Below are 230686 nucleotides of genomic sequence, written 5' to 3'. Positions count from 1 at the left end.
GGCAGAGCAGGAGTTCCAGAGCTTCCTCGCCCGATCGGGCCTGCAGGATCTCGACCTCTCCATCCGCGAGAAGGGCATCGAGGGCGACGAGATTCTCGGCGATGTCGTCAACGGCGAGGATACGAATGGGGTCAGGGTGCATGGGTAATTTCTCGCAGCGGCAGGGTGTTGCGACGGTAGATCTTCATGTGATCGTCGAAATCGCCGAAGGCCGGGGAATAGCGTGACAGGCGCAGGGTCTCCTTGGTCCCGAGCCCCAAAAATCCGCCGCGAACGAGTGAGTCCGCGAACAGGCCGAGTGCCCTGTCCTGTAGCGGCCGGTCGAAGTAGATGAGCACGTTGCGGCTGGAAACGAGGTGCACTTCGGAAAAGACCTCGTCACTGGCCAGATTGTGTTCGGCAAAAACGGCGCGCCGGCGCAAGGACTTGTCGAACACCGCGCTACCATAAGCCGCGGTGTAATATTCCGACAGCGATGTACGCGCGCCGGACTGCTGGTGGTTTTCGGTGAACTGCGCCACCCGGTCGAGGTCGTAGACGCCGGCCTGCGCGCGCTTGAGGGCGGCCGGGCTGATGTCGGTGCAATAGTAGATCGCTCGATCCTCCAGCCCTTCCTCGCGCAGGAGAATGGCGAGCGAGTAGAATTCCTCGCCGTTGGCGCATCCCGCAATCCAGATCTTGATCGAGGGAAAGGTCTTGAGATGCGGGATGACGTTTTCCCGCAGGACGCGGAAGTAGCCAGGGTCGCGAAACATCTCGCTCACCTGGATGGTCAGGAATCCCATCAGCTCTGCGAAAGCCGCAGGCTCGCGCAGGATCCGGTGCTGCAGCTCGGAAAGGCTGGCGCAGCCGAACCTCTGCATCGCCCGCACCAGGCGCCGGTGCAACGAACCGCGCGAATAGCCGCGGAAATCGTAATGGTAATGGCGCCATATCGCCTCGAGCAGGAGATCCAGCTCGATCTCCTCGTGCGGTTCGAAGGTTTCGATCAACGCGGCATCCATACCCGCACCAGGCTCAGGAGTTTGTCGACGTCGAGAGGTTTGGAAAGATAATCGCTGGCGCCAGCCTCGATGCATTCCTGTTGATCGCGCTCCATCGCCTTGGCGGTCAGGGCGATGATCGGCAGGGAGCGTCCCCACTCGCGCTCGCGGATCTTGCGGGTGGCGGTAAGGCCGTCCATCTCCGGCATCATCACGTCCATGAGAACCAGCTCGACGGGCGTATTGCCGGTCATCGCCTCGTCCAGTGAATTGAGCGCCTCGATCCCGTTGCGCGCGATGCGGACATTGACGCCGTGCGGTTCCAGCACGCTCGACAGGGCGTAGATGTTGCGAATGTCGTCCTCGACGACAAGCACGTTGCGCCCCTGCAGCGCCTCGTCGCGATTCAGCGACCTGACGATCAACTGCTGCTGCGGCTCGGGGAGGTCGGAGACGACCTTGTGCAGGAACAGGGTGACTTCATCAAGCAGGCGCTCGGGGGACTTGGCGCCCTTGACGATGATCGACTTGGAATAACGGCGGAGCTTGAGCTCTTCCGCGGCGGACAGGTCGCGGCCGGTATAGACGATCACCGGCGGGAAGGGCATGCTCTCGTCCGCACTCAGGCGTTCGAGCAGTTCCATTCCAGACGCGTCGGGCAGGTTGAGGTCGAGGACCATGCAGTCGAAGCTCTCGCGCTCGAGCATCTCGAAACACTGTGCCGCAGAGAAGGCCTCGACCGTCTCGACATCGCGCGAACCCAGCAGGAGACTGACGCTTTCGGCCTGCTTGGCATCGTCCTCGACAACGAGCACGCGGCGCATGCGCTGCACCATGCGCTGCTCAAGGCTTTCGAGCATCTGCACGAGCTGTTCGCGCTGCACCGGCTTGAACAGATAGCCCATTGCGCCGCTGGCTAGTGCGGTCTGGCTCTCGTCGTCGACCGATACGACGTGCACCGGGATGTGGCGGGTGCGCACATCGCGCTTGATGCGGTCGAGCACGGAAAGCCCGGTGTGATCGGGCAGGTTCATGTCGAGGATGACGGCGCTGGGAATGTATTGGCGGGCGAGCAGGGCGCCTTCGTCGGCGGTGTCGGCGATCAGGGTGGAAAAGCCCTGTTCGCGCACGAGATCGCGCAGGATCCGGGCAAAGACGGGATCGTCCTCGACGATGAGGATCACCCGGTCGTCCGCGGCAAGGCGCTCGCGATCGTCTTCGGGCGCATGGGAAGAGCGGGCAGGCGGGCAAGCCGCCGGAGCGGGTTTGTTTCTCGGGGCGGAAGGCTTGGGAGCGGGACGCTGCGCAACCTCCCCCGTCGGAGACGAAAACTTGGCGGGCAGGACAAGCGAGAAGGCGCTTCCTTCGCCCGGCTCACTTTCGACAGAGACTTCGCCGCCCAGCAGGTGCGCCAGTTCGCGCGAGATCGACAGGCCAAGGCCGGTCCCGCCGTATTTGCGGCTGACCGACCCGTCGGCCTGGCGGAAGGCCTCGAAGATCGCGCCTTGTTGGTCGGCTGGAATGCCGACGCCGGTGTCATGCACCGTGAAGGCGATCCTGTCATCGTCCTGGCGGGCAACGGAGAGGGTAATCCGGCCGCGATCGGTGAACTTGATCGCGTTGGAAAGGAAGTTCTTGAGTACCTGCTCGACCCGCTGCGGATCGGTTTCGAGTGCGAGGTCCGGTTCTTCTATCTCGATGGCGAAGTCGAGGCCCTTGTTCGTCGCGGCCGGTTCGAACAGGCGCCGCAGCTTCTCGGCGATGCCCGAGACGCCGGTGACATGGGGGTCGAGCTCGACCTTGCCTGCCTCGATCTTCGAGATGTCGAGAACGTCGTTGATCAGAATGAGGAGGTCGTTGCCCGAAGTCTCGATAGTCTGCGCGTGCTTGACCTGTTCCTCGGTCAGGTTGCCGGAGCGGTTTTCCGCCAAAAGCCGCGCCATGATCAGCAGGGAATTGAGCGGCGTGCGCAGTTCGTGGCTCATGTTGGCGAGAAATTCGGACTTGTAGCGGCTGGCCTGTTCCAGGTCTCCAGCCTGTGCCTTGAGCGACTTCTGCGCCCGCGTCAGATCGTCGCGCTGAACCTCGAGCTGGCGCGCCTGTTCCTCGAGCTGGGCGTTGGTCTGCTCAAGCTCGCTTTGCTGGGCTTCCAGTTCCTTGGCGGAATCCTGAAGCTGGCGGCTCTGCGTTTCCAGTTCTTCGTTGCTGGCGCGCAGTTCCTCGCTCTGGGCCTGAAGTTCTTCGGCCTGTTGCTGGGTTTCGGCGAGCAATTCCTGCAGCCTTTCCCTGTACTTGCCGGAGCGGATGGCGACGCCCAGTTGACCTTCGATCCGTTCCAGAAATTCCCGCGCATGGTCGATCCGGCCTGCCGGAAGGCCCAGCTCGATCACCGCGTTGACCACGCCGTCGGCATAGGTATTGGCAATCAGCAAGGTCGCCGGTTTTGCCTGTCCAAGGCCCGAACCAAAGTAGAGATAACCGTCGGGGACTTGATCCAGCACGAAGGCGCGCCGCTCTCTGACCGCCTGTCCGAGAAGTCCGTCGCCGATATCGAAACTGGAGGGGATCGGGGCTTCGGCGGGAACGCCATAGGTGGCCCGGCGGCGATATCCCTGGCCGTTGCGAATGTAGATCGCTCCGGCGCGGGCGCCGAGATAGCCGGCCAGATATCGCAGGGCGGCATCGCCCAGTTCATCCAGTTTCTTCTCGCCGCTGATCTCGCGCGCTAGCCCGACCTGGCCGACCTGCAGCCAGCGTTCATGCAGGACCGTCAGCCGGTTGCGCACGAAAAGATAGCCCACCCCCGCAAGCAGCCAGGTCACCGCGGTGCCGACGCTGCGATTGGTGATGGCAAGCGTCGGGTCGATGCCGGCGGGAGCGAACAGGAAGCCGAGTACGGCCAGCAAGGTTGCTACCGCGGCGATGACGGGCGGCACCAGCGGTGATGGCGCGACGTAGGCCAGAACCACAGGCAAGAGGTAGACCACCCAGACGGCCGTGCCGAGGGGGAAGGTCAGGTCGGCAAGGAAGGGCAGGAGAAGGGAGACGGCGAGGCCGAAATAGATCAGGGAAGGGTGCCCGGACTTGATCTTGTCCTTCATCCCTCAAACCACACGATTAGCGAGTGAGAAGTACTTCCGACTGCTGCGCGCGGCTTGCGCAGGCTGCCGGTACCTGACGATTGCATGCGAAGAATCCCCTGTGTCGACTGCGCGCTAACGCGTCAGTCCGGCCCAGGTTCCCGCAAAACCGACGGGCAATGGCTGATTTCTGGCATGAGTTTCTTGTAGGAGACTGCCAATCTACCCTCAGAGCCTGGCAGCGACGGGCCTGGGACGATCCGCCCTCGCGAGTTTTTTGCGGAAGTCGCTGGCTGAGAAATCTCGAGCAGTTGCAGGAAATGCAACCACTATGGTGCTTTTCGCACTTGCACAATAATGCTGCGACGCACAAAAGGAACGGGCCTTTCAGGCATCCTCTCCCAAACTTCTTAAACCCGGTCGAAATGACCGGGTTTTTCTTTGCCCGAACGATATGGCGCGGCGCACAGCGATAGTCGCAGCATCTGGCGCTGGAACCAGCCTGCGCCGGGCCATCGAACAGGATCACGCGGGAACAGGACACTTGTCTCCAACATTGCCAAGGCGCTACCCTCCGAAAAAAGGGAGTCGAGTTATGGCTTATGCAAGATCCCCGATTGCCGTGAAGGCGCTGATGGCGGTATCTGCCGTCTTTGCCATTGCCGCATGTTCACAAGAACCGACCGAGTACAAGGCCGACGTCAAGGACGAGAGCGGTGGCCAGATGATTGTGCAGGATGCCGACGCAACTGGCGTGCCGGTGGACCTGCCCGATACGCCGATGACCCCGGTACCGCCCAGCGAAGCGGCCAACGGGACTGCCGCTGACCAGTAGGACCGACCTGCCTTCGGACTTGCAGGCTTCCGGTCAGGCGAGCGTTAAAGGTGCTGCATTTGTCCGGAACGCCGGTGTCCGGAACGAAGTGCTGTTCTACATTATCTCATCCGTGCTGTTGGCCGAATGGCCCTTTCGCATGAATGGCGGGATCTGACGGCATTGCGAAATGCCATCGTATTTCCATGGCCGAATAGAAAGGCCGAGGGGCATTAAACCCACTCGGCCATGCGGACAATCCAGAGTTGATCGTTTGCGGACTGGCGCGATTCAGAACGTGTCGGCGCTTATGGCCATGACTGTTTCCTCGCCCGCGGCGATGCTCGATGCCAGCCCGTCAACTTGCGGCAAGACGCGCATTGCGAAGTAGTCCGCTACCTGCTTCTTGGCAGCGTGAAAGGGCGTATCGCCTGGCGCGGCTGCCATACGCGCCCACATCCAGCCAAGGGAAACAAGCGCAAACAGGCGCAGGTAGTCGACGGCTACGGCGCCCTGCGCATCGATGCTGCCGCCTCGAAGACCAACTGTCGCCTCACGCAAGAGTTCAAGCGCTTTGCTGGTGCGCCGCGATACCACAGACGCAGCTTCAATTTGCGCAGCTTGGGCAAGGTCGGCTTCGACCAAATTGAAGAAGCTTTCAGCAACCGCACCGCCTGCCATTGCCAACTTGCGACCGACCAGGTCTATCGCCTGAACCCCGTTGGTGCCCTCATATATCTGGGCAATGCGCGCATCCCGCACATATTGTTCCATGCCCCATTCACGAATGTAGCCATGGCCGCCGAAGACCTGCTGGGCCTGCACTGCGCTTTCAAAGCCGAAGTCGGTAAAGGCCGCCTTCACGACTGGCGTCAGGAGGGCAACCAGCGCGTTGGCCTCGGCACGCGCTTGCGCATCGGGATGGGAATGCGCACGGTCGAGCTGCAGCGCGGTCCAGCCTGCAAGGGCCCGGCCGGCTTCGACAAAGGCGCGGATGTTAAGCAGCATACGCCGTACATCGGCATGCTCGATGATCGCGACTGGTCCGCGCGCGCCATCGGCGCTTCTGCCCTGCAGCCTCTCGCGGGCATAACCTGTCGCCTGCTGGTATGCCGCGCCGGCAATACCCAGGCCCTGGATTCCGACCATCAAGCGTTCTGCGTTCATCATCGTAAACATGGCGGCCAGGCCGCGATGCGGCTCGCCGACAAGCCAGCCGGTTGCCTCGTCATAGTTCATGACGCAGGTGGGCTGAGCATGGATTCCCATCTTTTGCTCCAACGCGCCCACCGACATCGTGTTGCGGACCGTAAAGCCGCCAGCGTCATCGGGCAGGAACTTGGGCACGAGAAACAGGCTGATCCCCTTTATCCCGTCAGGGGCATTGGGAAGACGCGCCAGCACGAGGTGGATGATATTGCCGCAAAGATCATGATCGCCAGAGGAGATGAATATCTTCTGCCCTGACACCGCGTAGGCGCCGTCGCCGTTTGGCACGGCCCTGGTCTTGAGCAGGGCAAGGTCGGTGCCTGCGCCACTTTCGGTCAGCGCCATGGCGCCGGTCCATTCGCCGCTGACCATCGAGGGCAGGTAGGTGGCTTTCAGCTCTTCGCTGGCATGAGCGGCTATCGCCTCGGCCGCACCGCGTGTCAGCCCCGGGAACAACCCGAAGGACAGATTTGTCGCCGACATCATCTCGTCCAGCCAAAGCTGCAGGATAAAGGGCAGGCCCTGACCGCCCCACTGGGAATCGGCGGAAAGTGCCGCCCAGCCGCCATCGACAAACTCACGATAGGCATCCGCAAAGCCGGAAGGCGTTCTTACCTCGCCATCGACCAGTCGGCTGCCCTGCTCATCGCCGTTGCGATTGATGGGGCCGAGCGTTTTCGAGCACAGTTTGCCAGCTTCCTCGAGCACTGCGCCAGCAAGGTCTGTGTCGACGTCTTTGCCAAGGTCGGCCATTGCGCTGTCAAAATTCAGCACTTGCCTCAGCAGGAAACGGTAATCCTCAACGGGTGCCGCGTAATCGATCATCGTCTGTCTCCTCGACTGAGGACAGTCGGCTATACCAAACGACTGTTACAGTCAATTGGCGAGCATGCACACAGGCCGGATGGAACCAGGAATACGCGCTATTCGTGTCGGAAAACGGCGACTATCTGCGCTGCAATTTCTTTCGGACTCAGTCGACCGGGACGATACCAGTCTCCAGCAGAGTTCAATTGTGAAAGCAGCAAGTTGCGATAGATGGACCGGTCGATTTCCGGCGGAAGTGGCAGGTTTTCAACGAGCTGCCGGAACAGGCCTTCAAACTGGTCCCGGCGCGCGACCAAGGATCCGCGTATTGCATCTGGCACTTCCCGAAAGTCATTCATCATCGGCATCGTGAGGGAATCGGGTGCGAGCTGGATGTCCAGCAATGTGGCGCAGGCTATTTCCAACTTCTGCCACGCGCCTTCCACACCGCGAACAGCCTGTGCAATTCTCGTTTCGGCCGCATCGAGTGCGGCGTTATGCAGCTCGAGAAAGAGCGCGTCCTTCGACTTGATATGGTGGTATAGCGAGCCTCCGAATACGCCGGCCTGTGAACCAATGTCGCGAAGGGACGTTCCCCGGTAACCCTTGCGAGCGAAAAGTTGCGCCGCGATCTCAAGAATTTCGCGCTTGCGCGGACTGATGCCAGCATCATAATTCGCGCGGTCAAACGGATGCTCTGGAGACGTTTCGGAATGCGATGCCACTGTCATGGATAGCGGCATAGCATGCCTGCCCATGGAATCGATCCCGATCATTGATCGCCTCGGCTCGCCCGGGAAAGTCTGTCGCCAGCTGCTGGCTTCGTTGCCGCTGTGTTACCCGCGGCGCGCTGAAACGCTTTGCTAACGCATTCTTCGTTTGATTGACGCGCGGCACAGGCCCGGGCCATGAGCCGCCAAGGGCATAGATCCTATCTATGATATGAATGAAGAAGTAGCATCTAGCACGATGACCCTGGCTTTGAGACGCTTCGAGTTATTGAAGGAGGCCGAAAGTGTGTGAGGCGAGGTGAAACCTGGGAAGTCCGGTGTGCACGAATGGGTCATGGCGGCCTTTATGCCCTCGGTCGGCAAGGTCGCCGCGGCGCAGCCCTGTTCGTACAACTTGCCATGCTTCACCAAATTGCCAAGGTTCTGGACGGTTGATCGGACAGAACGCGCGCTCGACCGGCAAAGAAGTACTGGTTTGCTGAGCCTGAAGCCGGTCAACTGATTGCACTCGAAAATAGCAAGGGGTTCTATGCACGATATAGCAGTCGCCACGGCAGACACTCAAATTGTCGAACCCGACACGATCCTGAAAAAGGGAGCGATTGAAGCTCGGCATCTGGTGTTCTTCGTCGTCGCGGCGGCAGCTCCGCTTACAGTGCTTGCCGGATTTACACCCCTTTCATTTATGGTTGGCGGCACTGTCGCGCCGGCCGGCTATCTGGTGGCGGGAATTGTCTATGCGCTCTTTGCCGTAGGCTTCACGGCGATGAGCAGGCGCATCCGCAATGCGGGGGCATTCTATTCCTATATCACGCACGGACTAGGGCAGTCATTCGGGGCTGGATCGGCGTTTCTTGCATACGTCGTCTACACCTTGGGAGAAATCGGGTTTTGTGCAGCATCGGGGTTGTTCGCATCGTCGACGCTGATGTCTGTGTTTGGCATTGACATGCCGTGGAGCATTTGTGCGGTTCTGATCGGGATCACTGTCTGTTGCGTGTCCTATCGAAGGGTCGAGGCTGGCGCGCGCGTCCTTGCCGTCGTGCTGTTGGGAGAGATTGGCGTTCTGCTGATCGTTGCGGCCGCGATCCTGATGACAGGGGTGCCCGAAGCCTACTCGTTCGCTGCATTTTCGCCGTTCAACTGGTCTTGGTCGGCGCTTGGTCCGCTGTTCGTGATAACTTTCGCCGTCTATGTCGGATTTGAGCAGACGGCCGTCTATAGCGAGGAAGTGCGTGATCCCTCGCGGACCGTTCCGCGGGCAACTTATATTGCAGTGGCGGTTCTGGCGCTTCTCTACACATTCATGTCGTGGATATTCCTGATGGCGGTCGGCCCCAGTGACCTTGCCGCCACGCTGAAGAACGACCCGTCGATGCTGATCTTCCGCCTCAGCACATCATATGCGGGCAAATTGATAACCGATATCATGCAGATTCTCGTCGTCACCAGCTTCTTTGCCGGAGTCCTTGCCCTGCACAATGCCGGGTCACGATATCTCTTCGCCCTGGGTCGGGAGCGCCTTCTGCCTCATGCACTTTCGATCACTGGAGCCAAAAGCGGGAGTCCAGTCGTTGCTGTCATTGTCCAGTCGTCGATCCTGATCGTGTCCCTGGTGGCCTTTGGCTTCACGGATCTTGATCCCTATACCCAGATTGTGGTGTGGACCAACACCCCCTCGCTTGTCGGCATACTGTTCCTTCAGATCATGACGTCAGTCGCGGTCATCATGTATTTCCGCCGAATTGCGAAGTCGGAAGGTATTTGGCACAGGCTGATCGCACCGGCCCTTTCGGCAGTCGCTCTTTCCGTCGTTCTTTTTCTGGTCTGTACGAAAATGGATTTGCTGACAGAACTCGGCCGCACCGGGAATCTGATGATCAACATACCGCTCCTACTGGCATTCCTGGCAGGGGTCATCAGGGCTTCCATGCTTCGCCGCACAGACCCGGAAGCTTGGAAAGTCCTCGGTGAGAGCCGGATGTGAAAGAGGATAGGACATGACAAGCACTGCACTTCCCGGACCGTCCTCAGAGACACAGCCACCACGATATGCCTGGGCCATACCTGGCTTTGCGATTGAACGGCCCAGCGGCTCCGCGAATGAGCCCGAGCTATGGTGCTACGCCGATCGCTTCAGCTACCGTGCCGGCGATGTTGTGAAGGTTCATGTTCACACCACGGCATCGAACTATGACGTCCGCGTGCTTCGCGATGGTGCAGATCCGACTGTTGTATGGGAGGCGAACGGACTTGCCGGCGAGATGCATGAAACGCCGTCAAACTCATACGAGACCGGATGCGGGTGGCCTGTTTCGTTCACGGTTCCAGTCGAATCCTGCTGGCAGCCGGGCTTCTATCTGATCATCCTGTCGATGCAGTTCGAAGGCCGGACCTATGAACGCGAGGGCTTTTTCGTCGTGCGTCGGCACATGCCTGCAGGTCGCCCGGCCTATGCCCTTGTCCTGACGACGAGTACCTTGGTCGCTTATAATGACTGGGGCGGCGCAAACCATTATCGCGGTGTTGACGTGCCGCCTCATGCAGATAGCCCCGCTCCGCGCTTGTCTACGATGCGGCCCATTGCGCGCGGCCTGCTGCGCCAACCACCCGGCGCGCCGAGAGCGTCCAATCCCGATACACCAGGCCCGAACTTCATACCGCGTCACCCCGCGTATGAGTGGGCCCATACCCATGGCTATTCGCGTCACGCATCCGATGCGTTCTGGGCGACCTATGAGCGGCCTTTTGTCGTGTGGGCCGAGAAGCACGGTTACGAGCTGGACTATCTCACCCAGCACGACCTTCATGATGACCCCGATTGTCTCTCCGGCTATTCTTGCGCGATACTGGTCGGTCATGATGAATATTGGACCGCTGAGATGCGCGACCGCATCGACGATTTCGTCGATCAGGGCGGGCATGTCGCCCGTTTTGCGGGCAACTTCCTATGGCAGGTTCGTCTTGAAGAAAACGGCACGCGACAGATTTGCTACAAGGATCCAGGACTGGATCCGATGTTCGATATCGACCCGGCCAAGACTACAACGGCATGGGATGCGCCATTCATAGATCGCCCCGGTGCAGCAACGATGGGGCTTACCGGACTTGGCGGGGTGTATAATCGCTTTGGAGCGACGACGCCCCGTTCCTCTGGCGGCTATACGGTCTATCGTCCGAACCATTGGACGCTGGAGGCTACGGACCTGTATTACGGCGATGTCTTCGGCGGCGCTCCGATCTGTGTTGCGGCTTTCGAACTGGACAGCGTCGATTACACTTTCCGGAAGGGCTTGCCTTATCCGACCGGCAGCGATGGCGCGCCAACGAACCTGGACATTGTCGCGATGGCCCCTGCCGTTGCGGGTGAAATCGACAAATGGAAAGGCGCAGTGCCGATCGGCGCGCCGATCGGTGAATTCAGCCATGTGACTGCGGCGATGTTCGGCGATGCAATGCCGGACCGATTCCAGGGCGAGTTCTATGGCGCGGGGATGATGGCGACTTTTGAGCGCGGTAAAGGTTCGGTCTTCAATGCCGGAACTACCGAGTGGGTTAATGGCCTGATCCACGAAGATCCGTTTACCCAGAAAATCACGCACAACGTCCTGCGCCGCTTCGGTTCGAGGAATGGAGATTGAAATGCAACGTATCGCGCCCGAAAACTGGTACGCGACCAAGCGTCTTGACGACGATGTGACCTATATATGCGAACCGTTTATCCAGGAATTCTACCGATGTAACATGTGGCATGTCCGTGGTCGTGACCGGGACATGCTGGTCGATAGTGGCATGGGGGTCGTCTCGCTTCGTGAGTGGGTCCCCTTGGTTACCGAGCGTGATCTGGTCGCCGTCGCGAGCCACATCCATTTCGATCATATCGGCTGCCATCACGAATTCGACTGCCGAGCAGTCCATGCAGCCGAAGCCGATCTGATGGCTCACCCCACGCGCGCCAACACGCTGGCTGATCTTTACGTCAAGGACGAGATTTTCGACGCGCTTCCCCCCGAGCCTTATCGGTCGGAATCCTACAGCGTAAAGGCTGCACCCGCCACGCGCATCCTTGAAGATGGCGATGTCATCGACCTCGGCGATCGTGTTTACGAAGTGATCCACACCCCGGGTCATTCTCCGGGCGGAATCACGTTATGGGAAGCGAAGTCAGGGATCATGTTCTCGGGCGATATCATCTATGATGGCCCTTTGATCGAGGACACCTATCATTCGAATATCGACGACTACATCGCTTCGATGGAAAGGCTCCTCGATTATCCCGTCCGCATCGTTCACGGCGGTCATTTCCCCAGCTTCTCAGGCGAGCGTTATCGCCAGTTGATCCGCCAATGGCTGGATGCCCATGGCGCGTGACGCCGAAGGGATCGCTTTCGGCGCACTTGCAGCGATAACCACAGGATTGATGAGATGAGACTGACAGTCGCCCTGCCGGACTATGATGTCCGCGCGTCCTTGCGTTTGTATGACCAAGCCGCGCCGACAGTTTGTTCCTGGATTTGGGACACTCTTGCGAAACCCTTCGAGACAAAGACGTCGCACGCCTGTTTCGACGGCCATGAGGTATTTTGCTTTCTGCCAGGGCGCGGAAGTCCGCCGCCGATAGAAAACCAATCAATGCGGCCGGCCGTTGGCGAGGTCATGTTCTTTGGAGCAGAACCGAGGAAATTCGCTGCACTCAATGACAACCGTCTCATCGGTCAGACCGAGGCTCTGTTCGAAATGGCCTTCATGTACGGGCAGGTCGATCTCCGTCATTTCTGGGAGGAAGGCCTGCACGGGTCCATCATCGGCCAGATCGACCAGAACTTCGAGGCCTTCGCCAGTGCATGTCTTGCCACCCTGAATGCCGGCGCAACGGCCATCACTATCAGCCGGGGGGAGTGATCGATGGCACAGGTTATGGCTGGGACGAGCAGGAAGAATTTGTCGGCAAGGCGCTCGGCCGCCTGGAAGTTGCTCTGACGGAGTTTCACTGATGAGCGACAGTTCGATGCCCGAGGAATTGCCGCTGACGCGTGCCGATCTCCGGCGAGAAAAGAACTACATCGATGGCCGTTGGGTGGACAGCGATGACCGGATCATGGTTCGGAATCCCGCGACGGGTCGCATTCTCGGGTCGATTCCCGACGCCGGAGCCGACGAAGCCGAATTGGCGGTAGCCGCGGCCGCTCGCGCTTTTCCCCAATGGAGCGCTTTAAGTGCTGCCGAACGCGCCGGGAAGTTGTTGCGCTGGCACGACCTGATCCTGGATCATCGAGAAGATCTGGCCCGGTTGATAACGGCTGAGCAAGGCAAGCCGATAGGCGAAGCGCTTTGGGAAGTCGGTTATGCTGCATCCTTTATCCGCTGGTTCGCGGAGGAAGCGCGCCGTGTCTACGGCGATATCATTCCGGGTCACGCGCGTGATATGAGGATCGCGGTCACTCGCGAGCCTGTGGGCGTTACGGCCGCGATCACGCCGTGGAATTTTCCGCTGGCGATGATTTCGCGCAAGGCCGGACCGGCTCTTGCCGTGGGTTGCACGATGGTTGTGAAGCCATCCGAGCTTACGCCCTTCTCCGCCTTGGCGCTGGCCTTGCTGGCAGGCGAAGCGGGCATACCCAATGGCGTGCTCAATATCGTGGCGGGCGAGGCCCAACCTATAGGCAAGGTCTTGGTCACACATCCGGAAATTGCCAAGCTGAGCTTCACTGGCTCGACTGGCGTGGGCAAGATGCTTGCATCTGTCGCAATGCAGTCGGTCAAGCGGTTGTCGCTGGAGTTGGGCGGGAATGCACCTTTCATCGTTTTTGATGATGCGGATCTGGAAGCCGCACTCGATGGCGTAATGGCTTCCAAGTTTCGCAATGCAGGCCAGACATGCGTGTGCGCCAATCGCTTTTACGTCCAGTCCGGGATTTACGATGTTTTTGTCGACCGGCTGGCCAAGAGGATCGCGGGGCTTCAGGTTGGCAACGGCATGATCGATGGCGTCAATGTGGGGCCGCTGATCAATGATGCGGCCGTTACCAAGGTGCAGTCTCATGTCGATGATGCGTCGAGTCGAGGCGCTAGGGTGCTGCTGGGCGGTCACGCCATAGATGGAGCGGGTCATTTCTTTCAGCCCACGCTGGTCCGGGATCTGCCGCCTGATGCGCGGCTTTGCCGGGAGGAAACATTCGGTCCATTGGCCGGCATCGTCTCGTTCGATACCGAAGGGCAAGCCATAGCCATGGCGAACGAAGGCAATGCGGGGCTTGCCGCCTATTTCTACACCAGGGATCTTTCGCGCAGCCACCGGGTAGCGGAGGCTTTGCAATATGGCATGGTCGGCCTGAACACCGGCCAGATTTCGACCGAAGTCGCACCCTTCGGCGGCATCAAGCAATCCGGTTTCGGTCGCGAAGGCTCACGTTACGGCATAGACGAATATCTCAACATGAAATTGGTCTGCACGGCTATAGAGGGGGAATGACTTGCGCCGGCTATTGATCGCCCAAGGGGGGGGATCATGGCGCGGGATTCATTATTTGTGTGGAAGGCTGATGTTCGTGGTGTAGGCATGAGAGCTGTGCACACTGCGTCAAGGTTCGGGTTGTTGATGGTTTCGTACTGCATTGTGCACAGCGGCATATCATTGTGCCAGTATGCTTTCCCGAACTTGTCCGCGTAGGGTGCCTATTTGACCGATCAACCTCACAGGATTGACAAGAATTTCGCGGCGAAAGTCGATTGGAATCTCTTGCGCCTCTTTGTCGAAATCGTAAGGGCTGGCGGGATTGGGGCGGCGGCGCGGCGGCTGAGCAAGCAGCAGCCCACTATCAGCGCCGCCTTGAAACGATTGGAAGAGCACGCAGGGGCGCAGCTTCTTCTGCGCAGTACAAGCGGCATCGAACTGACACTTGCAGGCAAGGCACTGCTGCTCATCTGCGAGGATATGCTCGACGCCGCACGATCGGCGCCGCACCAGATTGCTCAAGCGATGAACCAGGTCGAAGGATTGGTTCGGATCCAAATGATCTCATCCATAATCTTCCCCGAGCTCGATGAGGCGATTGCTTCTTTCCACAGAAGGTATCCAGCCATTCAAATCGAAATTCGGGTGTCGCCGTGGCGCGACGTCCTGGATGCCATTGGGCGCGGCGAGGTTGAAATCGGTGTCGGCTACGACGGTAGCGTGCGCAGTAGCCTGAGCTACGAGCCTCTTTTTGTGGAAACGCAGCAACTTTATTGCGGGCGATCCCACCCTCTGTTCGGCCGCCTCGTTACCCGGCTGTCCGAGCTCCGGCAAGAAGGCTTTGTGCTGACCGGCGGAGACGAACTCGAAGTCATCACCAGACTGCGTCAGCGCTTCGGTTTGGGAACAGTCACGACCGGCTGGGCGGAGGATATTCACGAAGCAACCCGCCTGATTAGTGCCGGTGTTGGAATTGGGTTTCTTCCCGTCCTGGCGGCAGAAAAGGGCGTCGAAAAAGGAAGGTTGTGGCCCTTGCTGCCAAGGGATGCAGAGCCATCATACGACATCTATCTGCTCGCTCGCATGGAACCTGAACGTGACACGGCAACGCAGCTCTTCTTTAACGAAATCACCCGTCGCATCAGTGCCCTGCAAGGGGCATAGATCACTTCTATGACTTGGATGAAAAATCAGTATCTAGTGTAATGAGGCCATCTTTGAGACCAATTGAGTTCTCAAGGAGGCCACATGTTCAGCCTGACGCGAACCTTTGAACAATATCCATCGTTGCCGCATTTCGGCTGCCGCCGAACTCTCGGCCAACTCGACTTCGTCGTGGAGGCAGCGGCACATCAGGCTGTCGAAGATGCTGTCTTGCATCACGAACGTGTCCGCCAAGCAAATTCTTTGCCGGAGTATAGGGCACAATGACCAGCGCTACGGACAATGTTCACGCCGCGCGTGACCATGCGCGGATTATGGCTGGCACGAAGGTCGAAGCCATGCCGATCGTACCCGCCAGCGCAAGCGATGTGGATGGCGACGTGTTGTGGGAAGAGACGGTTGAAGCCGGAGGCTATACCTCTCGCCGACTTGGCCGCGGATCCAGGCTCAGGCTTGTCGATCTGCACGGAGATTCCTGCGCATCGATGCTTATTTTCAATGCCGAATGTCCCACCGAGCGCTTGAACGTGGCGGATACTCTGAAGGTGCAATGGACCGCCTATCTAGGCACGGGCAAACTTCTCCTGTCCGATATGGGCCGTGTGATGATGAGTATCCTGGAGGATGAAGCAGGAACTCACGACGCCTTTTGCGGCGCGTCCAACGAGAGCTCGAACGCCCGCCTCTACGGAGACGGCAAGAACTATGGCAGTCACTCCAATGCGCGTGATCGTTTCAAGCTTGCCGTCAGCAAGTACGGTTTGGGGCGCAAGGACATTCACCCTTGTATCAATTGGTTCAAGGGCGTCGAGATTGCCGAGAATGGTTCGATCGAGCCCAATACCGGTCCGTTCCAGGCCGGGCGCTCGGTTGTGCTAAGGGCCGAGATGGATCTGATCGTCATTTTCGCGAACTGTCCTCACGTGCTCGATTCACGTGCTGATTACAGCGTTACGCCGCTGCGGTTAACAGCCTGGCGGGGCGATGTGACACCGGACGATGACCCCATACGCAATGCGACGCCCGAAGGGCTGCGCGCCTATCTCAATACCGAAGACTATTTTCGGCGCTGACAGGAAGTGACGATGAGCGATAAGCAAATCGCCGGGCTTGCCGGTCGAATTATCCATGACGAAATCGTGCCTGCCCGCGCCCCATGGATCCATGAGGTGAAGGCCGGTCAAACCCTGCGCATCGTCGACCTTGAGGGCAACCAGGCGGTCGACTTCCTCATGTATGCGGTCCAGGACGACACAGAGCGTTACAGCGCGCAGGATACTCTAGCTGCCCAGCGCAATATCTTCCTGCGCAAGGGTGCGGTCCTGCTTTCCAATGAAGCGCGTCCGATGATGACTATCACGGATACCAATGTCGATTATCACGACACGATTGGCGGTGCCTGCTCCTGCGAGTCAAACACGCTTCGATATGGCCACCATACCAAGTCCCATCATTCCTGTGTCGACAACTTCCTCGATGCCAATGCAAGTGCGGGTCGAAACAAGCGAGACATGGTATCAAACATTAACTTCTTCATGAATGTGCCAGTAGAAGCAGATGGCACGCTCGGTATCGTTGACGGAATTTCCGCGCCCGGTCTCATGGTCGATTTGCGCGCCGAGATGGACGTAGTCGTCGTCGTTTCCAACTGCCCCCAGATCAATAACCCCTGCAACGGCTTCAACCCCACGCCCGTTCGAATGGTGGTGGCCGGGTAATGTTTGCGAAGGTTCTCATAGCCAATCGGGGTGCCATTGCCTGCCGCATCATCCGTACACTTCGGAAGATGGGGGTGAGTTCTGTCGCCGTTTTCAGTGACGCCGATGCTGGATCGCTGCACGTTGCGGAGGCTGACGAGGCGGTCCGCATCGGGCCCGCGCCTGCGGTTGAAAGCTATCTTGATGTTGACGCGATCCTGGACGCAGCCAAGGCGACCGGCGCTGAAGCCATTCATCCCGGATATGGCTTTCTCTCCGAAAACGCAGAATTCGCGGAAAAGTGCGCGGCAGCTGGAATCGCCTTCGTCGGCCCCACGCCGGACAATATGCGGGTCTTTGGGCTCAAGCATACCGCGCGCGCGCTTGCGGCGGCCCACGGCGTGCCGCTTGCTCCCGGCACCGATCTTCTTGCCGATGAACAAGAGGCGCTTCGGCAGGCGGAAAGCATTGGCTATCCCGTTATCCTGAAGGCAACCGCGGGCGGCGGCGGCATCGGCATGAAGATTTGCCACGGCCCTGATGACGTGCGGGCCGACTTTGCCGTCGTTGCGCGCCTGGGCAGCGGGAATTTCGGCGATGGTGGCGTGTTCCTGGAGCGCTATGTCGCCAGGGCCCGCCACATCGAGGTGCAGGTCTTCGGAGACGGTCAAGGGCGCGTGGTAGCCTTGGGTGAGCGCGACTGCTCGCTGCAGCGCCGTAACCAGAAAGTGCTGGAAGAAACACCTGCCCCGCTCCTTCCTGCCGCAACCCGCGCGGCGCTTATGGACTGCGCGGTTCGTCTGACGACAGGCGCGAAATACCGCTCTGCTGGCACGGTCGAGTTCCTGTATGACTCGGAGCGCGACGACTTCTTCTTTCTGGAGGTGAACACCCGGCTGCAGGTCGAGCACGGGGTGACCGAGCAGGTCACGGGCGTCGATCTCGTGGAGTGGATGATACGCGGTGCGGCCGGCGATTTCGGGTTTCTGGATGGTTTCGTCAGCCAGCCGAAAGGCGCTGCCATCCAGGCGCGCTTGTACGCTGAAGATCCGGCGCTGGACTATCGCCCCAGTTCCGGCCGCTTGATCCACGTCGATTTCCCCTCCGGTCCCCGTGTAGATGGCTGGGTCGAAAGCGGTACGGATGTTTCGGCCTGGTATGATCCCCTGTTGGCCAAGCTGATTGTCACCGCTCCAACCCGGGAGGCGGCGGTCACCGCGATGCAGGAGGCGCTGGACGGCACCCGGCTCGCGGGCATTGAGACCAATGTCGACTGGCTGCGGACGGTTGTGCGATCGGAGCCGTTCGTGACCGGCAATGTGTCGACGCGAGCGCTGGCAGAGATTGGATATACCCCCCGCACAATCCGCGTACTTTCAGCGGGCGCATCTACCACCGTACAGGATTATCCCGGCCGGGTCGGCTTATGGAACGTGGGCGTTCCACCATCCGGGCCGATGGATGCTCTTGCCTTTCGTCTGGGGAATAGGTTGCTCGGCAATGCCGAGGGTGCGGCCGGGCTGGAAATGACCGCGGCAGGCCCGACGCTCGAATTTAACACGGCGGCGCGCCTGTGCCTGACGGGCGCAGATTTTGGCGCGTCGCTCGATGGCCGGCCCCTGGCTTGCTACACCCCGTTCGATGCCAAGCCGGGACAGGTCCTCAAGGTGGGACGTGTCAGCGGCGATGGTATGCGCGGCTATATCCTCGTCGAGGGTGGCATAGAAGCGCCCGATTATCTGGGCAGTCGCAGCACCTTCACTCTGGGGGAGTTCGGCGGGCACGCAGGCCGAGCTGTGATGACCGGCGATACACTTCATATAAACCGGGCGGAGGCGTGCACGGGTAAGAAGGTGGAAGCCCTATCGCCGTCGGATCGACCCGAGATTGCTTCTGAATGGACGCTCCGCGTGCTTTACGGCCCGCATGGCGCGCCCGACTTCTTCACTACCGCCGATATCGCAATGCTTCGCAGCGCACAGTGGAAGGTGCACTACAACTCCAATCGTACCGGAGTCCGTCTGGTCGGCCCCAAGCCTGAATGGGCACGGCGGGACGGCGGCGAGGCGGGATTGCACCCCTCCAACATCCATGACAACGCCTATGCTGTCGGGGCGATCGACTTCACCGGCGATATGCCGATCATCCTTGGTCCCGACGGTCCCTCGCTCGGAGGATTCGTATGCCCCTTCGTGGTGGCGCAGGCAGATCTCTGGAAGGTTGGCCAGCTTGCGCCCGGCGACAGCGTGCGCTTCCTGCCTGTCGATAACGATATGGCTGTCGCCGCTGAGCAGGCGCAGGACAGCTTCATCGCCAAGCTCTCCAGTCCGCCACCGGAGGCGAAGCTGGGGGAGGACGAAGACCTCGGCTCACCGATCCTGCGCGCGATTCCCAGCCAGGGTGTCCGCCCGGCGGTCACATATCGTCAGCAGGGTGACCGTAATCTGCTGGTCGAATATGGTCCGATCGTTCTCGATCTTGAGCTGCGCCTGCGTGTCCACGCACTGATGCTTGAAATCGACAAGCTGGCCTTGCCCGGCGTCATCGAGGTAACGCCCGGCATCCGTTCGCTTCAGGTGCATTACGACAGTCGGCTCCTGCCGCAGTCGGCGTTGATCGAAGCGCTGTCTGAGGCCGAAGAGCGGCTGGGCGGCCTGGACGATTTCGAGATTCCCTCGCGCGTTGTGCACCTGCCGTTGTCTTGGAAAGATCCGGCGATCTACGAGACGATCAACAAATATATGGCTTCGGTGCGCGATGATGCGCCATGGTGCCCGGACAATATCGAGTTCATTCGCCGTGTTAACGGTCTCGAGAGCATCGAGGACGTTAAACGCATTGTGTTCGATGCCGAATATCTCGTTATGGGACTCGGTGACGTCTATCTGGGCGCTCCGGTAGCGACACCGGTAGATCCCAGGCACCGGCTCGTTACCACTAAATACAATCCGGCCCGCACGTGGACCCCGCCAAATGTCGTCGGCATCGGCGGCGCATATATGTGTATCTACGGGATGGAGGGGCCGGGCGGTTATCAGCTTTTCGGTCGAACCATCCAGGTGTGGAACAGCTGGCGACAGACCGAGATGTTCCGCGAAGGCAAGCCCTGGTTGCTGCGCTTCTTCGACCGCATTCGCTTCTTCCCGGTGAGCCATTCGGAATTGACCGAATGGAGACGGGAATTCCCGCTTGGCCGCCGTTCCATCCGGATTGACGAGGAGGTGTTCCGTCTTTCTGAATATCGGGCCTTCATGGCGGAAAATGCCGACAGCATAGCGGCATTCGAGAGCCGCAGGCAGGCAGCGTTTGGCGAAGAACGGGCGCAGTGGGAGCGGGATGGTGAATTCAACCGCGTCGCTGCCTTGGCTGAAGAGTCCGGCAGCGACGAGGACACCGTCACCATCGAGTTGCCGGCCGGTTGTGAGCTGGTCGAGGCGCCTTTTGGCGGCAGTCTCTGGAAGTTGCTCGCAGACGAGGGATCACACGTCGAGGCAGGGGATTCGATCGCAATCATCGAGGCAATGAAGATGGAGTCCCATATAACGACTCCGATCAGCGGCATAGTGCGGCGCATCTACGTCGAGGAGCGGCAGTCGATCAGCCCAGGCGGCGCCATTCTTGCGGTTGAGGTGCCATGATGGATAGTCGGCCCGACGCGAACGCGATCGCAGCGGCGGTGAGCGCCGGCAAGGTTACCGCAGTCACCGTGGCCCGTCAGGCTCTGGCGCGGATTGCCGACTATGACCCGGTACAGCCGGCAATCTGGATCACGCGGTGCAGCGAGGAAGACGTACTCGCTGCCGCTGCCCGCGTGGATGCACGCGTTGCTGCAGGGGAGGCGCTTCCGCTTGCCGGAGTTCCATTCGCGATCAAGGACAACATCGACCTGGCCGATGTGCTGACGACGGCAGGTTGCCCCAGGTTCGCTTACACCCCGCAGCGCTCTGCCACGGTGGTCGAGCGTCTCATTGCCGCGGGAGCGATTCCCATGGGCAAGACGAATCTTGACCAGTTCGCCACTGGGCTCAATGGTACGCGCAGCCCGTTCGGCGCCCCTGTCTGTGTATTCAACCGCGCCTATGTGAGCGGCGGCTCCAGTTCCGGCTCTTCGGTCGCAGTGGCGGCGGGTCTGGTGGCCTTTGCTCTCGGGACCGACACGGCAGGCTCGGGAAGAGTGCCGGCCGCGTTCAACGGCCTCGTCGGCATGAAGCCTACCAAGGGGCGCTGGAGCACGGCCGGGCTCGTTCCCGCATGCCGATCGCTCGACTGCATAACCGTATTTTCCCGCACGATCGACGATTCCCGATTAATCGACCGCATCGTTGCGGGTGAGGACCCCGCAGATGGATTTTCACGGGCGCTGGTCGATCGTTCCGCAGGCGTCCGCAGGATCGGCGTGCCTTTACCCGAGCAGCGTGTCTTTCTCGGAGATGCGGCGTCCGAACATCTCTACACCCAGTCACTGGAAGCGCTCGCCCGAACAGGTGCGGAGCTCGTCGAAGTCGACATCGATCCCCTCAATGAGGCAGCGCTTCTGCTTTATAACGGGCCTTGGGTCGCCGAGCGCGCGGCTGCAGCAGGCTCATTCCTCATCGACCATGCAGATGCAATCGATCCGACGGTCCGGCTTATTCTCGAGCAGGGGCTGACGGTCAGCGGCATAGATGTTTTTCGTGGACAGTATCGCCTTGCCGAGCTCTCCCGAATTGCAAATATCATGTGGCAGCAGGTGGATGCGCTTGCATTGCCCACCGCACCGACGATCTACAGGACGGCCGAGATGCTGGCTGAGCCTATAGCTCTGAACAGCAACCTTGGCCTTTATACCAATTTCGTGAACCTGCTCGACATGGCCGCCTTGGCCCTCCCGGCGGGTTACCGGGATAATCGCACCGGTTTTGGCATATCGCTCATCGGGCCGGCCTGGACCGACAACGCACTGATGGACCTGGGCGCTGCCTATCTGGAGGCCGCCGCGCTTCCACACCCGCCGTCACTTGATTTGGGGGAGCGAATGGAGACCGTGAAACTCGCCGTCGTGGGAGCGCATCTGGAAGGCATGCCGCTTCATTGGCAACTTACATCCCGCAACGCTCGTGCGATCGAAGCCACAACGACAGCGCCGACTTATCGCCTCTTTGCGATGGCTGACAGTGTGCCGCCCAAACCTGCGCTGGCGTATTCCGCAGACGGAGCCGCTATCGCGGTGGAGGTGTACGAATTGGATGTCGCCGCTTTTGGCAGCTTTGTCGCCGAGGTTCCTCCTCCCCTTGCAATCGGCTCTGTCATTCTCGCGGATGGGAGCAGCGTGAAGGGCTTTGTCGCAGAACCGCGGGCTATTGTCGGCGCGCGCGACATCACCGGATTTGGCGGCTGGCGGGCCTATGTGGCTGCAGGCGCAACGATTGATCCTGTACCTGGTCGAACGGCCTGCGCCGATGAATGACAACAGCAGTAGAAAACCAGAAGATCGCCGCCCGATGACTTAAAAATATTCATTTTAAACAATGAATACACTATTTCAAAATTAGACTTTAAATATATTTACGTGGTGATCATTTATTAAGACAATATAATATCCATTCAACAAAGCGGGGTAAGTATCATGAGGAATACGACACTGAAATTTCGGTTACTTTTAACCGTCGCTTTTGCCGGATTGCCGACCGTTGCGATCGCTCAGGCCTCACCAGTGCCCGGCCAGTCGAGTGCGGATTCTGAACAAGTGTTCGGTGAAGGGGATATCGTCGTAACAGCGAACCGACGCGAACAATCCCTCCGCGATGTTCCGCTCGCAATTTCGGCCTTCAGTCAGGAAAGTCTGGATCAGCGCCAAATTCGAGGTGTCGGGGACCTGTCGAAGATTACGCCTGGGCTGACTTTCGCACCTGGTTATGGCGACACCACCCAGATTTCGATTCGCGGAATCTCGTCCATCGTGGGTGCCGGTACTACCGGCATCTACATTGATGATACGCCTTTGCAGGTGCGTGCACTCGGTGCCGGCACTGTATCGACGAACGCCTATCCGGCTCTGTTCGACTTGGCTCGTGTCGAGGTGTTGCGCGGACCCCAGGGTACGTTGTTCGGCGCCGGGTCCGAAGGCGGGACAGTTCGCTTTATCACTCCCGAGCCGGGTCTGTCCTCGTATAGCGTCTACAGCCGGGCGGAAGTAGCGACGACCAAGAACGGGGATCCGAGTTTCGAAGGCGGCGCTGCGGTTGGTGGTCCGATCATCGCGGACCGCCTCGGCTTCAGGGTAAGCGCGGATTATCGACGGGACGGCGGCTGGATCGATCGGGTCGACCGCGATACAGGCGCAGTGCTGGATAATAACGCAAATAGCGTCGGAACCCTTGGCTTGCGGGGCGCACTCAAGGCCGTAGTGACGGACAGGCTGATCGTAACGCCTTCGATCTACTACCAGCGGACGAGCGCGCGAGACACCAACATGTACTGGCGACATTTGTCTGATCCGTCAGCCACCGACTTTAACAATGGCAAGGCGCTTCGTCAGCCGACCCTGGACAAATATACACTGTACAGCTTTGCTGCTTCTTACGACCTTGATAGCGTATTGGTAATATCGAACACATCGTATTTTGACAGGGTCGCGACGAAGAATCAGGATTTTACTGAAGATGTTCCCTACCTCCTCGGTGAAGACTGGCGGGCAGGCTATGATAACAATGCGCTATCCGATGTGTCGTTGAAAAATAGCCAGAAGACCTTTACGCAGGAGTTTCGTCTACAGTCACAGGGAACCGGAAAGCTCAAATGGGTCGCGGGCCTGTTTTATCAAAGCGCGAAGCAGACCGCGGATCAATTTGTGCCAGAGCCCAACGGGGACGCCTTGTTCAACGCGCTCTTTGGCGCCGACGTTGAAGGCGTTCTCGGTTTGCCGCTCTTGCAGCCGGGCGATCTGATCTATTACGGGCTCGACAAATCCAAGGACCAGCAGATCGCGGCATTCGGCCAGGTGGACTACAAGTTGACGGACAAGCTTTCTGTCACTGCTGGCATCCGTCTGGCAAAGACGAAGTTCTCTTCCTCGAACGAGCAAGGCGGTCCCTTCAACGGGGGCATGACCACGGCCGCGGCGAAACAGTCAGAGAAGCCCGTGACGCCCAAATTCGGGCTGGAATACAAGCCGAATGCCGATCTTCTCCTGTATGCTTCCGCGGCGAAGGGGTACAGGATCGGAGGGGGTAACAATCCCGTGCCGGCCACGACTTGCCAGAGCGACCTGAATTCCCTGGGCTTGACCGCCGCTCCCGGCTCGTATGGCTCCGATAGCGTCTGGAGCTATGAAGTTGGCGCCAAGGGCAGCCTTGCGGATCGCTTGATACGCTTTGAAACCAGTGCGTACTACATCGACTGGACGAACATTCAGTCTTCAGTCTCTCTCTCTTGTGGTTTTTCGTTCGTCGCCAACCTGGGGACAGCGGTCAGCAAGGGGGCGGATGCGCACATCACCCTTGCGCCAGCCACGGGACTCACGCTGGATGTCAGCGCTGGATATACAGACGCGCACTTTACCAAGGACGTACAGGGCGCAGCCGGCAGCAGTCGTCCGCTTGTGACGAAGGGCGATGTTCTTCCGGTGCCGGAGTGGACGGTATCTCTCGCACTCGACTACGAACATCCGATTTCATCAGGCGGCGCCTCAGCTTACGGCCATGCGGAGTATAATTACAATGCAGGTTACGATTTGAGTACTCCGTTCACCTATTCGGTAGATCCGGATAACAATCTCGTCGATTCAAACAATATTGTTAATTTTAGAGCTGGAATTAGAGCTGGTAGTTTCGATATTTCGGCATTTGTTAACAACCTGACGAACTCTCATCCTAGGACCTCTATTAGTCGCCCAGGGCAGCAAGATCTGTTTTTCGAAACTACGATACGCCCTCGTACTATAGGTATGAATCTAACCTACCGATACTGAGAACTATAATAAATGGAATGCTTCGGCCTTGACCCAATAATCGAGGCCGAAGCATCCTGAGGGGAGTTCGCCGTGAACGGACTAATGCAGAACTGGCCGCTGACGCTGGACAAAATTCTCGATCACGCGAGCAACTGGCACGGCGATGCGGAGATAGTCGCGAGAAAGACTGACAGGTCGATTGAGCGTACAAACTACCGTTCGGTGCATCGCCGGGCCAAGATGCTTTCAAACGCCCTGCGGGAAATGGGCGTACGCCAGGGGGACCGGGTGGCAACTCTGGCCTGGAATACGCCGCTACATCTGGAGACCTGGTTCGGAACGATGGGCATCGGTGCGATTTGCCACACCCTGAATCCACGGCACTCGATCGATCAGCTCAGCTACATAATCGATCACGCCGGCGACAAGATCATTTTCGTCGATCCGCAGTTCCTTCCTATCCTGGATGCGAACCGGGAACGTTTCCCGTCAGTGGAGAAACTTGTCCTCATGTGTAATTCCGCGGAAATAGGCGGAGACATGCGCGGAGCGATTTGCTTCGAGGATATTCTGGCTCATCAGGCAGACGATTGTGTTTGGGGAGGCTTCGACGAAAATACAGCGAGCAGCCTGTGCTACACATCCGGTACTTCCGGAAAGCCGAAGGGAGTGCTCTATTCTCACCGATCAAACTTCCTTCATTCCCTTGTGACGATGTCCCCGGACGTCATGAACCTGTCTTCACGGGATGTTGTCCTGCCGATCGTTCCAATGTTTCATGCAAATGCATGGGGGCTAGCCTTTTCCTGCCCTGCGGTTGGCGCGAAGATCGTCATGCCGGGGCCGCACCTGGATGGCGCTTCGGTGTATGAACTGCTGGAGGCCGAAGGTGTGACCTTCTCCGCGGCTGTCCCGACCGTGTGGCAAATGCTCTTGTCCCATCTGCAGGAAAGCGGAAAGAAGCTCTCCACCCTGAAGCGGGTCGTCATCGGCGGTGCGGCGGTTCCGGATGCGATGATCCGCACCTTTCAGGACGAATATGGCGTGGACGTCATGCACGCATGGGGAATGACCGAGGTTTCGCCTCTCGGAACGCTGTCTTCTCCCAAAGGACAGTTAGGCGAAATGTCCAGCGAGCAGCAAATGCGTTACAAAGTCAAACAGGGCCGGGCCCCTGTGTGTTTCGACATGAAAATTGTTGACGACACGGGCAAGCGCCTGCCCCACGACGGCACCACATGTGGGCGGCTGATGGTCAAAGGGCCCTATGTGGCGAGTGATTATTTCGGCGCAGGTCAGGAAGACCTGCTCGATGGCGAAGGCTTTTTCGATACCGGCGATATCGCGACGATCGATGCGGATGGCTTCATGCAGATCACCGACCGCGCGAAGGATGTCATAAAATCCGGCGGTGAATGGATAAGCTCGGTCGAGATTGAGAACGTTGCCGCAGGACATCCCAAGGCCGCATCGGCTGCGGTGATCGGTGTCCCTCATCCGAAGTGGAACGAGCGGCCCATCCTGATTGTGAAGCTGAAGAGTGCAGGGGCAGGCACCAAGGAGGAGTTTCTGCAATTTCTGCAGGGCAGGGTGCCGAAATGGTGGCTTCCGGATGATGTGATATTTGTGGAGGACATACCCCTCGGGTCCACGGGGAAGATCGACAAGAATCTTCTGCGTGAGCAAATTCTCTCTCGGCGGCCATAGATCATATTTATGGTACGGGACAAGTATTCGCGTCTAGCGCGACAACCTGCCCTTGATAGATTTCTGGATAACATGCGGCCTGCGCCAGCGAGGGCATTGCCAGGCTGATGATCCTGAAATCAGTCAATTGATGGAAACCGCAAACAATGACCTGTCGTTCGGTAATCAATCATAGGTTCGATACAGACCGCGATGGTCGCGGCGACAGATATCGTTGGACAAAGGCAGCAAGGCGATTTGTCCTCGCGCTGTGCGGATTGGCCATGACCCTGTGTTCCGTCAATGTTGCCAATGCCCGTGATATTACCGAAGCCGAAACCGTCCGGGATATCGGCTATGTCACGATGGCGGACGGTACCCGCATTGCATACATCGCCTACCATCCAAGATCTGGGCGCATCCCCAGCGTCTTTGTGTATTCACCCTATACGGCTAGTGCGTCCTCCTTCGAGGATGCCAAACCGTTTCTCGACGCCGGCTATGCCTATGTGGCCGCCGATATGACTGCCACCGGTTGCTCGGAAGGCATCGTCGAGCATTGGATATCGCATACCGAAGGCAAGCATGGCGCCGGGGTTATTGAATGGATCGCGAAGCAACCTTGGAGCGACGGCAAGGTGGGGATGATCGGCAATTCGGCGGCAGGGAGCAGCCAGCTGTGGGTTGCGGCGGAGCGGCCGCCGCATTTGCGGGCGATCGTACCGGCAGGGGTCTCGGACGATTATCGTCATGCCGCATATCAGGGTGGCATATTGACGCCCGGCATCATTCAGTGGGCCTTCGACACGCAATATCGGACTCCATCGCGGGGAATTGCATGGCGGATTGAACATGGCGACAGCTATTGTGGCGAAATCCGCAGCAATGGTCGGCTGATTGTTAAGCACCCGTTGGTCGATGAGATTCGCAAGCATCCCTTGCAGGACGAATGGTGGGACTCGGTCACGCCCGCGAGTCCGGGTGTCGCGGGCAGGATTAACGTCCCGACCATGATCATTACCATGACCCAGGATGAAGTCGGGGCCGGGGCGGCGGAAAGCCTGGAAATATTCAATCAGCAGATGGCTGGCTTGAAGAACAAGAAGCTGATCATGATGAACGGGAGCCACGGGTCGGCGAGCCTTGGCGCGGAGGGCTATGGCTTGGTCGATGCCGAGCGAATGCGTTTCCTCGATCGTTGGGTGAAAGGCATCAGGAACGGGGTCGATGCCGAGCCGCCTGTCACCGTCTATTGGGATGTGCGCGTGCCCAACGGCGATGCCAGGAAGGCCGAGGCTGGTTGGGTTACCCGCCATGATGCTTGGCCCGACCCGGCGGTTGAACGCATGCGCTATTACTTGACGCCGGACGGCGGAATATCCCCCGACAAGCCGGGTGTGAAAGCCGACAATGGCGCGCGGCTCTATTTATATCCGACCGGCAGCGAAATGGTCTACGACAACCAGGCATTCGCTCTTCAGCCAAATGCGGCGGGCGTCCTGAATTACCGGACGGAACCAATGGCAGCGGATATGACGTTGCTGGGGAACCCCTCGATCACATTCTACATAAGTATCGACAATGGGGACGACACCGATCTTCAGCTAATACTTACTGACGTCGATCCCGACGGCAAGGTGCTGTATCTTCAGTCCGGCCTTCGGCGAGCATCATTTCGGGAGATTGACGCTGAGCGATCTTCCGCTGACGAAGTCGTGGCTGCGTATCGACGGAGCGAAAAGCTGGAGCCGGGGAAAATCTATCAGGTCCAGATGTCCTTGCTCGGTCCAGTCGCGCATGTCGTGCGCAAGGGGCACAGGCTTGGATTGAGCGTAGAGGCCACCAGCGCCACCCTTCGCAAGGCCGCCTCTGGTATCCCGGCGGGCAGCGTTTCCATCAATCGCGTGTTCCATTCGGACAGATATCCGTCCAGCATTGTGCTGCCGATCCTTCCCGGTGTCGGTGCCGGGGCACCCGCACCAGAATGCGGCACATTGCGCAACCAGCCCTGCCGGAAGGAAACGCGGTTCGTTCCGGGCGGACTGTAGAACGATTGTAAGGTTGACGATCTAGCGGGACATCGAGTGTATGAGGTTATAGCCTCTCGCGGAGTGCTTGATCTGGCGTTTTGCCATTGAAGGCACCGTGGCGTGGGTGGCGTGACCTCCCGGCTTTCCCCCAACTGGGATTAGTGCCGGTCCTTCGTTTGACCAACCGGTACAGGGCCATATTTTACCGTTGGAGGGACAAGTGGAGAGCGATTTGATACGCGCCAAACTGGTCGGTAGGCCTCAACGCTCCGCTCAATGTTCCCGATAAGCCTTGGGTGCATGATCATTGCATCATCGATCCTGCTGCGCCGTGCACGAATTGATCACGCCGGAGCGATCATTCGCGAAAGTCTCGACATTGCCACTATCGACCCTGTCGTCCGCTCTTGCTGGTCGTAACGGCCGGGATCACGATTCCGTGATTTCGACGGTGCTGCCTCGGCGAGCGAAGGGGACCATGCGCAGGATTTTCGTGCGGTAGTCGGGCGTAAGCACTGTATCGACGGCCACGAAAGTCGCCATGCCGCTTTCGCGACCGAATTCCACGCGGACGTAGCCTTGGTGCATGTTATCGGTCCAGTCGACTTCGGGAATATGCTCGGCATACGCCTTGTCGAGCGCCATTGCGGTCCCATCGTCGAAGCCGCTCGACACGAAGTCGCCCGGTGATGAAATGCCCGCGGTTCCGAATTCGATGCCTGCCGGGCGGCCGTTTTCGTCGGCCAGCCGATTGACCCAGAAACTGTGGCTGTCTCCGGACAGGAAGACCAGATCGCCGGCCCCGGCGCGGCGCGAAAGCCCGTAAAGACGTTCGCGCGCCCAAGGGTAACCGCCCCAGGCGTCCGTATAGTCCGGAAGTTTGTACTTGCCTTTCCAGGCCAACGCGACGGCCGGGTCGGCTGCGAGCCTGGCGAAATCTTCGGCGGTCTTGGCGAGCGCCAGTCGAGGCGCTGGATCGGGCACGATGCCGAGGGCAGCCACGTCCGGCACTTCGACCCGGCCGATCACCATCGGGCAGCCGATGATCCGCCATGGCCGACCCTCTCGAACCGAGTCCGACAGCGCCGCCTCGAGATCCTGTTCCAGCAGGGGCGACAGGATCGGTCGGTCGGGGGCGCCGAGCACGTCCTTGCGGAATTGCTCCGCCGAGGCCTGATCGACTATGTCCTTGGCATGATCGGTATATTCGATCTGCTTGGCGCGCGCGGTGTGCCGCGTTTCCAGGGTGTGCAGCAGGGCAAGGTCGCCGAAGTCGTAGCGGCGCCAGAACTGCATGCGCTTGCGTCCCGGAGCCGAAAGCCATTCCGGTTCACGCACGGGCATCCATTCGAAATAGGCCTGGATCGATGCGGCGCGGCGCGTGTTCCAGTCGCCTTCGGTGTCAGGTTGGTGGTTCTGCGCGCCGCCGGTCCAGGGGTTGTTAGCGCTTTCGTGGTCATCCCAGCAGGCCAGGAGCGTATGATTGGCATGCATCGCCTGCGAACCCGCATCGGTCTTGTACTGTGCGTGGCGCATCCGGTAATCCGCGAGAGAGACGATCTCGTGCAATGGGGCCTGCACCCGGCCGATCGCCTGCGCGACATCCGCCCCCCAACCGTCCTTGCCGCCATATTCGTAGATGTAGTCGCCGGTGTGGAGGACGAAATCGACATTGCTGTCGCGGGCGATGGCGTCATAGGCATTGAAAAACCCGAAGGCGTAGTTCGAGCATGAAGCCAGGGCGATGCCCAGCCGCTCAAGTCGACCTTGCGGAAGGGTTCGCGCGCGGCCGACAGGCGAAAGGGCATCGCCGAGCCGGAAGCGATAGTAGTGGATGCTTCCCGGCGCGAGACCGTTGGCCAGGACCTTGACCGTGTGGTCGCGGCTGGCATCGGTGCGGAAAACGCCGGTTCCGACCAGCTTTGCGAAGTCCGGCGTGTCGCTGAGTTCCCACGTCACCTCCACCGGTCCGGCAGCGGTCACGCGCGTCCACAGCACCACGCCGGTGGCATCGGGATCTCCGCTCGCCACCCCGTGCCGAAAGGTGGGGTTGCTCGAGACCTCATGGGCGCGAAGGAGTGCTGGCTGGCCCAGCAAGGCCGCGGTGCCGGCAATCCCCGCGAGCAGGGCGCGCCGGGATACGCAGGCCTGGCTGATCTGGCGTTTCATTGTCCCTCGTTCCTCAGAAGTCAGCGGTAACGGTGAAGATCGCCGTACGCGGTGCGCCGATCCATGCGTAGCCGCCGGAAATGCCGCCGAGATAGCGCTCGTCGGTAAGATTGTTGACGGTCAGCGCGAATTCGAGATCCTTGAGGACGTCGCTGAGTCCTTCGCCCTTTACGCTGATGTTGAGGTCGGTGAGGAAATAGTTCTGCGCCACCAGGCTGTTGCCTGAGTCGGCGAACCGGTCGCCGGTGTACTTGCCGGTCAGACCTGCGGTGACCGGGCCGTATGTGTAGGAGCCGGAAAGGACCCACATGTGGCGCGGAATTCCGGCGACGCGATTGCCGGCCAGCCCGTTCAGCATGGCGATAGTCGCGTCGTCCTCGGTGGTGCCGGTGTCGAGGTCACTGATCGAACGGTACTTCGCATCGATGTAGGTATAGGCGCCGTAGAGATTGAGACCTTCGAACGGCGTCACGTTGGCAAGCAGTTCGAAGCCTTCAGAGTCGATGCCGCCAGCGTTGAAGAACTTGCCGTCACCTTCGCCGAGGTAGTCGTTGCCGGCCGAGGAACTGTTCGAGACGAAAAGGACCTGGTTGGAGAACTTGGCCTTGAACCATGTGGCCGATCCGCGGAACCAGCTGCTCTGGTAGCGCAGGCCCGCTTCCCAGTTCTCGGAAGTTTCCGGCTTGAGCTGGGACAGGTCGGCATCGCCGAATTCGAGCACCGCGTCGGTCAGCGCCTTGAAGTTCTCTGCGTAGCCGGCGAACAGGTCGAGTCCGGTCATCGGTTCGATCTGCACACCGCCGGAGAGCAGCACGTCGGACGTCGATTTGAACTTGGTGTCGGGCGTGTCGCCGAAGAGGTCGACCCGGTCGATGTGATTGATGAACTGCTTGGCGCCGAAATTGGCCGTTACCGGTCCGAACTGCACCGTATCCTGGGCATACCACTTGAAGGTGTCCTGCGGATACTTGCGGCTGTACTGGGTCCAGTAGGGTGTTGCTTCGTACGCGGGACCGACCTGCGTGTCGATGACATTGTGCCAGTCGCGCCATTCCTGGCGATGCGTGTCCTCGTACCACATACCGCCACGCAAGGTGTTCTCGAGGGTGCCGAGCTGCCATTTCCATGCCGCATCGCCGGTGAAGCCCAGACGGTCCTTGCGGTAGTGCGTATGGCGATAGGACTGCGCGCCGATGGCCCCTGCCGGATAGCATGCGGGGTCGTAGCTTGCGTCGGTCGTGCCGCGGTAAGGATAAGTCAGCGATCCGGTGCATCCGGCGGTCGGGGTGAGCGAAACTCCGTTGGCATCGACGAAATATATCGTGCCCAGCGGCGAACCGCCGTTGACGGTGCCGATGCCCGAAAGTTCGCTTTCCGGATTGCCAGCGCCGTCTGCGGTAACGTCGACCACGTATTGCGGCACCCAGTCGCCGCGTCCGGCCATGTCGTGATAATAGGCCGAAACACGCAGGTCCAGACTGTCGGCGATGGTCGTTTCCGCCTTCAGATAGCCCAGGAAGTTCTTGCGCAGCGTCGACCATGCGCGGCGATAGGCCTGATCCTGATAGGGGACGCCGGTCCAGTTGGTGGTCAGGCCATCGGTGCTCGGGATATCGACGTATTGGTCGGGAAAGAAGAGCTGGTCGTAGTTGTCTTCGTGGGCGTCGTCGTAGCTGGCATAGCCGGTGATCCTGACCGGCGCATCGATGATGAACTTGCCCGCGAAGTTATCGCGATGATTCTGGGCCGAGCCGCCGATCCAGTCGGTCGCCTCCTGATGCGAATAGGAGAACCAGGCCTTGGCCGCGCCGTTGAGGAAAAGGCCCGTGTCGACACGGCCGTAATAGCGGCTGGCCTCGAAATCGCCTACTGAACCGGATAGCCGCACGCGCATTTCATCGAGCGGATCCGAGGTCACGAAGTTGAGTGTGCCGCCCAGCGCCTCGTTCGAAAGCGAGCCGATGTCGGCAGTGCCCTGCGAAACCTCGACAGTGGCAATGTTCATTGTGTCGATGAAGCGATTGGCCTTGGAGCCGCCGCCGTAGTTCGATCCGCCATTGGGCAATCCGTCGATCGTGATGCCGACCTGCTGCTGGTCGAGATTGGTCTGGAAGCCGCGGATGGAGACCGTTGTCGACCAGTCGTCGAAACCGAAGGCGTCGCCTTCCTGCACCTGGACGCCCGGCAAGGTATCGACCAGATCGAGCACCGATGCGAGCGGCGGCTGCTCTGCAACCATCTGCTCGGTCAGCATCGAATTGTTATAGGTGGTGCGCGTTCCGGTAACGATGATTGCATCGACGTTGGTTTCGCCGGCATCGGCAGCTTCGTCGGCACATGCCGGCGTGGCTGCGGCGATGGCCGCAAGGCTTGCGCCAAGGATGCTCATGTGACGAATGGTCTGGAATTTCATGTCTGTGCCCCCGTAAGAACTTTGCTTGCGGGGCATGTGGTCGCATTTGGTTACAGGCCTCAGTCATTTTGCGGGCAGTTCCATGGCAGATCCATGTCGCGCATATGTCGAAGCACCGTGCGCTTGCGGTTTTCCGGGGGCGCAGGGAAGCGCGAATGCTTCTCAGGACCGGGCCTGGGTATTGATGGCGAGGCTGTTTCGCCAAGAGGTGTGGCAGTACGGCCGCTAGTTTGACAAGTGTGCCGAACCGGACTGCCTTGTCCTGCCGCAAGCGCGGTGCGCTCAATCTGGCCATTGGCGAGGTCATCTGGGATGCCGCTTGGCTAGGGCAATCCCGGCAAGGTTTTGCTCGCGCTTGATCCAACGGATTCTGGCGGGTTTGATCGTTCTGGCCAGGGCCAGGAAAGCCGCTTCATGAATGCCTGCCGGCTGCGCGCTTTGCAGCACAAGGTTGGCGCGGTTCACGATCGCAAGTGCATCGCCAATGAGTTCCACATCGGTCAGGCCCATCGCGCGTGTCAGTTCCAGAGCCTGTATCAGTGCCAGCCATTCGGCATCGCCGTTCGTTCCGTGCCCCAGATCCTCGAACAGATGCGCCCTGCCGCGCAGCACCACGGCGGCCTCTATCCTTCCGGGGTTGGGGCGGCAGCCGCCATCGAAGAAGACTTTCACTCTGCGCCGTGTCATGGCTCATCTCCACCCACTCGTGAGCTCAAGGTCTAGGCGACTGGAGAGAGAGGGAAAATCCCCGTCCCTCAACTGGCTTGAGAATCGGTGATTATCCTGAGGTCAAGGGCAAGTTGAGACGGGACCGCCCTCTTGATCTTCGGGCCGGACAAAGGCGTTTGCCAACCTTGCCCTCGCCTCGAACCAACGCGTTGCAGCCGCCGGGGGAGGGCGGCGTGTGAAACGCTTGCCTTGCGATCCTGCCCGGACCGGTAGCGTCGAGGGTGGCCGTCTCGGTCCGGGCAGGAAGGGGCCGAAGCAATGCGATGCACTACTTCAGCCCATCGGGGGGTGAATCCGAGGGTTATTGCGTATCGCCCATCTTGCTTTCGCTGGGTGCGATTTCGCCGTTGTCATCGATCTTGTTGGCGGCTTCTTCGCCTTGTTCTTCGACCCTGTCGGCCTTGTTTTCGAGCGCTTCTTCCTGCGCTTCGCTGGTCGCATTGTCGGCCATTTCGTCCAGCTGATCCGCGCGGTTCTCCGCCGCATCCTCGACGTTGTCGGCCTTTTCGCTCTGGCATGCAGCCAGAGCCAGAAGCGCGGCCGGTCCTGCCAGATAGATAAACTTTTTCATCATAAGTCTCCCGACGATCAGTCTTGCGTGCTCGACATTGTTGTTTGCAGCAGGATGAGCGCTTTACTCACGGCCCGCATAACACAAGTCGTCGCCACTCTTCGCGTCTTGCAAGGGGAGGTGACGACGACCTAAGCAGGAAACCGTCAATTATCCCAAAGGTTCCGGAACGGTTTTTCTATGTACGAATGGACACTTTTGAACACATTGACTTGATATGCTGAATTTCGACGCTGTAGATACGGGGTTATTTATGTCAGAAGTATCACTTCAACTTATTTGAAGCCCGTCTTACCTCAAGGTCAATGTGTGGTCCGTTTACTCACGCCCCGCCCGTTCCGGCGCGGCGAGGCCGGTTCCGGATGCCCCCGGCACTTCGATGCCTTCGGCCTCGAAGGCCCGCAGGACGCGCAGATTTACGTCGGATTCAAAGGCCTTTTCGAAACGGGTATCGAGGACATAGGCCTTGAGGCGAAATCGAACGCCGACGAGATAGTCGGAAACCCACTGCTTCACGAGGACCGTCACCGGCTTGGCAAGGAAGACAAAGCGGCTGGACAGCGCCGCTTCGTTGACGATCTCGTAAGCGCGATCGATGTCCTGGCCCGGGGCGATATAGAAATCCATCACGACTTGCATGTCGAGGGCCCCGTAATTGCCGGAGGACGTGATCTCGCTCAGGAACTTGCTGTTGGGGATCGTGATCGTGTTGTCGTCAAGTGTCTGCATTCGAACCGAGCGCAGGCCGATAGCCGTGATATCGCCGTATTCGCCGCCGAAAGCGACGCGGTCGCCGACCTGGAACGGTCGGTCGAGCATGACGATGACGCCGGCAATGAACGAAGCGACCAGGTCCTTCATTGCAAAGCCCACGGCAACCGCAATCGTGCCGCCAATGACCGCAAGCGTCGTTTCGTCGAAGCGGAACGAGAGCAGCAGGACGAGCACGGTTGTCGCCACGTAGATGACGAACTGGCCCAGCGTGTTGATCTTCTGCAGCGTCAGGCGACGGGAGGAAAACTCGCTGCCGAAAGCCGAAACGAACCGTGAAAGCAGGCGCAGGAGAGCCCAGGCCCCGCCAATCACGAAGAGCGAGGTTATCGCCCCGCTCCAGCGCACGATGTCCGCCAGCTTACCGATGGTGTCGGCATCGAACTCAGCCTGAGCATGGGCTGCACTCAGGGGCACGGCCAGGCCCGCGACCACAAGCGCGCAGCGTCCAGGCGTCCTCGACATCGTCATTTGATCCCTCGCACAGTCAGATTCTGCCGCAGGAGCAGCCGTGTCACTTCCATCCACCAGTGCAGCGTGATCTGGTACAGTCCCGCGTGGTTCACGATGACGCCCAGAAGCTGCAGGCTGCGAAGCGCGTCGGTGACGACGGAGGTCGACAGGTCGGTGCTTGACTGGATCGAGGCGACGCCGGCCATGTCCATCCGCATGATCGCACGCAGGACGAAGAGCGTAGGCAGGGGAAGGGCGGCCAGCCGATCGACGGCCGGTGCATCGAAGGTGCGCACGACGACTTTCTGGTCCACTCCGTCGACGAACAGCGATTGTCTCCAGTAGTCGAGCGCGATGGCGGGATTTCCGTTCACATATTCCGCAAGCCGGTCGAAGTAGCCGCGCTTCTTGCGTTCCTCTACCGTCAATTCTTCGCCCAGTTCGAAGACGCCGTCGTCGATCATCGCCGAGAAGTCCGGTTCGAGGCCGACTTGAGCGGATCGCCTTTCAATCAATGCGCGCAAGTCGGCTGCCGGCCAGTGCGGCAGTCTTATGACCGCATCGAAAAGAACCCGATCGACCCGTGCGCGCTGCAGGAAGTTCCAGGCATCTTCTCCGATCGTGAAGGCCCAGCGGCAGGTGTCGCCGCTGGCCCTTGCCATGGCGATCAGTGTGTCGATGGCGGCAAGTCCGCCGATCGCGGGGATCACCAGCCGCTGCAGGTCATCGACGGTGATCACGCACGGCGTTTCCTGCATCGCCAGATGCCGCGCCAGCTCATTGGAATCGCCGGGTGGCCGCTGTGTGCCCAGCGCCTCGTGCAAGTCGTCCAGCAGTCCGGCAAGCCCTTCGGGGCCGACCGAGAGGCGCACGACCTTGCCGCTGTTCTCGTGCTTTTCCGAGAGGTCCCGCAGGAACGAGGACTTGCCCAGCCCGCGCTCGCCGACGACGAGGGTGATGGTCCCGGGCATGAGTTCGGGCAAGCCGGTGCCGCCGGGCCGGTCCTTTCCGCTGCGCAATTCCATCGGCAGGCGGTGCGGATCGAGGCACTCGAGAACCTGCGGCGAAGGACGGTGGAAGCGGCCGCTGGCCTTGTCCTCGGCCACTTGCCGGGCGGCCTGGACTCGCGCCCGCTGTTCGAACAGCTCGCGCACAAGCGCCAGGTCGCGCATCCGCCGGGCAATGATCGAACGCAGCCCCCGCAGCAACAGCAGGGCGCCTGCGGCGATCCGTCCCAGCAGTCCGCCCAGTCCGCCCGGATCGTGCGAAACCCAGCCCAGCAGCGAACTGTCGCGCGCCTCGGAACGAGCGAGAGCCACGATGCGGGCGCGCCACCAGTTGGCCAATGTGACAAGGATGGCCGGGACCAGCAGCAGGGCCACCGTGAAGACCCAGTTGTACATGGCGCCCTTGCCGACGCTGGCACTGGTCAGGTTCAGCAGCAGGCCCACGGCCAGCAGGCTGCCGGCTATCAGCCGCAACGAATTCCAGCGCAGCCGGGCGCGCGGATCGTCCTTGCCGCGACCGCGCGCGAGTTGATCGACGAGATTGACGACCAGAACGGTCGTGAGCGACCAGAGCAGGACGATCCAGACGAAGGAGAGGCCGGGTATCTCAAGCCCTTCCGGAAGCAGCCACCAGACCAGAATGGTCAGGATCAGCCAGTCGAGCGGCCTGCGCACCCGGCGCCAGTATTCGAGCAGTCCGACTTGCAGTCCGCTGGCCAATGTGCGCGGGCGCCTGGCCTGTGCTTCGGCCTGGGCGCGCCGCAGGATCGGATCGCCGTGGCGGCGCCACCAGCTGAAGACGAGGGCGATCGCGAAGAGGCGCAGCAATGCAAGCACGAAGGCGGGAGTCGGCTGCTTGAAGGGCTGCGCGATGTGCTGCAGGGTCTGACGCCATGATTGCAGGCTGAAGCGCAGCTCGAGGACGATCTCGGAAATCTCTCGCCGGACCTGCGCAACGCCGTCCGCGCCGAATCCGGTCACTTGCGCGCGGCGGAATGGGCTGAGCGATGACAGGAGTGCGAGACGCTCGCCATTGAGCAGGACCATCGCATCGTGGAGCGCCCGGCGCTTGGCCCACAGTTCATCGGCATAGGTGCTTTGCAACGCGGCCGCGGCGCGCGAAAGTTCGGCCTTCTGCTCGCGAAGTTTCCGGGTCGCGGCCAGCTCCTCGGGCAGTGCCGGATCGAGCGGCTGGGGCACCAAGGTGCGGCTCTGTGCCTCTTCTCCGGTATCCAGCGCCTTGCGCAATTCCTTGCGGATGCGGCTCAATTCGGAAACGAGCTCGCCGTAGATCGCGTCGGCCTGTTCGTCTCGTCCGTCGCCAATCGCGGCCAGCTCCTGGATGCGGCGGCGCCAGCTAAGGGCGGATTCCAGAATGCTGTCCGGTTCCGCCTTGGCTCTGGCAAGCCGCGCGCGAAACGCGGCCTGAATGCTCTTGGTGCGCAGCAGCCGGGCCTGTTCGTTCGCGATCAGGCGCTCCTGCTCGCTGGCGGCATTGAGAGCGGCCTTGGCCGCATCGCTGAGCTGCGACTTGGCAACGTCGAGCAAGGCGTCGGCGCTCGCGATCTCGTCCGCCGTTCCCGAACTTACGCCCGATGCGGCCTCGAGCCGGGCCAGTGTCGAGGGCTGAAGCTGCAACACTTCGGCCTTGGCGGCGGCGACCTGCTGGCGCAGCCAGGCGATCCTGGTTTCGATCGGAGCGTCGGCCTTTGGCTTCGGGCCGGGTGCAGGGGCCTCGCCCGTCAGGGTCGCGAGCTGCGCGCTGTCGATCCGTTCCGATCTGTTGCCCAGCAGTCCAAGCCGCAGAACGGCTGACGGGGCTGGCTTGCCTTCGAGAAAGTCCCTTAGGCCTTTCAGTTCACGCTGGAGTCCGGCAAGCTCCTGCGCCGCCTCCTCGTTGGTTTTCTGCTTGTCGCGGTAGCTGGCCACGCTCTGCTGGTGGGCCTGCAGAAGTTTTTCGCGTTGAGCGGCCGGCAGGCGCAGGAAAGCTGCCTGCGCAAGGGCCAGTTCGGCCTGATCGGCAGAAAGGCCATTCAGGCGCGATGGTTCATCCTTTGCCTGCGCGTAGAAGGCGTTGTCGGTTACCAGCCTGGCGACGGCATGGGCGGCGGGGGCCTGGCTGCTTGTGAGCGAAAAGGAAAACAGCCCGGCGACATCTACATAGGGACCGAGCGATCCGGCCATCAGGTCGCGAATGTGCTGCGCTGCCTTCGCTTCGGCGGATACCGTTTCCGGATTGGCTGGATTGGCAATCTGCACCTGCGCGGCCGCCCCTTCCGGCGCCGCGACGAGGCAGGCGAACAGCCCGATCAGGCATAACTTGATAAGTCGCAGCACCATGTCAGCCCCGGCCCGGCATCCCCCTTGCTGGACACAACAGTCTATCCGAACCGCGGAACAAGCGCATGCCGTGCCGCGGGCGAGGAATTTACACTTGGGTGCTTAGCAAAGCGCAGGAAAATAGCAAAATTCAACCGGCGGCAGCTGCAAGCGGGGGCGCCGGGACTTATCGTGGCCGGGCAATTCTTGCGAGCAGGGCCACCCCATCGATTTGCCGCTTGCACGACACAGAACATACCATCGGCGCTTGGCGCGCGATATCTTATGCTATGTATCCTCGGGCGAGTCCCGCAGCATGGAGGAGAGACCATGGCAACCTATACGCTGAGATATTCGGATGACGGTCGAGGACTGGACAAGAAGATCGAATTTCAGGCAGAGGATGCCAGCGGGGCGTTGATCGTGGCCTATTCCGAAGCGCCCCACCGCAATGCCGAATTGTGGGAAGGCGCGCGCAAGCTCTGCACGATCCGGCGCTATACGACCGAGGTCTGGCGCATCGGCGCCTGACGCCCGAGCAACTTTTCCAAAAAAGAGAACGGTCACCCATGCGTGGCGCGCGGCGAGGAATCGCGGCTTCGTCGGCAGGATGTTCCTGCGGCGATGGTCCGAGGTCCTGTGCCCTGCTCGCTAGCTTGGCAGCACGTCCCGCACGGTGCTCGTTCAATCTCATGCGGGCTTCCTGAGCGTAGCATCTGGCGACTATGCGCAGTGGCAGGGGCATGGACGAAGTGGAGACAAGATCGTGAGTACCTGCCCGACGCGAAACGGCGAGAATGACCTTTCCGGGCTTGAAGCGGGCCGCGAAGCCGAAGTCCTGCGCAAGGATCTGCACCTCGGGCTGCAATTGTGCCGTGCGAACACGTTGTCGCTCACCCGCCTGCAATTGGCGCTCAAAAGTGGGGACAGGCGCAGCACGCTTGAAGCGATCGACAGGCTGCACACGCTCGACACGCAGATCGGCCGACTGGTGCGCCGGTTGCCGGGGCACGCCAACGACGATCCCGATATGCAGGTCCTGTCTCGCCACGTCGACGAACAGAACATGGCAATCGCTTTCGAGAAGCTGGCTCTGGCAAGTGCTGTGAGCGGGCCGAACCTGGTATCGCGCCATCCCTCCTGGAATGGCGGCCGCGAAAGCGCGGACGAATTGCCGGACCTGCCTTATCCCGACGAACCGATGCCGGACCTGCCCGAACATCTGATCGTTGCTGACGACCTGCCTTATCGCAAGTGGCTGGGGATCCTGTTCGGTCTGCTGACTTTCATGGCGATTGCCTTCGCCGCGGTTTTCGCGCTGACCGCCTGACCAGGCACCAGCGCGTAAATCTGATGCATCAGTCTGCGGCGTCGACCGGCTGCGTCATCAATTGCTCGGCTATGCGGTTCGCTACCTGCGAAGAGGGCAGGTGCAGATCGCGCGCTTGTTCCAGAATGTCGGCCGTGCGTGGGCCAATGCGCATGACCCGGGCGCGGACCTGGTTTTCGTCTTCATGGAGGTATTCAGCCGAAACATTGATGATCCCGCCGGCATTGACGACGTAGTCCGGCGCGTATGTGACGTCCATTTCCAGCAGGCGCCCGGCGATATGCGGGGCGGCAAGCTGGTTGTTCGCAGCGCCGCAGACGACCTTGGCCTTGAGCGCGGCAAGCGCAGCGTCGTCGAGTGCGCCGCCCAGCGCGCAGGGCGCAAAGACCTGTGCATCCACTCCGGCGATCTCCTCTACCGCGGCAACCGTGGCGCCGAGCTTGTCGGCAACGCCGGCGGCACGCTCGGTCACGATGTCGGCCACGACCAGCCGGGCTCCGGCCCCGTCGAGCATGTGACACAGTTCAGCGCCGACGCTGCCCAGGCCCTGGACGGCAATCGTCATTCCGGACAGCGAGCTGCCGTAAGCGAAGAGCGCGGATGCCTTCATCGCTTCGAAGACGCCCAGCGCCGTCCAGGGGGAGGGATCGCCGCCCGCGAAGCCGGGCCTTGCCGTGCGGCCGGCGACATGGCTGGTGTGCATGGCTGCGAATTCCATATCCTCGACGCCGGTGCCGACGTCTTCTGCCGTCACGTACCTGCCGCCCAGTTTCTCGACCTCGCGGCCGAACGCTTCGAACAGGATGCGGCGGTCGAACGCGCCATGCGGGCGTCGCAGTACCGATTTGCCGCCGCCGAATGGTAGTTCGGCCATGGCGTTCTTGTAGCTCATGCCCTCGGCCAGGCGCGCTGCATCGGCCAACATCGTCTCGGCATCCGGATAGCTCCACAGGCGGCAGCCGCCGGCGGCAGGACCGCGTGCAGTGGAATGAATGGCGATGACGCCGTCGAGGCGGGCGGCCTCATCGATCAGGCGGACATATTCCACAGGCGGCAAATCGTGGCTGGCAGCGGCGGTCATCTCTTGAAGGCTCCGGTTGATGTGCCCGCAATTATCGCGGAGGCGCGCGGGCAAGTCTCTCCTCATTGCCGGGCGGATACTATCGATATGGGAAGGACAGGCCTGAATTTTGAGGATATCAGGTCAGAATGATCGAACTTGATGCATATGAGAAAAAGATTCTCCGCGAACTCCAGCGCGACGCGAATCAAACGACGGCCCAGATCGCCGAGAGGGTGGGGCTTTCCGCATCTCCCTGCTGGCGGCGGATCGATCGGCTTGAACGCGAAGGCGTGATCACGCGGCGCGTGGCCCTTGTCGACCGGGAGAAAGTAGGGCTCAACGCGCATGTCTTCGTTCAGGTGAAGCTGACAGCGCATGGCCGGGCCAACCTCGACGAATTCGCCAGCAAGATCCGTGAATTTCCCGAGGTGCTCGATTGCTATGTGCTGATGGGGGCGGTCGATTTCATGATCCGTGTCGTGGCCAGGGACATCAATGCCTACGAGCGCTTCTTCTTCGAGGAACTTTCACAGCTTCCCGGCGTGCAGGAAGTGATCTCCACGGTTGCCCTGTCGCAGATCAAGTCGACGACCGAACTGCCCATCTGAGCGAAGCTCACGCCACGCTGCGCACGCCGGTTACCGTGGCCCGGTAAGCGTCGAAGAGATCGGCGAAATGCTCGTCCATGGAGCGGGCGCGCAGGGCCGGACGCGGGCGGCTGACAGCGACGTCGCGAATGGCGAGGGCGCAACTGGCGGCATTGCCCGAGACGAAGGTCTGTCCTGCCCCGCCGGCCGCGTGATCGGCTGCGCCGCCGCTATCCGGGACGATGACCGGCGTCCCGCTGGCTCTCGCTTCGGCTGCGGCCATGCAGAAGGTCTCCGCTTCGCAGCCATGGACCAGTGCATCGGCGCTGGCCATGATCCTTGCGAATGTCAGCCGGTTACGCTCGGGCCGGAACAGGCGGATATGCGGATTGCCGGAGATGTGCTTGAGGATCGTGCGCTCTTCGCGCCCTTCACCGAGCATGACGAGCCCGATCGGCGCCCACTGGCTGGCGGCGTTCACTGCGTCGATGACCATGGGCCAGCGCTTTTCCGGCGCAAGCCGGCCCACGCCCAGAAGCAGGGTGGCGCTTTCCGGCAAGTCGCAATCGGCCAGAAGCCGTGCGCGCAGGGCGGCGTCGCGATGTTCCGGAGAGAAGCAACCCGGCTCCACACCCATGGCAATCGTCGTGGTATTGGCGACGCCGCCTTCGCGCAGGCGCCGGGTGAGATCGCTGTTGGCGCTGACGACGTGATCGAACTTGCGGCTGTGCTTGCGCAAGTGCTCCCAGAATACGGAGAACTGCCAGTCGATGGTCTTGCGCGAGAAGACCTGCCCGAACCAACGGTAGGCATAGGCCGACAGGGGATCGGCATGCATGATCAGGCTGCGCGGCGCAGCGCCCGGCCATTCTGCGACGAGACCCGCACTGCGCCAGGGTGAGGTTGCCTCTACGAAGTCCGGCGCTTCGGCGTCGAGCGCGGCATAAAGGGGTTCGGCGGCGGGAAAATACCAGTACTTGCGGTCGAGCGGAAAGCGCGGGCTCTTGACGGTGACGATGCGGGCGCCGGGTCCGCGTTCGATAACCGTGTCCTCGTCGCCCGGGGCGATAATCACGATTTCATGTCCCAACCGGGGGCCGATCAGCAATTTCTGTTCCACATAAGTGCGCACGCCGCCGCCCATGGGCGAATAGAAAGCGCAGACATCGACGATCTTCATCGGCTGGTGTTCCTTCCTAGCGGGCGCGATCGAGCGGGGCGACGCCGAGGCCATGCTGGTAGTTGAGGACGATGGTGATGGGCGTGGGGCCGTTCCCGGCCTGAGCGCTGGCCCTGGCGGCCTTGGGCTTGCCCCAGCCCAGGCGCGGATTTCCGGCAAAACCGATGCCATCCGTACGCCATCCGAACTTGCGGTTCTGGTCGCGGTCGTGAAGCAGGCTCACGGCATAAGTGCCTGGCCCCGGCACGCGAACGCAGAGTACCGGAGTGCCCGACTGCGGCACGGTTTCCACGACGCGGCGGAACGTCTTGCCTTCGCTGATGAGGATATTGTCGTCCTCCAGGAAGTCCCTGTTATTGTCCGGGTATACTTCCAGCTTGAGCCTGCCCTTGCGGTCCTTGAGTCCATCGACGCTGACCAGGAACGAAGGCCCGCTCTCGCCCGGACGGCAGCGTCCTTCGGCCTGGCCCAGATCGGGGGTCGAAGGAATTGCGGCCGCGGCGAGCAGCGGCAGGGCGAGGGGCAGGGCAGTCACGCAGGCTTCTCCGGATTGGCAAGGTCGTTGACGGCAAGCAGGCTGCCGAGCACGAGATGCGCGGCAAGGATGAGTCCGGCCATGAGCGCCATGAGCGCCCCGATGTCGCGCTCGTGGCCAAGGGCGACGACTGCGACGCCGGCGAAGAGAAGATCCTTGTTGGGCACGAGTGGCAGGCGCGATACGAGTTGGCGCAGCGTGGCGAGATAGAGCCACCACGAAAGCGGGACGTCCGGCAGGACGATGTGCCAGAGCAGGGCCGAGAGCACGGTGGAAAGGCCGATGCGAGCGAGGTGGACCTGCATGATCATCGACAGGTCCGCGCGCGGCAGCGTGAAGACGCGCCGCCGCCAGATCGTTGCCGCGACGGAAATTGCCAGGATCACGCCCAGCGACAGCGTAAGCATGTGGGCATCGAGCCCGAGCTGCGTCGTTCCGATCATCGGCAGCATCACGACGAGCAGCAGGATGGTTACGCCGTTGCCGGCCATGGCCGAGAGGATCGCGACATCCTTGACCGCCCCGAAGGGGGCAGCATCGAGCGAGACCCGGCGCCGCGCCCATGTGTAGAAGTAGGCTTCGCCAAGGTAGCCCAGCAGCAGTTCGTTATAGACCTTCTTGCGCAGCAGGGCGAGGAAACCGGCTGGCGGGATGGTCCAGAGACGGCGGAAGATCACCCATTCGCAGGCCGGCGTCACGAAATAGGCGGCGGCAAATACGATCCAGAACCCCGGTGAAACCGGGATCATGGCGAGCACGTGATGGATATCGAGCCTGCTCATCTCGTGGAACACGGTGGCGATCACGGCCAGCGAGAGCAGGATCGAGAATACGGCATTGCGGCCGCGATTGGACTTGCGGTCGAGCGGTGTCAGCTCGATGGCCGCAGTGTCATTTGCCAGGACGGCGACGGGTTCGGACACGAAGTTCTCCGGGTAGGGGCCTTGTCAGCCCAGGCGAGGGCCGCGGGTCTGGGATGAAAGGCAGCTTATCCTGAGCTTTTGGCGGCGTTCGCGCTCCTTTTGCCGCACGACATCGCCCATGAGTTCGCTGTAGCGCCGGGCCGCGCCTTCAAGTTCGAAGCTGGCGGCAATCGCCCGCGCGCGCGCTGGGTCGGTGCGGAACTGGCGGATTGCGGCAAGCCCCTCGGCGAAGCTTTCCTCGCAGCGGGCCGGTACGAGAACTCCGGTCCGGCCATTGTCGAGCAGGCACGACATGCTGACACAGCAGTCCGTCGCCAGTACCGGCAGGCCGGCTGCCAGGGCCTCGACGACGACACCCGGAAGACCTTCGTAGTCGGAGCTGAGGACGAAGGCGTCGGCTTCGGCCAATAGGGGGTCGATGCTTGCCAGATGTCCGGGGAAGCGCACCCGATCGGCGATCCCCAGTTCCGCTGCAAGCCTGCCCAGCGCGTCGCGCTCCGGCCCCTCTCCGGCAATGGTCAGTGTGTCGTCGGTCCGCGCGGCGCGGGCGAACGCGCGCAGCAGCATGCGATAGTTCTTCTGCGGCACGAGCCGCCCCGCGGTCAGGTAGCGGGTGCTCCAGACCGCAGTATGGCGCCGCTCCAGCTGCGCAAGCAGGCCAAGCCGCCTGCGCGGCATGACGGGATTGGCAATCGTGGCAAGCTGTTCGGGAAGGGCCAGCGTGCGTTCGCGGATCTCTCGCTGCATCGGCTCGGACAGGGCAACGAGGCGATCGAACACGGTCCCCTGCAGGCGCAGCCAGGTTTCATAGCCGCGGCGCATCAGCGGCGGCATGTCCGGGCGGTCGAGGGCGTTGCTGACCTTGAGGATCATCGGGGGCGCATGGTCGCCCAGCAGCATCTTCACCGCTGCTGCGACGACGGCATAAGTGTTGCCCGGGCAGAACAGGATATCGACCCGGTTTTCGATCAGGAAGCTGTAGAGGCAGTGCACCATCCAGGGCGTTTCCCAGGATGCCGTGGGCAGCCGGGTCGGAATCTGCCAGTAGTCCAAGGCGGGCGCGCTGCACAGGTTTGCGCAGCCCGCACGGCCAAGAACGATCGTGACCTTGTGTCCGGCGCGTTCCCATTCGCTCGCCAGGCCCAGTGCCACGCGCTCCACGCCGCCGGGTTCAAGACTGTGTATCGGAACTGCAATCCTGAGAGAGCCGTGCATGTCCACCCTGACGCCGCCAATCGATCCTGTCCGCAGTATCCGGACAAGGTTTTTTTACGTTGCGGGCGTGCTCCTATGGGCACCAGATTTCCGGTTTGTGACGGTCCCTCAGCCCGTCACACCATCGATCGAAAACTGACGTCGATCTGTCATCCAGACGGGTCGGCCCGTCCAAGCGGCGGTTCAGGACAGCTCGGCGTATCGCGCCGGACGGTGGCTGCGCGCAAACCGTCCGAGCGTGGCATCGATGCTGGAAAGCAGCGAAGGCTTGCTTACGTCGCCAGGATGGACGGCGATGCGCACGGTGTCGAGCGCATGGGGCAGGACCGTGCGGGCAAGGGACGCGAATGCGAGAGAGGACGCGGTGCGCATCGCGCTTCTGCTTGCCCAGGTTATGACCGGCCCTTTCGCAAGCACCTCGTCGTTGCCGGGTTTCCAGACTTTCCAATGATCTTCGGCAAGGGCGAAACCGGCTTGGCCGAGTGCGGCGAGCGAACCTTTGCCGTAGAGCCAGGCCGGGGCGATGAAGCCGGCGACCTCGCGGCCGATAATGTCTTCGATCAGTGCCTTGCCTTCGCGCATGAGGCGCAGCGCGGTCGCTTCTTCGAGGCCGAGGAACTCGCCCTCACCGGCGGTCATGTGGCGCGCCTTGAAATTGGCCGCCCCGCTGTGCTGCCCCGTGTCGCGGTGGAACCAGCCATGGACGAACATTTCGATCCCGCTGTCTGACCAGTTGCGCAGCCGGGACTGGAAGGCCTTGGCCTCGCGCAGGGGCGCCGCGCCCCAGTGGTCCGGCACGACAAGCATGGCGAAGCGCCCCTTGCCCAGGTGGTTCTCCAGCACTCCGGCCAATTGGTCGACCTGTGCTTCGAACCTGGGGCTGACATCGTGGATCGATGCCAGCAGGCGCTTGGTGCTGCTCATGACGTACCGGCAATCCCTGCGTGGCTGGCCTTCGCGCCCGGAGATAGGGCGCTAATGTGACCATCACAATATGCCGACGCGCCGAGCCCGGATGTTGTCCGGGAATGCTGTTCGTCAGGCCGCGAGGGGTTTCCTCGCGAACCAGCCGAAAAGGGCGATGACGGCATAGCACAGGGCGGGCAAGCCAAGCGCCAGCTCGAGGCTGCCGGTGACGTCGGCGAGATGGCCGGTCAGCGGGGGGATTACCGCGCCGCCCACGATCATCACGCAGATCACGCCCGAACCGTCCGCGGCCCGCTTGCCCAGACCTTCGCAGGCAAGGCTGAAGATGGTGGGGAACATGATCGAGTTCATCAGGCCGATGGCGAGGTAGGAGTAGCCCGAGACCACGCCGGTGGTGTGCGTGGAAAGCAGGATCAGGCCGATCGCGCAGGCTGCGTTGAAAGCGAGGATCTTGCCGGGGTTGATCATGCGCAGCAGGGCCGAGCCGATGAAGCGACCGACCAGAGCGCCGCCCCAGTAGAAGGGGATAAGCTTGCCCGCGGACGGTTCGGTCAGACCCAGTACGTTTTCCTGCATCATGTAATTGACGATGAAGGACCCGATCGCGACTTCTGCACCGACGTAGAGGAAGATGCAGCTTGCACCGAAGCCGAAGCGCAGCCGGCGCATGAGATCGAAGCTCTTGAGGATCGATCCCCCGTCGTGCTTCTCACCCTTCAGGCGGTTGCGGTTGAACCACACGACGCCGGCGATGACGGCAAGCGCCAGGGCGAGGCCAAGGTAGGCGCGCTCGATCGCTGCAGTTTCCGCAACGCGATAGGCGGCCAACTCGGCACCCGACAAGTCGGCGGCGCTGACTGCGGCCAGGCTGCCCAGCATGATGATCGTCCCGACATAGGGAAAGATCGTCGTGCCAAGCGAGTTGAAGGCTTGGGCGAATGTCAGGCGCGAATGGGTGGTCTTGACCGGGCCCAGCAAGGAGATCAGCGGGTTGGCGACGACCTGGATGATCGTGACGCCGCCGGCAAGAACGAAGAGGGCGAAAAGGAACACGCCGAAGGTGGCGCTTGCCGAAGCCGGGATGAACAGCAGGCAGCCAGCCATCATGGTCACGAGGCCGATCGCCGCGCCGCGCATGTAGCCCACGCGCTTTACCAGGGCTGCGCCTGGGATCGAGATGATGGCGTATGCGGCGAAGAATGCAGTCTGCACCAGCATCGCCTGCATGTAGTTGAGCGTGAAGAGTTCTTTCAGTTTCGGGATCAGCACGTCGTTGAGCGACGTGATCCCGCCGAAGATGAAGAACAGCGCCATGACGAACAGGCGCAGTTCGGGCGCATCGATGTGCGGGCTGGTGCCCTCGTCGCCGACCTGAGGGTCAGTGCTGCTTGCCGCACCCGGTGCCAGTGCCATGGATCATCCTTCTCCGAACTTAGAAAATAGAACCCAGTGGCAAATCATCGGGTTCTGAGCCGAGGCAGCATCTAGTCGCCCTGATCGGCGGCTTGCAAGCAAACTGGGCTAACGATTGCCTCGAGAATTCGAATTATCCGCCGATTGCCCGCCTCGTCCAAGCGACAATGGCACCTGTCGGCATGGCTCCGGCCTGCCGTGCGACTTCGCGGCCCTTGTGAATCAGCGCAAGGGTGGGGATCGACTGGATGGAATAGCGCGAGGCAATCGCGCGCTCCGCTTCGGTATCGAGCTTGCCGAGCCGGACCTGCGGTTCCAGCTGCTGCGCCGCGGCAGTGAAAGCGGGGGCCATCTGCCGGCAGGGCCCACACCATGATGCCCAGAAGTCGATCAGCAAGGGAATGTCGCTACGCGCGGCATGGGCATCGAAGTTGGCAGTCGTCAGGGTAAGCGGCGCGCCTGTGAAAAGGGCGGATCCGCATTTGCCGCATTTGCCCTTCGCAACCAGCTTGTCCGCCGGCACGCGGTTGGCCGTCGTACAAGCCGGGCAGATGATGATCCGGGCATCGCCTGTGGTCATCGCGTCTCTCCGTGCCGAAATTCTCGCGGCACCAAGCCAGCACAAGACCTTCGTGACAAGCCCTTTTTTGCCGCTGCTCGATCCGGGGAGGCGTGCCAGCTGCAGCCCGGAAACTTGCGCCGGGCGGGGGGCGCGGGTTGTCAGGCTGCGTGTAGCCGCTCCACCGATGCCTTGCGCCCCTCGTCCGGGGCCAGTTGATCGTGTTCGGCAAAAACCCGTTCGATTTCGTCGCGCTTTTCGAAGATCAGCTTGGCCACACCGGCCGTCATGCCGCCTTCGTCACCGACCCGTCCCAAAACGGCTGCGAGATCCTCGAGAGTGGCTTTTTCCAGACTGGCGTGCAGTCCTCCCTTGGAATCGCGATAAGCGATACATTCTAAGGCCATGCCCCGTGCTCCTTGTAAAGCGTATCGTCTAGAAACGCAGAAGGCGGCCTCTGGTTGCAGAGGCCGCCTTCCGGCACACTGGGCTGGTTGGCCCCGCGGCCCGCTCATTCGACGGGCCAGGCAGCGCGCAAGAACACGCGTCAGCGCGATACGACCCGCTGGTCGATGGTGCCGAAGGGCGCCGAGCCATGGGCATTGCGCGCTTCCATGCGGATCGTGTCGCCATAGCCCATGAAAGGCGTCGACGGCTTGCCGTCGGCGATCATCTCGATGGCGCGCACTTCGCTTATGCAGCTCGATCCTACTTCGGCGTAGTTGGCGTTGGACACCGTTCCCGAGCCGATCACGGTCCCGGCGACAAGGTCGCGGGTCCGCGCGGCATGGGCGACCAGTTCGTGGAAGCCGAAGTCCATTGCCCCGCCATTGGCGTGACCGAAGGCCTTGCCATTCCATTCGATAACGAGATCGAGGCACACACGGCCGTCTTTCCACGCATCGCCGAGTGCCTCGGGCGTTACCGCGAAGGGGGCCATAGAGCAGGCGGGTTTGGCCTGGACCCAGCCGAAGCCGGTCTTCATCTCGACCGGCGCGATCGTGCGCAGCGACCAGTCGTTGATCTGCACGACAAGCCGGATGTGCTTCATCGCATCTTCGGGCGTAGTGCCCATCGGCACGGCATCGACGATCACGCCGAATTCGCCTTCGAAGTCGATGCCGTCCGCCGGATCGGGGAAGGGAACCGGATCGGTCGGGCCATAGAAGCGGTCGGACAGGCCCTGGTACATGAGCGGCCTGTCGGACTCGATCGGCGGCAGCTTGAAGGCGATCTGCATCAGTTCGCCGTGAGTGCCGAAAGCCGATCCGTCGAGCCACTGCCACGAACGCGGCAGCGGTGCGCGCAAGGCCGCGGGATCGATTGGCTCGCCCTCACCGGCTTCGAGGCGCTGCGCAATGGCGGCAAGTTGCGGCTGGACCGCATCCCAGCGCTCAACGGCGCCAAGCAGGTTCGGTATCTGCGGACCGGCGGCAAGCATCCGGCGCCCGTCCTGCGAGACGACGACAAGGGTTCCGTCGGGCGCGGCGCCGGTAATCGTGGCAAGACGCATGGCGATCAGTCCTCGAAGATGGCTACGGCGCGGGTCCAGCCCGCGGACGCGCCCTTGATCTTGTGCGGGAAGCAGCTGACGATGAAGCCGTCAGCGGGGAGTGCTTCGAGGTTGTGCATCTTTTCGAGGTGGCAGTAGCCGATGTCGCGGCCCGCCTTGTGACCTTCCCAGATGAGAGACGTGTCGCCCGTTTCCTTGACCTTCTCGGCGGTGTAGCTGAACGGCGCGTCCCATGACCAGGCATCGGTGCCGGTCACGCGCACGCCGCGCTCGGTCAGATACATCGTGGCATCATAGCCCATGCCGCAACCCACGTTGACGAAATCGGGGCGACCCAGCGCTTTGCCCGCAGCGGTGTTGACCAGTACGATTTCCAGCGGCTTGAGCTCATGGCCGATGCGGGCCAGTTCATCCTCGACATCCTTGGCGGTGACGACATAGCCGTCCTCGAAGTGCCGGAAATCCAGCTTCACGCCGGGCTGAAAGCACCATTCAAGGGGTACCTCGTCGATCGTGATCGACCGTTCGGGTTTGCCGTCCTTGCCGTTCATGGTGGGGTGGAAGTGATAGGGCGCATCGAGGTGGGTTCCGCTGTGCGTGGTCAGCTTGACCCACTCCGATGCCGCGAAGCCGGCGGCGTCCGGCGTCTGCTCGGCCGTCACGCCGGGGAAGAAGTGATCCAGCTCCGGCATTGTCTCGCCATGGTTCTGGTAAGTGATTTCCGGCTTCAGGAATGGCGGGTCGCTGATGACATCGTTGCACAGCACGATCGACAGGTCGACGAAGCGGCGGGTCATAGAATTCTTCCTTCGCTTGGGTGTGGCGCTTCGAGCGCCGCCTTCAGTCCAAGAGGCGTGATGATGAGAGCCAGGCCCAGACCGTAAAGAAGCTTGGCCGCGAGCGCGAACCAGAATGGCAGGACCGATATCGAAACGAATAGCATAAGCATCGCTATCATGGCGGTACCGGCCAGGGCGCTCATTGCAGCCAGTACGAAGGCCCGGGCGAAGAGGTTGCGAGGCAGCCTGGAAGACCCGGCCAACGGCGCGAGATCGCCGCGCTTGAGCTTCTTGAGGGTAATGGCGCCGGGGACGATGGTGCTCATCAGCGCGATCATGAAGCTTTGAGGCACGAAGTCGAACACCCACTGACCCGGGCCCCATACTTCGACCGGGCCGGAAGTACCGAATGTCAGGAGAAAGAAGAGCAGCGACAGGATCAAATTGATGACCCCGCTGACTGCGGTTTCCCTTCGGATATGGGCGCTCGCGTTCATCTCTTCATGCTCATGTGGGTCTTTGGTCTCGTGGCCAGCTGTCTTCGTTCGGGTTTGCCGGAACGGCCGCCTCCGGATCGTTGCGTAACGCGCGGACCCTGAGGCAGCCATTCCGGGCAGAGGTTCAGGCGGTCTTGCCGCCGAGGGTTTCGGCGAACCAGTCGGAGATGAGATCGCGTCCATAGGCCATGTTGTCGGCGCCGACGTGCTCGACGCCGCCTTCGCGGTCGGTGAAGATCACTTTCTCGCGGCGCGGCGAGTTGACCAGCTGGTCGTAGAGGTCGTCGGCGTACTTCGGGCTGATCTGGCGGTCGTTGGCGCCGTGGGTCACCAGGAAGGGCACCTTGATCGCGTCCATGTGGCCGTTGAGGTTCATGGCCTCCGACCTGGCAAGGAAGTCGTCCTGGTCCTTGGCCCCGAATGCCCAGTGAACGTGGGCCCAGTAGTGCGGGACCGGGTTCTCGCCCTCGCGCTGCATGCGCTTGTCCTGCACTTCGCGCCAGTTGTGGTTCGCACCCCAGACCGCGCCCGAGGCAAAGCGCGGCTCGTAGGCAACCGCGCGCGGCGCGAAGTGGCCGCCCAGCGAGATGCCGGTCATGCCGATCGCCTTGGGATCGACGTTGTCCTGCTGCTCGAGCCAGTCGACCGCCTTGCTCGCCCAGCTTTCCGAATGCGGATCGACCGGCAGGTCCTGCAGGCGCAGCGCCTCGCCAGAACCGGGCTGGTCGACGCACAGCGTGGAGATGCCGCGGCGGGCGAGCTCCTCGGGCAGGCGCGTCCAGTAAAGCAGCTCCTTGCAGCTATCGAGGCCGTTGCAGAAGACCACTACCGGCTTGCGGCCTTCACCCGGTGCGCGGGTGAACAGCGCCGGCATGGTGCCCTTGTCCAGCGGGATCTCGACGCGTTCGCGGTTGATCCGGCCGATCTGCGTCGACTTGTCGAAGGCCGCGCGGGCCCTGGCGTAAGTCTCCTTGCGCCCGGGATGGCCATGTCCCTGCATGCGCTCGGCCGTGATCAGGTAGAGCGAGGCCCGCTCCAGCTTGTTCGAGGCGGAGAACAGGCGCCCCTTGGCCTCGTCCTCGGCGGCCAGCTCGATGAGCTTGTCGCCCATTGCCGCCCACTGCTTCATGAAGGCCGGTGTGCCCGCGTCGGCGCCGGCATCGGCCGCGTCCTTGATCGGCTTGCACATGTCGATGATCTCACCGAGCTGCGCGCCCGATTCCATCGCGATCGAGACCGACAGGTTCCAGATGTAGTTCGGGAAGTATTCGAAGAGTGCCATCGATCAGAGCTCCGATGCCTGGAACAGGCGCGCATCGGGGGCTGGGTGCGGCATCGTCTGCGGGCCGCCGGTACCCATACCCCACTGGTCCATGACCATCGGCGCAGGCGCGTGCACCTTGTACTCGTGGGTCTCGAAGTCGACCACTTCCAGTTCGGAGGTGTATTCCACGGTAAAGCCGCCCGGGGTGACGAAGTAGCTGAAGGTGTTGTTGCCCGCGGTATGACGACCCGGTCCCCAGCGGATGTCGGTGCCGTGCTGCTTGAGGCGGTGCGCGCCGCGGAACATGTCATCGATGCTCAGCATGTCGTAGGCGACGTGGTTGAGGCACGGCGGTCCGGGCAGGATGGCGACGCGGTGGTGCGCCTCGTTGCAGCGCAGGAAGCACATGAAGTCGCCGAGCCAGTCGGAGATCCGGAAGCCCAGCACATCGGTGAAGAACTTCACCAGTGCCTGGTGGTCGGGCGAGTGCATGACGATGTGGCTGATCTTGAGCGGCACGCCTTCCCAGCGCTCAAGTTCGCGGGCCTCGAGCTTCGCGACATCGGCCGAGATCTCGAAGGGCAGGCCGTCGGGGCTGAAGAAGCGGAAGCCGTAGCCGCCGCCAGGCGCGTCCAGCTCCCTGGGCGCGAACACGACCTTGCAGCCCGCCGCCTCGATCTTGCCGAACAGAGCATCGACGTCGCCGCGGCTGTCGGCGGCAAAGGCGATCACCTCGATGTGGTTGGCATCCGACTTGTGCAGGCGCACCACGTGGTGCTCGTCATGGCCCTGGGTCTTGAACCAGGCGGTGTCCTCGTTCGCCTCGACTTCGACAAGGCCCCAGTCGTCCTTGTAGAAGGCGCGCTCGGCATCGAAGTCCTCGACGCCATATCCAACATAGCGGATCTCGGTTACTCGGCTCATGGGTTTCGTCCTTGATCGTGAACTGTTCAAATGGGCTGCGATACCACCGCGAACATTTCCGCAGTGGCTTCGTGGTTGTCGACCGGTGGCCCCTTGCCGATCTGGCCGTGGCAGATTTCGAGCGACTTCTCGACGATGTAGCGGCAGCGCTCGAAGCGGCGGTCGCGATAGGCCTCGAACGCCGCCTCGGGCGTCTCGCCGCGGGTCAGTTCCTCGGCGAGCACGATCGCGTCCTCGATCGCCATTCCTGCGCCCTGGCCCAGGTGCGGCGTGGTCGCATGGACGGCATCGCCCAGCAGCACGATGCGGCCCTTGTTCCAGGCTCCGTACAGCATCAGGCCCTCGAGCGGACGGTAGACGACGCCCTCGTCTTCGGTGATCTGCTCGGCCAGCGCACGGATCTGCGGCGCTGCTCCGGTGAGCTTGGATCGCATGGCCGCGGCAATCCCTTCGGTGGGATACCGCGGATTGTCCGGTTCAGGCGTGGTCACGTACATGTACATGAGGTCTTCGGACATCGGCACGAGGCCTGCGCCGATCGGACCGTTGTATACGTGCAGCGCGTCGAGCTCTGCGGGACGCGGGAAGTTGTAGCGCCACACCGCTTGCCCCGTGAATTGCGGCTTCTCGGCATCGGGCAGGATCGCCTGGCGGGTCTGCGAATAGACGCCGTCCGCGCCTACCACGATGTCGAAGCGTTCCTCGCGGCCATCGGAGAACGTAACGTTCACGCCCTCGCCGTCATCGTCAAAACGCTCGGCGGTAACGCCGAGGCGGACTTCGGCGCCCAGATCCTTCGCGCTGTCGCCAAGCACCTTCTGCAACGCGCGCCGGCCGATGCCGACATTGGCGGGCTTGCCCTCTACCAGAGCAGGGGCGGGAACCCGCGCCACGCACGTGCCGTCGGGGATGTAGATCTCAATCGCGTCGAAGCCGCAGGCTGCGTCGAGGAAGGCATCGAGCACGCCCAGCTGATCCATCGCGCGCACGACGTTCGACTGCTGGATGATGCCGACACCGTAAACCGACCACGTCGGATCCTTCTCGATTACCGTCACGCGGTGGCCGGCGCGGCGTAGCGCGATCGCAGCGGAGAGACCGCCGATCCCGCCGCCAATGATCAGCGTGTTCAGGTACTTCATCTAACCATCCTTCTCAATCGCGCGGATTAAAACGTATCAAGATCGGCAGCAATCGCAGCTGGGCCATGATAGACCGAACCGATCCGCGCGATGTATTCCAGCCGGTCGCCGGCCGATGCCATCGGTGCGACCATGTGCGTGACGACCACGGACTTGACGCCAGCCTTCCGGGCCAGCTCTCCGACCTGTTCTGGGGTGAGGTGGTGGCGGGACAGGTGCTCGGCTATACCGGAGAGCGCGTCGCCGGCAGCATTGGGTGTATTGCGCCGGACGTTATCGAGCGTTCGATCCACATCGATCATCTCTGAGACGAGCAGGTCTGCACCTGCAGCCAGTTGCTCGACTGCGGGGCTGGGACCGGTGTCGCCGGTATAGACGATGCTGCGTCCCGGCGCATCGAATCGGAAGGCCAGCGATTTGAAGTGTTTGTCAGCCTCACTGCCCGGGTCAAAGGAGTAGTGGGTGTTCTGCCGTGCCGTGGCGGCAATGTCTCCGAGCCGGAATTGCGAGCGATCGGTCAACTCGACGACCTCGACCGTGTCACTGGGACTGGCGACTTGCGCATCGGGAAGGCCGTAACCGGCCTCTATGGCGGGGGCCATCGAAGCGATCAGGCCATCGATCAGTGCCTTGGTTCCCGGCGGGCCGTAGATCGTCAGCTTGTCGGCGATATTGGTCTGGAAGCGCAAGCCGAGAACGGCCGCGATGCCGGCGGTATGATCGAAGTGCAGGTGGCTCAGAACGATAGCCCGGACCTGTTGAAGGCGGATTTTCGTATGCGCCAATTGCTCGACCGTGCCGTCACCGCAATCTACCAGGTAGGCATCCCGGCCGCGAACAAGGAGGTTGGCGGGTTGGCTGCGTTCCGGCGAAGCGATTGGCCCCCCCATGGTGCCGAGCGTGATCCAGTTCGTCGTCATGGCGGGCGATGCCGCAGACGGCGCAGGCGATCCTTCCGGAGCCCCGGTTCCGGCGAAAGCCGGAACCGAAAGCGCGGTGGACATCAGGGCAAATACGAGGAGAGCAGAACGCATCAGAACTTCATCCCTGCGCGAATACCGTAAGTGCGCGGCGGGGAGGTGACGACCAATGCTGCCGATGCGGCGTTGTACGTCGGGCCTGCCGTGGCGATCCGGTTATTCTCGATGTTGCGGACAAAGGCGCCGATCGACCAGCGATCATCATCGGGAGAGAACGTGATGTCCGCATTGCTGGTCCAGGTGCTACCTACCCTTTGAACGGCAAGATATTCGAACCCGATATAGCGACCGGTCTTGAACTGCGTATCGCCCGCAAGCACGATCTTGTAGCCATCCAGCTCGACAGTCTGCTTCGCTCCCAGATTGAGAGTCCATTTCGGCGACTGGTACGCACGGCGACCGGAGCAGTCGATTTCATACTGGCCCGCGTTCGTGGTGCTGAGCGCATAAGGGCATCCGGTCAGCGGCGGGGTTGCGCCCGTCGGCTGATTGTAGGCGAAATCCTTGTATCGCGCGTCGAGGTACTGGACCTGCGCCGAAAGCAGCGTGGTCGGCGTGGCCAGGAACTGCGCTTCGACTTCGGCCCCCTTGATGGTCGAGCGGCCCGCGTTTTCGGTGAACTGGCCCTGGTTGCCCGCCAGGTCGACACCGGTGTGGTTCACCTGCTGGTCGCGGTACTTCCAGTAGAACGTCTCGAGATTGAGCTGAAGACGGTTGCCGAAGAAGCGGTTCTTGATGCCAAGGGTGTAGGCCGTGATGTATTCGGGATCGAAAGTCTCATAGCCCTGGGACAGCGAGAAGCCGCCCGAACGGTAGCCCGTCTCGACGCTGCCGTAGAACAGCGAGCGCGGAGCGACATCGAATTCGAAGCCTGCTCGCCATGTGAACTTCGAAGTATTGAGCGGTTCCTGCACGGCCGTCTGCGTGTGGATGAGGAGCGCGCCCGAGGTGCCGATCGGCGTGGCACCGCCCACGGGCGGCACGATGAACGGAGCCTGCAACTGCGTGAAGCTGTCTCCGACCGGCAGCAGCGTGGCGGTGGGGCAGCTCGGCCTGAAGTTGACGGTCTGCGTGCACTTCACGAGGAAGACGTCGGCAACGCCGTCGAACTTCTTTTCATCACGCGTCCAGCGCAGGCCGCCGATCAGGCGCAGACGATCGTTGAGATTCGCGGTGAGGCGACCGAACAGCGCGTAGGACCGGGTGTCCGACTTGAACTCCTGGTAGGCGTTGAGCGCCTGCTGCGCGAAAGTGTAGTTCCCGTCGACCTTCTCGTCGAACAGGTAAGCGCCGAGGATGTAGTCGAAGATGCCCTGGCGTTCGCCGGCGAAGCGTGCTTCCAGGCTGAACTGTTCGTCCTTCTCCTGGATGAAGCCGATGAAGGCGGGCGCTGCGAACTTGTTGTCGAGTTGCGAATAGCGCCAGGCCGGAAGCACGGTCAGCGTGCCAGCGTCCGTCTTCCAGGTGATTTCCGCGTTGGCGCCGTAGAAGCGATTGTTCTGGTACAGGTCCGGATCGAGCGGATCGGCAGTGCGCCCTGAAAGGCCAAGGAACAGCGTCTGGCGGTAGGCCTGCGCAGCCGGATCGAGCAGGCCGGTCGATTTAGAGAGGCCCGAGGGCACGAACGAGTAGGCGCCAGCCACGGGATTGTAGACGTAATGTCCCTGGTAGGACGAGCCTGCGCCCTTGCCGCCAGTGAAGGAGTAATCGCCGCCGACGCGGACGGTGAGATCGGGCGTCAACTCTGCGAGGTACTGAACGCGAAGCGCCCTGGACTTGTCGTCCGAAGTTCCGTCCGAGAGATAGCCGTCGTGCTGGGTGAGATTGCCCGAAACGCGCAGCGCCCCGTATTCGCCAACCGGAATGTTGATGGCGCCCTGCAGGCTCAGTGCATCGTAATTGCCGTAGCTTGCATTGGCGAAGCCGCTGAACTCGCCCGGCTTCGGTTTTGCCGGGAGGACGTTGACGGCGCCGCCGGTGGCGTTGCGGCCGTAGAGCGTGCCCTGCGGTCCTTTCAGGACCTCGATCCGGTCAAGATCGTAGAACATGCCGGAGGTCGAAGTGGGGCGACCCAGGTACACACCGTCATAGCCGAATGCGATGGCCGGGTCGGAATAGCCGTTGACCGTGAAGTTGCCGACACCGCGCAGGAAGATGATGGTGTTGGCGCCGCCATTCTGCTGCACGCTCAGGGCGGGTACAAGCTTGCCGAGGCCAGCCGAATTGGTCAGGCCCGTGCGCGTCAGCTCGTCGCTGCTTACGACGTCGATGGCGAGACCGGCGCGCTGCGAGCTTTCGACCTTGCGCTGCGCGGTCACGACGATTTCGGTCAGTCCAGCGGGCTGTTCGCCGACGGCGTCTGCACCGCTCTGCGCCGCTGCATCCTGCGCTGGTGATTGATCCTGGGCATAGGCCTGGCCGGTGGACAGGGCCACGGCAAGCGCCGTTCCGACAAGAAGATGGTATCGCATGGTGCTCTCCCTAAGATTTCGTGGCCCGGAAATTTCCCGTCCGCTGGGTAGAGCGAATGTCTCACGGCTTGCTACTTATCAAATTTTTTGTTTTTGTAGGAAGCCATAAATAGGATTGATGCTAATGCGGCTCGACAGATTCGACCTCAACCTCCTGATTGCTCTGGAGCTCTTGCTGGAGGAGCGGAATGTGACGCGCGCCGCGCAAAGGCTCAACCTGACGCAGTCGGCCATGAGCGCTGCCCTCGGCCGCTTGCGGGTCGCTCTCAATGACGAGTTGCTCGTGCCGCACGGGCGGCGCATGATCGCCACGCCCCATGCCTTGGCGCTGGCGCCCGCGGTTGCGGAAGCGGTGCGCAATCTGCGCGCCCTGATCTCGGGGGCCAGGGCATTCGATCCATTGACGTCGGATCGCCGCTTCGAGATTGCGGCGTCGGACTACATCACGACCGTGCTGCTTGGTCCGCTCCTGCCGCGCCTCAAGGCCGAGGCGCCCGGCGTCGAAGTCAACATCGTGCTGCCGACCCGAGAGACGAGCGCGCTTCTCGATGACGGCAAGCTCGATTTTCAGATTACGCCTGAACAGTTTCTCGATCCCGACCATCCCAGGGAACTACTTTTCGAGGAACGCCATGTGGTAATCGGGTGGTCGGGCAATCCTGTATTCGAAAAGGAGATGACGCTGGATGCGTTTCATTCCTGCGGGCATATCGCGGTGCGAATTACGGGCGTGCCGACCTTCGCCGAGCGTCACATGATGGAATTCGACGATCAGCGCCGGGTCGAGGTGACAGTGCCCTCCTTCACGCTGGTGCCATGGTTTCTACCAGGCACGAACTTGCTGGCGCTGATGCATGAACGCCTGGCACGCGTATATGCGCCGCTGCTTCCGCTGGAAACCCGGCCCGTCCCTTTCGACATGCCGTTGATGCGCGAAATGATCCAGCATCACGCCGCCCGTTCGACCGATGCGGGCATATTGTGGCTGAAGGATCGCCTGCTCGCCGCCGTGCACGAATCCGCGGCGGACGGGCAAGCTGAGATTGAACGGCCCGTGACTTAGGGCTCACTCCGATCTTGGGGGTGGGGCGCTGTGCTGCTCAGGGTCGCGGGAATGCAGGCCGGCGGCGTGCGATCACGGAGGCGTTGGATCGGCTCGGCGAACGATCGCGATCCGGTCTGACTGATAGGAGCCCAGCCAGAGCTGACCATTCCATCCGGTGGCGGAAGAGAGGCCGTTGAAACCGGCTTGCGGAGTTCCGTAAGCGACGGTGGCGATACGATGGGCTGCAAGGTCCAGTCGACCGACGACCCAGCCTCTGTGGCACAGCATGGGATCGGCCTTGCCTTCGTTCACCTTGCGCAGTCCCGAGCAGGCAGGCTCGTCCAGCCTCATGCCGGCAAGGATCAGTTCTCCTTCGCTCCAGTGAATGTTGTCCGGCATGAAGTCAGGTGCGGCGATCACTTCCAGCGGACGGACCGTGTTGCGCCGGTCGTAAATGGCAACACCGTGCAAGCCAAAGCCGACAACGTAGAAGCGATTGCCGTCGGGATCGACTTCCAGGCCATTGTTGCCTGGAAGCTGGGTGCCTTCCATTTCGACGAAATCGCGCTCCCCGCGGCGCCATTGCCACACCGCTCCAGTCTTGCGACCGAGCATGAAGTCACCGATCGTCGTCCCCGGCCGCGTCAGAACGGTAACAAGTATGGTTCCGTCTTCGAAGCTCGCCGTGGCATTGCCCACTTGATCGGCGGGCAGGGGCTGGCATCCGATCCAGGTCAGCCCAGGCTTGCGCGGTCCCGTGACGATTTTGAATGCTTCCACTGACTCGCGCCCGCCGTGGTTCACGACGAGCAATTGCCAGGTGTCGGCTGCGATGCGGCGCAAGGATAGCCCGCGCGCGTTGAAAAGCGACGCGTCCAGCGGAGCCGGACAATTCGGGAAGTGTTTCTTGTCCCACGCGATCTGCGAAGCACTTGCCTTGTACCACTTTTCATATGTCCGCGCGGGCGCATCGACCAGCTTGAGACCTGCCCCCGGAGCGAAGCCGCTTGCAACGATCCACTTCGTCCCGGGAATGGCCAGGAGATCTTCAGGGCGTTCCGGGCCGCAAATGTAGTCCAGGTCCCCGTCGGGTCGGCAGGTCTGCGGACCCGGCGGCGCAGCAGCACCGCCCAGAGCGATTGCCGAGAACAATGCAAGGGCGGTGCGCCTCATCAGTCGCGCGGCCTGCTGCCGCCGGTGCGCGCCTGAACGGCGGGATCGGAGAGCAGCGGCAAGGCAGCATAATGCGGCCAGTCGATGATTTCCGTTTCAAGGCCCAGTCGCACCATCCGGGGATGTGACGGCGAAAATGCGGGCCAGCGGCCAAGGGCTGGGCTTGCCGGAACGCCGGTCCGAGCGAATGCAAGGAGTGCGTCGGACATCTCCGTTTCGAGGTTGACGTCGCCTGGCTCCCAGATGCGGGTCTGGCGGAACAGGTTCAGGGAATCGCGGGTGCGCAGCCAATAGGGCACGTCGCCGGAGTGATAAGCGCCGACAGTTGCCGGGTCATGGTCGCTGAAGGTAATCCCCGGCGCATAAGGCTGGCGGCGGGTGAACAGATAGGCATAGGCAGGAGCGCTGCCATAGGTGCTCTGGGCATTGGCCCATTGAGCCATCTGCAGGCCCAGGGTTGCGTCCCTGGCGATGTCCGCCGCTCGGCGAGCAGGGTCGGAGCCCGGATAGGCGGCAAGAATGCGGTCCGCATTGCGCGGGTAGCGCGCACGGACAGCATCGGTGAGTTCGCTTACCGTGGTTATCGGGCCGAAAGGTAGAAAGCTCTCATCACGCGTGAACCCGATCAGGAGCGGCACGTCGTTCTGGCGGCGTGCAGCGAATGTTTCCTCGGCCGTGCCGGTCAATACGTGGCCATCGAGAACGATGGGACTGCGCGGGGTTTTCGCTGCGGTGAGAACATCGCCTGGTATGGCGCGCATGTCGGCGAGCGATGTGGCGTCCAGTTCCTTTTGCAAGGCAAGGCCCTGCGCTTCTGCGTTGTCCAGCGGCACCGGGCCCAGCATCCCGCCGAACGGACTTCCGCTCATCCCGACGACACGCTGGAAAAGGCCCTTGGCCAGCGGGCTTGCCTGGAGAAGCGCGACGGACATCGAGCCAGCCGACTGGCCGACGATAGTGACGTTGTCCGGATCGCCTCCGAAGCCGGCAATGTTGCGCTTCACCCACTGCAGGGCGGCGATCTGGTCCATGAGGCCATAGTTGCCCGAGCCATTGTATCCGGATTCGCGCGACAGTTCGGGGTGAGCGAGAAAGCCGAGGGGGCCGACACGATAGGCAACATTGACGCGGATTACGCCAGCTTCGGCAAGTGGCTCGCCCGAATAGTTTGCCATGCTGGCCGAACCGATGTTGAAGCCGCCGCCGTAGATCCACACGACGACGGGCAGTTTGTTCCGCTCGCCCTTGGGAGCCCAGATGTTGAGGTAGAGGCAGTCCTCGCTCGTTGCCTCGTTGCCGAAATAGTGGTTCTGGCGCGGACTGCGCAGGGGCTGCAGGCACTCCGGTGCATAGCGGTCGGCATGGAACACGCCCTGCCAGGGCGTGACTGGCTGTGGCGGCTGCCAGCGAAGTTCGCGCAAAGGCGGCGCGGCAAACGGAACGCCCAACCACGCGTCCACGCCCGAAGCAAGCGAGCGGCCCTCGATCAGGCCGCCCTCGACCTTGACAGGCTCGGCCTGCACCGCGGCAAGCGGAGCGCCTATCGCCAGCAGAAGGGACAGTGCAAAACGAATCATTTGCGGGCAACTCCCAGCTTTTCGTGGAAGAAGTCGAAAGTCGCATTGGTGGCCTTGAGGGTCGCAGCGCGCGTTTCGGCAGGGGTATGGCCGATGAAGCTGTGATCGACGCCCGGGATGTAGATGGCCGTGACCGGCACGCCGGCCTCGCGCAGGCGCGTTTCGGCAAGGTGCGACTGTGCAACCGGAACAACCTTGTCCTCTTCGCCGTGAATGAGAAGGAATGGCGGGTCCTTGGAGTCGATGTATGTCACCGGGCTGGCGGCTGCGTATTTCTCGTTGGAACAGGGCCCGTCGCAGTCGAGCAGCTTGGCGACGGCATCGTCGGCTCCGCCGGTGCGCGATGCGGCAATGGCGGCAAAATCGAATACGCCGTACCAGGTGACGGCGGCCTGGACGCAGCCATCTTCGGTCGATGCCGGGTCAAGCGTGGTCTCGTGGCAGGCCAGCGAGGTCAGCGCGGTCAGATGACCGCCGGCCGATCCTCCCCAAACGCCGACGCGCTTGGGGTCGATGCCGTACTTTTCCGCATTCTTGCGCAGGAAGCGCAAGGCAGCCTTTGCGTCCTGGAACTGCGCGGGGAATTTCGCTTCGCCCGAGAGTCTGTATTCGAGGCTCGCAACGACGAAACCTTCGGATGCGAGGCTGGCCAGCGCGGCCGGAAAATCGGCCATGGCGCCCGAATGGCGGGTGTGACCGCTGACCCATCCTCCGCCGTGAATGTACATGACCAGCGGGTGCGGACCCTTGGACGCTGGGACATAGATGTCGACAATCTGCGGCGTGAAGCCGGGAAGCTGCTGATAGGCAACGTCGCGATAGGCTTTGACGCCGCCGGGAAAGGCAACGGGCTGGACTGGGAAGCGATCTTCCAGAACGGGGGCGTCGGCGACAGGAAACTCGCGATCCTTGGCGCTTGCGGCATGGCCTGCCTGTGCGGCGAACACGATGGCTGTCGCGGCGACGAGGCCGCGGGTGCGAAACTTCATATTGATCCTCTCCCAGTCGGGTTTCAGTCTAGAAATTCAGGTTTGTGTGCGGCCTGAGCGGCCAGTCTGATGGGGGCATTGACGGCACCGTATCCGGCATAGTGGCGCCGTTCGACGAGTTCGAAGAAGATCCGCCGCGCGAAGGCGCGCGAGTAGAACTGGAAATATTCGCCGTCGGCGTCGCGATCGTAGAGGATGTCGAGTTCGGACATGCGCTCGATCAGCTCTGGATCGAGATCCCAGCGCGTGGCGAGATCGTCGTAATAATTGTCCGGGATCGAAAGGCGCGGAAGCCCCGCATCGATCGCAGCGCGCGCGGCCGCAAAAATGTCGGTGCAGGCAAAGGCGATGTGCTGCACGCCTGCGCCGAAATAATTGTGAACGAAGCGCGATGTGAGCGACTGATGGGCGAGCGAGCCGTTAAGCGTGAAGCGAACCGATCCGTCGGGCGTTTCGACGGCCTGACTTTGCACCAGGCCCATGGGATCGGCAATCTCCACCTGGGGTGTCTTGGCGACGTCGAGCAGGCCGACATAAAACAGGAGCCAGCTCAGAAACTCCTCGAACTGCATGGTTTGGGCGATGTGATCGACCCTCGACAGTGCGGGATCCGGTTCGCTCGTTTCCAGCGGATGGGGGAATTCATGCGCCCACATGGCGTCCCGCGTGCCCGCATCGACAAAGTAGAGCAGGCTCCCGCCGATCCCGCGCACGCTGGGAATCGGCCATTCGTCGGGAGCTATGGCTTGTTCGAAGCGCCGTACGCGCATCAGATCGGCCCGCTCGAGAGCGGCGCCTACATCGTCTACGGCAAGGCCGATGGCGCAAACAGATGCGCCGTGGACGATGTCGTGACTGTGGGCGAGTCCTTCCGGCTCGCAATTGATGACGAGATTGATCTCGCCCTGGTTCCAGCGAGTCACATCCTTGTTGCGATGGCGGGCGACGGGGCGAAAGCCGAGAGGTCGAAGCATCGCCCCAAGCGCTTCGGCTTCCTTGTGGCTTGCGGCAAACTCGATGAATTCGACCCCGCGCGATCCGACCCGCGGCGGCAGGGCCGAACTGGAATTGGAGGGGCGCCCAATGCCCCCTTCGAGAAGGCGTAGTGAGCGATAGCCGTCCAGGGCTACGCCGCTTGCCGATCCGGCACGGAACCGGTCATTGAAGATCTCGAGGCTCCAGTAGCCCTGGTAGCCGATCCGTCTGATCGCATCGGCCCAGTCGTCCAGCGGGAAATCGCCTTGTCCCGGCATGCAGCGGAAGTGCCGGCTCCAGCTGAGCAGGTCCATGTCGAGGACGGGCGCATCCGCGACCTGGACTATGAACAGCTTTTCGGGGCGAATATCGCCGATACTGCTCGAGGGGATCTGCCGGGAGAGCGAATGAAAGCTGTCCAGGACAAGGCCGAGTGCAGGGTGATCGACGTCACGGACAAGCGCCCATGCATCGCGATGATCGTTGACGTGCTTGCCCCAGGCCAGCGCTTCGTAGCCGATCCTGAGCCCGCGCGCCGCAGCGCGCTCACCGGCTTCGTTGAGGTCGGCCAGGATCTGGCCGCGATCTCCAGAAGCAAGTGGAGAGCAGCTTGAACAGACAAGGAGCAGGTCGGTTCCGAGTTCCTCCATAACGTCGAACTTGCGTTCAAGACGGTCGAAAGCGCGCCGACGTTGGTCCTGCGGCAGCCCTTCAAGGTCGCGAAAGGGCTGGAACATCGTGCATGCCAGGCCAAGGTCGCACATCAGTCCGGCGATCTCGCGTGCGGAGAGGTGCGAGGAAAGCAGATCGTTCTCGAAAATCTCCGCACCGGTAAATCCGGCGTTGGCAATGGCCAGCAATTTGGCATCGAGCGAACCGCTGATGGAAACGGTCGCGATTGAGGTTTTCATGCCCACATCCTCATCAGATGCCGGACTCGTCCGTCCGGTCCAACTGGCTTCTAACACCAGTTCCCGATTGACAAAAGGACAAATGTTAGGAACTAGTTCGTTCCATAAAAATCGGAGAGTGGGTTGGTAGCTACCCTGAAGACGCTGGGCACTTTTGCCGCTAACGATCGTGCGAACGCGCGCGATCCTGCGCGCCTCGGGGTAGTTGAAGGAGTCCTATCGGTGACAAAGCCTGCCAAGCCTGCGCGCCGTTCGCACGCCGAAGCACGCGAACAGGCAATCAACCAGATTATCGACATCGCGACTGAGGAATTCGTCGAGAAGGGGCTGGCCGGGGCACGGATCGATGAGATCGCGGGCAAGGCCACCAAGCGCAAGATCTACTATTATTTCGGCGGCAAGGACGAGCTTTACCGCGCCGTGCTGGAGCGCGCATACCGCCGTGTTCGCGACAGCGAGAGCGGGGTGGACATCGAGGCCGGAAGCGCCGTCGACGCGCTGCGCCGTCTTATCGAACATGACGTGAGATACCACTCGCAGCACCCCGAATTGGTGCGGCTGGTGATGAACGAGAACATCCATCGCGCCGAACATCTGAAGCAGATCGAAGATCTGCCCACGGGCAATCGACGGGTCATCGAGATCCTCGCCGCGATCATCGCACGCGGAGAAGCGGAGGGTTCATTCCGTCCCGGTCTCGATCCCATCGAGCTGCACATGAACATGACCGCCCTGAGTTTCTACAACGTCTCCAACCAGTTCACCTTCTCGCACAACTTCGGTGTCGACATGTCGAGCCCCGAAGCCGTCGATCGCCGGGCGAGCCAGGTTGCGGACATCATTATTGCCTGGGTGACGCGCAAGGACTGATGGAGGCCGGCCTTACAGGCCAATCGCCGGCGTCCTCACGCAAACTTCAGGCCAGGTTTTTGGAGAGGACAATGGTTGCAAGCCCCATCCCAGCGCCGACAGGCGCGCCCGGTGCGCTCCCGGATCGCTGGACATTACATGCCTTTTCGATCGTGGCTCTGTGTTTCGCGATCAACATGGCCGACGGGATCGACGTGACGATCCTTTCCTTCATCGCGCCGCGGATTCAGGATGACTGGAAGATCGGCGCCGATGTCATGGGCAATCTGTTCAGCGCCGGGTTGCTGGGCATGGCCATCGGCGGAATGGGCATCGCACCCATGGCCGACCGCTTCGGACGCCGCCGTATCATCCTCATTGCACTGGGCCTCATGTCAGGCGGAATGCTGGCAAGCGGGCTAGTCAGTCAGGTTGTCGAACTGCTCGTACTGCGCGTGATCGTGGGGGCAGGGATCGGCACGGTTCTTGCCTCGATGGCAGCACTCGCGGCCGAGCGGGCACCTGCACACCATGCCAACCTCGCCGTAGGCATTGTCCAGGCAGGCTATCCCTTCGCAGCTGTATTTACGGGCCTGGTCGTTGCGCAGCTGCTCCCGATCATGGACTGGCAGCATATCCTCGCCGGAGCGGGCGTTCTCACCCTTGTACTCTTGCCGATGGCTTTCCGGCTGCTCGATGAGGATGTTGTCGCCAGATCCGGCGGCGTCCCGGCCGGCAACCGCGTGGCGGCCTTGTTCCAGCCCGCCTTCCGCATGCGGACCCTCGCGCTCTGGGGTGCGGTTTTTTCCGGCCTGATGGTCCTCTATTTTATCGTGAGCTGGATACCCAAGCTCTCCATCGAGGCCGGGCTCTCGGAGACGAACGGCATCTATGCCGGCGCGCTTTACAACCTGGGGGCATTCGTCGGGACCAGCGCGATGAGCGTTCTTGCAGTTCGGGTGCCTCTGGGAAGGCTCGTCCCCATCATGCTGCTGGGTGCGGGCGTGGCGATGCTGATATTCGGATCCATCGAAATGTCGGTGGCAATGACGCTTTTCGTCGCCTTTCTCATCGGAGTCCTGCTCCAGGGCGGCTATAATGGCGTGTGGCCGCTCGCCGCATCGGTCTATCCGGGAGAATTTCGCGCAACGGGTATTGGCTGGGCGATCGGCATCGGCCGCAGCGGGGCGATTATCGGCCCTCTGCTCGGCGGCTATCTCCTTGCTGCGCAAGTATCTCTGCCCGTCCTGTTCGCAAGCTATTGCGTGCCGCTGCTGGCGTGTTCGGCGTGTGTATTGGCTGTCAGTCGATTTTCGCGGGCCAAGCGCCACTAAGAAATTGACAGGAACTAGTTCGTACCATAAATGTGATTCCCGGAAGCCGGGCAGAATACCGGCATGGGAGGATGAACATGCGAATGATTGGCTCGCGTCTAGCGATTTCGGCGTCCTTGCTCTCGGTGAGCGTCGCCTTGTCTACACCGGCATGGTCCCAGGCTGCTGATGCGCAGGAAGCGGACGATCAAAACTACGCCGATGAGATTATCGTAACCGGCTCGCTTATTCGCAGGCCGAACAATACCGCCGTCAGCCCGATCGTCACTGTGGGCACCGAAACCATCAAGGAATCGGGTAACGTCAACCTCAACGATGCCCTGAACCAGTTTCCGAGCTTCACGACCTCGGGTAACGCTGCAACCGGCGGACAGGGCACGGGCGGGCGCGCCACCATCAATCTCCACGGGCTGGGATCGAACCGCAATCTCGTGCTGCTCGATGGCAAGCGCCTGCCGCTATCCGACATCTCCGGCAACGTCGATACGAACATCATTCCTGAATCGATTATCGGCGGGATCGACGTAATTACCGGCGGCGCCTCGGCCGTCTACGGTTCGGATGCCATGTCCGGTGTGGTCAACTTCAAGACGCTCCAGGGCTTCGAGGGCGTCAAGGTCGATTCCCAATACAATATCAGCGAACGCGGCGATGGCGCCAAGTTCAATACGTCCCTGGCCTTCGGCAGCAAGTTCGCGCAAGGTCGTGGCAGCGTACTTGCGGCCTTCAGCTATACCAAGCAGGATCCGATCCAGGGCAGCGAACGTGAATTCTTCCACGACAAGGTGCCTTCGTCCTTCCTTGGCTATGGTACCTTCATTCCCAGCGCGACGAATGCGCCCGATGCCGGTGTTGTGAACGCTATTTTCAGCGGATATGGCGTTACCGGAACGATCAACCCCCTGGATCGTCTGGGATACAACGACAACGGAACCCTGTTCGTCCAGAATGGTGGCCAGAACTATCTCGGGCCCACGGATGGCAATGGCTATGCCGTGTTCGGCGGCAACGTGAGAATGCCGGTCGGCCAGCAATTGCAGGTCCTGAACTCGCTCAAGCGCAAGACCGCGTTCGTCAAGGCCGATTACGAGGTGACCCCCGATATCACGGCATATGGCCAGTTCCTCTATGTCGACTTGACCGTGAATACAGCCAGCGGCGGAAGTCTGACCCAGTTCCCCACGCTGACTTCCATTCCCGTCACCAATCCCTTCATTCCGACTGACCTTGCAACGATCCTCGCCTCCCGGCCCGATGCGACGGCGCCGATCGCCTGGAACGGACGTTACGTTGGGGTGCCTTACAAGAACTGGGACGAGAATTTCATCGTCCAGCAGTACATGGCGGGCCTGCGGGGCGGCATAGTCGATGGCTGGTCGTTCGACGTCTATGCGTCATACGATGAATCAAAGCACAATCAGACCATGCACAATGCCGTGCTCAAGTCGCGGGTACAGACCTTGCTCAACGCGGCAGACGGTGGGGCCTCGATCTGCGAAGGCGGCTTCAATCCCTTCGGCGATGCCAATGCCCGATCGCTCTCGGCTGAATGCCAAGCCTACATCACCAAGGATGCCCGCAGCGTCGAGAATTTGACCCAGACGCAGGTGCAGGGCCAGCTCAATGGCAGCCTCTTCGACCTGGGCGCCGGTCCGGCCCAGATCGCGCTGGTGGCTAACTATCGCAGGAATACCTATTCTTTCTCTCCGGACTCCGATCTGACTGCCTTGAGCGGCTTTGCTCCCGGCGGTAACATCGAAGGTGTCGTGAATACGCAGCCGCTGGCCAAGACCGGCATTTCGGTCAAGGAAATCGCCGCGCAGGTCGATATCCCGCTGATTTCGGACAAGCCCTTCGTTCGCGAGCTGGCGATCGGTGCGGCAGGCCGTATTTCCGACTATTCATCGACCGGGTCGGTCAAGAGCTACGAGTTCGATGCCCGCTGGCGCCCGATCGAGTCACTGCTCATCCGAGGTGGTTTCCAGCGTGCGGTGCGTGCGCCCAATATCGGCGAACTCTATTCGCCGCAGCAAGGCGCGCAGCTGGTGATCGGCACGCCTCCCGGCGGGCTTGGCGACCCCTGTGACGTGCGCTCGACTGCCCGCACCGGTTCCAGCGGCGCGCAGGTGTCGGATCTGTGCGTCGCACTGGGCGTCCCGGCTGCGGCCATAGGAAGCTATCAGTTCCCGACCACCGCCACCGGCCAGGCAACATCGGGCAATCTCGATCTGACGCCCGAAAGCGCCAATACCTTCAATGTCGGCGCGGTGTTCAATTCGCCTGCCGTCGGCGGCATCTTCGGCGACTTCTCGGTGTCTGTCGATTACTACAACATCAAGATCAAGAACGTCATTTCGCCGGTTCCCGGGCTTACCGTTCTTTCCAAGTGCTTCAATCTGGACGGCAGCAATCCGGGCTACAGTGCTTCCAACGAGTATTGCCAGCTGGTCTCGCGGGACAACTCCGGGCAGATCCTGCAGATCTCGACGCCTTATCTCAATCTGGGCGCATTGAAGACCGACGGCGTTGAAGCCCAGATCCACTGGGGTGTCCCGGCGGGCTTCCTGGCGGAATCGGGCAAGCTATACGTCGACTCTGCCATCGGCTGGCTCCACAATTACAAGGTGCAGTTGCTGCCGGGGGCGCCGTTCCTCGATTATACCGGCATCTCCAACGGTGGCGCGGGTCCCAACAGCGTTCCTCCGCGCGCGACGCCGAAGTGGAAGGCGTTGACGACTTTCGGCTACAAGTCGGACGTCCTGGGCGTGGGTCTGCGCTGGCGCTATCAGGGCTCGCTCAAGGATACCAGCTACGTCCTTACGCCGAACAACGTCCAGGTAGGCGTGAAGTCCTACAACCTCTGGGACATGTTCGCGAACGTGAAGGTGAACAATCGCCTGGAATTCCGCGCGGGCGTAAACAACCTGTTCGATAAGGGGCTTCCCTATGTCGCCAGCTCGCAGATTTCGACCGACCCTGCCCTTTACGATCTGGTCGGTCGTTCATTCTACATGGGCGCAAGGGTCACGTTCTAATACCGGAAATCACAAGGGGGCGTCGCGATGGCGCCCCCGGCTTTGCAAGGAATGACGATGTTGAAATGCGGTCTTGTCGGTCGAGCGATCCTGTCTTCCAGCTCGCCGAGACTGCATGAAGGCGAAGCGCGGGCGCAGGGAATTCCGCTCAGCTACGAGCTGTTCGATTTCACCGAACGTCAGCTGGACGACGCCGAGTTGGGCCCCCTGCTGCGCCGCCTTGCTGCGGACGGCTATTCCGGTGTCAATGTTACCTTTCCGTTCAAGCAGGCCGTCATGCCTTTGCTGGACGAGCTGGCTGAGTGCGCGCAAACGGTCGGGGCTGTGAATACCGTTGCGATGCGGGAAGGACGGCTGATCGGCTATAACACGGACAAGACAGGCTTCCAGGAAGGTTTCAGCGAAGGGCTCCCGGGCGTTTCGCTTTCCCGCGTTCTGCAGCTTGGTGCGGGCGGCGCCGGTTCGGCGGTGGCCAATGCCTTGCTGTCGCTGGGCACCGGAATTCTCGAGATCGCCGATATCGATCTGCAGCGGGCGCAAGTCCTCGCTCAAAGACTGGCTGAATTCTATGGTCCCGATAGAGTTGTGGCCCGCGAGCTTCACGGGATCGATACGGGGAAAGTCGATGGTATCGTCAACACAACGCCGATGGGCATGGCGGCCAATCCCCGTTCCGCGATAGCCCCAGAACTGATCGAAGCGCGCCACTGGGTCGCTGACATCGTCTATTTCCCCATCGAAACCGAGATGCTGCGGATTGCGAAGGGAAAAGGCTGCAGGGTTCTTGACGGCAGCGGAATGGTGATTGGCCAGGCGGCGCTGGCTTTTGAGATCTTCACGGGCGAAAAGGCTGACAAGAAGCGTATGCGCGCGAGTTTCGAAGCAGGCTGATCGGCGCGTATCCTGGCGTTGCGGCTTGTGTCGTCCCAAGGCAGATGCATCGCTGGACCTTTATTTCCTCCGGTCCGGCGATGCATCTGCAGAATAGCGCTTACAGGCCAAGCTTGAGGGCATCGACCGTGAACTTGGCACCGAAGATCAGCGCGTCCTTCGTCGGACTGCCGCGAAACGGATCGCCTGTCCGATCCGGGTTGTGGATGTACTGGATATTGGGTGACAGGCGGATCGCGGCGCCGATCTGCGCGCTGTAGGACAGTTCCATCATGACCTGATGGCGCGAGACATTGCCGCTGCCGCCCGCTGCCAGATCGGCGGCTTGCATGCGTTGCATCGCCAGGTTGCTGAAGCGCTGGTCGCTGATCATGAAGCCTACGCTGTCCTCGCCGCGCCCCGGGAAGGTTCCGGTCTGGACCAGGCCAAGATCGAAGAAGCGGCTTTCCTCGACGCGGCCGGACAGGTTGGTCATGGCAACCCCGTAGATGCTCAGTCCACGCTTCGATGTCGGATCGGGGCGGGTGAGTTGCTGCTCGAAACGGAAATAGAGGCCCGAGCGGCCATTGCGGACCTGCGCCGGTCTGCCGCTGAGGATGGCAAGGCCGCCTGTGTCGTCGCGCAGCGGGTCGTCGTAGTCGCCCTTGTCGACCCAGCCGCCGAGGATGTAGCGGAACGGCAGCCGCGCCGCCTCGCCGCTTTCGTAGCTCAATTCCCATGGTACGATGACGCCGGTCGCGTTGCCGATGCCGAAATCGGTGCCGTGGTCGCTTGCCTGCTTGCGGTCGGGGTTCACTTCATAGGCCCCGACATGCGCGTAGACATGGTCCGTAAGCTGCGCCTTGGCATGGATCATCCAGCTCGACGCCGGGAAATAGGTGAAATTGCTGTTCTTGAAAACGAATGTCGGATTTCCGCAGCCCGAGTTTCCCTGGAACTGGCAGTAGAGCGGCGAATTGAGGAAATGGATGTTGGCCTGGCTGCGGCCAGCCTCGACCACGAGACGGTCTCCGAACAGGTGCTGTTCCCAGGTCAGGATCGCGAGATGGGTGTTCTGAGTGCCCCAGATCTCCTGCACCGAAGTATTGTTTCCGATCGCAAGCGCCGAAAGGCTTTTGCCATGACGATTGGTCACGGCAACATGGAGCGTGCCGCCGTCGATTCCGGCGATGCGGTCCATGTCGAAATCGACCCCGGCATAGACCTGTCCGGCGTAAGCGGCATCCTTGCGCAGACCTCCGCTGACATTGGCCGCCGCTTCGCCGGTGTAGTTGAGCGTCAGGGTGATGCCTTGATCGGAGAGCGGCTGGAAGGGCTGCGGTTGCTGCGCAGGAGGGCGCGCGGAGGGCGCTGTGTTGTCCAGCTCCCCTTCGTCCTGCGATTGTGCCCGGGCGGCCAGCGGTGCGGCGGCGATGGACAAGGCGAGGGCGGTTGCGCCTGCCAGGGCGGCGCGCTTGGTCGATAATGACGGCATTGGGTTATCCTTTTCGGATGCTCTTTTCTTCTTGTTGTCTCGGGGCCGATCAGGCCGTGGCCGCTGCCACCGGCGGGCGTTTGAGCAGCCCGACCAGTATGGCGCTGATCAGCGTGCCTGCGACGATTGCGATGGCGTAAGTCGCAAGGTGCGTAACGGCGCCCGGAATGGGCAGCACGAAGATGCCGCCGTGGGGGACCTTGAGTTCCACGCCGGCCGCCATCGAGATCGCCCCGGCTGTGGCCGAACCGGCCATCAGCGATGGGATGACCCGCAGCGGATCACGCGCAGCGAAGGGGATCGCGCCCTCGGTGATATAGGCCAGGCCCAGCGCTGCGGCCGCGCCGCCCGCCTCGCGCTCTTCAAGGGTGAAGCGGCTGCGGAACAGGCGCGTCGCCAGCGCAACGGCGAGAGGCGGGGTCATGCCGGCGGCCATCGTTGCGGCCATCGGGGTGTAGACGTTGCTGGCAATCAGGCCGACAGAGAAGGCATAGGCGGCCTTGTTGACCGGACCGCCCATGTCGAAGGCCGACATCGCGCCCAGGATCATGCCCAGCAGCAATGCACTGGATCCCTGCATCGAACGCAGCCATTCGGTGAGGAAGGCCAGCACCGCAGCCACGGGCGTGCCGATCGCGTAGACCATCAGCAGGCCTGTCAGCAGCGTACCCAGCAGCGGCAGGATCAGGACCGGCTTGAGCCCCTGCAGGTTCTTGGGCAGGCGGATCAGGCGGTTGAGATATTCGACGCCGTAGCCGGCGATGAAGCCCGCGGCGATGCCGCCCAGAAACCCGGCGCCGATCTGCGCGGCAAGCATCCCGCCCACCATGCCCGGGGCAATGCCCGGACGGTCGGCGATGGAAAAGGCGATGTAGCCGGCAAGTGCCGGAACGATGAGAGCGAAGGCACCCTGCGCGCCGATCTGGAACAGCGTGTGGGCCAGCGTGCCCGAGGCCGCATCGGCACTGGCCCCGATGCCGCCGAGGGCAAAGGCGATGGCAATCAGCAGGCCGCCTGCGACCACAAAGGGAAGCATGAAGGATACGCCGGTCATCAGGTGTTTGTACGGCCCGGCCCGCTCCTTCTGTCCCGCGGGCGCCTTATCGCCAGTACCAGTGATGGCATCGCCGCCCTGGACTTTCGCTTCGGCCAGTGCCCGCTCGATCAGCTTGGCGCCGCCGGAGATCGCGGGCTTGGTGCTCGACGCGAAGACGCGCTTGCCGGCGAACCGCGCCCGATCGACTTCGCGGTCGGCGGCGATCATCACGACATCCGCCGCAGCGATTTCCTCGGCAGTGAGCGGCGTGCCCGCACCCACCGAACCCTGCGTTTCGACGCGGATCGGGTAGCCGAGCTGGCGGGCGCCTTCGGTCAGCCCTTCGGCGGCCATGAAGGTATGGGCAATGCCGGTCGGGCAGGAGGTGATCGCGACGATGCGCGGGACGGTCGGATCGGCGCCTGCATCGTCGGCTTGCCCGGCATCGTCGAAGACCAGTGCGGAGGCCGGATCGGCCAACACGGCTTCCAGGGTCATGTGGCGGTCGGCTCGATGGGCAAGCGCTTCGTCGGCTACCTCGTCGGCGACCAGCAGCAGCCTTGTGCCTGAAATTGCCGTGTCGTCACCGAGTGGATTGAGCACGCCCTGTTCGGTGCGCACTTCGATTTCGATGTCGCGGCCTTCGGTGCGGGCCGCGAGGCGCAGCGCTTCGCCTGCCAGCACGCCCTGCACGGACGAGGGGCCCGCCTCTACGATTGCGAAGACCTTTTTCATCATGCCTCTCCTGCCGTCTTTTGCGCGGCTGTTGGAACTGGGGTTACGCTCACTTCGTCGGCCAGTGCGGCCACACTGGCGAGTGCGGGCAGGTTCGGGCCAGCCATGCCGAGCTTGGCAACGGCAAACGCCGTGGCGAGGCGTGCAGTGCGTTCCAGCGGCGCCTGTTCGAGCAGGGCTGCCGCGATCCCGGCCACCATGGCATCACCGGCACCGACCGTGCTGGCCAACTCACCGATGGCGAGACGTGCGGTGAGCGCACCTTCGCCAGACACGAACAGCGCTCCCTCCTCGCCCATCGAGATGACGACCAGTTCGATGCCGCTGCTGCGCAACGTGCCTGCAGCCGCAACCAGATCCGGCAGATCCGGTAGATCGCGGCCCAGCAATTGTGCGAGTTCGTCGCGATTGGGCTTGACCACATGGGGCGGCTGCGCGGCCTCGAGCGCACACTTGAGCGGCAGGCCGCTGGTGTCGAGAATCAAGCGGCATCCGCGTGCATGCAGGCGTTCCATGAGCGTGGCGTAAGTATCTGGCGGGCAGCCGGGGGGAAGGCTGCCCGCCAGCACGACGAGGTCGCCTTCGCGGGCCGCGTCGCAGATAGTGGCGGTGACCATCTCGGCCCGGCCGGCATCGACCGCCAGGCCGTCGAGATTGATGTCGGTGGTGCCTGCAGGATCCACCAGCTTGAGATTGACCCGGGTGGCGCCGGCAATGCGGATGAAGCGATCCTCGATGCCCTTGGCGGCAAACAGCGCGTCGAAGGGTGCCGCATTGTCGCTTCCCAGCAAACCGTAGGCGGAAACGCCGACGCCCCAGTCAGCCAGGCAACTGGCGACGTTGACGCCTTTGCCGCCGGCGTTCTGACGCACGGCGTGGGCGCGGTGGACTGCGCCCGGCTCCAGCCGGTCGAGCGTGACGGTCTGGTCGATGGCCGGGTTGAAGGTGACAGTGAGAGTGCGCATCAGATGGCCTTTCCATCGAGCGCGCGCACTTGCGCCGCGCCGTCCATTTCCAGCGCCTGGGCGGCCAGTCTGTTCAGTTCGCCGCGGTCGCAGCCCCGCAGCCTTGCCTTCACGGCCGGGATGTCGCGCGGGGTCATCGACAGCTCGTCGACGCCGAGACCGACCAGCAGCGCAGCACCGAACGGGTCGCCGGCGATGCCGCCGCATACGCCGACCCAGCGGTCATGGGTCCTGGCGCCCTCGACCGTCGCGGCAATCATGCGCAGCACCGCCGGGTGGAGGCTGTCGGCCTCGCCGGCGAGTTCCGGGTTCTGGCGGTCGATTGCGAGTGTGTACTGGGTCAGGTCGTTGGTGCCGATGGAGAAGAAGTCGGCGTGGGCTGCGAGCTGGGCGGCCTGCACCGCCGCTGCCGGAACCTCGATCATGATGCCGATCGGCACTTGCGGCGCATCCAGCTCGGCGCGGACGGCTTCGCAGCGCTTGCGCAAGGCAAGCAGTTCGTGCGCCGATGTGATCATCGGAAACATGATCGAGAGCTTTCCGCCTTCCTTGGCGGCCCGGTAAAGCGCGCGCAGCTGCGGCTCGAGCAGATCGTGGCGGCGCAGCAGCAGGCGGGCGCCGCGCACGCCGAGGAAGGGGTTCTCTTCAACCGGCAGTTCGAGGTGGGGCACCTGCTTGTCCCCGCCGATGTCGAGCGCGCGCACGATCAGCGGGCGCTCTTCGTTTCCGGCGGAAAGCGCATCGATCATCGCGCGGTAGACGGCAAATTGCTCGTCCTCCCCGGGAGTGTTGCCGCTTTCGAGGAAAAGGAACTCGGTTCGCATTAGCCCCACGCCTTCGCCGCCCTGCGCCAGTGCGAAGCCGACCTGGTCCGGGCGGTTGACGTTGGCTGCGATTTCCACCCGGTGACCGTCGCGGGTCACGGCAGGCTGGCCGCGTTCTTCTTCCTCGGCGACGCGCTGTGCGGTGAGGTCCGCGATCCAGCCACGCGCGGAGGCAAGGTCTTTTTCGGATGGATCGAGCCAGACGCGGCCGCCGTCGCCATCGACGATGGCCGTCGTGCCGGACGCCGCTGCCAGCAGGTCGGCCCCGCCTGCCACGACCGAGGGCAGGCCCAGTGTACGTGCAAGGATCGCGCTGTGCGATGTCGGTCCGCCCAGTGCGGTGGCGATGCCGGCGACCCTTGCGGTATCGAGCGTGGCGGTATCGGATGGAGACAGATCGGGGGCCACAAGGATGCAGGGTTCTTCGGGCAGGTCCGCGAGCGTGCCGGTGACGAGACCGGGGTCGATCTCGGCAAGGACCCGGCGGCCAACGTCCGTGAGGTCAGCGGCGCGTGCAGCCAGAACCGGATTGCCGAGCGCCGACAGCTTGCCGGCGATGCGCTGTACGGCCTGATGCCAGGACCAGGCAACGCCGTGCCCTTCGACCATGAGCTGGCAGGTCAGGGTTATGATGTCGGTGTCTTCGAGCAGTTCGGTCTGCGCCTTGAAGATGGCGGCTTCCGAAGCACCCAGGCGGCGCGTGGTGTCGTCGATCAGCGCCTTCATCTGCGCACGGGTGCGCACCAGGGCCTCGTTCAGCATCGCGCCCCCGTTCACGAGATCAACCGGCACATCTGGGACGGACAGTTCGGCTGCCGACAGCACGTGGATCGGTCCGATCGCGAGGCCCGGGCTGGCGGCAACGCCGGCGATCATGCGCGGGCTGCCCACCGGCGTCCAGCAGCGCACGGGGGTCTTGCGCTTCTCGGCGGCGCGGGCGGCGTCTTCCTTTTCGCGTGCGGAGAGGCTCCGGACGGTGGCGACGAACTTCTCGAGCGCGCCTTGCGCGGCGGGGCCCTCGGCCGAGAACGTGATCTCGTCACCGCAGCGCAGGCCAAGCTGGAGCAGCGCTACGAGATTGCGCGGATCGGCGCTTTCCTCACCGTGACGGACACGCAGGCGCACGGCGCTGGCGCGGGCGGCTTCCACCCATGTCGATGCAGGCCGGGCGTGGAGCCCGGTCGGATAGTCGACGATCCACGCTGCGGTATGGGCAAGGTCCTCGGCAGGGGCAGAAGGGGCGGCGGGGGTTCCATCCTCGAGCAGGGCGCGCGAGAACTCGGCGGGGTCGTCGGTCGCGATCAGGACCTGCAGGCGTTCCTCGTCCTGGATGAGACGGGTGAGCCTGCGCAGGATGGTGATGTGGCTGTCAGAGTTGGCGGCGATGCCGACGACGATATGGGCGCGCTGTCCCGGGTTCCAGTCGATGCCCTCGCGAAGCTGGAGGATGGCGATCCCGTCATTGCGCACCAGTCCCTTGTCTTCACCCAGTCCGTGGGGGATCGCGACACCGGAGCCGAGGAATGTGTTCGCCACGGCTTCGCGGCGCACCATGCTTTCCTCGTATCCGGGCGCAACACAGCCTGCAGCGACCAGAAGTTGGCCGACCTGGCGAATCGCATCGGTCTTGTCGGTGGCGCTGGCATCGATCCGGACGAGATCGGCTGCGTGCGACGCGGGAATGGCGTCTGCGAGCATGATGGTTCCTCTCCTCTTGCTGCATTGAGAAAACGATTTCTCATAGAATTTGTCAAGAGGGGTTGCGATTTTCAGCCAGAATGAGGCATAGTCTTACCAGTTGAGAGGGCGATTGCCGTAATTATAAGAGAACGATTTCTCATGGCAGTAGGTATCAAGGACGTGGCAAAAGTTGCCGGAGTTTCTCCGGCCACGGTATCCCGAGTCCTGGCAGGACGCACAGTCGATGCGGAGATGTCGGAGCGTGTGCTCGCCGCGGTCAAGTCCACGGGATATCGCCCTAACCTTGCTGCGCGGCGGCTGCGTTCGCAGCATACCAATACGATCGGTCTGGTCGTGGCCGATATCCGCAACCCGTTTTTCACGGCCGTATCGCGCGCCGTCGAAAGCCTTGCCGCTGCGCGTGGCCTGCGGGTGATTCTCTGCAATACCGATGAGGATCCCGAAAAGGAGGCCGCTTATCTCGACCTCCTGCACGAGGAGCGCGTGTCGGGTGTGATCCTCGCCCCGACTCGCCAGCGGGTCGCCGCGGCGGGACAACCGGAACTGGATTACCCAGTCGTTCTCATCGACCGCTCGACACCCGATGGAGAGTTCGACAGCGTCGTGCTCGACAATGCGCGCATGGCCGAAGTTCTTGTCGAGCACGTGCATGCGCAGGGACATCGGCGTGTTACAGGTCTGTTCGGTGCATCCAGTTCCACCGGCATTGAGCGAAGGGAAGGTTTCCGCAAGGCGGCTGAGCGTCTGGGGCTGGATGCAGATGCCGTGGCCGTGCCGCATGCACCGCAAGCAGCGGCACAGGCGATTGCGGACTTGCTGGAGTCCAACAAGCGGCCCGATGCGCTGATTGCCAGCAACGGCGTAATGTTGCTGAATGTCTTGCGGGCCCTGCGCGATCTTGGTCTGGAAGTACCCCGCGACATTGCCCTGGCCGGTTTCGACAACAACGACTGGATGGAGTTCGTCGGTGGCGGGATCAGCGTGATAGAGCAGCCGGTCGAGGAGATCGGACGCACGGCCATGACCATGCTGCTGGATCGCCTCGACCACCCCGATGCTCCCGCGCGCAAGGTCGTGCTGGGCGGGCGGTTGGTTGCCCGCGGGTCGAGCCTGCGCGCTGGCTCGGAGTGCGGTGTGGCCGGGGCATGAGCTTGCTGGAACGCACCAGCATCGGCCGTGATACGCGCCTGTGCATGTCGCTGTCGGGACGACCGGGCAATGCCGGGTCGCGCCTGCACAACTGGCTCTATGGCCATTACGGTCTGGATTGCGTCTACAAGTCTTTCTCCACGAGCGACATTGCCGCGGCGGTCGGCGGCATACGGGCACTGGGGATACGGGGCTGCGCGGTTTCAATGCCGTTCAAGGAGGCCGTCATCCCGATGCTCGACGGGCTTGAGGCATCGGCCCGGGCCATCGACAGCGTCAACACGATCGTCAACGACGACGGCGTGCTCACCGGCTACAATACCGACTACGTGGCCGTCCGCGACCTGCTCACTCGTCGCGGGATCGACCCGGCGATGCCGTTCCTGCTGCGCGGGAGCGGCGGCATGGCAAAGGCGGTGATCGCCGCCCTTCGCGACTCCGGCTTCTCGTGCGGCACGATCGTCGCGCGAAATCGCCAGAACGGACCGGCGCTCGCCGCCCAGTACGGATTCGATTGGCGAGAAGACATGCCCGCATCAGGCGCGCCGCTGCTCATCAACGTTACCCCGCTCGGAATGGAAGGGGCCGAGGCGGACCGCCTCGCCTTCCCCGCAGGGCAGATCGAGGCCTGCGAGATCGCCTTCGACGTGGTTGCCCAGCCCGCGGACACACCTTTCATGCGCGCCGCGCAGGCAGCAGGGAAAATGACGATCTCTGGCGCGGAAGTGATCGTGCTGCAGGCGATTGAGCAGTTCGTGCTTTATACAGGCGTGCGACCGGACGCGAAAGCAGTGGCGCGGGCCGCCGCTTTCGCCCATGGCGACGAAGTTGCGGAAAAGCTGCGAGAGGCCTAACCGCCCCCCAGTTTTTACTGGGTACCCAATGACTGGCGCCGATCCGGGGCGTGCAAGGCGAAGGACAACGATGCAACCGATCACACTGACCCGCTTCCTCATCGAGCAACAGCGCCGCGAGGACAGCGCCTGCCCTGCAGAACTGCGCCTTCTGATCGAAACGGTCGCGCGGGCCTGCAAGACGATCGCCCATGCCATTTCCAAGGGCGCGCTCGGCGATGTGCTGGGCAGCCTTGGCTCGGAAAACATCCAGGGCGAAGTGCAGAAGAAGCTCGATGTGATCGCCAACGAGATCCTGCTGGATGCCAATGAATGGGGCGGGCATCTGGCCGGCATGGCCTCGGAAGAGATGGAAACGATCCATCCCATTCCCAACCGCTTTCCCAAGGGCGAATACCTGCTGCTGTTCGATCCGATCGATGGCTCCAGCAACATCGACGTCGACCTGTCGGTGGGCACGATCTTTTCGGTTCTGCGCGCGCCGGAGAACTCGGCGGGCCGCGATGTGATCGAGGAAGATTTCCTGCAGCCCGGTCGGCACCAGGTCGCTGCCGGATATGCGATCTATGGGCCGCAGACGCTGCTGGTCCTCACCTTGGGTAATGGTGTCTACGAATTCACGCTGGACCGTGAAATGGGTGCCTGGCGCATGACCGACGGGCCGCTGCAGATCCCGTCAGGTACGAAGGAAGTGGCGATCAACATGGCCCGGCGCGAGCAGTGGTCGCCCGAAGTCCGCCGTTACATCGACGACCGCGTGGGCTGTGAGGCCGGACCTTTGGCTGGGCAGTACAACATGCGCTGGACGGCATCGATGGTCGCGGACATTCACCGTATTCTCAAGCGGGGCGGGGTGTTTCTCTACCCGGCCGATCATCGCCAGCCGGGCAAGGCCCGCCTGCGCCTGCTCTATGAGGCCAATCCGATGAGCATGCTGATCGAACAGGCTGGTGGCCGGTCGAGTGATGGCGCGACCTCCATCCTCGATGCCCGGCCGACCAGCCTGCACCAGCGTATCGGCGTGGCCCTTGGCGATCCGGAAGAAATCGCCGCGCTGCTTTCCCAAGTCGCATGAAGGCGAGCGCGCGGGCCGAGAAGGTCCGGTGCATCGCCAACTGGCGGCTTGCTGGAACGCTCGACCTCAAGAAGCGGTTCTAGGCGGCATCGCCTAAGTCGGTTGCGGCAGGGTCGTTGGCCTTGCCTTGCCAGGTACCGCCCAGCGCGCGGAAAAGGTCTACCTGCGCCTGGGCCACGCCTTGAGAGGCCTGTGCATAGGCGGCTTCGGACCGGGCGAGGGTGCGCTGCGCATCGAGGACGTCGAGGGCGTCGATCTGGCCGCGGCTTTGACGCGCGATGCTCACTTGCGCGGCGCGGTCCGCGGCTTCCCGGGCCGATGCCAGTTGTTCCTTGCGCAGCAGGGCATTGCGGTAGGCGGAGAGCGCCGTCTCGGTTTCTTCCAGGGCCCGCAGGACGCTACCGTCGAAGGCGGCAAGGTCTGCCTTGGTATCGGCCTTCGCTTCGCCAATCCGGGCGCGGATCGCTTCCTGGTTGGGGAAGGCCCAGGAGATCAGCGGTCCCAGCAGCCAGCGCAGAGGTCCTCCCGCGAAGATGTCGGTCGCACCTACGGCAGTGGTGCCGACCGATCCACCCAGCGTGATGCGCGGGTAGAGATCGGCTGTCGCGACGCCGATGCGCGCGGTGTCGGCAGCGAGACGGCGCTCTGCCGCCCTGACGTCGGGACGTCGGGCGAGCAGGGCCCGGCCATCGCCGACCGGGATAGGCTGTCGGACATCGGGCGTCTTGGTGCGTTCGCGCGCCGCCTCCGGCAGGTCCTGCGGGGTCTTGCCGGTGAGGGTGGCGAGACGGAAAAGCGCGCCGTCGCGCTGGGCCTGCAACGCTGGGATGGTCGCGGCCTGTTCGTCGCGCAGCTGCGTGACGCGGATGACGTCCAGCTTCTGGTTGAGCCCGCGCTCAAAACGCGCCCCGGTGATCCGCACGGAGCGGTCGAGCAGGTCGACCGTGCGCTGCGCGACGGCCAGCTGCTCTGCATAGCTGGCGGCATCGACATAGGCGCGAACGGTATCGGCCACGACCGTGACCCGGACCGCATCGGCGTCCTCCTGCGCGGCGCTCAGGTCGGCCCGCGATGCTTCGACCCCTCGCGAGACCCGGCCGAACAGGTCCAGCTCATAGGAGACGGAAAGGCCGGCATCGACGGTGCGGCCCTCCCGGTCCGCGCCGGGCAGGGTCCGTGCCTGCGAAGCGCGCCCGTAAGTCCCGGACCCTTCGAAAGCCGTTTGCGGCAAGGTCTCCGAACGCGATCCGCGCAGGCTGGCCCGTGCCCGTTCGATCCGCGCCACGGCAACGCGGATATCCGTATTCGCCGCCAGTGCGTCCAGCACCAGGGCATCGAGCACCGGATCGTCGTAGAGCCGCCACCAGCCAGGCTGTACCGCAGCTGTCGACACCGCGGACGATCGAGCGCCGATGAATGCGGCATCGCCGCGCGGTGGAGGTGTGGGCGCGACATAGTCGGGTCCGGCGGCACAGGCAGCAAGGCTGGTCGCGGCAAGCAGTGCGGCAAGGAGACTGCGTGTTTTCATCAGGGTAACTCCTTTCACTCGGCCGGGGCGGGCAGGGGATCGTTCCCGTGCGGTCCGGCCGAAGGACGGCGGCGCAGGCGCTCACCCAGCGCGCGGCACACAACATAGAAGGTCGGGGTGAACAGCAGGCCGAACCCGGTGACGCCGACCATGCCGAAGAACACGGCCGTGCCCAGCGCCTGGCGCAACTCTGCGCCGGCTCCTTGTGCGATCACCAGCGGAACTGCGCCCAGGATGAAGGCGAAGCTGGTCATCAGGATCGGGCGCAAACGGGTACGTGCGGCAAAGACTGCGGCTTCGACCGGTGACATGCCCTGTTCGTCCTCGGCCTGCTTGGCGAATTCGACCACGAGGATCGCGTTCTTGGCCGCTAGCGCGATCAGCACCACGAGGCCGATCTGGGTTAGGATATTGTTGTCCATGCCGCGGATGTCGACACCCAGCATCGCCGCGAAGAGGCACATCGGCACGATCAGGATGATCGCCAGCGGCAGTGTCAGGCTTTCGTACTGCGCTGCAAGCACGAGGAACACGAACAGCACTGCCATTCCGAAGACGACGCCCGCGGTATTGCCGGCAGTGGTCTGCTGGAAGGCAATTCCGGTCCATTCGTGGCCGTAGCCTGCAGGCAGCGTATCGTCGGCGATGCGCTCCATCGTTGTCAGCGCCTGTCCGGTCGAATAGCCAGGCGCGACGCTGCCATCGACCTCGACGGCGCGTTGCAGGTTGTAGCGCACGACACGGTAGGGGCCGGTCTTGTCCTCGAAGGTCGCCACCGAACCGATCGGGACCATTGCGCCCGAATTCGAGCGGGTCTTGAGGTTGGCGATGTCCGCCGTCGAGCCGCGGTAGGGGGAATCTGCCTGTGCAGTGACGCGAAAGGTGCGGCCCAGCAGGTTGAAGTCGTTGACGAAGGCGGAACCGAGATAGACCTGCAGGGCTTCGAACACGCGCTCTGGCGGGACGCCCAGCATGTCTGCCTTGCGACGGTCGATATCGGCATAGACGCGCGGCGTGTTGAGGTTGAAGAGGGTATAGACCTGCTTCAGCTCGGGCGTCTGGTTCGCCTGGGCGATCATCGCGCCTGCGGCCTTGGCAAGCTCGGCATAGCCGCGTCCGTCCTTGTCCTCCACGATCATGCGATAGCCGCCGGGAGGGACGATGCCGTTGATGGTCGGCGGGGGCAGGAGGAGGACCTGCGCCTTGTCGAAGCCTTTCATCGCGGCCTGCGCCTGTTCCATGATGCTTTCATAGGTGACGCCCAGCTTCTTGCGTTCCTCGAAGCTCTTGAACGGGAAGTAGATGGCGGCGGCATCGGGGGCCGCGGTGCGTGACGGGCCGTGGAAGCCGGCGAACATCACCGCGCCGCGCAGGCCCTTCACCGGAAGGATGCGCTTGGCGACTTCCTGCGTCGCCTCGTCGGTGCGCGACAGCGATGAGCCGGGCGGCAGGAAGATGGCGGCCATGAAGTAGCCCTGGTCCTGCTGTGGCACGAAGCCGGTCGGTGTTGCCCAGAACAGGCCGACAGTCGCCGCGATGAGCGCGCCGTAGGTCACCATCATGCGCAGCGGCTTCCTCACGAGGCGCAGCGTAAGCCCGGCATAAGCCGCACTCATCCGTTCGAACCCGTGATTGAAACGGTCCGCGGCCGACTGGAGCAAACGCCTCCAGCGCGGTGCATCGGCGGGAAGGGGATGGCGTTCACGCAGCAGGATCGCCGCCAGCGCCGGAGACAGCGTGAGCGAGATCAGCAAAGAGATGGCCGTCGCAGTGGAAATCGTAACGGCAAACTGCTTGTAGAACGCACCCGAGATTCCGGAGATGAACAGGGTGGGCACGAAGACCGCGCAGAGCACCAGGACGATGGCGACAAGCGCGCCGGAAACTTCGTCCATCGAGCGCCTTGCGGCCTCGATCGGGCGCATGCCTTCCTCGATGTAGCGCTCGACATTCTCGACCACGACGATGGCGTCGTCGACCACGATGCCGATTGCCAGCACCATGCCGAAAAGCGAGAGATTGTTGAGCGAATAGCCGACGGCCGCGAGCATGACGGCGGTGCCGATCAGCGAAACCGGGATCGCCACGATCGGGATGATCGCTGCGCGCCAGTTCTGCAGGAAGACGAGGATGACGAGGACGACCAGCACCACGGCTTCGAGGAGGGTGTGATAGACCGCGTCGATCGACTGTCCGATGAATTCGGTGGGATTGTAGATCACCGAATATTCGAGGCCTTGCGGGAAGGACTGCGACAGTTCGTCCATCTGCGCACGAACCGCCTGCGCGGCATCGAGGGCGTTGGATCCGGGGCGCTGCATCACCGCGATGACCACGGTCGGTTTGCCCGAAAGATAGGTGTTGGTCGTGTAGTCCTGCGCGCCCAGTTCAACCCGGGCCACGTCGCGCACGCGTACCTGCCGGCCGTCCGCATCGGTGCGCACGATCACATCGCCGAACTGTTCGGGCGTCTTGAGGCGGCCCTGCAGTTCCACGCCGATCTGGTAGGCGTTTCCGGTATCGAAAGGCGGCTGGCCCAGCGCGCCGGATGAAACCTGTACGTTCTGCGCGCGCAGGGCCGAGACGATCTCGCCGGCGGTCAGGTCCAGCGCGGCCGCCTTGCCCGGATCGATCCAGATGCGCATGCCATAGTCGCGCGCGCCGAACAGGCGCACGTCGCCCACGCCGTCGATGCGGGCTAGCTTGTCCTTCACCTGGGTCAGCGCATAGTTCGAAAGGTAGTCGCGATCGAACGTACCGTTGGGCGACTGCAGGTTCACCACCATCAGGAAGTCGGGCGAGGACTTGCGGGTGACGACGCCGAGCTGCTGCACTTCCTGCGGCAGGCGCGGTGTCGCCACGGCGACCCGGTTCTGCACCAGCACCTGCGCGGCATCGAGATCCGTGCCGATCTTGAAGGTGACGGTGATTGTCACCTTGCCGTCGCCCGTCGACTGCGAGTCCATGTAGAGCATGTCGTCGACGCCGTTGATCTCCTGCTCGATCGGCGCGGCAACGGTGTCCGCGACGGTCTCGGCGGAGGCGCCCGGATATTGGGCGCTTACGGTGACCGTAGGCGGGACGATGTCGGGATACTGGGTGACGGGAAGGCCGATGAACGCAAGCGCTCCCACCACGGTGATGATCACCGCGATGACGCCTGCGAAAATCGGCCGGTCGATGAAGAACCGGGAAAATCGCATGATAATGTGCCCCTGCGATGGGGACGCGCGCCAATCGCGAACGCGTCCCCGTTACGGGTGGATCAGTTGTTGAGAGTCGCCTGCGAGGCCATCGGTACCGATGCGCCCGGTGCGGTGATCGTGTGCGTATCCGCAGCGATCATGCCCCTGCGGGTCTCGACCTTGGCGCCGGTGACGGCGGCCTGGTAGTTCGAGATCACCACCCGGTCCTCTTTCGAGAGACCGGAGCGGATGACCCGCAGGCCGTCGACCAGCGGCCCGAGTTCGACCGGCTTGGCCGCAACGGTGCCGTCCTGGCCGACGGTCAGCACCACCTTGCGCGCCTGGTCGGACTGCACGGCATCGTCGGGGACCAGCAGGGCCTTGGCCTTGGCGCCTTCCGCAAGTCGCATGTTGCCGAACATGCCCGGGGTCAGGAAGCCCTCGGGATTGTCGAGCACGGCGCGCACGCGGATCGTGCCCGAACGCGGATCGAGACCGTTGTCGGTGAAGTCTAGGCGGCCGTTCCACTTGTAATCGGCCTCGTCCTGCAGGCGCACCTGAACCCGCGCCGGTGCATGCCCCTGTTCCTGCTCGCGCCGGGCCTTGAGGAACAAGGCTTCGGAAGCATCGAACGTGAAGTAGATCGGATCGACGGCGTTGATCGTGGTCAGCAAAGTCGCATTGGCGTTGTTGTCTCCCGAGACGAGATTGCCGACATCCACGCGCCGGTCCGAGATCCGGCCGGAAATCGGGGCGCGCACGGTCGTGAACTCGACGTCGAGGGCGCGTTGCCTTGCGCGGGCCTGGGCAGCGGCGAGTGCGGCCTGGGCAGAATGCATGCGGGTGCGAAGCTGGTCGACTTCGCTGGCGGCCATGGCCTCGTCGCCGGAGAGCCCGGCCACGCGGTCATAGTCCGAGCGGGCGAGTGCCAGGGCGCTGCGTGCGGCGGCGACGTCTGCCTGCGCTTCGGCAAGGGCTGCGCGGTAGGGCCGCTGATCGACCGTGAACAGCGGCTGGCCCTGGCGAACGAATTCGCCGTCCTTGAAGTGGATCCGGGTAATCGCCCCCGAAACGCGAGGGCGCACTTCGACCGACTGGCTCGGCGCGAAGCGGCCGACGTAGTCGTCCCACTGGGTCACCTCGCGCACCAGCGGGTTGGCGGCCTGAACCTGGGGAACGGGCATCGCCACCGCCTCGGCCGTGGTGTCGTGAAGCAGGCTCCAGGCCGTTCCGGCGCCGACCAGCACGAGGATCCCGGCAATGGCTGCAAACCGCCGCTTGCGCGGCCGTTCGGGGCTTTCACTTGCCTGCCTGAAGGTCCGATCGGGGATGTCGATCTTTGCAGGAAAATTCACGCGGCAAGCCTCCGGAATGGCGCACGCATGCGCCCGATGGTATCGATGACGGCGCCGACCTGTGCCTCGCTATATCCGGCGGCCTGCGCTTCCCGCACGGCTGAGACCGGGAGGGTGTAGCCCTTGTGCCAGGCCTGCACGGCCAGCCTTCGCAGAGCTTCGAGCTGCTCGTTCGCAAGCTCGGGCGAGATCGGTTGCGGACCCAGGATCAGCCGGCCCAGCCAGGACCGCTTGCGCTGTGGCCGCAGGGTCTCCAGGCCGTCGGCGCGAGCGAGCTCGACGATGCGCTGCTCGAGGTCGGACAGTGCGGAGACTGCCTGGTTGCGTCGGGCGTCCTGTGCGGATCTGCCGGGAATAACCGGCAGTGCCTCCGGCGCCGCATCGGTGAAATCGATGAAGGCCATGGTTTCGTGCTCCCTGAAATGGCCGGCGCGCGCCCCGAGGGGTGGGGGGAAAGAAGGCGCGCGCCGGCCCGTTCCCGGCGCAAAGGGGGGCCGGGAAACTTAAATGCATTCAGCCTTGCGCGCAGACGGGCAGGCGTGCCCGTATTGGCGGTTGGCTCAGGTTCAAAATGTCGGAGGCCTTCCGCGGGGGGGGGGGGGGGTAGCGGAGGGCACCGGGACTCAGCCGGTGGGAACCGGCCAGGCAGTTGCAGTCATCAGACTTCCTTTACAGTGGTGAGTTAGATGGATACGTTCTGTACTGCGTGGTATATATTGCAATGCGCAAATTCGTCAAGCGCATTGTGTACTGATCGGTAAATTATTCCTTTGGGACCGGCAAGCTTAACGTGAAAGGCGCTGCGCGCGGTCTCATGTCGGCCTGACCACAGAAGGGCCGGCAAAGGACTGTCTCCCCAATGGGGACGTTCAGCGTTTGGGCCAGATCGCCATGAACGTGTCGGCGATCGCATCCAGTTCCGCGCGGGTCGCGCCGACTTGCGCCTTTACCGACATGCCTTGCAGGACAGTCATCAGGAATTGCGCCAAGGCCCGTGGCTCGACGCTGTCCGGAAGGTCGCCTTCAGCTCTGGCTTGCTCGAAGCGTGAGGCCACGGCCTCCTCGGATGAAAGGCGCCGGGCCAGGACATCCTTGCGGATCGATTCAGCCTCGGTGGTGCAGGCCACCGAACTGATCACGCCGAGGCAACCCTGCGGATCGATGTCGCCGCAATGGGTCCTGACGGCACCGCGCAGCAAGCGGTCGGCAACTTCACGGGCCGTCGGCGCCTCAAGCGAGCTCTTGATGTAGCAGAGCTTGTCGCGCTCATAGAGATCGAGGGCTTTCTTGAAGAGGGCCTCCTTGTTGCCGAAGCAGGCGTAGAGGCTGGGCTTGGTGATCCCCATGGCCTCGGTGAGTTCGGCCATGGATGCCCCTTCATACCCGTGCTTCCAGAACACGCGAAGTGCGCTGGCCAGCGCTTCCTCGGGATCGAACTCCCGCGGGCGGCCGCGTGTTTTGGTTGAGGGTGAGCATTCCATACCGATTGGTACATAGTGACTGGCCCACCGCTCGTCCAGTCACGCTTTGGTTGCAATGGCGGGCGAGGGCAATGCATTGCCACTCTCTCGGCAGGGGATTACTGGCCGCTGCCGTCTCTCGGCAGAGGCATCGGGTCTTTCCTGCGCTGCCTGCAATTCCGGGTCTTGCCGAATGTCCGCCGTCTTGCGCGCGGGTGCGCGATGGCTTGACCAGCCAGGCGGGGGCTCGCCTGGTTCATACCGATCGTTGAGTCATTCTCAACACCGTGCCGCGAAAGTTGTCACATCGTCTCCTACGTGACGAAAACGCAACGTCGCTATACGCTAACTTCGGTTGCCGGCGCAGCGGCCAGCTGAGAGATAACGCGGCATACGGGACTTCTGGGGAGGACAAGTTGAAGATTGCTTTTCTCGACGACTTTCACTGCGCCTATGCCGAAACGGATGGCGTGAAAAGACTGAAGGAAATCGGCGAGGTTACGATCTTCACCGAGCCCCTCGCCGGACCTGAGGCGTTGCGGGGCTACGAAGCGATCGTGGCAACGCGCGAACGCACCAAGCTTACGGCAGACTATATTGCCCGTTTGCCCGATGCCCGGATCATCGCCCAGACAGGCAACCATGCCTACCATATTGACCTCGCCGCAGCGCAAGAGCGCGGATTGGTCATTGCCAAGGCGACCGGGGGCTTTTGCGGCGCCGCGGGCGAGCTGGCATTCGGACTGATGATGGCGATCATGCGTCAGATCCCGGCTACCGACCAGGCGATGCGCAGGGGTGAATGGCCCATGCCGATGACGCGCGTCCTGCGCGGCAAGACGCTCGGCATCGTCGGGCTGGGCAATATCGGCAAGTTCGTTGCGCGCATCGCGCAGGTCTTCGGAATGCGTGTGCTCGCATGGGGCTCGCGCCTGACTCCCGAAACTGCCGCGGCGGAAAATTGCGAATACCGTACGCTTGAGGCGCTCATGGCCGAAAGCGACGTGGTTTCCATTCATGCGACGCTCAGTCCGCAGACGACCGGAATGATAAGCCGGGAGTTGCTTGGCCTCATGAAGCCGACGGCTTATCTGGTGAATACGGCTCGCGGGGCCATTATCGACGAGGCGGCCCTGGTCGACGTTTTGCGGGCGGGGGGTATCGCCGGTGCCGCGCTGGACGTATTCGAAAGCGAGCCACTTGCTGAAGATCATCCGCTGCGCGGCCTGCCCAATACCGTGCTGACGCCCCATCTGGGCTGGCCGACCGATGAGATGTACGACCAGTTCGCTACCGCCGCGGCCGACGCGATCATCGACTTTGTCAACGGTCGCGATGTGCCGCAATTCCTGCCCGGGCATTGACCCACAGAAACAAGCGCGGCGGGCCTCGGCTCATCCTGCAAGGCAGCCGCTAAAACAGGTGAGAGGAAATCAGTCTTGGCTGATCCCATAATTATCATAGGGGCCGGGCCGACCGGTCTGACCACCGCATTGTCGCTTGGCATGGCGGACATTCCGGTGCTGGTGCTCGAAGCGGAGCAGCAGCTGACCCATGACTTGCGTGCAGGTGCGTTCCATCCTCCGACGATCGAGATGCTCGACCGCCTCGGCGCTGCTGAGCGGATGTTCGCAGCGGGCGGGCTACCGCATGCCCATTGGCAATTGCGGGACCGGGTAGAGGGCCTTGTGGCCGATTTCGACCTGAACCTGCTGGCAGACGAAACGCGCTTTCCATATCGCCTGCATCTGGAACAGCATCGCCTCACTCCGATCCTGCTGGATCTGATCCGGACGACCACGCCGTCAGTGGAGGTCCAGTTCGGGCAACGCGTTACGGCGGTTAATCCGGACAGCGACGGCGTCACCGTCGAAACGGCAAGCGACACGTTCCGGGGGCGCTACGCAATCGGATGCGAGGGCGTGCGAAGCGTCGTGCGCGAGGCAATGGGCGTCAATTACGAGGGCTTCACCTGGGAAGACCGCTACCTGGCGACCAGCACTTCCTATCAACTGCACGACCTGGGCTTCGCGGGCGCCGGATATATCTCCGACCCGGAGGCATGGGCGGCAGTATTCCACGTACCTGATACGGGCCCGCCCGGTATCTGGCGGATCGTCTACCCCATCGGCCCGGAGGTCGATGAAAAGCAGGAATTGCAGCCGGAAAACCTGCAGAAGAAGCTGTTCCACATCCTTGGCAGCGCAAACCCCGAACCCCCCGGCGGTGTATTCCCCCTGCATTACAATTCGATCTACCGCGTGCATCAGAGGGTTGCCACATGCTTTGCGCGGGATCGCCTGATCGTGGCGGGCGATGCTGCGCATGCCAACAACCCCCTTGGTGGCCTGGGTCTCAACAGCGGGATCCACGATGCGGTGAACATTTCGGCGAAACTTATCGAGATCTGGCATAACGGTGCCGATTCCGTCGAATTGTTCGATCGCTACGACCGGCAGCGGCGGCCAATTCATCACAAGCATATTCAGGCCATGAGCATTCGCAACAAGCGCATGCTGGAGGAGCGCGATCCTGTCGTGCGACGCCAGAATCTGGACGAGCAACGGGCCATTGCCGAAGATCCGGTTCGCGCCAGGGCCTATCTCATGGAAACTTCAATGATAAACTCGGTGCGCGAAGCCGCAGAAATCGAGTGAAAGTTTCCCTCACCGATACAATGAATTAGAGGAGCCGAAGCGGTGAAGATCTGTTATTTCAATGATGGGCGTCTTGGCGTCGTCGAAGGCGAAACGGTTTACGACGTTACGGACGTGCTCGAGAACCTGCCGCAGCATCGTCCGCCATTCCCCAGGCATGACGTGGTCATCGCCAATCTTGCCACGCTCCTGCCGAAAATGCGTGACGCTGCGGCGGACGCACCTCGGTTTGCCGTGTCTGACGTGCGTTTCGATCCGCCCGTCGGCAATCCCGGAAAGGTCCTCGGCGCCCCGGTCAATTACCTGGCCCACCAGCAGGAAGCGGAAGCCGACCCTTCGACTTTCGCCGAGGCGCAGGTCAGGCGCGTCGCGGAAATCGGCCTGTTTCTCAAGGCGACCAGTTCGGTGGTCGGCGTAAGCGAAGGCGTTACAGTCAGCTTTCCCGAGCGCCGTACCGACCACGAGGTCGAGCTTGCCGTGGTCATCGGCAAGCAAGGCCGGCACATTGCTGAAGCCGATGCCCTGGATCACGTGGCCGGTTACACGATCGGCCTCGACATGACGGTGCGCGGGCCGGAAGAGCGCTCGCTGCGCAAGTCGGTCGATTGCTATACGGTGCTGGGCCCCTGGATGGTGACGGCCGACGAATTCGGCGATCCTTCCAATGTCGCCCTGTCTCTGGAGGTCAATGGAGAAGCCCGCCAGGATTCGCGGACCAGCGAATTGCTCATGACGGTTCCCGGCCTGATCGCCTTCGCATCGCGCTTCTATACGCTCGAACCGGGAGACGTCATTATGACGGGAACGCCCGACGGTGTCGGTCCGGTAGTGCCCGGGGACGTCATGCAGGTGGCGATCGAGCGCGTTGGCCGCTTCGATGTTCCGGTCAAGTAAACCGGGCCGGAGGTGGAAATGCCAGCTTATGACTATATCATAGTCGGTGCCGGATCTGCCGGGTGTGTGCTGGCCAACCGGTTGAGTGCAGACCCGGCGGTCAGTGTCCTTCTCGTCGAAGCTGGACCGGAACCCAAGTCGCTGATGATCTCGATGCCGAAAGGCATCGGCAAGGTGCTGGGCGAGGACACTTATGTGCGCCGGTTCATGACCGAGAGCGCCGATCCTGCCCGCCACAATTCGCCGCCATGGCCGCGCGGACGTGTGGTTGGCGGAAGCAGCGCGGTGAATGGATCGCTCTACCTTCGCCCGCAGCCGGAAGACTTCGACGGCTGGGCCGCCAGCGGTCTGACGAACTGGAGCTGGGAGGCCATGGCGCCCTGCTTTCGCGCGCTGGAGGACCATGCCCTGGGCGCTGACGAACTGCGCGGTGCCGGTGGGCCGATGCATATCTCGCCCCACCCCTATCACAGCAGGCTCAGCGATGCGCTGATCGATGCCGGCGTTTCCATGGGGCTCGAACGCCGGGACGACATCAACCGGTTGGATATCGAGGGCGTGGGATACGTCAATCGCACGATCAAGAACGGCAGGCGCGTCACCGCAGCTTCGGCCTTCCTCGACCCCGTGCGCCATCGGCCCAACCTGCATATCGTCGTGGAGACTCTCGTCGAGAAAGTGCTGTTCAAGGGGGCGACGGCTTGCGGGATCCAGTGCCGCACGCCCTCGGGCCCGGCAACTTTCGAGACGACGGGGGACGTTATCCTCTGTGCCGGCACGATACAGTCGCCGCAGCTTCTGCAATTGTCGGGCATCGGCGATAGCCAGGTCCTCAAGGAGGCCGGCGTCGAACTGTTGCTTGAAAGAAGCGAAGTCGGTCAGAACCTGCGCGATCACTGGCTTTGTGCGCTGCAGTATCGCCTGAAGCAACCATTGAGCCACAATCTCCAGTTCTCGGGCTGGCGCCTCGTGAAGAACATGGTGCAATACATGCTTACCCATGGCGGCGTCATGGGGACAAGCGCGCACGAAGTGCACGGCAACTTCCGGACCCGTGAGGGGCTTGAGCGCGCAGACGCGCACTTCGTGGGCGGGTTGTTTTCCCGCGATCGCAGCGCGCCTCCGGGGGTTATCCGGTTCGAGACCGATCATGGCATCAATTTCGGGGTCTACCAGTTGCAGCCCGAAAGCCTCGGCTCGATCGGCATCACGTCTTCGGATCCGGCTGTCCAGCCGCACATTACCACGAACTTCCTCGCCACCGAGCACGACCGCCGTACCGCCGTCGACATGGTTCGGTTCATGCGCCGGATGTTCGATCAGCCAGCCCTGGCCCCTTACCTTGCGGAAGAGACCACGCCGGGCCGCGCGATCGACAGTGACGAGGCGATCGTCGATGCCACGCTTCGCAGCGGGAATCCGGTCTATCACGCGACAGGAACGTGCCGGATGGGCGCCGACCAGAATTCGGTGGTCGACAACGATCTCAAGGTGCGCGGCGTTGCCGGTTTGCGGGTCGTCGATTGCTCGGTCATGCCGACCATGGTTTCGGCCGGTACCAACGCCAGTGTCATGGCCATGGCCTGGCGCGCCGCCGATATCATTACGTCCAGACGTCGAGCTTGAGACCGGCGCCGTGAAGCAGAGGGTTGCCAATGCCTAAGATCGCGCTCGAGACCATACCGGCGAGCAACGGTACGCCGTATCCGGCCGAGTTCGCCGGACCGTTTGCGGGTCGCTGGACGCGCCGTGTCGGAAGCGCTGCGAAGTTCGAGGATTTCGGAGTAAGTCATGTGACGCTCGAACCGGGCGCGCAGTCATCGCAGCGGCACTGGCACGAGCAGGAAGACGAATTCGTGGTCGTGCTGTCCGGCACTGCGACGCTGGTTGACGATACGGGGCGCACTCTCATGGTTCCCGGTGACATGGCCGTCTTCCCCAAGAACGACGGTAACGGTCACATGCTGGTCAATGAAGGCGATCAGCCCTGTACGCTGGTGGCTGTGGGTGCACATGGTAGAGGCGATTGCCACTATCCGGATATCGATATGCATCTGTTCCACGGCAAAGGCTGGCGCCGAAAGGATGGAACGGAATTCCCCGAGCAGGAGTGATCGAACTTCATTGCGATATCACCCCGTGACAGAACGGCTCGAAAACAAGAGTCCCCAAAGGAGAGGAATATAATGCGCAAGGCCTTGCTTTCATTGCTTGCAGTTAGCGCCATGACACTTTCGTCAAATGGCTGGTGCAGCACTTTCGTGACACTGGGTACGCAAGGTGGCCCACTTTCCAGGCCGGACAGATCGCAGCCCGCCAATGCCCTGGTCCTCGACGATGGCTCCATCATCCTTGTCGATACCGGCGACGGGGCGGCCCAGCAGATGGCCAAGGCGGGCCTGCCGCTGGACAAGGTCCGTGCTGTATTTCTCAGCCACATGCATTTCGATCACACCGCAGGCGCGATGGGCATATTATCCCTGCATTATCAGAGCAATTTTCCGGAAGTGATAACGGTCTATGGACCTCCCGGCACGGTTGATTTCGTCAATGGCCTGCTCGAAGCCATGAAGCCCTTTGCCGCCGCCGGCTTCGGCGTTCCCGGTGAAAAGGTTGCAGATCCGCGCGACACGATCAAGGTCGTCGAGATCACCGATGGTTCAGTCGTTACGATCGGTGATGCGAAGGTCACTGCGGCGCAGAATACCCACTACACTTTCGCTCCCGGTAGCGAGCAGGATCGCAAGTACAAGTCGCTGGCCTTGCGCTTCGACCTACCTGACCGGTCGATCGTCTATACCGGTGATACCGGCCCTAGCACCAATGTCGAACGGCTTGCAAAAGGCGCAGACCTGCTTGTTTCAGAGGTCATCGACGTGCCGAAGATTGTCGCGATGATGAAGCAGCTGCGTCCCGACATCGATCCGCAGACGATGCAGCACCTCATCGAACATCAGGAAACGCAGCACATGCCTTATGAGGAAGTCGGCAAACTCGCGAAGGCTGCTGGCGTGAAGGCCGTAGCTCTGACGCACATCGTGCCCGGAACCGTGACGCCGGACGATGAGATCGCCTATCGCAAGCTGATTTCGCAATATTACGATGGACCGGTCGTCTTTTCCGAAGACCTGGACAAGTACTGAATTTAGGAAAGGCTTGCCGCACCGCTATCATCGCAGCGGTGCGGCAAACCGATTATTTCTCGTCGGTCGCGTGCGTCGACGCGATTTCAGCCTCGAGCCATTCCCGAAACTTGCGAAACGAGGGATTGCGCGTCCGGTTCTTGGGATAGACCAGGTAATAGGTGAAATCGCCCATGTTGAGGACCTCGGGCAAAGGCCTGACCAGCCGCCCGGCTGCAAGATCCGACTGGATCAACCCCAATTGCGCGATGGCGATCCCGTGGCCTTCCATGGACGCCTGGTAGGCGAGGGCCGAGCTCGCATATTTGAAGCCGGAGAAAGGATCGATCGAGGGGTTGCCGTGCTTCTCGTTCCACTGCTGCCAATCGTGCGCTCGCACGGTGGAGTGCAGCAAGGTCTTGCCGGCAAGATCCGCAACACACGAAATCGGGTGTTCTTCGAGGTACGCGGGGCTGCAAACCGGCGTCAGGCAATTGTCCATCAGGCGTTCGACCGCCAGGTCGGGCCAGTCACCGTCGCCGAGACGGACGGCGGCATCGACGCTCTCGCGCTCGAAGTCGACAGGATCGTTCGAGGTCGTGATCCGGATCTCGACATCCGGGTTCATTTCCTGGAAATTGCCGATGCGCGGAATCAGCCAGCGCATCGCGAAAGTCATGTAGCTTCTGATTCTCAGGACCTGCCCGACCTGCGGTCCGCAAAGATACTCCGTCGCATCGCGGATTTCATCCAGACAACGGCTGATCGTGGCAAGATACTGCTCACCTTCTGCGGTCAGCACGATCTCGCGGGGGTCGCGGCGGAACATCTGCTGGCCCAGGAATATTTCAAGGCTCTGCACCTGTCTGCTGACGGCGCCGGGCGTGACATTCAGTTCTTCGGCCGCGCGTCTGATGGACCGCAATCTGCCGGCAGCCTCAAAGGCCCGCAAAGCATTCAGAGGAGGCAATCTTTTCATGGCTCGGCGCTTAAGTTGCAGTTGAGGTTTAGTCAACTATCCCCAGCCGATATACCGCTTTATCCGGCGGTTTGCTTCACTTTATCATCGTACCATCAAATCCAATTCCGTCGATCAGAGTGGGGCGGAAAATACGGGAGGATGGTTTGCCTGACATCGTCAGCTGTTCGCGGTCCAGATCGAGTGGGAAACTTGTATTTCCCCGCATTCCTGAAGGAAGTGCAGTCGAAGGTCTGTTTGAGCCGGCGCAAGTGCCGAACGAAGCGGTGCTCTACAGCTACACCACGATCCACCCCAATCCCAAGACAGGCGAGTCGCCGTTCTCGCTCGGCTATGCCGACTTCCAGGGTGAGCTGAGGGTTTTCGGCAAGCTCGATCTCGGGCCCGACGAGCGGCCTGAAGTGGGCATGGCGCTGCGCCTGGAGCCGCAGGCGGACACGCAGTCCGGTCCCGAATACCTTCTAGTTCCCACGAAAGTCTGAGATGACGAAAGAAATCTACATAGCCGGGGCGGCTATGACGCCATTCGCGCGGCACACGACGCGCTCGATGCAGGATCTGGTGCAGAACGCTGTCCTCGATGCCTTGGCCGACGCGGAAGTGACGGCTGGCGAGATCGAAGCGATGTACAACGCCAACGTCTATGGCGGCATGGTCCTGGGACAAGTACTCGTCCGCGATCTCGGGATTACCGGGCCGCCACTCTATAACGTCGAGAACGCTTGCGCGAGCGGCGCAACCGCGGTGCATCTGGCCCGTCAGGCGCTGCAGCTCGGCCTTTACGAGACGGTGCTGGTCTGGGGCGTGGAGATGCTCACGGCTCTGGGCGGCGGCACGATTCCGCTGCAACGCAACGATTACAAGACCGACCTTTACGCCAAGGCAGGCATGACCCTGCCCACGGTCTATGCGATGCGCGGCACCCGCTATCTGCATGAACGCGGCGAACCGGCGGATACGCTCGGCATGATTGCTGTGAAGAACCGGGCACACGGCGCGCGAAATCCCCTTGCACAGCAGCAGAAGGAGGTCACCCTCGAAGAGGTCATGGCATCGCGGCCGGTAGCCGAACCCTTGACCCTCCTGCAGTGCTGCCCCTCGATGGTCGACGGTGCGGCCGCCCTGGTGCTGACAACCAAGCGGCCCACCCATGGACGACCGGCGACGCGTATCCTGGCTTCGGCAGTGCAGTCGGGCCATATCGAGGAAGGCTGCGACGACATTCTTGACGCAGAGATCACGGCGCGCACGGCGCGGCTTGCCTATGAGCAGGCCGGGCTCGGGCCCGAAGCGGTGAACGTCGTCGAACTGCACGATGCCTTCACCATCGCCGAACTGCTTTACTACGAAGCGCTGGGGCTGTGCGCACCAGGTGAAAGCGGCGCTTTCTTGCGTTCGGGCGCTACGGCCCTAGGGGGGCGCGTGCCTGTCAATCCCAGCGGCGGCCTGCTGGCGAAAGGACACCCGTTGGGCGCTACCGGCGTGGCGCAAATGGTCGAGGTTGCCTGGCAGCTCGAAGGCCGCGCGCACGGCAGACAGGTTGAGAACGCGCGCATCGGGCTGACGCAATGCACCGGGGGCGGGATCGCCGGGGTCGATCATGCCGCATCCGCCGTCCATCTCCTGGGGCTCTGACTTATGACTGACTCATCGGTGGCGCTGGTAACCGGCGGCGCGCAGGGTATTGGCTACGGAATCGCCGAAACGCTGGCACGCAACGGTCATGACATTGCAATTCTCGATCTCAATCGGGAGGCGGCTGAAGTTGCTGTCGCGAGGCTCGCAGAGGTGGCCCCCGGCGTGCGCGCCGTCGCGGCCATCGGCGATGTCACGCGCCGTGAAGACGTCGAAGCCGCCATCGGACAGGTGACGGCGCAACTCGGTCCGGTGAATGTGCTGGTCAACAATGCCGGCGTCGTTCGTGACAAGCGGCTGGAAAAAATGGAAGACGAGGACTGGGATCTCGTCATCGCAACCAATCTGCGCTCCCAGTTCCTTACCTGTCGCGCCGTGCTGCCGGGCATGGCCCAGCGGGGCTTCGGACGGGTCATCAATATCTCTTCGCGGGCATGGCTGGGCGGATTCGGCCAGGCGAATTACTCCGCTGCAAAAGGCGCAGTAGTCAGTCTTACGCGCAGTCTGGCCATTGAATATGCGGCTAAAGGCGTAACCGTGAACGCCATCGCTCCCGGCATCATCGAGACGCCTTTGTTCAAGAACTTCAAGGATGAAGTCCAGGATCGGCTGAAGGCGAGCGTTCCGATGAAGCGCATCGGGCTGCCGGAAGATGTTGCTCAGGCCGTCCTGTTCTTCGCGGCTCCGGCCAGTTCCTACGTGACCGGACAACTCCTCTACGTCTGCGGTGGACGCAGCCTGTCGAGCCCGAGTGTCTGAGATGGCTCTGGATCACACCATTGCCGATGGCGTTGCCACGATTTCCTTCAATCGTCCCGAGGCGCTCAACGCGCTGGACATCGCCACGCAATCTGCGCTGAGAGATCTGCTCGTCGAGTTGCGCGACAACGACGAGGTTCGCGTCATCGTCCTTACCGGGGTCGGCGACAGGGCCTTTTGCGTGGGTTCGGATCTCAAGAACACGCCAGCGAGCGATGCGCTTTATGCGCGCGCGTGGACGGCCGCGGATCGGCAGGCGACCGAGCTTGGCGCCTACGTGCGCCTGCTCAATTTCGACACGTTGCGGATCTGGAAGCCGATGATCGCCGCGATCAACGGTTATTGCATGGGCGGCGGGCTTGAAATCGCGATGCAATGCGATCTGCGTGTCGCTGCGCAAAGCGCATCGTTCGCGCTGCCCGAGGTGAAAGTAGGCAGCGTCGCCGGCATTTGCGGTCCCTTGCTGTTGCGGCTGGTACCGCAGGCTCACGCCATGAAGATGCTCCTGACCGGTGGCCGCATCGACGCGGTGGAGGCCGCGCGGATCGGATTGGTGAGCGACGTCTGGGCAGACGCCGATCTGGCAGGCAAGGCCCATGAGCTGGCGCTTCAGATTGCCGGCAACGCCCCCCTGTCGGTCACCGCGACCAAGCGGCTCGCCCGCAAGACCGAAGTTGTCGATCGCGCTGCCGTATTCGATCAGACCGAGGAGGTCTTCGGCATGCTCAAGCATAGCGAGGACCGGATAGAGGGGCGCAAGGCCTTTGCCGAAAAGCGCCCCGCGAAATTCAAGGGACGGTAAGCATGTCCAGTGATAACAAGCCCGGGCCGCCCCAGGAGAACCCGCTAGTCGGTGCCATGGCCGGCATCCGCGTCATAGACTTCTCGCAGATCGCTGCAGGCCCACTCTGCTCGATGCTGCTTGCGGACTTGGGGGCCGTGGTCATCAAGGTCGAGCCGCCCAGCGGAGACATCGCTCGCGGATTGGGACCGCCATTTGCGAATGGGGAGAGTGTTCTGCATCTCTCGCTCAATCGCAACAAGTACAGCATCACGGCCGATCTCAAGGATGCCGAGGATCGCGAACGGGTCATGCGCCTGGTCGCAGATGCCGATGTTGTCATCGAAGGCTACCGTCCCGGGGTGGCGCAGCGTCTCGGCCTGAGCTTTGACGACGTGCGCAAGATCAATCCTGATGCGGTGTATTGCTCAATCTCGGCTTTCGGTCAGCACGGTCCCTGGTCGCGCAAGGCGGGCGTGGACGGGGTCATTCAGGCCGTATCCGGTCTCATGAGCATTACAGGGGATGCCGATTCCCCGCCGAGCAAGGTCCAGACGCCGATCGTCGACATGTCTGCCGGCCTGCAGGCCACCGTTGCCATCCTTGCGGCTCTTGCCAAGCGCGACAAGGGGGAAGGCGTCGGTCACATCGACATCAATCTTTTCTCCAGCGCCCTGATAATGCAGCAGATCACGTTGACGTCCTATCTGATGTCATCGGAATTGCCGCTGCGAACAGGTAGCGGAGCGCCTTATGCCACGCCGAACGAGGCATATCGCACAGCCGATGGGTACATTCTCGTGGCGGCCTATCAGAAAGCCCACTGGCCATCGTTCTGCAGGATCATCGAACGGCCCGAGCTTTTCGATGCTCCCGAATATGCCGATCTGGCAACCCGACTGGAAAATCGGGAGCAACTTACCGCGCAGATCAATGCAGCGCTGATGAAGCATCCGACAGCATATTGGCTCGAACAATTCGATGACGCCGGCCTGATCTGCGCGCCCATCGCCGATTACGAGATGGTTTCGCAGCTTGAGCAACTGGACGAATTGCGCGCAATTGTTACTTGCGACCATGCCAAGGCCGGAGCGCTTTCCATGATCGGCTTTGCGATCGGCGGGGCGTCTCCGCCTGTGCGGCTTACCCCGCCGCTCCTCGGCGAACACAATGGCATCGCGCAATGGCCTGAAGCCAATTAAGCGATAGAACCGGCATTGGCCCTTCTGCGGGCGAGGCCTATCATACAAAGTCGCAGTCCAAGGCTGCAGCAACAATAAAGGTCGGACGAAATGACATCGGACGCAACATATCCATCCCTGGCGCTCCATATCGACGGGGAGTGGATCGGGCAGGGCAACCGCGCGATCCACAATGTCGTCAATCCGGCGACCGGCGGCACGCTCGCGGAGCTGCCGCTGGTATCCGCGGATGATCTCGACCGCGCATTGGATGCAGCCGAACGCGGGTTTGCCGTTTGGCGCAGGACTGACGCTGCCACGCGTGCCCAGGTACTGAAGACGGCTGCGGGGCTGATCCGCGAGCGCGCCGACCACATTGCCCGGATCGCCACGCTCGAGGAAGGCAAGACCTTCGGCGAGGCCCGGATAGAGGCCCAGGTCGCGGCCAATCTGTTCGAATTCTACGCGGAAGAGTGCAAGCGCACTTATGGCCGCGTACTGGTCCGTCCGACCGGCAGTCGCTCGATCGTCGTCAAGGAACCGGTGGGCGTAGTGGCCGCCTTCGCCCCGTGGAATTTCCCGATCGGCAATCCGGCCCGCAAGTTCGGCGCCCCAATTGCCGCAGGCTGTTCGGTCATACTCAAGCCAGCAGAAGAATCTCCCGGCGCAGCCATCGAAATCCTCAAGGCCCTTCTCGATGCCGGGCTGCCCACAGGAGTCGCCCAGCTCGTATTCGGTGAGCCGGACCAGGTATCGCGGCACCTGCTGGCGAGCCCCATCGTGCGCAAGCTCAGCTTCACCGGCTCGATCCCGGTCGGCAAGCATCTTCTCAAGCTTGCGGCAGACACCGTCAAGCGCACGACGATGGAACTAGGCGGTCACGCCCCGGTGATCGTCTTCGACGATGCCGATCTGGACCAGGCGGTGCAGATGCTGGCGATGGCAAAGAGCCGCAATTGCGGTCAGGTTTGCGTTTCGCCTACGCGCTTCTTCGTGCAGGAAGGGATCTACGATCGCTTCCGTGACGCGTTCGCCGAGCGGTTCGGCGCCTTGAAGATCGGCAACGGCCTGCATGACGGCGTTCAGATGGGACCGATGGCGAACCCTCGTCGTCCTGCGGCGATGGCACGGCTGATCGAAGACGCCGTATCGAACGGCGCCCGTTTGATCACCGGCGGTGAAGCAATTGGCGATGAGGGGTTCTTCTGGCAGCCGACGGTTCTGGCTGACGTTCCGGGAACTGCCCGGATCATGAACGAGGAGCCTTTCGGACCCATTGCTTCGCTCACCCCATTTGCGACGCTCGATGAAGTTGTCGAGCGCGCCAACAGTCTGCCGATGGGGCTGGCTGGTTACGCCTTCACGCAATCGGCGAAGCGAGCAATGCTGATCGGCGATGCGCTGGAAGTGGGAATGGTCGGCATAAATGTCGCAACTACTGCCGCTGCCGACGCGCCCTTCGGCGGGGTAAAGGAAAGCGGTCATGGCGCCGAGGATGGCCCCGAAGGTCTGGACGCCTGCCTCGTCACCAAGGCGATCCATCAGCAATAAGAGGCGTTTCGCAGCCGGGACAGCACTTGCGCTGCGAAGATGCAGCCCCGTGCTGATTCCGGTGTGAAGCACGGCTGTGCGTGGCTTATTCGCGGGCCGTGTGGATGGGCAGGGCCGTCTTGTAGACGACTGGCCTAAGCGCGAAGCTGGTCGTCAGTTGGGACACGCCGGCAATCCGGGTCAGCTTGTGGCGCAGAAAATCCTCGAAAGCGCGCAAATCGTCGACGATGACGCGTAATTGATAGTCGGCATCGCCTGTCATCAGGTAGCATTCCATCACTTCCGGAATGTCCGCCACGGCTTCTTCGAATATCGAAAGGTGGCGATCATCCTGTTGATCCAGGCGTACCCGGACGAAAGCGGTTACGCCCAGTCCGACGCGTTCCGGATTCACGAGCGCCACATATTGCGTGATGACCTCATCGGTTTCCAGCTGCTTGAGGCGGCGAAGGCATGGGCTGGGAGAAAGGCCGACGCGCTCCGACAGATCCTGGTTGGTCATCCGGCCATTGGCTTGCAATTCCATCAGAATGCGCCGGTCGATGTCGTCGAGTTTTTCCATTGGATGATTCTGCCTGTGTTGTAGATATAAATACAAATAGATGCCAATTTATCGCTACTTCAAGCATGAAATTGGCGGGACATGCCCCGGCGATTCACGATAAATGCTTCCGCGATCTTGAGTGGGAGTCTATTTGATGACAGCGACGATTGCCCGGGACGAGGAAACCCTGGTCAGTTCTCTCCAGCTTCTGGATACGCGCCTGCGCTGGTTGTCCTCGTGGATGATCCACAATGCCAATCATATCCGCGAGAAGGTCGATGGTCTGAAGGTCGGCGGCCATCAGGCCAGCTGCGCTTCGATGACTGCGATCATGTCGGCCCTCTACTTCCATGCCCTGCGTCCGCAGGACAAGGTAGCGGTCAAGCCGCATGCCGGGCCGGTCCTCCACGCCATTCATTACCTGTTGGGTAATCAGTCTCGAGAGCTGATGGAGCGGTTTCGCGGGCTGGGCGGCGTTCAGAGCTATCCGAGCCGCACCAAGGATACGGTCCCCGTCGATTTCTCGACTGGCTCGGTTGGCCTGGGCGTTGCCATCACCGCCTTCTCCTCGCTGGTGCAGGATTACCTGATCGCGCACGGGCAGGTGAAGGAAGAGGACGCGGGCCGGATGATCGCTCTCATGGGCGATGCCGAACTCGACGAAGGCAATATCTACGAATGCCTTATCGAGGGATACAAGCACGACTTGCGCAACTGCTGGTGGATCGTCGACTACAACCGCCAGTCGCTCGATGCGACGACGGCCGACCGCATGTTCCGCCGCTTCGATGACATCTTCGAGACCTGCGGCTGGCGGGTCGTTACCCTCAAGTACGGCAAGCTGCAGCAGGAGGCCTTCCGCAGGCCCGGCGGCAAGGCGCTGGAAGAGTGGATCGACAGCTGCCCCAATGCCGAGTTCTCGGCCTTGACCTACCAGGGCGGGGCGGCCTGGCGCGAACGGCTGCTGACCGACATCGGCAGGAAGGCCCATGTCCGCAAGCTGCTCGACAGTTTCGACGACGATGCCCTTGCCCGGCTCATGACCAACCTGGGTGGGCATTGCATCGAGACGCTGATCGAAGCTTTCGATGCCGCGGACGACGACAAGCCGACGCTGTTCATCGCCTATACCGTCAAGGGTTTCGGCCTGCCGCTCGCCGGGCACAAGGACAACCATTCAGGCATGATGAACCCGGCGCAGATGGAGCAGCTGCGCACCGGCCTCGGCATAGAGGAAGGGCAGGAATGGGAAGCCTGGGGCGGGCTTGGCGACAATGTCGCTGCGCAGCTCAAGGCTTTCGTCGAGGCGAGCCCGCTGGCCCGCAAGGCGGCGGAAGCCACGGCCCCTGCCGTCCCGATCCCGGCGAGGCTTCCCGTGCCTGACGGCGCCGAGCAATCGACCCAGGCGGCCTTTGGCAAGATTCTGCTCGACCTGGCCAAGTCGGGCGAGGAACTGGCCGACCGGATTGTGACTACCGCGCCCGACGTGACCCAGACGACCAACCTGGGCGCCTTCGTTAACCAGCGTGGTCTGTTTCGCAGGCAGGAGCTGGCCGACGTGTTCCACAAGGCGAAGATCCCTTCGGCGCAGAAGTGGGCGCAGCATGCCGCGGGCCAGCACATCGAGCTGGGCATTGCCGAGAACAACTTCTTCATCATGCTGGCCGCGCTTGGCCTGTCCGCACCACACTTCGGTACGCGGCTGATGCCGGTCGGGACGGTCTATGATCCCTTCATCGCCCGCGGGCTCGATGCACTGAACTACGGTTGCTATCAGGATTCGCGTTTCCTGCTCGTCGGAACGCCCTCGGGCATCACGCTCGCGGCGGAAGGGGGCGCCCACCAGTCGATCAACACGCCGCTGATCGGCATGGGCCAGCCCAACCTGACCTGCTTCGAGCCGGCCTTTGCCGATGAACTGACCGCGATGATGCGCTGGTCCTTCGAGCACATGCAGCAGCCTGAAGGCAGCTCGGTGTACTTGCGCCTGTCTACCCGTTCGATCCCGCAGGTCGTGCGCGAGGACGATACCTGGGAGGCCGATGCGCTCAAGGGCGGCTACTGGCTGCGCAAGCCTGCACCAGGGGCCGAGGCGGCCATCGTGTTCTCGGGCGTTGTCGCGCCAGAGGCACTGGCCGCGTGGGAGCAGCTGGCCGACGACATTCCGGGGCTCGGCCTGCTCAACGTGACTTCGCCCGATCTGCTGCATCGCGGCTGGTCGGCCCAGCGCGCGGCGCGGTGGACAGGGCAGGAGGCAAAACCGTGCCATGCCGCCAGCTTGCTGGCGGAGTTGTCGCCCGGGGCAGGGCTCATCACTGTGCTCGATGGCGCGCCAGCAGCGCTCTCCTGGCTGGGCGGCGTTTCGGGCATGCAGGTCAGTCCGCTGGGCATCGACCGCTTCGGGCAGACCGGCAACCTGCCTGACCTCTATCGCACTTACCGGCTGGACGCCGACGCCATCGTCGAAGCCGCCGCCGAACTCTTCCTGGGGGACTGACCATGGCCACTGAACTCAAGATGCCGGCGCTCTCGCCGACGATGGAGAAGGGCAATCTTGCCAGGTGGCTGGTGTCGGTAGGCGACAGCATCAAGGCCGGCGACATGATCGCCGAGATCGAGACCGACAAGGCCACGATGGAGTTCGAGGCCGCCGACGACGGCCGCATCGCCGAACTGGTCATCCCGGCAGGCACCGAGGATGTCGCGGTCGGCACCGTCATCGCGCGTCTTGCAAGCGAGGATGAAGGGATTGCTGTGCCCGTCGCCGCGAAGGCAGAGCTCGTCACCGAGACCGCAGTCGCAGCCCCGGCAGTGCGCGAACCGGAGGTGGTAGTGAAAACGCCAGCCTCGGTTCCACAAACTTCGGCGCCGATCCAAGCTGGTGCACCGCTCGAGCTTGACGCCAATGCCAAGGCAACTCCGCTGGCTCGGCGCATCGCTGCGGCTAAAGGTATCTCGCTAGCCGGCATTACGGCGAGCGGTCCGCGTGGTAAGATCGTCAAGTCCGATCTCGGCATTCCATCTCTAATTCGGCCAATCGCTGCGCCACCTGCGGCAGCACCCATCACAGTCCCTGCAGCTTCCGCCATTGCGCCGCCACCTGCAGGCGTACCGGTTGAGACGGTCAGGCTGACCGGCATGCGCAAGACAATCGCGCGGCGGCTGAGCGAGAGCAAGCAGACGGTTCCGCATTTCTACCTGACCGCCCGCTGCAACCTCGACCCGCTGTTCAAGCTGCGCGGCGAGCTCAACGCCGGTCTCGAACATCGTGGCATCAAGCTCAGCGTCAATGACATGCTGATCAAGGCAATGGCGCTTGCGCTCATCGAAGTGCCCGATGCCAATGTCCAGTTTGCGGGCGATGAATTGCATCGCTTCGGCCGGGCTGACATCGCCATGGCGGTCGCAATAGATGGCGGGCTCGTCACGCCGGTGATCAAGGGCGCTGATACGCTATCGCTGTCCGGCATCGCCACCACCGCAAAGGCGCTCGCAAGCAAGGCGCGCGAAGGCAAGCTGACGCCAGAGGACTATCAGGGCGGCACCGCCTCGATCTCCAATCTCGGGATGTTTGGCATCGACGAGATGTTCCCCGTCATCAATCCGCCCCAGGCCCTGATCCTGGGCATCGGGGCGGGCATTGAACAACCGTGGCAGGTCGATGGCGCAATAGGCCTTGCCACCATTATGGCGGCAACCGGCAGCTTCGATCATCGCGCCATCGACGGAGCAGTCGCAGCCCAGTTCATGGCGGCCTTTCGCGAACTCCTGGAGGTGCCGCTTCGAATTGTGGGGTAAAACCGCGCAATCGGCTCTGTCGCTTTCGCCTGCGAAGGGGATGGGTAGTTCGGTCCCCTTCGCTGGTTGCCGTGGGCAATAGCATCATGTCCGGCGATGCTCAGTCGAAAAGGCCGTCCTTGAGCGCGTCTTCGAAATGATCGACCCAGCGCATTCCGATGCCGCCGATTGTTTCAAGCCGCTTGCCGGTTGGCTCATAAGTCGCGCGCACTTCGTATCGGACGGTGAACATGCCATCGCCTTCCGATTCGGGCGGCAAATATTCCATCTCGAAGACGAAGTCCTCCGGCTTGCGGCCCGCATGGGTAATGCGCCCGCGGGCATCGGTTAGCTCTTTCTGGTAAAGTTCCATCTTCTCTCCCCTTGTCAGCCGTCATTTCCGTGACGTCGATCCAGACGGTTTGGTGGCATGCTAAGATAATTGCGGCCTGGTGAGGCGGGGCAATGTCGTGTCTCTCGGCATCGGTCCCGAAGCTGCGCGGCTCCGTTCACCCATCGCGTTCTTCCGGCTCCTCCTTCACCATCCCAAGGCGGCCCGCCGCCGAGACTAGGGTCAGGACCCATTGATATGAGAGGCGCGATGTGATTCAAGCTCTTGATTCGGACGTTCTGCTGATTGAGCAACGAGGGCGCGATGGATCACTCGGGATCTTTCGAGTGGACGAGCCGCTTACGCGACTGGGCGGCCTTGGGATCACCATGACGCATTCGCCTGCATCGAGGTCCAGTCATCAGCCTGAATCATCAAGAATCTGGGATCAAACATCTAGTATGTCAACGGCGGAGCAAAGACCTGCCACGGAGCGGAGTAAAAGCCGGCCTCCCTTGTGCGCCAGTAAGACCCACGGGAGGTGTGCCTGGCATGGGCACTGGATTGGAGGTGAGAGTTCTTTTCGGGGCGAGTCGGAGGCAACTGTATGAGACCGGGATCGCAAGATGTTGGTGTGTAGCCGCGAGGCCGTGTGGGGAAGAACCGCAGCATCAAACGAAAGTGAACCCCTGAGCAGGCTGTTTCGGTAGGGTGAGCGTACCTTCGACCGCGACGCCCAAAATCCAACCGAGGCCGGGGCAGTAATGGGGGCGGGCGCGGCGGGACATCCAGTGCACCTTACCAGGGGAGGTCTGCATGGGTCCGCGTAAGCGGTAGACCTGAAGGAGGCGATGACGACGGGATGACGCAAATGCAGAAGTCGGATCTCCCCATAGTAGCGAGGAGGCCGGTGAAAGCCGGCAAAGCAATGGAGGAGATGGAGAGGCGGGCGGAATCGATATCAAGTGGCAAGTGATTGATTTAGAGTTTCTTTTGGCTTGCGTTCTCTGTCGAAGGCCACGTCACAATCCACGGGGAACTATTCCTTTGAAATCTCATGCCTATATTTCAGCTGCGGCCGCTCGCCCGCTTCTCGAACGCACGGCGACCATGTTTTAATAAAGATGTAACTTTAGAATATAATGCGGTGTGTTAAATGTCATTTTAAATGAAATATTATAAATCAATATAATCAAATTGTCTTTCATTGATCTTTATGATTATGTTGTAAAAATATTTACGCTGTTATTAATAAAATGCTGCCACAAGGCTCGTCATTGCAATCAACCCCAACGCTACGAATGCAGCTTTGCGGAACACAGCCTCTGCAGACCTATTGAATAATGTGCTTCCTAGCCATGTGCCCAAAACCATCGAGGGCACAAGCAAGGCTGCCTGTATGGCAATTGTCGTTGTGAACAGTCCGGCGATCGCGCCCGACGTCAATCCGATGAGCCCCGTCATGAGGAAGATCAGGATCATTGAGGCCCTGGCCTGTTTGGGTGGTGTGGGGCGGGAGAGAAAATAGGCGATGACTGGCGGTCCCGACATGGCGCAAAGACCACCCAAGAGTCCCGCCAACAGTCCAGTCCCTAGCGAGAGCCAGTGATTGGGCCGGCCGCCCAACTGAAACCCAGTTCGAAACGAGGCTAGCCCGCCAAGTGACACGAGCGCGATCACTACGCGGGCGACGTCGGCGGGGATGATTGCGAGTAACCAGACGCCAAATGGCGTAGCGACGGCAGCAGCAAGACCAATCCACCAAGTGGCGCTGCGATCATGCTCTTCCAATGTGGTCTGCAGGCCAACAAGACTTGAGCCGACCTGCAATAGCAGTACGGTTGGGACTACTTGTGCAGGTGGCAGTAGCAGCGCCAGCAACGGGGTTGCTGCCAAGGCAAAGCCAAAGCCAGTGAATCCGCGCAACACGGCGGCCAAGAAGACCATTGTGCTGGTAGAAACCAGAGTGAGCAGTTCGATGCCGCCTATCGCCATGGTCCTGCCTCAACCGGCAAATACGATGGTCTTCTTGCGACTGAAGTGCTCCAGCATCGCTTCAAGCGAGGCTTCCTTGCCAAGGCCAGATTTTCCAAAACCTCCATAGCTGAGGTTGGGTTGGATAGTCAGGTTCTGGTTGACCTGCACATAGCCGGCATTGAGCCTCCGTGTGGCATCGAGCGCTTTTGTAAGGTCGTTGGTCCATACGCTGGCGGCAAGGCCAAACTCGCTGTCGTTGGCAGCCTTCAGGACATCCTCGTAATCATTCCACGGGACCACGCAGGCGATCGGGCCGAAGATTTCCTCACGCATCAGTGGGCTATCCTCGGGAACGTCGGCGACAAGCATCGGCAGGGCAAAGAGGGCGGGATCGAGGTTCTTATCATCCGGAACTGTGCCGCAAACGATCATGCGTACGTTCGGCGTCTCCTGACCAAGCCTGACAAAATGTTCGATGCGGTCCATTTGGTCGCGCGAAATGATGGTGCCAATATCAGTCGCCTCGTCCAATGGATTACCGATCTTCAGCTTACGCACTGCTGCGGCAAGGCTTTCGAGAAATGCTTCGTAGATCGTCTCGTGGACGTAAATGCGACTGGCAGCGGTGCAGCTCTGGCCCTGGCGGGTGAAGCGCATGCCTGCAATGGCACCGGCTACCGCTTTGGCAAGATCTGCGTCGGACATCACGATCATCGGACTTTTGCCGCCCAGTTCCAGCGATACCGGGATCAGCTTTTGTGCCGCGCTCGCGTAGATCGTCTCGCCGACCGGCTGAGAACCAGTGAAGGTCACCTTGGCGACAAGGGGGTGCTCAACCAATGGCTGCCCGCAATCGGGGCCAAAACCATGCACTACGTTGAGCACTCCAGCCGGAAGTTCTTCGGCAAGTACGCGGGCTGCCATCAAGGTGGCAAGCGGTGCTTCCTCGGCGGTCTTCACGACGACCGTGTTACCTGCGACAAGAGCAGGCGCGATCTTGAGCATCATTAGTACCAGTGGAACATTCCACGGCAGGATCGCTGCGACCACGCCGAGTGGCTCGCGCACGGTGATCGAGAGCAAGTCGGGCCGAAATGGTAGCGTTTCGCCCTTCAGTTCCGAGCCAAGCCCGCCGTAGAATGATCCGATGTCGGCAGCAGTCATCACTTCCGGACGGCATTCGGTGCGGATCGCCTTGCCGGTTTCCAAAGCCAGCAATCGTGCGATCACCTCGACCTTCTCAATCATGCGTGAAGCGCCTCGCGCCAGTTTGGCGCCGCGCTCGCGCGCAGGCACGGCAGCCCATGCCTGACGGGCCTTGGCAGCGGCAGCCACTGCCCTTTCTACATCATGCACATCACCGAGAGCGGCGCTGCCGACTTCGACGCCCGTGGCAGGATTGATGACGGCAAACGTCCTACCACTGATTGCCGAAACAATTTGCCCCTCGATGAGGTGGCCGCCAGCGAAAGTCTGCGTTTCCTCAGGCCCGGCGGGTTGAATCAGGTCTGCATTGTCGGCGATCATCATCGGCGTAACCTCCTATTGGTTACGCCTCACTGCCTCGTATTGGAACCATTGGCGTAGGGCCAGTTAGCGCATTCCCGTGGGCCACTCGACGGGTTTGGTGATCAACTTGCGATCGCTTGCGCAAGCAGTCGCACACCAGGTTCGATCCGGGCTTCGGGGATGACCGAATAGCCGAGGCGGATATGCGAGCGTCCTGTGCTGCGGTCGGCGAAGAAGACATCACCAGGTTCGTATAACAGACCTTCGCTGCGCCATTGCCGCACCGCGGCAGCTGCGTCAAACGCTTCCGGTGCTTGAAGCCAAATACACGAACCGCCGGTAGCGTAGCGGAACTTGGCAGAGGGGACATAATGGTTGAGGGCATCGCCCAGAATCTGCGCGCGTTGACGGTAAAGTCCTGTCAGGCGGCGGATAAGCGGTTCATAGTGGCCAAGAGAGAGGAACAGCGCGATGGCGCGTTGATTGTTGAGTGGAGGGTGGCGCACCATTAATCGGCGCAGGGCCCGCAATTCGCGGATCAGGCGCGCATCGGCTACGACGAAGCCTAAACGCAACCCAGGTGCCAGGATCTTGGACAGACTGCTAACATAAATCACCTGCCCACTTTCATCAAAGCTCTTGAGAGCAGGCTGCGGCGCAAGGTCGAAGCTCGTCTCGCTATCGTAGTCATCTTCGATCAGTACTGTGCCGGACTCTCGCGCATAGTCGAGCAATTGGTGTCGCCGCGCCTGCGGCATTGTTACGGTTGTCGGGCATTGGTGGCTTGGGGTGACGTGGACGTAGTCGCAGCCAGCAAGGTTTGGCTGCAGCATCAAGCCGTGTTCATCGACCGGCAGCGGCTGGACGCGGGCGCCCTTTATGCGGGCAATGTTGCGCATGTCTGGATAGCCGGGATCTTCGAGGCCAAGGACCGTTGTGTCGCAAAACAGCGCTTCAGAAAGCAGGAACAGTGCGTGCTGCGCGCCCAGCGTGACCATGATCTCCGACTTGTCTGCCCAGATGCCGCGTCGGGGAAGAATGCGGGTCCTGATCTGTTCAATCAGTAACGGATCGTCCTCGTCTATCGTGTCCCGTCCCCAGTCACTCAGTTCCAGCACGCCCAGCGCCTGACGACAGCATTGGCGCCAGGCGTTGATAGGGAAAACTGAGGAATCAAACTGTCCGTACAAGAACGGGTATTTATAGGACTGCCAATTTGTCGGCTTCTCAATGCTGCGATAGCGAGAGGATTGTGAACGCAAACGCGCATCCCAGTCCATTGCCGCAACGGTCGCTGCTTTCTCGCGCACATCGACATTCGGTGCCACGCGCCGTTCTTGCCCTTGCGCCGAAACCACAAAACCGCTGCGTTCGCGTGCGACAAGGAAACCATCGTCGACCAGTTGCTGATAAGAGAGAATGACAGTGTTGCGCGAAACCTTCAGCTCTGTGGCCAGCTTCCGGCTTGACGGAAGCGGCGTGCCTGGCAGCAGCGTTCCATCGAGAATGGAATCTACGATCCTGCTACGGATCTGGAATTGCAGCGTCCGAGCGCTGTCATCCTCAATGCCGATTAAAGGCGCCCACATTAGCGGATCGGATCGTTGGCGTCGCCTTTTGGCAGATTGATCGGGCATGTCGATGCGTCCTCTTTCACATCTGTACCCATCGTTTTGTTGCAAACTGGAACTACAAATGCTGCGCTGCACAACCAATCATGCTTGCCATGGATACGCAAGCAACGATTTCCGGAGACCGGCCGGACTTTTCGAACCACTGGATGCCGTTCACGGCGAACAGGGACTTTCATAGGGAACCCAAGATGCTCTGCCGAGCGCAGGGTTGCCATTACTATGGTGAGCGGGGTCAGCAGATTCTCGATGGGTGCTCAGGCCTTTTCACCACGCCAGCCGGGCACGCGCGGGCCGAGATAGCCGATGCCGTGCGCGACCAGCTGCTGACGCTTGACTATGCCCCCAGTTTCACACGCGGCCATCCGCAGTCGTTCAGGCTGGCATCGAGCATCGCCGATTTGACGCCGGAGGGCATGGACCGCATTTTCTTCGGCAATTCCGGCTCGGAAGCGGTGGAAACCGCACTCAAAGTGGCACTGGCCTATCATCGGGCACGCGGAGAAGGTGGGCGTGACCTGTTCGTCTCTCGTGAGCGTGCCTATCACGGCGTGAACTTTGGCGGCATCGCGCTATCAGGTATGGTACCGAACCGCCGCGCTTTTGGACCAGCCGGGCCGCGTGTCGTGCACATGCGGCACACCTGGCTGGAACAGAATCGCGGCACGATGGGCCAACCTGTCCACGGCTCCGAACTGGCCGATGATCTGGAACGCCTGGTTGCACTTCATGGAGCCGAGAACATTGCGGCTTGTGTAGTTGAGCCGATTGCCGGCTCGACTGGGGTACTGGTGCCGCCGCAGGGCTACCTCGAACGGTTGCGCGAACTTTGCACACGCTACGGCATCCTGCTGATCTTCGACGAAGTTATCACGGGCTTTGGCCGCCTCGGCCACAATTATGCAGCACAGGCCTTTGGCGTTACGCCGGACATCATAACCATGGCAAAAGCAATCACCAACGGTGCCCAGCCGATGGCGGCGGTGGCGGTTTCTCGCGAGATTCACGACACCATCGTCGATGCGGCACCGGAAGGGCAAGTGGAGTTCTTCCACGGCTACACTTTCTCGGCCCACCCGGCGAGCTGTGCGGCAGCCCTTGCCACGCTCAACATCTATCGCAACGAGAGCCTGTTCGATCGTGCACGACAGATGTCTGCCCATTTCCTTGAACGGATTGCATCCTTGCAGGACCTTGAACTCGTAACCGACGTGCGCGGTTACGGCCTGCTTGCAGGGGTAGATCTGGCACCATTGGAACGTCCTGGCCTTCGCGGCCATATCGCCCAAAAGCGGATGTTCGATGCCGGGCTGCATCTGAAAACAACGGGTGACGCCGCCATCATCGCTCCGGCCTTCATTATGGAGACCGAGCAGATCGACACTCTGATTGACACTTTGCGCGGAGTGCTCGTCGAACTCGCCGATTGATCAACGTTCAGGCGCGGATCGCACGAATGGGGGTTGCCTTGATACACGATGTTCCAGTTTCGCAGGCGGAGCCTAATCTGCGCCACACGCTCAAGCAAAGACACATGACGATGATTGCGCTCGGGGGCGTAATTGGCGCGGGCCTGTTCGTCGGGAGTCGCGTTGTCATCCAGTCGGCCGGACCAGCGGCCAGCATTTCTTTCCTGCTGACAGGAATACTGGTCATCCTGGTCATGCGCATGCTGGGCGAGATGGCCACTGCGATGCCAACCGTTGGCTCCTTCTACGAGTACGCGCGACTTGCACTGGGCGACATGGCCGGCTTCCTGACCGGCTGGATGTATTGGTACTTTTGGGTCATCGTTGTTGCGCTGGAAGCGATTGCCGGGGCCGACCTCATCCGCTTCTGGCTACCCGAAGTACCGCAATGGTTTCTGGCGCTGACGCTAATGATGGCTTTGACCGCCAGCAATCTGTTCTCGGTCCGCTCATACGGCGAGTTCGAGTTCTGGTTCGCTTCGATCAAGGTCGCCGCGATTGGCGTCTTTCTGGTGCTGGGCACACTGTTCGTTGCTGGCATATGGTTCACGCCAGGGCCGGGACTGGCTAATCTTGCCGGGCATGGTGGCTTTGCGCCCAATGGCGTGCTGCCAGTGCTAACCGGGGCGGTTGCGGCGACAGGATTTTACTTCGGCGCCGAAATCGTCACCATTGCCGCTGCCGAGGCGGACGAGCCCAGCCGTGCGGTTGCGAAGGCGACCAATTCCGTCATCAGTCGAGTGTTACTCTTCTATGTAGGCTCAATCGTGTTGGTCGTAGCCATCATTCCATGGAATTCGGTAACGATCGCCACGCCTTACGTCAGCGCCCTTTCGGCTATGAAGATACCGGCTGCCGCGCAAATCATGAACGCAATCATCCTGACCGCTGTGCTTTCGGCGCTCAATTCTGGCCTATATGCCTCTTCGCGGATGCTGTTCGCGCTTACCCGAAACGGACATGCGCCCACGTTTCTGGCGCGGGTGAGCAAAAGCGGCGTACCCGTGGCAGCGACACTGGCAGGAACCGGCTTCGGATTTGTCGCGGTTTTCATGTCCTATGTTTCACCGGATACTGTCTTCGCGTTCCTGGTAAATTCCTATGGAACGGTTGCGCTCTTCGTCTATCTGCTCATTGCCTTTTCCCAGCTTCGCTTGCGCCGCCAGTTGGAGGCGCAGGATCCTGAACGGCTCGTTGTGCGCATGTGGCTGTTCCCTTGGCTTACGTACGTGGCGATTGCGGGCATGCTCGCAATCCTTGTGGCGATGGCCTTCATTCCCGACCAACAGTTTCCGCTGCTTATGGGCGTGGGAAGCCTTGCGCTCATTTCGCTTGGTTACGGATTGATCCGCAAGCGGCAACCACTCGCCGCTTAGCGAATCAATCCATTCTGCTTTGCAGCAAATATCAAAGGCGTTCGCAATGCGGGTGCCTTTGTTTTTATTATAAGTCACTGAATTCTGGCACCATCGTTCGCGGCCGACTGGACCAAGACTTCATGCTGTGGTGCGGCATTATCAAGTCATAACGAACGGGCCGGCAGAGATGCCGGCACGCCGGGTGAGGATGCCTCCTGGAACATTTACACGGGGGTACATGACAATGAATTGTTTCACGAAAAAGTCGGCGTGTATTTCAATTCGAGCAACAGCCTTTCTGAGTGCATCGCTTCTCGCATTTCCGGTACTAGCCCAAGAGGTTTCCCTCGCAGCAGACGAAGCTGCTCAGGACGGCATTAACGAAATTACCGTGACGGCGCAAAAGCGCATCGAAAGTGCGCAGAAAGTGCCGATCTCGATCCAGAGCTTCGGAGTGGCCAAGCTTGCCGAGATCAGTGCCTCGAAGCTCCAGGACATCGAGGTTGCTGCGCCTTCTCTCTCGTTCGGCGACGGCAGCGAGCAGGGACGTGCAGGGATTCGCGGCGTAATCGACTACTCGCGAAATGCAGGCTACGATTCCCGTGTGGGCCTTTACATCGACGGGGTCTATTTCAGCCGTTCATGGATGATGAACCAGACACTACTGGGCATCAAACAGATGGACGTGCTGCGCGGACCGCAGGGCACTCTTTTCGGTAAGAATACGGACGCCGGCGCAATCAGCATTACCACTCGCCAGCCTTCCTATGAAACCAATGGCGAGTTCGAAGCGGAGTACGGCAGGTTCGGTCACTGGAAGGTTGTCGGTCGCGTCAACGTTCCGCTCGGTGGCGATGCGGCCTTGCAGCTTTCGGCGACGCACCTTGAGGGCAAGGGCTATTACCACAACGACTATCTCGGCACGCGCAATCAAGGTGTGAATTCAGAGGCTGTGCGAGCGCAATTGCTGATTGAGCCGGCAACAGGCGTACGCATCAACATTGCGGGAGATTATGTGGACGATCATAATTCCACCCTGCATTATACTTATGTCCCCACCCCGGGGACAAATCCACATCACTTCAATTCGTACTACGATGACCGCGCCGACCGGAAGATGGGCGGCGTTTCGATAACTGGCGAAGTGGAACTTGGCGACGGATACAATCTGACCTCGATCAGCGCCTTTCGCTCAGGGAAGCAGGATATCGACTTCAGCAACGAGACGGGTACGGTGCCGTATCTGACAGTTCACTTCAAGCCCAGTACGGATCAATTCACACAGGAACTGCGGATCGCTTCGCCGGTGGGCGAGCACTTCGACTACGTTGCTGGCCTTTATTACTTTTGGGGCCGCAACGTTGATCGCAACATCGCTGCATTCGGATCGGGGCTGGCCTATTTTGGTTATCCTTACACACTCTATGCTGGGACGGACTTGCCTTCCTATACCTCGGTATCGACGAAATCCTACGCAGGATTCGTTAATGCAAATTACCGTTTTAATGACGTAATCGAACTCTTTGTCGGTGGACGCCTGACACATGAGAAGAAGACGCTCGATAACCTTACGACCAGCGATCCCTATGGCATATTCGCTTTGCCACTTGACGGCTATTCTCAGAAGTTCGGTGACACCTTTTTCACGCCCAAAGGCGGCGTCAACCTGCATTTGTCGAACGATGTTCTAGTTTTTGGTGCGGTCGGCAAGGGTTTCAAGAGTGGAGGTTTCAATACCGAGGGCACATCGGCCGCCACGTTTGCGGCCGGAATCGACTTCAAGCCTGAAACCGTGGTCAGCTACGAACTTGGTGTGAAAAGCCAGTTCCTTGACCGCCGCGCCAGGCTAAACATCACCGGTTTCTATCAGAAGTTCGACCGATACCAGGTCTTCACATTCGTTGAGGTCGACTTCGGAGGGACAAAGCGCCTGACATCTAGCTTGACCAATGCCGGTGAACTGGTTTCGAAAGGTGTCGAAGTGGATGCTACGCTGGTTCCCGTTCCTGGCCTTACGCTCTCGGGCAACTACACATACAACCTCAGCGAATTCGTCAGTTATCCGGGCGGAGGCGGCTTTTTCAACGGAACACTGCTCGATGCAGACGGTGTTCAGGCACCCTATGCTCCCAGACACAAGGCCTATCTCTCGGCCAGCTATACCACTGCGCTGGGTGTGGGCGATTTGAAGCTGACCGGACATCTGGGCTACAGCAAAGTGTCCTCGCAGAACTTTGACCCCAAGGTTGTGAACCCGCTGTATCGCAGTGCCTATCTGATGGCAGGCTACAATGTTGCTGACGCGAACCTTACGCTAGCCAGTCAGAGCGGCGACTGGTCGCTTTCGGTCTGGTCAAAGAATCTTCTCAACAAGAATTATGTCAAATTCGCCAATTTGACTGCATTGCTCGGCAATCGTGTTGTCGTGTACGGCGAACCACGCACCATCGGCGCCACTTTCCACTATGCGTTCTAAAAGGCGGAAAAAGGATGAATGGTATGAAACTGAAATCTCCGGTCGCGGCGCTTTCATTGGTACTGCTGGCCAGTACCACGGCCCTTGCCTCCCCGCGCCAAGCGGCAGACATGGTCTTCGTTCATGGCAATGTCATTCCAATGACCGGGCCCGAGGCAAAGGCCGCCGCAGTGGCGGTCAAGGACGGGAAGATACTCGCCATAGGTAGCGATACCGAGATTGAAAAACTGAAAAGCAAGTCTACCCAAGTGGTCGACCTGGCCGGACGCACGATGCTGCCCGGGTTCATCGATGCGCATGGTCATATAGCTATGGTTGCGCAGCAGGCCGACCTAGCCGCACTGGCGCCGCCTCCAGTAGGGGGCGTCACAAGCATTGCTAGTCTCGAAGATGCCTTGCGCAAGTATATGGCAACGCATCCTGAAGGCTGGATCGTTGGCATGGGGTATGATGATGCCGAGCTGGCTGAGAAGCGGCACCCGACCCGGCACGAACTGGACGCGGTATCAACGGACCGGCCGATCCTTATCATGCATATTTCCGGGCATCTGGCAGCGGCCAATACGAAAGCACTCGAAATGGCCGGGCTGCTGCATCCGGATAAGGACCCGCCGGCCGGTGTCATTCGGCGCGAGGCCGATGGCAAGATCGCCTCTGGCGTGATCGAAGAGGGCGCATTGTTCCAGCTCTACGCGCTGATTCCGCAGCCTACATTGGAGCGACAGCTGGAACTACTGGCCAAGGCCCAGCAGGTATATGCAAGTTATGGCCTCACTACAGCGCAGGACGGAGCAACTATGCAAGCGGGATGGAACCTGCTCAAGGTCGCGGCTGAGCGCAAGGCGCTGTTCCTCGATGTTCATGCCCTGCCGTTGCTTAACCAGCAGTGGGACGGTTTTGACGCCATCCCCTTCAACGCGCCTTACGCCAATCACTTGCGCGCAGCGGGTGTCAAAATCATCGCGGACGGGTCACCTCAGGGCCGAACGGCATGGCTGAGCCACCCCTATCACCTGCCGCTGGAAGGCAAGAGCGCGGACTATGCCGGTTATCCACAACTCACCGATGAAGCACTACGTACGATGTTAGCCAGGGCTGATGAACACGATTGGCAAGCGTACATCCATGTCAACGGAGATGCCGCGATCCAGCAGTTGATAGATGCGGTCCGTGCGGTCGGTGTGCAGACCGGCAAACCGATGCGCCGCACAATTGCCATTCACTCGCAGACCGCGACACTGGAAGAACTTAAGGAGATGAAGGCGCTTGACATTGAGCCGACTTTCTTCGCGTCCCATACGTACTATTGGGGCGATTGGCATCGTGAAGTGACGTTGGGACCGACGCGTGCCGATCACATTTCACCCCAACGCGACGCTTTCGATGTCGGCTTGCGGCCTTCAATCCACAACGACGCCCCGATCGTTCCACCCGACATGATCCGGCTTATCTGGTCGGCAGTAACGCGCCGCACGCGCTCGGATGACATTCTCGGCCCCGAGCAACGGGTGACACCTTACGAGGCATTGATGGAAGTGACGCGCAACGCTGCTTACGAGTTACGCGAAGAGGGTGCCAAAGGAACACTCGAGCCCGGGAAGGTCGCTGATTTCGTCATCCTCGATGGTGATCCACTCGGCATTCAGCCAGAAAGCCTTCTGACATTGAAGGTTGTCGCGACAATCAAGGACGGACGGTACATATTTGGCCACCCTTGATCTGGAGCATAAATTCTAGAATGAAACTCGCCTGCCACCCAAGGCGTACCTGTCGGCAATTGAGTCGTTCAACACCAATTGCCGACTTTTCTATTGCTACGAATTTGGCTGGGAATTGCCCTTTGCGTGTCCCGCCTGATAGTGACCCTGTCCCGAATTTGCTTCCGGTCAGAAAGAGAAATCCTGCGCTTCCTTGACCGGGTTTAACCCTGGTCGAGGAAGCAAACTCGGCCGGCGAAATCGAAGGATCAAGAGTTCTCGTGTCTTGAGAGCAATTGTTCCATTGCGTTCAAATTAGGTGGCATATTCACTCGGTAACTGGTGAGGAGGTCTTAGCCTCCCGCGATCTCTTTCACCGCCTTCGCTGCGCCACGCATTGCACCTTCGATATATCCGACGCCGTTGGCGTCACCGACCGAATAAACCTTGAAGCCAGCAGCCTTGAGATCCTCGGCCAAACTCAAGTCGCTTTCTGCCCCCTTGGCAACGATGACCGTATTCGCGGCAGCGGATTGCGACTGGCCCTTGCTGTCGGTCCAACTGACTGCCGCGGCAGAGATCGTTATGTCCTGTGCACCGGTTGCCAGAGTGTCGCCATGTGCCTTGAGTTCTGATAGCAGTCTCATCCTTCGGACTAACGTCAGCCCCTTGCCGAAGCGTCAGGGCACGTCGACCACGGTCACTTGCCTTCCGCGCTCCATAAGGAATTCCGCCAATTCGACGCCAACCAGTTCGCCGCCGATGATCACAACCTTGTCGCCGATAGGCATCCAAGCATGGGTCGCTCTGCGGACGAGATCAAGGTCAGCGGTGGCCCCGGTCGCCGCGCCTACGTTGCCAGGAATGGCCGGCATACCACGGATCGCGCAGATGGCGACAATCACTTCATCTGCCCCCAACTCGCGCAGCAACTCGGGTGTTGCCGCGGTGTTCAAGCGTACATCGACCCCGGTCTCAGCGATTTCACTACGCAGCCGGTTGAGTAGCCGCTCGTTGGGTTCATAAGCTAGGGTCAGGACTCACTGATCAGAGCCAGAAGATGACGGTCGCGGCGAGAGCTACTGCGGAGAGGAAGGCTGTTGGGCACCTGTCATAGCGTGTCGCCACCCGGCGCCAGTCCTTGAGGCGGCCGAACATGATCTCGATGCGGTTTCGGCGTTTGTAGCGGCGTTTGTCGTATTTGACGGCCTTGTTCCGGGATTTTCGGCCCGGGATGCAGGGCGTGATCCCCTTCTCCTGCAAGGCATCGCGGAATCAGTCAGCATCATAGCCACGATCACCGAGCAGCCATTGGGCTTTTGGAAGCTCGTCGAGCAGGGCGGCGGCACCGATATAATCGCTGACCTGGCCTGCGGTCATGAAAAAGCTGAGCGGGCGGCCGTTCGCATCCGTCACGGCATGAAGCTTGGTGTTCATGCCGCCTTTCGTGCGCCCGATCAGGCGTCCCGCATCCCCCTTTTTACCGCCATGCTCGATGCCGTGCTGTGCGCCTTCAAATAGGTCGCGTCGATCATTATCATCTTGCGTTCGCAAGCCTGGGGCGTGGTCAGACCATCCATCATCCCCAGAAAGATGCCCTTGTCACCCCACCGCTTCCACCGATTGTAGAGCGTCTGGTGCGGTCCATAGTCCTTTGGTGCATCGCGGCGCCAGCGCAGCCCCTTGCGGTTCACGAAGACGATCCCGCTCAAAACCCGTCGATCATCAACCCGGGGCTTACCGTGGCTCCTGGGAAAAATGCGGCTCAAGCCGCGCCATTTGTTCGTCCGTCAGCCAGAACAAATCATTCAAATCAAGTCTCTTCAAAGAGCCTGAATCATATCGCGCCTCTCATATCGATGGGTCCTAACCCTAGCAAAAGTCCGGACCTGATGGGTAGGCCATCCTTGCCTCGCTTGCGAATATCTGCGGCCATTTCCTCGTCCGTCCATTTTCCGGCAATCGATCTGGCCCTCCAGACCCCAGAAATTGGCAGACTTTCAAAGTCGTTCGGCTCGGCGATCACCTGGTGCGCGAAGATGAACCTTGTTCTGGGGACACTTTTCCCTTCAAAGTGGATTGCGATTACTGAATTTGTAACGAAAGTTGCCGGGTGCCGAAGGGGCGCATGGCGGGAAGACGAAGGAAGAAGCGTGGCATCGGAATTCGATACGGTTGGGCTCGCCCGGGCATCGCTGATCCCGGAGGCATTGATTCAACAAGGCATTCTCTCGGGTGCCGTGACGCTGGTCTGGAAAGACGGCGATATCCGGGATGTCACTGTGTTGGGAGAGCGGAACATCGAGCGACGCGATCCGATGACCCGCGATACGTTGTTCCGGGTCGCATCGATGTCCAAGCCCATCACTTCGGTTGCGGCGATGATGCTGGTCGAGGATGGATTGCTTGCTCTGGATTCGCCGATTGCGCGATGGCTTCCCGAGCTCGCGGATCTGCGGGTTCTGCGAAATGGCGACGGTCCGCTGGACGATACGGTTCCGGCGCAGCGAGATCTCATGGTCGAGGACCTTCTTACCCACCGGGCGGGTTTCATCTATGGCTTCTCGGCAAGCGGACCGATCGTTGGCGCGTATGAAGACGCGCTAGGCAACATTCTGGAAACCCTTGCCACGCCTGACGAATGGTTGACCGCGCTTGGCAGCCTTCCGCTGGCTTTCCAGCCCGGGGAGCAGTTCCGTTACAGCTACGCCACCGATGTGCTCGGTTGCCTGGTGGGTCGCGTTGCAGGAATGTCGTTCCGTGATTTCCTTCGCGAACGCCTGCTCGATCCGATGGGGATGGTCGATACGGATTTTTATGTTCCCGCAGAAAAGCTTGGTCGCTTGGCCACGATCTACAGGCATGACAAGACGATCGGTGAGCTCGCGCCGGTGCCGATCAAGGCACCGGCAGCGGCACCCGCGCTATGTGGCGGAGGAGGGGGGATGTTCTCGACTGCTGATGACTATCTCCGCTTTGCACGCATGCTGCTCAATGACGGTGAACTGGCGGGACAGCGCCTGTTGCAGCCTGAGACGGTTGCGCTGATGCGCGGCAATCGGCTGTCGGACGAGCAACGCCGGGTCGATTTCCTCGGTCGGCCCGGTTTCTGGTCGGGACAGGGCTTTGGCCTGGGGCTTTCGATGATTACCGATGTGCAGGCACATGCAGCACACGGCGCCGGATCGGTCGGTGCGTTCGGTTGGCCTGGGGCTTTCGGAACCTGGTGGCAGGCCGACCCGCAGGAAAACGCGATCCTGATCTACCTGGTGCAAAATTCCGAGCCGGTCGTGCCGCCAGCACAGGAAGATGGCGGGGCCGCGGTCTCGCCTGTCCGGGCAGCGATGCAGGAATGGCAGCGAGCGATCTATGCTTCGTTTCGCTGACCGCGCTTAAAGCCCGGTCAGCGCCCTGCACCTTTGATCGAGCCGGCGCTGCCACATTGTCACCTGCTGCCGATCACGATGGCGCGCTCGTCGCGCTCTGGTGTGCCCAGCCGTGGCTTAGCTATCGCGGGAAGCCGGGTAAGTGCCTTCTGCCGTCATCTTGCGGATCACGGAATGGATGTTCACCTGGCCGGTATGGGCGGTCACTCCGCCGTCGGCTGCAAGGATTGCACCTGTAACGTAGGAGGCGTCGTCGGATGCAAGAAAAGCCGCAACTTTCGCCATCTCGTCTGCCGTTCCGGCTCTGCCCAGCGGGATCGATTCGTCCCATTCGCGCCGCTGGGGCAGTTTTTCGAGCGTTGCCGTGAGGCGTGTGTTGGCGATGAATCCCGGGCACAGGGCATTCACGCGGATCTTGTCGCGCCCCAGATCGAGGGCTAGCGACCGGGTGTAGTTGATTACGGCACCCTTGGCCGCGTTGTAGGGACCATAACCATAATCGCCGCGCATCCCCGAAATCGAAGCGGTGTTGACGATGGCGCCGCCGCCTGCCTGGCGCATATGAGGCACAGCGGCCCTGCAGCCGTACATGACCGCCGTTATGTTGACACGGAAGACTTTGTCCCACGTGTCGTCATCGGTTTCGGCAACGTCGCACAAGGCGCCGACGCCTGCATTGTTGAACAGCATGTCGAGCCGACCATGCGTGTCGATCACGGCCTGCACCATCGCCTCCACTTGCGCTGCCGAGGTGACGTCGCACACGCAATTCGTGATGCCTGGCAAATCGTGACGCAGCGCATCGCCGTCGATGTCGACCGCCAGAACGTGTGCGCCTTCCCGTGCAAGAAGCGTGACGATTGCGGCACCGATGCCAGTCGCCGCTCCCGTCACAATTGCAGTTTTCCCGTCGAACCTTCCCAAACCTGTTCTCCCTTTAGCAATGCCTGCGGTTGTCGGTCACCTCTCGGTGGCAAACTCACCATGTCGATATGCCTGTTCCTGCCCGAGCGCGTTTCGCCGGGCCGTGGCCCATGCGACGTTCAATCGTATGGGTGGCGACCGCGATTATAGGCGACGCGCTCGTTCTGGGGGCCTTCTTCCTTCCACCCGCTATTGAGATCCTGCCCCATGAGGGTGGAAAACCGCCTCGGGTTTGCGGCCAGAATTTCAGGCGTCACGTTTTCTCGATAGGGTTCGCCGGTGAAGACCGGTCGGATGAACTGGTTGATCAGGTTTACGCGTAGTCCGGGTGTCTTCTTGGCGAATGCACCATGCCAGGTACTGCCCGGCCAGATGATTACCGAGCCGGCAGGCGCCTCGATTGCAACCCGATCGTCCGAGCTTTCGCCGAAGCCAGGGGGGCGGGCGTACTTGTGGCTGCCGGGTACGAAGCAGATCGATCCGCTTTCCCGCGAATAATCCGTCAGGCACCAGGTTACATTGCAGAAATGTTCGATGCGGCTGTAGGGGGCGGGAGTCATCAAGTTATCGGCATGGAGGGTGAGGTCCGCATCTCCCGGCCCCTTCATGAGTGACAGACAGGTTGCGAGAACCGCGTTCTTCCCGAGGATCAGGTCGATCATCGCGAGAACGGCTTCGTTCATTGCGGCCTTTTGAAAGACCGGATCTTCCAGCAACAGATAGGTGTAGTTGGCGAAAGACCCCGAGGTATCCTTCTGCATAAATGCCGCCGATGGCGGCGTGTCGGCCTGAAGATCGGGACGTGTCCCGATCCGCCTTTCGACGACGTCGAACAGCTTTTCCCGCAAGGTGTCGATGAATTCGGCCGGCGCGACTTTCTCCGGCGGAATTACTGCATAGCCCAGAACTTCAAGCTGGGCGACTTCCCTGGTCAGACCTAGTCTCTCGATGTTTTGCCAGACCCGCAATGCATCGTCGGGAAGCGAGCGAACATCCGCGAGGGACGCGAGGTTTTCTGGGTTGTTCGGACTATCTGTAGCATCGGCGGTACGGTCGCTTGTAGCGAAGTTGGCGCTTCGCTCTCGTGCTTTTTCTGCGTTGCTTTCCAACACATCGCCCTCCTGTGATTTTGTATATTTCTTTACTTCAATCTATAAGGCGCAGTTTTGTCAGTCCAACGCTGGAGCGAGCGTTTCTGCGCCGATTTGCCAATACACGTAGCGCTCCTTCGTCGGTGCTCACAAGCCGGCGCCGAAGAGGGCCCGGATGGTTTCGGAGCAGCTCGGTATGAGGTCATGGTCTCTGGGTCGAACCTCCGTCGACGATCAGCGTTTGCCCGGACATGAAGGACGATGCATCCGTTGCAAGGTAGAGCAGGGTTCCAACGAGATCGTCCGGTTTGCCGCGTCGCTTGAGCGACTGGCGAGACAGCGCCCGTTCGATGATTTCAGGCGGGACGCGTCCGTTCATCATGCCAGGCGCGATGCCGTTTACCCGGATATTGTCGGGGCCGAATTCCTGAGCCAGCGCGACGGTAAGCCCGCTGAGGCCGAGTTTGGACACGGCATAAGCGCTTTCCATGACCGAATAGGCAGCTTTTGAAGACTGGTTGATGATCACTCCGCCGCCGCGTGCAATCATGGATGGGCGGCAGGCGCGGGCCAGTGCCAGGGGAGCGGCGATGTTTACCCATAGAATGTGCCGCCATTCGTCATTCGTGAGCTCGGAGCAAAGGTTCCATCGCCCTCGCGCCAGGCCTGCGTTGTTGACGAGGATGTCGATGCCACCAAACTCGGCGATGGCTGCGTCGACCGCACGCGTGATATGGCTTTCGTTTCCCATGTCCATCTCGATGCCGAGGGTTCGGGCGCCGCTCGCGGCGATCTCGCCAGCAGCCGCCTGGGCAAGTTCGCCGTCGATGTCGCCAATCACGACTGCGGCGCCTTCATCTGCGAGGGCTGCGGCATAGACCTTGCCGAGATTGCTACCCGCGCCGGTTACCAGCGCGATCTTGCCAGCAAGTTGCATGACTTTTTCCTTTCCCTTGGCGCATTTCCTGTCAAGCGGCGGGCGCCGCAAGCGGTAAGCAATCTGCTCGTAGCGGCGCCGATACCCGATCCTGTGCCGGTGACGACATTTCCATCCCAGTTCATCCTGCTCCGCTTCCTCCCACCGCTTTTTTGTCCCCGGCTGCCAGTTATGGAACGCGGGAGACGTCCGACCAGCAAGACCGGCTTATTGGCGTGTGCATCTGGATATAGCGGAGCAGCCATTGAGTCTATTGAATTGCTGCAATCGAAGCTGCATAAGGAGCCAATAGGGAGATAGGCGGATGAAGGCAGCTGTATTGCGCGATTTTTCGCGCGGACTTGAGATTGAGAATCTCTCGGTCGACAAGCCCAAGGCCCATGAAGTTCTTGTGCGCGTTGCGGCCTCCGGGTTGTGCCATTCGGATCTCCACATTTTGGGCGGCGATATTCCCTTTCCCTTGCCGACCATCCTTGGGCACGAGGTTTCCGGCATCGTCGAGCAGGTAGGCACTGAGGTGAGGACCGTGAAGCCCGGCGATCACGTCGTCGTCAGCTTCACTTTCCATTGCGGGCACTGCGCGGAATGCCACACCGGCCATGCCTACCGCTGCGCTCCGCCCGAGCAGCTGCGGGGCGCGCAGGAGCCGCCGCGCCTTTCCGATGGTGCTGCGGGCTTGGGACAATTCTGCAGTATCGGCGGTTTTGCCGAGCAGGTCCTTGTTCACGAGAGTGGCTGCATTCCGATCAATCGGGATATGCCGCTCGATCGTGCGTGCCTTCTTGCCTGCGGTGTCTCGACCGGTTTCGGCGCTGCGGCCAATACCGCGGGAGTGCGGCCAGGCGAAACCGTGGCGGTGATCGGTTGCGGCGGCGTCGGTCTGCCGGCGATCAGCGGGGCCTTTTCATGCGGAGCAGGGCGCGTCATTGCGGTCGACCGGATTGCCGGAAAGCTCGATCTCGCCCGCCGCTTCGGTGCGACCGACACGGTCGACGCGTCGAGCGGAGACGTCATCGAGCAGGTCATGGCGCTGACTGGCGGGCGCGGCGTGGATCATGCGATCGAGTGCATTGGCCGGCCTTCGACGATGGAGCAGGCATTCGCCATGCTTGCCCGTGGCGGCACCGCGACGATCTGCGGAGCAGGGTCGCCTGGTGAACACATCTCGATTCCCTCGCTTTCCTTCATTCGCGAAAAGAAGATCCAAGGCTCGCTGTTGGGTAGCATTCGGCCTTCAGTCGATATTCCGAGCTTCGTCGAATTGTACCTGCAGGGACGCCTGCCACTTGATGAGCTGATATCGCAGCGCCTTTCGCTAGCCGAGATCAACAAGGGTTTTGATGATCTGCGCAGTGGCGAAGTCGCGCGGTCGATCATCGTGTTCGATCACTGATGCCAGATCCATCTGCCGGTTCTTACCGCGAGCGGACTTTCGGGACACCTCCCGTGAAGTGCAAGCGACGCTTCAGGGTTTGCTAGCCGCTGGTTGGCCGGGGCTGGAAACTGAGGGTGCGAAACGTGGCTTTCCCATCTCGTCGATCTCGGCGGAAATCCTGTCGGCGGCATGTCGAACCATGTCACCGAGCTTTGCCAGCATCTTTACATTCATCCTGCGTTCTATCTGGGACAACGTGATCGCAAAGCGGACCACTCCTCCTGCGAAAACCGGTGCCTGGATCGATTGAACCAATCTCGGGTCATCGTCCAGCAGGTCATCGTTGCTGTTGAGATACTCGACCGTCTGGATTTCTGTGAGCCGCCGCGCTGCCATTTTGCGGGGCGCATCATCATCGTTGGAAGGAGAATTCTCGTCAGCGGCAAAGGTGTGCGTCCACGCGCCGGGCTGCGATTGAAGCATTACCACGTAGCCACGGCTGCGGATCGATTCCATGTCGGCGTCGAATTTCATTATCGAGGCTTCGTCGCTCGGGCCTGCGCGGGCAATCCATTCCATTCGCTGCATCTTCGTTTGCCAGGCGACGAAGACGGTTCCGATAGGCGGTGCGAACCGTATGCGGTTGCCGGGTCGGCGGATGGGACTGTTGATCAACGCGGGACCGGTCGAGCCGAGCAGCACGATTTCATCGTCGACCAATTCGCTGAAGATGCACTCGCATTGGCATTGTGCGGCCAGCGCATCCATGGTGGGAAGCGCCAGAGCGAGTTCGGGTAGCGCCTCCGTGGCCGCGGCGCCGACGTGTGCCGCTGCCGGGCCGAGCCCGTACCGGGAAGTCTGGGAGGAGCGGAAGAGCCAACCGGCATCGTGAAGCGTGTGAACGATCCCATGCACACTCGACTTGTTCAGGCCAAGGCTCCGGGCCAGCTCCGTCAAGGTAAACGTCTGCGCCGGCCTGGCGGCCATGAACTCGAGGAGCCTGATGGCTCGTGCTGCACTGTTCGACCCGGCCATCAGCCGCCTATCCCTGCACCGTTCGCTGTAGCGGCCGGATCTACGCGCTGCCTGTCGCTGTGACAAATCCGATTCATCGGATATCCAGATCCTCGAAACGGGGGCTTCGCACGAACCGGAACATCTCGGTCGGTGAAAAGGGATTCTGGGTCACGGAGCGGCCATGGCTCGACCAATAGTAGTTTTGCGCACGCGGGTCGCTCCAGACCTTCGTGGCATTTCGTGAATCGACATATTCGTTGTACTGGATGTAGGGAGCCTCCCGGACCGAAACCTCTTGCCGCTCGTCAAGGATCAGGCGCTGCATGCACATCAGCGCATACCGGGTTACGAGCTCATGGAAAGTTGCAGGTCCCAACGCACCATTGGTGTTGGGGCCATAGACCATCCATAAGTTGGGAAAGTCCGGAACCATCGAACCGCAATAGGCGCGCGGCCCCTTGTCTGCCCAAACCTCGTCGAGGGTTTTTCCATCCCGACCCGTAACCGTCATCGGGTAGAGATAGTCATGTGCCCGGAATCCGGTAGCGAAAACGATAACATCCACGTCATGCTGGGTGCCGTCGTTCGCCTCTACTCCGTTTTTGTTGATCCGGCGGATGCCGCAGTCGACCAGCGTGGTGTTGTCGGCCAGGATGGCATCGAGGACGTTGTAGTCTGCATCGCACGTCACCGGGCGTGCCGATCTGACGGGGTGCGGCGGCGTCATTTTCCGAACCAGGTCTGCGTCCCCTAGCCGCTGCACAAGATAGTCGATGCATGCATCGCGCATCTCCTTGTTCTTGGGGTTGCAGGCATGGGGATCGTCGAAGTCCGGATCGATCTCGGTCAGATCGCCAAGCGAGAAAGCCGGGAGAGAAGACCGGCACCTCAGAAAGTTCGAATAGAACGGGAGGTTGCGGTCAAGCCAGTTGACTTGCGGTGGGGAGGGCTCGAGGTATCCCTTGGTCGGCGTCAACCATTGCGCGGTGCGCTGGAACACGGTGACGTGCTCGGCTTCGAGTGCCAGTTCGGGGATCACCTGATAGCCGGTGCAGCCTGTCCCGACGACGGCGAAGCGCTTTCCTTTCAGATCGAGTTCGTCGGGCCAGCGCGCGGTGTGGAAGCACTCTCCGTCAAACTGCTCGATCCCGGGAATTTCCGGCACATTCGGCCGGTTCAGGAAGCCGACCGCAGTGATCACTGCATTGGCTTCAATCATCTTCTCGCCGTCGGGGCCATGGGCAATGGCGATCCAACGCGCTGACTGCTGGTCCCATGTGAGCGTGCGGATCTCGGTGTTGAACTGGATATTTTCTCGTAGGTCGTACGAGTCGGCAACCCAATCGAAGTAGCGCTGGTTCTCGGGCCAGGGGCAGAATGCGTAACTTGGCGCGAAGGCCACGCCGAATGTGTTGGTATAACCGCGGCTGGGAGTGTCTACCCGGGCACCGGGATAGCGATTTTCGTGCCAGGTGCCGCCAACACCGGCGTTCTTTTCGACCATCTCGTAAGGAATGCCTGCGCGTTTGAGTTCGCGCGCCGCGGTGAGCCCACCCATGCCGGCGCCGATCACGAGGACCTTGAAGCCCTGCAGTGTGTCGGCGGGTGGCGGCGCCTGCCATTCCATGCGACGCTCCGTCTCTGGGAGACCCAGTTCCTCCATGTACAGTTCAACGTCGTCGTCGCTGAGAGTCAGGCCCGCGGTAAGCCGGACGCTGTCTGCGAGCCGGTCTAGAACCGGGATCACCTCGCCGGCGCCGGAGTCCCGGTAAGACTTGAGGAATTCGGCCGCACCGTTTCGCAGCAACGCGACATCGGCTTCGTCGACCACCGTCGGCATCTTGAACGCACCGTGGCGCACCTGTTCCAGCTTGGTGCGGGCGAAGGCTTCATCCCCCGTCAGAAGGTACAGAAGACCGCGCAGTGCCATGAGCTCGGCATATTGAACGGCATCTTCGATCTGCGCATCGGTGGCCTCGATCAGTTCGGGCCGAACGGGTGTTTCGTGCATCCTCACACTTCCCTTTATCACTATAAAGTTCGAAATATCGAACCATACGTTTAATATACCGTACAAATTGGTCTTCGGCAATGTGCGGGTACCAAGGGAAGACAAGTCTCGCTTGCGCAAGTCATGGTTGATGGAACGCTGCGTGCGTCACAGTCCATCCGCGCATGATTGCAGATCCGTTGAATGAGGACGCGAAGCCCGACCGCGACCTGACAGGCGCAGCCGAAGGCCCAGCGACTATGCGACTATTCGTTTTCCAACTGCCAGGCCGTTCCCTGGCTATGCCTGGCGCGCGCCGGTCAGGCGGTGATCACCGCGAGTCTATTGTGAAGTTCCGATAGATATCCGGGCACTTTGGACACGTCGCCCTCGATCAAGGTTGGAAACTTCGCGGCGTGCGCCTTGCGCTGCTCGGCATTGTCCGGCGTATAGACCAGGCGAGCCATTGGCAGTGTAGACCCGTAATCGCCGGTGATCCTCAGGTCGGCGTCGTCAGTCTCTCCCCGGTTCGCTTCGGCGTGCATTCCCTCGACGCGAAAATGCCACGCCGCTAGGCCACTTGGCGATATCTCGGCTGGCGCGCCGGTGAAGCGTTCGCATAGACTGAATGAATCGCCGGGCTTCCCATGCTGCGCTGCGAGTTCCTTGAGTATCCGGCTGGCGTTCTCAAACCATTCCTGGCCCATGAAGGCGACCTTGTGCGAATCTGTCATAAGGATTTTTCCATTTGTTGATCGTGTTTCCGCAAACTGCCTGGCGTGACAATTCACTGGCAGTCCGGTCCTGAGCCATTGCGACGGAAGGCGGCTTGGCATCGACCGTGGTGAGGCGGCCGATGACGACCTCCGCCAAAAAGGTGGGCGCTTTCCTCGCCAATCCCAGAAGCCTTTCCAGTGAACTTTACCTCCTGTCGGCGATGCGTAGTCTAAGAGCGGGAGAGGCCAGGGAGTTCGAAGCCAGAGATACCGATTTCGAAACGGGGCTCTCGATAGGTCCTCGCTTCGCCGGGAAAGCGTCCTCGGTGTACCGGCATGAAGCGCCGCCTCTCGAACCGCCAGTCGGCACCTGTGCGCACCAATTTGTCTTCGTAGCATCCGAAACAGCATTCGAGCTGTGACGTATCGGATCGCCGCATCCACTCCGATACGGACGAGCGCATGAATGCCGCATCCCCCTGGACTTCGATGACCACTGCGCCCGAAGTCTGCATGATAAAGTCGTACTTGGCAAAGCCGGTCGCAAGCGCGGTTTCTATTGCGTCGCGGCCGACGATATCCGGGCCGTAGAAGGCCGAGAGTATTCCGTCGGTCATATAGGCTGCAGCCGCCATTTTCGCGTCCAGCAGAAAAACCGCGTGGCTATAGTGGTTTGCAAGTTTCTGAATCGCGGATTCGTCAGATCGCTTGCCTTCGGCTTCGTTAACGTAGCTCATTTGCTAGTCCCGCTCCATTCGTGCTTCGATTGGGCATGGGCCAATACAGTTACTGGTTTGAACAGAATAAGGCTGTCTGCAACCTATTTCTGCATGAACGCAAGGTTCAGCAGCATCTGGCGCGGATCCATCGTCCTGCACTTCGTCGCAGGACCAATTCTGTGATAATGTAAAAGATATAAGTGCACGGCAAAGCCATATTTGACAGGGGCGCCGAATGAGGAACAACCTTGCACCGAACAAGATAGAGCGAGAGGATTTCCAGTGACAGCGACGTCTGCACTCACGCGCAAGGATGAACGCTACAAAGAGATGTTCAGTGTCGAGAAGGAGGTTGCCGATTTCGGCTACGCGCTTGTTGACGACATCTACGCGCCAATCGCCGCGCTACGCAGCAAAAGCCCGGTTTTCGTGGGCAGCCTTGCCAGGGAACTCACCGGTAAGGCCGAGCATAGTATGCTCGACCGCCCACGCTACGCAACGCTGACCTTCGAAACGTGCAACAAGGTTCTGGGCGACAATATCACTTATTCGTCCAGTTATTATCGCGAACAGGACTTCATCCGAGAAGGGCTGGGACACACTATTCTCGGCATGATCGGCAAGGAGCATGCCCGCTATCGGTCGTCTATCCAGCCGATGATGACGCGCGAGCAGGCGATGGGCTGGTGGCGCGAGAAGTGGATCGAGCCGTTCGTCTCGATCCTGATCGACGATTTTCAGAACGACGGCCAAGCCGACCTTTCGCAGCAGTTATGTGCCCGCCTTCCCATGCATACCGTCACCGCGGCTTATGGATTGGGGTCGGAAGAGGCGTTGGCCTTCCGTGAAAGCCTGATGGCGAGCATGGTGCCGACGCTGGCGCCTCAGCCGCGCGCCGAAGCGCGGGCCAAGGTGAGGGAGATATTGATCGGTGCGATCACCGAGAGTCGGCGGAATCCGCGCGACGATCTTATTTCGCGCCTCATCGGCGCGCCGTTCAAGGACGCGCAAGGCAATCATTCGCAGCTCTCCGACGAGGATATCCTCTCGTTCTCGCGCCTGCTGCTGCTGGCAGGTGGCGGGACGACTTATCGGCAGATGGGCATTACCCTTTTCGCGCTCCTTTCAAATCGTGACCAGATGGAGGACCTGCGTGCGGACCGCGAGCTGATGCGCCCAGCGATCCAGGAATCTTTGCGCTGGAATTGCACAGATCCGGTTTTCCATCGGATCAGTACAAAACCGAGCGTGCTTGGCGGAGTCGAAGTGCCTGAAGGTGCGCTGGTGGACATTTACCTCGCTGCAGGCAACCGCGATCCCGAACGCTGGGACAATCCGGATGTCTATGACCTCCATCGGCCGGAGAAGCGCCATATCGGTTTCGCCAGCGGGGCGCACACCTGTCTCGGCCGGTTCGTGGCCGAAGCCGAGATGACCGCGGCGATCAACGCGCTTCTCGATCGTTTTCCGAAATTGCGGTTGGACTCTTCGGGGGAACCTCCGAAGATTATCGGCGGCCTGGTCGCGCGCGGGGTAAATCACCTCCGGGTCCGCTTCGACTGATTGCAATCGCAGACGCCCCCGAAAAGGGGAATTGCCGGAGCGGCATGCGGCAGGGGCACGGGGGTTGCTTTGGCGATCAGCGCCTAGCTTCGCGCACGTAGCCGGCGCCCGATGAAGAACGGGTTTCTCCTGTTCGTCTAACTATCTGCCTTCGCTTCGAACCGTTCGCTCCACTGAACGACAACCTGGCGATGGGTGATCAGCCAACCCTTCGAGGTCCGCCGGCATTTGTCGCGATATTGGACCCCGATGTTGAGGTGCGGTTTGTCGCCGCCGATTTCGGCCTTGTGTATCGCGATCGCGTAACTCCACACCACTGCCTCGTCGCCGACAATGCTGATGTGCTGGTTGGTGATGTTGTGCTGCGTCGCCTGGTAGGCTGAGGCGCCCTTGAATACGAAGGGTAAGTACTCATCGATGGGCGCGCTCTTCGTGCTGCCTTGACCGAATGCATCGTCGGCAAAGACGCTCCGCATCAGGTCGTAGTCGCGCATGTCCGCGCCCAGTGCATAGACCTTGACCAGTTGCCCCAGCGCATAGCGGTCGGCCAATTCTTCTACGCTTGGCGGCACCAACGGCCCGGCCCAACGGTTGATGTCGTCATGCATTCGTAGCCTCCTTCAATTCGTTGATGCCCGGGGCCTGAGATAGGGTTCTGGTTCTCTTCGCGGATTTAGGCAGCAACTGCGGCGCGATGACGCACTGGGTGGCGAAGCGATCGATGTATGGGAGTGGCTGCGTCGGGTAACCGCGATCAGGGGGGTGTTGCATGTCCTGGCGGGCGGGGTCTCGAGGCGCGCCATGGCTCGCTCAGGCCGGCGCGAGCCGTTCAAGAGCCTCCTCCATGCCGATTGCAAGCGATGCGCGGATGAGCTGCGACAGTTGCGCCGGATCAATCAATCTGGAATCGTATTCAGCCAAAACTCTGTCCAGCTCGCCCCCGGCTTCGTCACGAAGCTTGTGCGTGCCATGGTGGGGTAGGTTTTCAATCATGTCCAGCAGCCGGTCGAGATGCAGGTCGCTCTCTTCTTCAGAAGGCGGTCGCCAGGAGCTGGCCACCGGGAAATCGGCGGGATCAACCGAGACGTTGGGAGGAGCGTCTCTTTCGATGCTCATTCTCGATTCCGCGATATAAACCTGGCCTTGAATGAAGGAGTTGACCAGGGAGAATGCGAAGCGGAAGTCCTCGCCATCAATCCCGCCCTTGGAAAAGAGATCCTTCATATATTCAAAGTTTGATGCGACGCCTCTCGAAAAAAATAGAGTGTTGCGTTTGGTAAAATATTCCAGAAGCCCCGGATATTTGAGAAATGTCCTTTTTCCATTCAGGATGCGTTCTTTGAGCGCGGCCTTCCACGGGGTGTTGAGGTCTTGGGGCGGTGAGGTGGTTTCGAAAATCCGTTCAACCGCAAGTGCAATCAGGCGATCCTTGGATTCGATATAATGGTAGATTGTCCGCGGCCAAACACCGAGTTTCTCCGCGACATCTATGATTCGAACATTTGACAGGCCTTTGGCGGCTATCAAACGGATCGTGACGTCGAGGATCTCGTCGGCTGTGGTTGCGCTTCCCTCGGAAATGGTGGGGCGGCGGCGGCCTTTCCTCGGGGTGTCGATCGAAAGCTTGGTGGGCTTTGACGTCCTGGATGTCATGTCTTGAGACCTTGCTGACGGCACTGTGAGGCCGTTCGGCGATCTCTTTGCACATCCACCTGCAACATCGAAACTCCCCCGGTTCAAGAGGCTTCCTCCAGCGTATCAAGGACATCTGGAGGCAAAGCGCCTCTACCGCTCGACGGGCTGCTTACAGGCGAATCGCGGCAATGCGCAAGTTCTGCAGTCAGCTGCCGATCCGCGGCGCGACTAGCGCTGCGACCAAATTTCCTCTGTTAAGTAACTGATTTACAAACATAAAATGCGATACATGGGCGTGATATTCTGCCCATTGCCATCTTTTATTTTGCCATATAAAAAGATCGCAACATTTTAAACGGTGAAATAAAACATGCGAAGTCTGATTGTGTTGCAGCAGCCTTGATCGGCCTTCGTGCTGCAGCATTGGACAAGGGAGAAAGGATGCCCGTGGAGGAGGCCAGTCGACGCGCTCACCCTCCGCGAGCCGGACAGCTTTTTGGGAAGATTGGCTATCACCGCACTTTGAAGGGCAACAATAATGAATGTGAAGAGGGTGGGAAATACGATCGCTGCAACGTGTTCGGCGGCGGCCTTGGCTTCATGCCTGCCGCAAGTTGCTTGGGCTCAGGGAGGGCCTGAAGCAGGATATTCGGATGAAAGGGGATTTGACGAGATTGTCGTGACGGCTCGCCGGCGGGACGAAAACCTGCAAAAAGTCCCGATCGCAATCACTGCCCTAACCGCCGATACCCTGAGGGAAAAGCAGATTTCCGAGCCTTCGGACTTGATGGGCCAGACGCCCGGCCTTACGGTTCAGGGAGGCGGATTCCTGCGCAATGCCGCTTATTCAATTCGAGGCCAACCCGCAGGAAGCTCGGGCGTCAATTCCAGCGGAACGATTTTGTATCGGGCCGAAGTGCCCGCAGCTGCCGTCGGCCGTGCGCCGCAAACTCCCTATTACGACCTGGAATCAATTCAGGTGTTGAAGGGGCCTCAAGGGACGCTGTTCGGCGGTACCTCCACCGGCGGCGCCGTGCTGCTTACACCCCAAATGCCGAAAAACGACTTTGAGGGTTACGCTAGCTCCAGCGTAGGAAATCTGGACTTTGTGGATTTGGAGGGTGCGCTGAACCTTCCGATCGTCAGCGACCGCCTGCTGCTTCGCATTGCAGGGAAGGTGACACGCCGCAAGGGCTATACGCACAACATCTATGACGGAGCTGATCTCGATAACGTCAACGGTACTGCCTTTCGGGTGTCCATGACGCTACGTCCGACAGATGGGCTGACCAACAGCACAATCTACGAACACACGTGGCGAAACGAGCGAGGCGGCAATTCTGTTGCCTTCCTTTGCAATCCAAACGGAACGATAGCACTCTCCGATCCCCAGTGGTTTGCACTGTGCGAGGCAGCGACCAAACTGGGGCCGCGCGTGGTCAACAACGATCTCACCGGGCTCAACTATCTTCGTGAAGATTTTCTCGCGAATACAACGACACTAGACCTCACTGACGATATTCAGCTCAAGAACATTTTCGGCTATATCAGGACCCGGACTGGAAACCGCAACGACAGCGATGGTACTCCTCGTCCGGCCGGCCAGGTTGCCAATCCCTACCCCCAATATCTGCTCAACACTACCAATCAATTGACTGACGAGTTCCACGTAGAAGGAAGATCGTTCAACCAGTCGCTCGAATGGATCGTCGGCGGCTTCTTCGCTCGGCGTTGGGAGCCCGAGTTCAACCATCTGATGGCGTCACTTGCGCAGATCCCTGCCGGTACGCTGTACAATGTCGCTTCAAAATCTGAGACCAAGCAGAGGGCACTCTTCGCCCAAGCAACGGTTCATCTCGACAGTGTCGTCAATGGGCTCAGTGCGACTGCCGGGATGCGACACACCTGGAACGATGACTCCGCCCTGAGCGGGGCCAATTTGTGTCTGGCCCTGCCGGATGCACCATTGTGCGCCATTTTTGGATCGACCAATTTCACTCCGGATGTGAATGTCGGGGTAGTCCCGTCAAAAGCCAAGTCAGAGCGTACGACCTACACGTTCTCGCTCGATTATCAGCTCAACCGTTCGATCCTGCTTTATGCAGCGCACCGTACTGGATATCTACCGGGTGGCACCAATCGGTTCGGGACCTCGGGGCTCGCCGTATATGAACCGGAGACGGTCAGCGATTTCGAAATCGGGGCAAAGACGACATTCGAAATCGGGACCGTGATCGGTCGCTTCAATCTTGCTGCCTACCGCAACGACTACAAGAATTCGCAGCGCAGTCTGCAAACCGGACCTGCTTCCAACATCGTTATCAACGCCGAGAAGGCGCTCATTCAGGGAATTGAGCTCGACTTCGGCCTCAAGTTGACGGACTGGCTGATGTTGTCCGGAAACTATTCCTATCTGGACGCCGGATACAAGAAGTACGTCAATCCTCTGACGAACGCGGACATTTCCGGAACGCCATTTGCGCTGGCACCGACCAACACCGGTTCGGTTTCAGCCACGATTACCTTGCCAGTGCGTCAGGAACTCGGAACAGTTGATTTCAATGTCGATGCATCGTTCCGTAGCGGCACTTCCTTTTCACCGGACATCTATCAGTTGGAACTTTTCCAGCCGGCCTACCGTCTCGTGAACATGCGGTTGTCTTGGAAAGGGGTTGCAGGCCAACCGCTTGATTTAAGTTTCTTCGCCAAGAACCTGTTCAACAAGACCTATGTGGCAGGTGTCGCAAATGGGACTTACAATTTCAACCCGTACCCGACCACCGGTATCGATACGCTCATGTACGGAGAGCCGCGCACTTACGGAGTAACAATGCGCTATCGCTTTGGTGATTGACAGCTGGATCGGCGGTCGACGCCGGGCCGCCGCATCTTTCCTGTCTTTCCCCTGCATTATTAACCTCACTTGCCCGCTCCCGTGTGTGGAGCCGGATATACGGAGATCGCTTTGATGAAGAATTTGCGCACGATGATGCTCAGCCCGGTCCTGGGTCTGGCCGTTTCCATGGTGCCTGCCCTGGCCATAGCCAAGGATGCGGCTGTCGTCGCCGTTGCTCCCGCGCCCGCCTCTTCCGCCCCTTATGGGGTTGGCATGCGCTCTGTGACCTGGATCGACACAAGTCGCGGCATCAAGAAGTCGATGGGCTTTGAGGGATCCGATACCCGGCGGATTGACGTGACGATTTGGTATCCTACGTCAGCCAAGCGTGGCGCGCCTGAAAACGATGCCCCCGCCGCGGGCGATGGTCCCTGGCCGCTTGTAATCTACGCCCATGGAACGATGGGTTACCCCTCTAACAACATGAATACCGTGAATGAGTTGGTCAGCAACGGCTATGTCGTTGTTGCGCCGACCTTCCCCTTGTCATCACGAGCAGCCTTTACCCATATCAAATTTGCCGATGTTTCGGACCTCAGGCAACAAGTGGGTGATGTCAGTTTCCTGATTGACAAGACGCTGGCCGATCCGATGTTGAGCAAGATCGTCAATCCCCAGGAGATTGGATTCATTGGACATTCTTTGGGCGGAGTGACCGGCTACTTCGCTACCTACGGCGGCGGTATCAACGAACCGCGTTTGAAGGCAGTGGTTCTCGCAGGCTCGGGCGATCCGGTGCAGACAGCTCTGACCCATGACATGGGAGTTTTGGGCACTCCGCATCTGGAGGTGTCCGTGCCGGTTCTGTTCCTCACGGCTGAAAAGGATGTCTTCACCCGGATGACCGGGCGACCCTATGCTGCCTTTGCTCGTGTGGAAGGCCCAAAATATCAGATCATGATCAAGAATGGGGTGCATAGCTGGCTGCGGGATGCCGATAACGTACCGCCTGGCAACAAGAGCCCGGACTGTGCGTTCTTCGAAAACTGGTTCCCGAATGCAAAGGTTCCGGGATGTGAGGCTGAGACGCCGCTTATCGATCCAAAGCGCGAAAACCTTCTTGCACGAACCGCGGCCCATTATTTTTTCGACGCATACTTGAAGGATAACGATCTTGCAGAACGCAGCCTCCAGAATATGGGGGAGAACAACGCAGATGTCAGCGTAATCTTCAGAAACTAGAGGAAATGTCCGTCTGAGGCAGGTCTTTCGGTTTCGCAAAAGGAAGTGGGGAGGGCCTCGGGCTTGTCCCGTGCGCCCTTCTCCCTGAAAATGGACGATGTGGGGACGTCAATTTCGGAATCATGGCCGCATCCACGTACCCCTTCTTGTGCCCCGCCATCCGGACCTTGCGGTAGGAATTGCAGTATTGAGAAGCTCCGGGGTAACGCCGAGCCGCCGTGTGGCAGGCCCGGCTATATCGGCCGTTATCCTGGCTTTCTGACGCTGCCCTTGAGTCAATGCGCAAGCTGGTCCGGGGCACGACTGCCCCGGACTGCCTAAGTATGATCGCGTTCTGCGCTCAATTCCCTTGCACAGATGGCTTCGAATTGTTCCTGATCCGGATAGCTTCGAAGGCATGGGCCGACCTGGACGGGAAATCGGCGCCAGTTGCCCTGGCTGGCAGTGCCGTTTTCATTGGCTGGACTTCTGCTGCCTGCATGCCCGGTCCCGAAGGTGATGTTGAGTGCTGGCATGGCGCGTCAATTCAGCGAGGCTTGCGCGGCCGCCAGGCGGGCAATGGGTATGCGAAACGGGCTTGCCGACACGTAGTCCAGGCCGATCTTCTCGCAGTAGTGGATCGAGGCAGGGTCGCCGCCGTGTTCGCCGCAAATTCCCAGCTTGAGGTCCGGACGAACCTCGCGTCCTGAAGTCGTGGCCATCTCCAGGAGCTTGCCGACGCCGTCGATATCGAGGGTTACGAAGGGGTCTCGTGCATATATGTCCTTCTCAACATAGGTGCCGAGAAAGCGTGCGGCATCGTCGCGACTGACGCCGAGTGTGGTCTGGGTCAGATCATTGGTGCCGAAGGAGAAGAATCGCGCCTCTTTGGCAATTTCGTCGGCGAGGAGCGCGGCGCGTGGCAATTCGATCATCGTGCCGACAAGATATTCGACTGTTATGCCCCGCTCACTGAATACCTTTTGCGCCGTTTCATCAACGAGCGTCTTGAGAATGGCGAGTTCCTTGCGTGTTCCGACCAGCGGAATCATGATCTCGGGCACGACTGACGCGCCGCCTTGCGCGGTGACTTCGCAGGCGGCTTCGAAGATGGCGCGCGCCTGCATTTCGTAGATCTCCGGATATGTCACGCCCAGACGACATCCCCGATGACCGAGCATCGGATTGAACTCGTGCAGTTCGGCGGCCCGCCGCTTGAGCGTGTCGATGCCGATGCCTGCAGCTTGTGCCACTTCGCCGAATTCTTCGTCCGAGTGAGGCAGGAATTCGTGGAGCGGAGGGTCCAGCAAGCGGATAGTACAAGGCAGGCCGGCCATTGTGGTGAAGATGGCCTTGAAGTCATCGCGTTGCTCGGGCAGCAGCTTGGCCAGCGCCGCCTCGCGCCCGCTCTGGCTCTCCGCCAGGATCATCTCTCGCACGGCTGAAATGCGCGCGGCATCGAAGAACATGTGCTCGGTGCGGCACAGGCCGATGCCTTCCGCGCCGAATTGGCGTGCCACTTCGCAGTCGTGGGGCGTCTCGGCATTGGTCCGCACCTTCATCCGGCGGTACCCATCTGCCCACTCCATCATGGTGGCAAAGTCGCCGGACAAGTCCGGGGCGATCATGGGGACTTGACCCGCCATGACCTCGCCGCTCGAGCCATCGAGCGTGATCGTCTCGCCTTCCTTGAATTCCAGAGCGCCAATCTGTGCGGTACGCCTGGTCAGATCGATCGTCAGCTGCGGCGCTCCCGATACGCAGGGCCGCCCCATCCCGCGGGCGACCACCGCGGCATGCGACGTCATGCCGCCGCGGGCGGTCAGGATTCCGCGCGCTGCATGCATCCCGTGAATGTCCTCAGGCGAAGTATCGACACGAACCAGGATGACATCCTGGCCGCCCGCCGCGAGCCGCTCGGCGGTATCCGCATCGAGTGCGATCACGCCAGCTGCCGCTCCTGGCGAAGCGGGCAGTCCCCTGGTCAACACGTCGCGCGGTGCGTCGCCGTCCAGTGTCGGATGCATGAGCTGGTCCAGGGCCATCGGATCGATGCGGCGAATGGCCGTAGTCTTGTCGATCAGCCCTTCGCCGACCATGTCCACGGCCATCTTGAGTGCCGCCCTCGCGGTGCGCTTGCCGGTGCGCGTCTGCAGCAGCCACAACTTGCCGCGTTCTACTGTGAACTCGATATCCTGCATGTCGCAATAGTGCCGTTCGAGCAGCTCGAAGACCTCGGCGAGCTGCGCAAAGGCTTTCGGCATGGCCTCCTCCATGCTGGCGGCTTGCGCGCCTGCGGCTTCGCGCGCAGCCCTTGTCAGGTATTGCGGCGTGCGGATGCCGGCGACGACGTCTTCACCCTGGGCATTGACCAGCCACTCACCATAATAGGCTTTGGTACCAGTAGCCGGATCACGGGTGAACGCGACTCCGGTCGCACTGGTTTCCCCCATGTTGCCAAAGACCATGGCCTGGACATTGACGGCGGTGCCCCAGTCGCCGGGAATGTCGTGAAGCCGGCGATAGACTTTCGCCCGGTCGCTTTCCCAGCTTTCGAACACGGCTGCGATCGCGCCCCAGAGCTGTTCCTGTACGTCCTGTGGGAATGGCCGCCCGAGATCTTCCTCGACGATGGCCTTGAACCTGGTCACCGCTTCCCGCCAATGCTCGGCACTGAGTTCGACATCGCTGGCGAAGCCGCGAACGTCCTTGATTTCATCGAGCACTTCCTCGAACCGACCGTGGTTCAGTCCCAGGACGACATCCGAATACATCTGGATGAACCGCCGGTAGCTGTCCCAGGCGAACCTTTCATCGTTCGACTGCGCGACAAGGCCTTGGACGGTGTCGTCATTGAGCCCCAGATTGAGAACGGTGTCCATCATGCCAGGCATGGAAACGCGTGCGCCGGAGCGCACCGAGACCAGCAGGGGATTGGAAGAAACCCCGAAGCTGCGCCCGGTCGCCGCCTCGATATGGGCAACGCCTTTCGCCACGGCTTCGCGCAAGTCGTCGCCAAAGACTTTGCCAGAGGTGTTATACTCAGTGCAGACCTCGGTGGTGATGGTGAAGCCGGGCGGAACGGGCAGTCCGATCCCGGCCATTTCCGCAAGGTTCGCGCCTTTCCCGCCGACGATGGTCTTGTCCCTTGCGCGCAGGTCGCTGGACACGGAATCGCCGAAATGCATCACTTTGGTCATGGAGTTGGTCACCGGTAAGCAATAGATTAACTATTCGAACGCAAGCTCGGCAGGGAGCCGCGTAAGGCGAAACGACGCCGCTTGAGGGCGGCAGAAATGCAGGCGGGCGTGGCGCGCGATCCTTGAGCGTCAACTTTGGCGCTGCAGATTCGCTAGCGAGGCGGCCCTCATGGCTCAACCTAGTATAACAACTTGGGGTGCCGAGTAAAGCGGAATGGGCTGCGGTGCCGGGGGCACTAGCCGCCCGGGAGCGCAGATCTGGACTTGTGCAAAGAAAGGGGTCAGGTCGCTGCGGCAACCGGCTGCCGAAGCGGTCGCGGGCTCGCCGCTCGGCTGCGGGCGAGCAGGCTGGTGAATCCGGCGATCACGATCGTTGCGCCCATGGCAGCCAGGAAGTGGGCGCTGCCAAGCCCGAGAATGACGGTGCCTGTTACCGAGCTTGCGAGGGCGCCCAGGCGGCCGAAGGCCATCATGGCCCCCATGCCGGTCGAACGCATGGCTGTGGGATAGACTTGCGCCGAAAAGGCAATCAGCGCGGCCTGCATCCCGGCGATGAAGAAGCCCATTGCGCCCAGCGGCACAATGGCGAGGATAGGCGCGTTGCCGGGCGCGAGGGCCGGTATGGCAGCCATCGCGACGAGGCCGCCCACAAGACCGGTCAGGAGCAGGGGCTTGCGCGACCCATAGCGGTCCATCGCGGCGGCTACGACTACCGAAGCCAGAATGCCGCCGGCGTTGAACAAGGCGAGGCCCAGGCTGGCAGTGGACAGTCCATATCCCTGCTGGGACAGCAGGGTGGGGACCCAGTTGATCATTGAATATACGCCGAGCATGCTGAAGAACAGGGCGCACCACAGGGCCAGCGTGTCACGCCGCAAGGCCTTGCTGAAGATTGTTTGCTTGCCGCCATGATCCGCAGGCCCTTCCTGCGGTGCATAGCCGGCCTCGCCAGGCTCATTCCGGCCCGGCGATGCAGGCCGCGAGCGGGCGGTCTTCAACGCCGGCGATTCCGGCAGAAGCGAGGATATGACGAATGCAGCGAGCAGGGTTATCCCGCCAGCCATGAAGAACATCGTGCGCCAACCGAAGGCGGGCAGGATAATCGAGCCCAGCACACCGCCCATGACGCCGCCGAGCGGAATAGCCGCGACGCCCAAGGAAACGGAAAGGCTGCGGTGGCGCAGCGAGACGTATTCAGCCAGCAATGCCGTGGCATTGGGCATGACGCCGCCCATGCCGAGAGCGGAGAGCCCGCGCAGCACGAGCAGCTGCGATGGGTTGTTGGCCAGTCCCGAAGCGATCGTGAGCGCCCCCAGCAACGCAAGGGATGCGAACAGGATGGGCTTGCGTCCGAACCTGTCTCCCAGCCAGCCGCCCAGACTTGTCCCCGCCGACATCAGGACGACGGTAGCGATAATGAAGGGTGTGAAGGTGCTGCGTTCCAGGCCCCAGTCAGCCATGAGCGATGGCATCACCAGGCCAAGGATCTGATTGTCCAGGCCGTCCAGCATGAGGGTGAAGGCGCAAAGCCCGAGGCCGAGATTGCGGCCAGCGCTCGCCCCACTATCCTCGGCCAATTGGGGGTTTCCGCTCATCGGCACTCCTCATCCGTCATACATGCTGCAGGCGATCGCGATCATTTCTTGCCGCGTAATCGCCTGCAGGTCGTTCCCGGCTTTGCTGTAAGCCGGGAAACTGTCATCTTGAACCGCGTGATCCCGACGGTCAGATATTGCCCGCCAACACGTCCTTGTTGAGCTTGGCCCATGCGGCGCCGGATTTTTCGGCGCCTTCAAGGATATGCGGGGGAGCATGGTTGTAGGGCGCGCGGGTCGGCCCGGCCTTGATCCAGCCGGCGACATTCATCCGGTGCTTTTCCAGGATGATGTTGTAGGTTGCAAATTCGGGAGGCCCTCCAGCCGGGAACAAGGGGGCGACCGCCAATTCCATCGCATCGGAGAGCCGGGTGACGGCGCTCCAGTCCCCAGTCTTCTTGGCTTCGATCACCCGGTCGCGCAGGGCAATGCAGACGTCCGGGCCGCAAGAAGCGCTGCTGCTCCAGAATGCGGAGAAGAATTCCGGATCGGATCGGGCCACCGAGGCATATTCATTGTCGATCGGCATGAACCGGATGCGTCCGCCGCTGACAAGCTTCATCGCCGACATCTGCGGCGTGGGCGGCAGCTTTGCGGTGATTACCTGGGGGATCTGGCTCACCCGTGCCCAGAATGGAATCGAGAAAGCGAACTTGAAGGCCTGCATGTTGGCATAGATGGCGATGGCCATGTCGGGGCAGGCTTGCGCGACGTCCTTGAAGTACTGCACGGCCATGTCCATGCTGGCCTGGCACCAGAACGGCGGGCCAAGCATCGTCCCGTCCGCCCCGAGATCGCTGGCCCAGCGGGTCTGCTCTATGGTGTCGCGGGTATTGAGCGTCGAGGTGCCTACGAAAATCGGCACGCGCCCGCGGGCGGTTTCCACGGCGGCGGTCATGAAGGCCTGCTTTTCCGGCCAGGTCAGCGTCGATGCCTCGCCCAGCGTGCCCATCGTCAGGATGCCGTTGACGCCTTTCGCGATCAGGTCTTCGATCGCCCGGGCTGTCTCGTCGACATCGACCGTGTCGGTCGCGTCCCAGCGATCTGCGCCTTCCTTGGCCGGGGTGGGAATGATTGCCCAAAATCCGTCCACGTCCGCAGCGGTCATCAAGGGTCGGTTCTTTGCCAAGGCATCCTCCGGTATCAGTGTCTGTTTGTCTTGATTCGGCTGTCAGTACGCCGTCTCGGTTCGATGCTTCGCATAGCTGTTATAATTGAATGGCACAATCCAGCTCGCGAAAATTGCGACGCCAGAGCCGGAAAAGGCTCGAAATCCTCAGTAATCCGGCCATATCCCTTTAGTGTTGACCTTAAACGTAGTATAATTAGATTGTGTGGATGTCGGGTGTGGCGTTAAGTCAATCCCGCAGGAGAGGTGCGAGAATTCACGATGGGACAGGCAGACAACAGGGCCTCGCAGGCCGTAGAAGGGCACCGGAAGGCGCACGAGCGGCAGGGGTCTCCGTTCAAGGGCGTTCACCACCTTGTATTGAACACCGACGATATCAAGACGACGATCGATTTCTATTCGGGCATCCTGCACATGCCGCTGATACATGCCTTGCGCGTGCCGCCCGGTATCTCTCGCGGAAATCCGCCGTTCGAACGCCTCAGGCATTACTTCTTCGACATGGGCAATGACAACATGCTTGCCTTCTTCGAATTGCCGAAGGGTGAGAAGGATCAGGCCGATCGAGACGGCGTGGCGGCCATGCAGCACGTTTCCTTCAGTACGACGCCGCAGGAGGCGGAAAAGCTGCTGAAGCGTCTGGATGCCGCCAAAATTCAACGTGCCGGCCCGCTTGAAGCTGCGCCGGGATGCTGGTCAATCTATTTCTACGATCCCCACGGCGTAAGGCTTGAGGTCAGCTATCAACCTGAACAGGGCGATGAGCAGCGCAATGTCGACCACTTCCGGCAGTCGCGCGAAGGGATGCTGAAAGAGCTGCGAACCGTGAGCGACGATCAGGCCTGGTTGGACCGGGTCATGGCGCATCTGGAAGATTAGGGCGCACGTGCCGATCGAATGAGCGGTGCGGCTTGCAAGCACCGTCAATGATTGAAGTGCAAGGTGGACTGGCCGCCGTATTCCTTGAAACAGGTCCATTTGCAGCCTTGGCTGGCCGGTAAGGTTCAGGCGGAGTGTCAGGTCACTGCATCGCTGATCGGTCCACGGCGGACGGAGCGAGAAGCGCACCTTTGGCCAGAGCGAACAATTCCCGGTACCACTGTTCGTCATTGGGATCGGGGAGTTCTTCACCCACTGGTTCGAAGAAGCGCGGGCTGTACAGGCGCGGGGTCGCGACGGCGATGATCGACCCGCTTATGCAGCAGATCCGCCAAAGCAGCGCGGCATGGGTCAATTGCGGGAACAGCGGCGCGAATGCCTCGGCAAGTTCGTGATAGGCGTCCCTGATCCTCTGGGTCGCACGGCTGCGCAGATCGGCCGGGCCATTGGTTAGGATCTCGGTGATGACGACATTGGCATGCACTTCCTTGCAGAAGGCAGCTTCGCGCCACATTGGCTTCAGGAAGGCGTCGATGGCTTCGTCGATAGCGCGAGATGGCGAGACTTGTGCAAGCGCGCTCAACATTTGACGGCGCTGTACATTGATAGGTTCCAGATTTGCCCACAAGAGCGCTTCAAGCAATTCGGCGATGCCGCCGAAGTAGTAGCCGACCAGTTGGGAATTGAGTCCAGACCTTGCGGCGATGCCGCGAATGGAGAGCGAAGAGATACCTTCGTCGATTATGATGCGTTCGGCCGCCGCCAGAAGGCGATTCGGCGAAGAACCAGCGTCTTGGGTGGTCGTGACGCTTCCCTTCTTCGTCTTCTTTGTCCTTGCGATCTTCACTGTCACTCGCGTTCTGCCCACTTTCACGGCCCTCGCCAGTAGCACATGGCTTTCGTTCGCCAAAACCGCCTTGACACGCCCAACAAGAATATTCATTCATTCGAGTGAATATGGAAATGAGGGTCGGTTATGCAAGTCGTTCGAAACTGCTGGTATGTGGCCGCTTGGAGCAGCGAGCTCGTTGGCGAGGCGATGATGCCCCGCGAGGTTCTGGGTGAACCGATCGTACTGTATCGTGCCGCCGACGGCAGTATCGTGTGCATGGAGGATCGCTGTTGTCATCGACTGGCCCCGCTCTCGCTCGGCGAACGGGATGGCGATGCGGTGCGCTGTCTCTACCATGGGTTCAAGTTCGCCAGGGACGGGGCGTGTGTCGAGATCCCCGGTCAGAAAACCATCCCCCGCTCCGCATGCGTGCAGACTTATCCGGCAACCGAAAAGGGCGGTTGGATCTGGGTGTGGATGGGAGACCCCGCCAGGGCGAACCTTGACCTGGTCCCACCTGCAATCGGTCCCGGTGACGAAGGCTGGCTGACCGACCAAAGCCATCTCGACTATGATGCCGACTACCAGCTGATCAACGACAATCTCACGGACTTCTCCCACCTCAGTTACGTGCATCGTAACTCGTTCGGGGCGACCGAATTCTTTGCCGATACGCGGCCGAAGGTCACGCGTCTGGACCGTGGCATCAGGATTCAGCGGTGGATGACATCGGATACGTCCAAGGTCATGGAAACCGCGGAGACGCACGACCGCTTCCAGACGTACGACTATCTCGTTCCGGGCATCCTGTTGATGCGCACGACCAGTTATCCGGCAGGGGCCGCGCAGGCGAGCGGGCACGACGAACCAGCGGAAGATCTGCCCAAGCTGATAGAAGTCTTCAGTTCGCAGGCCTTGACGCCGATCGGGGCTCAGAAGACGCGCTACTACTTTTCCAACAGTGTCAATGAGGCGCCGGGTAACGAACATGCCCTGGCAGGGCTCATGGCAATGACATTCGCGGCCTTTGCAGAGGACAAGGCCATGATCGAAGGTCAGCAACGCATCATCAATGCGGACCCAACCCGAAAGGAGCGCCTGTTCGGGCATGATAGCGGACCGGTACAGATGCGGCGGGTCATCGCGGAACTGATCGAGGCAGAGCAATAGCCCATGCCTCTCGGCATGCTGCCGATATAATAACCATCAAACCTGAAATCTATCTCCGGCCTTTCTTGTCATAACACCTTTCAGTTGTTATCAGACCATCGAAGGGCCGTGGCGACATGGCTCAATTGTGGGAAGGATCAGGAAATGAGCGTCGCCGCGCAGATGGCCGGATCAGCAACGCCATGGGAAGGTGCAATCTTCAGTAACGGCTGGAGCAGGCGGGATGCGGTGTCGCAGATCGTCGAACCGGCAACCGGTAGCATTCTCGGCACCGTTGGTGTGGCCGGGGCTGCAGACGTTCGCGCTGCGGCCGCTATTGCGGCCCAGGCGCAGCCGGAATGGGAGGCGACGTCCTTTGAGCAGCGCGGCGCGATCTTGCGCGCGGCAGCACGGCAAATCGAAACCCGCTTCGGTGAGTTTGCCGAATGGATCATGCGGGAGACCGGATCGAGCCGACTCAAGGCCGAATTCGAAGTGGGTCTGTCGATCCGCGCAGTCTATGACGCCGCGGCCATGCCCGCCCAGCCCAATGGGTTGATGCTGCCCAGCGAAACCGCAAGGCTCAGCTACGCCAAGCGCCGTGCACTGGGCGTGGTTGGAATCATTTCGCCGTTCAACTTCCCCTTCTTCCTGGGGATCCGGTCGGTCGCGCCTGCGCTTGCAGTTGGCAATGCAGTCATCATCAAGCCCAATCCTCTGGCCACGGTTTCGGGCGGTATGCTCTTCGCCGATCTACTGAAGAAGGCGGGACTGCCTGATGGCGTTTTCCACGTCGTCCCCGGTGATGCGGATGTCGGGGAAGCGATGTGCGCGGACCCCGATGTCGCGATGATACAGTTCGTGGGATCGACCGCAGTGGGCCGCAAGGTGGGCGAAGCGGCCTCTCGCCACCTCAAGAAGGTCTCGCTCGAAATGGGAGGCAAGAACTCCCTGGTCATTCTTGACGATGCCGACCTCGATCTGGCCGCAGCCAATGCTGCATGGGCCTCGTTCCTCCACCAGGGGCAGATCTGCTTCGCTGCCGGCAGAACGCTGGTCCAGCGCTCCATCGCGGATGAATTCATCGAGAAACTGGTGGCAAAGGCGCGTGCAATCCGGGTGGGCAATCCCACCGAGGAAGGCACGATGCTCGGCCCGCTGATTTCCGACGTACAGTGCCGGCGCGCCGTCGCTATCGTTGACGCGGCCCGGGCAGCGGGGGCCACGATCCATCATGGAGGAACGGCTGACGGCTTGTTCTTCCAGCCCACCGTGATGTCGGGCGTGACCTCGCAGATGCAGGCCTACCATGACGAGATATTCGCCCCGGTCGCCACGATCACTACCTTCGACACCGATGAAGAAGCGATCGCGCTGGCCAACGATACCGAATATGGTTTGTCCGGAGCGGTGATTTCGCGATCGATCGGCAGGGCGCTGGCGATCGGCGAACGGCTGCGCGTGGGGATCGTCCACGTCAATGACCAGACGATCGGCGATGAGGCCGTCAACCCGATCGCCGGGTGGGGTGCTTCGGGCAACGGATCGGGCGTCGGTGGTCCGGCGAACTGGGACGAGTTCTCTCGCTGGCAATGGTACACGATCAAGGATTCCCCGCCGCCCTATCCCCTGGGGATGGCCGGCTAGGCACCCTCGTTTCGAAGTCCGCGGGGCCGTGCGAAGGCGGGCATCGCGCCGCATGGCCGCATCAAGTGCAAGACAGGAAAATCACATGAAAACAGTTGACTACTATTACGACTTCGTGAGCCCTTTCGCCTATCTTGCGCTGACGCAGATTCCGCGCCTGATGAAGGAGTACGCCGATGTCGCCGAGTTTCGCGGCCACGCCTTCAACATGTGGGAAGCGCGCCTGGCGGCAGGCAATACCGGTCCCTCCAATCGGGAAATGCCGCGTCGTCTCAAGGTATTGATGGCCGATGCCAACCGCTATGCCAAACGGTACGGGGTGCCGCTCAAGCAGACCGTCAGTTTCGATGCCCAGCGTCTGAACCGGGGCGTCTATGTCGCCCGCGATATGGGCAAGGAAATCGAGTACGTGACAACCGTCAACAATGGCGCCTGGGGCAGCGGAGGCGACATCGCCAATCCCGCTTTCATGGACGAATGCGTGAGCAAGATCGGGCTGGATCCCGAGGCTTTCGCCAAGGCCGTCGATTCGGAAGAGAACCTTGCCCGCTACGAGAAGGAAAATCAGGACGCGCAGGCCCGTGGCGTGTTCGGGGCCCCCACTTTCGTCGTCGATGACGAAATCTTCTGGGGCAACGATCGTATCGTCTGGGTCGAGGATTACCTGCGCGGTCGCATCTGAGCCGGCCTCGGGCTGAACTGACGGAGAGGATGAGCGCGATGAAGCTGTGCAGGTTCAACGATGATCGACTGGGTGTCGTGCGTGGAGGCATGGTCCACGATGTCACCGCTGCATTGGACGTCTTGCCGACGATGCGTTGGCCGCTGCCGCACGGAGACGCTTTCATCGCGCACCTCGACGCGGTTCGCGAGCGCGCGGATGCTCTCGTGGACGAGGCTAAGACGCATCCCCTGGAATCCGTCCGTCTGCTCAGCCCGGTTGCCAATCCGTCGAAGATCATTGGCGCCCCGGTCAATTATGCCGCGCACAAGGACGAGATTGACGAGAACATCGCCCATGGCCACGCGATCAAGCCGATTTCGGAGTGGGGGCTGTTCCTGAAGTCCAACACCTCGCTGGTCGGTGCATCGCAGGGTGTCGAACGGCGTTTCCCGGATCAACGCAACGATCATGAAGTCGAACTGGCCGTCGTGATCGGCAGGCAGGGAGACCGGATCCCTTATGCGGACGCGATGTCCTATATAGCCGGCTACGCCATCGGCCTCGACATGACCTTGCGCGGTCCGCAATTCCAGAGCTTCCGGAAGTCAATCGACACCTATTCGGTTCTGGGACCATGGCTCGTCACGGCCGATGAACTGACCGACCCGTCCGATCTGGAACTGCGTATCGGAGTGAACGGAGATTTGCGCCAGCAATCGCGCACCCGCATGTTGATCTGTGACGTTCCGCGGCTCATCGAATATGCCTCGAGTTTCTACACGCTCTATCCTGGCGATATCATCATGACCGGTACGCCCGATGGGGTTGGGCCGGTCGTCGGCGGCGACATGATGGAGGCGACCATCGAAGGCGTCGGCACCATGCGGGTTGCGGTGCGGGACGCCTGATTCGAATGATCCTAGGCATTGCCCCGGTCGGGGAAGCCATGCGCGGCCAGGGTGTCGATCCCTTCGAGTAACAGGTTAAGGTCATTCGGGGCGCAGGACATCGAGCTCTGAAAATTGGCGTAAAGCTGCCCGCCTGGGCGCACCAACCATAACGCCGGCTCGGCGAAGCGTTGCCGCACGCCATTCATTACGCGTTCCGAAGCGAACAGTCCGCAAGCCTCGATGTCGTCTTGTCGCAGGCCATGGCCGATGGCCAGTCGGTTGAGGCCGTGTTCGAGGCGCAGGCGCTGCGCTTCCTCGATTCCATCGGTGCTCACCGTCACCACCTCGATGCCGCGCTCTTCGAACGCAGGCACGAGGGAATCAAGCTGTGCCAGGTGCCCCCGGCAATAACGGCAGAAATTACCGCGTCGGAAGGACAGCAAGGTCAGGGCTGCCGGGTCGCGCTTGTGAAGCGACCACAGGGATCCGTCTATCAGATTGAATTCGATCGGCGGTGTTTGCGTGCCGGGTCTGAGCAAGAGATTTCCTCCGGGAATTCGAGATGGCGAAGTGCGTGCAGGCAAACCGGCTTGCGCTTCGTCCGCCATGATGAGTGAGTCACAACATAATATAATATGAAGGGACGAAAAATATACTACGTGACATATCATGCTGAAGCAGGCATTATACGAGATGGAAGCCGACCGGACAACGGGGCGGATGGCAGAGGAACATTTTCGAGCGCGCGCGATGACCGGATATACCATGTTCGACAAGATCTGGGATCAGCATGTGATCGCCGACCTCGGCGAGGGCTGGTCGCTTCTCCACGTGGACCGGCATCTGCTGCACGAATTGACCGGGGCAGGCGGTCTGGATGCAGTGAGCGCTCGCGGTCTGGCCGTAAGCAATCCCGAGTTGACCTACGCGACTGCCGACCATGCGGTGTCGAGCGCGCCGGGTCGAACCGCGGCGACCTTTCCGGTCGGCCACAAGCTGTGGGCGGATCTGAAGCGTGCTTCCGGCGATGCCGGCATTCGCTTCTTCGACATTGGCGAAATCGGGCATGGCATCCTGCATGTTGCGGGGCCGGAGCTTGGGATCACCTTGCCGGGGCTGACGCTGGTCTGCGGCGACAGTCATAGCTGTACCCACGGCGGGCTTGGCGCGCTTGCTTTCGGTATCGGCTCGTCTGAGCTGGCGCATGTCCTTGCGACCCAGACGCTGCGGCAGCGCAGGCCGCAGACCATGCGCGTCTCCTTCGAGGGGAGCATGGCGTCCGGCGTCACCGCGAAGGACATGATTCTGCATCTGATCGCCAGAATCGGTGCCGCAGCGGGTACAGGCTATGCGATCGAATTCGCCGGATCGGCCGTCAGTGCGATGGACGTGGAAGCGCGTCTGACATTGTGCAACCTCTCGATTGAACTTGGCGCAAAGTTCGGAATGGTGGCTCCTGATGAAGTGACCTTCGCTTATCTGGCGGGTCGGCCTTACGCGCCAAGCGGCGCGGCCATGGAAGAGGCCATCCGGCACTGGCGAACGCTCGCCAGCGACGCGGACGCGACCTTCGACCGCATCGTGCAGATCGACATGAGCGAAGTCGTGCCGACGATCACTTGGGGCACAAGCCCCGAACATGCCATAGCCATCGATGCGGTGATCCCGGATCCCGTCGAGGCTGAGAATGACGACCAGGGCAAGGCCTGGCGAGCGGCGCTCGATTACATGGGTCTGGAAGCCGGGCGGACTCTCGTCGGAACTCCCGTTGACTGGGTGTTCATCGGTTCGTGCGCGAACTCGCGCCTGTCGGATTTGCGCGATGCGGCGCGCATTGTCGGCGGTCGGCGCGTTGCCGAACATGTGAACGCATGGATCGTGCCTGGATCGGAACAGGTTAAGCGTGAGGCCGAGGCCGAAGGTCTGGACACGGTTTTTCGCGATGCCGGCTTCGATTGGCGCGAACCGGGCTGCGCGATGTGCGTGGCCGCCAACGGCGAACGCGTCCCGCCTGGCATGCGGGCCGTCTCTACTTCAAATCGCAATTTCGTGGGCCGGCAGGGACCGGGCGCGCGCACCCACCTTGCAAGTCCGGCAATGGCCGCTGCTGCTGCCGTAACGGGCGTCATCACCGATGTGAGGGCCCTGTGATGGAACCCTTCACGATCGTTACCGGCCCGGCTGCACCGCTGATGATGCCCAATATCGATACCGATGTGATCATCCGGATCGAACGGCTGGCTGCGCTGAAGGCGGAGGAAATGGGCGACTATGCCTTCGAGGTCCTGCGTTATCGAGACGATGGATCGCCCAACCCCGATTTCGTGTTCAACCGGGAGCCTTTCCGCGGCGCTCCGATACTGATCGCCGGCACCAATTTCGGCTGCGGCTCGTCCCGCGAGGCAGCGGTATGGGCACTCAAGGGTCTTGGTCTCAGGGTCGTGATAGCGGACAGCTTCGGCGATATCTTTGCCGCCAATTGTTTCCAGAACGGCATCCTGCCGATCACGCTGCCGCCCGCACAGGTCGAGAGCTTGGCGGAATTTGCGGTCAGCGGGGCGGCCATGACCGTTGACCTGCACGAACTGGTAATCTCTGGGATCGGGCTACATCCGATCGCGTTCAAGGTCGACGCCAGCCAGCGTAAGGCCTTGCTTGAAGGTGCCGACGAGATCGACCGGACCTTGCAGATGTTTGACAGCATTGTGGCTTGGCAGGCCCGCGACAAGCGCTTGCGGCCGTGGGTCTGGGCTAACAGCGGGTCGTCGCCGCAAGGCGCGGCAGACCTCTCGAATACATCCAAAAATCTGATGGTGGGCAAGATATGACGATAAGTGACAGGACGGATTCGGGTCAGGCCTTTGCGAAAGGCCCGTTGACCGATCTGCGTGTGATCGAAATGGGGCAGCTGCTCGCAGGCCCTTTCTGCGGCCAGCTTCTGGCCGACTTCGGTGCCGAAGTGATCAAGGTGGAGCCGCCTGTGATGGGCGATCCGATGCGGGTTTGGGGGCGCGGCAAGCTGGAAGACGGGCAAGGCCTGTGGTGGCCGGTGGTCGCCCGCAACAAGAAATCGATCGAGGTCAATTTGCGCGAAGCCGAGGGGCAGCAGATCATTCGCGATCTGGTGGCCAAGTCGGACATCCTCATAGAGAACTTCCGCGCCGGCACGATGGAAAAGTGGGGTCTGGGCTATGAGGAACTGGCCAAGATCAATCCCGGCCTCATCATGATCCGGGTGTCTGGCTATGGCCAGACCGGGCCCTATTCCCACAAGGCTGGCTATGCCGCGATCGGCGAGGCGATGGGCGGATTGCGCTATGTCGTGGGCGACCCGGCGAATCCGCCGTCGCGAACCGGCATTTCTCTGGGCGATACTCTGGCTGGAACCTTCGGCTGTATCGGTGGACTGATGGCGCTGCATGCGCGCGAACAGACCGGCCGCGGGCAGGTTGTCGACAGTGCGATCTACGAATCGGTTCTGGCCGTGATGGAAAACCTCGTCACCGAATACGACAAGGCAGGCTATATTCGTGAGCGAACCGGGGCAATCCTTCCGAACATTGCGCCCTCCAATATCTACCCTGTCAAAGGCGGCTTGTTCGTGTTGATTGCGGCGAACCAGGATACCGTCTTTTCCCGCCTGGCCGAAGCGATGGGACGGCCCGAACTGGCAAGTGATCCGCGATATGCCACGCATACTGCCCGCGGTGAGCGCCAGGCCGAACTTGACGCGCTGATCGGCGAGTGGACGGCAACGATGGACCGCGAGGAACTGGGCAAGCTGCTTGACGAGCACAGCGTGCCGCGCGGCGACATCTATCGCGCGCCGGAGATGCTGGAGGATGCGCATTTCAAGGCGCGCCAGGCGATCATCGACGTGCCGCACCCTGCGTTTGGTTCGTTCAAGATGCAGAACGTGTTCCCCAAACTTTCCCAGACGCCCGGACAAGTTAACTGGGCGGGCCCGGCACTTGGCCAGCACAACCGCGAGGTCTTCGAAGATCTGCTCGGCTACAGCGTCGAATCGGTCGCCGATCTTGCGCAGCGCAAAGTGATCGGCGCAGCCTGATGGGACAGCGACCTTCTCACGTCGAACTTGTCGATGTCGGGCCGCGGGACGGTCTGCAGAATGACGACAAGATCCTGCCGACCGAGACCAAGGTATCCTTGATCCGCAGGATTGCCGCAGCAGGGATCCGCCGCATAGAGGTGACGAGCTTCGTCAATCCCAAGCGAGTGCCGCAAATGGCCGATGCCGAGGATTTGCTGGCGGCCTTGCGGGATCTGTCCGATGTCCAGCTATCGGGCCTCGTCCTCAATGAGCGCGGATTCGATCGGGCCGCTGCCACCGGGGTACTGGACGAGGTGACATATGCCATCGTCGCTACCGAGACATTCAGCCAGCGCAATCAGGGGTCGACGATCGCCCAGAATGTCGCCAACTGGCGCAAGATTTCCGACCTCGCGAAAGGCGGCGGGTTGTTCCGCTCGGCCACGATCGCGGCGGCCTTCGGTTGCCCTTTCGAGGGTGAGGTACCGGTTTCGCAGGTCGTGGAACTGGCCGGCGCGATAGCAGAGGCTGGAGCGGACGAGATTTCGCTTGCCGACACTATCGGAGTGGCCGCTCCACACGATGTGGAAGAGCGCTTCGCGGCAGTCGCGCAAGCGGTTCCCGGCATCCGCTTGCGCGCGCATTTCCATAATACGCGCAACACCGGCTATGCCAATGCCGATGCGGCCATCCGCAGCGGCGTACAGACGCTCGATTCCAGTCTCGGCGGCATCGGCGGTTGTCCCTTCGCCCCGGGATCGGTGGGCAATATCGCGACCGAGGATCTGGTCTACATGCTGGACCGCAGCAAGGTGGCGACAGGAGCTTCGCTCGAAGGGCTGCGTGAAGCATCGCTCTGGCTGCAGGAGCAGTTGGGGCGAAAGCTGCCTTCGCTGGTGAAGGAAGTAAGCGCTTTTCCCAGGTCTGGCGAGACATCGCGGGAGCTGGTGTGATGACCATTGCAACAAGATCATCCATCGCCAGCGAAATCCTCGCTTATGCAAGCGCATCGAAGCGGTTATCCAATCACATAGAGCGAACTGCCAGTTTGCCTGCCGTTTCGCGACTGAAGTCTGATGGTTTACAAGGAGAGGACACGGACCATGCCCACCAAGCGTAAGCTCATGACGCCGCAGGATGTGCAGGGCGCATGGGCGATCATGCCAACCAGTGCCAAGGAAGGCGCGGAAAGCTGGCGCATGACGGATTCGCTGGATCTCGATGCAAGTGTCGATGCCATCAACGGACTGATCGATTCCGGTATTGACGGTATCCTGACGATGGGAACCTATGGTGAAGCGGCGACCCTGACGCTCGACGAGAAGAAGCGCTTCATGGCGTGTCTTGTGGAGACCGTGGCAGGACGCGTTCCCTGCTTTGTCGGTACGACCACGTTGAACACCAGGGATACGATCGAACTGACTCGCTATGCGGCGGATCTGGGCGCAGACGGTACGATGCTGGGGCTGCCCATGTGGTGCACTCCCACTCTCCCTGCGGCCGTGCGGTTCTACAAGGACGTGGCGGAAGCCTGCCCCGACATGGCGCAGTGCATCTATGCCAATCCGGAAGCGTTCCGATTCGACTTTCCGCCTCCGTTCTGGGCGCAGGTGGCCGATATTCCGCAGGTGGTTTCTGCCAAGTACACCGCCATCGGCCAGTTGATCCAGAATCTCGAACTGACGCGCGGCAAGGTTCGTGCCATGCCGATCGAGCTGGATTACTATGCAGGCGCGCGCATCGACGACGATATCAGCGCCTTCTGGAGCAGTGGCGCCGTCTGCGGCCCCAAGCCGACCATTGCGCTGCGCGATGAAGTCGCCCGGGCTCGGGAAACGGGAGACTGGACGAAGGCCAAGGCCCTGACCGACAAGATGTGGTGGGCCGTGACGCCGATGTTCCCGGCTGGCGGATTCCGCGAGTTTTCGATGTATAACATCGCCATCGACAAGGCGCGCATGCAGGCGGCCGGGTGGATGCAGGTCGGACCCGCGCGGCCGCCCTATGACATGATGCCCGACCATATCCGGGCCGGGGCAGAGACTGCCGGCGTGCGCTGGGCCGAAATGGCGAAGGAGGCCGTCTAAGCGGCGGCGCTGGAGCCCGGCGGACTCCGTTGACACTATGCGGCAAGCCCAGGCGCAAGCCGCAAGGAGAGTGATGATGAGTGCTAATGCAATTGAGAAGGCTTTCTGGACGGCCCTATCCGACCCCGGTCAGCTGGAACGGTATCGTTCCGATTCCAAGGCGTATCTCGAGAGCTTCAATATCGATTCAGGCGAGCGCGCGGAGATCGAGGCCTGGGATGTCGCCGAGATCGCGGCGCGTGGCGTCAACCCGCTGTTGCTGCTTTCATTCTTCAGCGCCGTGAAAAGTCCGCGCGACCTTCCCGAGTACCTGCAGAAGATCAATACGCCGCCGCGAAATGCGGCTTGAAGAGCGCGACCGAGATTTGAGGAGTAGACTGAATGGCTGAAGTTGTAGGCGGTTTTCTGATGCCGCATAATCCAGCTCTTTCGGGCGTTCTGGCAGGCATGGCCAAGCCGGAGCAGGAAGACACCATCAACCGTTCGTTCGAGCATATTTCCGAGCGCGTAGCTGAAATGAAGGCCGATACGGTCATCATCATCGGCGATGATCACTATACCAATTTCGGACCGCATTGCATTCCGACCTGCCTCATCGCGATCGGCGATCTGGACGGCCCGATCGAGGAATGGCTGCCCATCGAAAAAGGCGTGATCCCGAACAATGAAGGTCTTGCCAGGCATATTCTCGAAAGCGGCCTGGCCGAGGGTGTGGACTGGTCCTACGCCAAGTCGATCACGCTCGATCACGCCACGGCCATTCCCTACGAGATGGCGGTCAAGTTCAATCCGGCCGTCAACATCATTCCGATCTATCTCAATTGCGTGATGGAGCCGTTCATCGACAGCCGCCGCGCCTACGACATCGGCCGGAGCATCAAGCGTGCCGTGGAGAGCTGGGGCGGCAACGAACGGGTTGTCATCTACGGCACCGGGGGTCTGAGCCACTGGGTCGGAAGCCCGGGCATGGGCAATGTCAACGAAGCCTTCGACCGCAAGCTTCTCGATCTGTGCGCTGCTGGCGACATCGAGACCTTGTTGTCGCTGAGCGACGAGGAAATCCTGAGGGAAGGCGGCAACGGAGCGATCGAGGTCAAGAACTGGTATTGCGCCATGGGAGCGATGCCGGGCGCCAAGGCCGAATTCATTGCCTATGAGGCGATGCACGAATGGCTGACGGGCATGGGCTTCGCCGAACTGAAGCAGGCGGCCTGAGAATACGCACCGGGCCGGGTTCAGGGGGGAACGGTCCGATCAACAGGGAAGTCGCCGGGATTGCCGGTGGTTCTGCAGAGAGGATGTACGGAAAAATGGTCCAGATAACCGAGTTGGGCTACCTTGGTCTGAACATAACCGACGTGGAAGCCTGGAAGGAATTTGCCACCCAGGTCCTCGGCATGGAATGGCTCGACGAAGGGGATGGCGACCGCTTCTATCTGCGGATGGATGACTGGCATCATCGCATCACGCTTCATGTGACCGACGAAGACGACATGGCCTATCTGGGTCTGCGCGTTGCCGGCGGGGGTGAGCTTGCCGCTATGCAGCAGCAGTTGACCGAAATGGGTGTCGCTTACTCGGTTGGATCGGCTGAGGAATGCGCGGAACGCTTCGTTCTGGGCTTGCTCAAGCTGGAGGATCCCTACGGCAACCCGATCGAGGTTTTCCACGGACCGCAGGTCGATGCGCACAAGCCGTTCTATCCGGGTCGCAGGATGCATGGAAAGTTCGCGACCGGGACCGGCGGTATCGGGCACGTCATCATCCGTTCGGAAGATGCCGACGTGTCGGAAAAGTTCTATAATGAGCTGTTCGGCTTCCGCGGCACGGTTGAATACCACCAGCCTTCCCCGGCTGGCGTTCGCAAGCCGTACTTCATGCATTGCAACGACCGCGATCACTCGATCGCATTCGGTCTGGGGCCGATGAAGAAGCGGATCAACCACCTGATGGTTGAGGCAACCGATATCGACGACGTGGGGATGACCCACCAGATCGTTCACGAGCGCGACGTTCCCCTGGCGATCTCGCTGGGCAAGCATTCGAACGATCGCATGCTGTCATTCTACATGGTCAATCCATCGGGCTGGATGATCGAGTATGGCGCCGGTGCGCGCACAGCGCAGCATCAGACCGAATATTACGTATCCGACGTCTGGGGCCATGAATTCCTGCCGCCGGCGATCAAGGTCATGGGCGGCTAGGAGTTTCAGGCGCGAAGAGGCGGAATTTCTGGCCCGGCACAAAGAGCTGAAAATCGAAACATATGCAGACATTCGACTATATTATCGTGGGGGCAGGGTCAGCCGGTTGCGTTCTGGCCAATCGGCTTTCCGCCAGGCCTTCCGCGCGCGTTCTCCTGATCGAGGCGGGGCTGCCGGACAATTCCCTGATGATCTCGATGCCCAAAGGCTTCGCGAAGCTCGTCGAGACCACCAAGTACGTTCGCCAGTTCAAGACCACTCCGGCGGCGGACAGCTGGGTCCGGCCCGAAACCTGGCCGCGCGGGGTGATGATCGGGGGGTCCAGCTCGCTCAATGGCATGCACTATTCGCATGGTCAGCCTGAAGACTTCGATGCCTGGGTTGCGCAGGGCTGCGAAGGCTGGGGCTGGGATGAAATCAGCCGTTGCTATCGCGAGATGGAGGACAACACGGTCGCCGGGGGCGGCAGTGCCCACCCCTTGCGGATCAGTCAGCACCCGGGACGCAATCCGCTGGATGAGGCCCTGATCGAGTCTGGCGTGACGGTAGGCCTGAAACGGCGCGAGGACGTCAATCAGCCGGATCAGGAAGGCATCGGTTACATGATGCGCACGATCAGGGACGGCAAGCGCGAGAGTTCCGCGACGGCCTTCCTCGATCCGGTGCGGAACCGGCCGAACCTGACGGTGGTAACCGAGACATTGGTTGAACGGATCCTGTTCGAAGGAACCCGCGCTGTAGGTGTGGCTTGCCGGAAAAAGGGCAGGCGGGTCGAATACCGCGCCGTGAGCGAAGTAATCCTTTCGGCCGGGGCCGTCCAATCGCCGCAATTGCTGCAGCTTTCCGGCATCGGACCTGTCAATACGCTCAAGGCGCTCGGTATCGATGTCCTGGTCGAGAGCCCGGGAGTTGGCCAGAACCTGCGCGATCACTGGGCGGCGATGATCCAGTACCGGGTCGATGGTCGATACAGCGACAACCGTGAGTATTCGGGTCTGCGGCTTATCCGCAATGCCCTGCAATACCTGATGTTCAAGCGCGGCGTCATGGCTGAATCGCCGCATGAAGTTACTGCCTACGTTCGCTCGCGACCGGAACTGGATCGACCCGACGTCCAGCTTTTTGCCGGGCCGTTTTCCCTGACCCGTGCGGACGAGGCCGGAAAGTTCGATTTCGACAAGCTCGATGGGATGCAGGTCTGCGCCTACCAGATGCGGCCTGAAACCCAGGGATCGATCGAAATCGAATCGACCGATGCAGCAGTGCAACCGGTCATCCGCCCCCGCTATCTGGGCACGGACCTAGATCAGTCGACGGCGGTCTCGATGGTGCGATATGTGCGTGAGCTGTTCCGGCAACCGGCATTGCAGCAATACGTTTCCGATGAAACGCTGCCCGGGAGCGAGGCGCAGAGCGATGCCGATATTCTGGATTCGGTTCGCCGGACCGGAACGTGCCTCTATCATGCCATCGGCACCTGCAAGATGGGCACTGATCCGCTCTCAGTCGTGGACAGTAACCTGAAAGTGCGGGGCGTTTCGGGCCTGCGCGTCGTGGACGGCTCGGTCATGCCGACGCTGGTCTCCGGCTTCACCAACGGGCCGGTCATGGCGATGGCGTGGAGAGCGGCCGAATTGATCCAGAGTTGAAGGACACCCTGGCAACCACCAGGAGTATAGGAGGTTTTATGATTAAGTCATGGGCATTTGAATTCTTCTTTGCGTCGCGCGAGATCGAACCCATCATTCAGGGTGCAGGCGCCAATCCCAGTGAAGAAGTCTGCAACGAATATGCAAGCAAGATCATCCCTTATTTTCAGGATTACGTTGACCTGTGGGCCAGCGCAGAAAAGCTGGGTTTCCACGGCATTCTGATGAGTGAGCACCACTTCGGCGGCGGTTACAGCCCCTCGCCGAACCTGCTGCTGCCCCTGATCGCCGAGCGCACCAAGAACATCCGCATCGGCGTGATGGGCATGGTCCTGCCCTATCACAACGCATGGCGCATCGTCGAAGAAATCGGCATGCTTGATATTCTGTGCGGCGGGCGCCTTGAAATCGGTACTTCGGCCGGTATCCCTGGCGAATTCAAGCGTATCGGTCTGGATCCGGTCGAAGCCCGGGCCCGCTACGACGAAGCGCTGGAAATCCTCGATGCGGGCATCAAGAACCCCGTGCTGACCCATCACGGCAAGTATTGGAATTTCGACGAGCTGACCCTGGTGCCGCGCCCGGTTCAGGCCAATCCGCCGGTCTGGACCACGGTCATCAGCGTTGAATCGGCGCGCAAGGCAGCGCGGCGTGGATCGAAGATCGTGACCGGCTTCATCCCGACCGAGAAGGTCAAGGAAGTGTTCGACGCATATAACGAGGAAGCCGACAAGTGCGGCAATCCGACCGGTCCGGACATGTGCGGACTTCGCCGGCAGGTCATTTTCGAGATCGACGAGGAAACCGCGGGCAAGTCCGAGGCGTTCGGCGAAATGTTCAAGAGCATGATCGCCAAGGCGGACGATCGCATGGCGACCTCGGATCGCAAGGCGCTCGATAGCCCGGGCAAGCACGGCTACACGATTGGCAAGGAAGAGTTCATCGGCGGTACCCCGAACCAGGCGGCCGATGAGATCATCGAGCAGTGCAAGGAATCGGGCGCTGGCCACTTCCAGGTGGTGTTCTCGGGCGACAACACGCTGCAGGAACTCGCCGGCAACTGGGAACTCTTCGGTCACTACGTCATTCCGAAGCTCAACGCCGCCTGATCCGGTAAGCCACGCTACCGTATCTGTTGTCAGTGCCGGCCTTGTGCCGGCACTGTTTTTTTATCTGGCTTGTCGGCCGGCCGCGATGGTCGTTGAAGTGCCCCCCATGCTTTGTCCCGGGCTATGCAGCTTCGCGTCAGGGGATCACGGATCGATCATGTCGCACGGGCGTTGGACGCCGGGTTTGTCGATGTCCGCCTTGTCCGGGCGTGGTCCCAACGGCTTGAGCAAGCAGTCGCGAGCGGCATCGTAGCCGATGCTGCCCATGCGCTTTTCAACCGGGCCGGGAGGCAGCATTGCGCGCAGGAGCGACACGACTTGCGCGTAGCGCGGATCGTCCGCAAGGTTGCGATGTTCAAGCGGATCCGCCGCGTGGTCGTAGAGTTCCCTGCCGTCCTTGCCTTGCTCCCATTCCGTATAGCGCCAGCGTTCGGTCCGGACACTGCGCCCGCCGTTGACCTGTGACAGCGCCGGCTTGGCCCAGGAGGGGCTGTCGGGATCCGCGAGTAGCTCGGCCAGGCTGGTTCCCTGATTGCGGTTGTAATGCGGCAAGCCAGCCATCTGGGTGAGCGTCGGATAGATGTCGAGCAGTTCGACGGTGCGCGGTGAATGCTCGCCTGCGTTCTTCGTGCCGGGGACCCGGATGATGAGCGGTACCTGAGCAGATTCCTCGAAGAGGATGTTCTTCATCCATTGCCCATGCTCGCCGAGCAGGAAGCCATGATCGCTCATGAAGACAACGATCGTGTCGTCGGCAAGCCCCATCCGGTCTACCGCGTCGAGTACGCGGCCGACCTGGGCATCGACGAAGCTGGTTGCGGCAAGATAGGCGCGGATGATCTCCCGCTGCTCGGTTTCGGTCATGCCGAAATTGTCGGGGGTCCAGGCCTTGCTGGCTGGTAATACCTGCGCGAGCGTTTCCGGAGTTTCGTATGCCAGCTTGATCCTGTCGAGCGGGTAGAGGTCGAAATACTTCTTGGGCACCACTTCGGGCACGTGCGGTCGATAGAAGCCCACGGCAATGAAGAAGGGATCGTCCTTGTGCTGTTCGATCATCCGGATCGCTTCGCTGGCGACCTTGCCATCGGTCTGCTCTTCGTCCTCGCCGTCATCGGCGAGATAGGTCAGTGCAGAGCCATATGGAATGCCGGGAGTGAGATCGTTCAGTCTGCCGTTTTCCGCATCGCGGTCTCGGCCGCTGGGATTGACGACCATGTCCCACGATTGTGGGTCGTCAGGACCGCTCGTCCCGATGTCGCCCGGCACGCCCTGGTGAAATACCTTGCCAACCCTGCCGGAGAAGTAGCCGTTCTGGCGGAAATACTGGGGCAGGGTCGCGATGTCCGGCAGCTTTCTGCGGAAGGGCGTCCACAGGTTATAGACGCCAGTCGTATCGGGCCGGGTTCCGGTCAGGAACGAGGCTCGGCTTGGCGCGCACCATGGAAACTGTGAATAGGCCCGATCGAAGGTTACCCCTTGAGAGGCCAGGCGGTCGAGATTGGGCGTGCGGACATCGGCTTGGTAGGGGCCGATGCGCGCTGCCAGATCGTCCGAGATGATCAGCAGGACGTTCTGGCGCTTGTGCTGCTGGGGTTGGTCAGAAGTGGTATGGACTGTCGGGGCATCAACCGCGGAGCCGGCAGTGCCGTGCCAGCCGCGCGCGGCAGCGGTGAGTGTGGCGGCGTTGCCAACGTCGGCCGCGGAAAGGGCCATCATGCCGACCGCGCCGCTGCAGGCGAAGAGGCGGATCTTGCTGGTCCAACGCTGGATTGGTGTCTTGAAGAGCCGCGCAGCGGCCTGCGCATTGCGATGCGGTGTCATCCGTTTTGCTGTTCCTTCTCCCGGAGAGTAATGCCTAGACGGGAATTTGGATAAACAAAAATTTACATTGGCAATTGTGAGTCATAACGTATCTGGATAGATATGGTCGGCCGTTCCACTCGCTTTCGAGGCCTTTCAGTATGCGTTTTCGCGGACTCGACCTGAATCTCATCCACGTTCTCGATATCCTGCTGGACGAGCGCAGCGTGTCACGTGCCGCCCGCAAGCTCAACCTCAGCCAGCCTGCGGTCAGCGCTGCGCTGTCCCGGCTGCGCGAATATTTCCATGACGAGCTTCTCATTCCGGTCGGACGACAAATGGTTCCCACTGCCTTTTCGGCCAGCTTACGTCCGACGGTCAGGGAAATGCTTGGCAAGGCAGAGCAGTTGACGTCGGCCACGCACCAGTTCGAACCTGCCACATCGCGGCGGCGGTTCAGGATCGGGGCGTCCGACTATGTGTTGATGGTCGTTATCGCGCCGATGTTGCGTCGCTTGCTGGTTGAGGCTCCCGGCCTTGAGTTTGAAATCATCCCGCCCGGTGTCGGCATTGGCGAGAGGCTCGATAGCGGTGACATCGATGTGATCATCAGCCCCGCGCAGTTCCTCGATGAGCGGCATCCGGTGACGCTGCTGTTTCACGATACTCATGTCATCCTGGGCGCGGCTGAGAATCCCGTCATGGCTACGCCCCCGGACATCGACCGGTTCTGCAGCGCCAAGCAGGTAACGGTGAGCGTGGGCCCGCACCAGGAGCTGACATTTGCCGAAAGGCATCTCCAGCCCTACCGCCAGAAGAGACGCCTGGAGGTGTTCATCACAAGCTTCAGTGCTCTGGGACAGGTCCTTGCAGGCACGGACCGGATTGCGGTTGTCCAGCGCCGACTGGCGGAAGTCTTCGTGGAATCGCATCCGCTCGTGATCCAGCCATTGCCGATTGCACTGCCGCCAATGGAGGAAGTGGCGCAGATTCATGCCACGCGCGTCGACGATGCCGGGATTCGTTGGCTTCTGGCCGAATTGCAATTCCAGGCAACGGGCGAGAGGCCATCCGGTCCGGTTGCCTAACTATAACCATTCTTGATCCAAACTCATCACAACTATGCGTTTGGAAAATTGGATATGGCCGGTATGAATTCCTGATCCATCTTGCGCGGTCGGCCCGCCGCCTGGGATAATGCGCGATAAAAATGGGAGATCCAGTCTCCCGTAGGATCGGGAGAGGACAGTCTTGCGTCGTTTCGTTACCAGTTTGGCCATTTCCTGCAGCGTGGCAGTTAGCCTTTCAGCTTGTGCGGCGGTGGCCGGGCATCCACTCGCTGGCGCGGAACGGATAGCGCAGCCTCGCATCGTCTCTCGGTCGATTCCAGTCATCGAGGTGGACGGCCTGCAATTCCGCGATCTCGATCGGAATGGGACGCTCACGGCTTATGAAGACTGGCGTCTTTCACCGGATGAGCGCGCTGCCGATCTTCTCTCCCGCATGACGATCGAGGAGAAGGCCGGGCAGATGGTATTCGCCAATGCCTTTTCGAACGCACCTTTCGGGCAGCCGGCCAGCGGGTATGCCATGGGCGCCGTATCGCACCTGGTTGTTGGCCAGGGCATCACGCATTTCAATTCGATGCTGGTCTTGCCGCTGGGGCAGCTGGCCGAAGCGAACAACACGTTACAGGACGCAGCGGAAAAGGGACGGCTCGGCATTCCCGCCGTCATCGCCACCGATCCGCGACATCACATTGCCAGCACCATTGGCGCCGGCGTGCAAAGCGGCGGCTTCAGCGCCTGGCCCGATACGACCGGATTTGCCGGTTTGGGCGATATGGCCCTTGTCAGCCAGTTCGCTTCAACCGTTCGCCGGGATCTGCGCGCGACAGGTTTTTCAATGCTCCTGGGCCCGCAGCTTGACCTGGCCACTGAGCCTCGCTGGGCGCGGATCAGCGGATCGCTGGGAGAAAGCGCGACCAGCGCCGCGCCGCTTGCGGCAGCGCTGGTAGAGGGCCTGCAGGGCAGCGCGGACGGTCCCACCCGCGATGGCTTGGCAACCGTGGCCAAGCACTTCGTCGGCTATGGGGCGGCCAAGGACGGTTGGGACGCGCATAACCGCTACGGACGTTTCGCTGCGATCGATGAAACAGAACTCAACGATCACCTCCGGCCCTTCGAGGCGGCATTTGCGGTGCATCCCTCTGCAGTGATGCCTGCCTATACGATCGCGCAAGGACTGACGGTCGACGGGCAGGCTGTAGAGCCGGTCGGCGCCGCGTACAGCAAGGTGCTGGTCCATGACCTGCTGCGCACCCGTTTCGGTTTCGACGGCGTCGTGCTGACGGACTGGGGCGTGACCGAGGACTGCGGCGAGATCTGCCGCAACGGTTTTCCCAAGGGCGAGCGGCCCAGCTTCGAAGGCATGTCGACGGCCTGGGGCGTGGAAGACCTGAGCCGTCCCGAGCGCTTTGCGCGGGCGGTTTCGGCAGGGGTGGACCAGTTCGGCGGCGTAATGGATACCGCGGCACTGCTGGAAGCCATTCGCGCCGGCCTTGTCACTCCGTCTCAGGTCGACGAAGCCGTAGGCCGCATTCTGCGACAGAGCTTCCGGCTGGGTCTGTTCGAGGCACCTTTCGTCGATCCGGCGGAGGCCGAACGAACCGCAGGAACTTCGCAAGACAGACAGGCTGCGCGCCTGGCCCAGGGCCGTGTGATGGTGCGACTGGAGGATGACGGCAGCATCGCGGGCACAACTTCCGGGCGGGTCTGGCTGCATAATGTCGATCCGGCCGCTGCCAGGGCTGCCGGGTACGAGGTCGTCGAAGACCCTGCAAAGGCAGACTTTGCGGTGTTGCGCACGGCAGCGCCGCACGAAATGCTTCATCCCGGATATTTCTTCGGCTCGATCCAGCATGAAGGCAGTCTTGCCTTCGCGCCTGGCGATCCGGACATTGCCGCGATCGAGGCGCTTCCGCCCGGCTTGCCGCTGGCCGTTTCGATTTATCTGGACCGGCCGGCCATCGTGACGCCGCTCAAGCGCAGGGCCAATCTGCTTCTCGCCGATTTTGGCGCTGGCGATGCCGCACTGTTTGACGTTCTCGCCGGGCGAACAAAGGCCGAAGGCACGTTGCCCTTCGAGCTTCCCTCCTCAATGGACGCGGTCGAGGCACAGCGCCCCGGCACACCCGCTGACAGCGAACGGCCACTCTATCCTCTCCACTACTACAAGAAGAACTGACCATGATGGACCGTCTGAATCGACGCGAGGCCGTCGCCAGGCTTGGCCTCCTGCTTGGCGCTTCCACGTTGAGCTCCGCCTGTGCATCGCTTCCGCTTGCAGCGGGGGCCAAGCGGCCCAACATCGTTCTGGTCGTGCTCGACGATACCGGTTTCTCCGATTTCGGCTGCTTTGGCGCCGAAATCCGCACTCCGGCAATCGATGCGCTGGCAGCCTCTGGCCTGCGCTATTCGCACTTCGATACCCGGGCGATCTGCTCGCCGACGCGTGCAGCGCTGCTTTCTGGCCGCAACAGCCATACCATGAACATGCTGGACCTTACTGCAGGCGGCAAAACACCGCGCGCGAATGTGCCGGGCGTCCTGCGACAGAACGCGCGGCTGCTGCCCGCGGTCCTCAAGGATGCCGGCTATGTCACGCTGGGTGTAGGCAAGTGGCACCTGAGCCCTGCTTGGGAAGACGGGGCACCCGGAAACAACGCCAACTGGCCGCTGCAACGCGGGTTCGATCAGTTTTATGGTTTCATCGGGGGCTGGCAGGACCAGTATCGTCCCGAATTGATCGATGGCAACCGCAACATCGGCAAGCCGGACGATCCCGGATATCACTTCTCGTCCGCGATCGTGGATGAAGCGATTGCGCGGATAGACAAGCTGGATGCAAAGGATCCGTTCTTCCTCTATCTCGCCTTCGGCGCGACGCATTCGCCTGTCCAGGTTCGCGAGGAGTGGATCGATCGTTACGCAGGCGTCTATGAGCGTGGCTGGGATGCGATCCGGGAAGAACGCCTTGCGCGTCAGAAGCGCATGGGACTGGTGCCGCCGGAAACCGAGCTGCCGCCACATGATCCCCGTGATCGACAATGGTCTTCACTGTCGGACAACGAACGGCAGGTCTACGCCCGCTTCATGGCGACTTATGCGGGTTTCCTTGAGCACGCCGATGCGCAACTCGGCAGGCTGGTGGAAGACCTCAAGCAGCGCGGGGAATACGAGAATACACTTTTCGTCGTCCTGTCTGACAATGGCCCTTCGTCCGAAGGCGGCGAGACCGGTTCCTTCGGCCGCCTCTATCCGCCTGAGCCGGCAGACCCTGATGCCCTGATCGATCGCATGCCCGCAATCGGACGGGAACAGATCGCCATGCAGGTGCCATGGACGATCGCCAGCGCAACGCCCTATCGCCGATACAAGTCGTGGCCCTATCTTGGCGGCGTTCGTGCGCCCCTTATCGTCAGCTGGGCTGCCGGTAATCTGGAGGCCGGCGCAATTCGGCACCAGGCCGTCGACGACATCGACATCGCTCCCACCCTTGCGCAGCTGGCCGGGGCGAGCTTTGCCGTGCCTGACGGGGAGGCGGTCCAGATTCCCCTGGCGGGCCGCACGATCACCGCGACAATGGCTTCGGCCTCGGCGCCGTCGCCCCGTCCGGTCCAGTACTTCGAACTGCGCGGCAACCGCGCGATCCGTGCCGGCCACTGGCGTGCAGTTGCCGTTCATCGCCTCGGCACTCCGTTCGAGACCGACGAATGGCGGCTGTTCGATATGGACAATGACCCGAACGAATCCAGGGACTTGTCCGCGACCAACCCGGAAAAGCTCGCCGAATTGAAGGCCCTGTGGGAAAGTGAGGCACGGCGCTACGGCGTCACCTTGACCGAGGGGCCAGACTACATGCGCCAGTACGATGTCTACGCTGACGAGTTCGACACAGGGCGCGAGACGAACAACAAGGAAACCAAGCAATGAACCGTTCCGGCAACCTGCTGAAGCGTATTGCCCTGGCGGGCTGCGCGGCCTTCGCCACCCTGCCGCTTGCCTCGACCGCTCTTACCGCCCGGGAAGCGCCGGTTGCATCGACAGCGACACACGAAGCGACGCATCCCAACATGATCTTCGTCCTTGTCGACGATCTGCGCTTCGATGCCATGGGCTTTCTCACGCCCGGGCTGAAGACGCCCAATATCGACTACCTTGCCAAACATGGCACCTATTTCCCGAACGCGGTTGTCACCTCGTCGCTGTGCAGTCCCAGCCGCGCAACGATCCTGACCGGGCAGACGGCGCGCAATCATCGTGTCATCGACAATAACAATTCCTCGGAAGAGGGCCTGATCTTCTTTCCCAGCTACCTGCAGAAGGCGGGCTACCAGACCAGCTTCTTCGGCAAGTGGCACATGGGGAATGACACGGACGCTCCGCGCCCCGGATTTAACCGATGGGTCAGCTTCAAGGGGCAAGGAACCTACCTGCCGACCGATCAGCTATCCCCAGCGCAGATCGCCGCAGGCCAACGCCAGATGCTCAACGTCGATGGCACAGAGGTCAAGCGCAAGGGCTACATCACCGACGAGCTGACTGACTATGCCATGGATTGGCTGGAAAACGGGCGTGACAAGTCGAAGCCCTTCTTCCTTTACCTTAGCCACAAGGCAGTCCACTCCGATACGGTCCCGGCCAAGCGCCACGAACACCAGTACGACGATCTGCCGATCGAGCTGCCCGATACCATGGCCGATACGCCCGAGAACCGGAAGGGCAAGCCGGTCTGGGTCCAGAACCAGCGCAACAGCTGGCACGGCGCCGATTTTCCATACCACACCAATGTGGACCTGACGGAGGTCGTGCGCAGCTACTATGAGACGCTCTCATCCGTCGACGACAGCCTTGGCCGTATCCTCAAGTATCTGCGCTCCAACAAGCTCGACAAGAAGACGATGATCGTCTTCTATTCGGACAACGGCTTTCTTTTCGGCGATCACGGGTTGATCGACAAGCGCAATGCCTATGAACCTTCGGTGCGTGTGCCGATGGTGGTCTGGGCTCCGGGCCTTGTTCCCCAGGATGTTACCAACCCGGCGCTCGTGCGCAACCTGGACCTTGCTCCCACGTTCCTCGATCTCGCGGGGGTCGACAAGCCGGGCCAGATGGAGGGCAGCAGCTTCCTCTCCCTGGCCGAGGGCAAGACCGCGCCGTCAGAGTGGAAGCCGGGGGATTTCGTTTACGAGTATTACTGGGAGTGGAGTTTCCCGCAGACGCCCACGACGTTTGCGATCGAACGCAACCGGATCAAGTACATCCAGTACCACGGCGTCTGGGATATCGAGGAGCTCTACGATCTCGGCAAGGATCCTGAGGAAAAAGTCAATCTGATCAACGATCCCGACTATCTCGATGAGAAGGTCGCGCTGCGCAATGCCCTGTTCGATGAGCTTGCGAACGGGAAGGGCGATCATGTCGTTCCCTACACGCGCAAGACCAGCGCGGGCATCGTCAATCGCGACATCAATGGCACGCGCGCGGCTGACTTCCCGCCCGATTGGTACGTCAAGCCGAACCTGCCGAGCAGGATGAACGGCCTGTTCCCCGACACCGAGGAAAAGCTCGAGGCCGACAAGGCAGGGCGGCCCTATTTCCCCAAGGGAGCACACTGATGGCGGCAAGGGCTACCCGCCGACAGATGCTTGCCGGGGGGACGGCTGCGGCGCTATCGGCCTGCGCGACACCTGGCACGGCTTCGGCAAAGACGAAGCTGCCCAACATCGTCTGGATCGTCAGTGAGGACAACAATCCCTTCATTGGCGCCTACGGTGACGACCTTGCCAGGACGCCCAACATCGACCGGCTAGCCCGCAACGGTATCCTCTACCGCAACGCCTATTCCAATGCTCCGGTCTGCGCGCCCACACGCTTTACCATTCTGACCGGTGTGAACGCGGAAAGCTGCGCGCCTGCAAACCACATGCGCGCCGACGCGCATCTTCCGCCGGAACTGCGCACGTATCCGGAATACATGCGGCAGGCTGGCTACTATTGCACCAACAACGTCAAGACCGACTACAACTGCGACGTCGAGCCTGCGCGCATCTGGGACGAGAGCAGCCCGCAGGCGCATTGGAAGAACCGGCCGGAAGGCCAGCCCTTCCTGGCCGTGTTCAATTCCATGACGACCCACGAATCCTCGCTTTTCCGCGCCAAGGATCTGGGGGTCGATCCCGGGGCTGTACGATTGCCCGCCTATCTGCCGGATTTGCCTGAAATCCGAGAGGACTATGCAAAGTACTACGGGCTGATGGAGAAGATGGACGCTGAGGTCGGCGCCCATCTTGCCGATCTGGAGGCTGCCGGCCTTTCCGAAGACACCATCGTGTTCTATTATTCGGACAATGGCGGCGTTCTGCCGCGCTCCAAGCGCTATTGCTTCGATGAAGGGCTTCGCTGCGCGCTTGTCGTGCACGTACCGGAGAAGTGGCGACACCTCGCCCCGGCGGGTCCCGGATCGCGCGTGGACGCGCCCGTCAGCTTCGTCGACCTTGCACCGACCCTGCTCTCGCTTGCAGGCATTCCAACTCCCGCCAGCATGCAGGGGCGAGCTTTCCTGGGTCATTACATGGGGGTGCCCAAGCCGCTGGCCTTCGGAATGCGCAACCGCATGGATGAGCGCTACGACATGGTTCGCACTGTCACCGACGGTCGGTTTCGTTACATTCGCAACTACATGCCACATCGGCCAAACGGGCAGTATCAGGCCTTTGCCTGGATGGCGAAAGGCTATCAGGCATGGCAGGCGGCCTGGCTCGAAGGTAATCTGTCGAAAGTGCAGAGCCGCTTTTTCGAGCCGCGCGTGTTCGAGGAATTCTACGATCTGGAGGCGGATCCCGACGAAGTCGACAATCGTATCGACGAGCCCGGGCTGCGCGACCGGATTGCCCAAATGTCGAAGGCTCTCGACGCGCACATGGTTGCCATCAACGACAATGGCTTCATTCCGGAAGGCAGCCAGCACGAGGGCTATCTTGCCAGCAGGAAGGCCGGTGCAAATCCACTCAAGCGGTTGATGGCGCTGGCGGCTCGAGGAGCACAGCGCGACGCGGCGAATCTGCCGGACTTCGTTTTGGCGCTGGAGGACAGCAATGACGCGGTCCGCTACTGGGGCGCCATGGGGCTTTCGATTCTGGCCGAGAACGCAGCTCCTGCGACCGATGCAATCCTGGCGGCAATGCGCGGCGATAGCTCTGCGCAGGTTCGCTGCATTGCTGCCGAGGCTGCCGCGCATGTCGGGCAAGGCGAAGAGGCTGCAGCGATCCTTGGCAAGCTGCTTTCGCACGGCGAAGACGATGCGATTCGGCTTCATGCCGTCAATGCCCTCACCTACATCGGCGACGTTGCAAAGGTAGCCTTGCCGCAAGTCAGTGCCGCGGCCGAGTACGACAACGAGTTCGTCCGCAATGCTGCGCGTTATCTTGCGGCAGTTCTGGAGGGTCGCTTCGAGCCCGGAAAGCCGACATTCGATTTGCAGTACATGCTCAGTCAGTTTCGGAAGCAAGGCCAACCCTGAAGACTGCCTTGCACCTCATGGTAGCCGAGGCGACGAGGTCATGACGCCACCCTTTGCCTGGGCTGGAGCGGGGCAGACCCGTGTCTGGCGGCAATAAAGTCGAGGTTTCAAGGGCTTCCGGGCGATCCAATCAGGCTGCCTGGGCAATCCAAATTATTTATACTATCTGATACAAACAAATAATTTTTCTTATTTCAAAGTTACGCTTAAGCAGCCGTCACTGTACTTGAATACCTAAGCCGCGTGCGCCTGACGCTCGTAGGCAAGTCGCAACAGGGAGAGTGAACCAGATGACCCGTCAACGCCGAATCCTTATGTCCGCTTGCAGTACAGCCATAGCGATGGCTTACGCATGCGGTGCCGCTCCGGCTCTTGCGCAAGGCGCCGAAGGCGCTTCGGCCGGTGCTGAAATCATCGTGACGGCCCAGCGCCGTGCGGAAAGCCTGCAGGACGTCCCCGTATCACTGACCGTGGTCGGCGAAGACGCCCTGAATTCCCGCAACATCAACGAGGCGGGTGACCTTACCCTTGCCGCCCCCAGCCTCCAGTCCGGGTCGGACAACCAGTTCGCCATTCGCGGCGTGGGTACCGTTGCATTCTCCGATACGCTGGAATCGAGTGTCGCGACTTCGATCGACGATGTGAACATCGGCCGCAGCTTCGGCGCCGGTTCGCTGTTCAATGACGTCGCCCGTGTCGAGGTCCTTTCCGGCCCGCAGGGCTTGCTGTTCGGCAAGAACGCCTCGGCCGGTCTGCTTAACATCGTCACGAAGAAGCCGGAGTTCGGCTATTTTGGCGGGAATGTCGATTTCGAAGCCGTAACCCGCGATACCACACCGGGCAATGGCATGGGCGTGAACATGAAGGGCGTGCTCAATGTTCCTGTCGGGCAGACGACGGCCCTGCGCTTCGATGGGTTCTATTCCTATCAGGAGCCGGTCGGCGTCTTCGTCGGTAGCGGAACGGCCGACGAGAATCTTCGCGCCTATGGGATCCGCGGCAAGTTTCTTACCGAATTCGGTGAGGGCTGGTCGATCTATGTCATCGGCGACTACAACGAAAGACACGGCATCGCCGGATCCTTCGACAGGACGTTCCGCGAACTGGGCGAGGGCAGCGGAGTCGCGCCTATCCTCGAGGATGAGGGAATTACGCCAAGCAAGACGAACTTCTATTATGCCGGCGAAGGTGATTTCCATCGCGACGAGAAGAGCGGCGGCGCGCAGGCAAAGGTGGCCTATGAGCTGGCGAATGGCTGGGAAATCAGCAACATTGCCGCAGTGCGCTTCTCCAAGCGCGACCAGTCCCTCGACACCGACCTCACTGACGTTCAGCAGCTGAGCATCAACTGGCGCAAGTCCAAGTACGACCAGTTCTCCAATGAACTTCGCGTGGCCATTCCGGATACGAGCCGCCTCAACGGTCAGTTCGGCATCTACTATCTGACCTCGAAGCTTGACAGCACCGGGCAGCTTGCCGGGTTCACAGGCCTTCCGGCCGGCTTCATCTCGCGCTTCCCGTTCTGCGTCGGATCCGCCGCTACAGTGGCCGCGAACTGTCCCGTGGCGCGCGATTACTTCATCGGTGGCGATTCAACATATACGCTCAAGGAGCGCAACCTCGCCGGATTCGGTCAATTGTTCTACAAAGTCACCGACTCCCTGCAGCTTCTGGCAGGCGCGCGCGTGACTGATGAGCATCTGTCGATCGATACAGTGCAGAACCAGATGGCGCTCTATTTCGTGAACCTTGGCGTCACCGATTCGTTCAAGGAAAGCTACGACCACACCAGTTTCAGCTGGAAGTTCGGTGGACAGTACAACATTACGCCGGACATCATGGTCTATACGACCTATGGCAAGGGACGTAAGGGCGCCGGTTTCAATGACCGTGCTACCCAGTTGGGGCAGAAGCTGCTGGTGGAGCCGGAAGACGCAAAGAGCCTCGAGGCCGGCATCAAGACGAGCTGGTTCGACAAGAAGCTCATCTTCAACGTCGGGCTGTACCACACCAAGTTCAGCAACTACCAGGTGCAGTCTCTGGACACGGTGGCCCAGACCTTCATCATCCAGAATGCGGCGACGTTGACGACCAAGGGCGCGGAATTCACGGTCCTGGCCAAGCCTTTCCCGGGCCTGTCGATCAATGGCTCGGCGACCCTGCAGAAGGCCGTCTTCGGTGATTTCCTTGGGGCGCAGTGCAACCCGGGGCAATCGGTTCCCTGCGGAGCCGACGGCACCTACAATGCCAAGGGAACCGAACTGCCTACCGCGCCTCGTTTCGCCGGTACAATTCAGGCAATGTACGAAGGGGCGCTGACAGACAGCCTCGACTATTTCATCGAGAGCAACCTCTATCATCGCTCCGCGCTCAATTATCGAGTTGGCGAACCCGCAATCACCCGTGTCGGTCCGATCGATGTACTGGGCGCAAGCATCGGCCTGAAAGCCGGTTCGACGACGTTCCGCATTTTCTGCAAGAACTGCACCGACAAGCGTGTTCCCGCTTTCCTCAACCCCGACGCCGGGGATGCGAACGCCGGGATCGCCTCGTCGATCCAGCAGTGGAACTTCAAGTCCGTGCGCAACATCGGGATCTCGCTTGAAACCGAGTTCTGATGTTCGGGATTTGAGTTAGAAGTCACGCGTTGCGACCCTCGCCAATCACGTGATTGGCGAGGGTCGTTTCGTCAGGTTGGGACAGACCAACCAGTTATGGCCCAGTTATGGCCCAGTTATGACGCGGCGCCGGATTACGAGGCGGTCGAGGGCACTTGCTTGCGCGCGAAGGTTTCGAAATTTGTCGCAGGGCGGCCAAGCAACCATTCAAGCACGTTGGGATTCCCGACGAAGTCATGCTTGGAGTACCAGGCGCTGATGGATGAAATGACATCCAGATACTCGCGCCAGACACCGGAAATTTCCTCCAGCCCGAAGTTCCTCTTCATGAACTGCTCGGGTGACTGTTCCTCGACCGCGATTGGCTTGGCCATTACGCGTGAGAGAATTCGCGCGATTTCGTGAGCATTCAGCTTGTCGGGTCCGGCTAGCTCATAATTCGCGAAATAGTGCCGCGACCCCTCGGTCAGAACTTTCGCTGCAACATCGGTAAGGTCGTCGATCGCGATCATGGATCCGCGCCGCTCGCCCGCGATGTTCCAGAACATCGGGAGGACACCCGTGCGCAGCGGAATGTCGATGTAATGCTCGACCACCATGAAGTCGCAAGGCCTCAGGACCGTGCAATTGAGGCCTGACTCAAAGAGCTTCTCCTCAATGTCCCGTTTCCAGCGATGCTGAACGATGTCGATGATCGTGTGATATACGGAACTCATCACCACGTGCCGGGTGCCGTTCCGCCGCGCCGCCTCGATCATGGCCAACCCGTAGTCCGTTTCGCGGGCAATGCCTGCCGGACCCACGTGATAGACTGCGTCGCAGTCCTCAAGCGCCCGGGTATAGGTATCCACTTCGGTCAGGTCGCCGACGAAGACTTCGCTGGCGCCCAGTGCCAGGAGTTCGTCGTCCTTGCCGGGCGTGGCGCGTGCTGCGCGCACGGTATGGCCTAGCGCGCTCAGCTTCGGGAGGAGCAGCTTGCCTTGATGGCCTGCCGCTGCGGTCAGCAGAATCTTCATGGTCGGTCCTCTCCTCCTTCAAATGCAATCACGCTGCGAAGCGGTCGCGCGGCTGTGCCGTCCTCAATCGCACTACTGGCGGCGCATCGAGTGCTCATGCATTGCTGAGGAAATGGTCGCCCTGCATGAGTAACGGCAAAGCCGTCTTCTGCGCAGGGGCTCGCCCTATCGCTTGTGCCGGGAAGGCACCTTGCGGGCCGCAGACAAGAGCAATGAATGCGGCGTGGCTGCTACTTAGGAACCACGCCGCAACAGCTCTTGACTGGCAGTTGTCCCGGTCAGCCCGGCTTGCCGCCGCCTTTCGCCATCTGCGCCATCATTGCGCGGAACGCCTCTGGGCCCTTGGCAAAGAGGTTGGTTTCCATCGCTTCATCGACATAGCGCTGCGGATCGAGCACGATCCGATCCAGGAAGAGCGCGATTTCTGCGACCATCGGCTTCATCATGCTGGGCTCGCCGATGAATTCGTGATTGGCCTTGGCGACGAGGTGAAGCTCTGCCGTCACACCCAGTTCGACCAGCTTGTTGTAGAGGTTGACGCTGGCCAGCGGATCGATGAGCCAGTCAGCGGTGCCGTGAAGCAGGAATACCGGAGGGAAGTCGGCTGAGATCTGATCGATCGGATTGGCCGCGCTCAAGGCTTCGGCGGCAGGCGCCGGGCCCACCAGCATCGTACCGTTGAACAGGCCCTTGGCGGGGCGCTCGTCGGTCGAGAGGGCGCTGGCGGCGAACAGCGAGAGGACCGCAGCAACGGGAACTTCACCGCGCAGCCTGGCGGTGGCGAGCAGGGCAAGGTGGCCGCCTGCCGAACCGCCGGCCAGAACGATGCGATCCTTTGCAACGCCAAGCTTGTCGGCGTTCTCCGAAACCCAGCGGACGGCGGAAACGATATCGTCGATCTGCGCCGGCCAGGGCGATTCAGGAACCAGGCGATATTCCGGGGCAACGACGACGAAGCCCTTTTCCGTCAGGGCACTTGCCAGCGGTGCCATCATGCCGCGTGCGCCGGTCATCCAGCCGCCGCCATGGATCAGGACGATGGCCGTGCGCGCTGCACTGCCGCCCTCTTGAGGGGCATAGGTGTCGAGCTTGAGCTCTCGCTCTGCCGTGCCGCCATAGACGATGTCGTTCGTTGTCAATGCCATTTCAGATTCTTCCCTGATATTGCCGATGTTCAGGCTCAAACTTCTCTCTTGGTAGTACCGAGCCTTGGCTGGTTCCACCCGCATTCATTTTCCGTACTCACGCGGTGAGACACCGCAATTTCAATCCGGGGCAGACCAGACGCGTTTGGCGAACGGGCTTCAAGCGACGATTGCGTTGGCCTGCGTTGCGTCCACTTCAATCGGCTGCTCTCGGCAAGGCAGTTGCTAAGCCGATCGACCGAGAATCAGATCGCTCGCGCGTTCCCCGATCATGATGGCAGCGGGATTGGTGTTCGCCCCCGGAACGAGCGGAATGACAGAGGCATCGGCCACGCGAAGGCCCGACACAGTGCTGACCTGCAAAGTCGGATCGACCACGGCGAGTTCGTCCTGTCCCATGCGGCAGGTTCCCACCGGGTGGTGGGTAATCTCCGCGTGCTGCCTGATGAAGGCTTCCAGCTCGCCATCTGTCGCGACTTCGGGACCGGGAGCCATTGGGCCGGTGAGCAAGTGAGACAATCCCGGCTGGCCGGCGATTCGCTGCGCGCTGCGAATGCCCCGTATCATCGTCTCCATGTCCCGCGGGTCGTCGAACATGTTGAAGCGGATGGCCGGATGGTCGCGAAAGTCTGGCGACTTCAAGGTCACCGAGCCTCGGCTGAAGGGGTGCAGCAGGCAGATTGGCCAGGTCCACTTGTGGCTCTGGCGACGCAGCAGCCAGGGCTGTGCATCCGAGCGGATCGTAGTGAGCATGATCTGGATATCGGGTCGATCGAGTTCGGGCAGAGTTCGCAGCAGGACATTGCCGCTCACGCCGTTGCCAGCCAGAGCGCCGCCGTGCCCGATCATCCAGCGACCGAGGGCAAGCGCCATCCGGTCCATCCGCAGCGTGCTGAGAAGGCTCTCACGCGCGCCGAAGTCGATATAGACCATGGGATGTTCCTGGAGGTTGGCGCCGACGCCGGGGAGATCGACCAATGGCTCGATACCCATGGCCCTCAGATCTCCGGCATTGCCGATGCCCGAAAGCATCAGCAATTGGGGAGAGTTATAGGCTCCTCCGCACAGGATGACTTCTTTTGCTGCAAGCGCATTGTGCAATGCGCCTTCGGCTTCATATTCGATGCCGACGGCGCGTTTGCCCTCGAACAGGACTCGCTTGGCAAGGGCGTTGGCGATGAGCCGGCAGTTTCCCGAGCGCAAGGCCGGTTCGAGATAGACTGAATTCGTGCCATTGCGCACGCCCCCGCCACTGTTCTGGGGCATCGGGGAGACGCCTTCATGAAAGTCGCCGTCGGGATCCTGCGTTGTCGGGTATCCTGCCTGCTGGGCGGCTTGTGCTATTTCGTCGAGGAACTGATGGGATCCCTTGCGCACGACGACCCGGACTGGACCATCGTGTCCGTGACGATGGACGTCGTCGTTCCAGCTGGTTTCGGACTTGCGGAAGTAAGGCAGCACGTCGTCATAGGACCAACCGTGCGCACCGGATTGCGCCCAAGCATCAAAGTCCAGCGGTGAACCGCGCAGGAATGCCATTCCATTGATGGCGGAACTGCCACCGATGACTTTGCCGCGCGGGACCTGGATGCGGCGCCCGCCAAGGTTTGCCTCCGGCTCGCTGACGAAGCTCCAGTTGAAGGGACGAAAATTCCAGGCGACCTTGTGGAAACCCGGGATGCGACTGACGGCGTTGACCTTGGCCGGGCCAGCCTCGATCACCAGAACGCTCGCCCCGTTCTGGCTCAGCCGGGCGGCGATCACGCTTCCGGACGATCCGGCGCCAACGACGATGTAGTCAAAGGTTTCGCCGATCGGCTTCGTGCCTTGTCGGGCCATTATCCATTTCTCCCTAGATTTGGCGAACGATAGGTCCCGCCTGGTCTTTGCGCCAAGCGTGTATTGAGCGACCCGGGGGTCGCCCCTGGCAGAGCCGGGCAAAACCGCTGCGCATGAATTCGGCGAGGTTGGCGCAAAGTGCGCGTTTGCGCCTTCCGGCAGGCCAGGAAGCGTGAGTTATTGGCAACGCGACCCCGCGAAAGTTTGCATGACTTCGGACTCGCACGGACCTGCGCAGGGCGTAGTCTGATGAAAACAGTGAGAGGACCGGTATGACCATCGAAGGCAAGATTGCGCTTGAGGAACATTTCCTCGATCCGGCTCAGGACGCTTATTTTGACATGGTGTCGCACGGCAAGGACCCGTTTACGGGCCCGCACGCGGTTGAGGTCATGAAGAAACTGCGGGATACCGACGCGGCCCGGATTGCCGATATGGATCGGATCGGGATCGAGATCGCGGTCCTTTCCTATTACAACGGCAGCTCCGTGCAGCTCGATCCCGATCATGACCGAGCGGAATCGACGGCCCAGGCCATGAACGACTTCCTGGCGGCGCGCATCGCCGCACATCCGGATCGTTTCAAGGGCTGGGCGGCCTTGCCTGTACAGGATCCTCAGGCCGCCGCGCGTGAACTGGTTCGCTGTGTCAACGAGCTTGGCTTCGTCGGCGCGATGATCAACGGCCACACCCAAGGCGAGTACCTCGACGAACCCAGGTTCCTGCCGATCTGGGAAAAGGCTGCCGAACTGAACGTGCCGATCTATCTGCACCCCGGCATCACCACACCGGATCCGGTGCGCAGTTACGCTGCCTATCCTGCGCTGGAAAAGCCGGCCTGGGGCTGGAGCGTTGAAACCGGGCTGCATGCGCTGCGGATCATCCTGGGGGGCGTGTTCGATCGCTTTCCCGACATGCAGCTGGTGCTTGGGCATATGGGGGAACTGCTGCCCTTCCACTGCGCCCGCTTCGATCAGATCGAGCCTGCAACACAGGCGCAGAAAGGGGCGCCCAAGCATGCGATCACCCATTACATCCACAACAATATCATGATTACCACCAGCGGGAACCTGTCCCCGGCGACGATGATTGGCGCGATCCTGGAAATGGGCGCCGACCGCATTCTCTATGCTACCGACTATCCGCTCGCCGATGCTGACCATTTCAATCATCTCGTCGAAACCGCGCCGATCAGCCATGCTGACCTGATGAAGATCTGCCGCGACAATTCGCGCCGGTTGTTCGGCCTGTAACTGGCGGACGGCAATTCGTTCCGGCAGTGTCAGGTGCTTGGTGCGCGCCTGTCACTGCTGGAATGGAACTGCGTTTCCAAGACCGCCGCTTGCGGTGATGCCCGCCATATCGGCCCCTGGCACCTCGGGTGTTGCAGGGCCGCTGGCGGGCGGCGGTCAGGCCGGCATGGTCTCGGCGCCGGGCTCGGTTGTGAAAGCATCGGCGGCACGGGTCTCTCCGCCTTCGGCCTTGATCAGCTTGCGGATCACCGAACGCATCTGCACGGGTCCAACGTCGGCCTTGATGATCACTTCGTTCGGGGCGCCCTTGTCGATGATCTTCTGCTGGGCCTCGATCATTACCCGATCCTCGTTGAAAGCCATCTTTGCCACTTCCACAAGGCCGAGGGCCATTTGTTCGTCACCATCCACGGCGCGCGGACCGAACGAGAAGAAGTAACGCGTATGGCGCTCGTCGATCGGGGTAAGGATATGGTTTGAGAACGAGGCATTGACGGGTTGCGCGGTGGGCTGGGACTTCCCATCCGCCGGCATGTCTTCGGGGCGATACATCGCCGATGTCAGCAGCAGCACGCCCGCGGCGTAGTAGTCGCTGTTGTTCCACTGGGCCCAGTCGAGGCCGACATAGTCAGCAAGGCCCTTCTCGCCGTCTTCCTTCATGCTCAAGCCGCGTCCCGCCGGGATCCAGCGTGTGACGCGGATGCCCCGTTCGGTACGGCGCACGGTCGGCAGGATGCGCGCCCATTCCTCGGTCGCGCCGAAGGAATTGTTGTGGACGTAGCCCAGGTGGGTGAGGTCCGTGAGATTGTCGTTGATCAGTTCGTAGTTGGCCTCGTAATCGAGCTGACCCGGCTTGAGGACCCAATCAGGGTCGTCGAGCCCGACGACCGGCGGGATCAGGTCGGGATCGGCGGCCGCGGCATCACCCATCCATACCCAAAGCCAGCCGCCGCGCTCGACGCTTGGGTATACCCGGACGCGTGCGCTTTCCGGAATGGTGTCCTGGCACGGGATTTCGATGCACGCACCGTCCTGGTCGAACTTCATGCCGTGGTACATGCAGCGCAGGTTGCAACCATCCTCGATGCGCCCCTTCGAGAGGGGAGCGAAGCGATGGCAGCAGCGATCTTCCATCACTGTTACACCGCCGTCCGCGCGGCGATATACTACCAGCGGCTCGCCGATTATCATGAGCGACGTCAACTTCTCCGGCTCGAGGTCGTGGGACCACGACGCTACGTACCAGCAATTCTTGATAAAAGGCATGGACTGCATCCTCCGTGCTTTGATTATGGGTCGAACCGGGAAGGCGATTCAGCCCTCAATTGTCGACAACCTTCTTGCCCCCACTACATATATTGCCGCAGGCAGAAGGCGTCTCTTGAGGAAACGTCCTGCCGGTGTTGCCAGCAGCGCAAGTGAGTCAATTTCCGATCGTTGCCCTGCGCTCAACGCTGCAGCGCGCATTTCTCGGTTCTGTTTCAGCACCGTACAGGTCTATTCATCCTGTTATAACAATTTGCTCGTTCGTGTCTGAAAAATCGCTTACAAGGGGTCTGGCTGTTGCAACTCCTTTGGGATGGCTGAGCGAGCATCTGCAGGCAAGCAGATCGAGATTTGGAGAATGGATGTGGCAAGGCGCAAGGAACTGTTGACGGTCGACTCGATTCGCGGAGCCTGGGCGATCATACCCACTCCGTCGAAGCCGAATGCGTCGGACTGGCGTGAGGCCAACACCGTCGATCTGGATGAGACCGCGCGTGCCATCGAGGCTTTGATCGAAGCGGGCGTTGACGGGATTCTCTCGTTCGGGACTCTGGGTGAATGCGCTACCCTCACGAGACAGGAAAGGCATGATTTCGTCGCCACCGCCGTTGAGACGGTGCGTGGAAGAGTGCCCTTCTTCACCGGCACCACGACTTTGAGCACCCGCGACACGATCGAGTTGACGCGCGAAGCATCGGACCTCGGTGCCGACGGGACGATGATCGGACTTCCGATGTGGTGTCCGGCGGATACGGCTTCGGCCGTGGGTTACGTGCGCAGCGTGGCCGAAGCCTGCCCGGAAATGGCCATTTCGATCTATGCCAATCCGGGCATCTTCCAATACGATTTTCCGGCGCCGTTCTGGGCTCAGCTGAGCGAAATACCGCAGGTGGTGACCGCCAAGCTGTCGTCGCGGATGCGCTGGCCGTCGTTTGTCCGTGCCTCGAAGAACCGCATCCGCCTGATGCCTATCGATCTGGAATACTATGCCGCGGCGCGCATCGACCCGGAATTCATGACCGCGTTCTGGACTACCGGTGCAGTGTGCGGACCCAAGGTCGTCACGACCTTCCGCGACGAAGTGGTCAAGGCCAAGCAGACAGGTGACTGGCACAAGGCAAAGGAAATCAGCGACGCGATGGTGCAGTCGACCCGGCCGCTGTTCCCGCGCGGCGATCCGCACGAGTTTGCCAAGCACAACATTGCCCTTGAAAAGGCGCGGATGGATGCGGCCGGTTGGATCAAGGCAGGTCCTTGCCGCCCGCCGTACCATAATACCCCGCAGGATTTCCTCGATGGCGCCGCGAAGGCTGGACGCAATTGGGCCGATCTGGAAGCGAAGGTGCAGGCGGGTCAGCCGCTTGTGAGCGGATGAGGCAGCGGCCATGAGCGTGAACGGTATCGAACGCGCGATCTGGCTGGCGACGACCAGCGATGACGCGCGCGCCGCCTATCTCGCCGACATGGGTGAGTACTTGAACAGGTTCCGCATCACAGCGGAAGAGCGCGAACTGCTGCTCTCCTGGAAGCTCAAGGCGCTCATCGCGCACGGCGTGAATCCCGGACTTCTGCTCGGGGCATTCTCGGCAATACATGGTCGCGGCAAGCGGACCGAATATCTGCAGGTGATGGCTGAAAATGAATAGGCGCCAACCGATGGACCCGATGGGTAATATCGTTCAGCCGCTCCGGGCCGGTGCTGCGCACATGCGCACGAAGGGAGTTTAGCGACATGGCACAGATCGTGGGCGGGTTCGTGCTGCCGCACAATCCCGGAATAACGATGGTCCCGAAACAGCGCTGGAGCCCGGGAAAGCATGAGGCCATCTATGGGCATTTCGCCGAAGTTGGCGCTCGGGTTAAGGCTTTGGGTGCAGATACGGCGATTGTCATAGGGTCGGACCATTACACGTGCTTCGGGCCGCACTGCATTCCGTCGTGCTTGATCGCGATCGGCGATGTCGAGATGCCTTTCGAGGATTGGCTCGGCTTCGATCGCGTGGCAATCGCCAACAACGAGCCGCTGGCGCGCCATATCCTCGATTTCGGACTGCGCGGCGGTGTGGACTGGGCATTCGCCAAGGCCATAACGGTGGATCACGCGATCGCCATTCCGTACCGCTTGTCGCTCGCCGACAATCAGGACCTGAAGGTCATCCCGATCTACCTCAATTCGGGGATTTCACCCCTGTTGTCGAGCCGCCGTGCATTCGCGCTCGGCGATAGCGTGCGCCGCGCGATCGAGGCCTGGCCCGGGGATGAGAAAGTCGTCGTCCTGGGGACTGGTGGCATGAGCCACTGGGTCGGAGACGAGCAGATGGGGCGGGTGAACGCAGAATTTGACGAAGATCTCATGGCTTTGATCGAAGCCAACGACGTGGAAGCCCTGATTGCGCTAAGCGATGACGAAGTCGAGGACGCAGCCGGGAATGGCGCGCTGGAAATGAAGAATTTCATTTGCGCCATGGCCATGACACCCGCGGCCAAGGGCAGGGTCATCGGATACGAGGCGATGCCCGAGCTCATTACCGGACTGGGCTTCGCGGAGTTGGTGGTTTGATGAATAAATGGCCGGATTGATATTGTCCGTCCGGCCACTTGACATTAATGTATTCGATATATTCGAGAATGTTAATAAGGGGAGGTTGAAATGAATAAAAGAAGTTCGCTGTTCCTGGCTTCAGTGGCGGCGCTGGCGCTTTCATCGCAGGCCGCGTACGCGCAAGAAGCGCAGGACGATTCCGCAGAGCAGGCTGCCGCCTCGATACTTCAGCCTGAAATCATTGTGACCGCGCGTCGCAAGGCTGAAGACATCCAGAAGGTGCCTATCTCGGTAACGGCACTTGGCTCCGATCAGCTGCGCGCTGCCGGTATTACCAAGGTCAGCGAAATCGCAGCGGTCGTCCCTGGCCTGAACCTGTTCTTCGTTGGTAGCGAAACCAACGCAGTCTACAGCATTCGCGCGATGTCGCGTGGTTCTCTCGGGTTCCAGCAGCCTGCGGTCACCACTTACGTCAACGACGTTCCGACGACCATCTTCGGTGCTGCGCTTCCGACATACGATCTTGGCAACTTGCAGGTCCTCAAGGGACCGCAGGGTACGCTTTTCGGACGCAATTCGGAAGCTGGCGCGATCCTCACCAACACCCGTCAGCCGACTTACGACTACAATGGCTATGCCGACCTGCAGGTAGGCGACTACAGCTGGATGAAGGCCGAAGGCGCGCTGAATATTCCGGTGATCGAGGACAAGCTTGCGATCAGGGTTGCAGGCGTGGTCAACCGGCGCGACGGCTATCAGAAGAACCTGAGCTTCCCCGGACGCGACTTTGCCAACCTCGATTCCAATGCATTCCGTGTTTCGGTCCTTGCAGAGCCCTTTGAAGGGCTGAAGAACGTCTTCGTTTATGAAAACTTCAGTGCGGCGACCAATGGCATTGCGGCCCAACTGCTGACTTACGATCCCAATTCGATGGGACTTCCCAACAATTTCGCCGGCACGCCGTTCGCATTCGTCATTCCTCTGACCCAGCAGGCCTATGAGGATCAGTTGGCCAATGGGCCGCGTACGGGTACGGCACCGTTCCCGCTTTCGACGCGGGACAAGCGGGAAACGATCAGCAACACGACCAGCCTCGATATCGGCTCGGTAACGATCAAGAACATCTTCGGTTATCAGAAGAACTACGTTGAAGCCTACGTTAACCAGGCAGGCTACGCATTCCCGCTGATCCCGGGTTATCGGTTTGTCGATTACCGGCAGGTTACCGAAGAACTTCAGCTGAGCGGCAAGGCCTTCAACGATGCGCTGACGTATATCGTGGGCGGCTTCTATCTCGATTTCCGCCCGTCCGGGACGGCCTACGAACTCGTGGCGCCTCCGGGCACTTACGACTTCACGGTTCCTTCGCTTGCGTCGCCCGGACCGCCGCCGGTCTTCGCGCCCCTGGGGTCGGGCAATTACTACCGCGACAAGAGCAAGTCGGCCTACAGCCAGATCAACCTGGCATTCGGCGCCATCACGCCTGCGCTTGAAGGTCTGAGCATCGATGCAGGCCTGCGCTATTCCAAGGACGATCATTCGCTCTGCTCGATCGGTGGCCAACTGCCGCAGACCGCGGCGAGCGAGGACACCTGTCTGCAGGATCCTGCCCGGAAGGCTTCGTCATCGGAGGATTTCTGGAGCTACACCCTTGGCGTAAACTATCAAGTTACTCCCGAGATCCTGTTCTACGGGGTGACGCGGCGTGGCTATCGTTCGGGCGGCCTGAATGCGCCGATCCTGGGCGGCACGCTCGCTGCTGCCGGCGCCCAGTCCTTCAGCCCGGAGACGGTCACCGACTATGAAGTCGGCCTGAAGAGCCGCTTCGCGCTCGGCACCGTGCCGGTCACGTTCAACCTGGCCTTGTTCCAGGCGGACTACAAGGATCTGCAGTACGCCGTTAACACCAATGGCATCAACCAGGTTCTGGCCGCCACCGGCGGTGTCGATGGCGACTTCAATCCCGGCAACAATCCTACGGCACTGTATTTCGCCAACGTGGGCGATGGACGGGTCAAGGGACTTGAGGCGGCGCTTTCGGTACGGCCGGTGCCTTCGCTGCAGCTGTCCGGTGGCATGTCGGTCCTCGATTTCGCGGTCAACAAGAACACCTTCGTTCCGCCTGTGAACTTCCCGGCGTTCCTGACCCCTGGCATCAAGAGCTTCGAGGCGACGGTGTTCTACGGGGCGCCCAAGTTCTCCTACAATGCTTCGGTTGCCTACACGCTGCCGCTGCCGAGCGAAGTCGGAGACGTCGTGATGCGGGCCAAGGTCAATGGCTCGGGCAAGATCAACTACGATGCCATCACCGTTCCGGCTCGGGCCGTGCTCGATCTGCGTCTCGACTGGAACAGTGTCCTGGGTTCGGACGTCGATCTGTCCGCATTCGTGACGAACGTGACGGACAAGCTCTACGTCGCGGCGCCCAACCTCGGGTCGCCCGGTGCCTTCGCTTTCACGTCCGGTACGTACAACGAGCCGCGTATCTTCGGTTTCGAGGCGCGGTGGCACTTCGGTCCGCAATAAGCCTGCCCAAATTCGACCCCGAGGCCACTCGTGCCTCGGGGTACCTTCCTTACAGAGTGGTATAGTCTGATGACAAAATCTCCTGGACTGCTGACGATCGACGAAATTACCGGCGCTTGGGCGATGCTGCCTTCGCCGGCCACGCCCAATGGCTGGGACTGGCGCGAAACGGACACCGTCGATGTCGACGAGGTCGCACGCGCGACCGAGGCGATGATCTCATCAGGCATCGATGGCCTCATGGGCATGGGTACGCTTGGAGAATGCTGCACCATGACCCGCGAGGAGCGGCGAAAGTTCATGTCCACCGCTATCGATACGGCGGCGGGCAGGGTGCCGTTCATTGCCGGCGCCACCAGCCTCGGCACGCGCGATACCATTGAAATGGCGCGCGAGGCGAGCGACATGGGGGCGAACGGCGTCCTGTTGGGCCTGCCGATGTGGTGCCCTGCCGACACCTCCATGGCAGTCAGCTATTTTCGGGATGTCGCAGAGGCCTGTCCCGATACGACGATCTTCATCTATGCCAATTTCGCGGCGTTCCGCTACACGTGGCCCCCTGCATTCTGGGCGCAGATGGCCGATATTCCGCAGGTCAGGGGCGTGAAGTATGCCGCCGGGGCGAACAATCGGCTGGTCAACGATCTCAATGCGTCGCGAGGCAATATCCGTTTCCTGGTGATGGACATGGAATATTACATGAGCGCGCGGATCGATCCCGATGCGATGAAGGCCTTCTGGTCGAGCGGTGCAGCTTGTGGGCCCGAGGTCGCGACGCATCTGCGCGATCTGGTCGAAGGCGCGAAAGCGTCCGGCGACTGGAGCAAGGCCAAGGAATTTTCCGACCGGATCGCACCATCGATGGCGACCTTGTTCCCGCGTGGGCAACATACCGAGTTCGCCAAGTACAACGTTGGCCTCGAGAAGGAGCGCATTAACGCGGGAGGCTGGATGAACGTCGGGCCGGCTCGTCCTCCCCATCACCTGACGCCCGAGGAATACCTCGAAGGCGCGCGTACTTCAGGCCGAATCTGGGCACAGATCGCCGAAGAAATCACGGCGGCAGGTTGATCTTGTCCCAAGCTCACGCCCCACGCGAGATCGAGTTCTTTTTCGATCTGTCCAGTCCGTTCGCCTATATGGCGTTCCAGGAGATCGGCGTGCTGGCCGCAAGGCACGATAGGGGCGTGCGCTATCGGGCCATCGATCTTGCGACGGCCAAGAAGGCTGCAGGCAATACCGGGCCTTCGAACCGTGAAATTCCGCCGAAATTTGCCTACCTCAGACAGGATTTGACACGGTGGGCGCAGCGTTATGGGGTGCCTTTCGCATTCCCGGATCCCGCGAAGGCGCCTGCGCGTCCACGTGATGCTGTACTCGCGCACCATGGTGTAGCTTTCGCCGAGGAACACGGCATGGCCCGGTCATTCGTTGCCGCGTTCTGGCGAAGGAGTTGGGGGGAGGGGCGCTTCGTGGGCGATCCCGAGGTCCTGCGCGGCGCTGTCGAAGAAGTTGGATTGCCCGAGCAGGCTTTCTTTGACTACGTTGGCTCCGAAAGGGCCGCGGCGGAATTTGCGGCGTCAACTGAAGAGGCCTGTTCGCGCGGCGTGTTCGGAGTGCCGACAATGATGTGCGACGGGCAGATGTGGTGGGGCAACGACCGGCTCCAAATGCTCGAGGAGCATCTGTCGGGCCGCTCCGCAAACGATGCGACATGTCGAGCGGATGGGCAATGACGGCACGCTTGCCGACTTATTACATCTCGCATGGGGGTGGGCCATGGCCATGGATGGCAGAGCGTGGCGAGACCCGTTTCGGAGAGCTGGAAGCCTCCTTGCGTGAAATGCGCAAGGAAATCGGCACGCGCCCGAAGGCGGTCCTCGTCGTTTCGGGTCATTGGGAAACTCCAGAGTTCAGGGTTTCCTCGGCTGCAGAGCCGAAAATGGAATTCGATTATTACGGCTTTCCGGACTGGGCCTATCGTATTCGGTACGATGCCCCCGGCTCACCTGCCCTGGCAGTGCGGGTAGCGGAAATCCTGAACGAGGGGGGTATTGCCGCATCGCCCGATTCCGTGCGCGGGCTCGATCACGGCACCTTCAGCCTGATGAAGCCGATCTATCCTGAAGCGGAAATGCCGATCGTTCAGCTCTCGATCCATGCCGGATATGATCCCGAAGTACACCTGCGAGCAGGACGACTGCTGGGCAGGCTAAGGGATGAGGGTGTCCTTATCATCGGCAGCGGTTCGAGCTTTCACAACATGCGGGCCCTGATGGGCGGCGGTGGGCAAGCGGATTCGCTGGAATTCGACCGATGGTTGACCCATGCGCTCGTTGACGAGTGCGGCGAGGATCGGGCCGCGTTGCTGAAAAACTGGACCGAGGCGCCTGCCGCGAGAGCGGCGCATCCGAGGGAAGACCACCTGGTTCCCTTGTTCGTCGCGGTTGGCGCAGCGCAGGACGAGCTTGGCGCGCGTGTCTATCACGAAGAGGCGTTTCTCGGGAATGCCGCCATGTCGAGCTATCGCTTCGGCGCCCTGTAAGGTTCCCACTTCATTGGCGGCTTGAAGTGTGGGCCTGTTCTTGCCTTGGACGACGGGCGATTTGGCGCCAAGCGGGTGAGGCCTCATCGAGTGCGCGTATCGGTCTCTCCGCCATATCGGAAAGAACCCCCAATCTTGCTGGCCCCCGGCGCCTCCCTCAATCCTTGGCCAGTGAGGAATGCATGCTGCCAATTTGATCGAAAACCGGCTTGCTGGCGAACTCCACTTCCTCGGAATCCTGCTTGAACATGGCCGAGAGGTGATAGGTGAAGCTATCACCTCGGAACGATATGACAAGGCTCTGGATGATCTGGTCGGTGTCGCTGCGAACCAGGCGCTGGATCTGAAAGATCGGCGAATTGACCTCTACTTCCAGATGGGCGGCAATCTCCTCCTTGCACGGGACGGCCGACATGTACTGATCCACCTGGATCGGAATGATGCCGGTCTGCGCCAATTGCTCTATCATTGTGCTGTTTGCCAGTTCGGCTCGATCGAACTTCACGCCAATCGAGGCTGGAACGTAGGCTGTCGTGTGCAGAGTCGGCCTGCCGTTGGCCTTGCGCAGTCGGTCGACCCGCAGGACGGGTTCGCGGGTTTCGAGTTCGAGCAAGTTCTGCAACTCTTCGTCGGGCAATTGCCATTCGAACAGGAGAATTTGCGCCTGGGTCCCGCGTACCAGGTCCAGCATCATCATGAAGTCGTCGTCCAGACGCGTGCGGGCATGGGCCTGGAAGGGTTGCGCCACCCGAGCCGATTTGCCTTTTGAGCGTACGACGCGTCCGCTCCGTTCGAGTTCTTCGAGGGCGCGGCGAACGGTGATGCGACTCACACCATACTTGTTCTCCAGCTCCTTCTCGCTCGGGAGCGCCTCGCCTGGTTTGAGGCGGTGGCTCTCGATCATGTCTGCAATGGCGGCCTGAACCTGCTGGTACAGGGTTGTTTGCTTTCCACTTTTCTGTGCCAAACCCGGCTTCCTGTTATAATATGTTGTTGCAAACCTTCTGCCACATGGTATAGGAAAATCAAGTGTGGACCGCAACCCTTGGTTGTATCGCCGGAGCGGCTCACCACAAGGAGAGCGGGATGCGGATGGCTTGCGAAAAACTCGGCGTCGGCAGCACAAAAAGTGCATCGAAAGACGGGCGTTCTTGCCGTTAGAAATGACGTGTTGACAGTATTCTGGGTTCCGGCGCCAGCGGCTGGTGCCGCGTGCGGTTCTGAGTGCGGAACCTAGTATAACAGTTTTGGATGAAGCATCGAGGCAGTTTCTCCTGGAGGATTGGCTTCGAGGCTTTGGCTTGGATTTATTGGGAGATTGATTCGATGATAACCAAGGACGATATCAAGGGGCTGTTTTCGTTCATCCCGACGCCCGCGAAACCGGGGTCGGAGCGCTGGGACGCCACCGATACGGTCGATCTTGATGAACTGTCCCGGTTGACGGAAGAGCTTATTCAGTCGGGTGTCGATGGTTTCGCCACGATGGGCACGACTGCGGAATCCGCAACGATGACCGAGAAGGAGTGGGAACAGGCCTGCGCCTGCGTGGTTGAGACCGTTCGCGGCCGTGTGCCGGTCTTCGTTGGAACTACGACGCTCGGCACTTATGACACCGTCAAGCGGACCCGCTTCGTCAAGGATCTCGGCGCTACCGGCGCCATGATCGGTTTGCCCATGTGGCAGCCTGCCACGCTGGGCGGTGCGGTGCAGCTGTTTGCGGACATGAGCGAGGCGCTGCCCGATTATCCGCTCATGACCTACTGGAATGAAGGCATTTTCCGCTTTCCGTTCCCGCCGCCGTTCTGGCAGCAGATTGTCGAACGCGCGCCGACGGTCATTGCTGCCAAGCTGTTCGGCTTCTTCATGATCGACGAGCTGCTGCAGATGACCGGCAACAAGATCCGCTTCATTCCGCATTGCCAGATGGCTCACAAGCACAGGCTGCTCAATCCGGAAGAGAACATCGCTTTCTGGTCGACCGAAGCGGCGATGGGCCCGGAACCGGTCCTTGCCCTGCGCGATGCTCTCGATGCTGGCGACATGGATAAGGCTAAGGCAATTACGCGCGACATCGACTACATCATGGAAACCTTCATTCCGAAGGAAGGCCATGGCGAATTTGCCAAGTACAATATCCAGCTTGAAAAGATTCGCATGAACGAAGCCGGCTATTGCAATGCCGGGCCGATCCGCCCGCCTTATCACGTGGTTCCCGAGCACATCGCGGAAGGTGGACGCGAATGCGGTCGTCGCTGGAAGGCGCTGCGGCCGAAGTACGCCAAGTAAGGGGGAAGAGCGGGGCGGCGCAGGGCCGGCCCGCTCTCCCGATGCCTGCACGGCGATGCAACGGCGCGAGCGCGTACGCTTGGTCATTGCGTGAGGACTTGCCTGTTGACAGGCTGGAGAGGACAAAATGCTGGACGTCAACGAATTGATCGATGTCGAGGCGGGAACGCAAAGCCGCCGGATATTCTGGGATAAGGAAATCTACGAGCTGGAGCTGGAGCGCGTCTTCGGCCGGTGCTGGCTCTTCCTGGCTCATGAAAGCCAGATTCCCAATCCCAACGATTATGTCACGACCCGGATGGCGGAAGACGACGTGCTCGTCTGGCGCCAGGCTGACGGTTCGACGAAGGCCTTCCTCAATCAGTGCCTCCATCGCGGCACCAAGTTGTGCATGGCCGAAGCGGGCAGCGCCAATGCGCTCTCCTGCATCTATCATGGCTGGCAATATGACGCGGCCGGCAATCTGAAGACGGTCCCGCTCGAAAACATGCTCTACGGGGACAGCCTCGACAAGAGCAAGCTGGGCCTGCGCGAAGTGCCGCGCGTCGAAAGCTATCGCGGTTTCGTATTCGGCTGCATGGATCCCGACGCTCCTAGTCTCGAGGAATTCCTCGGCGACGACAAGTGGTACATGGACATCTGGTCGGATGTGCCGGGCGGCGTCGAACTGCTCGGTCCTCCGGGGCGTTCGATCATCCGGACCAACTGGAAACTGCCTACCGAAGGCTTCGTGGGCGACGTCTATCACCTGGGCATGACCCATGGTTCGATCCTGAAGGCGATTGCCCGTCCTGCCGCCGATTTCGGGCCGGGCGCCGGCTTGCAGTCGACCTCGCGCTACGGACACGGGCATGCCATCCAGTTCATGCATCAGAACTCTCTGCTGCATTCCGTCTCGCCTGAGCTGGCCGAGGTCCATCAGGTTCGCAAGCCCGAGGACCTGCCCGAGGACCGGACCGACGATCAGCGCAAGCTCTACACGTCGTTCTGGGATGGAAGCTTTTTTCCCAACTGCTCCTATCTGATCGGTCTCAACGTGTTCAAAGTCTGGCATCCGATCGGTCCGGACAAGATCGAGATCGTCACCTGGGCACTGGCTGACAAGCGCATGTCCGACGAAGAGAAGCGTCGCCTTACTGTTGCAGTGCATCGCACTTTCGGCACGGCCGGCACCCTCGAGGGTGACGATATGGACAACTTCGAATTCTGCGTGCGGCCGAACAAGGGCTACTTCACTCGCCAGGGCAAGCTCAATGCCCAGATGGGCAAGGGCAATGCACGCCTTGATCCGAAGTTTCCGGGCGTGGTCGACGAGATGGTCAGCGAGCTTTCCATCCGCGGATACTACCGCTTCTACGCCGACTGCCTTGCATCCGAGAATTGGGAGGAACTTCAGAAGCGCAGCGAGAAGTGGAAGGAGCAGCTCCTGTGACGACGATCAACGCAACGCCGGCGGAAAATGCTGATGCGGCTGCCCGGAAGGCCGTGTCCATGGAAGTCCATCACAGCATCGAGCAGTTCCTCTATGCGGAAGCAGCGATCCTCGACCGCGACGATCTGGGCTACTGGGTGAACTCGGTGCTCGATCCGGGCATCCGCTACCAGATGGTGGTGCAGGCCGATCGTCACGTGCGCGACAAGGCTCCGCTCAGCCAACGCGAACTGATGATCTACGACGACGACCTCACCGCTCTCAAGCTGAGGGTCAGGCAATTCGATACCGGATTGCAGCGCATGATGGATCCGCGCCAGCATATCCGGCGCTTCATTTCGAATGTGCGCGTGGTCGAGACGGAAACGCCCGGAGAGTTCGAGGTGACTTCCTACGGCAAGGCATACCGTTTCCGGCGTGAGTACGACAAGGACGAGGTCGTCTACCAGCGTACCGATCTGCTTCGGCAGGGAGGGGATGAGGGCTTCATCCTTCTCAAGCGGCGGATCGACCTGTTCGAACGGGTGATCCGTAGTAAGAACCTGTTGTTCTTCCTCTGATTTTTCTCCGCGCGCCAGGCCGCGCGCGGTCTTGATGCCGAATACCATGACCCGAAGGGATTTTTGATGGCGAACGTTTCGATAGACCCCTTGCTCCAACCGATTAAGATTGGGGATCTCGAGCTCAAGAATCGCATCCTGATGTCGCCGGTGGTCCGCCAGGTGCAGGACGATGGGGTGCCTAGCGAAAAGCTCATCCGCTACTTCCGGGAACGCGCTGAAGGTGGCGTCGCGGTGAGCTACGTGGGTTCGATGCTGATCGATCACCCCGGCAATGAGGATGCCTTCGGTCCTGGCCGTGGCAGCGCTCCCGACCTGCATGACGAGGCCGCGCGCGCGGGATGGAAGAAGGTCGTTGACGCGGTGCACGAAGCCGGCGGTCTCATTTTTCCGCAGCTCCTGCATATCGGCGCTCAGAAGGCCGTCACGCATCCGGACAATGTCGCTTACGTTCCCAGCCCGACCTGGGGGCCTACGGACAGGGCTACCGGCAACTCGCCGGAATCGGTCAAGAAGCTCAGCGAACGGCCCTTCCACGAACTCTCCGAGAGCGAGGTCATGGATGTGGTCGAGGCATTCGCCACGGCCGCCCGCCGGTCGAAGGAAATCGGTTTTGACGGCATCGCCCTTCATGGTGCGCACGGTTACCTGCTCGACGGGTTCCTGAGCGGAGACACCAATTTGCGCACCGATCGCTGGGGCGGCGATCATGTCGGCCGTACGGCCTTCGTGGTCGAGGTGCTCAAGGCCATTCGGCGCGAAGTGGGACCGGGCATGCCGATCTCGTTCCGTTTCTCGCAATGGCGACCTTGCGACTATGACGGTCATCTCGCCAAGACGCCGAAGGAACTGGAAGAGATCCTCGCGCCGATCGTCGATGCCGGCTGCGACATCATCGAGGCCAGCACGCGCTTCTTCACCGAGCAGGCGTTCGAGAACGAGGAAGGCAATTTCCCTTACTGGACTCGCAAGATCACCGGAAAGCCGACGGTGATGTGCGGCGGTACGGCTGTTCATCGCGAGAAATACGATCTGGCCACCACGCCTCCCAAGACCGTGAACAACATGGACGAGGTCATGCGCCGGTACGAGAACGGCGAGTTCGACCTGCTGGCCGTTGGCCGCGCGCTGGTCAACGATCCGAACTGGCTGGTGCGTGCCCGCAATGTCGAGGATTTCCTGCCCTTCGACGGACGCAAGCTCAACCCGGCCTACGTGGGCGACTGAAGCGAGCCGATCAGGCCTGCAAGCCAGGCCTGTCCCGACAGTGATAGCGGAGTGGATGAAATGACGGCTTATGCGATGGTGATCAATGGCGAAAGGGTTGCTGGTGCATCCAGTTTCCCGGTGCTGAATCCGGCTGACGAGACGGCCTTCGCGCAATGCCCCAAGGCCGACAAGGCGCAACTGGAGCAGGCGATCGCGGCGGCAAAGGCCGCATTTCCGGGCTGGGCTGCAACGCCGATCGAAGAGCGGGCACAAGCACTGGTGGCGATTGGCAAGGCCCTGGAATCGCGCGCGCAGGAATTCGCCGGTCTCATTACCCGCGAACAGGGCAAGCCGATCGATCAGGCGATGTTCGAGGTCATGGGTTCGGTTGCGGTGCTCATGACTTTCGCCGGGATGCGCCTCGACCCGCAGGTCATCAGCGATGCAAACGGCCGCAAGGTCATCGAGCATCGTACGCCGCTTGGCGTGGTGGCCGCGATCACGCCGTGGAACTATCCGCTCATCCTGCATTGCGCAAAAGTCGCTCCGGCCTTGATGGCCGGCAATTCGATCGTCGCCAAGCCCGCGCCGACTACTCCGCTGGCCACTCTCAAGTTCGTAGAACTGTGCGCCGATCATCTGCCCGCCGGCGTTCTCAACGTGATCTGCGACGAGAACGATCTCGGAGCTGAGCTGACTTCCCATCCGGATGTCGCGAAGGTGTCCTTTACCGGCTCGACGCCGACCGGCAAGAAGGTCGTGCAGGCGGCCGCCGGCACCCTCAAGCGAACGACGCTGGAACTGGGGGGCAACGATGCCGCGATCGTGCTCGACGATGTCGATCCGGTGGCGGTCGCCCGACATGTCTTCCAGGGCGCAATGGGCAATGCGGGCCAGATTTGCTTCGCCATCAAGCGCGCATACGTTCCTTCTTCGCTTTACGAGGATTTCTGCGCCGAGCTGGCGCGCCTGGCGAGTGAGGCGATCGTCGATGACGGTGCCAAGCAGGGAACGCAGGTCGGTCCGCTGCAAAACGCCATGCAGTTCGAGAAGGTGAAGGGCTACCTTGCCGATGCAAAGCAGAACGGCAAGGTGATTGCCGGCGGCGCGCCGCTCGATCGTCCCGGGTACTTCATTGCGCCCACCATCGTGCGCGATATCGCGGACGATGCGAAGGTCGTGCGTGAAGAACAGTTCGGGCCGATCCTGCCGGTGCTGAAGTATGACGATATCGACGATGTCATCGCCCGCGCCAACGATTCCGAATTCGGCCTGAGCGGCACGGTCTGGGGCAAGGATGTCGAAGCGGCAACGGCAATCGCGATGCGCGTCGATGCCGGTACGGTCTGGGTGAACCAGCATATGGCCATCGATTTTGCCATACCGTTCCGTGGTGCGAAGCAGTCCGGCATTGGCGGAGAGTACGGGCAGGAAGGTCTGCATGAATACACCCAGGCGCACATTGTCAATGCAGTGGAACTGAGCGACGCCTGAAGGGGCGACGGCAATATCGAACGACAAGGCGAATACCCATGAGTGGAACCGGCAGCGCGAACCTTCCGAACGACCCGGAGTTCCTCAAGCGCAAGGAAGCCTATTACGCGCGCATCGACTCCCAGGACATGGCGCCGCTGTGGGAAGTGATCGGCAAGATGGCACCTCCTGCCCCCTTGCGCGAAACGGCGGCACATGTCTGGCATTATAACGACGTGCGTCCATATCTGTTGGAAGCCGGCGATCTCCTGACGGCAGAACAGGCCGAGCGACGGGTGCTGGTCCTGGAAAATCCTGCGTTGCGGGGTAAGGGCCGGGCGACGGGTACGATGTACGCTGGCATTCAGCTTGTCTTGCCGGGCGAGACGGCGCCGGCCCACCGCCATGTCGCTTCAGCCTTGCGCTTCGTCCTCGAAAGCTCGGGCGGCTATACATCGGTCGCCGGCGAGCGTTCAACGATGGCGCGGGGGGACTTCGTCATCACTCCTTCGATGACATGGCACGACCACGGAAACCCGGGCGATGGTCCGCTCGTCTGGGTCGACATGCTGGATGTTCACATCGTGAACTTCTTCGATGCCAGCTTCTTCGAGCATTACAATTCGTCAGCTCAGATCGTCTCCAAGCCGGAAGGCGATGCGCTTGCCCGGTTCGGCAACGCGATGATGCCGCTCGATGCGCAAAGTCCATTCGGCAAGACGACGCCCGTCTTCAATTATCCCTTCGAGCGCACGCGGGAGGCGCTGCTGGCCGTCGCGCAGGCAGGGCTCGATCCCCATTTTGGCGCAACCCTTCGCTATGCCAATCCGATCGACGGCGGTTGGCCGATGCCAACCATTGCATCATGGATGACGTATCTTCCGGCCGGCACGAAGACCAAGCCTGTCAGGTCAACCGACGCCCTGATGGTGGCGGTGCCATACGGCAAGGGGACCGTCGTGGTCGACGACAAGCGGATCGCCTTCGAAGATCAGGACGTTTTCGTCACGCCGAACTGGACATGGCGCTCGTTCGAGGCCGAAGAGGACTGCTTCCTGTTCTGCACTTCCGACCGCGGGGTGCAGGAAAAGCTCGGTTTCTGGCGCGAAGAAAAGCGGTAAGCGGCAATCGTTCGACAGGGAAGGGGCGCGGCAGTGCCCTCGTCCCCGGGGCCGAAGCCAGACTTCAGGGCTTCGGCCCGGGCGCGCGGTCGTGATCTGTGCCGTTCCCGGTGCCAGCGAAAGTGCGGTTATCTGGCCGCGATGACGGCAATCTCGATCTTGTAGTCCGGTGACGCCAGTTTCGCTTCCACCGTCGCACGAGCCGGGGCGGCATCGGGCGCGACCCATTCATCCCAGACTTCATTCATTTCCGCGAAGGTTGCGATATCGGCGAGCCAGATAGACGCACTCAGAACGCGGGACTTGTCACTGCCGGCCTGGGTCAGCAGAGCGTCTATACCCTCGAGGATTTCCCTGGCCTGGGACGCAACGCCCTGACCGGCCGATTTCGTTGCGACCTGTCCCGACAGGTAGATGGTGTCTCCATGAGCGACGGCCTGCGACATACGCTTGGCCTGGCCGATGCGCTGGATGGTCATTGTAGTTTCTCCTTTGGCAAGATGTGCAGTACGGCATCGATCTGGACGATCATGCCATAGGGTAGTGTCGCCAGCCCGGCGACCGAGCGGCTATGATGTCCGGCTTCGCCCAGCACCGAGATGAAAAGCTCCGAACATCCGTCAATGACGGCGGCATGCTCGGTAAAGCCGGGAGCGGCGTGGACCATCCCGAAGACCCGTCCGACTGCCGCGATACGCGACAGATTGCCCAATGCGTGCCTGGCGGCCGAGAGCAGGCGCAGCCCGGCATCGCGGGCCGCCGTGCGACCGGCCTGCGTCGAAACGTCCTCGCCGAGACGGCCTGCTACGAAGCTTCCGTCGGGGTGTCGTGGCCCCTGGCCCGATAGATACAGTGTATCGCCCACCAGCCGGGCCGGGCGATATTGGCCCGCCGGTTGAGGCGGGGGAGGCAGGTCCAGACCGAGCGCCGCAAGTCGTTCTTCGGGTGTCACGTCCATCCGCTTCAATCCTCCGGTTCCGGCGGGGTCAACTCGCGAACTGCGCCTGCGACGCGGATGCCTTCGCCTTGTGCAGGGGGTATCTCGGCATCGATCCTGCAGGGGATGCCCATGTCATCGCCTTGCTGGATGGTAATCCTACCGCCGTGCGGCCAATTGCGATCACGCAGGTAACCCGCGAAGGCCGCCGCTGCCGCGCCAGTCGCCGGGTCTTCGTAGACCCCGCCGGCCGGAAATGGATTGCGGACGTGGAAGAGCCTGGCATTTTCCGCATGGACCAGCGTGAACGTGACATAGCCCATGCGCTGCGCCAGCGACCGGCCTGCTTCAAGGTCGTATGCCATTGCGCGCAAGGCTTCGCGATCGCGCAAGCACAGAACCAGATGGTCTCCCCCTGCGTTGGCTACCGCGGGAGGAAGGCGCTCGTCGAGGTCCTCCCTCGACAGTCGGAACAGGGAAAGCGCTTCCTGCAACGCGTCATGGGTCACCGGATCGCTTCTTGTCCCTGGCGATCGGAAGGCCGCGCCCCATTTCGCGTCTGAACAATGCCCCTCGACTTCGATGCGTGCACGATTGAGGTCGAGCATGAAGCGCCCAGGTCCATACCGACGGGCTAGCGCGGCGCCGAGCGCAATCGTGGCGTGTCCGCAGAAATCGATTTCCATGTCCGGAGCAAAGTAGCGGACTTTCCACGTATCGCCGGTCGGAGCCGCAAAGACGCTTTCCGAATAGTCGACTTGTGCGGCCAGGGCTTGCATCCGGTCGGGCTCAGGCAGGGTGTCGCCAATGACGACACCAGCGGGATTGCCGCCAGTACTGCCGATGGAAAAGGCTGCGATATGCTGCATGGTCATGATCGTTTCCAGGATTGGCGCCGCGTTGTCAGCTTGGGTTGGCCAAGGGATCGCTTGAGGGCGAGGCTACGGCGCGGCTCGCGCTCGACAGGCGCGCTGATACGAGGGTGGTTCCGATGCAGGCGACTGTGATGAATCCGATCCCCGCCCACTGCACCGCGCTCAGGTGCTCACCGAGAACCATCATGCCGGCAATGGCGCTGACCGCCGGAGAAGCACTCATCAACACGCCGAAGACGCTGGCCGGCAATCGCCGCAAGGCATAGATGTCCAGAAGGAAGGGAAGCGCGCTCGACATTGCGGCCACGACGAGACCGGAGAGCAGGATGTTCGGATGAAAGAGCGCCGAACCTGCATGGGCAACGCCGATGGGGATGACGAAAAGCGACGCCAGCGCCATGCCGATCGCGGTTCCTTTCGCGCCGAGCGCTGACACCTTTGCTCCGATGCTGACATAAATGCCCCAGCAAAGTGCAGCGGCCAGTACGAAGGCGAGGCCCCTGGGGTCGATCACGCTTCCCGCCGTTCCGAAAGGCAGCAGTCCAAGCCCGGCCAGGGCAAGGCCGATCCAGACCAGGTCGATCCGGCGCCGCGATGCAATGAGGGCGGCGCCAAGCGGCCCGATAACCTCGATCGCAATGGCGATGCCGACTGGCATGTAGGAAAAGGCGCGATAAATCAGCAGGGTCATCGATCCGATCATCGCTGCATAAAGCAGCAGATAGGGCTTGATCGGGCGCTCGATGCGCAGCTGCCAGGGACGGAATACCAGGCCAAGGACACAGGCCGCGAGACCAATGCGCAAGGCGGCGACTCCCTCGGGGCCGACAAGCGGGAAAACGGACTTTGCAAAGGCCGCGCCCACCTGCAGGGAGAGCAGGGATCCGAACGCGGCAAACGCCGGAAGGTGGGGGGAACTCTTCATGCCGCGAGGATAGGCATAGTTCCTGTAGTGTGGAATAGGGCTATGATGCACTTCATTGCTGCACTGAATGCAGCAATGAAGTGCTTATCCGCGTCCTGTCGTCGTCCAGTCCAGTGAGGTGACGAGATCTTCGATCCACTCTGCGAATGCCTCGACCCTGCTCGATGCATATCGACCGGACGGTCGCACCAGGTAGATGCCGCCATCGCCATCGAAGGTCCACTTCGGCATGACGCGTACAAGACGGCCGCTCGCGATGTCTTTCGCCACCAGCCATTCGCCTGCACCGATGATGCCAAGCCCCGCTCGCGCCGCTTCGAGCATGGCCGTGCTGTCATTGGTGCGAAAGGGCCCTTGTGTCCTGACCGCAGCCAGATTCTCACCGTCGGACAGTTTCCATATCGGAAACGAGGCAAGCCGCGGGTTGCCCAGGCAGCGGTGTGACGAGAGTTCCGCTGGATTGACCGGTACGCCGCTGCGCTCAAGATAAGTGGGGGAAGCGGCGAGGACGCGTTGATGATCGGCGAGCTTGCGCGCGACCAGGCTGCTGTCGGCCAGATGCCCTATCCGGATGGCCGCATCGTAACCTCCGGCAACCAGATCCACGAAGCCGTCGTCGAAATCCGCTTCGAGCTCGAGATGGGGATGCGCGGCGGCAAAATCCGGGAGACGAGGGGCGATCCACAACCGTCCCATTGTCGCCGGGAAGGCGATGCGAAGCCGCCCGCTGACCTCGCTGGACAGGGAAGTCGCTTCCTGCTGGGCTTCGTCGAGCAGTTCGTTCGCCGCGATGATCTTTTCGACCAGTTTGACCCCGGCGTCGGTGAGCCGAACCTGCCGGGTCGAGCGTTCGACCAGACGCACGCCAAGGCGCGCCTCGAGTGACGCAATCCGCTTCGAGATGACGGTCGGATGCCTTTGCAGCATCCTGCCGGCGGCGGTGAAGGAGTGCGTGGATGCGAGGCAAACCAGTGCGGACAACTGATCGATCTGCCGGGAATCGGATAATGCCATATTGTGTCCAGTGAGGTTCAGGGCCTTGATGCGCAGCCATGCGTCGTTTGCGCCGCGCTATGCGCCGACAAGCCTAGGGCTCATCCCAGTTTCCGAACGACGAGTTCGCCGATGGCCAGCGAAGCCGTCAGTCCCGGCGACTCGATGCCGAAGAGGTTGATCAAACCGGGCAATCCATGTTCGGCAGGTCCTTCGATCCTGAAGTCGGCGACGGGCTCGCCCGGACCTGAAAGTTTCGGCCGGATGCCTGCATAGCCGGGCTGAAGGCGTTCGGGGTCCAGCTTCGGCCAGATTCTTCTGGCTGCCTGCACGAAATGCTCCTTGCGGCCTTCGTCGACCGTATAGTCGATCGTATCGATCCATTCCACGTCAGGTCCGAAACGGGCCCGGCCGGCAAGATCGAGCGTGAGGTGGGTGCCGAGCCCACCGGGCTCGGGGACCGGGTAGATCAGGTGCTTGAAAGGTACGGCGCCGCCATAGGTAAAGTACACGCCGCGCGCGAAATGAAGCGGCGGCACGCGATCGGCAGGCAGGGCCTCGATTGTCCGCGCAAGATCTTGCGCGGCAAGTCCGCCGGAGTTGATCAGGATCGGCGTTTCAAGCACCGGTTCGTCCATGCCCTCGATCCAGATTTGCCAGGCGTCCTGCCGCTGTACGGCGCGAGTGACCTTGGTCGAGCACACGAGGCTTGCGCCGCGAGCTTCTGCCGAACCGATCAGCGCCTGCATGTAGGCATGTACATCGATGATCCCGGTATCAGGCGAAAGGAGGGCGTCGGCGAGATCGAGTTCGGGCTCGAGGCCTCGTGCCTGCGCTCTCGTCATCCGCGTAAGCTTACCCGCACCAGCCATGCTTGCGGCCAATTCTATGACATCGAGCTCGCCGGATTGTTCGAGGGATTGGGCAAAGATGATCTTGCCCAGGCGTTTGTGCGCAACCCCTGCGCCTTTGCAGAACGCATAGAGCCTGTCACGCCCTTCGACGCAAAGCCGCGCCTTGAGCGAGCCGTCCGGATAGTAGAGTCCGGAGTGAATGACTTCACTGTTGCGGCTGCTCGTCCACGATCCGAAATGGGCTTCGCCTTCAAGGACCAAGGGCGGCATGCCGTTTCTGGCCAACGCCTCGGCAATGGCCAGCCCCACCACTCCGGCCCCAACGATGACAGCATCAGCTCTTTCCATTCGGGTCCGCCAGCCAGGTTATCACTCGCTCGATCATAAGGCGGAAGCGCGGATTTGCCAGATTGTCCTTCGGGGCGCCCATGCGAACGCCTTGGGGCGACTGGGGGCGCAGTCACGACAAACCATGTTCGATGAAGTCGAGACCACCTGTCTGGTGCCGGCAAGTGCTGGTGAAAGATTGCTTTCATCAAACCACAAAGCACAGTGGGCCGGATGCTCCCAGAAGGCGAGATCGCTGTACTTCGGAACACTCGGCCGACCCAGAATGTGGCGAGGTCTGTTCCCGGGATCAACCGCTGCCAGTGGCTGCGGCCGCTCAATCCATTCGACAGATCGCGACCGGGATCGCCGATAGTCGCGCCATCGAATTGATGGGCTCCATATCCCGTTCGCTTGAGATCAGGAGATTCGTGTTCGCGCCTGAGTTCTCGAAATCGCCGGGATCATCGGGCAATTGGCCCCAGCCGTGCGACATCTGGACGACGCCAGGACGCACCGACGGATCTCCCGAGACGGCCGCGGGAATCCGTCCGTGATCCGAGGTCATCCAGATGCGATCACCTTCTTCCAGGCCCAGTTCCACAATGTCCTGCGGGTTCAGCCATGCCGGATTGTAGGAACGACGGCGGCGCTGATATGGAAGTGCGGTCTGCGAGTTGACGACATTCCGATCGCGCCTCACGGCAAGGCGATGGGTGAAAGGCTGACCTTCTTTTGGATTTTCGCACGTTAGCGTGCTCTCGACCGCGACTTCGGTCAGTTCGGCAAACACTTCGTCGGGCATGACGTCGAAACGGGCACAAGCCTCGGGCCGAGCGGCACCGACAGTTCCGTGAATATCGAATATGTGCCCGCCCGGATATTTCTTGATTTCGGCAAGGGGGACCTGACCATCTTTGGCGAGCAGTTCGATGAGCATTTCGCTTGTGGGCGGAGTTTGCATGTCCAGCGGCGTACCCTCGAACGAGATCTGCTTGCCCAGCCGCTTGGCCAGGGACCAGTATATATACCAATCATCGACGACGTCGGAGCCGGCCGGCGGGGCGATGACCGGCCGGGCATAGGCGCCGAAGGCGACGGGATAGAAGCTGACTCCGACATGGGCGAGCGGCAGGTCGAAACGTTCGAATTCGAGTTTGACCGGCAAGATGTAGTGCGACAGCCGTGCCGTCGTCGACATGAAGGGATCTACCGAAACCAGCAGTTCGAGCGAACGGAGCGCGCTGACCACCTTGCGCTGGTCCGGCAGGGATGAGGCAAGGTTGCAACTGCCATTGAGCACGGCTTTTATCTGCCCCTTACCCGGGGTGAGGATCTCATCGGCGAAATTGCAGGCCATTCGTTCGCCCAGCAGATTCCCGGCGCCTCGAATTCTGCCGGGGGGCGCCTTCTCCCAATGGCGGTCGGGAGGGATGACCTCGGCGCGAAAGTCGAAAGGCGGGTGCCAGGGAACGATGTTGGTTACCTTGTCGCCCTCGCGCCGGAAGCGTCCGCAGATCACGTTGAGCAACGATACCATGTGGTCTGCCAGATTGGAGCGGGGAGACATGGTCACGCCAGTTGCCGTCCAGGCCGCGCCCCTTTTCGATTCTTTTGCGAACAGGGTGGCTGCCTCTAACAGAAGCTCCGCCTCGATGCCCGCGCGCTTTGCGACCATCTCGGGCGTGTACGGTTCCACGGCCTGGCGCAGGCGGGCCAATCCGCCTGGCGCGACATGACGGTTGCAGAAGTCTGAGTCTTCCCAGCCGTTTTCCAGGATGATGCGAATCAGGCCTGCGGCGATCGACGCATCCTCGCCCGGCAAGGGTTGCAGGTGCAGCGCTGCGAACTGGGCAGTTTCGCTGCGCCGCGGATCGACAACGATCAGCTTCAAGCCCCGGTTTCGGGCCTCTTTGAGAATCTTGGTCGGATCGGCCGACAAGAAGCCCATCAGGGCGTGCGATACGAGGGGGTTCGTTCCGAATAGAATTGCGACATCGGATTGGTCGAGATTCGGTTTGCCTGCGGCCCATCCACCCATGCGTCCATGGGTGATGAACTTGGCCGACTGGTCCACCGTGGCTGTGGTGAAATAGGCGGAAGACTCAATGGCCCGCGTGAACGCCTGCGGCATCGGATAGGCGGTCGAACAGGAAAAGCTGCCCACGCCCTTGAAGGTTGCTATCGCGTCGGGGCCATCGCGATCGATGATCGACTGCATCTTGGCCGCTATTTCGTCGAATGCCTGCTCGTAGGGAATTTCCTTGAACGAGCCATCGTCGAGGCGCTTGAGCGGGCGCAGTATGCGGCCCGGCCCATGATGGAGATCCTCTGCCTGCAAGCCCTTGTAGCAGGCGTAGCCGCGGGACATGGGATTGGTCTTGTCGCCGCGGATGCTGACGATCCGGTCGTTGTCGTCGATCTGCATCTTCATGGCGCAGCTGACGCAGCAGATCCGGCAGAAACTGATTTCTTCGCGCATGGCCCGGTTTCCTTGCGTTCTTCAGTCCAGCAGGACGTGAACGTTGTAGGGAGTGCGAAACACGACGCCTTCGATATGCGGTCGCGGCTGGGCCGGATCGAAGCGCATGTTGGGAAAGCGGTCGAGCATTGCGTTTACGGCGCGGGACATTTCCAGGCGTGCCAGGTGTTGCCCCACGCACATATGCGGGCCGGTGTTGAAGCCCATATGCGGCTTTTTCGGGCGGTGTACGTCGAAGGCATTCGGATTGGCAAAGGCATTGGGGTCCCGGTTCGCGGCCGAGAATGAGACATTCACCACCGATCCGGCGGGGATCGCGACACCGCCCAGTTCGGTATCGCGCGTGGCGGTTCGCAGGGTATAGCCCGAAGGGCCGTCCCATCGCAGGGTTTCTTCAATCAGCGGAGCGACGAGCGAGCGATCGTTTCGCACTTCATCCAGAAGCCCAGGGGTTGAGAGCAGTCCGGCGAACAGCGTGCCGGTCGCCCGAAATGTCGTATCGCCGGCGGCAAGCGTCAGTTGGCGCAGGAAAGCGATGATGAACTGGTCTTCCAGCCGAGCGCCATCCACTTCGCTGGTTGCCAGTGTGCTGATAAGGTCCGCGCCCGGATTGCGTCGCCGCTCGGCAACGATGTCCGTCAGGAAAGCGCCGAGCTTTTGCGACGCTTCCACTGCGTGATGGCGATACTCTCCCATCAGGCCTTGTGCCACTGCCAGCTTGTGAAACGTCTCTATGTCCTGCTCTGGCAGTGCGAGCTGGCGATAGATGATCTGGAAGGGGTACTTCTTGGCGAAGTCCTCAACCAGTTCGGCCTTGCCCGCCGTTGCAAGATCGGTAACCAGCCGATCGATCACCGGATCGATGAAAGTCTCGCTCCACTTCGCAACTTGTGCGGGCAGGAAGATGCGCTGGAACACGCGCCTAACCTCGGTGTGGACCGGCGGATCAAGCGCAGTGAGCGTCGGGCCGAAGGTGATGGAAAGGTAATCGTTCAGCGTCGCGTTGGAAAACAGCGCCGGATCGCGATTGACCGCCATTGCCTCCTCGTAACCCAGCACCGTGAACTGCCGAAGGCCTTCAAGCTGGGGCTCCGTGACCCCGCAGAGCAGGTCCAGCACGCTGCCTTCGACCACAGTGCCTTGCTGACGAAGTCGATCATAGAGACTGTAGACGTCCCGGATTTCTCCAAACGATGCAGCGAAGAATGCGAATGGATCGAAATCCACGTCATCGAAGCCTTGAATAACAGGTTGATGTTTCATTGGTTGATCCTCTCGACGGTTCTATCCGCATCGTCCCGGCATGCTCGGCGCGAGATGCTCCGGCTCGTGCTTGCATTGCGACGCGTTGTGCCTGCTTGGGCGCCGTTGGCGGGCTTTGCAGCCTACAGCACCAGTCCAAGGTGTTCCATCCTTTCCGCGAATCTTATTTCAGATAAAAAATAGACATTTCACATGTCGGTGTCTACTGCTGCTGTCACCGAGCACCAGAATCAGCCGAGAAAGATCAATTCGGGAGAGAACGAAGATGAAGCGGTTTTCGGGAAAGACTGTATTGATTACCGGTGGTGCCAGTGGCATCGGCCGCGGGACGGCGATCCGTTTCGCTGAGGAGGGAGCAAAGATTGCTCTGGCCGATCTGAACACGGCCGGCGGTCTCGAAACGGCAGGTCTTTGCGAAGCGGCAGGCGGGGAAGCGATTTTCATCGAGACCGATGTCTCGTGCGAGCAGGCCATGCAGGATTTTGTCGAATCCGCAGCGTCACGGCTCGGGGGCATCGATGTGCTGTTCAACAATGCAGGTTTCCCCGGGGCTGTCGGACCGATCGAAGCGCTTTCCGTAGAGGACTGGGACAAGACATTTTCCGTCCTGGTTCGCTCCGTGTTTCTCGGAATGAAATTCAGCGTGCCACATATGAAGCAGCGCGGTGGCGGCGCGATCGTAAGCACGTCGTCGATCGGGGGGCTGCGAGGATATGCCTTCGGACACGCCTATAGTGCGTGCAAGTCCGCATTGCTCAATCTTACGCGGTCGGCCGCCGTCGAACTCGGCCGGTTCAACATCCGTGTCAATTGCATTTGTCCGGGACAGATCCTCACACCCATGGCGGGAGGCGACCACAGCGACCTTGCAGCGCTGGAAGCTGACATGGCAACACGTCAGCCGATCCCACGTGCGGGTCGTCCGGAAGACATTGGCAATGCGGTGCTCTATCTCGCCTCGAAAGAGGCGGGGTTCATTACCGGTGAGATCATTACCATCGATGGCGGACTGCTGGCAGGATGTTGGGATTACAAGGCTCCCGCCGAGCAGGACGTGCCCTCATCTGCCGGTTTCATTGGGCCTTCTTTCCAGATCGATGCGCAAGGCGATGCATGATGCGGTCCGCCGCGCCAGCTTCGCTCGATAAGCTGCGGGAAAGTCTTTGCCGGTCGAGCAACGCTTAGCAGCGAAAAAGATCGATCGGGATCAGAGCTGCAGGAAATCGCGGTTGAGTTCGGCAACGCTGGTCGCCCCCATCATGGCCATGGCCCGGCTGATCTCGCTGCGGAAGATCTCCAGGACCCGCTCAACGCCAGCTTGTCCTGCTGCGACCAGTCCGAACGTTGTGGCTCGGCCTAGCCAGACGCATTTGGCGCCCAGGGCAATGGCCTTGAGAACGTCTGATCCCCGCGTGAAGCCGCCATCCACCATCACGTCGAGCCGTGAGCCTGCGGCGTCGACCACGCCCGGCAAGGCGCTCATGGACGGTATGCAGCCATCCAGGCTGCGCCCGCCATGGTTGGAGACGATCACCCCGTCGCACCCGATATCGGCGGCGGTGATTGCGTCCTCGGGTACCGAAATGCCCTTGATGACCAGCCGGCCTTTCCAGTCACGGCGAATGCGGCGGATCGTGTCCCAGGAATAATCGTCAGCTGGAGGATTGGGCGGTACTTTGCGGTCGCCGAAACGACCGCGAATGTCGTCAGGCAGATCCACCATTTCGGGCAGACCGCCTTCATGTAGATAGTAGGGGACAATCGCCCGCATGAGCCAGCCGGGTCTGGATAGCATTTCGCGGATGGCATTGCGGTTGAGCATTCCTGGCATGAAGCCGTTGCGTAGCATGTATTCGCGATTGCCGGTCTGGGGTGAATCGAGGGTGATGACCAGATTGTTCACACCGGCATCGCGCGCGATCCCGAGGTGGTGTTGGAGCAGGGCTTCGGTGCGGCAAGGGTAAAGCTGGCGCCACAGGAGATCGCCGCAGATTTCCTTGCATTCCGCCATTCCTGCGAAGTTCCCGCTGCCCAGAGTATAGGGAACGCCGGCTGAAGCGGCCGCACTGGCCATCGCCTGTTCCCCTTTGTAGTGCAGCAGCCCTACCATGCCCGTCACCGCGAGGCCGATGGGCATGGATTGCACGACGCTGCCAATCTGGGTTGTTATGTCGCGCATGGAAGTATCGATCCCGACCCGTTGGCGGATCAGGATGCGTTTGATGGACTCGCTGTTCTCTCGCCTGGTGACTTCGTCTTCGGCGCCGCGATCGATGAAGTCGTAAAGTCCCGGCGGAAGGCGCCGCCTGGCGATTGCTGCGATGTCGGCAACATTATAGGCCCTGTCGATCGCAGCCATCTGTTCCACCCCGTCTCTTCAAACCGTTCATGTGCAAGTCCGCATATCCGACACCGGCCCTCTCCCCCTTCAAACCTTCACTTCCCCAGGGAAGGTCGGGAGGGAAAGGGCCGGCATCGGGACTGCAAAATCCGCCGGAACGACGAATTTCCAGACAGCCAAACATAGCTTCTACCGTGCGAGCTGGACTTTACCGTACATACCGCAATTTACATCCCGGCGGGTGCCGTAACGATGTTGCCTTTCCCGGCTTTGATTCCGGTGCGGCAGGTGGCGACCCTCCATGTCGTCGATGCCTTTTCGGGGCGATCCGCAGGAAGGGCCGCACCACCACCGTCAAGCCGAAGCGCCAGCAGCAGTCTGGGAATCGAAGCGGTTATCTTCCCACTTCCATCCACCTTCTTCCAGGGTTCGCCCGGTCGGCTCCGGCGCAGCAATCGTCGTTCGACGTACTTCGCGTTCTTCGCCCGGTTCGACTCCAGAGGCCGTGTGCAGCATGCGAAGATTGTCCCATAACACCAGATCGTCGACTTTCCAGTCGTGGTAATAGGCATAGGCTGGGTCGGTGATGACCCAGCTCAGTTCCTCGATCAATGCGTCGGATTCGTCCGGTTCCAGGCCGAGAATCGACACCGCATTGTGCGGCGTGAAATACAGCATCTTGCGACCGGTTTCGGGTTGGACGCGAACGAGCGGATGCGCAACTGCCGGAAAGTCGGTGGCAGGCCGCGCCTGGAGAGCTTCCATCGAAGTGCCCTCGTTGAGCACCGTGAGCTTTTCGCGCTTGAAGAAGCGGATCATGCGCTCGTCGGGTATCATCTTGCAGACCGCTTCAAGGCCTTCGATCCGCTTCTTCAGGTTATCGTCGAGCCTGTTGTAAGCGTCAATCATGCAGGTGAAGCCGGTGGCGCCGCCCTTCTTTGGCAGCTTGTGCACACGCAGGATGCCGCCATGATTGGGGTGGGCCATCCAGCGGAAGTCGGTATGCCATGGGATGTAGCCAATCAGGACACGGCCGCCGACATCTATGGTTTGTTCCTTGACCGGATCGGAGCCGAAGGCGACAAGTTCGGGGTGGCCGTCGACGATGCGGTCCTTCAGGAAGTGTCCTTCCAGTCGGCCGAATACGCGACTCAGCTCGACATGAAGTTCGTCGGTTACATCGGTGTCCCGGAACAGCAGCAGGCCGTATTCGAACCAGAGCTTGCGAAGCTGCTCGCGGTTTTCCTCCGATGCGATGTCATCGAGGGTGATGCCGCGGATTACCGCGCCGTAAGACAGTTCGTCCGATAGCCTTTCGAAAGCGATCATTTCATGCAGTCTCCACTTGGGCGGCTGGACTCTGCGGCCCTACACTCATATGTTACAGCTATTAACATAGACGTCAAGGCGGAAACTTGAGCCCGTCCGGCCTGCGCGCACTTGACGCAACAAGAAGCCTATATAAAAGGTTTCTATCACATATGAAATAGCGTACATCGTCAGAACGGTGTCCGGCGGCGCGATCGACGCTGTTTGGGGAGAAGGCTGTCACATGGAATTCGAATGGTCCGAGGAGAAGCTGGCGATCCGTGAGAGCGTGCAGCAGATCTGCGCAAGATACAGCGACGATTACTGGTTGCGGAAGGATAAGGAAGGCGGCTTCCCCGAAGACTTCTACCGTGAGATGGTGGACGCCGGTTATCTGGGTATCTGCTACCCCGAAGCCTACGGCGGTGCAGGGCTGGGCATCCAGGAAGCTGCCATCGTCACTCGTACGATTGCCGAATCGGGGGCCTGTATGTCCGGTGCGACGGCCGTGCATGTGAACATGTTCGGTCTGCACCCGATCGTGGCATTCGGTACGGAAGAACAGAAGCACAGGATGCTTACCCCGATGATCCAGGGTAAGGAAAAGGCCTGCTTCGGAATTACCGAGCCCAATACCGGGCTCAATACGACCCAGCTCAAGACAAGAGCGGTGCGCGAAGGCGATCACTACCGGGTCAATGGGCTCAAGGTCTGGATCTCGACCGCCCAGGTTGCTGACAAGATCATGCTCCTGACCCGGACCACGGCGCTTGAAGACGTTAAAAGTCCCACGCATGGCCTGACCCTGTTCTACACAAAGCTCGATCGCAATGCCGTATCGGTGCGCGAGATCGAAAAAATGGGGCGCAAGGCTCTCGATTCGAACGAACTGTTCATCGAAGACCTGATGGTTCCCCTCGAAGACAGGATTGGCGAGGAAGGCCAGGGATTCAAGTATATCCTTGACGGCCTCAATCCGGAGCGGGTGCTGATCGCGGCCGAGGCGGTCGGGATTGGGTACGCTGCGCTCAACAGGGCGGCGAACTACGCGCGCGAACGTGTCGTTTTCGGCCGACCGATCGGTCAGAATCAGGCAATCCAGCACCCGCTTGCGATCAATTGGTGCGAGCTGGAGGCGGCTTGGAACATGGTGCTGAAAGCGGGCTGGTGCTACGACAACCGCAAGCCAGACGCGGGCGTATATGCCAACGCGGCAAAGTATCTGGCGGGAGAGGCAGGTTTTAATGCAGCCCAAAGGGCGGTGATGACGCACGGCGGCATGGGCTATGCCAAAGAGTATCACGTGGAGCGCTACCTGCGCGAAGTGATGATTCCGCGGCTGGCCCCGATCAGTCCCGAGCTGGCATTGTGTTTCATCGCGGAAAAAGCACTGGAAATGCCCAAGAGTTACTGACCAAACGCGAAGACAGAGGCCGACAAGCCTCTGCTGCGAACTTGAGGAGGAGGATGCCGGTGAAGCTGGCGAGATTTAACGACGACCGGTTGGGAGTTGTCACCGAGGGCGGCATTCGCGACGTGACCGACCTGCTGCCGGCTTCGATCATGGCGCTGCGTCCCCGCTACAGGATGAACGCCGTGATCGCTGCCTTCGACGATCTACGGGCGGCCTTCGAACGACACGATGGTCCCGTGCTGCCGTTGGAAGAAGTCAGCCTGGACGCCCCTTTGACGCATCCGGAACTGACCTTGTGCACCTTTGCCAATTACCGGCAAGGCGGAACGCACGAACGCGCCATGCCGGTGTTCTGGCTAAAGCCGGCGGATGCGATCACGGGGCCGGGATCGTCGGTCAGCTTGCCGGACATGGCGCTGGGCGCGGTCCATCACGAAGCGGAACTGGTCGTGATCATCGGCAAGGGCGGGCGCGACATTACCGTCGAGCAGGCGCTGGACCATGTCTTCGGGTATACTGCGACAATCGATCTCAACGTCCGCGGAATTCTCGATGACCAGGGAATCGCTGTCAATGCGCACGAAGGTTTCGGCTCGCTTGGCCCGTGGATCGTCACAGCCGATGAACTGGGCTCTCCGCAAGACCTGAATGTGCGCTTGTGGCAGGGCGAGACCCTGCGGCAGGATTATAGCACGAGCGACATGGAATATTCCGTTGCTGAACTGATTGCGTTCGTATCCGGCATCGCAACCCTGGAGCCGGGGGACCTGATCGCTTGCGGTACCGACATGCGCGGGGTCGGTCCCGTGCAGCATGGCGAGACATACCGCATAGAAATCGACCGGATCGGGGGGTTCACGCTTTCGGTAACCGATCCCCGCCGCCGCGTGTGGCCCTCCGATGTCGACCCCAAGGCGGATGAAGCGCTTCAGGCGGCCCGCAATGGGAGCTTTTTCATGGGTGCCAATGCCTTTACTCCGGCGATCGAGGAGGCTGTATCGTGAAGCTTGCCCTGTTTAACGATTATTGTCCCGGTCTTGTCGTCGGCGATCGCATTGTCGATCTTTCCGCCGCGGTAGGCGAAGCGATCATGGCAGAATTGCCCCGAGACCGGATGCCGGAAATCATCGCCCGGTTCGCTGAATTGCGGCCCGCGATCGAAGCATGCTCCGATCAACCGGGGCAGGCCCTTGAGCAAGTCAGGTTGCGCGCGCCGCTGCCCAGGCCGCGCAAGATGTTTTTCGGCCTGGGCAACTACAAGGAATTTCTCGAGTTGCCGGACAAGCCGGTGAAGCCGATCAACATGTTTGTGAAGTCGTCTCGTTCGGTGATCGATCCGGGAGCGACGATTCACCTCATCCCGCACGAAGCGATCCAGTTCCAGCATGAAGGCGAACTGGCCGTGGTGATCGGAAGCCGCGCGCGAAACGTTTCGCCTCAAGAGGCCCTGAATCATGTGTTCGGCTACACCTGCGTTGTCGACGCTTCGGCACGCGGCTTTCGCGAAAACGTGACTTTCATCAACAAGTCGGCAGACACTTTCTGCCCGCTGGGGCCCTGGATCGTGACCGCTGACGATCTGCCCGATCCGCAGGCGACCCGTTTGCGCCTATGGGTCGATGGCCAACTGCGGCAGGATTATCCGACCAGCGACATGGAAAATCCGGTCCGCGAGATTGTTTCATACGCTTCGCGGGTATTGCCGCTGGAACCGGGCGACGTGCTGGCTTGCGGGGTCAATCATCAGGGACTGGGACCGCTGCAGGACGGCGAGCGCGGGGTGATCGAGATTGACGGTATCGGTCGACTGGAATTTGCTGTTGCCGATCCCTTGAAGCGCAAATGGCCGGTCGGGGTGGATCAGAAGCTGGCGGCGGGCGCGCGGACGTATCGCCGTGGGGAAATGCTGCCGCCCGGAACGCCGATGTTCGAAAGCCGCATCGGTTGAAAGCGGCTGCGCCATGACCTTCGAACGCTTCACGGCGCGTACCCGAGAGCGTCAGGTGGCGGTCGTCACTGGCGGGCATCCATTCGATGCTCAGGCTTTCTTCGCCTTGCTGGATGACGTCCTCTATGATGATCTTGGTTACAACTGGTGCAACGTCGCGCATCCGGCCGCCACGGCGCTGTTCGAGCATCCGGACAGTCTTTCCCGGTTCGACCTGATTCTGTTCTACGACGTGCCGGGACAGGACTATCGCATCCCCCAGGCGCCCGTGCAATTCGAGCCGAGCGAAGCGTACAAGTCCGGGTTCGAGCGTCTGCTGGCTTGCGGTGTGCCGATGCTGTTCCTGCATCACGCCATCATCGGCTGGCCGCGCTGGCCGCGCTACGCGGAAATTCTGGGCGGCGCGGTAATGGCGGAACCGGGCGAACTGCGCGGGCGCGAGGTCCCGGATAGCGGCTATCGCTTCGGCGTTACGCACCGTGTCACGCCGGTTGCCGATCATCCTGTTACGGCAGGACTGGAGGACGGTTTCGAGATCACCGACCAGCTCTATATGGGCGAAGTGTTCGAAGAGACATTGGTCCCCTTGATGCGCAGCAATTACCGGTTCGACGCAAGCGGGTTCTATTCGATCGGCGCGTCCATGGCTGGGCGGCCTGACAGCAATGAGGGGTGGGAGCGCCCTGCCGGCAACAACCTGATAGTCTGGGCGCGTCAGGAAAAGGCCAGCCCGATCGTCTATGTCCAATGTGGTGACGGTCCATCCGCTTATCAGGTGAGCGGATTTCGCCAGCTCTTGCGCAATAGCGCGAAGTGGCTTGCCGAGCAGTCGACGCGTGCGAATGGAACATGAAAGATGTTGAGCCGTCCAAGGCTCTACAAGCGGAGATGGAACGATGGGAAGGCTGGAAGGCAAAGTCGCGCTCGTAACCGGGAGTGCCGCAGGGATCGGGCAGGCAATTGCCTGGCGATATGCGCGGGAAGGGGCACAGGTTCTGGCGACCGATATTTCCAGTGAGATGGATGAAACGGTGGCACAGGGGGAGGGACGGATCGTCGCGGCTCATTGCGATGTGACTGATCCTAAGTCCATCCAGTCCTGCGTCGCTCAGTGCATCGACCGGTTCGGTGGGATCGATGTGATGTGTAACAATGCCGGATTTCCAGCGCCGCTCGTGCCGGTCGACGAACTGCGCTTCGAAGACTGGAAACGCAGCTATTCGGTCAATGTCGATGGGGTGTTTCATGGCATCCAGGCGGCTGCGCCGCACATGAAGGAAAAGGGTGGAGCGATCATCAACATGGCGTCTATCGGCAGCGTGAAGGCTCTACCCAATCTGGCAGCTTACGCCAGTTCCAAGGCAGCGGTCATGCAACTTACCAAGGTGGCCGCGCTTGACCTTGGCAAGTACGGCATCCGGGTCAATGCCATAGGACCTGGCTATATTCGCACGACTTTCGGTGGCGGATATAGCGATGAAGTCGCAGAAATGCTTGCCGAGCAAAACCCCATGGGGCGGATCGGCGAACCCGACGACGTGGCAGGTGTGGCACTCTTCCTGGCATCGGACGACGCGCGTTGGGTTAATGGAGCCATGCACTTCGTGTGCGGCGGTTCGAGCGCGCTTTGATCGGAACCGGGGAGGAAGGCAGAATGGGTAGTCTGAGCGGCAAAGTGGCGATCGTGGCGGGGGCTGGAGCGAAAGTGGGCATTGGCGCCGCCGTGGCACGCCTTCTGGCGCAACGGGGCGCTTCAGTGGTTGTTGCAGACCTGAACTTCGATGGTGCCTCGGCGATCTGCTCGGAGATTGAAGCTGCCGGCGGGCGTGCGCTTGCCCTGCGGCTGGACATCGCCGATGAAGCCTCGGTCGCTGCCATGGTGCGGGATTCGGTATCCGCTTTCGGCGGCATCGACTTCATCCATGTCAATGCTGCGGACACCAGCATCCGGCGACAGGATACGGATGCCGTCAGTGTTCCGCTCGAGGTCTTCGACCAGACGATCGCAGTTGGCCTGAGAGGCCACCTGCTTTGCAGTCGCTATGCCATTCCCGAGCTGCTCAAGCGCGGTGGCGGCGGCATCTGCTACACGTCCTCTGACGCTTCGATGACGTCGATGCCCCATTATGTCTCCTATGTCGTGAGCAAGGCGGGGCTGAACGGACTGATGCGCCACGTTGCAACCCGGTGGGGCAAGGAAAACATCCGCGCCAATGCCGTGGCTCCCGGTCTGGTTCTGACTGACACCGTCGAACGCGATCATACCGAAAAGAGCAAGGCCGACCTGCTGGCGATAACCAGAAGCCCCCGCCTGGGAATGCCCGAGGATATTGCCGCCATGGTGGCCTACCTGGCCTCTGACGACGCACAGTGGGTCAATGGTCAAGTGTTGAGTGTCAACGGCGGCCAATACATGCACTGATGCTGTTTGCCGTAGAGGCAGGAGGTCAGCTTCGATTGAGCTCAGATAATCATTATATGAAATGGTTGTTGCGCATGTGCACTGCTGTGCGGTAGTAAAGAATCGTACCGCAAGGGCGCGTGGTGGCTGCGAACGTGTGATTGCGGCCGAACAAAAAGAGATTCTGGGAACGAGGACATATTGAATGCGGGATTTGATGTTTCGACCAGATCTGATGAAGGGCATGCGCATTCTGGTTGCCGGCGGCGGCACCGGAATTGGCGAGGCGATGGCGGACGCCTATGCTACTCTTGGCGCTTCGGTCTATCTGGCAGGGCGCCGGGCCGAAGTGGTGGAACGCACCGCGGCCCGGCTTGAGGCTGAAACCGGCAGCTATGCGCGGGGGTTCGCCTGCGATGTCAGGGATCCAGACCAGGTCAGAAGCCTTGTCGAGCGTTGCTGGCAGGACGGAGGTCCGATCCATGGCCTGATGAACAGTGCTGCGGGCAATTTCATCTCGCGCACTGAGGATCTCTCGCCCAATGCCTTCAACGCGATCACCGACATCGCCTTTCGCGGTGCCTTCTACCTGACGCAGGAATGCGGCAAGCGCTGGATAGCCGAGGGAGTCAGAGGGACCGTGGTGTCCGTCCTGGCGTCCTGGATCTGGAACGGGGGGCCCTTTGCCGTGCCTGCGGCCATGGCGAAAGGCGGCATCGAGATCATGTCCAAGTCCTTGGCGAGCGAATGGGGCAAGCATGGGATCCGGCTGCACACGATCGCGCCGGGGATTTTCAAGACCGAGGGATCGCAGACACGTCTCGATCCCCTGGTGAAACACGGCTGGAATCCGTGTGGCAATCCGCTGGGCCGGCTGGGCGAACTGAGCGAATTGGCAAATGCAGGCGTGTTCCTGATGGCGCCGGGATGCGAGTTCATGAATGGCCAGGCCATCGCGGTGGACGGCGGAGCGTGGCTGGCCAACGGCGGCAATTTCATGGCGCTCTCCGACGTTGATGACGAGGGCTGGAAAGGCATCAAGGACTATGCGCGCGGCGCAACAGATGCACAGAAAAGTGAGCGGTCGGTATGAAAGTTCGCCGCCGAGAGGAAGAACAAGGCTATGCTTAACGGTATCGCAAGGCTGAACTTCGGGGTCGAAGATCTGGAGAAGGCTGCGCGCTTTCTCGACGATTTCGGATTGCCTGGAGTGGAGCGGACAGCTGATCACGCGCTCTACCGCCTGGCGGAGGGTTCCTATATCTCCGTTCGTCACATCGAGGACCCACTTCTTCCAAAATCGGACCAAGTCGGCTGCGGTGTGCGGGAAGTGATATGGGGGGTGGACGATGCCGACAGCCTGCGGCGATACGTCTCGGATTTGCGCCGCGACCATGACGTTACCGAAGACGAAGAGGGGACATTCCACTTCGTGACGTCCTTTGGGCAGGCGATGGGGCTCCGGCTGTGGCAGAAAATTCCGGTTGTCTCTTCGCCCTCGCCGCTAAACGCGCCCGGCTCGACGCAGCGCTTCAACCAGTGGCGCAAGTGGCGGCATCGAGCCGAGCCAAAGCAGATCATGCATGCCGTGTTCGCTTATCCCGATGTCAACGCGGCTCTCGATTTCTATCGCGATCGGCTGGATTTTCGCGTCAGCGAGGTTCAGATGGGGATCGGCATCTATCTGCGCTGCCCGGGTTCGAGCATGCATCACACGACAGCACTGCTCGATGCCAATGTTCCTTTCGTGGGCGACGGAAGGCTCAAGTACGATCACACCAATTTCATCGTCGAGGACATCGACGAGATTATGGTCGGCAAGGCCTATATGGAGCGTCAGGGTTGGGAAAAATCGCAGCAGGGCCTGGGGCGTCATCGCATCGGTTCGGCTCTGTTCCTTTACATGCCATCGCCCACCGGCGGTGATATTGAATACGGAGCGGACGTCGACGCGATTGACGATACATGGATCCCGCATCAGTGGTCGGCCGACTTTGGCTATCGCTCGTGGATTCACAGTCCGCCGCCGTTCATGCTCCATGAGCCGGAGCACAAGCTTGGCTTTGTCGATGGCGCGACTGTGCGCCACCGCACGATCGAGGAATTGATTGAAGCGGGTGAGATGGATCCGCCCGAACCGGCCGCGCAGGAAAGCAGGTTGAATGCAGGCGAAGATACGTCCGCACCTGCGCAGTGACCCGTGAATCAACGAAAGGCCGGATATGACTGAAACCTTCAAGGTCTACGTTGGATCGATGGGATCGGGCGTCTTCATGAGCGACAATGGCGGCCGGTCCTTCTATCAGGCCGCTCAGAAGATGGCGGTTGCTCCTTGGGGGGCCTGGATCGACGTGCGCGCCGTGGAGGTCTCGCCGCATGACCCCACGCATATTCTGGCAGGCTCGCATATCGGCGTGCATCTGAGCGAGGATGGCGGCAAGAGCTTCGAGTTCATTTCCTCGCCGTTCAATTACAAGCAGGTCTGGTCTGTATCGTGGCACCCGGATGACCCGAACATCCTGTTCGCGGGCATTGCCGGCTGGGACACAGACTATCCGCTGTTTCGTTCGACGGATCGAGGCAAGAGCTGGCAGCAACTGCCCATGTACGTACCGGCGTTCACGCCGCCGATCGGTGCTTCGCATGTGACCCGGATCCAGATAGATCCCGCCAGTCACGACACCATCTGGGCCACTTGCGAGATTTACGGCACCTTGGTCAGTCACGACCGCGGAGACAGCTGGACCAAGATTCGCCCGCTGGGAGACCATGTCCTGTTCGGGGACAATCACGGTGTAGCGCTCAGCGCAGATGGGAAAGTCTATATTACCAGTCCGTGCGGTGTCTTTATCAGCACCGACAGGGGTTCGACCTTTCGCCGTCACATCTTTCCCGACATCTACCCATCGGACGACAACGGCTGGTTGCCGGCACCTGTGGAACTCAAGCGCAAGCTGGGATTGACGCAATACGTGCGCCACATCGCCTTGAAGCCGGATGAAACCGACGTCGTCTATGCTTGCACGGGGGATACGACACCCGGCCGGGCAGGCCTGCTGCAGCGCAGCCGCGATGCGGGCCAATCCTGGGATCCGTGCGAGTTTCCCACTCCCGCCAATTCGCATGTCAGCACTGTCGCCGTTCATCCGGCCGTGCCTCATGTGGTCGTCTGCGCGAGCCTTTACGGCCAGATATTCGTCAGCACCGACGGCGGCGACAAATTCTTCAAAAGCGAGCAGGAATTTGGCGAGATCCGCGGACTTGCGATCGGTCCTGCCTGAATTCAACTACTTAACAGATCAGTATTTGCGAGAACCAGCATGGCAAGACGTCTCAAGAAAATCGATGTCCATTCCCACGTCCTGACGCCGAAAATGCTGGGCGCTGCGGGCAGTTACGGTCCGGAAATGATCGACCATGGTAATGGAACCCAGAGCTTTCGCGCCGGAACGTACCAGACCGCTCCTTTCAAGGGGAGCAGTGAATCGGGGCAACAAGGTGCGCAAAACCCCCACGTTCGGCGTGAGAAGCTGGACAGCCTGAATATAGACGTCATGGGCGTCACGGCGAGCCCGATCTTCTTCTGCTATGGCGCGAGCCCCGAGGAGGGCGCCAATTACTGCCGCGTGGTCAACGACGAGATGGAAGCCTATTGCGAGGGCGAACCGGGCAGGTTCTTTTTCCAGCCGATGTTGCCGCTTCAGGACATTGAAGCCTCTGTGAAGGAGCTCGAACGCCTCAAGAGTTTTCACTATTCGCGCGGCGTCAACATGTCGACCGACAACCTGGCTGGCCGCGAACTGTTCGACGAAGCCCTGTTTCCGATATTCGAATATCTCGAGGCGATCGGCGAACCTCTGTTCCTGCATGGCGCGCCGATAGGGACGGACGATCCTGCCTGGGATCCCGCACTCAATGAGAAGGATATCTTCAATTTTGGCTGGATAGCGGGATACATCTATCGCGAATCCCTGGCTTTCGGAAATCTCGTTCTCGGTGGAGTTCTCGACCGCTATCCGAACCTGAAGATCTGCATTCCTCATGGTGGAGGTTTTGTGCCCTACCAACTTGGTCGCTTTGCCGAGGCAGCCGAACGGATGCCCGCAAGCAAGGCCAAGAAACCCGTCAGCGAATATGTGCGCAACTTCTATTTCGAGAACTCGGTGCACGACCCGCGTGCAAGAGATTTTCTCGTCCAGGTATGGGGCATTGACAACATCTACACTGGCTCCAACTTCGATGGCTGGGATCAGAACGACGCCTTCGGGTTCGCTGAAACAATGGCGCGCAATGATGAGGAATTGCACAAGCTTTGGGCTGGCAATGCCATAAAGTTGTTCAATTTGGGCGAGGAATTCGGGACGCCTCAGTAACGCGGACTGCGCGAGGCGGCACTCGCCGCGTCGGTCATTTTCCGAAACGGAAGGTTACGGGTTCATCAGCTGCGATGCCGCGTCATCGCAGCCGTGCAGCTGCGCGTCCACGTTGCGTCTGTTCTTGCGCTTGAGGACGCTTGCTCAAGCGGGTTTATATTTCCTGTGTGATATAAACTTTGACATGAAGAAATTTCGGCATTAACATTGAAGATCTGCAGAGCGTCGCAGGCGAAGCATGCGAGATGGGTGAAAGCGGAAGATCCCGGGGAGATTGATAATGGGTGTTCTGGACGGCAAGGTTGTGGTGGTAACCGGCGCCGGCGGCGGAATCGGGGCGGAAATCGCCAAGTACGCAGCTCGCGAAGGCGCCAGCGTGGTAGTCAACGATCTGGGTTGCGGTCCTGGCGGCGACGGAGCGGACGCCGGACCGGCCCAGATTGTTGCCGATGAGATTGTAGCGGCCGGCGGGTCGGCGGTGGCCAATGGCGATACTGTAGCCACCTGGGAAGGCGCCCAGGCGATAATCCAGTCGGCTATCGATGCGTTCGGCAGGATAGACGGTGTCGTGAACAATGCAGGGGTGCTGCGCGACAAGCTCTTCCACAAGATCGATGTCGACCAGTGGGCCCCGGTTCGCAGTGTCAATCTGGACGGCAGCTTCTTTGTCTCGCGTGCCGCTGCGCCCCATTTCCGCGAGCAGGAGAGCGGTGCCTTTGTCCACATGACGTCGACCAGCGGATTGATCGGCAACTACGGTCAAAGCAACTATATGGCGGCAAAGCTGGGTGTCGCCGGCCTGTCCAAGTCGATCGCATTGGACATGAAGCGTTTCAACGTGAGGTCGAACTGCATTGCGCCCTGGGCCATGACCAGGCTGATCGGCGAGATCAAGACCGACAACAGCGAGCAGAACCGCAACCGGGTCGAGGCCTTCCAGTCCATGACTGCGGACAAGGTTGCGCCCTTCGCCGTTGCGCTGCTCTCCGACGGTGCGGCAAATGTCAGTGGTCAGATCTTCAGCGTTCGCAAGAACGAGATCATGCTGTTCAGCCAGCCGCGGCCGATCCGCACGATGCACACGGCCGAAGGTTGGACGCCGGAAACCTGCATTGAACGGGTTTTTCCCGCCTTCGAGGGATCTTTCTTCCCGATCCAGATCACCGCTGAGGTGATCCCTTGGGATCCGGTCTGATACGCCATGGCCGATATTGGTATCAGCGCGCTGGGCGCCTACGTCCCGCGGCTCAGGATCGATCGGGCGGCCATTGCGTCTGCCCATCGATGGATGGCGCCGTCGCTCAAGGGCCAGGCAAAGGGGAGCCGCGCATTCGCATCGTGGGATGAGGATGCAGTCACCATGGCTGTCGAAGCAGGGCTTGGCGCTCTAAGCCACTTCGACAAGAAGATCGCCAGTCTGACGTTGGCCTCCACAAATCTGCCGTTCGATGACTTGCTCAACGCGAGCATAGTCGCCGAAGCGTTGCACCTGCCCGCGTCGCTGCGCGCGCAGGATGTCGGGCATTCGCAGAGAGGTGGCACCAGTGCCTTGCTCGCCGGGCTGGAAGGATTGTCCGCGCAAGCGGCTCTCGTGATTGCCTCCGATGCCCCGCGGGCCAGGCCCGCCAGTGTCGCGGAGCTGACCAACGGCGCTGCCGCTGCAGCCTTCGTGCTCGATAGCGAGAATCTCATCGCCCGCTTTCTTGGCGGTGCCAGTCGGTCAGACTATTTCGTCGATCATTTCCGCGCGGCCGGTTCCGATTACGACTACAATTGGGAAGAGCGCTGGATCCGGGACGAGGGTTACGGAAAACTGGTGCCAGTCGCGGTAGGTCAGGCGCTGGACAATTGTAGCCTGTCGATCGGCGAGGTGCAGCATCTGGTGCTGGCTGCGACCAACAAGGCTGTTCCGACGGCTCTGGCAAAGAAGATCGGCTTTGATGGGGTCATCGCCGATCAACTGGCCGCGCAATGTGGCAATGCCGGGTCTGCACACCCATTGCTTATGCTTGCCGATACCATCGATCGAGCTGCGGTGGGCGACACGATCATGGTCATCGGCTTCGGCCAGGGCGTGGACGTGCTGTTGTTTCAGAAGACCGCCGAGCCTGCCAACAAGGGCCTGGTCGCCGCGACAATGGATGATGGCCTCGTGACCCGGGACTATTTGCGCCTCGCCACCTTTGCAGGCGCATTTACGCCCGAATGGGGGATGCGGGCGGAGACCGACCAGAAGACCATGCTGACCGAGGCCTGGCGCGCCAATGAGCAGGTAACGGGTTTCAGGGCGGGCAAGTGCCGATCTTGCGGCACAGTGCAGTTTCCGCAGCTTCCCTACTGCGTCAATCCTGAGTGCAACAGGCCGGCCGATTATGAACAGGTGGCAATGTCAGGGGTTCGCGGACGCGTTGTGACGGTGACGGCAGACTGGCTGAATTTCTATCGTAATCCGCCACTTTATGTCGGCTTTGTCCAGTTCGACAACGGTGCGCGGGTGTTGATGGAAATGGTCGATGGCCCGGATGAAGGCATTGAGATCGGTGAGCGTGTCAGAATGGCATTCCGCATCAAGGAGTTGGATTCGCAGCGCGGTTATCGACGCTATTTCTGGAAGGCGATTCCGATGAAGGACGAACAGCATGTCTAGCGGATTCAGGGATCGCGTCGCGATTATCGGGATGGGATGCTCAAGGTTCGGTGAGCGGTGGGAAGCTGGTACAGCCGAACTGATGGCCGAGGCATTCGACGAAGCGCTCGCCGATGCCGGCATCGAGCGCAAGCAGATAAGTGCCGCCTGGTATGGCTCGGGCATGGATCGGGTCAATGTAGGCAACAGTTCGATCCCGGCCGCTACGGCGCTGCGGCTCGACGGTATTCCGGTGAGCCGCGTGGAGAACATGTGTGCGACCGGAACGGAGGCCTTGCGCGGCGCTGCTTACGCAGTTGCCGCCGGCGCTTGCGACATCGCGCTGGCGATCGGTGCGGAAAAGTTGAAAGACACAGGCTACGGCGGCTTGCCCATTCCGTGGAAGGGCGCTTTCAACGACATGTGGCAACCGGTCAGTTCGGCACCGGCAGGCTTTGCCCAGTTGGCGGGCGGCTATCGGACCAAGCATCAGATTTCGAAGCAGGATCTCAAACGGGCTATGGCCCATGTCTCCTGGAAAAGTCACAAGAACGGAGTGAAGTCCCCCAAGGCCCACCTCCGCAAAGAACTTACCATGGAGCAGATCATCGATGCGCCGATCGTCGCCGATCCGCTTGGCCTTTACGATTGCTGCGGCGTTTCGGACGGAGCGGCCTGCGCCATAGTCACCACGCCCGAGATTGCGCGTGCGCTGGGCAAAAGCGAGGCCATCACGATCAAGGCGATCCAGATTTCGACGTGCTCCGGCGTGGAAATGACAATGGCCGATTGGGACGGCAGCCATGTTCGCACGACCCGCAATGCCGCGCGGCGCGCCTACGACGAGGCGGGGATCGTCAATCCGCGCGAAGAATTGTCGATGCTTGAGGTGCATGACTGCTTTTCCATCACCGAACTGGTGACGATGGAAGATCTGGGCATCAGCGAGGACGGGCAGGGCTGGAAGGATGTTCTGGACGGCTTCTATGATGCTGATGGCAAGCTGCCGTGCCAGATCGACGGCGGCCTCAAGTGTTTCGGTCACCCGATCGGCGCATCAGGTCTGCGCATGCTTTACGAGAGCTATCTGCAGTTGCTCGGCCGCGCGGGTGAACGGCAGATCGACAGTCCCAGATTGGCATTGACCCATAATCTGGGCGGTGTGCCCTATCTGGGAATTGCCTGCATTTCCATCATCGGGCGGGCCGACAGTTGATCGACCGGATCAGCTTGTCATGAAGCCGCCGTCGACCAGTAGCGTTGCACCGTTTACGTAACTCGCAAGGTCCGAGACCAGGAAGACAACGGGGGCGGCAATCTCCGCTGGCTCGCCAAGGCGATTGAGGGGAATTCGCTCCAGCAGGCGTTTGCTTGTTTCGGTGTTCGCTTGGGTCTGTGCGGTCATGTCTGTGATGATCACGCCCGGCGCCACGGCGTTGACGCGTATGCCCCATTGACCGAATTCCAGTGCGTGTGAGCGGGTCAGTTGCTGGACTGCGCCCTTCGAGGGAGCGTAACCACTCGCCGTATGGCCGATGAACGAGGTCAGCGAGGCGATGTTGACGATGGCGCCGCGCGTTCGCTTGAGCGAGGGCAGGCACGCCATGGTCATATGGAACGTGCCGTTGAGATTGACATCGATGGTTCTGCGGAAATTGGCATCGCCCTGGGGGGCATCGCTTGGTTCGCGAATGATGATCCCGGCGTTGTTGACCAGGATGCCGATATCGCCGACTTCGCGTTCCACTTGTGCCGCGACGACGCAGCACGCTTCGCTGGATGTGACGTCGAGCGCCATGCCCCACGCGCAAATGCCGTCGTCGCGCATGCTCGCTGCACTGTTCTCGGCGGCAGTCCCATCCACATCGGTGAGCACGACTTTCGCTCCCGCGCGGCCCAACGCGTCAGCAATTGCGCGACCGTTGCCGCGCCCGGCGCCAGTGACCAGAGCGGTGCGCCCCGCCAGCAGATTCGGCGGGAAGCAGGCCTTGCTTTGAGTCATGATTGCTCCTGGAGCAGAGTGTCTTCGCGAACGAGATCGCTAAATCCGGGCATCGCCAGGAAGCACACGATCGAACAGAGAAGCAAGGCAATCGCCGCAACGAGGGCGGCAAAATACCCACCGGTGAGATCGTACATTGCTCCGTAGAGCATATGGCTCGCGCTCGAGCCGATCACGATGAAAATGTACAGAAATCCATATATCACGCCGAAGTTGCGTGTCCCGAAATAGCGGGAAGCAATGTAGCCAGCGAGGTCGATTTCCGCGCCGAAGGCCAGACCGATAGCCAATGCAGCCAGCCATGCGACTTCGCTCGCACCGGTCATCAGAAGAAGGGATCCCGCAGTACCGCCGACCACGAACAGGGCTGCCACTCGCGGCGCGAAGAAACGATCGGCCAGAAATCCGCTGAACATCCGTCCCCCGGCCACGGCAGCGCCCATGAAGCTGGCAATCGCAGCGGCCCCGGACGCGCTGATACCGTTTGCCTCGAGTATAGGCACGAACTGTGGGACCATGCCTGTGAGCGCAGCTGTCAGGCAGAGGCAGGCAGTCGCCAGCAACCAGAATTCGCGGGTGGACAATGCACGTCGCAAGGCGCCGCTTTCTGCCTGCGACGATGGGCGGAGCGGCCTTTGCCGATCGATGCGATGATTGCTGGCGAGCAAGATGGCCATTGGCACGGCGGCGCCAGCTGTGACCATGCCGATCAGGAGATAGGTCGTGCGCCAACTGAACCGCTCGATCCCGGCATTGACAAGCAGCGGAGTCAGGATCGCGCAGACGCCCGTGCCAAGGAAGGCCAAACCGAGCGCAGTTCCTCTTGCGAATGTGAAATTCGCGCTGACGATCCGGGTAAATACCATGGTGCTGCACCCGGCGATAAGCGTTCCAAGCACTGCGTAGCCCAGCCAGAAATAGCGCACGTCCGGGCCGAAGCGACTGAACGCGGCAAAGCAGCCGGCGGCGAGGAGCATGCTGAGCGGGACCATGTATCTCGTGCCGTACCGATCCGCGATCCATCCCGCAGGCGGCGAGACGAGAGCCGTCAGCAGGCCTGAAATCGTCAAGGTAAGCCCCATCTCGCTGCGGCTCCAGTTGAACTCGTTGGAAAGCGGCGCGATGAACAGACCGAACGAATAGACCATGAGATACATCGGGCTCAGGGCAAAGCCCGTGAAGGCGGCGAGCAAGGCCACCCAGCCGTCGCGCAGTTCACTGGCCATCGTGGACAAGGGCCGGGCTGCGGAACTGCGCGAGCGCCTGTTGCTCATCATCTTGCTACAAACCCGGGGACCGGGGCGGATGCGCGGTCGATCCTGGGCCAGGCGAGGGTATCGCCGGCCTGGCGGGCAGCACGGCAGGGCCGATTGCTTCTGGCCTTGCCGAAATGGTCATGTCCGAGGTGTGTTCTTGCGGAAAATGTCCATGCTGCCGAGGCCGATCAGGACGACATAGTCCTGGCGGGTGATGCGCCAGCGATCCTTGCGCGCCAGCGTGACGTACATGCGTGACAGCGATTCCCAGAAACCTTGCGGTCCGTCCGGTTTCGGTGCGTGAAATGTCCGCACCAGGCACTCCACGCGTGCGGTGTCGCCATCCAGCGAGATGCGCTGATTGGCGATCAGATGATGTGTCTGGCCGATGCGGGAAAGCAGCTTGCCCAACTTGAGGATCGATTCGCGACGGTTCGCCCCGCGCATGGCAGGGCGATCCATGTCGTGGTCCTCCTGCGACTCGAAAGTCGACCAGACGCAGTCCTCATCCCAGACTTCGGCAAGACGGTCATATTCGTTGCGATCCAGGCAGTCGGCCCATGCCGACAGCGTCTCGCAAATCGAGATGCGCGCTTCCACGCTGGCGAGGCTTTCATTCTGTTGCATGCGAAGTTCAGTCCTCATCCGGCGAGTGCCGCCCGATCAGGTCGACAGACGTTCCGCTGCCGTCCTGAGCGCTTCGTGGAGTTCCTGCTCCCTGTTCTTGTCCTGCGTGCCGATAGTGGTCAGGGCGGCAATGGTTCCTTGCATACGGCCATATTCGTGAACGGCAGCGGCATGAATTTCGATGCCCGGAACGAAAAAGCCTCGATCCACGCCGATGCCGTTGGTGCGGGCATATTCGACTTGCGAATGCCATTCTTCGAATGTCGGCTGGACTGCCCATTTCACTGCATTGAAGTGCTTTTGCAGTTTGCCGTTGGGGAGGTCGAGAGTGCTGGCGTACAGGCGGCCGGTGGCACTGGCCCAGACGGGGAGCCGCTGTCCGATGTTCACGCGGATGGCAAAGGGAACTTCGGGCTCTGCGACCGCTACAACGACCATGCGCTGCCGGTTGTCGAGACGGGTAAGCGATGTGGTGAGCTTGAACTCTTCGGCAATGCTGTCCAGTTCAAATTGCGCGTTTGCCTCAGGCAGGTTCTGGTTGAGAGCGCGGCGGGCGAGATTGACCAGGCCCAGGCCGATCGAGCACCGGCGGTCGTCGGGATCGACCGAGATCAGGTCCTCGATCTCAAGTGCGCGAATGATATGGTGACAGGTACTTGGAACGATGCCCACGTGCCTTGCTATCGAATTCACACCCAAGGGAGCATCGCTCCGCGCCAGCAAGCGGAGAATGGCAGCGGCCCGGTTTACCGCGGGCGCGCGGGTCGTTGGCGTGTCCTCGTCCGGCGAAGCAGCCTCGTCGCCTTTCAACGACGCCTTCCGCCGCCGCGTGGCGGGGGAGGCATTGACCCCCTGGTCCTTCTTGACTCGTGTTTTGCCGCCTGCGCGCCGAGCCGGTTCAGCTTGACTTTTCATGTTCACAACGTGCTGTCCGAATATGGTTTTACCTCGAATGTCGTTCAGGCCGCCAAAAGTCAAACTGAAACCTAGGAAATGATTTTTGCACTGAGGCGTGAACTGAGGTTGGCAGCCCTTTTCCGGTTCCCTGGCTTCAGTTTGGCACCGTCAGTCCGGCATCAGGTGTCCAGCGGCAACAACCTCGCGCATTTTTCCTATGCCCGGGAAGTGGATCGATTCGCCGCCGTCGACAACCAGAGCCTGCCCAGTGATGGCGGCCGCTGCGTCGGATGCCAGAAATGCTACCGCGTTGGCGACATCGCTCGCTTCGGTCAGGCGTGGCAACAATGTCTCATCGCGGACCATGTCCAGGAAAGGGGGGGCGACAGACTTCTTGACGAAGTCTGTAAGCGTAAGCCCCGGCAGCACGACGTTGCAACGGATGTTGGAAGGTCCGTGCGTGGTCGCGACAGAGCGGGACAGCTGCATCAGCGCCGCCTTGGCGGAAGAATAGCCGACTTGGGCTGCATTGCCTCTGAGAGCCAGTGCTGACCCGGTTATGACGATGGCGCCGGCACCCCGCTGCTTCATGAAAGGCAGGGTCTCTTTGATGCAGAGCATCGTGCCGCGGACATTGGCGCGAAAGATGCGATCCCAGACCTCGATTTCCATCGTGGCCACGTCGATGTCCCGCATTCCTATATCCGGGGCGAGGTCTGCCGCATTGGCGAAGAGGATGTCCACGCCGTCCCAATGGGCTGCAGCGTCCTTGACCATGGCGCCAATGGACTCCGGCTCGTGCAGGTTGAAAGTCGCGGCAACTGCCTCGCCGTCGGCCTGCACGATCTCCGCAGCGACCTTTTCGGCATTGCCCCGGTTGATGTCGGCGACCGTGACCCGCGCGCCCTGGGCAGCCATCAGTTTGGCGCTGGCTTCTCCCAGGCCGCTGCCGCCGCCGGTGACGATGGCCACCTTACCGGTTAGACTTCCCATATGATGCTCTCCTTTGACCGATTTCGATCAGTGCTTCCGGATCGTTGCCGGTTTCCGAAGCCTAACCTAGCCTATCTTTCGTTGTGCGCAGGCGTCGAATTTCGCCGTTGCAGATCCTCCTGGCATGCAGGTGCGTCTGCTGAGGCAAGATCCTGCGGCAACCGCGTCATTTCCTGATCGGTTTCGCGTTGATCTAGCCCATGCCGGGCGGCGAAATGGTGATGTCGTTGACGCCGACCGAGGGGGGTTGCGACAAGGCATAGAAGATCGCGTCGGCAATTGCTGCGGGTGACATTGCCTCGCCCTTGAACATGTCCTGCAGATGCCGCTTCAAGTCGGATTCAGGGATGGTTTCCGCAAGCTCGGTCTGGACTGCACCAGGGTAGATGGTCGTGACCCTGACCTTGCCGTCGCTCTCCATCCGAAGGCCGTCGCTGATCGCGCGAACCGCGAACTTGCTGCACGCATAGACGTTCGTATTGGGCATGACGCTCAAGCCGGCCAGCGAAGATATATTGACCACATGGCCACTTTCGCGAGCAAGCATGCCGGGGAGAACGGCATCGATTGCGTAGAGAACGCCCTTGATGTTCACGTCGATCGTGCGGTCCCAGTCCTCGACCCGCCGTTCTGCAAGGGCAGACAAAGGCATGATCCCGGCATTGTTGATCAGTATGTCGACGCCGCCAAAGCGGTTGGACGCCTGTTCGCTCGCACCCAGCAGATCGGCGTGACTGGTCACGCTGCCGGTGACTGCCAGGGCTTGTTCGCCCAGTTCATTTGCGAGCGTTTCGATTCGCTCTGCCCGCCGCGCGAACAGAACGACATTTGCCCCTTCGGCTACCAGCTTGCGAGCCGTCGCTTCGCCGATGCCGCTGCTTGCCCCCGTAATCAGGGCACATTTGCCTTTTAGAACCTGGCTCATAACTCTCCCCGGATCTTGGTGTCCGGCTTGTCCGGACAAACTCTGTGGTAGTTGCCGTTATCGAATAAAGTTTTCCTCCCTGCAAGAGTGTTAATCGCGCAGCCAGGCCCGGGATCACCTTCGGGAAAGCGCCAATGCGTTGGCCTGGCCGACTCTCGGCACCCTTTATTGCTTTCATTTAGGGAATGAATGTTTTACGACGGCAATTAAATCGAAGACCGTGAAGAGCGGCAAGGCGATGGGATTGGAGTGAAATGACGGCGCAGGAATCGTCTCGGCCATGGACCGCTGTATTGGTATCGACTTTCCTGCTCGTCGTGGTCGGGGGTTCCGTATCCAATACTTATGGGCTGTTCGCCGTCGAATGGGTCGAAACGATGAACGTTTCGCGCGGCACGATCCTGCTCGCCGGTGTTCTGGCGACTCTGGTGGCGGGCCTCCACGGGGTGATGGTCGGCAGGTTGCTCGCTTCGGGCTTTCAGGAGCGCGCTTTCCTGTGTCTGGGCGCTATTTCGGGAGCGGTCGCTTTCGCCATCCTGGCTTGGACAAGCAGCCTATGGGCCTTTTACCTGGCGTATATCGTGGCGGGGAGCATTGCGATTTCGTTCACCAGCCAGATGGTCGGCCAGTCGCGCGCGGTGCGCACTTTCGTTGCTTCCGGTTTGCCGGTGTCGATCGTCAGCCTGGGCATGAAGATCGGCGCGGCCGCCATGCCGGCAATCGCAGCTGTGCTCTGGAGCGCGATGGACCTGCACAGGGCTCTCCTTGTCATGGCCTGCATGATGGCGCTGTGCGCCCCGGTCGCCTGGTTCATGGTGCCTCCGGTTCATAGGTCGGAACCGAAAGGGGAAGACGATGCACCGACCGGTCCGGCCGTGGTCGTGCCAGCAAAGCAGATCCTGGGTGATCCAGTATTCATTGGAATACTTTTCATCGCTGTGGGAGTGATGGCGATCTCTTCAGCTTTCTTCTTCAATTTGCCTTTCCTGATGGGCGAACTGGGCGCAGACCCGGCCTGGGCCGCCTATATCCTGTCGATTGCCACGATCGTGAGCGGTGTGAGCACGCCGTTCGTGGGGATGGCGACAGACCGTTTCGATCTGCGCTTTCTTCTGATGGTGCCGATTGTCCTGGTCGCAATCGTGATCGTGTCCATCGCCGCATCGCCGCCGCTGGTGGTAGTCGCCGGAACAGCGTTCGCGATGACGTTCGCCAACGCGTTTCTGTTCCCCTGCTTCCCGGCCATGCTGCGCTCCCGCTTCGGAAACCTTCTCTTCTCGCGTGCGATCGGCCTGTCACAGCCGTTTTTCTACAGCGCCGGGCTTGGCGCATTCTTCGCGGGGGCTCTGCGTGACGTGCTGGGCTCTTACTCGGCCGCGTTTCAGGTGCTGGGGGTCTTCGTGCTCCTCGCCGCGGTAGGGTGGATCTTCATCCACCGCGCCTTGCGCGGGGCAGGCCCGCGCTGGCCGGGGCTCGAGGTGGGCGCGGGTGATCCGCTGGTCAATTCGGCCCGATGATCCGGTTGATGGTTGCCCGCCCCAGCAGGCCTTCGCAGGGCGGTCTTCTTCGACCAGGGACGATTGCTGCGGCTTGGGGCATAGTGGCGCTGCTGACACTTGTTCACATCCTGTCCTATGTGGACAGGATGCTGCCCCTGCTGCTGATCGAGAAGATCAAGCACAGCCTGGAGCTTTCGGACTTCGAACTGGGTCTGCTGATGGGACCGGCCTTTGCCACGTCCTACATCATTTTCGCGATTCCTTTCGGGTGGATGGTCGATCGCTGGAGCCGGATGGTTCTGCTGGCCTGCTCGTTGATCTTCTGGTCGGCAATGACAGCGCTGGCGGGATTTGCTTCCGGTTTTTCACTCTTGTTCGTCTCGCGACTTGGTGTGGGACTGGCAGAGGCGTGTCTGTCGCCTTGCGCGCTCTCGCTCATCGCCGATCGGGTGCCGCTTAACTTGCGCACGCGTGCGGTCGCCATTTTCCAGACGGGCTCGACGACCGGCGCATTCGTGGCGATGGCTGGCGGCGGTACCCTCGTTGCAGCGCTCGAAGGCATGCCGCGCATGGAACTTCCGATCGTCGGTGTCCGGGAGGTCTGGCAGGAGGCTTTCCTGATCTCTGCATGTGTGGGCTTGCTGCCCGCAGCCTTGCTTTTCATGTCGCGCGATCGTCGTGCTCAGTCACGCAGGGAAGGCGATCACGTCATTGCGGTGCCCGCGAGTGGGTTGAAAGCCTATCTTGCTGCCAATCTGGGACCGTATTCCTGCCTTTTGGTCGCTGGGATCGGTTATACAGCACTTGGCAACCTGGCGTCATGGAGTGTGGCGGTCTTCTCACGCGTGTGGCATTGGGATGTCGCGCGGGCCGGACAGGTCACAGGAACGCTCAGCCTGGCCGGCGCTCTACTGGGCGCCTTGCTCGCGGTCAGGATTTCC

At 61.1% G+C, this 230686-nt stretch carries 186 protein-coding genes and 1 pseudogene (2 of these 187 running past the window's edge); 101 read left to right on the top strand and 86 right to left on the bottom strand.

Annotated elements, in window-relative coordinates:
* The 3 genes in view from JI59_RS21715 to JI59_RS21705 are tightly spaced (each overlapping or abutting the next) and all read right to left on the bottom strand, a layout consistent with a single transcriptional unit that may run on beyond the window.
* Positions 1-142, bottom strand: partial view of a response regulator gene (locus JI59_RS21715; RefSeq protein ID WP_007014204.1) — the beginning only. Its footprint begins 1676 nt before the window's first position; 142 of the gene's 1818 nt are visible here — the first part of the coding sequence; it begins with the start codon at positions 140-142; the stop codon falls past the left edge of the window.
* Positions 132-1004, bottom strand: coding sequence for a CheR family methyltransferase (locus JI59_RS21710; protein WP_007014205.1), 873 nt, complete (start codon positions 1002-1004; stop codon positions 132-134). The genes JI59_RS21715 and JI59_RS21710 overlap by 11 nt, the downstream gene beginning before the upstream one ends.
* Positions 989-4084, bottom strand: coding sequence for a response regulator (locus JI59_RS21705; protein ID WP_007014206.1), 3096 nt, complete (start codon positions 4082-4084; stop codon positions 989-991). The genes JI59_RS21710 and JI59_RS21705 overlap by 16 nt, the downstream gene beginning before the upstream one ends.
* A 574-nt stretch (positions 4085-4658) precedes the next feature.
* On the opposite strand from JI59_RS21705, the gene JI59_RS21700 reads away from it, so the two are divergent.
* Positions 4659-4898: a hypothetical protein gene (locus JI59_RS21700; RefSeq protein WP_007014208.1), complete on the top strand. Its 240-nt coding sequence runs from the start codon at positions 4659-4661 to the stop codon at positions 4896-4898.
* Positions 4899-5168: 270 nt separating this feature from the next.
* On the opposite strand, the gene JI59_RS21695 is transcribed toward JI59_RS21700, so the two are convergent.
* Both JI59_RS21695 and JI59_RS21690 read right to left on the bottom strand, forming a co-directional pair.
* The gene (locus JI59_RS21695; protein ID WP_007014210.1) at positions 5169-6911 is read right to left on the bottom strand and encodes an acyl-CoA dehydrogenase family protein; all 1743 of its coding nucleotides are present in this window, start codon (positions 6909-6911) and stop codon (positions 5169-5171) included.
* Positions 6912-7009: 98 nt separating this feature from the next.
* On the bottom strand, positions 7010-7669 hold the full coding sequence (locus JI59_RS21690) for a TetR/AcrR family transcriptional regulator (RefSeq protein WP_007014211.1): 660 nt from the start codon (positions 7667-7669) through the stop codon (positions 7010-7012).
* A 274-nt stretch (positions 7670-7943) separates the two neighbouring features.
* On the opposite strand from JI59_RS21690, the gene JI59_RS26910 reads away from it, so the two are divergent.
* From JI59_RS26910 to JI59_RS21620, 15 genes are all read left to right on the top strand, one after another.
* Positions 7944-8126: a hypothetical protein gene (locus JI59_RS26910; RefSeq protein WP_007014212.1), complete on the top strand. Its 183-nt coding sequence runs from the start codon at positions 7944-7946 to the stop codon at positions 8124-8126.
* Between the two features lie 27 nt (positions 8127-8153).
* Positions 8154-9611: an APC family permease gene (locus tag JI59_RS21685; protein ID WP_007014213.1), complete on the top strand. Its 1458-nt coding sequence runs from the start codon at positions 8154-8156 to the stop codon at positions 9609-9611.
* A gap of 13 nt (positions 9612-9624) precedes the next feature.
* Positions 9625-11265, top strand: a complete 1641-nt coding sequence (locus tag JI59_RS21680; protein ID WP_052118026.1) for a N,N-dimethylformamidase beta subunit family domain-containing protein — start codon at positions 9625-9627, stop codon at positions 11263-11265.
* A gap of 1 nt (position 11266) precedes the next feature.
* Positions 11267-11995 carry an MBL fold metallo-hydrolase gene (locus JI59_RS21675; RefSeq protein ID WP_039857736.1) on the top strand — a complete coding sequence of 243 codons (729 nt, stop codon included), beginning with the start codon at positions 11267-11269 and terminating at the stop codon, positions 11993-11995.
* 54 nt (positions 11996-12049) lie between these two features.
* Entirely contained in the window at positions 12050-12526 is a 477-nt protein-coding gene (locus tag JI59_RS26385) for a DUF3830 family protein (protein ID WP_081474020.1), read from the top strand.
* Between the two features lie 118 nt (positions 12527-12644).
* Positions 12645-14096 carry an NAD-dependent succinate-semialdehyde dehydrogenase gene (locus tag JI59_RS21665; protein WP_202946101.1) on the top strand — a complete coding sequence of 484 codons (1452 nt, stop codon included), beginning with the start codon at positions 12645-12647 and terminating at the stop codon, positions 14094-14096.
* A gap of 207 nt (positions 14097-14303) precedes the next feature.
* A complete protein-coding gene (locus JI59_RS21660; protein ID WP_007014218.1) occupies positions 14304-15242 on the top strand; it encodes a LysR family transcriptional regulator in 939 nt (312 codons plus the stop codon).
* A gap of 84 nt (positions 15243-15326) precedes the next feature.
* Complete coding sequence (locus JI59_RS26905) at positions 15327-15509, top strand: hypothetical protein (RefSeq protein ID WP_138921454.1); 183 nt, start codon at positions 15327-15329, stop codon at positions 15507-15509.
* A complete protein-coding gene (locus tag JI59_RS21650) occupies positions 15506-16315 on the top strand; it encodes an urea amidolyase associated protein UAAP1 (RefSeq protein WP_007014219.1) in 810 nt (269 codons plus the stop codon). Before JI59_RS26905 ends, JI59_RS21650 begins: the two co-directional genes overlap by 4 nt.
* 12 nt (positions 16316-16327) lie before the next feature.
* Positions 16328-16960 carry an urea amidolyase associated protein UAAP2 gene (locus JI59_RS21645; protein ID WP_039857739.1) on the top strand — a complete coding sequence of 211 codons (633 nt, stop codon included), beginning with the start codon at positions 16328-16330 and terminating at the stop codon, positions 16958-16960.
* Positions 16960-20577 carry an urea carboxylase gene (gene uca / locus JI59_RS21640; RefSeq protein WP_007014221.1) on the top strand — a complete coding sequence of 1206 codons (3618 nt, stop codon included), beginning with the start codon at positions 16960-16962 and terminating at the stop codon, positions 20575-20577. Before JI59_RS21645 ends, uca begins: the two co-directional genes overlap by 1 nt.
* Positions 20574-22385, top strand: a complete 1812-nt coding sequence (gene atzF, locus JI59_RS21635) for an allophanate hydrolase (protein WP_007014222.1) — start codon at positions 20574-20576, stop codon at positions 22383-22385. Before uca ends, atzF begins: the two co-directional genes overlap by 4 nt.
* Positions 22386-22544: 159 nt before the next feature.
* Complete coding sequence (locus tag JI59_RS21630) at positions 22545-24887, top strand: TonB-dependent receptor (protein ID WP_007014223.1); 2343 nt, start codon at positions 22545-22547, stop codon at positions 24885-24887.
* Between the two features lie 72 nt (positions 24888-24959).
* Positions 24960-26576, top strand: coding sequence for a long-chain-fatty-acid--CoA ligase (locus JI59_RS21625; RefSeq protein WP_039857741.1), 1617 nt, complete (start codon positions 24960-24962; stop codon positions 26574-26576).
* A gap of 263 nt (positions 26577-26839) precedes the next feature.
* A complete protein-coding gene (locus JI59_RS21620) occupies positions 26840-28603 on the top strand; it encodes a CocE/NonD family hydrolase (protein WP_007014226.1) in 1764 nt (587 codons plus the stop codon).
* Positions 28604-29014: 411 nt separating this feature from the next.
* On the opposite strand, the gene JI59_RS21615 is transcribed toward JI59_RS21620, so the two are convergent.
* From JI59_RS21615 to JI59_RS21590, 6 genes are all read right to left on the bottom strand, one after another.
* Positions 29015-30754: an alkaline phosphatase D family protein gene (locus tag JI59_RS21615; protein ID WP_007014228.1), complete on the bottom strand. Its 1740-nt coding sequence runs from the start codon at positions 30752-30754 to the stop codon at positions 29015-29017.
* 13 nt (positions 30755-30767) lie between these two features.
* Positions 30768-33167, bottom strand: a complete 2400-nt coding sequence (locus tag JI59_RS21610) for a TonB-dependent receptor domain-containing protein (RefSeq protein ID WP_007014229.1) — start codon at positions 33165-33167, stop codon at positions 30768-30770.
* 303 nt (positions 33168-33470) lie between these two features.
* Positions 33471-33854, bottom strand: coding sequence for a ribonuclease HI (locus JI59_RS21605; RefSeq protein ID WP_081474021.1), 384 nt, complete (start codon positions 33852-33854; stop codon positions 33471-33473).
* Positions 33855-34197: 343 nt separating this feature from the next.
* Positions 34198-34467 (bottom strand): hypothetical protein, encoded by a 270-nt coding sequence (locus JI59_RS21600; protein ID WP_039857827.1) that lies wholly within the window; start codon positions 34465-34467, stop codon positions 34198-34200.
* Between the two features lie 318 nt (positions 34468-34785).
* Positions 34786-35703 carry a mechanosensitive ion channel family protein gene (locus tag JI59_RS21595; RefSeq protein WP_039857743.1) on the bottom strand — a complete coding sequence of 306 codons (918 nt, stop codon included), beginning with the start codon at positions 35701-35703 and terminating at the stop codon, positions 34786-34788.
* 2 nt (positions 35704-35705) lie between these two features.
* Entirely contained in the window at positions 35706-39038 is a 3333-nt protein-coding gene (locus JI59_RS21590) for an AAA family ATPase (protein WP_007014233.1), read from the bottom strand.
* 309 nt (positions 39039-39347) lie between these two features.
* On the opposite strand from JI59_RS21590, the gene JI59_RS21585 reads away from it, so the two are divergent.
* Both JI59_RS21585 and JI59_RS21580 read left to right on the top strand, forming a co-directional pair.
* Complete coding sequence (locus JI59_RS21585; protein WP_007014234.1) at positions 39348-39548, top strand: hypothetical protein; 201 nt, start codon at positions 39348-39350, stop codon at positions 39546-39548.
* Positions 39549-39783: 235 nt separating this feature from the next.
* Positions 39784-40347: a hypothetical protein gene (locus tag JI59_RS21580; protein ID WP_138921455.1), complete on the top strand. Its 564-nt coding sequence runs from the start codon at positions 39784-39786 to the stop codon at positions 40345-40347.
* A 28-nt stretch (positions 40348-40375) separates the two neighbouring features.
* On the opposite strand, the gene JI59_RS21575 is transcribed toward JI59_RS21580, so the two are convergent.
* Complete coding sequence (locus JI59_RS21575) at positions 40376-41428, bottom strand: Leu/Phe/Val dehydrogenase (RefSeq protein ID WP_007014236.1); 1053 nt, start codon at positions 41426-41428, stop codon at positions 40376-40378.
* A gap of 128 nt (positions 41429-41556) precedes the next feature.
* Here JI59_RS21575 and JI59_RS21570 point away from each other — a divergent pair, with 128 nt between their 5' ends.
* Positions 41557-42018, top strand: a complete 462-nt coding sequence (locus JI59_RS21570) for an Lrp/AsnC family transcriptional regulator (protein WP_007014237.1) — start codon at positions 41557-41559, stop codon at positions 42016-42018.
* 7 nt (positions 42019-42025) lie between these two features.
* On the opposite strand, the gene JI59_RS21565 is transcribed toward JI59_RS21570, so the two are convergent.
* The 16 genes from JI59_RS21565 to JI59_RS21490 form a co-directional block, all read right to left on the bottom strand.
* Positions 42026-43177, bottom strand: a complete 1152-nt coding sequence (locus tag JI59_RS21565) for a glycosyltransferase (protein ID WP_007014238.1) — start codon at positions 43175-43177, stop codon at positions 42026-42028.
* A gap of 16 nt (positions 43178-43193) precedes the next feature.
* Entirely contained in the window at positions 43194-43712 is a 519-nt protein-coding gene (locus tag JI59_RS21560) for a DUF2141 domain-containing protein (protein ID WP_007014239.1), read from the bottom strand.
* Entirely contained in the window at positions 43709-44635 is a 927-nt protein-coding gene (locus tag JI59_RS21555; RefSeq protein ID WP_007014240.1) for a hypothetical protein, read from the bottom strand. The genes JI59_RS21560 and JI59_RS21555 overlap by 4 nt, the downstream gene beginning before the upstream one ends.
* Before the next feature lie 24 nt (positions 44636-44659).
* On the bottom strand, positions 44660-45796 hold the full coding sequence (locus JI59_RS21550; RefSeq protein WP_007014241.1) for a glycosyltransferase: 1137 nt from the start codon (positions 45794-45796) through the stop codon (positions 44660-44662).
* A gap of 237 nt (positions 45797-46033) precedes the next feature.
* Positions 46034-46774 (bottom strand): DUF2334 domain-containing protein, encoded by a 741-nt coding sequence (locus tag JI59_RS21545; RefSeq protein WP_007014242.1) that lies wholly within the window; start codon positions 46772-46774, stop codon positions 46034-46036.
* A gap of 114 nt (positions 46775-46888) precedes the next feature.
* Positions 46889-48190 (bottom strand): sugar MFS transporter, encoded by a 1302-nt coding sequence (locus JI59_RS21540; RefSeq protein ID WP_007014243.1) that lies wholly within the window; start codon positions 48188-48190, stop codon positions 46889-46891.
* Between the two features lie 133 nt (positions 48191-48323).
* A complete protein-coding gene (gene trxC / locus JI59_RS21535) occupies positions 48324-48770 on the bottom strand; it encodes a thioredoxin TrxC (protein WP_007014244.1) in 447 nt (148 codons plus the stop codon).
* Between the two features lie 140 nt (positions 48771-48910).
* Entirely contained in the window at positions 48911-49156 is a 246-nt protein-coding gene (locus JI59_RS21530) for a hypothetical protein (protein ID WP_007014245.1), read from the bottom strand.
* A 140-nt stretch (positions 49157-49296) separates the two neighbouring features.
* Positions 49297-50262 (bottom strand): fumarylacetoacetate hydrolase family protein, encoded by a 966-nt coding sequence (locus JI59_RS21525; protein ID WP_007014246.1) that lies wholly within the window; start codon positions 50260-50262, stop codon positions 49297-49299.
* A 5-nt stretch (positions 50263-50267) separates the two neighbouring features.
* On the bottom strand, positions 50268-51059 hold the full coding sequence (locus JI59_RS21520) for a cyclase family protein (protein ID WP_007014247.1): 792 nt from the start codon (positions 51057-51059) through the stop codon (positions 50268-50270).
* On the bottom strand, positions 51056-51538 hold the full coding sequence (locus JI59_RS21515; protein ID WP_007014248.1) for a hypothetical protein: 483 nt from the start codon (positions 51536-51538) through the stop codon (positions 51056-51058). The genes JI59_RS21520 and JI59_RS21515 overlap by 4 nt, the downstream gene beginning before the upstream one ends.
* A 124-nt stretch (positions 51539-51662) precedes the next feature.
* On the bottom strand, positions 51663-52820 hold the full coding sequence (locus JI59_RS21510; RefSeq protein WP_007014249.1) for an alpha/beta hydrolase family protein: 1158 nt from the start codon (positions 52818-52820) through the stop codon (positions 51663-51665).
* Positions 52821-52823: 3 nt separating this feature from the next.
* The gene (locus tag JI59_RS21505; protein ID WP_007014250.1) at positions 52824-53726 is read right to left on the bottom strand and encodes a VOC family protein; all 903 of its coding nucleotides are present in this window, start codon (positions 53724-53726) and stop codon (positions 52824-52826) included.
* A gap of 26 nt (positions 53727-53752) precedes the next feature.
* The gene (locus tag JI59_RS21500) at positions 53753-54868 is read right to left on the bottom strand and encodes an FAD-dependent oxidoreductase (RefSeq protein ID WP_007014251.1); all 1116 of its coding nucleotides are present in this window, start codon (positions 54866-54868) and stop codon (positions 53753-53755) included.
* A 26-nt stretch (positions 54869-54894) separates the two neighbouring features.
* Complete coding sequence (locus JI59_RS21495) at positions 54895-55902, bottom strand: MBL fold metallo-hydrolase (protein ID WP_007014252.1); 1008 nt, start codon at positions 55900-55902, stop codon at positions 54895-54897.
* Positions 55902-58319: a TonB-dependent receptor gene (locus JI59_RS21490; RefSeq protein WP_007014253.1), complete on the bottom strand. Its 2418-nt coding sequence runs from the start codon at positions 58317-58319 to the stop codon at positions 55902-55904. Before JI59_RS21490 ends, JI59_RS21495 begins: the two co-directional genes overlap by 1 nt.
* 124 nt (positions 58320-58443) lie before the next feature.
* On the opposite strand from JI59_RS21490, the gene JI59_RS21485 reads away from it, so the two are divergent.
* Positions 58444-59382, top strand: a complete 939-nt coding sequence (locus JI59_RS21485; RefSeq protein WP_007014254.1) for a LysR family transcriptional regulator — start codon at positions 58444-58446, stop codon at positions 59380-59382.
* Between the two features lie 72 nt (positions 59383-59454).
* Here JI59_RS21485 and JI59_RS21480 read toward each other — a convergent pair whose 3' ends face one another.
* Genes JI59_RS21480 through JI59_RS21465 form a run of 4 tightly spaced genes read right to left on the bottom strand, consistent with a single transcriptional unit; the run spans position 59455 to position 64989 of the window.
* Complete coding sequence (locus JI59_RS21480; RefSeq protein WP_007014255.1) at positions 59455-60537, bottom strand: hypothetical protein; 1083 nt, start codon at positions 60535-60537, stop codon at positions 59455-59457.
* Positions 60537-62114: a carboxylesterase/lipase family protein gene (locus JI59_RS21475; protein WP_007014256.1), complete on the bottom strand. Its 1578-nt coding sequence runs from the start codon at positions 62112-62114 to the stop codon at positions 60537-60539. Before JI59_RS21475 ends, JI59_RS21480 begins: the two co-directional genes overlap by 1 nt.
* Positions 62111-63103 carry an alpha/beta hydrolase gene (locus JI59_RS21470; RefSeq protein ID WP_007014257.1) on the bottom strand — a complete coding sequence of 331 codons (993 nt, stop codon included), beginning with the start codon at positions 63101-63103 and terminating at the stop codon, positions 62111-62113. Before JI59_RS21470 ends, JI59_RS21475 begins: the two co-directional genes overlap by 4 nt.
* A 23-nt stretch (positions 63104-63126) precedes the next feature.
* On the bottom strand, positions 63127-64989 hold the full coding sequence (locus tag JI59_RS21465) for a bifunctional sugar phosphate isomerase/epimerase/4-hydroxyphenylpyruvate dioxygenase family protein (RefSeq protein WP_039857753.1): 1863 nt from the start codon (positions 64987-64989) through the stop codon (positions 63127-63129).
* 222 nt (positions 64990-65211) lie between these two features.
* Here JI59_RS21465 and JI59_RS21460 point away from each other — a divergent pair, with 222 nt between their 5' ends.
* The 4 genes from JI59_RS21460 (at position 65212) to JI59_RS21445 (ending at position 71098) form a co-directional block, all read left to right on the top strand.
* On the top strand, positions 65212-65859 hold the full coding sequence (locus JI59_RS21460; protein ID WP_007014259.1) for a TetR/AcrR family transcriptional regulator: 648 nt from the start codon (positions 65212-65214) through the stop codon (positions 65857-65859).
* A gap of 71 nt (positions 65860-65930) precedes the next feature.
* Positions 65931-67172: an MFS transporter gene (locus JI59_RS21455; protein WP_007014260.1), complete on the top strand. Its 1242-nt coding sequence runs from the start codon at positions 65931-65933 to the stop codon at positions 67170-67172.
* 77 nt (positions 67173-67249) lie between these two features.
* On the top strand, positions 67250-70207 hold the full coding sequence (locus JI59_RS21450) for a TonB-dependent receptor domain-containing protein (RefSeq protein WP_238532585.1): 2958 nt from the start codon (positions 67250-67252) through the stop codon (positions 70205-70207).
* Positions 70208-70264: 57 nt separating this feature from the next.
* Positions 70265-71098, top strand: coding sequence for a shikimate dehydrogenase (locus JI59_RS21445; protein WP_202946097.1), 834 nt, complete (start codon positions 70265-70267; stop codon positions 71096-71098).
* 100 nt (positions 71099-71198) lie between these two features.
* Here the strand turns inward: JI59_RS21445 and JI59_RS21440 are convergent, their stop codons facing one another.
* The 4 genes from JI59_RS21440 to ptsP are packed head-to-tail and all read right to left on the bottom strand — an operon-like array spanning position 71199 to position 77830.
* Positions 71199-72572, bottom strand: a complete 1374-nt coding sequence (locus tag JI59_RS21440) for a carbohydrate porin (protein WP_007014263.1) — start codon at positions 72570-72572, stop codon at positions 71199-71201.
* 49 nt (positions 72573-72621) lie between these two features.
* Positions 72622-74343, bottom strand: a complete 1722-nt coding sequence (locus JI59_RS21435; RefSeq protein ID WP_039857755.1) for a PTS fructose transporter subunit IIC — start codon at positions 74341-74343, stop codon at positions 72622-72624.
* Positions 74343-75308, bottom strand: coding sequence for a 1-phosphofructokinase (gene pfkB, locus JI59_RS21430; RefSeq protein WP_007014265.1), 966 nt, complete (start codon positions 75306-75308; stop codon positions 74343-74345). The genes JI59_RS21435 and pfkB overlap by 1 nt, the downstream gene beginning before the upstream one ends.
* Positions 75308-77830, bottom strand: coding sequence for a phosphoenolpyruvate--protein phosphotransferase (gene ptsP / locus JI59_RS21425; RefSeq protein ID WP_007014267.1), 2523 nt, complete (start codon positions 77828-77830; stop codon positions 75308-75310). The genes pfkB and ptsP overlap by 1 nt, the downstream gene beginning before the upstream one ends.
* Before the next feature lie 141 nt (positions 77831-77971).
* On the opposite strand from ptsP, the gene JI59_RS21420 reads away from it, so the two are divergent.
* From JI59_RS21420 to JI59_RS21410, 3 genes are all read left to right on the top strand, one after another.
* Positions 77972-78982, top strand: a complete 1011-nt coding sequence (locus JI59_RS21420) for a LacI family DNA-binding transcriptional regulator (RefSeq protein WP_007014268.1) — start codon at positions 77972-77974, stop codon at positions 78980-78982.
* Positions 78979-79836 (top strand): shikimate 5-dehydrogenase, encoded by an 858-nt coding sequence (locus JI59_RS21415; RefSeq protein ID WP_007014269.1) that lies wholly within the window; start codon positions 78979-78981, stop codon positions 79834-79836. Before JI59_RS21420 ends, JI59_RS21415 begins: the two co-directional genes overlap by 4 nt.
* A 70-nt stretch (positions 79837-79906) precedes the next feature.
* A complete protein-coding gene (locus JI59_RS21410; RefSeq protein WP_007014270.1) occupies positions 79907-80911 on the top strand; it encodes a class 1 fructose-bisphosphatase in 1005 nt (334 codons plus the stop codon).
* 79 nt (positions 80912-80990) lie between these two features.
* Here the strand turns inward: JI59_RS21410 and JI59_RS21405 are convergent, their stop codons facing one another.
* The 5 genes from JI59_RS21405 to JI59_RS21385 all read right to left on the bottom strand — a co-directional run bounded on the left by JI59_RS21405 (position 80991) and on the right by JI59_RS21385 (position 88460).
* Positions 80991-82439: an efflux transporter outer membrane subunit gene (locus JI59_RS21405; RefSeq protein WP_039857759.1), complete on the bottom strand. Its 1449-nt coding sequence runs from the start codon at positions 82437-82439 to the stop codon at positions 80991-80993.
* 14 nt (positions 82440-82453) lie between these two features.
* Positions 82454-85642: an efflux RND transporter permease subunit gene (locus JI59_RS21400; protein ID WP_007014272.1), complete on the bottom strand. Its 3189-nt coding sequence runs from the start codon at positions 85640-85642 to the stop codon at positions 82454-82456.
* Positions 85643-85704: 62 nt separating this feature from the next.
* Positions 85705-86979 (bottom strand): efflux RND transporter periplasmic adaptor subunit, encoded by a 1275-nt coding sequence (locus JI59_RS21395; RefSeq protein WP_007014273.1) that lies wholly within the window; start codon positions 86977-86979, stop codon positions 85705-85707.
* Positions 86976-87383 carry a hypothetical protein gene (locus JI59_RS21390; RefSeq protein ID WP_007014274.1) on the bottom strand — a complete coding sequence of 136 codons (408 nt, stop codon included), beginning with the start codon at positions 87381-87383 and terminating at the stop codon, positions 86976-86978. Before JI59_RS21390 ends, JI59_RS21395 begins: the two co-directional genes overlap by 4 nt.
* 465 nt (positions 87384-87848) lie before the next feature.
* On the bottom strand, positions 87849-88460 hold the full coding sequence (locus JI59_RS21385) for a TetR/AcrR family transcriptional regulator (protein ID WP_052118024.1): 612 nt from the start codon (positions 88458-88460) through the stop codon (positions 87849-87851).
* A 395-nt stretch (positions 88461-88855) separates the two neighbouring features.
* Here JI59_RS21385 and JI59_RS21380 point away from each other — a divergent pair, with 395 nt between their 5' ends.
* From JI59_RS21380 to JI59_RS21355, 6 genes are all read left to right on the top strand, one after another.
* Complete coding sequence (locus JI59_RS21380; protein ID WP_007014276.1) at positions 88856-89803, top strand: D-2-hydroxyacid dehydrogenase family protein; 948 nt, start codon at positions 88856-88858, stop codon at positions 89801-89803.
* 75 nt (positions 89804-89878) lie between these two features.
* Positions 89879-91096, top strand: a complete 1218-nt coding sequence (locus tag JI59_RS21375; protein WP_039857764.1) for an FAD-dependent oxidoreductase — start codon at positions 89879-89881, stop codon at positions 91094-91096.
* 42 nt (positions 91097-91138) lie between these two features.
* A complete protein-coding gene (locus JI59_RS21370) occupies positions 91139-91990 on the top strand; it encodes a fumarylacetoacetate hydrolase family protein (protein WP_007014278.1) in 852 nt (283 codons plus the stop codon).
* 18 nt (positions 91991-92008) lie between these two features.
* The gene (locus tag JI59_RS21365) at positions 92009-93616 is read left to right on the top strand and encodes a GMC family oxidoreductase (RefSeq protein ID WP_039857767.1); all 1608 of its coding nucleotides are present in this window, start codon (positions 92009-92011) and stop codon (positions 93614-93616) included.
* Positions 93617-93645: 29 nt separating this feature from the next.
* Positions 93646-94104, top strand: coding sequence for a cupin domain-containing protein (locus JI59_RS21360; protein WP_007014280.1), 459 nt, complete (start codon positions 93646-93648; stop codon positions 94102-94104).
* A 111-nt stretch (positions 94105-94215) separates the two neighbouring features.
* Positions 94216-95133, top strand: coding sequence for an MBL fold metallo-hydrolase (locus JI59_RS21355; RefSeq protein WP_203226099.1), 918 nt, complete (start codon positions 94216-94218; stop codon positions 95131-95133).
* A gap of 52 nt (positions 95134-95185) precedes the next feature.
* On the opposite strand, the gene gcvA is transcribed toward JI59_RS21355, so the two are convergent.
* Complete coding sequence (gcvA, locus tag JI59_RS21350) at positions 95186-96091, bottom strand: transcriptional regulator GcvA (protein WP_007014282.1); 906 nt, start codon at positions 96089-96091, stop codon at positions 95186-95188.
* A gap of 251 nt (positions 96092-96342) precedes the next feature.
* Here gcvA and JI59_RS27170 point away from each other — a divergent pair, with 251 nt between their 5' ends.
* The 6 genes from JI59_RS27170 to JI59_RS21320 all read left to right on the top strand — a co-directional run bounded on the left by JI59_RS27170 (position 96343) and on the right by JI59_RS21320 (position 101998).
* Positions 96343-96573 (top strand): OB-fold domain-containing protein, encoded by a 231-nt coding sequence (locus tag JI59_RS27170; RefSeq protein ID WP_007014283.1) that lies wholly within the window; start codon positions 96343-96345, stop codon positions 96571-96573.
* Between the two features lies 1 nt (position 96574).
* Positions 96575-97726 (top strand): thiolase family protein, encoded by a 1152-nt coding sequence (locus JI59_RS21340; RefSeq protein WP_007014284.1) that lies wholly within the window; start codon positions 96575-96577, stop codon positions 97724-97726.
* Positions 97727-97729: 3 nt separating this feature from the next.
* On the top strand, positions 97730-98485 hold the full coding sequence (locus JI59_RS21335; RefSeq protein WP_039857770.1) for an SDR family NAD(P)-dependent oxidoreductase: 756 nt from the start codon (positions 97730-97732) through the stop codon (positions 98483-98485).
* Between the two features lies 1 nt (position 98486).
* A complete protein-coding gene (locus tag JI59_RS21330; protein WP_007014286.1) occupies positions 98487-99287 on the top strand; it encodes an enoyl-CoA hydratase/isomerase family protein in 801 nt (266 codons plus the stop codon).
* A gap of 2 nt (positions 99288-99289) precedes the next feature.
* Complete coding sequence (locus JI59_RS21325; RefSeq protein WP_138921457.1) at positions 99290-100468, top strand: CaiB/BaiF CoA transferase family protein; 1179 nt, start codon at positions 99290-99292, stop codon at positions 100466-100468.
* Positions 100469-100558: 90 nt separating this feature from the next.
* The gene (locus JI59_RS21320) at positions 100559-101998 is read left to right on the top strand and encodes an NAD-dependent succinate-semialdehyde dehydrogenase (protein ID WP_007014288.1); all 1440 of its coding nucleotides are present in this window, start codon (positions 100559-100561) and stop codon (positions 101996-101998) included.
* Positions 101999-102083: 85 nt separating this feature from the next.
* Here JI59_RS21320 and JI59_RS21315 read toward each other — a convergent pair whose 3' ends face one another.
* The gene (locus JI59_RS21315) at positions 102084-102560 is read right to left on the bottom strand and encodes an Lrp/AsnC family transcriptional regulator (RefSeq protein ID WP_007014289.1); all 477 of its coding nucleotides are present in this window, start codon (positions 102558-102560) and stop codon (positions 102084-102086) included.
* A gap of 136 nt (positions 102561-102696) precedes the next feature.
* Between JI59_RS21315 and JI59_RS21310 the strand changes: the two genes are divergently transcribed.
* Both JI59_RS21310 and JI59_RS21305 read left to right on the top strand, forming a co-directional pair.
* Positions 102697-105039, top strand: coding sequence for a transketolase (locus tag JI59_RS21310; RefSeq protein WP_007014290.1), 2343 nt, complete (start codon positions 102697-102699; stop codon positions 105037-105039).
* A gap of 2 nt (positions 105040-105041) precedes the next feature.
* Positions 105042-106340 (top strand): dihydrolipoamide acetyltransferase family protein, encoded by a 1299-nt coding sequence (locus tag JI59_RS21305; RefSeq protein ID WP_007014291.1) that lies wholly within the window; start codon positions 105042-105044, stop codon positions 106338-106340.
* 100 nt (positions 106341-106440) lie between these two features.
* Here JI59_RS21305 and JI59_RS21300 read toward each other — a convergent pair whose 3' ends face one another.
* The 4 genes from JI59_RS21300 to pdxR form a co-directional block, all read right to left on the bottom strand.
* Positions 106441-106692 (bottom strand): hypothetical protein, encoded by a 252-nt coding sequence (locus JI59_RS21300; RefSeq protein WP_007014292.1) that lies wholly within the window; start codon positions 106690-106692, stop codon positions 106441-106443.
* Between the two features lie 1206 nt (positions 106693-107898).
* A complete protein-coding gene (locus tag JI59_RS21295) occupies positions 107899-108645 on the bottom strand; it encodes a sulfite exporter TauE/SafE family protein (RefSeq protein WP_052118022.1) in 747 nt (248 codons plus the stop codon).
* Between the two features lie 9 nt (positions 108646-108654).
* Positions 108655-110157: an aldehyde dehydrogenase family protein gene (locus tag JI59_RS21290; protein WP_007014294.1), complete on the bottom strand. Its 1503-nt coding sequence runs from the start codon at positions 110155-110157 to the stop codon at positions 108655-108657.
* A 101-nt stretch (positions 110158-110258) separates the two neighbouring features.
* A complete protein-coding gene (gene pdxR, locus JI59_RS21285; RefSeq protein WP_202946098.1) occupies positions 110259-111773 on the bottom strand; it encodes a MocR-like pyridoxine biosynthesis transcription factor PdxR in 1515 nt (504 codons plus the stop codon).
* An 80-nt stretch (positions 111774-111853) separates the two neighbouring features.
* Between pdxR and aptA the strand changes: the two genes are divergently transcribed.
* The 4 genes from aptA to JI59_RS21265 all read left to right on the top strand — a co-directional run bounded on the left by aptA (position 111854) and on the right by JI59_RS21265 (position 118788).
* Positions 111854-113197, top strand: coding sequence for an omega-aminotransferase AptA (gene aptA / locus JI59_RS21280; RefSeq protein WP_007014296.1), 1344 nt, complete (start codon positions 111854-111856; stop codon positions 113195-113197).
* A 104-nt stretch (positions 113198-113301) separates the two neighbouring features.
* A complete protein-coding gene (locus JI59_RS21275) occupies positions 113302-114612 on the top strand; it encodes an amino acid permease (RefSeq protein ID WP_138921458.1) in 1311 nt (436 codons plus the stop codon).
* 226 nt (positions 114613-114838) lie between these two features.
* Positions 114839-117070: a TonB-dependent receptor gene (locus tag JI59_RS21270; protein WP_081474023.1), complete on the top strand. Its 2232-nt coding sequence runs from the start codon at positions 114839-114841 to the stop codon at positions 117068-117070.
* A 23-nt stretch (positions 117071-117093) separates the two neighbouring features.
* Positions 117094-118788, top strand: coding sequence for an amidohydrolase (locus JI59_RS21265; protein ID WP_138921460.1), 1695 nt, complete (start codon positions 117094-117096; stop codon positions 118786-118788).
* Positions 118789-119120: 332 nt separating this feature from the next.
* Here JI59_RS21265 and JI59_RS27800 read toward each other — a convergent pair whose 3' ends face one another.
* From JI59_RS27800 to JI59_RS26370, 3 genes and pseudogenes are all read right to left on the bottom strand, one after another.
* On the bottom strand, positions 119121-119414 hold the full coding sequence (locus JI59_RS27800; protein WP_007014300.1) for a hypothetical protein: 294 nt from the start codon (positions 119412-119414) through the stop codon (positions 119121-119123).
* A gap of 33 nt (positions 119415-119447) precedes the next feature.
* Complete coding sequence (locus tag JI59_RS27795; RefSeq protein ID WP_007014301.1) at positions 119448-119723, bottom strand: FAD-dependent oxidoreductase; 276 nt, start codon at positions 119721-119723, stop codon at positions 119448-119450.
* A 91-nt stretch (positions 119724-119814) separates the two neighbouring features.
* A pseudogene (locus tag JI59_RS26370) lies at positions 119815-120579 on the bottom strand (IS5 family transposase).
* Positions 120580-120626: 47 nt separating this feature from the next.
* Here JI59_RS26370 and JI59_RS21240 point away from each other — a divergent pair.
* Positions 120627-122153, top strand: a complete 1527-nt coding sequence (locus JI59_RS21240; protein WP_138921461.1) for a serine hydrolase — start codon at positions 120627-120629, stop codon at positions 122151-122153.
* A gap of 117 nt (positions 122154-122270) precedes the next feature.
* Here the strand turns inward: JI59_RS21240 and budC are convergent, their stop codons facing one another.
* The 3 genes from budC to JI59_RS21225 all read right to left on the bottom strand — a co-directional run bounded on the left by budC (position 122271) and on the right by JI59_RS21225 (position 125105).
* Positions 122271-123077: a meso-2,3-butanediol dehydrogenase gene (gene budC / locus JI59_RS21235; protein ID WP_081474024.1), complete on the bottom strand. Its 807-nt coding sequence runs from the start codon at positions 123075-123077 to the stop codon at positions 122271-122273.
* A gap of 119 nt (positions 123078-123196) precedes the next feature.
* Entirely contained in the window at positions 123197-124186 is a 990-nt protein-coding gene (locus JI59_RS21230) for a phytanoyl-CoA dioxygenase family protein (RefSeq protein ID WP_039857774.1), read from the bottom strand.
* A gap of 184 nt (positions 124187-124370) precedes the next feature.
* Positions 124371-125105: an SDR family NAD(P)-dependent oxidoreductase gene (locus tag JI59_RS21225; protein WP_007014308.1), complete on the bottom strand. Its 735-nt coding sequence runs from the start codon at positions 125103-125105 to the stop codon at positions 124371-124373.
* 304 nt (positions 125106-125409) lie between these two features.
* Between JI59_RS21225 and JI59_RS21220 the strand changes: the two genes are divergently transcribed.
* A complete protein-coding gene (locus tag JI59_RS21220; RefSeq protein WP_007014309.1) occupies positions 125410-126498 on the top strand; it encodes a Zn-dependent alcohol dehydrogenase in 1089 nt (362 codons plus the stop codon).
* Positions 126499-126570: 72 nt separating this feature from the next.
* On the opposite strand, the gene JI59_RS21215 is transcribed toward JI59_RS21220, so the two are convergent.
* The 4 genes from JI59_RS21215 to JI59_RS21200 form a co-directional block, all read right to left on the bottom strand.
* Positions 126571-127515 (bottom strand): IclR family transcriptional regulator, encoded by a 945-nt coding sequence (locus JI59_RS21215; protein WP_007014310.1) that lies wholly within the window; start codon positions 127513-127515, stop codon positions 126571-126573.
* Positions 127516-127588: 73 nt separating this feature from the next.
* Positions 127589-129508: a flavin-containing monooxygenase gene (locus JI59_RS21210; RefSeq protein ID WP_007014311.1), complete on the bottom strand. Its 1920-nt coding sequence runs from the start codon at positions 129506-129508 to the stop codon at positions 127589-127591.
* Between the two features lie 299 nt (positions 129509-129807).
* Complete coding sequence (locus JI59_RS21205) at positions 129808-130221, bottom strand: hypothetical protein (protein ID WP_039857777.1); 414 nt, start codon at positions 130219-130221, stop codon at positions 129808-129810.
* Between the two features lie 212 nt (positions 130222-130433).
* On the bottom strand, positions 130434-130940 hold the full coding sequence (locus JI59_RS21200; protein ID WP_007014314.1) for a nuclear transport factor 2 family protein: 507 nt from the start codon (positions 130938-130940) through the stop codon (positions 130434-130436).
* A gap of 264 nt (positions 130941-131204) precedes the next feature.
* On the opposite strand from JI59_RS21200, the gene JI59_RS21195 reads away from it, so the two are divergent.
* A complete protein-coding gene (locus JI59_RS21195; RefSeq protein WP_007014315.1) occupies positions 131205-132485 on the top strand; it encodes a cytochrome P450 in 1281 nt (426 codons plus the stop codon).
* Between the two features lie 137 nt (positions 132486-132622).
* On the opposite strand, the gene JI59_RS25820 is transcribed toward JI59_RS21195, so the two are convergent.
* Both JI59_RS25820 and JI59_RS21185 read right to left on the bottom strand, forming a co-directional pair.
* On the bottom strand, positions 132623-133093 hold the full coding sequence (locus JI59_RS25820; protein WP_007014316.1) for a nuclear transport factor 2 family protein: 471 nt from the start codon (positions 133091-133093) through the stop codon (positions 132623-132625).
* Between the two features lie 202 nt (positions 133094-133295).
* The gene (locus JI59_RS21185; protein WP_039857780.1) at positions 133296-134138 is read right to left on the bottom strand and encodes a TetR/AcrR family transcriptional regulator; all 843 of its coding nucleotides are present in this window, start codon (positions 134136-134138) and stop codon (positions 133296-133298) included.
* 520 nt (positions 134139-134658) lie between these two features.
* On the opposite strand from JI59_RS21185, the gene JI59_RS21180 reads away from it, so the two are divergent.
* On the top strand, positions 134659-136974 hold the full coding sequence (locus JI59_RS21180) for a TonB-dependent receptor (RefSeq protein ID WP_007014318.1): 2316 nt from the start codon (positions 134659-134661) through the stop codon (positions 136972-136974).
* Between the two features lie 114 nt (positions 136975-137088).
* On the top strand, positions 137089-138198 hold the full coding sequence (locus tag JI59_RS21175; RefSeq protein WP_041565039.1) for an alpha/beta hydrolase family protein: 1110 nt from the start codon (positions 137089-137091) through the stop codon (positions 138196-138198).
* A 521-nt stretch (positions 138199-138719) separates the two neighbouring features.
* Here JI59_RS21175 and ppdK read toward each other — a convergent pair.
* From ppdK to JI59_RS21155, 3 genes are all read right to left on the bottom strand, one after another.
* Positions 138720-141377, bottom strand: a complete 2658-nt coding sequence (ppdK, locus tag JI59_RS21165) for a pyruvate, phosphate dikinase (RefSeq protein ID WP_039857882.1) — start codon at positions 141375-141377, stop codon at positions 138720-138722.
* Positions 141378-141658: 281 nt separating this feature from the next.
* Positions 141659-142972, bottom strand: coding sequence for an MFS transporter (locus JI59_RS21160; protein ID WP_081474028.1), 1314 nt, complete (start codon positions 142970-142972; stop codon positions 141659-141661).
* 130 nt (positions 142973-143102) lie between these two features.
* Positions 143103-144080 carry a dihydrodipicolinate synthase family protein gene (locus JI59_RS21155; protein WP_007014323.1) on the bottom strand — a complete coding sequence of 326 codons (978 nt, stop codon included), beginning with the start codon at positions 144078-144080 and terminating at the stop codon, positions 143103-143105.
* A 267-nt stretch (positions 144081-144347) separates the two neighbouring features.
* On the opposite strand from JI59_RS21155, the gene JI59_RS21150 reads away from it, so the two are divergent.
* Positions 144348-144980, top strand: coding sequence for a VOC family protein (locus JI59_RS21150; RefSeq protein WP_203226098.1), 633 nt, complete (start codon positions 144348-144350; stop codon positions 144978-144980).
* A gap of 142 nt (positions 144981-145122) precedes the next feature.
* Here the strand turns inward: JI59_RS21150 and JI59_RS21145 are convergent, their stop codons facing one another.
* Positions 145123-145833, bottom strand: a complete 711-nt coding sequence (locus JI59_RS21145; RefSeq protein WP_007014326.1) for a TetR/AcrR family transcriptional regulator — start codon at positions 145831-145833, stop codon at positions 145123-145125.
* A 150-nt stretch (positions 145834-145983) separates the two neighbouring features.
* On the opposite strand from JI59_RS21145, the gene JI59_RS21140 reads away from it, so the two are divergent.
* The 4 genes from JI59_RS21140 (at position 145984) to JI59_RS21125 (ending at position 150180) form a co-directional block, all read left to right on the top strand.
* Complete coding sequence (locus tag JI59_RS21140; RefSeq protein ID WP_007014327.1) at positions 145984-146982, top strand: aromatic ring-hydroxylating dioxygenase subunit alpha; 999 nt, start codon at positions 145984-145986, stop codon at positions 146980-146982.
* 144 nt (positions 146983-147126) lie between these two features.
* A complete protein-coding gene (locus tag JI59_RS21135; RefSeq protein WP_039857894.1) occupies positions 147127-148608 on the top strand; it encodes an aldehyde dehydrogenase family protein in 1482 nt (493 codons plus the stop codon).
* A gap of 85 nt (positions 148609-148693) precedes the next feature.
* Positions 148694-149290: a 2-hydroxychromene-2-carboxylate isomerase gene (locus JI59_RS21130; protein ID WP_039857896.1), complete on the top strand. Its 597-nt coding sequence runs from the start codon at positions 148694-148696 to the stop codon at positions 149288-149290.
* Positions 149291-149328: 38 nt separating this feature from the next.
* Positions 149329-150180: a fumarylacetoacetate hydrolase family protein gene (locus JI59_RS21125; RefSeq protein ID WP_039857899.1), complete on the top strand. Its 852-nt coding sequence runs from the start codon at positions 149329-149331 to the stop codon at positions 150178-150180.
* 11 nt (positions 150181-150191) lie between these two features.
* Here the strand turns inward: JI59_RS21125 and JI59_RS21120 are convergent, their stop codons facing one another.
* The gene (locus tag JI59_RS21120; protein ID WP_007014331.1) at positions 150192-150770 is read right to left on the bottom strand and encodes a redoxin domain-containing protein; all 579 of its coding nucleotides are present in this window, start codon (positions 150768-150770) and stop codon (positions 150192-150194) included.
* 142 nt (positions 150771-150912) lie between these two features.
* On the opposite strand from JI59_RS21120, the gene leuC reads away from it, so the two are divergent.
* The 10 genes from leuC to JI59_RS21070 all read left to right on the top strand — a co-directional run bounded on the left by leuC (position 150913) and on the right by JI59_RS21070 (position 161262).
* On the top strand, positions 150913-152313 hold the full coding sequence (gene leuC, locus JI59_RS21115) for a 3-isopropylmalate dehydratase large subunit (RefSeq protein WP_039857961.1): 1401 nt from the start codon (positions 150913-150915) through the stop codon (positions 152311-152313).
* The gene (gene leuD, locus JI59_RS21110; RefSeq protein ID WP_007014333.1) at positions 152313-152990 is read left to right on the top strand and encodes a 3-isopropylmalate dehydratase small subunit; all 678 of its coding nucleotides are present in this window, start codon (positions 152313-152315) and stop codon (positions 152988-152990) included. The genes leuC and leuD overlap by 1 nt, the downstream gene beginning before the upstream one ends.
* Positions 152987-154231, top strand: coding sequence for a CaiB/BaiF CoA transferase family protein (locus JI59_RS21105; RefSeq protein WP_007014334.1), 1245 nt, complete (start codon positions 152987-152989; stop codon positions 154229-154231). The genes leuD and JI59_RS21105 overlap by 4 nt, the downstream gene beginning before the upstream one ends.
* Positions 154231-155166: a hydroxymethylglutaryl-CoA lyase gene (locus JI59_RS21100; RefSeq protein ID WP_007014335.1), complete on the top strand. Its 936-nt coding sequence runs from the start codon at positions 154231-154233 to the stop codon at positions 155164-155166. The genes JI59_RS21105 and JI59_RS21100 overlap by 1 nt, the downstream gene beginning before the upstream one ends.
* 150 nt (positions 155167-155316) lie before the next feature.
* Complete coding sequence (locus JI59_RS21095; RefSeq protein ID WP_039857901.1) at positions 155317-156300, top strand: dihydrodipicolinate synthase family protein; 984 nt, start codon at positions 155317-155319, stop codon at positions 156298-156300.
* Positions 156301-156376: 76 nt separating this feature from the next.
* Complete coding sequence (locus tag JI59_RS21090) at positions 156377-156649, top strand: hypothetical protein (protein WP_138921472.1); 273 nt, start codon at positions 156377-156379, stop codon at positions 156647-156649.
* A gap of 32 nt (positions 156650-156681) precedes the next feature.
* Positions 156682-157515, top strand: coding sequence for a DODA-type extradiol aromatic ring-opening family dioxygenase (locus JI59_RS21085; protein ID WP_007014338.1), 834 nt, complete (start codon positions 156682-156684; stop codon positions 157513-157515).
* Positions 157516-157610: 95 nt separating this feature from the next.
* Entirely contained in the window at positions 157611-158504 is an 894-nt protein-coding gene (locus JI59_RS21080; RefSeq protein ID WP_039857907.1) for a VOC family protein, read from the top strand.
* 62 nt (positions 158505-158566) lie between these two features.
* Positions 158567-160153: a GMC family oxidoreductase gene (locus JI59_RS21075; protein WP_041565037.1), complete on the top strand. Its 1587-nt coding sequence runs from the start codon at positions 158567-158569 to the stop codon at positions 160151-160153.
* 38 nt (positions 160154-160191) lie between these two features.
* Complete coding sequence (locus tag JI59_RS21070) at positions 160192-161262, top strand: LLM class flavin-dependent oxidoreductase (protein WP_007014342.1); 1071 nt, start codon at positions 160192-160194, stop codon at positions 161260-161262.
* Positions 161263-161406: 144 nt separating this feature from the next.
* On the opposite strand, the gene JI59_RS21065 is transcribed toward JI59_RS21070, so the two are convergent.
* A complete protein-coding gene (locus JI59_RS21065; protein WP_007014343.1) occupies positions 161407-163083 on the bottom strand; it encodes a sulfatase in 1677 nt (558 codons plus the stop codon).
* A gap of 140 nt (positions 163084-163223) precedes the next feature.
* Here JI59_RS21065 and JI59_RS21060 point away from each other — a divergent pair, with 140 nt between their 5' ends.
* The 6 genes from JI59_RS21060 (at position 163224) to JI59_RS21035 (ending at position 174263) form a co-directional block, all read left to right on the top strand.
* Complete coding sequence (locus tag JI59_RS21060; RefSeq protein ID WP_007014344.1) at positions 163224-164150, top strand: LysR family transcriptional regulator; 927 nt, start codon at positions 163224-163226, stop codon at positions 164148-164150.
* A 232-nt stretch (positions 164151-164382) separates the two neighbouring features.
* Positions 164383-166308 carry a glycoside hydrolase family 3 protein gene (locus JI59_RS21055; protein WP_007014345.1) on the top strand — a complete coding sequence of 642 codons (1926 nt, stop codon included), beginning with the start codon at positions 164383-164385 and terminating at the stop codon, positions 166306-166308.
* A gap of 2 nt (positions 166309-166310) precedes the next feature.
* Positions 166311-168056, top strand: coding sequence for a sulfatase family protein (locus JI59_RS21050; RefSeq protein ID WP_007014346.1), 1746 nt, complete (start codon positions 166311-166313; stop codon positions 168054-168056).
* Complete coding sequence (locus tag JI59_RS21045; protein ID WP_007014347.1) at positions 168053-169741, top strand: sulfatase family protein; 1689 nt, start codon at positions 168053-168055, stop codon at positions 169739-169741. Before JI59_RS21050 ends, JI59_RS21045 begins: the two co-directional genes overlap by 4 nt.
* The gene (locus tag JI59_RS21040) at positions 169741-171645 is read left to right on the top strand and encodes a sulfatase-like hydrolase/transferase (protein ID WP_039857916.1); all 1905 of its coding nucleotides are present in this window, start codon (positions 169741-169743) and stop codon (positions 171643-171645) included. The genes JI59_RS21045 and JI59_RS21040 overlap by 1 nt, the downstream gene beginning before the upstream one ends.
* 341 nt (positions 171646-171986) lie before the next feature.
* Entirely contained in the window at positions 171987-174263 is a 2277-nt protein-coding gene (locus JI59_RS21035) for a TonB-dependent receptor (RefSeq protein ID WP_007014349.1), read from the top strand.
* A gap of 134 nt (positions 174264-174397) precedes the next feature.
* Here JI59_RS21035 and JI59_RS21030 read toward each other — a convergent pair whose 3' ends face one another.
* The 3 genes from JI59_RS21030 to JI59_RS21020 form a co-directional block, all read right to left on the bottom strand.
* A complete protein-coding gene (locus tag JI59_RS21030) occupies positions 174398-175279 on the bottom strand; it encodes an SDR family oxidoreductase (RefSeq protein WP_007014350.1) in 882 nt (293 codons plus the stop codon).
* A gap of 278 nt (positions 175280-175557) precedes the next feature.
* Complete coding sequence (locus JI59_RS21025; protein ID WP_160289753.1) at positions 175558-176424, bottom strand: alpha/beta hydrolase; 867 nt, start codon at positions 176422-176424, stop codon at positions 175558-175560.
* 225 nt (positions 176425-176649) lie between these two features.
* Positions 176650-178263 carry a GMC family oxidoreductase gene (locus tag JI59_RS21020; protein ID WP_007014352.1) on the bottom strand — a complete coding sequence of 538 codons (1614 nt, stop codon included), beginning with the start codon at positions 178261-178263 and terminating at the stop codon, positions 176650-176652.
* 272 nt (positions 178264-178535) lie between these two features.
* Here JI59_RS21020 and JI59_RS21015 point away from each other — a divergent pair, with 272 nt between their 5' ends.
* Positions 178536-179516 (top strand): amidohydrolase family protein, encoded by a 981-nt coding sequence (locus JI59_RS21015; RefSeq protein WP_007014353.1) that lies wholly within the window; start codon positions 178536-178538, stop codon positions 179514-179516.
* A 156-nt stretch (positions 179517-179672) separates the two neighbouring features.
* Here JI59_RS21015 and JI59_RS21010 read toward each other — a convergent pair whose 3' ends face one another.
* Positions 179673-180782: an aromatic ring-hydroxylating dioxygenase subunit alpha gene (locus tag JI59_RS21010; RefSeq protein WP_160289752.1), complete on the bottom strand. Its 1110-nt coding sequence runs from the start codon at positions 180780-180782 to the stop codon at positions 179673-179675.
* Positions 180783-181095: 313 nt separating this feature from the next.
* On the opposite strand from JI59_RS21010, the gene JI59_RS21005 reads away from it, so the two are divergent.
* The 7 genes from JI59_RS21005 (at position 181096) to JI59_RS20975 (ending at position 188395) form a co-directional block, all read left to right on the top strand.
* Positions 181096-182157: a dihydrodipicolinate synthase family protein gene (locus JI59_RS21005; protein ID WP_007014356.1), complete on the top strand. Its 1062-nt coding sequence runs from the start codon at positions 181096-181098 to the stop codon at positions 182155-182157.
* A gap of 10 nt (positions 182158-182167) precedes the next feature.
* Positions 182168-182428: a hypothetical protein gene (locus JI59_RS21000; protein WP_007014357.1), complete on the top strand. Its 261-nt coding sequence runs from the start codon at positions 182168-182170 to the stop codon at positions 182426-182428.
* Between the two features lie 86 nt (positions 182429-182514).
* The gene (locus JI59_RS20995; RefSeq protein ID WP_007014358.1) at positions 182515-183342 is read left to right on the top strand and encodes a DODA-type extradiol aromatic ring-opening family dioxygenase; all 828 of its coding nucleotides are present in this window, start codon (positions 182515-182517) and stop codon (positions 183340-183342) included.
* A gap of 90 nt (positions 183343-183432) precedes the next feature.
* Positions 183433-185850: a TonB-dependent receptor gene (locus JI59_RS20990; RefSeq protein ID WP_039857925.1), complete on the top strand. Its 2418-nt coding sequence runs from the start codon at positions 183433-183435 to the stop codon at positions 185848-185850.
* A 69-nt stretch (positions 185851-185919) separates the two neighbouring features.
* On the top strand, positions 185920-186921 hold the full coding sequence (locus JI59_RS20985; protein WP_007014360.1) for a dihydrodipicolinate synthase family protein: 1002 nt from the start codon (positions 185920-185922) through the stop codon (positions 186919-186921).
* A complete protein-coding gene (locus JI59_RS20980) occupies positions 186918-187586 on the top strand; it encodes a 2-hydroxychromene-2-carboxylate isomerase (RefSeq protein WP_007014361.1) in 669 nt (222 codons plus the stop codon). The genes JI59_RS20985 and JI59_RS20980 overlap by 4 nt, the downstream gene beginning before the upstream one ends.
* Positions 187583-188395, top strand: coding sequence for a DODA-type extradiol aromatic ring-opening family dioxygenase (locus JI59_RS20975; protein ID WP_052118019.1), 813 nt, complete (start codon positions 187583-187585; stop codon positions 188393-188395). Before JI59_RS20980 ends, JI59_RS20975 begins: the two co-directional genes overlap by 4 nt.
* Before the next feature lie 157 nt (positions 188396-188552).
* Here JI59_RS20975 and JI59_RS20970 read toward each other — a convergent pair whose 3' ends face one another.
* Entirely contained in the window at positions 188553-189362 is an 810-nt protein-coding gene (locus JI59_RS20970) for a GntR family transcriptional regulator (protein ID WP_007014363.1), read from the bottom strand.
* Between the two features lie 359 nt (positions 189363-189721).
* Here JI59_RS20970 and JI59_RS20965 point away from each other — a divergent pair, with 359 nt between their 5' ends.
* The 6 genes from JI59_RS20965 to gtdA all read left to right on the top strand — a co-directional run bounded on the left by JI59_RS20965 (position 189722) and on the right by gtdA (position 196479).
* Positions 189722-190684 carry a dihydrodipicolinate synthase family protein gene (locus tag JI59_RS20965; RefSeq protein WP_039857929.1) on the top strand — a complete coding sequence of 321 codons (963 nt, stop codon included), beginning with the start codon at positions 189722-189724 and terminating at the stop codon, positions 190682-190684.
* Between the two features lie 127 nt (positions 190685-190811).
* On the top strand, positions 190812-192116 hold the full coding sequence (locus tag JI59_RS20960) for an aromatic ring-hydroxylating dioxygenase subunit alpha (protein WP_007014365.1): 1305 nt from the start codon (positions 190812-190814) through the stop codon (positions 192114-192116).
* Positions 192113-192676: an aromatic-ring-hydroxylating dioxygenase subunit beta gene (locus JI59_RS20955; protein WP_007014366.1), complete on the top strand. Its 564-nt coding sequence runs from the start codon at positions 192113-192115 to the stop codon at positions 192674-192676. The genes JI59_RS20960 and JI59_RS20955 overlap by 4 nt, the downstream gene beginning before the upstream one ends.
* Before the next feature lie 66 nt (positions 192677-192742).
* Complete coding sequence (locus tag JI59_RS20950; protein WP_007014367.1) at positions 192743-193903, top strand: oxidoreductase; 1161 nt, start codon at positions 192743-192745, stop codon at positions 193901-193903.
* Between the two features lie 60 nt (positions 193904-193963).
* Positions 193964-195379 carry an aldehyde dehydrogenase family protein gene (locus tag JI59_RS20945; RefSeq protein WP_039857933.1) on the top strand — a complete coding sequence of 472 codons (1416 nt, stop codon included), beginning with the start codon at positions 193964-193966 and terminating at the stop codon, positions 195377-195379.
* Positions 195380-195417: 38 nt separating this feature from the next.
* A complete protein-coding gene (gtdA, locus tag JI59_RS20940) occupies positions 195418-196479 on the top strand; it encodes a gentisate 1,2-dioxygenase (RefSeq protein WP_007014369.1) in 1062 nt (353 codons plus the stop codon).
* A 128-nt stretch (positions 196480-196607) separates the two neighbouring features.
* Here gtdA and JI59_RS20935 read toward each other — a convergent pair whose 3' ends face one another.
* The 8 genes from JI59_RS20935 to JI59_RS20900 all read right to left on the bottom strand — a co-directional run bounded on the left by JI59_RS20935 (position 196608) and on the right by JI59_RS20900 (position 205135).
* A complete protein-coding gene (locus tag JI59_RS20935; protein ID WP_007014370.1) occupies positions 196608-196958 on the bottom strand; it encodes a RidA family protein in 351 nt (116 codons plus the stop codon).
* Entirely contained in the window at positions 196955-197437 is a 483-nt protein-coding gene (locus tag JI59_RS20930) for a RidA family protein (protein ID WP_007014371.1), read from the bottom strand. Before JI59_RS20930 ends, JI59_RS20935 begins: the two co-directional genes overlap by 4 nt.
* A gap of 5 nt (positions 197438-197442) precedes the next feature.
* Entirely contained in the window at positions 197443-198291 is an 849-nt protein-coding gene (locus JI59_RS20925; protein WP_007014372.1) for a PhzF family phenazine biosynthesis protein, read from the bottom strand.
* Positions 198292-198319: 28 nt separating this feature from the next.
* Positions 198320-199216 (bottom strand): EamA family transporter, encoded by an 897-nt coding sequence (locus JI59_RS20920; RefSeq protein ID WP_007014373.1) that lies wholly within the window; start codon positions 199214-199216, stop codon positions 198320-198322.
* An 84-nt stretch (positions 199217-199300) separates the two neighbouring features.
* Positions 199301-200230 carry a LysR family transcriptional regulator gene (locus tag JI59_RS20915; RefSeq protein WP_007014374.1) on the bottom strand — a complete coding sequence of 310 codons (930 nt, stop codon included), beginning with the start codon at positions 200228-200230 and terminating at the stop codon, positions 199301-199303.
* 80 nt (positions 200231-200310) lie between these two features.
* Positions 200311-201411, bottom strand: a complete 1101-nt coding sequence (locus tag JI59_RS20910) for an NAD(P)/FAD-dependent oxidoreductase (protein ID WP_039857936.1) — start codon at positions 201409-201411, stop codon at positions 200311-200313.
* Positions 201412-201727: 316 nt separating this feature from the next.
* Positions 201728-203872: a molybdopterin-containing oxidoreductase family protein gene (locus tag JI59_RS20905; protein ID WP_007014376.1), complete on the bottom strand. Its 2145-nt coding sequence runs from the start codon at positions 203870-203872 to the stop codon at positions 201728-201730.
* A 21-nt stretch (positions 203873-203893) separates the two neighbouring features.
* The gene (locus tag JI59_RS20900; protein WP_039857939.1) at positions 203894-205135 is read right to left on the bottom strand and encodes a cytochrome P450; all 1242 of its coding nucleotides are present in this window, start codon (positions 205133-205135) and stop codon (positions 203894-203896) included.
* A 265-nt stretch (positions 205136-205400) separates the two neighbouring features.
* Between JI59_RS20900 and JI59_RS20895 the strand changes: the two genes are divergently transcribed.
* Positions 205401-206252, top strand: coding sequence for an SDR family NAD(P)-dependent oxidoreductase (locus JI59_RS20895; protein ID WP_007014378.1), 852 nt, complete (start codon positions 205401-205403; stop codon positions 206250-206252).
* A 90-nt stretch (positions 206253-206342) separates the two neighbouring features.
* On the opposite strand, the gene JI59_RS20890 is transcribed toward JI59_RS20895, so the two are convergent.
* A complete protein-coding gene (locus JI59_RS20890) occupies positions 206343-207494 on the bottom strand; it encodes an alpha-hydroxy acid oxidase (RefSeq protein WP_039857984.1) in 1152 nt (383 codons plus the stop codon).
* 336 nt (positions 207495-207830) lie between these two features.
* The gene (locus JI59_RS20885; protein ID WP_007014380.1) at positions 207831-208805 is read right to left on the bottom strand and encodes a TauD/TfdA dioxygenase family protein; all 975 of its coding nucleotides are present in this window, start codon (positions 208803-208805) and stop codon (positions 207831-207833) included.
* Positions 208806-209028: 223 nt separating this feature from the next.
* On the opposite strand from JI59_RS20885, the gene JI59_RS20880 reads away from it, so the two are divergent.
* The 13 genes from JI59_RS20880 (at position 209029) to JI59_RS20820 (ending at position 222762) form a co-directional block, all read left to right on the top strand.
* Entirely contained in the window at positions 209029-210198 is a 1170-nt protein-coding gene (locus JI59_RS20880; protein WP_007014381.1) for an acyl-CoA dehydrogenase family protein, read from the top strand.
* Positions 210199-210257: 59 nt separating this feature from the next.
* A complete protein-coding gene (locus JI59_RS20875) occupies positions 210258-211202 on the top strand; it encodes a fumarylacetoacetate hydrolase family protein (RefSeq protein ID WP_160289751.1) in 945 nt (314 codons plus the stop codon).
* On the top strand, positions 211199-212146 hold the full coding sequence (locus tag JI59_RS20870) for a fumarylacetoacetate hydrolase family protein (RefSeq protein WP_007014384.1): 948 nt from the start codon (positions 211199-211201) through the stop codon (positions 212144-212146). Before JI59_RS20875 ends, JI59_RS20870 begins: the two co-directional genes overlap by 4 nt.
* Before the next feature lie 13 nt (positions 212147-212159).
* The gene (locus JI59_RS20865; protein WP_007014385.1) at positions 212160-212999 is read left to right on the top strand and encodes a ThuA domain-containing protein; all 840 of its coding nucleotides are present in this window, start codon (positions 212160-212162) and stop codon (positions 212997-212999) included.
* 43 nt (positions 213000-213042) lie between these two features.
* Positions 213043-213777, top strand: a complete 735-nt coding sequence (locus JI59_RS20860; protein WP_007014386.1) for an SDR family NAD(P)-dependent oxidoreductase — start codon at positions 213043-213045, stop codon at positions 213775-213777.
* Between the two features lie 23 nt (positions 213778-213800).
* Entirely contained in the window at positions 213801-214568 is a 768-nt protein-coding gene (locus tag JI59_RS20855) for an SDR family NAD(P)-dependent oxidoreductase (RefSeq protein WP_039857992.1), read from the top strand.
* Between the two features lie 196 nt (positions 214569-214764).
* Complete coding sequence (locus tag JI59_RS20850; RefSeq protein WP_238532592.1) at positions 214765-215640, top strand: SDR family oxidoreductase; 876 nt, start codon at positions 214765-214767, stop codon at positions 215638-215640.
* A 30-nt stretch (positions 215641-215670) separates the two neighbouring features.
* The gene (locus tag JI59_RS20845; protein WP_007014389.1) at positions 215671-216744 is read left to right on the top strand and encodes a VOC family protein; all 1074 of its coding nucleotides are present in this window, start codon (positions 215671-215673) and stop codon (positions 216742-216744) included.
* A gap of 25 nt (positions 216745-216769) precedes the next feature.
* Positions 216770-217828, top strand: coding sequence for a WD40/YVTN/BNR-like repeat-containing protein (locus JI59_RS20840; protein WP_007014390.1), 1059 nt, complete (start codon positions 216770-216772; stop codon positions 217826-217828).
* Positions 217829-217867: 39 nt separating this feature from the next.
* Positions 217868-218920 (top strand): amidohydrolase family protein, encoded by a 1053-nt coding sequence (locus JI59_RS20835; protein WP_007014391.1) that lies wholly within the window; start codon positions 217868-217870, stop codon positions 218918-218920.
* Positions 218921-219200: 280 nt separating this feature from the next.
* Positions 219201-220115 carry an SDR family NAD(P)-dependent oxidoreductase gene (locus JI59_RS20830; protein ID WP_007014392.1) on the top strand — a complete coding sequence of 305 codons (915 nt, stop codon included), beginning with the start codon at positions 219201-219203 and terminating at the stop codon, positions 220113-220115.
* A gap of 6 nt (positions 220116-220121) precedes the next feature.
* Entirely contained in the window at positions 220122-221567 is a 1446-nt protein-coding gene (locus JI59_RS20825) for an OB-fold domain-containing protein (protein WP_007014393.1), read from the top strand.
* Positions 221560-222762: an acetyl-CoA acetyltransferase gene (locus JI59_RS20820; protein WP_039857944.1), complete on the top strand. Its 1203-nt coding sequence runs from the start codon at positions 221560-221562 to the stop codon at positions 222760-222762. Before JI59_RS20825 ends, JI59_RS20820 begins: the two co-directional genes overlap by 8 nt.
* 9 nt (positions 222763-222771) lie before the next feature.
* On the opposite strand, the gene JI59_RS20815 is transcribed toward JI59_RS20820, so the two are convergent.
* The 6 genes from JI59_RS20815 to JI59_RS20790 form a co-directional block, all read right to left on the bottom strand.
* Positions 222772-223548, bottom strand: a complete 777-nt coding sequence (locus JI59_RS20815; RefSeq protein WP_007014395.1) for an SDR family NAD(P)-dependent oxidoreductase — start codon at positions 223546-223548, stop codon at positions 222772-222774.
* Positions 223545-224822 (bottom strand): MFS transporter, encoded by a 1278-nt coding sequence (locus JI59_RS20810; RefSeq protein WP_160289750.1) that lies wholly within the window; start codon positions 224820-224822, stop codon positions 223545-223547. The genes JI59_RS20815 and JI59_RS20810 overlap by 4 nt, the downstream gene beginning before the upstream one ends.
* Before the next feature lie 120 nt (positions 224823-224942).
* Complete coding sequence (locus JI59_RS25815) at positions 224943-225431, bottom strand: nuclear transport factor 2 family protein (protein ID WP_007014397.1); 489 nt, start codon at positions 225429-225431, stop codon at positions 224943-224945.
* 36 nt (positions 225432-225467) lie between these two features.
* On the bottom strand, positions 225468-226409 hold the full coding sequence (locus tag JI59_RS20800; RefSeq protein ID WP_138921475.1) for an IclR family transcriptional regulator: 942 nt from the start codon (positions 226407-226409) through the stop codon (positions 225468-225470).
* Between the two features lie 87 nt (positions 226410-226496).
* Complete coding sequence (locus tag JI59_RS20795) at positions 226497-227321, bottom strand: SDR family NAD(P)-dependent oxidoreductase (protein ID WP_039857948.1); 825 nt, start codon at positions 227319-227321, stop codon at positions 226497-226499.
* A gap of 193 nt (positions 227322-227514) precedes the next feature.
* The gene (locus tag JI59_RS20790; protein ID WP_007014401.1) at positions 227515-228246 is read right to left on the bottom strand and encodes an SDR family oxidoreductase; all 732 of its coding nucleotides are present in this window, start codon (positions 228244-228246) and stop codon (positions 227515-227517) included.
* 254 nt (positions 228247-228500) lie between these two features.
* On the opposite strand from JI59_RS20790, the gene JI59_RS20785 reads away from it, so the two are divergent.
* Together JI59_RS20785 and JI59_RS20780 are read left to right on the top strand one after the other, a co-directional pair.
* On the top strand, positions 228501-229763 hold the full coding sequence (locus JI59_RS20785; RefSeq protein WP_007014402.1) for an MFS transporter: 1263 nt from the start codon (positions 228501-228503) through the stop codon (positions 229761-229763).
* 83 nt (positions 229764-229846) lie between these two features.
* Positions 229847-230686: the 5' portion of an MFS transporter gene (locus tag JI59_RS20780; RefSeq protein ID WP_007014403.1), read on the top strand. It continues 435 nt past the right edge of the window; only the first 840 of its 1275 coding nucleotides appear in the window; the start codon lies at positions 229847-229849; its stop codon lies beyond the right edge, outside the window.

The sequence above is a fragment of the Novosphingobium pentaromativorans US6-1 genome (assembly GCF_000767465.1).
In the GTDB taxonomy this organism is placed as follows: domain Bacteria; phylum Pseudomonadota; class Alphaproteobacteria; order Sphingomonadales; family Sphingomonadaceae; genus Novosphingobium; species Novosphingobium pentaromativorans.
This window is presented reverse-complemented; position numbering and strand designations above follow the sequence as displayed.

What these genes read in the sequence shown, in the direction of transcription:
- JI59_RS21710 (WP_007014205.1), bottom strand. Translation starts at nt 1,004, where the DNA reads ATGGATGCCGCGTTGATCGAAACCTTCGAACCGCACGAGGAGATCGAG.
- JI59_RS21705 (WP_007014206.1), bottom strand. Translation starts at nt 4,084, where the DNA reads ATGAAGGACAAGATCAAGTCCGGGCACCCTTCCCTGATCTATTTCGGC.
- JI59_RS21700 (WP_007014208.1), top strand. Translation starts at nt 4,659, where the DNA reads ATGGCTTATGCAAGATCCCCGATTGCCGTGAAGGCGCTGATGGCGGTA.
- JI59_RS21695 (WP_007014210.1), bottom strand. Translation starts at nt 6,911, where the DNA reads ATGATCGATTACGCGGCACCCGTTGAGGATTACCGTTTCCTGCTGAGG.
- JI59_RS21690 (WP_007014211.1), bottom strand. Translation starts at nt 7,669, where the DNA reads ATGATCGGGATCGATTCCATGGGCAGGCATGCTATGCCGCTATCCATG.
- JI59_RS21685 (WP_007014213.1), top strand. Translation starts at nt 8,154, where the DNA reads ATGCACGATATAGCAGTCGCCACGGCAGACACTCAAATTGTCGAACCC.
- JI59_RS21680 (WP_052118026.1), top strand. Translation starts at nt 9,625, where the DNA reads ATGACAAGCACTGCACTTCCCGGACCGTCCTCAGAGACACAGCCACCA.
- JI59_RS21675 (WP_039857736.1), top strand. Translation starts at nt 11,267, where the DNA reads ATGCAACGTATCGCGCCCGAAAACTGGTACGCGACCAAGCGTCTTGAC.
- JI59_RS26385 (WP_081474020.1), top strand. Translation starts at nt 12,050, where the DNA reads ATGAGACTGACAGTCGCCCTGCCGGACTATGATGTCCGCGCGTCCTTG.
- JI59_RS26905 (WP_138921454.1), top strand. Translation starts at nt 15,327, where the DNA reads ATGTTCAGCCTGACGCGAACCTTTGAACAATATCCATCGTTGCCGCAT.
- JI59_RS21650 (WP_007014219.1), top strand. Translation starts at nt 15,506, where the DNA reads ATGACCAGCGCTACGGACAATGTTCACGCCGCGCGTGACCATGCGCGG.
- JI59_RS21645 (WP_039857739.1), top strand. Translation starts at nt 16,328, where the DNA reads ATGAGCGATAAGCAAATCGCCGGGCTTGCCGGTCGAATTATCCATGAC.
- uca (WP_007014221.1), top strand. Translation starts at nt 16,960, where the DNA reads ATGTTTGCGAAGGTTCTCATAGCCAATCGGGGTGCCATTGCCTGCCGC.
- atzF (WP_007014222.1), top strand. Translation starts at nt 20,574, where the DNA reads ATGATGGATAGTCGGCCCGACGCGAACGCGATCGCAGCGGCGGTGAGC.
- JI59_RS21630 (WP_007014223.1), top strand. Translation starts at nt 22,545, where the DNA reads ATGAGGAATACGACACTGAAATTTCGGTTACTTTTAACCGTCGCTTTT.
- JI59_RS21620 (WP_007014226.1), top strand. Translation starts at nt 26,840, where the DNA reads ATGACCCTGTGTTCCGTCAATGTTGCCAATGCCCGTGATATTACCGAA.
- JI59_RS21615 (WP_007014228.1), bottom strand. Translation starts at nt 30,754, where the DNA reads ATGAAACGCCAGATCAGCCAGGCCTGCGTATCCCGGCGCGCCCTGCTC.
- JI59_RS21610 (WP_007014229.1), bottom strand. Translation starts at nt 33,167, where the DNA reads ATGAAATTCCAGACCATTCGTCACATGAGCATCCTTGGCGCAAGCCTT.
- JI59_RS21605 (WP_081474021.1), bottom strand. Translation starts at nt 33,854, where the DNA reads ATGACACGGCGCAGAGTGAAAGTCTTCTTCGATGGCGGCTGCCGCCCC.
- JI59_RS21600 (WP_039857827.1), bottom strand. Translation starts at nt 34,467, where the DNA reads ATGAAAAAGTTTATCTATCTGGCAGGACCGGCCGCGCTTCTGGCTCTG.
- JI59_RS21595 (WP_039857743.1), bottom strand. Translation starts at nt 35,703, where the DNA reads ATGTCGAGGACGCCTGGACGCTGCGCGCTTGTGGTCGCGGGCCTGGCC.
- JI59_RS21590 (WP_007014233.1), bottom strand. Translation starts at nt 39,038, where the DNA reads ATGGTGCTGCGACTTATCAAGTTATGCCTGATCGGGCTGTTCGCCTGC.
- JI59_RS21585 (WP_007014234.1), top strand. Translation starts at nt 39,348, where the DNA reads ATGGCAACCTATACGCTGAGATATTCGGATGACGGTCGAGGACTGGAC.
- JI59_RS21575 (WP_007014236.1), bottom strand. Translation starts at nt 41,428, where the DNA reads ATGACCGCCGCTGCCAGCCACGATTTGCCGCCTGTGGAATATGTCCGC.
- JI59_RS21570 (WP_007014237.1), top strand. Translation starts at nt 41,557, where the DNA reads ATGATCGAACTTGATGCATATGAGAAAAAGATTCTCCGCGAACTCCAG.
- JI59_RS21565 (WP_007014238.1), bottom strand. Translation starts at nt 43,177, where the DNA reads ATGAAGATCGTCGATGTCTGCGCTTTCTATTCGCCCATGGGCGGCGGC.
- JI59_RS21545 (WP_007014242.1), bottom strand. Translation starts at nt 46,774, where the DNA reads ATGAGCAGCACCAAGCGCCTGCTGGCATCGATCCACGATGTCAGCCCC.
- JI59_RS21540 (WP_007014243.1), bottom strand. Translation starts at nt 48,190, where the DNA reads ATGGCACTGGCACCGGGTGCGGCAAGCAGCACTGACCCTCAGGTCGGC.
- trxC (WP_007014244.1), bottom strand. Translation starts at nt 48,770, where the DNA reads ATGACCACAGGCGATGCCCGGATCATCATCTGCCCGGCTTGTACGACG.
- JI59_RS21530 (WP_007014245.1), bottom strand. Translation starts at nt 49,156, where the DNA reads ATGGCCTTAGAATGTATCGCTTATCGCGATTCCAAGGGAGGACTGCAC.
- JI59_RS21525 (WP_007014246.1), bottom strand. Translation starts at nt 50,262, where the DNA reads ATGCGTCTTGCCACGATTACCGGCGCCGCGCCCGACGGAACCCTTGTC.
- JI59_RS21520 (WP_007014247.1), bottom strand. Translation starts at nt 51,059, where the DNA reads ATGACCCGCCGCTTCGTCGACCTGTCGATCGTGCTGTGCAACGATGTC.
- JI59_RS21515 (WP_007014248.1), bottom strand. Translation starts at nt 51,538, where the DNA reads ATGAACGCGAGCGCCCATATCCGAAGGGAAACCGCAGTCAGCGGGGTC.
- JI59_RS21510 (WP_007014249.1), bottom strand. Translation starts at nt 52,820, where the DNA reads ATGGCACTCTTCGAATACTTCCCGAACTACATCTGGAACCTGTCGGTC.
- JI59_RS21505 (WP_007014250.1), bottom strand. Translation starts at nt 53,726, where the DNA reads ATGAGCCGAGTAACCGAGATCCGCTATGTTGGATATGGCGTCGAGGAC.
- JI59_RS21500 (WP_007014251.1), bottom strand. Translation starts at nt 54,868, where the DNA reads ATGAAGTACCTGAACACGCTGATCATTGGCGGCGGGATCGGCGGTCTC.
- JI59_RS21495 (WP_007014252.1), bottom strand. Translation starts at nt 55,902, where the DNA reads ATGCGTTCTGCTCTCCTCGTATTTGCCCTGATGTCCACCGCGCTTTCG.
- JI59_RS21490 (WP_007014253.1), bottom strand. Translation starts at nt 58,319, where the DNA reads ATGCGATACCATCTTCTTGTCGGAACGGCGCTTGCCGTGGCCCTGTCC.
- JI59_RS21485 (WP_007014254.1), top strand. Translation starts at nt 58,444, where the DNA reads ATGCGGCTCGACAGATTCGACCTCAACCTCCTGATTGCTCTGGAGCTC.
- JI59_RS21480 (WP_007014255.1), bottom strand. Translation starts at nt 60,537, where the DNA reads ATGAGGCGCACCGCCCTTGCATTGTTCTCGGCAATCGCTCTGGGCGGT.
- JI59_RS21475 (WP_007014256.1), bottom strand. Translation starts at nt 62,114, where the DNA reads ATGATTCGTTTTGCACTGTCCCTTCTGCTGGCGATAGGCGCTCCGCTT.
- JI59_RS21470 (WP_007014257.1), bottom strand. Translation starts at nt 63,103, where the DNA reads ATGAAGTTTCGCACCCGCGGCCTCGTCGCCGCGACAGCCATCGTGTTC.
- JI59_RS21465 (WP_039857753.1), bottom strand. Translation starts at nt 64,989, where the DNA reads ATGAAAACCTCAATCGCGACCGTTTCCATCAGCGGTTCGCTCGATGCC.
- JI59_RS21455 (WP_007014260.1), top strand. Translation starts at nt 65,931, where the DNA reads ATGGTTGCAAGCCCCATCCCAGCGCCGACAGGCGCGCCCGGTGCGCTC.
- JI59_RS21450 (WP_238532585.1), top strand. Translation starts at nt 67,250, where the DNA reads ATGCGAATGATTGGCTCGCGTCTAGCGATTTCGGCGTCCTTGCTCTCG.
- JI59_RS21445 (WP_202946097.1), top strand. Translation starts at nt 70,265, where the DNA reads ATGTTGAAATGCGGTCTTGTCGGTCGAGCGATCCTGTCTTCCAGCTCG.
- JI59_RS21440 (WP_007014263.1), bottom strand. Translation starts at nt 72,572, where the DNA reads ATGCCGTCATTATCGACCAAGCGCGCCGCCCTGGCAGGCGCAACCGCC.
- JI59_RS21435 (WP_039857755.1), bottom strand. Translation starts at nt 74,343, where the DNA reads ATGAAAAAGGTCTTCGCAATCGTAGAGGCGGGCCCCTCGTCCGTGCAG.
- pfkB (WP_007014265.1), bottom strand. Translation starts at nt 75,308, where the DNA reads ATGCGCACTCTCACTGTCACCTTCAACCCGGCCATCGACCAGACCGTC.
- ptsP (WP_007014267.1), bottom strand. Translation starts at nt 77,830, where the DNA reads ATGCTCGCAGACGCCATTCCCGCGTCGCACGCAGCCGATCTCGTCCGG.
- JI59_RS21420 (WP_007014268.1), top strand. Translation starts at nt 77,972, where the DNA reads ATGGCAGTAGGTATCAAGGACGTGGCAAAAGTTGCCGGAGTTTCTCCG.
- JI59_RS21415 (WP_007014269.1), top strand. Translation starts at nt 78,979, where the DNA reads ATGAGCTTGCTGGAACGCACCAGCATCGGCCGTGATACGCGCCTGTGC.
- JI59_RS21410 (WP_007014270.1), top strand. Translation starts at nt 79,907, where the DNA reads ATGCAACCGATCACACTGACCCGCTTCCTCATCGAGCAACAGCGCCGC.
- JI59_RS21405 (WP_039857759.1), bottom strand. Translation starts at nt 82,439, where the DNA reads ATGAAAACACGCAGTCTCCTTGCCGCACTGCTTGCCGCGACCAGCCTT.
- JI59_RS21400 (WP_007014272.1), bottom strand. Translation starts at nt 85,642, where the DNA reads ATGCGATTTTCCCGGTTCTTCATCGACCGGCCGATTTTCGCAGGCGTC.
- JI59_RS21390 (WP_007014274.1), bottom strand. Translation starts at nt 87,383, where the DNA reads ATGGCCTTCATCGATTTCACCGATGCGGCGCCGGAGGCACTGCCGGTT.
- JI59_RS21385 (WP_052118024.1), bottom strand. Translation starts at nt 88,460, where the DNA reads ATGGAATGCTCACCCTCAACCAAAACACGCGGCCGCCCGCGGGAGTTC.
- JI59_RS21365 (WP_039857767.1), top strand. Translation starts at nt 92,009, where the DNA reads ATGCCAGCTTATGACTATATCATAGTCGGTGCCGGATCTGCCGGGTGT.
- JI59_RS21360 (WP_007014280.1), top strand. Translation starts at nt 93,646, where the DNA reads ATGCCTAAGATCGCGCTCGAGACCATACCGGCGAGCAACGGTACGCCG.
- JI59_RS21355 (WP_203226099.1), top strand. Translation starts at nt 94,216, where the DNA reads ATGACACTTTCGTCAAATGGCTGGTGCAGCACTTTCGTGACACTGGGT.
- gcvA (WP_007014282.1), bottom strand. Translation starts at nt 96,091, where the DNA reads ATGAAAAGATTGCCTCCTCTGAATGCTTTGCGGGCCTTTGAGGCTGCC.
- JI59_RS21340 (WP_007014284.1), top strand. Translation starts at nt 96,575, where the DNA reads ATGACGAAAGAAATCTACATAGCCGGGGCGGCTATGACGCCATTCGCG.
- JI59_RS21335 (WP_039857770.1), top strand. Translation starts at nt 97,730, where the DNA reads ATGACTGACTCATCGGTGGCGCTGGTAACCGGCGGCGCGCAGGGTATT.
- JI59_RS21330 (WP_007014286.1), top strand. Translation starts at nt 98,487, where the DNA reads ATGGCTCTGGATCACACCATTGCCGATGGCGTTGCCACGATTTCCTTC.
- JI59_RS21325 (WP_138921457.1), top strand. Translation starts at nt 99,290, where the DNA reads ATGTCCAGTGATAACAAGCCCGGGCCGCCCCAGGAGAACCCGCTAGTC.
- JI59_RS21320 (WP_007014288.1), top strand. Translation starts at nt 100,559, where the DNA reads ATGACATCGGACGCAACATATCCATCCCTGGCGCTCCATATCGACGGG.
- JI59_RS21315 (WP_007014289.1), bottom strand. Translation starts at nt 102,560, where the DNA reads ATGGAAAAACTCGACGACATCGACCGGCGCATTCTGATGGAATTGCAA.
- JI59_RS21310 (WP_007014290.1), top strand. Translation starts at nt 102,697, where the DNA reads ATGACAGCGACGATTGCCCGGGACGAGGAAACCCTGGTCAGTTCTCTC.
- JI59_RS21305 (WP_007014291.1), top strand. Translation starts at nt 105,042, where the DNA reads ATGGCCACTGAACTCAAGATGCCGGCGCTCTCGCCGACGATGGAGAAG.
- JI59_RS21300 (WP_007014292.1), bottom strand. Translation starts at nt 106,692, where the DNA reads ATGGAACTTTACCAGAAAGAGCTAACCGATGCCCGCGGGCGCATTACC.
- JI59_RS21295 (WP_052118022.1), bottom strand. Translation starts at nt 108,645, where the DNA reads ATGGCGATAGGCGGCATCGAACTGCTCACTCTGGTTTCTACCAGCACA.
- JI59_RS21290 (WP_007014294.1), bottom strand. Translation starts at nt 110,157, where the DNA reads ATGATGATCGCCGACAATGCAGACCTGATTCAACCCGCCGGGCCTGAG.
- pdxR (WP_202946098.1), bottom strand. Translation starts at nt 111,773, where the DNA reads ATGCCCGATCAATCTGCCAAAAGGCGACGCCAACGATCCGATCCGCTA.
- aptA (WP_007014296.1), top strand. Translation starts at nt 111,854, where the DNA reads ATGCTTGCCATGGATACGCAAGCAACGATTTCCGGAGACCGGCCGGAC.
- JI59_RS21275 (WP_138921458.1), top strand. Translation starts at nt 113,302, where the DNA reads ATGACGATGATTGCGCTCGGGGGCGTAATTGGCGCGGGCCTGTTCGTC.
- JI59_RS21270 (WP_081474023.1), top strand. Translation starts at nt 114,839, where the DNA reads ATGAATTGTTTCACGAAAAAGTCGGCGTGTATTTCAATTCGAGCAACA.
- JI59_RS21265 (WP_138921460.1), top strand. Translation starts at nt 117,094, where the DNA reads ATGAAACTGAAATCTCCGGTCGCGGCGCTTTCATTGGTACTGCTGGCC.
- JI59_RS27800 (WP_007014300.1), bottom strand. Translation starts at nt 119,414, where the DNA reads ATGAGACTGCTATCAGAACTCAAGGCACATGGCGACACTCTGGCAACC.
- JI59_RS21240 (WP_138921461.1), top strand. Translation starts at nt 120,627, where the DNA reads ATGGGTCCTAACCCTAGCAAAAGTCCGGACCTGATGGGTAGGCCATCC.
- JI59_RS21225 (WP_007014308.1), bottom strand. Translation starts at nt 125,105, where the DNA reads ATGCAACTTGCTGGCAAGATCGCGCTGGTAACCGGCGCGGGTAGCAAT.
- JI59_RS21220 (WP_007014309.1), top strand. Translation starts at nt 125,410, where the DNA reads ATGAAGGCAGCTGTATTGCGCGATTTTTCGCGCGGACTTGAGATTGAG.
- JI59_RS21215 (WP_007014310.1), bottom strand. Translation starts at nt 127,515, where the DNA reads ATGGCCGGGTCGAACAGTGCAGCACGAGCCATCAGGCTCCTCGAGTTC.
- JI59_RS21210 (WP_007014311.1), bottom strand. Translation starts at nt 129,508, where the DNA reads ATGCACGAAACACCCGTTCGGCCCGAACTGATCGAGGCCACCGATGCG.
- JI59_RS21205 (WP_039857777.1), bottom strand. Translation starts at nt 130,221, where the DNA reads ATGACAGATTCGCACAAGGTCGCCTTCATGGGCCAGGAATGGTTTGAG.
- JI59_RS21200 (WP_007014314.1), bottom strand. Translation starts at nt 130,940, where the DNA reads ATGAGCTACGTTAACGAAGCCGAAGGCAAGCGATCTGACGAATCCGCG.
- JI59_RS25820 (WP_007014316.1), bottom strand. Translation starts at nt 133,093, where the DNA reads ATGCATGACGACATCAACCGTTGGGCCGGGCCGTTGGTGCCGCCAAGC.
- JI59_RS21185 (WP_039857780.1), bottom strand. Translation starts at nt 134,138, where the DNA reads ATGACATCCAGGACGTCAAAGCCCACCAAGCTTTCGATCGACACCCCG.
- JI59_RS21180 (WP_007014318.1), top strand. Translation starts at nt 134,659, where the DNA reads ATGAATGTGAAGAGGGTGGGAAATACGATCGCTGCAACGTGTTCGGCG.
- JI59_RS21175 (WP_041565039.1), top strand. Translation starts at nt 137,089, where the DNA reads ATGAAGAATTTGCGCACGATGATGCTCAGCCCGGTCCTGGGTCTGGCC.
- ppdK (WP_039857882.1), bottom strand. Translation starts at nt 141,377, where the DNA reads ATGACCAAAGTGATGCATTTCGGCGATTCCGTGTCCAGCGACCTGCGC.
- JI59_RS21160 (WP_081474028.1), bottom strand. Translation starts at nt 142,972, where the DNA reads ATGAGCGGAAACCCCCAATTGGCCGAGGATAGTGGGGCGAGCGCTGGC.
- JI59_RS21155 (WP_007014323.1), bottom strand. Translation starts at nt 144,080, where the DNA reads ATGACCGCTGCGGACGTGGACGGATTTTGGGCAATCATTCCCACCCCG.
- JI59_RS21135 (WP_039857894.1), top strand. Translation starts at nt 147,127, where the DNA reads ATGAGCGTCGCCGCGCAGATGGCCGGATCAGCAACGCCATGGGAAGGT.
- JI59_RS21130 (WP_039857896.1), top strand. Translation starts at nt 148,694, where the DNA reads ATGAAAACAGTTGACTACTATTACGACTTCGTGAGCCCTTTCGCCTAT.
- JI59_RS21125 (WP_039857899.1), top strand. Translation starts at nt 149,329, where the DNA reads ATGAAGCTGTGCAGGTTCAACGATGATCGACTGGGTGTCGTGCGTGGA.
- JI59_RS21120 (WP_007014331.1), bottom strand. Translation starts at nt 150,770, where the DNA reads ATGGCGGACGAAGCGCAAGCCGGTTTGCCTGCACGCACTTCGCCATCT.
- leuC (WP_039857961.1), top strand. Translation starts at nt 150,913, where the DNA reads ATGACCGGATATACCATGTTCGACAAGATCTGGGATCAGCATGTGATC.
- leuD (WP_007014333.1), top strand. Translation starts at nt 152,313, where the DNA reads ATGGAACCCTTCACGATCGTTACCGGCCCGGCTGCACCGCTGATGATG.
- JI59_RS21105 (WP_007014334.1), top strand. Translation starts at nt 152,987, where the DNA reads ATGACGATAAGTGACAGGACGGATTCGGGTCAGGCCTTTGCGAAAGGC.
- JI59_RS21100 (WP_007014335.1), top strand. Translation starts at nt 154,231, where the DNA reads ATGGGACAGCGACCTTCTCACGTCGAACTTGTCGATGTCGGGCCGCGG.
- JI59_RS21095 (WP_039857901.1), top strand. Translation starts at nt 155,317, where the DNA reads ATGCCCACCAAGCGTAAGCTCATGACGCCGCAGGATGTGCAGGGCGCA.
- JI59_RS21090 (WP_138921472.1), top strand. Translation starts at nt 156,377, where the DNA reads ATGAGTGCTAATGCAATTGAGAAGGCTTTCTGGACGGCCCTATCCGAC.
- JI59_RS21085 (WP_007014338.1), top strand. Translation starts at nt 156,682, where the DNA reads ATGGCTGAAGTTGTAGGCGGTTTTCTGATGCCGCATAATCCAGCTCTT.
- JI59_RS21080 (WP_039857907.1), top strand. Translation starts at nt 157,611, where the DNA reads ATGGTCCAGATAACCGAGTTGGGCTACCTTGGTCTGAACATAACCGAC.
- JI59_RS21075 (WP_041565037.1), top strand. Translation starts at nt 158,567, where the DNA reads ATGCAGACATTCGACTATATTATCGTGGGGGCAGGGTCAGCCGGTTGC.
- JI59_RS21070 (WP_007014342.1), top strand. Translation starts at nt 160,192, where the DNA reads ATGATTAAGTCATGGGCATTTGAATTCTTCTTTGCGTCGCGCGAGATC.
- JI59_RS21065 (WP_007014343.1), bottom strand. Translation starts at nt 163,083, where the DNA reads ATGACACCGCATCGCAATGCGCAGGCCGCTGCGCGGCTCTTCAAGACA.
- JI59_RS21060 (WP_007014344.1), top strand. Translation starts at nt 163,224, where the DNA reads ATGCGTTTTCGCGGACTCGACCTGAATCTCATCCACGTTCTCGATATC.
- JI59_RS21050 (WP_007014346.1), top strand. Translation starts at nt 166,311, where the DNA reads ATGATGGACCGTCTGAATCGACGCGAGGCCGTCGCCAGGCTTGGCCTC.
- JI59_RS21045 (WP_007014347.1), top strand. Translation starts at nt 168,053, where the DNA reads ATGAACCGTTCCGGCAACCTGCTGAAGCGTATTGCCCTGGCGGGCTGC.
- JI59_RS21040 (WP_039857916.1), top strand. Translation starts at nt 169,741, where the DNA reads ATGGCGGCAAGGGCTACCCGCCGACAGATGCTTGCCGGGGGGACGGCT.
- JI59_RS21035 (WP_007014349.1), top strand. Translation starts at nt 171,987, where the DNA reads ATGGCTTACGCATGCGGTGCCGCTCCGGCTCTTGCGCAAGGCGCCGAA.
- JI59_RS21030 (WP_007014350.1), bottom strand. Translation starts at nt 175,279, where the DNA reads ATGAAGATTCTGCTGACCGCAGCGGCAGGCCATCAAGGCAAGCTGCTC.
- JI59_RS21025 (WP_160289753.1), bottom strand. Translation starts at nt 176,424, where the DNA reads ATGGCATTGACAACGAACGACATCGTCTATGGCGGCACGGCAGAGCGA.
- JI59_RS21020 (WP_007014352.1), bottom strand. Translation starts at nt 178,263, where the DNA reads ATGGCCCGACAAGGCACGAAGCCGATCGGCGAAACCTTTGACTACATC.
- JI59_RS21015 (WP_007014353.1), top strand. Translation starts at nt 178,536, where the DNA reads ATGACCATCGAAGGCAAGATTGCGCTTGAGGAACATTTCCTCGATCCG.
- JI59_RS21010 (WP_160289752.1), bottom strand. Translation starts at nt 180,782, where the DNA reads ATGCCTTTTATCAAGAATTGCTGGTACGTAGCGTCGTGGTCCCACGAC.
- JI59_RS21005 (WP_007014356.1), top strand. Translation starts at nt 181,096, where the DNA reads ATGGCTGAGCGAGCATCTGCAGGCAAGCAGATCGAGATTTGGAGAATG.
- JI59_RS21000 (WP_007014357.1), top strand. Translation starts at nt 182,168, where the DNA reads ATGAGCGTGAACGGTATCGAACGCGCGATCTGGCTGGCGACGACCAGC.
- JI59_RS20995 (WP_007014358.1), top strand. Translation starts at nt 182,515, where the DNA reads ATGGCACAGATCGTGGGCGGGTTCGTGCTGCCGCACAATCCCGGAATA.
- JI59_RS20990 (WP_039857925.1), top strand. Translation starts at nt 183,433, where the DNA reads ATGAATAAAAGAAGTTCGCTGTTCCTGGCTTCAGTGGCGGCGCTGGCG.
- JI59_RS20985 (WP_007014360.1), top strand. Translation starts at nt 185,920, where the DNA reads ATGACAAAATCTCCTGGACTGCTGACGATCGACGAAATTACCGGCGCT.
- JI59_RS20975 (WP_052118019.1), top strand. Translation starts at nt 187,583, where the DNA reads ATGACGGCACGCTTGCCGACTTATTACATCTCGCATGGGGGTGGGCCA.
- JI59_RS20965 (WP_039857929.1), top strand. Translation starts at nt 189,722, where the DNA reads ATGATAACCAAGGACGATATCAAGGGGCTGTTTTCGTTCATCCCGACG.
- JI59_RS20960 (WP_007014365.1), top strand. Translation starts at nt 190,812, where the DNA reads ATGCTGGACGTCAACGAATTGATCGATGTCGAGGCGGGAACGCAAAGC.
- JI59_RS20950 (WP_007014367.1), top strand. Translation starts at nt 192,743, where the DNA reads ATGGCGAACGTTTCGATAGACCCCTTGCTCCAACCGATTAAGATTGGG.
- JI59_RS20945 (WP_039857933.1), top strand. Translation starts at nt 193,964, where the DNA reads ATGACGGCTTATGCGATGGTGATCAATGGCGAAAGGGTTGCTGGTGCA.
- gtdA (WP_007014369.1), top strand. Translation starts at nt 195,418, where the DNA reads ATGAGTGGAACCGGCAGCGCGAACCTTCCGAACGACCCGGAGTTCCTC.
- JI59_RS20935 (WP_007014370.1), bottom strand. Translation starts at nt 196,958, where the DNA reads ATGACCATCCAGCGCATCGGCCAGGCCAAGCGTATGTCGCAGGCCGTC.
- JI59_RS20930 (WP_007014371.1), bottom strand. Translation starts at nt 197,437, where the DNA reads ATGGACGTGACACCCGAAGAACGACTTGCGGCGCTCGGTCTGGACCTG.
- JI59_RS20925 (WP_007014372.1), bottom strand. Translation starts at nt 198,291, where the DNA reads ATGACCATGCAGCATATCGCAGCCTTTTCCATCGGCAGTACTGGCGGC.
- JI59_RS20920 (WP_007014373.1), bottom strand. Translation starts at nt 199,216, where the DNA reads ATGAAGAGTTCCCCCCACCTTCCGGCGTTTGCCGCGTTCGGATCCCTG.
- JI59_RS20915 (WP_007014374.1), bottom strand. Translation starts at nt 200,230, where the DNA reads ATGGCATTATCCGATTCCCGGCAGATCGATCAGTTGTCCGCACTGGTT.
- JI59_RS20910 (WP_039857936.1), bottom strand. Translation starts at nt 201,411, where the DNA reads ATGGAAAGAGCTGATGCTGTCATCGTTGGGGCCGGAGTGGTGGGGCTG.
- JI59_RS20905 (WP_007014376.1), bottom strand. Translation starts at nt 203,872, where the DNA reads ATGCGCGAAGAAATCAGTTTCTGCCGGATCTGCTGCGTCAGCTGCGCC.
- JI59_RS20900 (WP_039857939.1), bottom strand. Translation starts at nt 205,135, where the DNA reads ATGAAACATCAACCTGTTATTCAAGGCTTCGATGACGTGGATTTCGAT.
- JI59_RS20895 (WP_007014378.1), top strand. Translation starts at nt 205,401, where the DNA reads ATGAAGCGGTTTTCGGGAAAGACTGTATTGATTACCGGTGGTGCCAGT.
- JI59_RS20890 (WP_039857984.1), bottom strand. Translation starts at nt 207,494, where the DNA reads ATGGCTGCGATCGACAGGGCCTATAATGTTGCCGACATCGCAGCAATC.
- JI59_RS20885 (WP_007014380.1), bottom strand. Translation starts at nt 208,805, where the DNA reads ATGATCGCTTTCGAAAGGCTATCGGACGAACTGTCTTACGGCGCGGTA.
- JI59_RS20880 (WP_007014381.1), top strand. Translation starts at nt 209,029, where the DNA reads ATGGAATTCGAATGGTCCGAGGAGAAGCTGGCGATCCGTGAGAGCGTG.
- JI59_RS20865 (WP_007014385.1), top strand. Translation starts at nt 212,160, where the DNA reads ATGACCTTCGAACGCTTCACGGCGCGTACCCGAGAGCGTCAGGTGGCG.
- JI59_RS20860 (WP_007014386.1), top strand. Translation starts at nt 213,043, where the DNA reads ATGGGAAGGCTGGAAGGCAAAGTCGCGCTCGTAACCGGGAGTGCCGCA.
- JI59_RS20855 (WP_039857992.1), top strand. Translation starts at nt 213,801, where the DNA reads ATGGGTAGTCTGAGCGGCAAAGTGGCGATCGTGGCGGGGGCTGGAGCG.
- JI59_RS20850 (WP_238532592.1), top strand. Translation starts at nt 214,765, where the DNA reads ATGTTTCGACCAGATCTGATGAAGGGCATGCGCATTCTGGTTGCCGGC.
- JI59_RS20845 (WP_007014389.1), top strand. Translation starts at nt 215,671, where the DNA reads ATGCTTAACGGTATCGCAAGGCTGAACTTCGGGGTCGAAGATCTGGAG.
- JI59_RS20840 (WP_007014390.1), top strand. Translation starts at nt 216,770, where the DNA reads ATGACTGAAACCTTCAAGGTCTACGTTGGATCGATGGGATCGGGCGTC.
- JI59_RS20835 (WP_007014391.1), top strand. Translation starts at nt 217,868, where the DNA reads ATGGCAAGACGTCTCAAGAAAATCGATGTCCATTCCCACGTCCTGACG.
- JI59_RS20830 (WP_007014392.1), top strand. Translation starts at nt 219,201, where the DNA reads ATGGGTGTTCTGGACGGCAAGGTTGTGGTGGTAACCGGCGCCGGCGGC.
- JI59_RS20825 (WP_007014393.1), top strand. Translation starts at nt 220,122, where the DNA reads ATGGCCGATATTGGTATCAGCGCGCTGGGCGCCTACGTCCCGCGGCTC.
- JI59_RS20820 (WP_039857944.1), top strand. Translation starts at nt 221,560, where the DNA reads ATGTCTAGCGGATTCAGGGATCGCGTCGCGATTATCGGGATGGGATGC.
- JI59_RS20815 (WP_007014395.1), bottom strand. Translation starts at nt 223,548, where the DNA reads ATGACTCAAAGCAAGGCCTGCTTCCCGCCGAATCTGCTGGCGGGGCGC.
- JI59_RS20810 (WP_160289750.1), bottom strand. Translation starts at nt 224,822, where the DNA reads ATGAGCAACAGGCGCTCGCGCAGTTCCGCAGCCCGGCCCTTGTCCACG.
- JI59_RS25815 (WP_007014397.1), bottom strand. Translation starts at nt 225,431, where the DNA reads ATGCAACAGAATGAAAGCCTCGCCAGCGTGGAAGCGCGCATCTCGATT.
- JI59_RS20795 (WP_039857948.1), bottom strand. Translation starts at nt 227,321, where the DNA reads ATGGGAAGTCTAACCGGTAAGGTGGCCATCGTCACCGGCGGCGGCAGC.
- JI59_RS20790 (WP_007014401.1), bottom strand. Translation starts at nt 228,246, where the DNA reads ATGAGCCAGGTTCTAAAAGGCAAATGTGCCCTGATTACGGGGGCAAGC.
- JI59_RS20785 (WP_007014402.1), top strand. Translation starts at nt 228,501, where the DNA reads ATGACGGCGCAGGAATCGTCTCGGCCATGGACCGCTGTATTGGTATCG.